Source organism: Kribbella sp. NPDC049174 (assembly GCF_043197365.1).
Taxonomy (GTDB): Bacteria; Actinomycetota; Actinomycetes; order Propionibacteriales; family Kribbellaceae; genus Kribbella.
The window spans coordinates 219076-444653 of sequence record NZ_JBICSZ010000002.1; the positions used below are offsets into that span (position 1 = coordinate 219076).

Sequence of the window (225578 nt, forward strand, 5' to 3'; positions counted from 1 at the left end):
CTGACGATCAGTTCGCTGGCGAAGACCGGGGTGTTCACCCTCGTCACGGTGCCGCTGTCGATCTTCGCCGGGCTGCTGCTCGCAGTGATCCTGAACCAGCCGATCAAGGCCCGCGGGCTGTTCCGGGCGCTGATCTACCTGCCGGCGGTGGTCCCGCCGGTCGGTGCGGCGCTGACGTTCCGGTTGATCTTCGACCGCGACGCGGGTGCGGCCAACGGGATCCTGAGCAGCCTCGGTGCGGATCCGATCACCTGGCTGGTCGATCCGAACGCCCGCTACGTGCTGTACGGCCTGGTGATGTGGGGCTGTGGCGGGGCGATGATCATTTCGCTGGCCGGGCTGCAGGACATCCCGCGTGAACTGCAGGAAGCGGCTCAGGTCGACGGGGCGTCGTACTGGCAGTCCTTCATCAGGATCACCATTCCGCTGCTCTCGCCGGTGATCCTGTTCCAGGTGATCACCGGGGTGATCGGCTCGCTGCAGTCGTTCGCGCCGCTGCTGCTGTCCTCGGGATCGCTCAGCGGTGCCGGGGCGGTGCCACAGGGCAACTACATGTACATGATCCACGTGTTCGCGCAGTACTTCTCCGCGTCCCGCTTCGGCTACGCCTCGGCGATGCTGTGGATGCTGTTCGCGGTCATCCTGCTCGTCACCCTGGTGATCATCAAGGTCAGCGCCAAGACGGTCTTCTACACCGTCGAGCCGGAGGGGAAGCGATGACCAGGTCCTACCGCTACGCGCTCTACATCGTGTTGCTAGCCGTCGTACTGGTGATGCTCAGCCCGATCTACTGGCTGGTGCAGACCTCGCTGAAGTCGCCGGCCGAAATGGCGTCGTTCCCACCCACCTGGTGGCCGTCCGCGCCGCGGCTCGCGAACTACTCCGAGGCCGTCACCAGCGTCAACTTCGTCGGCGCCCTGCAGAACTCGCTCACCATCGCCTTCATCACCACCACCCTGACCACGCTCAGCTCGGCCTGGGTCGGGTTCGGGTTCGCCCGGCTGACCGCACCGGGGAAGAAGCAGCTGTTCGTCATCCTGCTGTCCACGATGATGCTGCCCGGCATCGTCACGCTGGTGCCGACGTACCTGATCTTCGCCAAGCTGCACATGGTCAACACCTACTGGCCGTGGGTGGCCTGGGGTCTCGGCGGCAGTGCGTTCCTCATCTTCCTGTTCCGGCAGTTCTTCGCCGGCATCCCGAAGGAGCTGGAGGAGGCCGCCATCATCGACGGCTGCGGGTACGTCGGGATCTTCTGGCGGATCTTCCTGCCGCAGTCGTGGCCGGTGATCGCGGCCAGTGTGATCCTCTCCTTCACCGGTGCCTGGGGCGACTTCGTCGGGCCGGCCATGTTCCTCAGCCAGGACAGCACCACGCTGGCGGTGGCGATGGCGACCGGCTACGTCAACGACAAGGGCCTGCCGCTGAACAACCTGGTCGCGGCCGGCGCGGTCATGTACGTCCTGCCCGTGCTGGTCCTGTTCATGTTCATGCAACGCCGCTTCGTCAGCGGCTTCTCCACCTCGGGAATCAAATGATGCGCACACGATTACGGACCTGGTCGATCGGTGTGGCCGGCTTGTCGCTTGCGGCCTGCCTCGCCACCACTGTCACGTCCGCGTGTACCGCGCGAAATAGCCCTGTGGACAACGTCTGATCCGGGTCGGAACACCCCTACCTTCCCTGGCGACGACAACAGGAAGGATGGTGTCAGACAAATATGTACTATGATGTGGCGATGGCAGAGGTTCCGATCCGGATGTTGAACCAGGAAACGGCCCGGGTGCTGGCTCGGGTGAAGCACGGCGAGGAGATCGACATCACCGAGCGCGGTGTCGTCGTCGCCCGCCTGGTCCCTGCCCAACCTTCGCCGACGGCTCATTTGCTCGCTACCGGAAGGTTTCGGCCGGCCCGGCTGACGAGGCCCTTCTCGCACCCGAAGGGGGAGGTGCGGACCGACTCTGAGGCTGGTGCGCTCCTCGAGCAGATGCGCGACGAGGAACGCTACTGATGATCTATCTGGACACAGCGGCGTTGGTGAAGCTCGTCCGGCGGGAGACTGCGTCGGACGAGCTCGTCGACTGGCTCAATGAGCAGGTCGATCGGACCTTCGTCTCGTCTGCACTGGTGGAGGTGGAGCTACCTCGAGCTCTCCGGCGGACCGAGCCGGCGTTACTTACTGCCGCACCCTCAGTCCTGGCTCAGATCTCCGTCTACGACGTCGACGAGACGGTGCGGACCACCGCGGCCGCCTACCAGGATCCGTTGATCCGCTCGCTCGACGCGATTCACCTCGCCACCGCAGACGCCGTATTAGGCGACGACCTAACCGCCTTCGTCACCTACGATCGCCGCCTACTAGCCACCGCCAACGCAATAGGCCTCCCCACCGTCAGCCCCGGCCTGAACTGACCGCAAGCCAGGCACCCCCAGAACTGAATCACGGCCCGGTTCTTGGCGTGAGGCAACAAAGGTCAGCGTGGGGATGGGGTGAGCGGTCCGGCTGGGTCGAAGAGGTCGCTGGGTTGGTGTTGTTTGTGGGGGCCTTGGCGGATGAGGTCCAAGGTTTCGTAGCCGGTGCGGCGTTGGGTGTTGCCGTCGTCGGTGGGGAAGGTGTGGTCGGCGTAGCAGTAGGCCATGGTGATGCGGACCGGGTAGGACTCGGTGCGGCCGTGCAGGGTGACGACGAAGATGCGCTGGTCGGGTTGGCTGCAACCCTTGCTCCACTCGGCCGGTGCGCCTGCCGGTGAGGTGGCGAGGTGTTGGGCCAGCTTGGCGGCAGGGGCGCCGTTCAGTATTGATCCGGCGACCAGGGTGTTCTGCCAGTACTCGCAGATGCTTGCTGAGCTGATGGTGTCGTTGGAGTCGAGGCCGGATCCGCGGGGACCGGAGTCCGTTGGGGGGCAGCTGTAGTAGTCGGTGGTGATGATCGGGCGGGCCGAGTCGAGGATGCGGCGGCGGAGTGCGTCGTCCTGTGTCAGCACGCTGATCTTCACCCCGGCGACGAGCCGAGTCTCTTCGGTCCATCCGGCGTCGTACTGCTTGATGCCTGGAACCTGGACGTCGTTGAACCACAGGTACTGCAGCCGTTGGTCGGCCGGGATGACGGCGTCCTCGCAGACATAGCTCGAGGGGCCGAGCCAACCGTTGAACCGCCCGATGACTGGCTTGGCCGGCGACGAGCCCGACTGGATCGCCGTACACGGCGCCGGACCGGAGACGTACTGCGTCCAGTCCACCGGTACCTGGACCTGCACCGTCTTGTACGACTCCCAACGCCAGCCGGCATCTGGTGCACCCGGTCGAGCGACCTCGGGGTCGGTTCGGAGTTCGCTTGTGATCGAGTGCGTCGCGGTGATCGCCGTCGCGACCACAGCGCACGCCAGTACGGCGGCCCCGATCGTGCGACCGGTCCGGCGACGCTGGAGACGGTGGTGAACCGCGGCCAGCAGGTCGTCGTCCGACGGCGCCTCCGTCGCGTGCTTCGACAAGCTCGTCACGATCAGCTTCTCGTGGGCGTCCATCAGCGGTTGACCTCCTCGGCGGTGGTGAGAGTGGTACGCAGGCTGGCCAGCGCACGGTGGATCTGCGACCGGACGGTCGCTGGACTGCATTCGAGGATCAGGGCGATCTCAGCATCGGGCAGGTCTTCGTAGTACCGCAGTACGACGGCCGCCCGCTGCTTGGCCGGCAACGTCGCGCACAACGCCCAGACCGCGTCCTGCTCCGCTTGAGCGACCGCATGATCCGGGCTCGGCGAGTGTACGAACGGATCCGCGGTCGGGCTCTCGCGACGGAAGAACCGTCGCCACCGCGAGATGTCCGCGTTGACGATCGACCGCCGTACGTAGGACTCGGGATCTCCGTCCCGGCAGATCCGCGCCCAGCGTGAGTACGCCGCCACCAACGCGTCCTGCACAGCCTCCTCGGCACGGCTGTGGTCACGCGTGATCAGATACGCGAACCGCAGCAGCGCCGCACCGCGCTGCCCCACCCACGTATCGAATTCCGGCCGCTCCATCGCCACCTCCCACCCCTAACCACGCCCGGGGCAGGCCGAACGTTGCATGCACTCCGCCGCGCGCGGCAGGCAGGCGACGAGTGCTGACGCCCGGCCCGGTGGCTGTCGACCGCGTTGCGCTGGGGGCTACTCCGGTTCGGCGATGGTGGGGGTTGGCAGGGCCAGCTTTTCGTCGGGTTTGGCGGCGAGGACGTCGCCGACGTAGGAGCGGGCGGCCTCCATCGTGTCGACCTCGTGGCCGGCCTGCTCGGACAGGAACCAGCGGTGCTCGAGGACCTCGTGGAAGACCTCGGCCGGCTCCAGCTTGCGCTTCAGGTCGCGCGGGACCGCGCGGACGACCGGCTCGAACACCTCGGTCAGCCACTGGTGCGCGACGATCTCCTCGTCCTCGTTCTGCTGGTCGGTGGAGGCGGCGAACGAGTCGAGGTCGTTCAGCAGCCGGCGGGCCTGGTTCTCCTCGACGTCCAGTCCGGTCAGCCGGAGCAGGCGGCGCGAGTGGTGCCCGGCGTCCACGACCTTCGGCTGGATCCGGACCTGGCTGCCGTCCCAGTCGGTGATGATGTCGATCTCGGCGACGTCGAAGCCGAGTTCGTTCAGCCGCCGGATCCGCGAGTCCAGCCGGTGCATCTCGTCGGTGGCGAACTCCTCCGGCGCGGTCAGCTCGGCCCACAGCGCGTCGTACCGGTCGTTGATCGACTGGACCGTCTCCTGCGGGTCGATGTCCGGGTCGAGCAGCCCGCCCTCCTGCAGGTCGAGCAGTTCGCCGAACAGGTTGATCTCCGCGGTGTAGAGATCGTGCGCGCGCTGCCCGTCGGAGATCTCCTGGTGCAGCTCACCGGTCTCGGCATCCACCAGGTACGCCGCGAAGGCGCCGGCGTCCCGCCGGAACAACGTGTTGGACAGCGAGCAGTCGCCCCAGAAGAAGCCGAGCAGGTGCAGCCGAACGATCAGCGCGACCAGCGCGTCGATCAGCCGGTTGACCGTGTCCGGGCGCAGTGTGCTGGAGAACAGCGCGCGGTAGGGGAGCGAGAACTGCAGGTGCTTGGTGATCAGGATCGAGTCGATCGGCTCACCGTTGCGGTCGATGCGGTCGGTGATCACGCCGACGGGTTCGACCGAGGGCGATTCCAGCCGTTCCAGGTCGCGCAGGAGCCGGTACTCGTGCAGGGCCAGGTGCTCGAGCACCTCTTTGATCGCGTAGACGGTGCCGTTGACCCGGACGAACCGGACCACGTGCCGCGAAATACCGCGCGGCAGCGCGACCAGTTGGTCCTCGGGCCAGTCCTCCAGCGGGACATCCCACGGAAGCGACAGCAGACCGGTGTCCGGGCGGGTGGCGACGAATCGGGGCACGAGCACCAGTCTGTCAGGATTTCCGCCACAACCTGAGGTCTCAGGCAGCGGGTCCACCTCGCGAAACAATCAACGCAAGTGGTTGCAAGAACTTGCGCTATCAGGCGTAGGATTTGCGTCATGACGCGACGACTTGCGGAAGTAGCCAAGAAGGTCGGGGTCAGCGAGGCCACGGTCAGCCGGGTCCTGAACGGTAAGCCCGGAGTGTCCGAGGCGACCCGTGAGGCCGTGCTCACCGCGCTCGACGTCCTCGGGTACGAGCGTCCCACGCAACTGCGCGGTGATCGCGCGAGGCTCGTCGGGCTGGTGCTGCCCGAGCTGCAGAACCCGATCTTCCCGGCGTTCGCCGAGGTCGTCGGCGGTGCGCTCGCGCAGCAGGGATTCACCTCGTTGCTCTGCACCCGGACGGTCGGCGGCGTGTCCGAGGCGGACTACGTCGACCTGCTCCTGCAGCAGCAGGTGTCCGGGGTGGTGTTCGCCGGCGGGTTCTACGCGCAGGCGGACGCGCCGCACGGGCACTACGAGCTGATCCAGGAGCGCAAGCTGCCGACCGTGCTGGTCAACGCGGCGGTCGACCACCTCGGCTTCCCGCAGGTCTCGTCGGACGACTATGTCGCCGCGGAGATGGCGATCGGGCACCTGCGCGCCCTCGGGCACCGGCGGATCGGCATGGTCCTCGGCCCGCGTGACCACATCCCCTCGCGACGCAAGCTGGACGCCTTCATCGCCTCGGACGAGGCGGATCTCGAACTGGTCGAGCACACGATGTTCTCGCTCGAGGGCGGGCACGCGGCCGCGACCCGCCTGGTCAACAACGGTGTCACCGGCATCGTCTGCGCCAGCGACATCCTTGCCCTCGGTGCCATTCGCGCGGTCCGCCGGGCCGGCCTCAGCGTCCCCGACGACGTCTCGGTGATCGGGTACGACGACTCCGCGATGATGAACTGCACCGACCCGCCGCTGACCACCGTCCGCCAGCCCATCGACGCGATGGGCCGCGCCGCGGTGGACATGCTCGTCGCCCTGATCGAACGTGCCGCCGTCCCCGCCGACGAACTCCTCTTCGAGCCCGAACTGGTGGTCCGAGCCTCCACCGCCCGCGCCAGAGTCTGACCCCGGGTCACTCCTCGCCTCACCCGCCGCCGGCTCCTGCGGTCGGCGTTCGACACCTCTCACCGCTTCTGCAGCCGCCGTCCGCTTGTTGGTCGGCGGCTGTTGTCGTGTGCGCAGGCGCGGGAGCTGCTCTCCGCGCGCGAGCCACCTTCCCATCATGAGTCACGATTTTGCAATCTTCCATCGAACTATTGCGCAGATTCGATCGAGTTGCCTACGGTGTGCGCCAGAAGTCCGAGGGAGAGGGTGGATCGATGAGGACAACGCGCCGCGGGCTCGGCCTGCTGCTGGTGATGGGACTCGGGCTGGTGGCCGCGTCCTGTGGGTCGGGGGACGAGGAACCGAACGCTCAGGGATCAGCGGGCGCCGACGGCCCGGTCACGATCACGGTCGGCTGTCAGCCGCCGAAGAGCAATCCGAAGGAACGGTCGGCCTGGGACGCGGATGTCGCCGAGTTCCAGAAGCTGCACCCGAACATCACCATCCAGAGCAAGGATGCGTTCCCCTGCATCAACCCCGACACCTTCCAGGCGAAGCTGGCCGGCGGTACCCAGGAGGACGTCTTCTACGTCTACTACACCGACGTGCAGAAGATCATCAAGGCCCGGCAAGCCGCCGACATCAGCCAGTACGTCGGCAGCGTCAAGGCAGTCAGCGACGTGCGCGACGACGTGATGAGCGTGTTCAAGGACGGCGACAAGACGTACGGCCTGCCGCGCAACAACTACAACATGGGCCTGGTCTACAACCGCAAGCTGTTCACCCAGGCCGGTCTCGACCCGGACGCTCCGCCGAAGACCTGGGCCGACGTGCAGGCGGCGGCCAAGAAGATCGCCGGGCTCGGTGCCGGGTACGTCGGCTTCGGTGAGTACTCCGCCGGCAACACCGGCGGCTGGCATTTCGCCGCCAGCCTGTACGCCCGGGGCGGCTCGATGGTCGGCGACGACGGCAAGACCGCCGCGTTCAACAGCGCCGAGGGCAAGGCGGTGCTGGAGAACCTCAAGCAGATGCGCTGGAACGACAACTCGATGGGCAGCAAGCAGCTCCTCCAGTGGGAGGACCTGATGCGGATGATGGGTGGCGGCAAGCTCGGCATGATGATCGGCGCACCGGACGTGGTGCAGTCGGTGAACAACGACTTCCAGGGCAAGTTCGAGGACTACGGCGTCACCGCCGTACCGGAGTCCGAGGGCAAGGCATCGTTGAGCGGTGGCGACGGCTACATGTTCAACCCGAAGGCGACCCCGGAGAAGATCAAGGCCGGGCTGCTCTGGCTGGAGTTCCACGAGCTCACGCCGGGCAAGGGGCAGTTCAACTACGCCAGGTCGAAGGAGCAGGGCCGCCCGGTCGGGCTGCCGATCCCGGACCTGTACGGCGACTCCGCGCCGGGCCAGGAGATCATTGCCCTGCGCAAGCAGTACGCCACCGTCCCGGTCGACCACTTCGCGCCGTACGTCGCCGCGCAGTCGAACATCACCAACAAACTCGAACCACCGAAGGCACAGGAGCTGTACGCCGTCCTGGACGTGGCGATGTCCGCCGTCCTCACCCGCCAGGACGCCGACATCGACAAGCTGCTCTCGGACGCGGAGAGCAAGGCCAACAAGATCCTAGCCAAGAACACCTGATGGCAGTCACCAAAACCCTTGCCCGCCGTCCCCGCTTCGCGGAGACGGCGGGCGGTGGGGGAGCACAGGACGGGAGCCGCCGGTCGGGTTCATCAGGCGGGCCGAACCGCGCCGGCCGTGACCAGGCAGGTGCTGTGCGGCGGGCGGTAGGGCGGAACCTTACCGCGTATGGGTTCTTGTGTGGGGCGCTGATCTGTTTTGCGATGTCTTCTTGGTATCCGATGGTGCGGGAGGTGGTTCTCAGCTTTCAGGAGAACAACTTTGTCGACCCGCCGCGGTGGGTGGGGTTCGACAACTTCCGCAGCGTCATCGAGGACCCGGCCTTTCGTTCGGCCTGGATCAACACCGCGGCGTTCAGCGGGCTGGCTGTCGTCATCGGGTACGCCGTTCCGTTCGTGCTGGCGGTCGTGCTCAACGAGCTGAAGCACGCCAAGGCCTACCTGCGGTTCGTCGTCTACCTCCCCGTCATGCTCCCACCGGCCGTCGCCGTCCTGCTGTTCAAATGGTTCTACGACCCCGGTGCCGGCCTGTTCAACCAGGTGCTCGACGTGTTCCACCTGCCGCCGCTGAGCTGGCTCGACTCGACCAGTACGGCGCTCGTCAGCCTCGTGCTCGTGTCGACCTGGATGAACCTCGGCACCGGCACGCTGATCTATCTCGCCGCGCTGCAGAGCATCCCCGGCGACCTCTACGAGTCGGCCGAGCTCGACGGTGCGGGTCTGCTGAAAAGGGTCTGGCACGTGACGATCCCGCAGACCAAGTTGATCCTGCTGGTGATGTTGCTGCTGCAGATCGTCGCGACCATGCAGGTGTTCATCGAGCCGTACCTGCTGACCGGCGGCGGCCCGGAGAACGCGACCGTCACGGTCGCCTACCTGATGTACCAGTACGCCTTCAACTTCGGCGACTTCGGCGGCGGTGGCGCACTCGGCCTGATGTTGATGGTCGTCCTGATGGTGTTCTCCGCGATCTATCTGCGCGTGTCCCGGGAGGAGGCCCGATGAGGACCCTGGTGTCACCACTCGCACTCCGGACCACCCGTGGCCGCCTGATGTACTGGGCGATCCTCAGCATCGTCGTCGTCGGTTTCACCGGCGCCTTCGTGTTCCCGCTGTACTGGATGGTGACCGGCGCGCTCAAGTCACCGGACGAGCTGGCCCAGATCCCGCCGAGCTTCTTCCCGACGAGTTTCGACTTCGGCGTCTACGCCGACGCGTGGGAGCAGTTGCAGCTCGGCGTCTTCCTGAAGAACACGGTCCTGTACGCCGGTGGCGCCTGGCTGTTCACCCTCGCCGTCGACGTGACCGCGGCGTACGCGTTGTCGAAGCTCCGGCCGTTCTTCGGCAAGGTCGTGCTCGCCGCGATGCTGGCGACGCTGATGATCCCGCCAATGGTGCTGCTGCTGCCGACGTATCTCACCGTCAAGGATCTGCCGATCCTGCATCTCGACCTGCTGAACACGCCCTGGGCGATTTGGTTGCCGGCGGCAGCGAACGGGTTCTTCGTGTTCCTGCTGAAGCGGTTCTTCGACTCGATCCCGCGTGAGTTGCTGGAGGCGGCCGAGATCGACGGTGCGTCACCGCTGCGGATCCTGTGGTCGATCGTGCTGCCGGTGTCGCGGCCGATCCTCGGGGTGGTGTCGATCCTGTCCGTGGTGACGGTGTGGAAGGACTTCGTCTGGCCGCTGCTGGTGCTGCCGGAGACGGACAAGATGTCGATCAGTGTCGGCATCGCGTCGCTGTCCGCGCAGATGCCGCAGAACGTGCTGATCGCCTCGCTGGTGATCGCCAGCCTGCCGACGATCCTGGTGTTCTTCGTGTTCCAAAGAAGCATCATGGCGGGCCTCACCGCAGGAAGCTTGAAGGGCTGAAGCCCCAATCACAGAAGGAGATTCAATGGCGGACGAGTGGTGGCGTGGGGCCGCGATCTATCAGGTGTATCTGCGGAGTTTCGCCGACGGGAACGGTGACGGGATCGGGGATCTGGCCGGGCTGCGGCAGAAGCTGCCGTACCTGGCCGAGCTCGGCATCGACGCGATCTGGCTGAACCCGTGGTACCCGTCACCGATGGCCGACGGTGGGTACGACGTCGCCGACTACCGAGCGATCGACCCGGCGTTCGGGACGTTGGCGGAGGCCGAGGCGTACATCGCGGAGGCGCACGCGCTGAACATCCGCACCATCATCGACATCGTCCCCAACCACGGCTCCGACCAGCAGGACTGGTTCGTCCTCGCACTGCAGTCCGGCCCCGGCTCACCCGAGCGCGACCGGTTCATCTTCCGCCCAGGCCGCCAACCCGACCGCCCGCCCAACGACTGGCAGTCCATCTTCAACGGCCCGGCCTGGACCCAGGTCGAGGACGGTGAGTGGTACCTGCACCTGTTCGCCCCCGAGCAGCCCGACTTCAACTGGCGCAACGCCGAGGTGGTCGAGGAGTTCCACGACATCCTCCGGTTCTGGCTGGACCGTGGCGTCGACGGGATCCGGATCGACAGCGCCGCCGTATTGTTCAAGGATCTGGACAGTGTCGAGGAGTCGTACACCGATCACGATGAGGTGCACGAGATCTACCGCGGCTGGCGCCGGATCACCGACGGGTACGACGACCGGTTCCTGGTCGGTGAGATGTGGATGCCGGATCAGGAGCGGTTCGCGCTGTACCTGCGGCCGGACGAGATGCAGACCGCGTTCAACTTCGACTTCCTGTCCCGCCCGTGGCAGGCGGACGAGCTCAAGGCCTCGATCGACCTGACCCTGACCACGCACGTTCCGATCGGCGCACCGCCGACGTGGGTGCTGTCCAACCACGACGTCACCCGGCCGGTCACGAAGTACGGCCGACCGGACACCTCGTTCTCGCACCAGGACCGCAAGCACGGCATGCAGACCGACCTCGTCCTCGGCGAACGCCGGGCCCGCGCGGCCGCCCTGCTCGCGATGGCGTTACCGGGCGGACTGTACGTCTACCAAGGCGAGGAGCTCGGTCTGCCGGAGGTCGAGGACCTCCCGGACGAGCTGCTCCAGGACCCGATCTTCACCCGCTCGAAAGGGACCGACCGTGGCCGCGATGGTTGCCGAGTGCCCCTTCCCTGGTCCGGCAAGGAACCGCCCTTCGGGTTCGGCACCGATACGCCGTGGCTCCCGCAGCCGCGTGACTGGAAGAACCTGACCGTCGAGTCCCAGCACGACGACCAGAACTCGATGCTCACCCTCTACCGCACGGGCCTGAAACTCCGACGCACGCACCTCGGTGACGGCACGCTGCGATGGCTCGACACGCCACCCGACGTCCTCGCCTTCAGCCGCGAGAGCCTGATCTGCGTCACCAATCTGACCCCGGAGCCGATCGAGCTCCCGCCGTACGACGAACTGCTGCTGGCCAGCAGCCCGTTGGACGACGGGTTGCTGGCCAGCGACAGTACGGCCTGGATCAGGTGAGCGGGCGGAAGCGGCGCAACCTGAGGCTGTTGGAGACCACGAAGACCGAACTGAAGGCCATCGCGGCGCCGGCCAGCATCGGGTTGAGCAGGCCGGCCGCGGCCAGTGGGATGGCGGCCACGTTGTAGGCGAAGGCCCAGAACAGGTTGCCCTTGATGGTGCGCAGTGTGCTGCGGGACAGGCGGATGGCGTCCGCCGCCGCGCGCAGGTCGCCGCGGACCAGGGTCAGGTCGCTGGCCTCGATCGCCACGTCGGTCCCGGTGCCCATGCTCAGGCCGAGGTCGGCCTGGGCCAGGGCGGCCGCGTCGTTGACGCCGTCGCCGACCATCGCGACCACGCGGCCCTCGCCCTGCAGCTTCTTGACCGCGTCGACCTTGCCGGCCGGCAGGACCTCGGCGATCACCTCGTCGATGCCGACCTCGGCCGCCACCTTCGAAGCCACTGCCTCGTTGTCGCCGGTCAGCAACACTGGCCGCAGTCCCAGCGCCTTCAACTGACCGATCGCCTCTGCAGACGTCGCCTTGACCGTGTCCGCGACGACGAGCACCGCCCGGGCCTGACCGTCCCAGCCGACTGCGACCGCCGTACTGCCCTCGGCCTCGGCGTGGTCCTTCGCGTGTGCCAGGTCGTCCGGCAGGTACTGGCTCCACTCCTCCAGCAGCCGGGTCCGTCCGACCAGTACGGCGTGCCCGTCGACGATGCCCTGGACGCCGAGCCCCTCGACGTTGCCGAAGTCCTCGACCTCAGGGAGCTGACCGAGTTCCGCCTGGGCGCCGCGGGCGATGGCAGCGGCGATCGGGTGCTCGCTGGAGTGCTCCAGCGCCCCGGCCAGCCGCAGTACCTCGGACCGGTCCTCCGAAGGAGCCAGCAGTACGTCGACCAACTCCATCCGGCCGGTCGTCACGGTGCCCGTCTTGTCCAGGACGACGGTGTCGATCCGACGAGTCGACTCGAGCACCTCCGGGCCCTTGATCAGGATGCCCAGCTGGGCGCCGCGACCGGTGCCGACCATCAACGCGGTCGGCGTGGCCAGGCCGAGGGCACAGGGGCAGGCGATGATCAGTACGGCGACCGCCGCGGTGAACGCGATCTCCACCGGCGAACCGTTGCCGAGCCAGAACCCCAGCGTCGCCAGCGCCAGCCCGATCACGATCGGCACGAAGATCCCGGACACCTTGTCGGCCAGCCGCTGGACCGCGGCCTTCCCGTTCTGCGCGTCCTCGACCAGCCGGGCCATCTGGGCCAGCTGGGTGTCCGACCCGACCCTGGTCGCCCGGACCACGAGCCGGCCGCCGGCGTTCACGGTCGCCCCGACGACCGAGTCGCCCTCGCCGACCTCGACCGGTACTGACTCTCCAGTGAGCATCGACGCGTCGACCGCGCTGCTGCCGGTGACGATCACACCGTCGGTGGCGACCTTCTCGCCCGGTCGTACGACGAACTGGTCGCCCACGACCAACTGGTCGGCGGGGATGCGGACCTCAGCGCCATCGCGCAGTACGGCGACATCCTTCGCACCCAGCTCCAGCAGGGCTCGCAGGGCCGCACCCGACCGGCGCTTGGCGCGGGCCTCGAAGTACCGGCCGGCCAGGATGAACGTGGTGACGCCGGCCGCGACCTCGAGGTAGATCTCCTCGGCTCCGCTGCCCCGGGACGGGATCAGCGTGAACGGCATCTTCATCCCCGGCTCACCCGCACCGCCGATGAACAGCGCGTACAGCGACCACAGGAAGGCGCTCACCACGCCGAGCGAGATCAGCGTGTCCATCGTGGCCGCGCCGTGCCGCAGGTTCGTCCAGGCGGCCTTGTGGAACGGCCAGGCCGCCCACGTCACCACCGGGAAGGCCAGCGTCAGCGACGCCCACTGCCAGAAGTCGAACTGCAGGGCCGGGATCATCCCGAGCGCGATCACCGGCACCGCCAGCGCGATGCTGGCGAACAGGCGGTCCCGCAGTGGCTTCAGCTCGTCCGGCTCCTCGCTGTCCGGAGAGTCGACGGCCGGGGCCGGCAGGGCGGCGGTGTAGCCGGTCTTCTCGACGGTGGCGACCAGGTCGTCGGTGGTGATGCCGTCCGCGAACGTCACCTTCGCCTTCTCGGTGGCGTAGTTGACGGTCGCGGTGACACCGTCCATCCGGTTCAGCTTCTTCTCCACCCGGGCGGCGCACGAGGCGCACGTCATGCCACCGATGATGAGTTCGACGGACTGACCGGGTTCTGTGGTGGTCATTGCTGTGTGCCTCCTCTCTCAGTGGCCGTGCGGGGTGGTCTCGTGGCCCGGCGTAGCTGGGGCCTTGGTCGTCGGGAGCTGCTTGGGCGGGACGATCGCGGTCCCGTCGGTGCCCACTTTCACGGTGAACTCGGCGGTGTGGACCTTGCCCGCGTGCTGGAAGTCCAGGAACAGGCTGTACGTCCCCGCGGTCGGGAAAGTGGTGGCGAACTTGATCTCCGGCCCGCCCTTCATCCCCGCGGTCGCCTCCTGGGCGGGATGCGTGTGCAGGTAGGCGAGGTCGCCGCCGCGCAGTGACACCAGGTGCCCGAAGGCGCCCAGGTACGGCTGCAGGTCGGTGGCCGGCTTGCCGCCCCGGCTGATCGTGAAGGTCAGGTCGGACTCCTTGCCCGCGACCGGGGTGCCCGCCAGCGTCACGTCGTACCCGTCGAAGCCGTAGATGCTGGCCGGCTCGCTCAGCGGGACCGGAATGTAGAGGCCGGAGACGTTGACATCCGTGCCGAGGGTCAGCGTCCGGTCGAGACCGGCCGGCTGGAAGTCGGCGAACAGTCGCCACGTGCCACCGGCGGTGAACGTGAACGGAATGCTCCAGGTCCCACTGGCGTCCCGGGTCGGGTGCACGTGGTGGAAGCCGGACAGGTCACGCCGTACGACGATCAGGTGCAGGTCCTTCTCGTGCGTCTCGGTGTACTCCTTGACGGGCTTGCCGTCCGGGCCCTGGATGGTGAAGCGCAGCTCGGTCTTGGTGCCGGGCTGGTAGAACGTCGTGGTGGGGGTCAGGGTGTACCCGGCTTCGGAGACCGCGAGCCCGGGCAGTTGCCCGCCCGACTCGCTGTGCCCTTCCCCGTGCCCTGCTGACTGCTCCATGTTGCCCATCTCCTCTTCGTGGGCCGGGGCAGTGGCGGTGTCGGCCGCCGCGATCGGGTCGACCGCGGTGCCGATCGCGAACGCCGCCCCGAAGGCGAGCGCGAGCGCACCGGCGAACGCGCCGAGCCGGAGCGCGACGGCCCGGCTCACGACGCCGCCAGTTCGTAGCCCGCCTCGTCGACGGCCTCGCGAACGGCGGCCTCGTCGAGAGTGGACTCACTCGTCACGTGCACCGCGGAGGTGCCGCCCGCGACGAGGTCGATGGTGATCTCCTTGACGCCGGTGAGCTTGCTGATCTCCTCGGTGACCGCGGCGGTGCAATGCCCGCAGGTCATCCCGGTGACGGAGTAGGTCGTGGTGGTCATAAGAGTTCTCCTTGCTCGGTGTGTCATCGGGTACTTCAGCTGCGGACCAGGCGGGCGATCGCGTCGGAGGCCTCGCGAACCTTCTCCTCGGCCTCCGGGCCGCCCTTCTGCGCGGCCTCGACCACGCAGTGCGCCAGGTGCTCGTCGAGCAGCTCCAGCGAGAACGACTGCAGTGCCTTCGTCGCCGCCGAAACCTGGGTGAGGATGTCGATGCAGTACTTGTCCTCCTCGACCATCCGCTGCAGGCCACGGACCTGGCCCTCGATCCGCCGCAGCCGCTTCAGGTGGCTGCTCTTCTCGGCGGTGTAACCATGTACGTGCTCGGCGTCGGTGGTCATCTCAGGCTCCTTCAGTTTCCCGCAGCTACCCCTCAGGGGTATGTCGACAGGCATGAAGTTACCCCCTTGGGGTATCGAATGCAAGTCCTTGAGCAATACCTGTGGGGGGTATTTCTGACAGCGTCTGCACCGGCAACCTGCCAAGCTGTGCGTCTACTGGCTCGACAAGGGGGTCACATGCCGGAGCTGGCGATCAGTACGCGCGGTCTGCGCAAGACCTACCGGACCCGGCGGGGCCGGAAGGTAGTGGCCGTCCAGGGCCTCGACCTGGACGTGCCGGTCGGGGGCGTGCACGGGTTCCTCGGGCCGAACGGGTCCGGGAAGACCACCTCGATCCGGATGCTGCTCGGGCTGATCCGGGCCGACGCCGGGTCGATGACGGTGTTCGGCCGGCCGGTGCCGGCCCGGTTGCCCGAGGTGGTCGGCCGGGTCGGCGCGATCGTCGAGTCGCCGAAGTTCTTCCCCGCGTTCAGCGGCCGGAAGAACCTGGAACTGCTCGCCGAGGCGATCGGCGCGCCCCGGCAGCGGGTCGGCGAGGTCCTCGAGCAGACCTCACTCGGCGAGCGCGGCAAGGACCGGTACAAGGCGTACTCGCTCGGGATGAAGCAGCGGCTGGCGATCGCCGCGACGCTGCTGAAGGAGCCCGAGCTGCTGATCTTCGACGAGCCGACCAACGGCCTCGACCCGGCCGGGATCCGGGAGATCCGCGAGACCATGCGCGGACTCGGGGACCAGGGCCGGACGGTCCTGGTCAGCTCCCACATCCTGGCCGAGGTCGAGCAGGTCGCCGACACCGTCTCGATCATCGGCCACGGCCGGCTGCTCGCCGCCGGGACGGTCGCCGAGGTGATCGGCGGCAGTACGGCGGGAACGGTCAAGATCGCGGTGGACGACCATGACGCCGCGACCCGGATCCTGACCGCGGCCGGGATGACGGTACGGGCCGACGGCAACTATCTCCTCGTCGACGGCGCCGAGCACCCGGCGGACGTGACCCGCCGGCTCGCCCAGCAGGAGCTGTACGTGTCCGAGCTGGTGCCGGTCCGCGCCGACCTCGAGTCGGTCTTCCTCGAGCTGACCGCCGGGGAGGGGTTGTGATGATCCGTCTCACCAAGGTCGAGCTGCGCCGGCTCACCGCCCGGCGGCTGACCGTCATCGGCGTACTCGGGGTGCTGGTGATCACCGCGCTGCTGCTGCTCGCCACCTGGTTCGAGGCCAGGCCGCAGTCCGAGGCGGAGCAGCGTTCGTCGCAGGCGCAGTACGAGGCGGCGCACCGGTACTGGGAGGAACACGCCGACGAGGATCGTGTGCGGTGCACGGAGGACTGGCAGAAGCAGCCGGATCCGAAACCCTCGCTGGAGGAGCTGTGCAGCTACCCGGAGCCGACCGTCGACCAGTTCGGCAAGCCGCGGATGGTGTTCGCCGAGGCGATGCCGGAGCTGCTGCTCGGAACGTCGTACCTGCTGGTCTTCGCCGCGTTCCTGATCGGGGCCAGCTTCGTCGGGGCCGAGTTCAGTACCGGTGCCATCGGCAACTGGCTGACCTTCGAACCACGGCGGCTGCGCGTCTACGGCAGCAAACTGCTGGCCGCCGCGATCGGCCTCGCTCCGGTGGCTGCCGTCGTCCTGGCGATCGTCCTGTTCGGGACCTATCTGATCGTCGATCAGCTCGGCGACACCTCCGGTACGACGGGGAAGGTCTGGGGTGATCTGGTCGCGACGGGCGGTCGTGCCGTCCTGTTGATCGCGATGGGAGCCGCGCTCGGCGGGGTGGTCGGGTTGTTGCTCCGGCACACGGCGGCCGCGATCGGTGTGGCGATGGGGTACCTGGTCCTGATCGAAGGTGTCTTTGCCGGGTTCCTGAACAAGGCGCAGCCGTGGCTGGTGAAGCTGAACTTCGACGCCTTCGTCCGGCACGACACGACGTACTACCTGAACGAGTGCTCGACCGGCGGCGACGGCAGCTACATGTGCAACAGCATCGAGAAGACGCTGTCGTTCGAGCACGGCGCCTGGTACCTCGGCATCCTCACCGTCGTCCTGGTCCTGCTCGGTGGAGCGGTCTTCTACCGCCGGGACGTCAGCTCCTAGCCCGGCGGAGTCGACCGAACAGCACGAGTCCGAGCGTGATGACCACGGCGACGGCGGCCAGCGCGAGACCGCGCCGGAGGCCGGGCGGCGTGTAGGTGCAGTCGACCCGGTCGGCGGAGTCCGGCAGCTGGACGGCGACCAGACCGCCGTAGTTGCGGGGAGTCTGAGCCTTCCCGCCGTCGACCGAGCACTGCCAGCCGGGCAGCTTCGGTACCGCGACGACGGCGTACCCCTTGGCGCCTGGAGGCAGCGTGGCGCTGATCGAATGGCCGCCGACCTCGACATCCGTTGCCCCGCTCAACCGCAGGTCGCGCACCGCCTTCGCCAGGCGCTGCTCGTCGAGACAGCCGATCGCACCCGTGGGGGTGATTCCCCGCGGCGCATCGGTGAACTTGATCTCGGCCGACACCACACCGGACGCCGGCACGGTGCCCAGGCGAACCATCGCGCTGTTGGTGTTGATCCCCGGCCGGCGGCTCGCGGTGAGCGCGACCCACCGGGTGCCGTCGGTCAGCCGTGCCTCCCCGGAGACCCGCGGCTGGTGCAGGTACGCCGTCGTACCAGGTGTGCACCGCCCGACCAGCTTCACGTCGCCGCCGGTGATCGACTTGCTGCCCTTGTACTCGGGGACCTCGTACACCTGGGTCCCGAGCAACCGCTCCTGTGCGACGAAGGCGTTCGACCCGGCCGTCATCCCGAGCCGTCGCCGGACCGTCACCAGCGGCGGGACCGCGGACCGGGTGATGACCTCCCGGCCGCCCGCCTCCAGGTGCAGGCGCGCGCCGATCGAGAAGATCGCGTCGATCACCGGATGCTCGAGATCGTGGGACGCGCGCCCGTACCCGGCCCAGCCGAAGCCGAGGCCGGTCAGCGTCTTGTTCAGCGAGAACGGCAACAGGCTGCTGTAGAACCCGGGGCCCTGACCGCCCAGCAACATCGGATCGTTCGGCGTCACCGCCGTCCCCGGATCGGCCCGGTACTTCGGCCAGTCGTTGGCTCCCGCGATCGCGTCGGCCCGCTCGGTCTGGTGCTGGTCCCACGGCGGCACCGACGCGCTGAGGATCTTCGACCGCTGCTCGTCCGTCACCACCGCGGTCCACGTGGTCTCCACGGCGACGACCGCCATCACCAGGGCGAACGCCACCGCGACCGGCCACTTGGTCCGTCGCAACGAGGCAGAGCGGCGTACCGCCCAAATGGTGCCCAGCGCAACGAAGGTGACGGCCCCGGAGGCGATCAGGACCGTCATGGCGTGCTTGGTCAGCAGCGGGCTGCCGTCGGACAGCACGGCGATGACCGCGAGCAGGGCCGCACCGCCCAGCAGTGCCAGCGGGCCGGGCAGGCGCTGCGCCACCGATACCCAGGCCACTACGACGATCACCCCACACAGCACGAAGGCCTCGCGGTACTGGCTCCCGTTCGGGGTGTCGAAGCCGTGCCACATCTCCTGCGTCGGCGTCCACAGGAAGGACAGGGCGATCGCCGCGGTCGTCACGATCCAGACCGCCTTGGTCCGGATCGTCACGTACCGGTTGAACGGCAGGGTCAGGGCGAGCAGCAGCGCGACCGTCCCGACGTACAGGCTGGCGGTGCGGCCGACGCCCTCGGACAGCGGGAGCAGTCGGGACAGGAAGAGGTCGACCGGGGCCGGCGTGAAGATGCCCGACGGGGACGGCGTCGCGAGGTCGTTGGCGGACAGGATCGGCAGCAGGAACGGGGCGGACAGGGCCAGCCCGAGCACGAACGAGATGCCGTGCCGTACGACGGCGCGCAGCCGGAGCATCCAGGTGAGGTCGCTGGTCAGCAGCCGCGCGATCAGGTAGAGGCCGGCTGCGATCGTTGCCATGTAGGCGGTGTAGAAGTTCGAGATCCAGAAGACCCCGACCACCAGCACGCTGAGCAGTCGGTTGGTCCGGCGCAGTGACCATTCGGCCACCAGGAAGAACATCGGCAGCGCGATCAGACCGTCCAGCCACATCGGTACATAGGCGCCGTCGTCGATCGCCCAGCCGCAGACTCCGTAAGAAGCTCCGAGAATCGCTGCAACCCAACGGGGTCCTGGAGACATCTTGAGTAGTAGGACCGCCATCGCGGCGGCCGCCAGGCTCAGCTTGAGGACGGTGATGACGAAGACGGCCAGGTCGATCTGGTCGCGGGGGAAGAGCCCCACCAACAGGGACAATGGGCTGCCGAGGTCGACGCCGTAGTCGGCCAGGAACCCGACGCCGAACGCGCTCTGCCAGTTGAAGAACAGGTCACCCTGGGCGCGGCCGTGCAGGACATCCCACAGGTGGGCGAAGAAAGGGATGTACTGGGTACCGAGATCGTTGGTACTGCGGGACAGTGAACCGAAGGGAAAGGTACCTCGGATGAATCCGGAGGCGGCGAACACCGCCGCCACCAGCACACCGGCGACGAGCGCGGGCAGTAATGCCGAGCGCTTCGCGGCCGGTCGCCGTACGTCCGGCTCGGCCGTCGTCACCGTCTCCACGGGGACGGTCGCAGGTGGGTCCTGTACCGCTCCGTCGTCCACTGGCCGCCCCTTTGCTCAGTTCTCGAGCACGTGCGCTCGATCGAGCGCCAACGTAGCGCGGAGTTCCGGTCTGGACAAGAATCGGTCCGATGAGGGGAGGTGGGACGGATGATGCGCCTGAGCCTGGTGGTGCCGTGCTACAACGAGGTCGAGGTGATCGAACGGTTCCATGATGCCGTCGGCCACGAACTGGCCGATATCGGCCGGCCGTACGAGATCGTGTACGTCGACGACGGCAGCACCGACGGCACCCTCGACGCGCTGGTGCGGCTCGCGGACGCCGATCCGACCGTCCGCTACCTGTCCTTCAGCCGGAACTTCGGCAAGGAGTCCGCGATGCTGGCCGGGCTGCGATACGCCTCCGGCGACGCGGTGGTGATCATGGACGCCGACCTGCAGCACCCGCCGGAGCTGATCGGCCGGATGCTGAAGCTGTACGAGCGCGGATTCGACCAGGTGATCGCGCGGCGGAACCGGGTCGGCGATCCGGCCACCCGGACGCTGTTCGCCCGGGCGTACTACTGGCTGATCAACAAGTGGGCCGACGTCGAGCTGATGGACGGGGTGGGCGACTTCCGGCTGCTGTCCCGCCGGGCCGTGGACGGGCTGCTCGAGCTGGGGGAGTACAACCGGTTCTCCAAGGGGCTGTTCGCCTGGATCGGGTTCGAGTCGATCCTGTTCGAGTACGACAACGTGAAACAGCCGGAGCGGAAGAGCCGGTGGACGTTCCGGCGGTTGGTGGAGTACGGGCTGGACGGGTTGCTCTCGTTCAACAACCGGCCGCTGCGGCTGGCGATCTACGTCGGCCTGCTGCTCACCGCGGTCGCCGCCGCGTATGCCGTCTGGGTGATCGCGGTGGCGGTCCTGCGCGGGGTCGAGATGCCCGGCTACGTCACGCTGATCGCCGCGATCACCGGGCTCGGCGGGCTGCAGATGGTGATGCTCGGGGTGATCGGCGAGTACATCGGCCGGATCTACTACGAGACGAAGAAGCGGCCGCACTACCTGCTCAAGCAGACCAACCTGAACCCGGCCGACCGGCCCGCGACCACCGACGACCGCGGCCGCACGGTCCCCTAAACGCACAGCGGCCCCGGGTGGACGAACCACCCAGGGCCGCTGCGTACGTCGTACCGCAAGGATCAGGCGGTCAGCCGCTCCTCGGTGGAGGTGGAGAACAGGTGCAGCTTGTCGGGCAGCGCCGCCAGGTGGATGGTCGAACCCTTCTCGACCGGCATCCGGGCGTCGATCCGGGCGACGATCTGCTGGTGCTCGTTGTTGTGCTCGGCGGTGCCGTACAGGTACGCGTCGGCGCCGAGCTCCTCGACCACGGCGACGTGGACCGGCAGCCCCTGATCGGCGACCTTGAAGGCCTCCGGCCGGACGCCCAGGGTCAGCGTCTTGTCGCTGCCGGCCTTGGCCAGGAGGCTACGCTCGAGCGGGACGACGTAGTCGCCCAGCTTTGCGCCGCTCTCGGTGATGTCCGCCTCGAGCAGGTTCATCGCGGGCGAACCGATGAAGCCTGCGACGAACTTGTTCTTCGGGTGGTCGTACAGGTTCAGCGGGGTGTCGACCTGCTGGAGCAGGCCGTCCTTCAGGACGGCGACCCGGTCGCCCATCGTCATGGCCTCGACCTGGTCGTGGGTGACGTACACCGTGGTGACACCGAGGCGCTGCTGCAGCTCGGCGATCTGGGTGCGGGTCTGGACGCGCAGCTTGGCGTCGAGGTTCGACAGCGGCTCGTCCATCAGGAAGACCTGCGGGTTACGCACGATCGCGCGGCCCATGGCGACACGCTGACGCTGACCACCGGACAGAGCCTTCGGCTTGCGCTCGAGGTACTCCTCCAGGCCGAGCAGCTTGGCGGCCTCCATCACGCGCTTGGCGCGGTCCTCCTTGGAGACACCCTGCATCTTCAGCGCGAAGCCCATGTTGTCCGCGACCGACATGTGCGGGTAGAGCGCGTAGTTCTGGAACACCATCGCGATGTCCCGCTCCTTCGGCGGACGGTGCGTGACGTCGCGGTCGCCGATGTAGATGGAGCCCTCGTTGACCTCTTCGAGGCCGGCGAGCATCCGGAGCGAGGTGGACTTGCCGCAACCCGACGGGCCGACGAGAACCATGAACTCGCCGTCCTCGATCTCGAGGTTGAGCTTGTCGACGGCGGGGGTGTCACCACCGGGGTAGATCCGGGTGGCTGCCTTGAAAGACACAGTGGCCATGACGATGTACTTCCCTTCACCGGCAGGAACGTGCCGGACGATCCGAGTAAAGGCCCCCGGTCGGGGGTGGGGTAATCCTCACCCGCCCGGCTCGTCCTGACAAGGTGTACGGCGTGTGACGTGTCCGTTCTGTTCACGTAGTGGACAACTCCGCGCAGTCTGCAAGTTCTTGCAGGATCTTGCTGCAAGGTCAACGGGTGGTGGGTACAGTGCCCCGCGTGAGCAGCAGAGCACGGCTGGCGGACATCGCGGCCAAGGCGGGGGTGAGCGAGGCCACGGTCTCGCGCGTGCTGAACGGTAAGCCGGGGGTGGCCGAGGAGACCAAACAGTCGGTCCTGACCGCGCTGGACGTCCTCGGGTTCGAACGGCCGACCCGGTTACGCCGCCGGTCGGCGGGGCTGATCGGTCTGGTGATGCCGGAGTTGATCAACCCGATCTTCCCGGCGTTCGCCCAGGTGATCGAGTCCGCGTTGTCACAGCGCGGGTTCACCCCGGTGCTGTGCACCCAGTCGCCGTCCGGGGCGACCGAGGAGGAGTACGTCGAGATGCTGCTCGAGCGCGGCGTCTCCGGGATCATCTTCGTCTCCGGCCTGCACGCCGACACCGGCGCCGACCATGCGCGCTACCAGTCACTGGTCGACCGGCGGTTGCCGGTGGTGTTCGTGAACGGCTGGCTGCCCGGGGTGGAGGCGCCGTTCGTGTCGTCGGACGAGTACGCCGCGATGGAGCTCGCGGTGGCCCATCTGGTGTCCCTCGGCCACCGCCGGATCGGCTTCGCCTCCGGGCCGGAACGGTTCATCGTGGTGCAGCGGAAACTGGCCGGTTACCGCACCTCGATGAAGGCCCAGCTCGGCGTGCACGACGGGGAGCTGGACGAGGTGGTCGCCTTGAGCATGTTCGGTGTCGAGGGCGGCGCCGCGGCGGCCCAGCAGCTGCTGGACGCCGGGGTCAGCGCGGTCATCTGCGGCTCCGACATGATGGCCCTCGGCGTCATCCGCGCCGCCCGCCAGCGCGGTCTCTCGGTCCCCGGCGACATCTCGGTGGTCGGCTACGACGACGCCCCGATGATGGAGTTCACCGACCCGCCCCTGACCACCGTCCGCCAACCCGTCCACGCCATGGGCCTGGCCGCCGTCCAATCCCTCCTCGAGGAAGTCCGCGGCCACTCCACCCCGCACACCGAGTTCCTCTTCCGTCCCGAGCTGGTCGTCCGAGCCTCCACCGGCCCGGTCCGTTAGAACCAGTCCTCGCAGGTCTTGGACCGGAAATCCGGCAGCGAGCGAGTCACGTTGGAGGTCGAGTCCGGGTCGGCGGACGGCACCAGCACGGTGCCGGCCTGAAGGTCTTCCAGGTCACGCTCGCTGAACTCGAGGTGCGTCGCGGACCAGCTGCTGTCGTTCGACCAGCCGTAGATCACGTAGCGCGTCTCCGGCTCCCGCGGCTTCAGGGAGCCGACGAGCCGCCAGCCGTTGCCGCCGTCGGTGAGGCTGAACTGGGAGAAGTCGGTCACCGGCGGACTGACCTCCCACCTGCCGAACTCCTCGTCGTCGGGCAGATACATGGTCGCGCCGTCGATGTGGCCTTCACACATCTGTACGACCACCACTGGCCGGCCCGCGGCGTCGACGGTCACGCCGACCACACCGCCGGTTGGAACTCCGCACCCGACGACCGCCGCCAGGCAGCTGATCGCAGCCAGGCCAGTCCCCACCCACCTCCGCATCACCTCAGGTTAGGTGGCGAGGGCGTCGTACCAAGGACTCCGGCCCGGAGCCGTCCCCTGCCGGGCGGTCCGGGCCGGAGGGCCTGGGGTGACTACTTGCTGGTGTGGAAGGCAGCGGCCGCGGCGGAGGCGAGGCCGTTGGCCCAGAGTTGGTCGACGCGGGCGCGCTCGTTCGCGTCCGGGTAGGCGTTGGTGCAGGACGGGCCGGGACCGCCACCGGACATCAGCTCGGAGCAGGGGCCGGAGTAGTGGTCCGGCAGGCCGAGCACGTGACCGGTCTCGTGGGCGGTGATCCGGGTCGGGTCGTACTGCTGCGACTGGGCGTAGTCCAGGAAGATGTAGCCGCGACCATGTCCGTCGGTCGAGGCGTACGAACCGCGCGGGTCGTTGCCCTCGGTGTAGTAGAAGTCGTAGTTGCTGCCCTCGACCAGGGTGACGTTGCCGACCGAGGAGTTCCAGATCGACGTACTCGAGTTGATCTGCGACCGGAACGTGGGGGCGTCGACGGCGTACACGACGGTGACGGCGGCGGCCTTCTTGCCGGCCTTGGCGTTCTGGGCCGTCTTGGCGCGCGCGGACTTCATCACGGCGTCGTAGAAGGCCTTGGTGGCGGCCTGGTCCTGCGGCGAGCCGGTGTAGGCGGCGCGGGTCGTCGAGGTCGAGGCGGACGTGGTGGCCGGTGCCGGCGCGGGGGACGCTGCGGCGAAGCTGGGGACGGCCAGTGCGGCGGCGGCGAGCCCCGCGAGCGAAGTCAGGATACGGCGATGCGACATTGGAGGGCCTCACTCCGGATCTGTGGCGGAAAGCGACCAGCGGATTACTGTTCGCTACAGACCGGATGCTGCCAAGTCTCCGGGAGTTCCGCACCAGATCGGTAAAAACTCGGGGGTTAACCCGCGACGGACGCTCGCCGTCGTATGCCGCTCATAATGCGCGGCCTATGCGTCACTCGCTCGGGATGCCGACGTTGAGGATGCGGGCACCGGGGCCGCGTTCGGCCAGCCGGTCGGCCTTGTTGTAGAGGTTGCAGCGCTGCAGGCTCAGGCAGCCGCAGCCGATACAGCTGTCCAGGTCGTCCCGGAGTCGCTCGAGCTCGGCGATCCGCTCGTCGAGCCGGCCGCGCCACGATTTCGACAACCGGCTCCAGTCGGCGCGGGTCGGCGTCCGGTCGTCCGGCAGGGAATCCAGTGCGCCTTTGATCTCAGCCAGCGCCAGCCCGACCCGCTGGGCCGCCTGCACGAACGCGACCCGGCGCAACGTGCTCCGCTGGTACTGACGCTGGTTCCCGGCGGTCCGCCGGGACTGGATCAGGCCCTGGTCCTCGTAGAACCGCAACGCCGACGCGGCGACTCCGGACCGATGAGCGATCTCCCCGATGGACAGCCAGTGCTCTTTGCTCGGCACGTTCTCCTCCGCCATACCGCCACCCTAGAACCGTCGCCCAAGAACTCAAGCTCACTTGAACTGCGTGAGGTATGCCACCGTGGTGGGTGGTCTGGTCCGGGCCGGTGTGGTCAGAGCAGCGGCTACGGTCGGGTATACTTTTCTGCGTCGGTGCGCGCGTCGCGTCACCAGAAGATTTTCCCAGGCGCTCCGACCCGTCGGTTTCAGCATCCGGCTGAAGGTCCCCGGCGACATGGGTGCAACGCGATAGCACCCGCAGGTCGATGCCCGTCTCCTGCTCAGCACGTTCTGTCCGGTCACGTCTGTGACCGGCCTTTCTGTGCGGTTGCGATCCGGCCACTCGTCCGTGACGTTGAGAGAGAGTTTTTGCGTGACCCAGCACCACCAGGACAACCAGCCTGCCGACGGCAACCAGGCCGACGGCCGGAGCAAGAAGCCGCGGCACAAGAAGTTCCAGAACCAGTCGTTCGGCGAGCGGATGGCAGCCCAGGCTCAGGCCGAGGCGGCCGCGGCGCCGGCCGGCGAGGTTCGGAACGACGCTGCCCGCGGTGAGCGCCGGGGCGGACCCACCCAGTACTCCGACCGCGGCTCCCGCACCTCCACCGACGATCGTCGCGACAACCGCCCGGTGAAGGGCTACCGCGCCGAGCGTGCCAACGAGCCGCGCACCGACCGCCGGTCCGTCAACCGCGACGACCGCCCGCAGTACAACCGTGCCGACCGGCCGCAGTTCAACCGCGAGGACCGGCCGCAGTTCAACCGCGAGGACCGCCCGCAGTACCGGCGGGACGACCGGCCGCAGTTCAACCGGGACGACCGTCCGCAGTTCAGCCGGGATGACCGGGCGCGCGACGACCGCCCGTCGTACCGGCGCGAGGACCGGCCGCAGTACAACCGGGACGACCGGCCGCAGTACGACCGGAGTGACCGGTCGTCGTACCGGCGGGACGACAAGCCGGTCCGTGACCGGGCGCCGTACCAGGAGAACAAGCGTGTCGAGCAGCCGGAGGACCTGGGCACCGTTGCCCCGGACAACCAGTTCGCCGCCCTCGGGCTCGCGCCGCGGCTGGTCCAGCGGCTGGCCCGGGACGGCATCAGCGCGCCGTTCCCGATCCAGGCCGCGACCATCCCGGACGCGCTGGCCGGCAAGGACGTACTCGGCCGCGGTCAGACCGGTTCCGGCAAGACGCTCGGTTTCGGCCTGCCGACGCTGACCCGGCTGGCCGGTGGCCGGACCGAGTCGCGCCGTCCGCGCGGCATGATCCTGGTCCCGACGCGTGAGCTGGCGATGCAGGTGCACGACGCGCTCGAGCCGCTCGCCCACGTGATGAACGTGTCGCTGAAGCTGATCGCCGGCGGCCTGCCGTACCCGAAGCAGATCGAGGCGCTGCGTCGCGGTGTCGACCTGCTGATCGCGACCCCGGGCCGGCTGATCGACCTGTGCGAGCAGGGCGCGGCCGACCTCGGTGCGGTGGAGATCGCCGTCCTTGACGAGGCCGACCACATGTGCGACATGGGCTTCATGCCGGCGGTCACCACGCTGCTCGACATGACCCCGGCCGACGGACAGCGCCTGCTGTTCTCGGCGACGCTGGACAACGACGTCGACACCATCGTGAAGACCTACCTGAAGGACCCGGTCACGCACTCGACCGAGTCGGGACAGGCCACCGTCACCACGATGGAGCACCACCTGCTGGTGATCGAGCCGGCACACAAGCAGTCGCTGACGGCCGAGCTGGCCAGCCGCGACGGCCGGACGATCGTGTTCGTCCGCACCAAGCTGGGCGCCGACCGTGTCGCCACTCAGCTGCGGGACCGCGGCGTGATGGCCGCGGCGCTGCACGGCGGGCTGACCCAGGGCGCCCGGAACCGGACGCTGGACCAGTTCAAGGACGGTTCGGTACCGGTGCTGGTGGCAACGGATGTCGCGGCGCGCGGGATCCACGTCGACGACGTCGGCCTGGTCGTCCAGGCTGACCCGCCGGCCGAGCACAAGGACTACCTGCACCGCGCGGGCCGTACGGCGCGTGCCGGTGGCAAGGGTGCCGTGGTCACGCTCCTCCTGCCGCACCAGCGGCGGGGCATGATCCGGATGGCCGAGTCGGCCGGCGTCGAGGCCGAGCCGGTGCGCGTCCGTCCGGGCGACCAGCTGATGACCGAGCTGACCGGCGGCACCAAGCCGTCCGGGTACCCGGTGAAGCTGCCGGCCCCGAAGCCGGCGCGCTTCGGCAAGGGTGGCGGCGGCAAGCGGTACGGCAGCAGCCGTCCGGGTCGCGGTCACGACAGTCGCGGCAGCAGCGGTCCGCGTCGGAGCGGCGGCCCCCGCCGTACCGACAGCAACCGCTACGAGGGCGGCAAGTCCTACCAGCGCTGAGCTTGACCGAAGGCCCTGGTTTCTCCTTGTACCTAAGGGGAAACCAGGGCCTTTACTGTGTCAGGATCGCCCAGAGGCGGGCGAGGACGGCGGCGATCTCGCTGTCGTCGAGCGGGATGAGCTCGAGCATCAACTCGTCCTGGTCCGCCCGGTCCGTCATCACGTAGATCGACGGCGACCCAGCCTCCAGTTCGGTGGCGATGCGCTTGGCGTCCGGCACCTTCAGCAGCACCCGCGACACCTGTAACCCGGTCGGATCCGGCACTACTTCGGTCGAAACACCAGGGATCTCGTTGGCGGCCCGGGCGAACGAGGTCACCTTGCCCAGTTGGTCCGCCTCCCACTTGACCCGGTCGAAGGCCTGCCATTCCTCGAGTGCGGCCAGGACGCCGATGACGGCCTCCTTGGTCGGCTTCATCACCCGGCCGATGCCCTTGTCCTGCGCCCGAACGGACTGGACCAGCGGCCAGCTGCCCGCGACCAGCCCGGCGGTGGGGGAACCGAGGTACTTCTGCCCGCTGACCAGGACCAGGTCCGCTCCGGTCGAGAGCAGGTCCGCGATCCGGGGGAACTGGGCGGCGCCGTCGATGATCGCCGGGACGCCGCGACGGTGTGCGGCCCGCACGGCCGCGACCAGATCGATCGGCTCGCCGTGGGTCAGCCGGGACGAGACGAGGAACAGGCAGGCAACGTCCGGTCCGTCGAGCTCTTCCTCCAGATCGTCAATGCCACAACGGGTTTCGTCGCCCGCGAGGTCGACCTGCGCTCCGGCCAGCCGGACGCCCTGCAGGTTCGAGTGGCCGTAGTTGACGACATGGCCGGCCGGCATCACGACGCGGTTGTGCATATCCGTTGTGTCCGGCAACGCTGCCACCCGGCGCGGGTCCCCGCCGGTCATGGTGGCCGCGACCGAGAGCGTGATACCCGCTGCGGTGCAGTGGACGACCGCGCCGGCCTGCGCGCCGGTCACCTGGGCGATGGCCTCGCTCGCGCGGTCGCCGAGCTCGTCCATCACAAAGAATTCGGGCAACGCCTGTGCGACGGCCTCCGCCACCCCGTAGGAGCTCCGGGACACCCCGAGCGGGGTGTACGTCCCCTTGGCATTGATCACCACACTCAACCGATACCGATCGTGGATGCTCATGGTGCTGCACACAGTAGTGGTCACCGACAGTGGTTGGCGAGAGTCAGAACGCCAGATCTTGACCCGAACCTACTAGTGAGTCATTCTCAGTTTCCAGAACTCCCCTGCCGTCCTGATCGTGCGTCTCGAGGAGGATCCGTGCAGCACCGCCCCGCTCGCCGAACCATCCGTACGACGATCGCGGCGGCCGCGATCACCGCCGTCCTGGCTGCCCTGCCGGCACCCACCCAGGCCAAGCCCTCGGCCGTGGCCGCGGCACCACCGACGGACTACTGCGCCGGGCAGTGCGACGACATCGTCACGCCCGGGCAGAACGGCAACGCAACCTTCACGGATCTCCTTCTGTTCAAGGGTTTCGGGACCCGGCCACCGCATTTCAGCGACTCGCTGAAGCCTTACGAGAACCTGGTCTGGAACTCCCAGGGCATCACCGACGACGGTCTCGGCGGGTACTTCGACGACGCGTCGTTCGGGGTCAAGGCGGGTGATGTCGCGAGCACGATCCAGCCGCGCGCGGACGTCACGATCGTGCGGGACAAGTCGCGCGGCATCCCGCACATCACCGGCACCACGCGGCAGGGCGTCATGTTCGGCGCCGGGTACGCCGGGGCACAGGACCGGCTGTTCGTCATGGACGTGTTCCGCCATCTCGGCCGCGGTCAGTTGACCCCGTTCGCGGGTGGCGCGCCGGCCAATCGAGCGTTCGAGCAGGAGTTCTGGCGCACCGCGCCGTACAACGAGGCCGATCTGCAGAAGCAGTACGACGACGCCGACGAACGGTACGGCGCCGACGGCGTGAAGATGCAGCAGGACATCAAGGCCTGGGTCGACGGGGTCAACCACTACATCAACACGATCGGCATCGCGTACCCCGGTGAGTACGTCGCGCTCGGCCTGGACTGGCCGACCCCGCAGTGGAAGGTGACCGACGTGGTCGCCACCGCGGCCGTTGTCGCCGGCATCTTCGGCACCGGCGGCGGGCGCGAGATCGCGTCGGCGTTGGCTCTGCTCGAGGCACAAGCGAAGTACGGCGTTGCCCAGGGCACCAAGGTGTGGGAGTCGTTCCGGTCGCAGAACGATCCGGAAGCGAACACCACGGTCCACAACGGCGCGACCTTCCCGTACGGCGAGACCGGTCCGAACCCGGCCGGTCGCGCGCTCCCGGATCGCGGTTCGGTCACCCCGGAGCCCGAGGTGATCAATCAGACGGTCAAGAGCGCGAGCACACCGGTGGTCCCGAAGGGTTCGGAGTCGCTGCGAGGCATCTTCGACCAGGGCCTGTTCCCGGAGGGCTTCGGCGAGAAGGGCATGTCGAACGCCCTGCTCGTCTCGGGTCAGCACACCGTCAGTGGCAATCCAGTCGCCGTCTACGGCCCGCAGACCGGGTACTTCGCGCCGCAACTGCTGCTCCGTCAGGAACTCCAAGGTCCCGGTGTCAGTTCCGGCGGTATCGCCTTCGCCGGGCTGAACTTCTACACGCTGATCGGGCGCGGTCCGGACTACTCGTGGAGTGCCACGTCTGCCGGCCAGGACATCACCGATACGTTCGCCGTACCGCTGTGCGAACCCGGCGGCGGGACGCCGACGAAGAACTCCCAGCACTACGAGTACCGCGGCCAGTGTGTCCCGATCGAGCGGCTCGAGCGGCACAACGAGTGGTACGCCAGCCTCGGGTCCTCCGAACCGGCCGGCTCGTACACGCTGGTTGCCCTGCGCACCAAGTACGGCATCGTCACGAACCGGGGTACGGTCGGCGGCCGGCCGGTGCTGTTCACCAAGAACCGGTCGACCTACGGCAACGAGGCCGGCTCCGCGCTCGGGTTCATGCAACTCAACGACCCGGACCGGATCCACTCGGCGGCCGACTTCCAGAGCGCCGCGCACAACATCGGCTACACCTTCAACTGGTTCTACACGGACAAGACGTCGATCGCGTACTACAACTCCGGTGACAACCCGGTCCGCGCGGCCGGCGCCGACCCGAACCTGCCGACCTGGAGCTCGTACGAGTGGCAGGGCTGGAACCCGGACACCAACCGCGCGACCTACACCCCGGCCGCCCAGCACCCGCAGGTGGTCAACCAGGACTACCTGACCAGCTGGAACAACAAGCAGGCACCCGGGTTCTCCGCATCCGACGGTCAGTTCGGCTACAACGCGGTCTACCGCAGTCAGCCGCTCGACGACCGGATCAAGGCCGTCATCAACAGCGGACAGAAGTTCACCCGTGGCAAGCTGGTCGAGGCGATGGAGGACGCCGGCACGGTCGACCTGCGCGGCGACCAGGTGGTGCCTTACCTGCTTCGGGTCCTGAAGTCTGCGCCGATCGCCGATCCGGCCGTGGCCGACGCGGTCGCCAAGCTCACCGCATGGCAGGCGGCCGGCAGTCACCGGAGGAGTCCGAACGCCTCGTCGAAGGTCTACGACCACAGCGAGGCGATCCGGATCCTGGACGCCTGGTGGCCGCTGCTGGTGCCGGCGCAGTTCAAGGACCTCGGTCCCGACCTGTACGCCGCCCTGGTCGCGAACCTGAAGATCGACGAGCGGCCGAGTGCGCAGGGATCCGCGTTCCAGAGCGGATGGTGGGGTTTCGTCCAGCGCGACCTGCGCAAGGTGCTCGGCGACTCGGTGCAGGCGCCGCAGCCGGTCACGTTCTGCGGCGGCGGGTCGCTCGCGGCCTGTCGTGCGGTGCTCGCCGACTCTTTGCTGGCGGCAACCAAGGTGCCGGCGGCGACGACGTACCCGGCGACCGCGGACTGTGCCGCGGGTGATCAGTTCTGTGCGGATCAAATTGTCCACAATCCGATGGGTGGCATCACCCAGGACCGGATTGCCTGGGTCAACCGGCCGACGTACCAGCAGGTGATCGAGTTCCCGGCCCGCCGGGGTGACGACGTCAGCAACCTCGCCGCGGGTAAGACGGCGACCGCCAGCAGCCACGAGACCGGGTGGTACAACTCGCCGCCGGCCAACGCGGTCGACGGGAAGCTGAGCACTCGGTGGGCGAGCAACTGGTCCGATCCGCAGTGGCTGAAGGTCGACCTCGGCAGTGAGCAGACGATCCGGCGGGTGGTGCTGCACTGGGAGGCGGCGTACGGGAAGTCGTATCGAGTGGACGTGTCCCGGGACGGGTCGACGTGGCAGCAGGTGTACGCGACCACGACCGGTAACGGTGGGGAGGACGTCGTACGGTTCGACGCGGTGCCGGCCCGGTATGTCCGGGTCACCGGGACGCAGCGGGCGACGTCGTACGGGTACTCGCTCTACGAGCTACAGGTCTACCGGCAATGACGGCCGGGAGCCTGTCAGGATGAGGGCATGAACCAGAACTATCCCCCGAACCCGAACCAGCCGTACCCGCCGCAGCAGGGTTACCAGCAGGGCCCGCCGCCCGGGTACGCGCCGCCGCAGCAGCAGCCGGGGTACCGGCCGGGTCCGCCGCAGCAGGGGTACGGGCAGCAGCCCGGATACGGTCAGCCCGGGTACGGTCAGGCTCCCGGCAACTACCAGCCGACTCAGCAGAACGCACCACATGTCGCGCCGCAGGGTTCGCCGTACCCGGTGCTGGTCTCGACCATGAACGACCTGCCCGGGTACACCGCGGACAAGGTGTTCGGCGAGGTGTTCGGGCTGACCGTGCGCAGCCGCGACTTCGGATCGAACTTCACCGCCGGTTTCCGGTCGCTGGCCGGTGGCGAGGTGCCGGAGTACACCCAGATGCTGGCTGAGTCGCGGCACGTCGCGGTGATGCGGATGTGCCAGATGGCCCAGCAGATGGGGGCGAACGCGATCCTGGCGATGCGGTTCGACTGCACCGAGATCGCCAACACGATGAGCGAGGTGGCCGCCTACGGTACGGCGGTCGTCGTCCGCAAGAACGAGCCGCCGAGGCCCGTTCCCGCTGAGGATGATGCGAATGACAGCTGATCTTGCCTTCGGCCCCGATTTCCGGTGGGGGGTGTCGACGTCGGCGTACCAGATCGAAGGAGCCGTGGCCGAGGGTGGCCGCGGCCCGTCGACCTGGGACACGTTCTGCGCCGAGCCGGGCCGGATCCTGAACGGCGACACCGGTGCGGTCGCCTGTGACCACTTCCACCGGTACGCCGAGGACGTCGCGCTGATGCGGGAGCTCGGGGTCGACACGTACCGGTTCTCGTTCTCGTGGCCGCGGATCCAGCCGTCGGGCAGCGGGCCGGGGAACGCGGCCGGGCTGGATTTCTACGACCGGCTGATCGACACGTTGCTGGGCGCCGGGATCCAGCCGGCGCCGACGCTGTTCCACTGGGACACCCCGCAGCCGCTGGAGGACGCGGGCGGGTGGCTGTCTCGCTCGATCACCGACCGGTTCGCCGACTACGCATCGCTGCTTGCGGCGCGGTTCGCGGATCGGGTGCCGCTGTGGATCACCATCAACGAGCCGATGGTGCTCACGCTGATGGGCTACTCGCTGGGTGCCCACGCGCCGGGTCGTTCGTTGATGTTCGACGCGTTGCCGGTCGCGCATCACCAGCTGCTGGCGCACGGCCGCGCGGTGCAGGCGCTGCGCGCGAGCGGTGCGTCGAACATCGGGATCGCCAGCAACCACGCGCCGACCTGGCCGGCCAGCGACAGCGTCGAGGACAAGGAAGCGGCCGGTCTCTACGACAATCTGATCAACTGGCTGTTCGCCGACCCGGTCCTGCTCGGGACCTACCCGTCCGGCTTCGAGGCCGCGATGCCGGGGCCGGTCTCGGATGACCTGGCCGTCATCTCTACTCCGGTGGACTTCTTCGGGATCAATCACTACGCGCCGGTGTCGGTCGGCGCCGCTACCGGTCAGGCCGATACCGCAGCGACGGACGGGATCCTGCTGCCGCCGGGGCTGCCGTTCGAGCCGCGGTCGCTGGAGGGTTATCCGAAGACCGACTTCGGCTGGCCGGTCGTGCCGTCCGCGTTCGGCGAGATCCTGCGCATCTTCAAAGACCGGTACGGCGACCGGCTGCCACCGATCTACATCACCGAGAATGGGTGCTCGTACGGCGACCCGGTGGATGATCAGCGGCGGATCGACTACCTGGACGGGTACCTGCGGTCGCTGCGGCAGGCGATGGACGACGGTGTCGACGTCCGCGGGTACTTCCAGTGGTCGCTGCTGGACAACTTCGAGTGGGCGGCCGGGTACTCCCAACGCTTCGGCCTGGTGCACGTCGACTTCGACACCCAGGTCCGGACGCCGAAAGCGTCGTACCACTGGTTCCGTGACGTGATCGCGCAGAGCCGGGGATGATTCCCGAGCCGGGGGTCGTGCCGACGGCGTTCGCGGAACCGGTCGCCCGGGTCCGGTCGCGCTGGACGGCGGCCGTCGTACTGGCGAATGTCGGGGTTTTCGCGGCCTGGTTGGGACCGATCCAGGTGCTGCTCGCGAAACAGTCCGAGGCGGTTGCTCCGGGCAACAAGGAGTTCGTGTTCGGATTGGTGACGGGGATCGGCGCGGCGGTCTCGGTGGTCGCGAACCCGTTGGCCGGCGCGATCTCCGACCGTACGACGTCGCGCTTCGGCCGCCGGGTTCCGTGGGTGCTGGCCGGGGCTCTCGGCGGGGTTGTTGGACTCCTGGTGCTGTCGGGCGTCGCGTCTGTCGCGTGGATGTTGGTGGGCTGGTGCTTGGTGCAGTTGTTCGGCAACGCGTTGCTCGCGGCAATCACGGCCGCCGTTCCGGACCGGGTCCCGACGCTCCAGCGCGGGGCGGTCGGGGGATGGGTCGCGTTGTCCCAGGTCTTCGGTGCCCTGGTCGGCACCGGGCTTGCGACGTACTTCGGTGGGATCGGTGCCGGGTACGTCGCTTGTGCGGTCTTCCTGCTGTTGTCGGTGCTGCCGTATCTACTGGGCAGCGGGGACGAGCGGCTGGTTTCGCGGCCGCCGCTGGTGATGCGCGACTTCGTCCGCGGATTCTGGATCAGCCCGCGCCGCTACCCGGACTTCGGCTGGGGCTGGCTGACGCGCTTCCTGTTCAACGTGGGCAACGCGCTCGGGACGCTGTACCTCTTCTTCTATCTGCAGGACGAGGTCCGCGTCGACGAGCCCGATACCGCCGTACTGATCCTGACCGCGATCTACAGCGCCTGCGTCCTCGTCACCTCGGTTGCCTTCGGCACCTGGTCCGACCGGATCGCCCGCCGCAAGATCTTCGTCACCGCCTCCGGCGTGGTGATGGCGGTGGCCGGTGTCGTCCTCGCCTTCTGGCCCACCTGGCCCGGCGCCGTCCTCGGCGCGATCATCCTCGGCGCCGGCTTCGGCGTCTACCTCTCCGTCGACTTCGCCCTCCTCACCCAGATCCTCCCCAGCGCCCGCGACCGCGCCAAGGACCTCGGCGTCATCAACATCGCCAACTCCCTCCCCCAGGTCTTCGCCCCCGCCATCGCCGCCCCCATCGTCAAACACCTCGGCGGCTACCCCACCCTCTACCTCCTGGCCGCCACCGTCACTCTCGTAGCCGGCCTCCTGGTCCGCCAAATCCGCACCGTCAATTAACAAGCGCATTTGACGTGAGGGCTCGTCGGGATGGGGTGGGGGCGTCATTATGAGGGCACATCGTTTGGGGAGGGGGCCTTGTGTCGGCGGATCCTCGGGTCGTTGGTCAGGTCAGGAAGAAGCGGAACAAGTTCGGTGAGCCCGCGGTCAAGTGGTTGTCTGTTCGTCAGTTGGTCCGGACCGCGCTCGAGGTGATGAAGGCGACATGGTTCGCGCGGTTCGCGGACAAGCGGGATGTGATCGGCACGGTCCGGGCGGGCTATTACGCGTTGACGCCTCCGGATCACCAGAAGCCGGTCCGGGTCGACTTTGCGGCGGATACCGGGGACGGATTCGATGCGACGCTCGCTGTGGCCAGACTTCTGGCGGGCGGCGCGTCCACGCAGGAAGTGCGAGACCTGGGTCCGGCCGAGTTGCTTGTGCTGGGAGGCGACGAGGTCTATCCGGTGGCCAGTGCCGACGGATACCGCCAACGGCTCACAGCGGTGTTCCGGGCTGCTCGCCTCTGTTATCCGCAGTTCCTCACTCCCGATTCCCCGCACGGGCCTCCGGTGCTCGCACTCCCCGGGAACCACGACTGGTACGACGGGCTGTCCGCGTTTCGTCGTACCTTCTGCGAGTCGTGGACCCGGATGGACGACGAAGTCGATGCCGACGGCTTGACGAAGGTCGGGTCCTACGAATCCGATGAGGTGACCAGGCAACGAGAGGTCGCCGGAGGGTGGACGACGGTGCAGTCGCGCAGCTATTTCGCGATTCGGGTTCATCCCAAGTGGTGGATCTGGGGGATGGACTCGCAACTCGACGCCCCGGTCGACGCCGGCCAACTCGCCTATTTTCAGCAGGCCAAGCGCCTGCTGACAGAGGACGACGGCGTCGTACTCTGCACCTCCACGCCGAACTGGCTGGAAGCCGACGGGGAAAGTCCGCCGGATTTGGTTCGGGAAACACCGCTGTCCACCATGGTGAATTTCCTGCATCGATACCAGCTCAGGCCGCCTGGCCGGCAACTCCGCATGATCGTGACCGGCGACAAGCATCACTACTCACGCTATGTCCCGGCCGAGCAGCAGCCGGACGACGGCAAGGGTGTGAAGTGGGTTTCCGGTCCTGCGCTCATCACGTGCGGCGGCGGTGGTGCCTTCACCTCTCCCACGCATCATCTGACTGAGCACCTGTCCGTGCCCTGGGGTCGCAACAGTCCCCGACACGTCACGCGGTACGACCAGAGCAAGGTCTACCCGAGCGCGACCGAGTCGAGAAGGATGCGTCGCGACATCTGGACAATGGGGTGGCGAAACGGGCCGGTGCTCCCGGCCCTCATCGGGGCCCTCCTGACCTGTGTGTTCGCGACAGTGCGCACTCAGCTGGTGCACCCGGCGTCCGTCGTTGCAGCCATCCTCCTTGCGCTTGTCCTGTGCACCTACGCCGCAACCGGAATTCGCGGCCGGAGGGACAGCCCTTGGATGTCCCGTCTGATCAAGATCGTGGTCGCCGGCGTCGGGCACACCGCGCTTCAGCTCGCTGCGGTTGTGCTCGTGGCCTGGCTGGTCCGCGGGTACGTCGACAGCGAAAGTCTGGCGTGGTGGTTGTGGCCGGCCGTCTATCTGGCGCTCGTCTTCCTCGGGACTCTGGTCTTCACGATCTACCTGCTGATCAGCGACCTCTTCGGTTTCCACGAGCTCGAGGCCTTCGCGTCGATGCGGTCGGAGAAGTTCAAGTCCGTGCTCCGGCTGACGTTCGACGACGCGAAGGTATCCGTCGAGGTGGTCGGGCTCGACCAGGCGCCGCCCGCTCGTTCGCCGGAGGTCGTGGTCGGCGATACGACGCTGGGACCACGTCAGGTCGAGCTCTTCGAGGTGACACGCACAGGTCCGCAGGTCGTGACCACCAGGTGACGGTCAGGCGGGGACCAGTTCGGGTTCCGGCCTGGTCGTCACGGCGGTGTACTCGGAGGTGAGGCGGCGGTACGTCGTGGTCAGGAAGGCCAGCAGGACGACGATCAGCATGATGGCGCTGGCGATGACGAAGGTGAGGGCCAAGCCCCGGGCTTCGCCTTGGCCCAGCAGCCAGCCGAAGGTGGTGTGGCCCGAGGTCGAGTTCATGTAGGGGACCAGCAGGAACTGGGCGACCGGGCCGATGGCGAAGGCGGCGACCGGCGTGGAGGCCGACTCGATGCTGTGGGCGAAGCCGAAGATGCGGCCCTGGGTCTCGAACGGTACGACGCGCTGCAGGATCGTCTGCTCGGCCGCCTCGGCGATCGGGACGACCAGCATGAACCCGAACATGCCCAGCACCAGCAGCGACTGCCATTCGCGGACCGCCGTGGTCATGCCGATGACCGCGATCGCGACGTTCGCCAGCAGCAGGATCCGCAGCGGCGAGCGGCCCAGGCCGAAGCGCGCCACCATCGCACCGCCGGCGATGAAGCCGACGCTGGTGATGCCGAGGACGAGGCCCCACGACTCGACCGAGAACAAAGTCAGGCCGTACGGGTCCATCAGCGTCATGAACACGCCCATGACGAGGTTGTTGAAGGTGCTGAACAGGACCAGCGGCACCAGACCCGGTACGGCGCGCATCGTCTGCCACGAACCGCGCAGGTCCAGGTGGTTGCGCTGGTGGCGTGCCGGGCGCGGCTCGTCGATCCGGATCGCGACCAGCAGGTGGCCGAGTACGACGGTCGTGAGTACGACGGCGATGGCGACCGTACCGCCCATCCCGAGGAACCCGACCGACAGCCCGCTGAGGATGCTGGTCACCAGGTGAGCCAGGCCGTTGACCGTGCCCACCATGCCGTTGGCCTTGTCACGGCGGTCCGCGGGAACCAGGAGCGTCACCGTCGTGGACAGTGCGATGCTGCGCAGCCCGCCCGCGAGGCTGCCGACGAGGACCAGGGCCGCGAACACCCAGAACCAGGGCTTGTTCCAGTCGGTGACCGGGACCGCCAGGTACACCACGCCGGCCACGGCGAAGGCGGCTCCGGTGGTCGAGCTGGAGATCACCATCGCCGTCTTCTTGCGGTTCGCGTCGACGATCGCGCCGAAGACGACGCCCGCCAGCGCGCCGGCCAGCATCGAGCTCCCGGAGACGATGGACGCGACCAGTACCGACTTCGTCACCAGGTAGACCCAGAACGCCAGCGCGAAGGACAGGAACGTGGTCGTGACGTTGGCGATGAGGGTGTTGACCAGCAACCGCTTGAAGGTGCTGTTCTGCGCACTCATGGTGACTCCTGAGTCGTGATTCGGTCGGCTCTCACTTGTTCGTCGGACGAGCCGGGCGAGATTTGACACAGTCGGCGCCACGAATTTCTGACCGCGGTTAGGGTGCGTGCATGTCACCGGTGCTGCAGTCGTCCAAGCTCGCGAATGTCTGTTACGAGATCCGTGGGCCGGTCCTGGACGAGGCACAGCGGCTGGAGGCGGCCGGGCACCGGATCCTCAAGCTCAACACCGGCAACCCCGCGCCGTTCGGGTTCGAGTGCCCGCCGGAGATCCTCGAGGACATCGTGCGTAGTCTCGCGGACGCGCACGGTTACGGTGACGCCAAGGGGCTGCCGGCCGCCCGCCGGGCCGTCGTGCAGCACTACCAGCCGTGGGGGATCCACCTGGACATCGAGGACGTGTACATCGGCAACGGTGTGTCCGAGCTGATCCAGATGGCCGTCCAGGCGCTGCTCGAGGACGGTGACGAGGTCCTCATCCCCGCTCCGGACTACCCGCTGTGGACCGCGGCGGTCGCGCTGGCCGGAGGTACGCCGGTGCACTACCGCTGCGACGAGCAGGCGGACTGGATGCCGGACCCCGCCGATATCGAGCGGAAGATCACCGACCGCACCAAGGCGCTGGTGATCATCAACCCGAACAACCCGACCGGCGCCGTCTACGACCGCGAACTCCTGGTCCAGCTGACCGAGATCGCGCGCCGGCACGGGCTGCTGATCTACGCCGACGAGATCTACGACAAGATCCTGTACGACGGCGTGGAGCACACCCCGCTGGCGTCGCTGGCTCCCGACGTACTGACGCTGACCTTCAACGGACTGTCGAAGGCGTACCGCGTGGCCGGCTTTCGCTGCGGATGGCTGGCGGTGAGTGGGCCGAAGCACCAAGCCGCCAGCTATCTCGAGGGTCTGACGATCCTGTCGAACATGCGGCTGTGCGCGAACATGCCCTCACAGCACGCCGTCGCCACCGCGCTCGGCGGCAGGCAGTCGATCAAGGATCTGGTGTTGCCCGGCGGACGACTGCTGGCGCAACGCGATACGGCGTACGAGCTGCTGACCCAGATCCCTGGCGTGACCTGTGTGAAGCCGAAGGGTGCGCTGTATGTGTTCCCGCGGCTGGACCCGAAGGTCTTCGGGATCACCGACGACCGGCAGTTCGTCCTCGACCTGCTCCGGGCCGAGAAGATCATGATCGTCCACGGCACCGGCTTCAACTGGCCCGAACCCGACCACATCCGCATCGTCACCCTCCCGCACAAGGACCAACTCGAAGACGCCCTCACCCGAATCGCGACGTTCCTCGATTCCTATCGCCAACGGTCATAAGAGCCTGAAGCGTCTCGAAGTCCCCGGCCGGGAGGGACACCAGGCCGCGGCGGAGCTGGTAGCCCCAGTTGGGTTGCCGGGTGAGCTCCAGTTCGATCTCGCGCAGTGACACCGGTTGGACAGGCAGGAAGTCGACCCGGCGCCGCCACGGGCGGATGGTGCCGTGCGCACCCATCTCCATCGGCTCCCCCAGATAGGGCTCGTCGTCGGCGATGAGGCCGAGCGCGGTGAACGCGCGGAGCGGTGTCGTGTCGCCGAAGCGGTCGGTCGGGGAGTAGATGACGAAGCCGTCCTCCCGGCTCAGCCGCGCGACGTTGTTGCGCTTTCCGTGGTTGAGCTGGATGAAGCTCTGCTGTACCGCGATCCGCGCATGCTCGGCCGAGACGACTCCGAGCCAGGCTCGTTCAGGTTTCATCCGACCAGCATCCGGCCCGATAGTTGACATGTTCTGTCTTATATCCGGCACGGATAAGGTGCGCTATGCCCTTGTTCTCGTTTGAAGGTAAGAGTCCGGTGGTGCATCCGGAGGCCTGGATCGCGCCGACTGCCACGTTGGTGGGGGATGTGGTGGTCGAGGAGGGGGTGTCGATCTGGTACGGCGCGGTGGTGCGGGCCGATCTGGGCCGGATCACGATCCGGGCGGGGGCGAACATCCAGGACAACACCGTGATCCATGTCGGCAGCAACGGGTGTGAGATCGGGCCGAACGCGACCGTCGGGCATCAGTGCCTGGTGCACGACTGTGTGATCGGCGAGCAGGCGCTGGTGGGGAACGGCGCGATCGTGCTCGACGGTGCGGTGGTGGGTGAGCGCAGTCTGATCGCGGCCGGCTCGACGGTGACGCCGGGGGCGGTGATTCCGCCGGAATCGGTCGCGATGGGCAGTCCGGCGAAGAAGATCGTGCCGCTCGAAGGAGTCGCAAAACTCTTCGTCGACCACAACGCCGCCATCTACCACGACCTGGCCCGCCGCCACGCAGCGACAGTCGAAGAAGTCAGCTAGCACGAACGGGTCCCATGGTGGGAATCTCCCGACTCCCCACCACGGGTCCGCTGGTCAGGCTGTCTGCTCAACCCGACCACCTACCGGTACCCAGACGGCCGATCCGGACTCTTGTCGCCCTCGCCACAGCTGTTAACGTGACGGCGTAGTCTTGCAATGATTATAAGAAAGCGGCCGCGATGACGCCCGGCGAACTCGATCTGACCGCCAAACTGCGGTTCGCCCGCGCGGCGGTGTTCGCCCAGCTCACCGGCTTACCCGACCTGGTCCGCGCACACCTGACCTCCGGACCAGGTGCTCCGGCACTGACAACCGACCGTGAACCGCCGGACACCGCGGTGACGCGCGACGTGCTCGACCTGGCCAGGTCGTCGTACCAGGAACCGTTGCTCGGTCACTGCATCCGCACCTGGCTGTGGGCCGATCTGCTCGCCGGGCGCGCCGGGATCAAGCCCGACGAGGAGTTGCTGTACGTCGCCTGCCTCCTGCACGACATCGCCCTCACGGATCGCCACCGCCCACCACCGGAAGCCGCCTGCTTCGCCGTCCACGCTGGCGAAGTCGCCCGTACGACGTTGGCGGAGCTAGGCGCCAAGCCGTCGTGCGCTGATGAGGTCGCACAGGCGATCGCACTGCACATGAACATCCACGTGCCCACGGACGAAGGGCTCGAGGCGCACCTCCTGCACGCCGGCGCCCACCTGGACGTCGCCGGAACGCGCGCCGGCGAGCTGCCGCGCCAGACGATCCGCGACGTCGTCGCCAAGCATCCACGGGACGGCTTCCCAGACTGCTTCGCCACCCTCATGCGCCGCGAATCCGCCGAGCGCCCCAACTCCCGCGCCGCCCTCCTCTGGCGCCTCGGCATGCGCCTACCCCTGCATCACAACCCCCTCGACCGCTGACCGCCTAGGGTTGAGCGGGTGCTCAGGACAGTTGCGGGATTCGGTGCGTTCGGGCTGTTCTGGGGTGCGTGGGGCGCGATCCTGCCTGCCATCCGGACCGAGTCCAGCGTCAGTGATGGGCAATTAGGGCTCGCGCTGCTCATGGTGGGCCTGGGCGCTTTGGCGTCGATGCGGTTCACCGGGTATCTGATCGATCGGTACGGCGGTGTCGTGTTGCCGGTCGTGGTGGCGTCGTTCGGCGCGTGCGGCGTACTGCCCGCGCTGGCCGATTCGGCCGTGACGCTCAGCGCCGCGCTCTTCTTGCTCGGGGCAACCTCGGGTGCGACGGACGTCGCCATCAACGCGACCGGATCCGACGCCGAGGCCGTCACCGGACGGCCGTTGATGAACCTTGCCCACGGCATCTTTTCCGTCGCGGTCGTCGCCGCCAGCCTCGGTTCGGCGGCACTGCGCACGGCCGGCGCGGACGCGTTGCCGGTGCTCGGCGGAGTCGGCGTGATCATCACCGTCGTCGCGGTCGTCGTACTCGCGCCAGGCTCCCGCGACAACCTGCAAGCATCCACAGAACCAAAGCCCAAGCGGCGGATCGAGCCCGTTCTCCTTGTCTTCGGGGCACTCTGCGCACTCGCCTATGTCGTGGAGAACGCCTGGCAGAGCTGGAGCGCCATACACCTCGACACGTCGCTGAACGCAGCACCAGGGTTGGCGTCGAGCGCACCCGCGGTGTTCGCCGCAGCAGCCGCGACCGGGCGGATCGCCGGTAACGCCCTGCTCAGACGGTTGCGGCCGGTTCAGTTGCTGGTTGCCGGCGGCGCGCTCGCGGCAGTCGGTTCGATCGCTGCCGCCGCGGCGGGCTCCGCGTGGCTGGCGTTGATCGGGATCGGCGTCGCCGGCCTGGGTACGTCGGTGTGCGCGCCGACCATCATCGGTATGGCCGGTGCGTGGGCCGGTCCGGAGCGGCGAGCCGGCGCGATCTCGACCGTCACCACGATCGCGTACCTCGGCTTCCTGCTCGGCCCGGCCGCGGTCGGTGCCGCCTCGTCCGCCTGGTCGTTGCCGATCGCTCTTGGCGGCGTCGCCGTACTGGCGCTGCTCGTCGCGGCCCTCGGTCCGGTCGCTGCCCGGCAGCCCGAGCGGCAGCCCGCTCACTGACCTTTCAACCCTGATCAATGCGGTCGCGACCGAACCGATCGCCGTCTACGGTGGGCAGGAACCTGAGGGGAGACAGCTGATGACCGAGATCGCGAACACCGGCGCAGCGGTGGTCAACCGCGCCGACGGGCGGGACGACGGCGAGGAGTGGACCGAGAACTACGAGCAGCTACCCGGCGGGGCCGGGGTCTCGCTGATCCTCGAGTCCACCACGAAGGAGGGCGTCGGCCCGCGCCTGCACAAGCACCCGTACGCCGAGACGTTCATCATCCGGCGTGGTTCGGCCACGTTCACCGTCGGCACCGAGCAGGTCGTCGGCCGGGCCGGCCAGATCCTCGTCGTCCCGGCGGACACCCCACACAAGTTCGCCACCGGCCCCGGCGGCTACGAAGCCGTCCACATCCACGCCAACCCCACCTTCGAAACCACCTGGCTCGAGTAGCTACTCCAGGCTCGATCGCAGCCGGGAGACTATTTCTTCGAGGAGCTTCGGGCCGGTGCCGAAGTTGAGGCGGAGGAAGCCGGAGGCGTCCGGGTCGTAGTCGAGGCCTGGGGACAGGGCGATCTTCGCTCGGCGGAGGAAGAAGGAGCTCGGCTCCTCGTCGAGGCCGAGGGCGCGGCAGTCGAGCCAGGCCACGTACGTCGCGTCCGGCGGGGTCCAGGTGATCCCGTCGGGGAGGTTGTCGCGCAGGTACGCACGATTGTCGTCGAGCTGCCGCAGTACGGCGTCCAGCCAGTCGTCGCACTGTGAGAAGGCGACCTCGGCCGCGAGGACGCCGAGCAACCCGGCCTGCTCAGCCGTGTACGGCAGCCGCCGTACGACGTCCTGCGCGCGATCGGACGCGGTCACGATCTGTGCCGCCTTCAACCCGGCGATGTTGAACGCCTTCGACGCCGAGATCAGCGAGATCCCACCCGCGCGCGCCGCGTCGGACACCTCCAACCACGGCACATGCGTCGCCCCCGGCAGGACCAGCGGTGCGTGGATCTCGTCAGCCAGGACCCACGCGTCGTACGACGCGCACAGCTCGGCGATCTGCTCGAGCTCCTCGCGGGGAAGCACCCGCCCGGTCGGGTTGTGCGGGTTGGTGAGGACGAGCACCCGCAACCCGTTGCGCAGCTCCGCCCCGAGCCTCTCGAGGTCGAACCAGCCGTCCGGACGCAGCGGAATCAACACCGTCCGCAGCCCAGCCTGCGGAATCTGCTGGAGAAACGGCGGGTACGCCGACGTCGCGAAACCGACCGAACCACCCGGCGCAAGCGCGAGGCAGAGCTCGATCAGCCCGGCCAGCACCTCGGGCGCCAGCGTGACCCGCTCCGGATCCACGGTCCAGCCGAGACGCCGGTCGGCGAACCCGGTGAACGCCTCCTTCAACCGCTCCGGCACCTCGAAGGCGTAGCCCAGATCGCTGCGATCGATCGCGTCGTGCAGCACCCGGGCGATCGGCTCGGCGAGGTCGAAGTCCATCTCCGCCACCGTCGAGGCGATCACCCCCGGCGCATGCCCGGACCACTTCTCACTGCGCCGTTTCTGCAGTTCCGCCAGCTCGGCAACGTTCAGCATGGTCATCGCTGCACCCCGGGGACGCGTTCCCCAGGCGGCGTGAAGGCGGCCAGAACCGTCGCGGTGATGTACTCGGCGGCGTTGTCGGGGGTGAGACGGCCGGCGTTGATCTCCTCGGCCGCGCCGTGCATGACGCTGTGCATGGATCCGACCAGCCAGGACGTCGGCAAGTCGGTCCGGAACACGCCTTCCTTCTGGCCGCGCTCGATCAGCCGCTCCACCCGCGTCATCGGATCGGCGTGCAACTCACGGACCCGGCCCGGCGGGAGTGCGTCCTGGGCGGCGACCAGGAGTGAGCGGAACCGGTCGACCAGATGCCAGCTGGACTCGATCAGCCGGGCCAGCGCTTCGCGCGGATCGCCGGTCAGGTCGACCTGGCTGAGCGCGGCCTCGCCGCTCTCGATCGCCTGCACGAAGACCGCGTCGACCAGGTCGGTCCGAGACGGGAAGTGGCCGTAGAGGGTGACCCGGCCGACGCCTGCCGCTTTCGCGATCTCACTGGTGCTGGCGGCCGGATCCCGGCTGAGGCAGGCGGTGGCCGCGTCCACGATCGCCGCGATGTTGCGCTGTGCGTCGGCCCGCTTGGTCGTCGTACCTGCTGCTTTCGCCGGCATCGAGAACTCCTCTTGTCGAACACCACTGTACGAGTTACTGTAGCTCAGATAACTTGAACAATGGTGTTCGAGATAGTCGAAAATGTGAGGAGGGGCCGGAGATGTCCGGACCGACGAAGGAACCTGAGTCCACCGCAGTGGACCCGCGGCGGTGGCGGATGCTGGGGCTGCTCGCCATCGCGCAGTTCATGCTGATCCTCGATGTGACCGTGGTGGCAATCGCGCTGCCGCACATCGGGACCGACCTGGGGCTGGAGCGCGACACGCTGACCTGGGTGGTCAGCGCCTACACGCTGATGTTCGGCGGCCTGATGCTGCTCGGCGGGCGCGCGGCCGACCTGTTCGGCTCCCGCAAGGTGGTGCTGGCGGGTCTGCTGGTCTTCACCGCGGCCTCGCTGGCGACCGGTCTGGCGAACAGCGCCGAGCTGCTGATCGGTGGCCGGATCGCGCAGGGGATCGGCGCCGCGATGCTGTCGCCGGCCGCGCTCTCGGTGGTGACCAAGACGTTCGACGGCGATGAGCGGAACAAGGCGCTCGGGATCTGGTCCGCGATCGGTGGCGGCGGCTCCGCCATCGGCGTGCTGCTCGGTGGCGTGCTGACCGCCGGCCCGGGCTGGCAGTGGGTGTTCTACGTGAACGTGCCGATCGGCGTGGTCGTGTTCGCGATCCTGCTGAAGACGCTGCCGGTCGACCGTCCGGCGGAGAGCCAGGGCCGGCTCGACGTACCGGGCGCGATCCTGGTCACCGCCGGTACCGGTACGGCGATCTACGCGCTGATCAACGCCGGTGACCGCGGCTGGCTGTCCGCCGCGACGCTGGCCACGCTGGCCGGCGCGGTCGTCCTGTACGCCGTGTTCGCCTGGCTGCAGACGGTCGTTCGGTCGCCGCTGATGAACCTGCGGATCCTGACTCGCCGCCCGGTGGCCGCCGGTACCTTCCTGATCCTGGTCGCCACCGCACTGATGATCGCGGTCTTCTTCCTCGGCTCGTTCTACCTCCAGCACTACAAGGGGTACGGCGCGCTGCTGACCGGACTGCTCTTCCTGCCGGTCGCCGTCCTGACCATCATCGGAGCGCAGGTGGCCGGGCAGGTCATCGGCAAGGTCGGGGCCCGGCCGGTCGCGATGATCGGGCTGACGATCGCGGCGCTGGGGATCGCTGTCCCCGCCATCTGGGAGGGTGCTGCCATGGTCGTGATCGGGACGAGCTTCGGCGCCGGCGGGATCGGTGCGGCGTTCGTCGCGGCCTCGACCACCACGTTCGCGCAGATCGACTACACCGAGGCAGGGCTGGCGTCCGGCATCCTCAGCACCTTCCACGAGTTCGGTGCGGCGCTCGGTGTGGCGATCGTGTCGAGTATCGCGGCAGCCAGCCTGGCCGGAACGGTCACCACCGGCTTCAGCCGCGGATTCACCTTCGCCGCCGTCACCGCGGCCGTCGCCGCCGTCCTCGCGCTGGTCGTCGTACCGGTCGCCAAGCCTTCGACAGGAGCAGCTCATGCCGCCCACTGAGATCCGTCGTGCCGTCCCCGCGGATGCCGAGATCGTCCGGACCCTGCTGGTCGAGCTCGCCGACTACCAGGACCAGGGCAAGTACGTCACCGCTACGGTCGAGCACTGGCAAGGGTTCCTGGGCCGGGACGACGTGATCGTGCTGATCGCCGAGATCGACGGGACGACGGCGGGGTACGTGTCGTCACTGCGCCGCCCGTACCTGTGGGTCGGCGGGGACGTGCTTGCCCTCGACGACCTCTACGTGCGCGAACAGTTCCGCGACGCCGGCGTCGGCCGGGCTCTGATGCTCGAGCTGGCCCGGCACGCCCTGCCCGACCGCCTGACCATCAGCTGGGGCCTACGCCTCGAGAACGAGGCCGGCTACCGGTTCTATGACCGCTTGGGCGCCAACCTGGTCACCAAAACCGCCGCCAGCTGGCCGGCCACGGCCTACGAGAAGCTGCTGGCTGAGTAACGCGACCGCGCTGCCGGAGGACCCGGCAGCGCGGTCGAGTGGTCTGAAGGTTCACCACAGGTTGATTTGGAGGTTCTTCGGGAGGGGTGTCGAGAACGGCCGGGTTCGCTCGACGCAGGGGTGACGGAAGACCTCACACCACCTGGAAGGACCCCGGCCATGACCACCAACGACCTGACGATTCCTGGCACCCGTGTCTCCACCCGCGCTCTGCTGACCGGCGGGATCGTGGCCGGCCCGCTGTACGTCGCGGTCTGGCTGGGTCAGGCCTTCACCCGGGAGGCCTTCGACCCGACCCGGCACCCGGCCAGCCTGCTGGCCAACGGCGGCCCGGGCTGGATCCAGACCGCGAACTTCGTGATCGCCGGCCTGCTGTCGATCGGTGCCGCGGTCGGCGTCCGCCGTACGCTCACCGGCCGGGGCAGCAAGTGGGCGCCGCGGTTGCTCGGCGCGTACGGCGTCGGCCTGCTGCTCGCGGCGATCTTCCCGGCCGACCCGGGCGCGGGCTTCCCGGCCGGTACGCCGGCCGACTACGCCGAGATCAGCACCCGCGGGATGGGCCACTTCGTTGCCGGTAGCATCGGGTTCACCGGCCTGATCGCCGGCTGCCTGGTGGTGGCCGCGCACTACCGCAGCATCGGCCGGACGGCGTTCAGCCGCTACTCCACCGCCACCGGCATCCTGTTCTTCGGCGCCTTCGCCGGCCTCAGCGCCGGTGCCGGCTCCCGCCCCACCATCATCGCCTTCGGCGTCGCCGTCATCCTCGGCTGGACCTGGATCGCCGCCCTCTGCGCCGACCAGCGCCGCAACGCGTGACCTCACACCTCAAGCCCTGGCTGACTGCTGTCGACGCAGTGGATGTCAGCCTGCCAGTGGTAGGCCGGTGCGCGAGACCCCTTGCTGCACTACGTCGACGGTCACGTACCGGCCCACCACCAGTTGCCGCCGGACTCCAGCGGCGTTCGTGACGCTGGGAAGGATGCGGCCACCGACAGCGGAGTGCCACAGGTGTGCCTCGTCGTAGCCGCCCGTCACCTCGACCGATACGAGGCCCGCGATCACCGTCAACCGCCACGCGGTAGCAGCCAGCGCAGGGCTGTCCGCCAGCAACTGGCCGATCCAGTCGATGTTCTCCACCACAGACAACGCCGGGTTTCTCGGCACGGATTGGATGGTCATGGGTCCGCAACTTTCTTGGTGACATCTGCTCTCACCCTCTACGACGAGACAGCCCCCTGAAGTGTGACATCGCCGGGAGGCGGCCGTCAGCTCAAGCAGGTGCGGAGGGCGGTGATGAGGTTGGTGGCTCGGGGGTCGCCGTGGCCTAGCATGCGGTTGGCTGCGTAGGCGAAGCCGACGGCGTACTCGTCGTCGCCGAAGGCGAATTGGCCGCCGGCGCCGTCGTTGCCGAAGCTGCGGGGGCCCAGCATCGGGCGGAACGTGGAGTCGAGCAGGACGCCTGAGCCCCAGCGGGCGCCGGCGTCGAAGCCTAGGAAGCCCTGGCCTGCTGATACCTCGCGGACCATGTCGGTGACGGTGGCCGAGGTGAGCAGGCGGCCTGTCGCAGCCGCTGAGTACAGACCGGCGAGGCCTGTCGCGGACGCCGTCGCACCCGCGCCGGGGAGCTCCATCCCAAGCAGCGCCGGGTCGTTCCAGCCGTGCGGTACGTCGAGACCCGGGAAGACCAGTGCGCCGTTCATCGTCACGATCCGGGTGAGCAGGTGCTCCGGCCCGGGCATCGGCGGACGGCCTTCCGCCTCGACCAAGCGAGCGAGGTTGTCCAACTGCGAGGCCGGCAGCCCGATCCAGGCCTGGAGCCCGAGCGGGTCGCCGATGGCCTGGCGGAAGTACGCACCCGGCCGGAGCCCGGTGATACGTCGTACCACCTCGCCGAGGACGAAACCGAACACGTGACCGTGGTACTCGTAGGTCGTCCCCGGCTCCCAGAGCGGCTTCTGCTCCTCGATCGCCTCGATCACCGGCGTCCAGGCCGTGATCTCCTCGAACGACAGCGTCCGGTCCAGCACCGGGATCCCGGCCCGGTGCCCGAGCACCATCCGGGACGTGATCGCCTCCTTGCCGTTGGCAACGAACTCGGGCCAGTAGGTCCCGATCGGCGCGTCGAGATCGAACCGACCCTCCTGCGCCAGCAGGTGAACACTCAGGCTCACCAGCCCTTTGGCGACCGAGAACACCGGTACGACGGTCTCGCGCGACCACCGGCGTCCGGGCGAAGCCTCCCCGTCCCACAGCTCGACGACGTTGCGTCCGCCGACGTACACCGTGACCGCGGCTCCGAGCTCGGGGAACTCGGCGAAGTTCCGCGCGAACGCGTCGGCGACAGCGCCGAATCCCTCGTCCACCCAGCCGTTGTCCAACATCTCGTCCTCCGTCGTAGGCCGGAGTCACCCTACGTCCGCAGGCGAGGTGTCACGACTGGTTTATGGCAGGACCCACTTCTGGTTGAGGGCGGTGTGGCACGTGTAGAGGATCAGTCTGGTTCCGTTGGCGCTCAAGCCTCCGGTGGCGTCGAGGCACTGGCCGGAGCGCACGTTGAGGAGCGTGCCGTTCGCACGTGGCAACCACTTCTGGCCCGCACTGCCGTCACACGTCCACAGCACGGCCGGCGTACGGATCGCCGTACTGCGTGCATCCAGGCACTTGCCGAGCGATCGCAGCGTGCCGTCCTCGGACGGAGTCCACTGCTGGTTCGCCTTGCCGTGACAGGAGTACAGCGTGGCCGGCGTACCGTCGGCCGAGCTGGCCTGGTAGAGGTCGATGCACTTGCCGGCGATCCCGGTGATCGGACCGGTGTCCTGGTACACGCCGACTTCCCACAGCGAGTAGTAGCTGCCCGCGACACCCCGGGCCGTCGCGTTGATCCGCACGTACCTGGCGAAGTTGGGAGTGAACTCCAGACTGTCGGTTGCGCCGTCTCCGACCGTGGTCGAGTAGACGGTCTTCCACGTCCGTCCGCTCCCCGATACCTGGATCTGGTACGCCTTCCCGTACGCCGATCCCAGCCAGCTGAGCAGGACGCGGTTGACGAGCTGGACCGAGCCGAGGTCGACACGCAACCACTGTGGATCGGTGCGGGCACTCGACCAGGCCGTCGACATCGAGCCGTCCACCGCCTTCGGGCCCTCCCGGCCCGCGGTGTAGACGCTGGAAACGGCCACCGGCCGGTTCAACGCCAGATTGCGCTTCGGCACGTACGTCGCTGTGTACGTGGTCGGTGTGGCCGGCGCGGTGAAGTTGTGGCTCCGCGCACCGCCGTCGGACCAGGACGCGAACCGGTAGAGCTTGCCGGCCGACGACTGCAGCAGATCGGCGGACACTGATCCGTTCGACCCGATGATCGCCGTACTCGTGCTCGGAGTGGTCACCGACTTCGAGAAGTAGGTGACCTTCATACCCGCCGGCTGGGTCGCGAACGTGAGCCCGACAGTCTGCGGGTCGAGCCGCACACTCTTGACGCTGCTCAGCCCGCCGGAGTCCCGGGCGGTGAGCTTGAGTTCCAGGTACGACGGATACTCGTGATCCGGCGCGGTGAACGTCCCGCTCGAGCCGGTCATCGTGGTGATCTGGTGCGCGTGGCAGTCACTCGGACAGTGGTGCATGATCAACGCCCAGGTCAGCGCCGATCCGGGCAACGTGCCCTGGTCCGGGTCGGTCGCCGTACCGGAGAAGCTGATGGTGTCGCCGACCTTCCACTTCGTCGCCGGGGTGGGGGCGGTGATGGTGGCGGTGGGTGGGCCGTTGGCCACGTCGATCTCGATCGACGCGGTGCCGGTCCCGCCCTGGCCGTCGCTCACCCGAAGCCTGGCGGTCTTGGCTCCGCTGCCCGAATAGGTGTACTGGACGGTCGCCGCGGTCGAGTCGTCGTACTGGCCGTCTCCGTCTAGGTCCCACGCATAGGCCAGCGCGTCGCCGTCGGCGTCGTTGGAAGCGGTCCCGTCGAACGTCACCTTGAGTGGGCTCGGCCCACTGGTCGGATCGGCGTTGATGATCGCGGTCGGCGGGTTGTTGGTGCCGTTGTAGACGTAGCGCATGACCCGGCCGTTGTCGTAGTCGACGGCGAAGATGTCACCGCCCGGCCCGGTCTGCAGCCTGGTCGTTCCGTACCCCGAGGCGAAGGTGACGATCTCGTCCGGATCGGGCAGCCCGTTGGCGTCGGGGAGCATCGCCCAGACGCACTTACGGCTGTAGTCGGCGAAGAACAGGGCGCCGTCGTACTCCGGCGGGTAGTTCCCCTCCTCGTAGAAGGACATCCCGGTGATGGAGGAACTGCCGGTGCCACAGCTCTCACCGGCCACCACTTTCTCGGAGTGGTGATAGGCGTAGTACGGCGACGCGACCGCGCTCGGTCCGGCGGCGTACAGGTTCTCGCAGATGCTCAGGTCGATCGCGTCATACCCGCTCTGCCGGTTGGCGCCCTCGTAGCAGGGCCAGCCGAAGTTGGTCACGCCCGCGGTCGGACTGACGATCCGGTTGATCTCCTCCCACGCGCTCCAGCCGACGTCGCCGACCCAGAGCTCGTTGGTGCCGGGGCGGAAGTCGAAGCGCATCGGGTTGCGCAGGCCGTGCGCCACGATCCGGCGCGCGTTGAGGTCCGTGCTGCTCAGCAGCGGGTTGTTGGGCGCGGCCAGTCCGGTGTTGGGGTTGATGCGGATGATCGAACCGTCGAGGGTCGCCGGATCGCCGCTCGTGCGGAGATCCTGGGCCCGCAACGCGCCGCCCTCGGCCGATGGCGGTGCCAGCGCGGTGCCGGTCGGCGACGGCGGGTCACCACACGGGTTGTCGGGTGTGAGATCCGAGGACGGGAACGCATCCTGGCCGTAGTCGGCGTAGTTGAAGCTGCCGCCGTCGCCGCCGCCCGCGTAGAGCATGCCGTCCGGCCCGAACTCGATCGAGCCGATCGAGTGGCTGGGGAACACCTGGCACCAGTCCTCGACCAGCACCTGCTCCGCCACGGCCGTGCCGTTCGGGGTGAGGACCGACAGTCGCGCACTGGCCTGGCAGCCGTCACTCGTCGGCCCGGGCGGCGACGGGCACGGGTCGTTGGTTCCGCCAACGGTTCCCCATTTCGGTGCCGGTCCACCGATCAGGCCGTCGTATGTGTAGAGGACGTAGACGCGGGGATCGGCGGGGAAGTCGGGGTGCAACGCGAGGCCGAGCAGACCGCGGTCCCAGTAGTTGTAGACCTTCGTGCGCAGGTCCGCGAACACACTGGGCGTCGTGTCGTCGAGTGAGTCGAAGACCTTGATCAGGCCGCTCTTCTCCGCGACGAACACCCGGCCGTCGGCCGCGAACGCGACATTCGTCGGATCGGTCAGTCCACTGAACACGACCTGCTCACTGAAACCGCTCGGCACGACTGCAGCCCGTGCCGGCTCGGTCAGTGTCAACGGCGCCAACAGCACCACGCACAGCGCTGCCAGCAACCTCTTGGCGGAATGCAACATGCTCTGCCCCCACGCACAGCCTCGCCGCCGGGCCCCACTCCCGGCAAGACCACGAGGTGCCCGACAGCATGCGGCACGATCAGCGTGCAGGCAAGAGGCCGTTTGAAACGGTTACCGCGAAGAGTTCTGGCGGGATCGACTGTGTTCGAGTGTGTACGGACTGTTGAAGTCAACGGGCGTGCGCAGCACGCTGAGGCGCACGTTTTCGCCTGGTGAGGAGACAGTCACGATGAGCAGTCGGAGTGTACGAAGAGCCCTTGCGGCATTGGCGATTCTGGTGGCTTCGGTCGCCGGCGTCTTGCCCTCGTCGGCCGCCTCGGCCGCTGAGCAGTATGAGTCCTTCCGGCCCGGTGCGTCGTGGCTCGACACCAATGGCCAAGTGATCCAGGCACATGGCGGACAGGTCGTGCCGTCGACCGACACCCGTGGCCGGCGGATCTACTACTGGTACGGCGAGGACCGCAGCAGCGGATACTTCGACAGTCCCGGGGTGCACCTGTACTCGTCGTACGACCTCTACAACTGGAAGGACGAAGGGCTCGCGTTGCGGGCGATGAGCTCGCCGGACCAGTTCGAGAACGACAAGTACTTCGCGAAGCTGTACAAGGGCTACACCGCCGCGCAGAAGGAGGTCGTCTGGCGGGACCTGTCGACCAACAGTGTCCGCACCGACGGCTGGGCGCGCCCGTCGATCCTCGAGCGGCCGAAGGTGATCTACAACAAGGCGACCCGCAAGTGGATCATGTGGGTGCACTCCGACGGCCCGTCGTCCCCGACGAGCACGTCGACGTACGCGCGTGCCGAGGCCGGGGTCGCGATCGCCGATTCGCCGCAGGGTCCGTTCCGCTGGATCGACTCGTACCGGCTGAACCGCGTGCCGAGTGACTCGGTGCCGTGGTGCGGTACGTCGTCCGCCTTCGACCCGGCCGGTGGGATGGCGCGGGACATGAACCTGTTCGTGGACGACGACGGTACGGCGTACATCATCTACTCGTCCGAGGAGAACCGGACGATGTACGTCTCCAAGCTGAACCCGTCGTACACGTATCTGTCCGCCGCGCCGGAGAACGCCGTACAGGGCAAGGACTTCGTCCGGACACTGCCGTGCAACCAGCGGGAGGCGCCGGCGATGTTCAAGTCCGAGGGCACGTACTACCTGGTGACGTCGGGGGCGACGGGCTGGGACCCGAACCCGGCGCGGTACGCGACGTCGCAGAACATCCTCGGTCAGTTCACCGACCGCGGAAACCCGGTGCCGGGCGCCGGGGCGGCGAACACCTACCGGTCGCAGAGCACCAACGTGATCCCGGTCGACCGCAAGCACAACAAGTTCATCTTCATGGGGGACCGGTGGACGCCGAGTGATCTGGCGAACGCGCCGTACGTGTGGATGCCGATGAGCTTCGGCGAGGGCGGTTCGTTGTCGATAGGCCCGGATCAGGAGTGGACCCTCAAGGACCTGAAGTCGTACACCCGCTGGACCGTCACCTCGGCTGTCCCGGACCATGTCTGGCTCAACGACACCAGCACTCTGCCGGCCCAGGTCACCGTGACGACCGCAGGCGGATCACAGCAGGTCGGGGTGACGTGGGACGCGTCCACGATCGCGCAGCCCGGCCCGGCTCAGTTGCGAGGGACGTTGTCGGACGGCCGGACCTTCACCCGCTCTGTCGTCGTCGTGCCGCAGGGGCTGCGGTACGCCGTCAACGCGGGAGGTACTGCGACCGCGGACTGGACCCGGCTGACCCAGGTGGCCGGACCGCTGCTCAACTCCACCGCGGAACAGCCACTCGGCACGGATCCATCCACCGGAACGACCTGGGGCTACACCGGATCCAGTGCACCAGCCGGCACCGGTGACATGTACACCACGCTGCGCTACGCCAAGGACCACGAGCCGCTCGTCTATACCTTCGGTGGTTTGGAGGCCGGGACGTACACGGCCCACGCCGGCTACTACGACCCGTGGCCGTGGGCCAACCGCGCCGCCGCGGTGTCGATCAACGGATCGGTGGTGGACGCCGAGCGCCTCTTCACCGCGACGCCTACTGCGGCGGCGTACAGCGGCGTGACTGTCGGCGACGACGGCAAGCTCACCGTCACTATCGCGCCGACCCGTTCACCAGATATCCAGGTCAGCTGGCTGATGGTCGCCAAGAACTAGCTGGTGGGTTCCCCGGGACGCTCCCCGAGCGGGCGAACGCGCCTGGACGGTAACCCGACGACCCGGGGAACCCAACCACAGATCCCATCACACGAATGGGTCACCCGTGCAACATTCAGGGCTCCGATCGCATCCTTGAGGTATGAGGATGCGACTGCTGGGCTTGCTGGTGGCGGGAATCTCGCTGACCGCCTGTGGTGCCGAAGTGCAGGCCAGCGGCAGTGGTGGCTCGCCGGTGGGGAAGTCGTACCTGTCCGTGCAGGTCACCGAGGACGGCAAGCCGAAGCAGCTGGCGCCGAACACCCGGCTTCGCCTCGACTTCCGCGACAGCGGGAACCTCGGCTTCCACGCCGGCTGCAACCAGATGGGCGGAGAGGTCTCGCTGGACGGCGGCACAGTGACGATGGAGGGGTACGGCGGCACCGAGATGGCCTGCCCGGACCGACAAGCCCAGGAGGAGTGGCTCGCGAAGCTTCTGCTGGACCGGCCCGCGTGGAAGCTCGAGGGGGACACCCTCACCCTCACCAGGGGCAGTACGACGCTCGTCCTCAAGGACCGCGAGCTTGTCGAGCCGGACCTCCCTCTCGAGGGCACCAAGTGGACCGTCTCCGACGTGATGTGGGGAGACGCCTCCCAGCATTTCGCCGGACTGTCGGCGCACTTCACCATCGCGGGCGGCCGCGTGACGGGTTCGACCGGCTGCAACGAGTTCGAGGGAAGCGTCACCCATACCGCCGGGAGGCTGACCTTCGGTGCGCTGAAGATCACCACCGGCTTGTGCTCCGGTGACGCCGCTCGGCTCGAGAAAGCCATGCTTTCCACGCTGACGGGCCAGCGGACCTACTCGGTCGATCACAACCGCCTGGAACTCATGACCTCGACCGGCGCCGCTGTCATCAATTTCATCGCCAAGTAGTGACAATGGCTGGGTGAGCGCGGCGCGGACGGTGGCACGGGGACTCCCGATGGAGCCTGGCGTCTATCGGTTCCGGGACGAGGCCGGAAAGGTGCTGTACGTCGGCCGGGCGGTGAACCTGCGGCGGCGCGTGTTGTCGTACTGGACGCATCTCGGTGATCGACCGCGGTTGCGCCGGATGGTGGAGCGGATCGACCGGGTCGAAGCCGCCTGGTGCGACTCCGAACACGAGGCGGCCTGGCTGGAACGCAATCTGCTGGAGCACTCCAAGCCGCGGTGGAATCGCACCAAGGGCGGTCAGGAAGTCGTCGGCTACATCCGGTACGACGAAGGTCCGAGGCGGCCCGAGCTGCGGTTCGCGCACCTGGTCACTGGGCCCGCCCAGCACTTCGGCCCGTACCTCGGCGGTGTCCGGATCCGGCTGGCGCTCTCCGCGCTCCACCGGGTGCTGCCGCTGGCTTACAGCGGGACGACGAACGGGTCGGCGCGCGAGTTCGCCGAGCTGTTCGGGATCGGGCCGGCCGATCGCGAGACGCTGGCCCGTACGGCGATCGCCGTACTCGAACGTGATCCGGCGGCGGTCACCGCTCTGCGGGCCGAGCTGGAACGCCGCCGGGACCGGGCTGCGGCCGAGCTCCGGTTCGAGTTCGCGGCGAAGTTGCAGGAGGAGATCGCAGGGTTGGACTGGATCGTCGCCGAACAGAAGGTGTCCTGGCTGGAGCCGCGCGACGCCGATGTGTACGGCTGGGCGGACGACGTACTCGTCCACTTCCAAGTCCGCGCCGGCCGGATGTGCAAGTGGACCCAGCGTGCCGCCACCTCGTCGGTCGCGCGAGACCGAGTCGCCGCAACCCCGGCCCTCTGGCAGCCATTCGCCCAACGCAACGCCGAACTCGCCGCCCGTCTGCTCCGCGGCTAGCCCACCCACGAATGCCAACAGTGGCAAATCGTCGAAAACCTGCAGCCGTGACCGACAGTTTCGGGCAAGATGATCCGGCATCGTTCAGGGGCTGGGGGGTTGGGGACATGACTGGGGAGTTGCGCACCACGGAGGTGGACGGGGTTCCCGTCTACTGGGTGCCGGGTGAGGGCCGGCTGCGGGCCGGCCTGTGGTTCCGGGCCGGGCTGGCGGACGAGTCGCTGCCGACCCACGGCTGGTTGCACCTGCTGGAACACCTCGCCCTGCACGATCGGGGCTCGATCCGCGTACCCGTCAACGGATACGTCAGCATGCTGCACACCAGCTTCGACGTGGAGGGCGAGCCCGATGATGTGACGGCCTTCCTGCAGCAGGTCTGCCAGTGGGTGTCCGCGCCGGACTTCGGCGACCTGGAGCACGAACGACGGGTACTTCGTGCTGAAGGTGCGACGCGCGGTGCCGGCGCGGTCGCGACGCATCTGCTCTGGCGCTACGGGGCGCAGGGTCCGGGGCTTGCCGGGTACGACGAGTTCGGGCTGCACTCTGCGGACGCGGCCCACCTGCAGTCTCTGGCGCGGCAGGTCTTCACCCGCGGCAACGCGGTGCTTGCTCTCACCGGCCCACCACCCGCCGGTCTGCGGTTGCCGCTCAATGACGGGGACCGTTGGCCGATCCGCTCTGCCGTGCCGTGCGACCAGCCGTTGCCCGGCGGGTTCGCCGGCCGCCCGGGCGCGGTCGCGGTGTCGGGGGTGCTGCCACGGTCGACCGCCGCTGCCGCACTGACGCGAGCTCTGCAGCGCGGCCTGGAGGGCGGATTCCGGCACGGCGCCGGCGTGGGCTACAGCGGCTGGTCGTCGTACGAGCTGGTGGACGCGGATCATGCGATGGTGACCGCCGGTATCGACATCCTGCCCGAGGCGCTGCCGAACGTCGTCCGCGAGACCACGGTTGTGCTGCGGCGCCTTCGGGACCGAGGCATCGATCCGGCGGACCTGCGCGACGACCTGGAGCAGGAACTGCGGCGACTCAAGACGGAGCCCACGGAGAACTGGCTGCCGTTCCTGGCGGCGCGGGACGCGCTGTACGGCCGTCCACCGACGGATCGTGACCAGCTGGCGGCAGAGGTCGAAGCCGTGACGGTGGCGGACGTGCGGCAAGCTGCCCGAGCGATGTGGAACAGCCTGCTGCTGTCGGTCGAGCCCGCGGGCACCGGCGATCCTCAGCTGAGCTGGCACACCGGCCCGCCGCCATCGCGCTCGGTGCCGACCGGCCAGCAGCACAAACCGGTGGGCAGTCCGGTCGCGAAGGGGACCTTGGTCGTCGGGCGCAGCGGCGCCCATGTCGAGACCGCGGCCGGCGTGACGTCCGCGTCGTACGACGAACTGGCGGCGGTCATCGCCTATCCCGACGGCGGCCGGCTGCTGATCCGGCGGGACGGGTACCAGCTGCCGATCGAACCCACGCTGTGGAACCGCGGGCAGGAGGCGGTGGCGACGGTCGACGGCGCGGCCTCGGCGGCGCTGCGGGTGCCGATGCCGGCCCGCGAACCCGACGAGATCCCGCGACCCTCGGTGACGTGGCGCCAGCATGCGAAGTACTGGCTGAACAACCCGGTGCCGTGGGTCGCGTTCGTCCTGATTCTCCTCATCGTGGTGACACTGACGACGACCATTCCGCTCTCCGAGCTGGCCTCGCCCGGGGCGCTGGGCGTGCTCGTGGTCGGCGCGGTCATGTACCTGCGCGAAAGGCGGTCCAGATGAGGCTGCGACGGCGGACAGTTCCTCCCCGGCCCAGGCCCACGCTGGTCGCCGACCCGTGCATGGGCGATCCCGTGGCCCGTCGTCTGTACGACGCGCTGGAGCACCGCGACTGGCCCGAGGCGCGCGCCGTACTGGTCACCGCTGAGCACCCTGACGACCGTGCCTTCTATCTCGACGTCTGCGGCGCCGTGCCCGGCGTGCAGTACTGGATCGGCCACCACACGCCCGACGACGACCTGGCGCAACTGGTCAGAGGCGCCCACGCGGTGCACTGGGCTTGGGACGCGCGTGGCGGCCGGATGGCGCAGTACACCGGAACCGACAGGTTCCAGGTCTTCTTCGAGCGGCTCCGGCTCGCCGAGTCGTATCTGAACGACGTGGTCAGTCGCACACCGGACGAGGTGGCGGCCTGGGCGTTCATGGTCCGCACCGCACGGGGGCTGCAGTTGCCGCTGGAGGACGGCGCGTTCCGCTATGGCGAGGCGACGAGGCGGTATCCGTTCCACTGGAAGGCGAACTTCGAGTGGATGCAGACCCTCTGCGCGAAGTGGTACGGCGACCACGAGCGGATGCACCGCTTCGCGCGTGACGCCGCGACGCGCAGCCCGGACGGCAGCATGCTGCATTCCCTCGTGCCGCTCGCCCATCTGGAGATCACCCTCGAGCTCGACCCGAACCAGACCGCGGGTTACATGACCCGGCCCGACGTCCGCGCCGACCTCCGGACCGCGGCCGAACTGTCCATCTGGCACCCGGCCGCCGAGTTCCGTCCGGGCTGGCAGAACCCGGTCAACATCTTCGCCATGGGCTTCAGCCTCAGCGCCGATCCCGCGGCGGCGTCTGCTGTCTTCCAGCGACTCGGCGACCACCCGACGCCCGTGCCTTGGGGATATCTCCCCGGCGATCCCACCGAGAACTTCCTGGACGCCCGGTCCCGCGTCGCCCCGGTCGGGTGACTTCATCGGCACATCCCGCGAGCCCGGATGCGGTGGAGTTCCGCCGGGTGCTCAAGACCGAACCAGGTGGGTGCGCCAGCGCATCGCCGGCGGCATCGGACCCGACTGTGTGTGGTTTGGACGGCTACAACTACGTCCTCGGCAAGACCGAGCTCGACGGCAACCACGTGACCGAGGTGAAGGCCTCGCAGTCGCCTGACGCCGGCGGCTGGCAGGTCAATCTGACCCTGGACGACGAGGGCGCCAAGCTGTTCGGCACCCTCACCGCCGACCTCGCCACCAAGACCCCACCGCTCAACCAGATCGCGATCGTCGTCCGCGGTCAGGTCGCCGCCGCCCCCGCCGTCCAGTCGGCCATCCCCGGCGGCAAGATCCAGATCACCGGCGGCACCTACGACCAGAAGACCGCCGAGGACCTGGCCAAGAAGATCACCGGCTAGCTCATCCCGGGTACAAGCAGAACGGATGCCCGGCCGGATCCAGCATCACCCGCGTGTGCTCCCGCGGCTGGACGTCGGCGGGCCGCGCACCGGCCTCGATCGCCCGGGCAACCGCCTCGTCGACGTCCTGCACCGGAATGTCGAGATGCGTCATGATCTGCTGCTTCCCCGCCTCGGACGGCCACACCGGCGGCACATAGTCCCGCTCGAGCTCGACGTTGATCGTCCGCAATCCCGGCGTCCCCTCGGGCGCCCGCAACTGCGCCCACCCGATCTCCGGAGGCGACCCCCCCGGCGGCGGCCCGTCCGTGGCCGTGATGTCGCATCCCAGCAGCCGCGCATAGAAGTCCGCCAGCACCCCAGGATCCGGCGCGCCGATCGTGACACTGGACACCCACATTGCCCGCTCAGCCATGACTCCTCCTCAGCACTCAGCGGTTGGTTACTTCGAAGGCAACCACGGCGGCGGCGATAGCGACGTTGAGGGATTCGACGCCGGGGTGGAGGGGGATCTGCAGGTCGGAGTCGGTGTGGACGGTGAGGCCGTTGGTTTCGCCGCCGAGGACGTAGACGGCGCGAGGGGCCAGGTCGGTCTTGAAGAGGGAGTCCTGGGAGCGGGCCGACAGGCCGTAGATGTGGTAGCCGGCGGTGCGGAGGAGGTCGACGGCCGTCTTCGCGGTCGAGGTGTTCACGATCGGGGCCTGGAACGCGACACCGGCGGAGGCCTTGATCACCAGCGGGCCGACGTGCGGTGTGCCGGCGCGGGGGAGGATCACGCCGTCGAACCCGGCGCCGGTCGCGGTGCGCAGGATCATGCCGACGTTGCCCGGGTTCGTCACGCCGTCGAGGAGGAACACGTTCGTCGGCCGCTTGCCGCGGTCCCGGACGAACTCCTCCAGCGGCGTCATCCGCGGCGCGTCGACGTCCGCCACCACGCCCTGGTCGTGCTTCCCGTTGCCGGCCAGCCACTTCACCCGGCTGGCCGTCGCCCGCTCGACCGGTACGTCGTACGTCGAAGCGGCCCGCAGGATCTCCTGCATCGACTGCCCGGTCGCGTTGTCGGCCAGGACGACCTTCGCCACCGACAACGCCGGGTCGTGCAACGCCTCGAGCACCGGCTTCCGCCCGTAGATGGTGATCCACTTGTCCCGCGGCGACCTCTTCGATTCCACCCGCCCATCTTCACATCGTGGCAACAGGCGGGCAATCTGCGTCCGTCACGCTGAGTGGCATGGAACAGTTGCGTACGGCGCTCGTCGGCGGAACCGCCTGTGAGGTGTGTGGGCGACTCCCGCATCCACGCCGGCTGCGGTTGACGGTGGCCAAACTGCTGGCGATCTTCCCGGTGGAGTTCGGACTGCATGCGCTCGTCCTGGCGCTGCATCCGCCGTACGTGGTGGCGGTCACGACGCTGGTGATCGCCACGACGGCTCTGGTGATCTGGGTGATCGAGCCGTCGACGATGCGGCTGCTGCGGTCGTGGTTGCACGCGCCGCGGACCCGGCCCAGGTCCGGGATCGATGCGCTGTGGCGGATCCGCGTGACGCTCGCGGACCGGACCGGCGCGCTGGAACGGCTGACGCATCACCTGGCCGACCTGGACGCGAACATCCTCGGACTCCACGTCCACCCGGTCGACGACGGCGTACGCGACGAGCTCGTGGTGTCCACCCCCGACACGATCGACCCACAATCGTTGCTGGAGGCAATCGAAGCGGCCGGCGGGCGGGACGCGCACATCTGGCCGACGACCACGCTCGCACTGGTCGACGGCCAGACGAAGGCGCTGAGCCTCTCGGCGCAGGTGGTCAGCGACCCGAGCGAGCTCCCGCACGCGGTCGCCGAACTCCTCGGCGCCCAGCTCGTCACCGACCGGGTCGCCCTGGCCGGCCCGCTGCCCGCCGACGGTACCGTCCTCAAGATCCCGTCACCGTGGACCGGCCTGTTCGCCTTCACCCGCCCCGGCGAACCGTTCACCCCCGCCGAATCCGCTCGGGCCCACCGCCTCGCCCAACTGGCGGAGCTGACCCTGGTCAGCCGGCGGGGTTAGTCGCCTTGCCGTCGAGCCATAGGACGTTCGACGGGTCGCTGTGCGTGCCCTTGCTGCCGACGTGCTTGTCGCTGATCACGGGCCCGTTCTTGATCACGTGCACCAGCGCCATCGCGTGCCCGCGGCCCAGGTCGTAGTCGGCCTTCAGCCAGTCACAGATCACGCCGGCTTTCACGGTCGGAGCGTCGTACCCGAGTTCCTTCGCCTGCTCGACCAGCGCCCGCGGCGTCCGGCCGGTCTTCTCCTCGATCTTGTCCAAGTACGCCTGGAACGACATGTGGTGTCTCCTTCATGAGTGTCTTCACCACTGCGTCGATCAGCGGGGGCCGAAATCGACACCCCTTACTCGCCGGTTTGCAGGCCGAACTTGCGCAGCGCCGCGGACAGCTGACCCTGGTTCTGGGCCTCCACGAGGTCGGCGGACAGCTGGCGGAGCTTGATGTTGGTGTCCTGGGAGGCCCGCTTGAGGACGTCGAACGCCACGCTCGAGGTGATCTCGTAACGATGCATCAACACGCCCTGCGCCTGGCCGATCACGGTCCGCGTGACCAGCGCCGTACGCAACTGCTCGACCAGACTGCGGCTGTCGTTGAACAGCTGCACGTTGTCGAACGCGACACCGGCGTGCAGAGCGAACAGCAGGACGATGTCGTACGACGTACTGCCGAAGGCGTCGACCTTGTCCGAGTAGAGGCTGAATGCGGCCGCGGATCCGGTGACCGCCGGCAGCGGAAGCAGCAGGGCGCTGCGGTAGCCGGCGTTGATCGCGGTCGCCGCGAACTCGGGCCAGCGGTGATCCGCGGCGAGGTCGCTGATCCGGTGCGGCTCGCCGTACGTCAGCGTGTCGTAGAGCGGGCCGTCCGGCTTGACCATCTCCTGGTCCAGCGGGGCCCGGGCCGGTTCGGCCACCGCGGCGGTGGTCTTGTGGTACCGCGCGATGATCTCCGCCTGGTCGCCGACGAGCACGGTGATCGAGGCTTCCTCGCAGTCCGGCACGGTGTGGACCACGCGACTGACGAATCGGCCCAGCGTGGTGGCGACATCATCGTCCTCGACCAGCCGGCTGACCTCGGCCAATTCCTGCGCCAGCTCCAGAATCCCCTCACCCTCACCCATGGCACCATCATGCGCCATCCAGTTTGGGTTGCCGAACCCAGACAGCGCTACGCTCGATCCCATGGACGGACACCGCCTGACCACCAAGGGCCAGGCGACTCGCGAGCGGATCCTCGCCACCGCGGCCGAGCTGATCCTGCGGCAGGGCGTGGCCGGCACGCAGCTCGACGACGTACGACGGGTCGCGGGGGTGAGCGGCTCGCAGCTGACCCATTACTTCCACGACAAGCAGACGCTGATCGACGACGTCATCGCTTGGCAGGCGCACGCCACCCTCAAGCGCGAACCGGTGCTCGACTCGTTCGACGCCTGGCACCGCTGGGCCGACCACGTCGTCGCCCGGCAGACCGCGCGGAAGTTCCAGGGCGGTTGTGACTACGGCTCACTCGCCGGCCAGCTCGCCGAGACGAGCCCGGAGACGCGGGCTCATCTCGCCGACGGCTACGACCGCTGGCTTGCGCAGTTCCGGGACAGCCTGCAGGTCATGCGCGACCAGGGCCTGCTCCGGGCGGACGCGGATCCCGATGCGCTCGCCAATATGTTGCTGGCGGCGATGCAAGGCGGCGTACTCCTGTCCCAGACCTTGCGCCGGCCGGAGCCGCTCCGTGACTCACTGGATGCGGCGCTCGCCCGGCTGGAGTCGTTCGCCTAGTCAGCGCTTAGGCACCGTCGAGGCAGCGGAGTACTGCGGCTGCCGAGCGGTCGATGTCGTCTTCGTCCGTCGTCCAGTTGCTGACCGAGATGCGCATCGCAGCCTTGCCCTGCCAGGTCGTGCCGGACATCCAGCACGTGCCCTCCTGCTGCACGGCCCGCACCACCGCACGAGTGAGCTCGTCGTCGTCACCGAAGCGGACGAGGACCTGGTTGAGTACGACGTCGTTCAGTACGGTGACCCCGTTCGCCGCCAGCGTGTCCGCGAACCGGTGAGCCATCGCGCAACACCGCTCGACGATCTCGGCGATCCCTTCGCGCCCCAGCGCCCGGATGGCGGCGTACACCGCGAAACCGCGGGCCCGGCGGGAGAACTCGGGGTTGAACTCGAGCGCGTCGCGCTCCCCTTGCTCGTCATGGATCAGGTACGACGCTCGCACGGACATCGCGGCCCGGTGGGCGTCGGGGTGTGCGCAGAGGACGAGGCCCGAGTCGTACGGGACGTTCAGCCATTTGTGCGCGTCGGTCGCCCAGGAATCGGCTTGGTCGATGCCTTTCAGCTGGGGTTTGAGGCTGGGGCTCACGGCTGCCCAGAGGCCGAAGGCCGCGTCCACATGCACCCAGGCGCCAGCCGCATGCGCCATCTCGCAGATCTCCCGGATCGGATCGATCGCGCCGGTGTTCACGTTGCCGACCTGGGCACAGACGATCGTCGGGCCGTCTGATTCGGTGAGGGCCGCGGCGAGTGCGTCGGCCCGCATCCGCCCCTGGCCGTCGACCTCGATCGGCACGATGCAACTCGTGCCGAGGCCGAGGAAGCGCAGGGCCCGGTCGACCGTGTCGTGCCGCTCGGCGCCGGCCAGCACGCGGACCTTTGGTGCACCGATCAGGCCGTCGCGTTCAACGTCCCATCCAGCCCTTCGGAGTACGTCGTGCCGGGCCGCGGCGAGGCCGGTGAAGTTGGCCATCTGCGCGCCGGTCACGAAGCCCACCGTCGTACCGCTGGGAAGTCCGAACAGCTCGACCAGCCAGCTCGCCGCGATCTCCTCGACCACGGCCGCTGCCGGTGAGGCGGCGTACAGGCCCGCGTTCTGGTCCCAGACGGCGGTGAGCCAGTCGGCGGCGACCGCGGCCGGCGTCGCGCCGCCGAAGACGAAGCCGAAGAAGCGGCCGCTGCCGCTCGGCAACAGACCGTCCTCGACACCGTGCGCGAGCTGCACGATCACCTCTTGCGGGTCAGTTGGTTGCTGCGGCAGCGCACCTCCGAGTGCGTGATGCAGCTCGGCCGCCGTCGCCCGCGGGCCGACCGGACGCTCCGGCATTCCGTCCAGATACGTCGTCGCCCGCTCGAAGGCCTCCCCGAGCGGCCCTTTCCAATCCGGCATGATCATCCTCCCTTTGCTCTCTTTTGTACGCCGATCGCGTGTGATCCGGCGTGTGACGGCACTACAGTTCGCTCAGGCCACGGCATTTGGAGGATGTGGATGGCGCGAGTCGTCACCGGGAGTCGCTGGGTAGCGATCGTTGGTTATTCCCTGGTCGGCGCGGCCACCCAGTTGGTCTGGCTCAACTTCGCCGGCGTGACCACCGTCGCCGCCTCGCACTACGACGTCTCCGAGAGTGCGATCGGCTGGCTGGCGCAGGTGTTCCCGCTGCTGTACGTCGTACTCGCGATCCCTTGTGGTCTAATCCTCGACCGGTGGTTTCGGGCCGGGCTGATCGCGGGCGCTTTGCTGACTGCGTTGGGCGCCTGTGTGCGGTTGACCGGCGACGACTACGGCTGGCTGTTGGCGGGACAGATCGTTGCCTCGGTCGCCCAACCGCTGGTGCTGAACGCGGTCACCGGCATCACCGGGCGCTACCTCGTCGAGAAGGACCGGCCGACCGGGATCGCGGTCGGCACCGCCAGCATCTTCGCCGGGATGGTGATGGCCTTCCTGCTCAGCGCGGTCTTCACCTCGGCCGCCGAGCTGTCGACCATGCTCGCGGTGACCGCGGCGTTCTGTGTTCTGGCTGCGCTGGCGTTGATTGTTGCCCTGTGCAACCCTGGTGTTTATGAGGTGCCGCGGCAACGACCTGATCGCAGTGCGTTGCGGATCGCCTGGGGCGACTCGCTGATCCGCCGGCTGTGTGTGCTGGCGATCTTCCCGTTCGGTGTCTTCGTTGCCCTGAGCACCTTCGCACAGGCGCTGCTGGAACCGGCCGGGGTCAGCAGCGGGATGGCGAGCGCCATCCTGCTGGTCAACGTCGTCGCCGGTGTGCTGGGCAGTGCGGTGATCCCGATTCTCGTCGTACGGCGCGGAGCCGAGTCGGCCCTCCTGGTCGTCAGCCTCTCGTTGACCGCGGTTGCCTGCGTCGTACTGGCGGTGGTGCCGGGTGTGATCACTGGGTTCCTCTCGATCACGGTGATCGGCCTGCTCCTCCTTCCGGCGCTTCCGATCGTGCTCGAGCTCGTCGAGCGCCGTACCGGTGAGGCCGAAGGGACCGCGGCCGGGCTGATCTGGATGGCCGGCAACCTCGGCGGCCTGCTCGTCGCGGTCGTGGTCGGTCTGCTCGTCGACTACCCATCCGCGGCCTTCTGCGTGATGGCCGGCATCGCGTTGGTCGCCGTACCGGGTGCGCGGGCGCTCAAGCGTCCGATCGCCGAACTCCGATCCACGTCGCAGCTGTAGCCAGCAGTCCACCGATGCCCGCGACAACAAACGTGACGCGTGCGTCGGTGCGCTCGAGGAGGAGGCCGCCGAACACGTACGACACCCCGGCCGCCAGACCGATAGCGCCGTACAGGTTCCCGAAGACGCGGCTGAGCATTGGTGCCGGCACGATGCGCTGCAGGTAGGTGCTGATCGCGACGTCGAGGGCCGCGATGCCGAGGCCGCGGAACACCTGCAGCGCGAGCGCCGCCCAGACTGCCCAGGCGAGGCCGGTGAACAGGTTGCCTGCGCTGCTCACCGCGAACCTGATCAGCATGAGCGCGGGCATGCGGAATCGGCTCGCGTACTTGGTCAGTACGGCGTACCCGGCAACGAGCCCGATGCCGACCCCGGCGTAGAGCGCCGCGGCGGCCGAGTCGCTGCCGTGCAGCTCGTCCCGGCCCAGGAACACCAGCGCGACGTCGTCCACCCCACTGAACGCGACCCCGGCGAAGAACCCCAGCCCGATCACCCGGATCACCTTGGTCCGCCAGATGTACCCGAGCCCGTCCTTCGCATCTTTGATCAAACTGTGGCCCGACGGTTCTCCCGGTGGCAGCTTGGGCAGTCCGCTCAGCACCACCGCCGACACCAGGAACGTCGCCGCGTCGATCAGCAGGATCCCGCGAACATCTGTCACCAGGAACAGCCCCGCAGCCACCAGCGGCCCGATCGCCTCCAGCCCGTTCGTCCCCGCCCCGAGCGTCGAGTTCGCGTCTCCAGGTCCTCATCCTTGACGAGAGCCGGCACCGCACTCCGCGAGCTCGCCTGAAACACCTGCGCCACCAGACTCCGTACGGCGACTAGCGCGAGGAGGAGGGGGAGAGGCGGCAGCGCAACCGCCATCGCGAGCACGAGCCCACCCTGCAGCACATCACAAACCACCATCACCCGCCGCAGATCGAACCGATCCCCGACGGCCCCCGCGAACGCCCCGAACAGCCCCGGCGTGAAATCCCCCGCCAACAGCAACAACGCCACCGCCAACGCCGCCCCGGTCGACTCCTCGACGTACAACAGCAACGCCACCAGCCCCAGCGAGTCCCCCAGAAACGACACCGACCGAGCCACCCACAACCGCCGAAACCCCGCCGACCCCCGCAGCACCCCCACCGCTCCCATCCCCACCACCCACGATCCCCTAAGATGGTCCAACGATGCACCCGCCGGTGTGGCGCAACTGGCAGCGCACCGCTCTTGTAAAGCGGTGGTTAGGGGTTCGAGTCCCCTCACCGGCTCTCTAACCAGGGCATATGCCTTGGTCGTCATGAACCGTAGTCCTCCGATCCATGGTTTAGCCCATGGTTTTCGTCTTCCAGGAACTCAGGCATCGCCCTGTCCAGCGCCGACGCTGCCTCCGGGTTCCGTGCCCGCCGTCCGAAGTACACGTCCTGAGTCATGGACGGTCGCGACTGACCGAGTTGGTCGGCGACCTGCCGCGGGGTCTGCCCGGCCTCGTCCAGCATGGTCGCGGTGGTCTTCCGGAAGATGTGCGACGTGACCCAGGCGAACTGATCGGAGACCGAGGGCTCACCCGCTCGAGCTGCGAGGTCAAGCAGCGATACACGAACGGAGCGCTTGACCCGGTACAGCGCCAACAGAGCTTCCACTTCGGAGAGGTCCACCCGCACACGCGCAGTTTCGATGAGGCTGAGCTTATGTATCGACCATCCCAACCGACGAGCGACGTCAACCTGCAAAGGCCAGCCTCGCGGCGAACCTTCTTCAACTCGCTGCCAAGCTCCTGACGCAGCTCGCTACCGATCGGCTCTCGAGCCCGACGCAAAGATGTGCGAACGTTGTGCGGATCCCGAAACCCTCCGAGCCCATCGGCGAAGATCGGAGCGTCCAGTCGGACACCGGCACTGAACTTTCGCTTCAGCATTGCCATCGCCCAGGACGGCAGACTCAACACACGCAGACCTGCTCGCGACTTCGTGCGGCGCCGAACGAGACCCACGCCGATCACTCTGCTGATCTGCGAGGTGATCTCGACCTCCCTCGCTTCGAAGTCCACCTGCTCCCAGAGGACGGCAAGCGACTCACTGATCCTGAGTCCGGTGGCCAGCAGGAACAATGGCAGGTCTGGTGTATCTGCACGCTTGGCGCGTTCATCGCTCGCCAACATCCCGAACCAAGCCTGACGTTCTCATCGGTCAGCGCTCTCGGTGCCTTCTTCGGTGCTGCCTCGATGGACTCCAATTCGCGAACCGGGTTCGAAACGATCGCGCCGTGGCGTACGGCGAGTGCGAGAACGCCCGCAATGACGCTCTTGCAGATCTTTGCCGACACCGCGCCGACCTCGTCCTTGATTGCCGTGATGACCTTGTCCAGCAGCGGGCTCGTCAGCTCACCGAGTCGTATGTCGCCGATCCGTGGCAGCACGTTCGTCCTGAGCTGCGTCTGGTAGGTGTAGAGCGTTCCGGGTGCGCGCTTGTCGTCCTTGACCATCGCCTCGAGCTTTCCGAGGTAGACATCGACGGCCGCGGAGAACCGGGTCATCGATGTGAGCGTGCCGGATCTCGCCAACTGCGAGCGTTCCTTCAGCTTCGTCTGCAAGTTGTTCTCTGCTGCTGTCGCGCTCTTGCCGTAGGCCTCGATCTGTCGCGTCTTGCCGTCGAAGTCTCGGTAGTATGCGACCGCGCGGAAGCGATCCGCCTTACCCTTGTCGTTGAAGTGCACGGCGTAGCTTCGGATCTTGCCCCAAGAGCCAAGAAGTAGTGGCTTCCTGCCCATCTGTCCCCCGACCTACGATGCCGACTTCTGCGCATCGAACCAGGCAACAACCTCGTCCGGGTCGTAACGCAGGTGCTTGCCGATCCGAACACCTGCGGGACCGTAGCCCTGGCAACGCCACTTGTGGAGCGTCTTCACCGGCACGCCCGGTAACTGGAGACGTCCTCGACGGTCCAGCGCCGTTCGATACTTGCCACCATCGTCATTCCTCCTTGTTGACAGTTACGTGTCAGTCCTCGTTGGTCTCGGCTATCAGGTCCTTGATCAGGCGTCGGTGCTTGCGGGCTTTGGCGGCGGCGGTGTTGGCGAGTAGTGCGTCGCCGATGGTCCGCCAGCCGGTGTTGGCGTAGGTGAAGTTGCCCACGATGAGGGTGGTTTCGACGTCGTCGGTGTGGTCGACGGTGCGGTGGTGATCGCGGCGCCAGTTGGCCTCGCTTCGCGGAGTGCTTTGAGGGTGGTGGAGTACTGGCGTGACTTGGTGGAGAAGTGGCCGCCGAAGCCGAGCATGTGTGCCCAGCGCTGCAGCCCGCTGTTGCGCCCGCTGGTGTTGTTCAGGAAGGCTCTCCCCAAGTGCCCTTGCGAGCTCGCTGTGGCTGAAACTCTATGAGTCGAGATGTGGTGGTGTAGTGGAGGATCCGCGCTTGGTCGGGTTTGGCGTACAGGGATTCCGGGACGTGCGAACGAAGATATTCGTCGGTCCGCTGGAACGGCTCAACATCCTAGGCGGAGTGAACAACTCTGGCAAGTCGGCCATACTCGCAGCGCTCGAAAAGTATTTTCCAACGGGCGATAATCGGAATGGTGGCATGAGGGCTGTTCCATCCCTATCTGCGCTGGAGGCCCTGGATGTACCGCAGGTGGAGTCGGATCCCTTCAGTGTTGGTCTGGCAATCGACTTTGGACCGGGAAACATCGTTCAGTTGCTCCTGGAGGTCGCGACCGGAAGGAAGGTCAGGCCAGATAATCAGGGGTATCGGGAACTGGAGACAGTTCTGAACAATCAAGCGCTCCTGCAGCCCGACACGCCGCAGGACTCCAATGTCCGTTGGTTCTGGCTAAAGGTGGGTGCTGGCGGGGAGCTTGCGGATGACTTTCTGAAGTCAATTGAATCGGAGCCTGTCGCTCCCAGCGCCCTCAGGTATGCGACTTCCACGGGCTACTCGGGCACCATTAGTTGGTCGGGATTGTTTTGGAAGGCGATTGCTAGGTCGATCGGTGGTCCCCAAAAGGTAGTTCTAATACCTCCGGGCCGCAGAATTTCCTCTACGAACCATCGTGATATGACCCTGCCGTCTGCTGATGGGGGAGGGTTCCCTGGAATGCTCCTCAGTATGCTGGCTCCGACAGCTGAGCAGTTTAAGCAGGCTCGCGAACGCCTTGCGATACTTAATGGATTTCTGCGCGATGTCCTTGGTAGGCCAACTGCAGAATTGCTGGTTCCACACAACGCCCAGACCGTGCATGTTGCACTCGAAGACCGGGTGCTACCCCTTAGCCACCTCGGCGCCGGCATCGAGCAGGTTGTGGTATTGGCCGCGATATGCACCGAGTATCGTGAGACGCTGATCCTGCTGGAGGAACCGGATCTCTATCTGCATCCGACTTTGCAGAGGCAGCTGCTCCGTCACCTGCTAGATAAGACCAGCAACACGTACGTCATGGCGACCCACTCGGCTGCCTTGCTGGACACGGATTACGCGAATGTATTTCGCGTCGATTGGTCTGCGGACAACGGGACTTCCATCGACCTGGTCAGCGGACCTCAGGATCGCGCGAGCCTCGCTATCGCGCTCGGATTCCGGGCGAGTGACCTGGTGCAAGCAAACGCCGTGATTTGGGTCGAAGGCCCGTCTGATCGGATCTATATCAAGCACTGGCTAGCCTTGATCGACAAAAGGCTGGTCGAGGGGATCCACTTTACATTCGTGATGTACGGCGGGCGCCTCGCCGAACACCTCACCGCGGTTGACGAAGATCAAGGCAAGATAACCGAAGGACAAATGAGTCGGTTCTTAAACATCACTCGCATCAACAGGCATTCAGTCTTCGTGATGGATTCGGATCTTGGGGTAGATGCACATGTGCTGGACGGATATAAGACACGACTTCGGGGTGAATTCAGTGCAGAGAATGGGGGGTTCGTTTGGATTACTGACGGCGTGATGATCGAGAATTACCTAGAGCCTTCTGAATTCAAAGCCGCTTACAGCTCCATACATACACGAAAACCTACACCTTATGAAGGTGACCTCCGTCAGAGTCCGTTCGCAGGAGGTGTTAAACAACCGGATAAGGTCGGCATCGCCGAGAAGGTTGTGGCGGACGGCGTCGCAGTGCCGCAGCGTGGCGACCTTCAGAGGAAGTTGCAACATTTGGCCGGCTATCTGCGCCGCGTCAACGGAATATCGAATTGATCCTGGCTATCTGCAGGCCAGCAGCGAAGACGCGCCATTCGGCGGCATCAAACGTCAACACAGGCGAGTCGCTTCCGAGCTTGGAGTCGCGTACTGCGCACCAGCCATCGGGACCCTTTGCGACCTCGACACAAGGCGAGTCATTTCCGCAGCCTCCACCGCTCTTCGCGGCGGCGAACGGGCCGAACTCTTCGAGCGGGGGTGGTGTAGGGACAGTTGACACAGTGCTCCCCTCATTCCTGGATGGCTTCTGCCAGCCACTTCAACGATTCTTCTGGATCCAGCGCTAGTTCAATCAGTTCCATCCCAGAACGTGTCGTACTGACGAACATCACGGCCCGATCTGAAGCTGACCTGAGCCGCAAACGTGTCCGCCAAGACGACCGAGTCATCCTGCCCAATGTCATAGATGACGAAACTTCCGATAGGAACCAATCCGTATGGATGGTCCCGCGGCATAATTTGGACTGTGATGTGATCGAGCTTTGCGGCTTGATAGATCTGTTTCAACAATCCGTACCGTAAGTCGGAAGGCGGCGTTTTTGAACGTCACGTCGAGAGCTGATTCGGTAATCACAACGTGATATTTGGGTCGAGGACCCTTCAGGATCACTTTTACGCGGCGCATCCGTGCCGCTGCAGCCTCTTGGGCCCTTACTGGATCTTTCTCGTAGCCCAGGATCAACATCCGAGCGTAATCGAGAGTCTGAAGCTGCCCAGGTGCAAATAGCGGCTGAAAGTGTCGAATCGTTTCGGCTTGCATTTCAAGCCGGTGAATTTCCTCTTGGCGCTCGACCAAACCAGTCCGGGTGATGATAAATGGGCTCTTCAATCCTGTGATGAGCGTGGGCCCACTCATCTTCTGGATGGGACACGCTGAGGTAGAGCAAGCGGTCGGGCATCAAGGGGGTCTGGGACATCGGGACCACGGCCTTAGCAGTGGGAGGTTCGCGTCGGGCTTCACGACGTACTACCAGGACGGGCGTCCGCATGGGGTCGCTGTCGACGCTCGTGTGGGTCCTCGGGTGAGATTCGAAGGCTTCCAATTGGTCGGCAGACCACCGTCGGAGGTCGCCGACTGGTATGGCGACAACTTCGAGCGGCTGGAGGCCGACTACGTCATCAACCAGCACGGCGATCCGTCGTCTGACCGCCTTGGCTTCGTCATCCGCACTCAACGAGCGGGAGCCATCCTTCTTACCCGCCCTGTCCTCGTAGGCTGGCAATGGGCCGGCCGCTGAGGCGACATCCGGAGAGCTACATCCCAGATGAAGAATGGCGGGTTCGCTAACGCTAGCCTCCCGGACGCTTGAGAAAGATTCGCGCTATGATCTCGATGCAGCGGCCTCGGCTTGAGTGAAACCATTAAGACCCGAAGGATCACATTATGAAGCATTACCAATCTATTTGATACGCTGCTAGCTGGTTGGCCAGCGAGACAATATAAATTTGGCTTTCTCGGATTCATCGAGGGCACGAGTCGAGTTTCCGGTTCGCACGTAGAACTTGGTCTCTTTGCGTTGCTGGCCGCTCTTCTCGACGATGATGCGGGCATCCACCGGGAAGCCTGACGGGTGGACGTGTATCCGACAGATGGACTTGCCGTCGATGACGTGCACCTGCCGGCCGACGTTGGCAGCGAGCGCGGCGCCCATCGACTCGACGATGAGGTTGTTGAGGTGCAGCCCGAACAGATCGGCGTCGGCCTTGCCCGACCGACGAAGGTTCGCAAAATCCGGCTCCAGCCCGACCGGCACGCCGCTATCGTGGATGCCGATGAGCAGCGTGCCACCGTCGCGACTGTTGGCGAACGCCGCGATGGTCTTAAGGCTGGCGGTCTCGAGCGGCTTGTAGCGCACGCCCTCTTCGGTGGCCGACAGCGAGGCCTTGTACTCCAGGTGCTCGCTCTCCAGGTCGGAGCCGAGCAGATCACTGATCGGGCAGTGTTCCTGGTAAGCCACTTTCGCCCTGCCTTGCACCATTTTCAGGTAGGTGTCCAGCACCATCGACTGCGCGTCCGGCTTATCGATGAGCGTGAGGCTCAACTCCTGGGACACGTTGACGTGGTTGACGATCTCCTCGGTGAAGACCTTGGCGAGGAACAGCCGGAAGTTGTCTTCTGTGTTGGCCGCGGCGGCGCGCTGCACCTCAGGCCGCTCAATCATGTTCGCGACGATGGCGTCCAGATGCACCCGATCACCGTCGGAGAAGTCAGTGTTGAACCGCTCGTTCAACTTAGCGATGATCGTGGAAAGCAGCTGCGCCTCAGTGTTAGCCTGCCTTCCTGTTCCGGAGAACATCGTGCTGACCTCGCCGGCCTCGTTGGATAGTTCGATGGACCCGGCGAACGTCCTCTCGGTACGTAGATAGGTCAACTCGACCTCGGCACCGAGATCGAGTCCGGTTTCGCCGGCCGGCCGAATGAAGGCGGAGAACGCCTTGCCATAGAGAAAGTCAGCCTCCAGTTTGCTATCCGTGAACTCGACGATCTGCGAAAGGAACGAGTAGGTCCGCAAGAACCGGGCGAGCGCGTCTCTGAACGAGTCCTGCTCGTCCTCGTCGAGGGCGTTGAACCGTTCTATCGCCGGTGCGAGCCTTGCATGCACCAGGCCATGATTCTTGCCGTTGCCGATGAGCAGCGCGACGGTTGTCTTCACCTCTTCCGGCCAGAGCAGGCCGTATGGGTCTAGCTGGTGGCGAGTGTCGTAGAGCAGGTTTGGGTCGGTGGGCTGCGCGACAGTGCTCGTATACCACTCAGCAAACGACTTTTGGATGTCTTCGGTCTTGTTGCGGAAATCGAGGACGAATGTGCCGTCCTTCCCATCGGCGATGCGATTGAGGCGCGATAGGGTCTGCACGGCGGCCAGATCGGACAGGGTCTTGTCCACGTACATGGCATAGAGCAGCGGCTGGTCGAAGCCGGTCTGGTATTTCTCCGCGACCACCAACACATGCCACCCTTCGCTGGCGAACTCCTTAGCGGTCTGCGATTCGGGGAAGCCGTTCATCGAACTTTCCGTGTAGTCGACTTTGTCGACCTCGACGGTGCCGGAGAACGCGCCGAGCACACCGATCCTGTAGCCGTGGTCGTCGCAGTACTTCCGCAGCACCTCCGTATAGCGGACGGCGTGCTCGCGGGAGGAGGTGACCACCATTGCCCTGGCCCTGCCGCCGATCTTGTGCTTAACGTGCCGGCGGAAATGCTCGATGATGACCTCGGCCTTCTGCGCCAAGTTCGACTCGTGCAGGCTGATGAACCGCGCGATGGCGGCGCCGGCCTTCTTTGGGTCGTACGCCGGGTCGTCGCGGACCTTCTTCTCGATGTTCCAGTAGGTCTGATAGGTGACGTAGTTGGCTAGCACATCGAGGATGAACTTCTCCTCGATCGCCTGCCGCATCGAGTACAGGTGGAACGCCTCGTGCCGGTTAGTGGCCACGTTGCGCCTGCCGAACATTTCGAGCGTGCGGCCTTTCGGCGTCGCGGTGAACGCGAAAAAGGAAATGTTTGGTTGCTTTCCGCGCGCCTTCGCCATCGCAGCGAGTGCGTCTCCGACCGGGTCATCGGTGTGCTCCGGCTCGCCCGCTCCGAGCAGCGCCTTGAGCTTAGTAGCAGACTCACCAGTTTGCGACGAGTGCGCCTCGTCCACGATGACAGCATAGTTTCGATCGGGCAGCCGGAGACCCTGCTCGACCACGACGGGGAACTTCTGCAGCGTTGTGATAATTATCCGGGCTCGCTTTCCAGCGAGTGCGGCCCCGAGTTGCGCCGAGTCGGTGTCGATCTTCTCCACGAGCCCGAACTGGTGCTCGAACTGATAGATCGTGTCCTGCAGTTGCTTGTCGAGCACCCGCCTGTCGGTGATTACCACGACCTTGTCGAAGGCCGGACGGTCATTCGCGCCGTGCACCGCCGAAAGTCGATGCGCAAGCCAGCCGATCGTGTTGGACTTGCCCGATCCGGCCGAGTGCTGAATCAGGTAGTCGTGCCCCGGACCTTCCACCTTGACGGCCGCCTCGAGTTTGCGCACCGCGTCCCATTGGTGAAACCGAGGGAAGATCATGTTCCGCTCGCGCTTGTTGCCCTTCGGCAGCTTCTCCACGTGCACGAACCGCTGCAGCAGATCCAGCCATGCGTCGCGTTGCCAAACCTGTTCCCACAGGTAGGCGGTGCGATGCCCATGCGGATTCGGCGGGTTTCCGGCGGCCTTGTCGTGCCCCTGGTCAAACGGCAGGAACAGCGTCTTCGCGCCGGCTAGCCTGGTGGTCATCGCTACACGTTCGGTGTCGACCGCGAAGTGCACCACGCATCGACGGGCGAGGGTCACATTATTCGGATCGCGGTCGCTACGATACTGCGCCTTGGCATCGTCTATACCCTGCCCGGTCAACGCGTTCTTTAACTCCACCGTGGCCACCGGCAGCCCGTTTACCAGTAATGCTAGGTCGACTCGACTCTCGCTACTGGGGTCATACCGAAACTCCGGCGTAACAGCGAGCACATTCTTCTCGTACCGCGCAACAAGTTCCGGCGTTACGCCACTGGCTGGCTTAAAGTAGGCAAGCCGGATCGTCACGCTACGGTCAACCACACCGCGCCGGAGCACATCCACAGTCCCTCGCGCATCCAACTCTTTGACGAGACGGGCCTTGAAACCCCGCTGCGCTGCTCCGGCATCCCCATATTTCGCAATCAGCCCTTCCCACTGCTCATTCTGGGTGGCTCCGATGAATTGCAATGTCGCACCAAAATCGAGCCCGGCATATCGGTCGACGTTATGGTCGCCCACTCGTTGATACCCGCCTGAGTTGACCAGCCAGGCGACAATCTCGGCTTGAAATGCTATCTCATCCGGATTCATCGAGAAACCCCCGGAACGTTCATTTCACCCGAGACCACCGCAGCAATCAGAGCTTGCTTCCTCTCTCGCGCTAGGTCAGCCGAACGCGCTACTGCATCCTTCAGTGGCGAAAGATTCTTGATCATTTCGGCAATGATTCTCTGCTCCGGCAATGGCACTTGAGGAACTGGGATCCGCCCGAAAAGATCCCAGTTTCGAAAATCGACTGCCCTTTCCCTGGTGCTGGACGAAAATAGCCCAAGATAGCCATCCGTTGCCAAGACATGCAACATTCGACCAAGATAGACGGGGTCGCCACCTTTTTTAGGCGTACAGACATGGTAAACGGGACTACAAACCCCGTCCGCCTCTGAAGTTCCGATAGCGCCAGCAAAACCGTCGAGACCGTGAACGACGACGTCGCCTTCATGCACACCTTGCAGGCGGGAACTTTCCGTCCAAGATTCCGTATACCCATCCAATCGACGGCGCGATCGAGCTGTTACTTGCCCATCTCTGAAGGCTGTCACTGTCTCGCTAACGAGCGAAGCAGGGCGATCCAGTTTGGCCAAGACCTGCCGTATTGTCGTTACGGCTCCACCACCCTTGGTGCCAGCAAGCCCGCTATCTGCCATCCTTTGGCGAATGCGGCACTCAATTTTTTCCTCGACCAAATTCACCAGCTTGATCTTCTTGGCGACGAGGGTGTCGATACGAGCCGTCTCGGCATCGAGGAAGTCTGCGATTATTCGCTGTGCTGCGAGCGGAGGAGCGGAGACATCGAACGCCGCCAGATTTTCGGTCGATAGCTCCATGAACGTGGAGCCGAGTCCGCGCGCGGCTAGCAACTGAGATAGGGCGAAATATTGGTACCGGTAGAATCGGATATCAACCTCTGTCGTAGGAATCAGTCCACGACAGCCTTGATTGAACGCTGTTTCAGATACCGTCTCGGACACGTATCCGATTGGCGCTCGCGTCGATATAATTAGCGAACCACGTGGGACCGCGCCGCTCCCCTTGGCTAGTCCAATTCTTGAAATGCTTCGCTTTGTAGTATTAATATGCAACCCGTTCGACTTTGCAAGATCCACCGGAGTCGCCCACTGAACTTCCCCGTCCCAATTCTCCGCATCTGCCGTCGGTGTTCCCCCGTTGATGACCCGGAAGAGGCGACGCGTCGGCACCGTCGACCACATTATTCTGTCACCTTGGCAAGCAGTACCTGGATTTCTTTCTCCAGCTGCTTGATCTCGGTGTCGATCTGATCAAGCGGGCGAGGGGGTACGTATTTGTAGAAGTGCCTGGTTAACGGGACTTCGTAGCCGATTTTGGTCTTGTCGTGATCCACCCACGCATCGGGAACATGCGGCAGGACCTCGGCGGTTAAGTACTCGTTGACCGCTGCCTCGTACTCCAGCGTGGACAGGCGAGTCTGGACGTCGGTCTCGAAGGAGACCCGGACGGAGGGAAGTGAAACGTTCTCATAGTCACGGAGCTCCGGGTCGGGAACTGGTGATCCCTTGTCATCCAGAACGGGCGGCGCAGCTGGGTCGCGGACGGAGAGCACCTCCAGGAGGGCATCCTGGAGGGGTTTGCCTCGTTGGCCCGCGCTCGTCAATAGTTCGATGACTCGTTTGCGGGCCAAGGGTTTCTCGCTGATGATCTCGTCGCCCCAGCAAGCTAGGCCAGACACCAGCATCTCGCGGACCTCTGCGGAGAGTTTGACGATCCTCTTGTCCGCGGTGAACCTGGCGTAGGTCTTCTCAGTTACCTCCCAGCGGAGGCGCAGCGGTCGTTCTATCGTAATGCGGAGGAAGCCGAGGGCCTCGTTGGGGAGGATCTTGACCTTGTCCCCCTCGATGAAGTTGTTATGCAGGCGGACTATCTCGTCGATCTGGTCTGGCGATATTTCCTTGCGTTTGTCGCCAAGACTCTTACGCATTTTGATGAAGTAGTCGCGGGCGTCGATAAGCTGGACCTTGCCCTGACGCTCCTTGGATTTGCGGTTAGTAACAATCCAGAAATAGGTTGAGATTCCGGTGTTGTAGAAGAGCTGGTCCGGGAGCGCGACCACCGCCTCCAGCCAGTCGTTCTCGATGATCCAGCGGCGGATCTCCGACTCGCCGGAGCCGGCAGCCCCGGTGAAGAGCGGAGAACCGTTGAAGACGATCGCGAGGCGACCACCGCCCTGGTTGGGACGTCGCATCTTCGAGATCATGTGCTGCAGGAACAGGAAAGATCCGTCGTTGATGCGTGGTAGCCCGGCCCCGAAACGGCCATCGAAACCCTGGACGGCATGTTCCTGCTTGATCCGGTCGGCGACCATCTTCCACTCCACGCCAAACGGTGGGTTGGCTAGGAGATAGTCGAACTGCTCACCCTCGAACGCGTCCTCCGTGAAAGAGTTGCCGAACCGGATCTCGGCGTCCTCACCCTTCACCATGAAGTCCGAGCGGGAGATCGCGTAGGTCTCCTCGTTCAACTCCTGGCCGGAGACACGGAGGGTGGCGTGCGGGTTCAGCTCGCGCAGCCGATGCTCCGCCGTGAAGAGCATGCCGCCGGTGCCGCAGGCCGGGTCGAGCATGGTTTTAACGATGCCCGGCTTGGCCAAGTCCGGCTCATCGGTGAGCAGCAGGTCCACCATGAGGCGGATGACCTCGCGGGGCGTGAAGTGCTCGCCCGCCGTCTCATTGGATAGCTCGGAGAACCTGCGGATCAGCTCCTCGTACAGATATCCCATCTCGATGTTGGACACCGTGTCCGGGTGCAGGTCGATCTCGCAGAACAGCGAGACCACCAAGTACAGCAGATTCGACCGGTCCAGCTTGGTGATCTGCTTGTCGAACTCGAACTTCTCCAGCACGTCCCGCGCATCGTCCGAGAAGGCGGCCAGGTAGATCTTCAGCTTGTCGGCCAGCTCATCCGGCGTGTCAAGCAGACGGGCCATGGTCAGCTCTGAGGTGTTGTAGAACGGCACCTCAGCGGCCGAACGGAGAAATTCCGCTCGGTCACCGTATTGCTTGTGCACAGCTAGAACCTTCGCCTTGCTCGGCTCGAGCACACAGTCGAGCCGACGAAGTACGGTCAACGGGAGAATCACAGTGCCGTAGTCCGACTGCTTGTATAGCCCACGCAGCTTGTCCGCCACCGACCAGATGAATGCTGCATGGTTCTTGATTGCCTGACTTGGTTCCGTCATTCGCCCGACCTTCGTTACGTTCCGCACCTTGAGTGTTCATCCTGGCACGACCCCGGGCACCCCCTGGTCCCAGCATGCCGAAGCCACCTGGCGTCTGGTTCATCCTGGCAGATCCTCGAGCACGAGGATCAGATGCTTCGCCGCAGAGCAAGCAGTTGACGTACGCACCGGAACGAGACGGAGATCTCAACCTCGGAGACACGGCAGCCTCCGAGGCGACGCCACTCGGCGCGAGCCAGTAGCCGACTTCTCGAGCGAGCACATAGAGATGGGTTCATCCACGGGCGAGGGGTCGGGTACATCCGTCAGACAAGCCCTCGCTCCAATGCGTCGCGCCGGATGTCGATGAGGCGTACTAGCCCCCCGTCGACATCTGCCTGCCAGAAGTTCCATCCGGGACATGCCTTGGTCTGAAGAACGAATTCTCCCGCTCCGGATAGGGATCGGAAGATCTCCCCGGAGGCCACTTGGATGCGGCCGTCGGCAAGGGCCAGGGCATGGAAGCGTTCACCGCGACGTAGGCCTACCAGCTGGGCGTTGGACGGCAGCAGACCTTTGACGATGAGGTCGGCAACCGTTACGTCGTAGCGTGCTCGGGTCCGCGTGCGTGTCGGATCTGGTCGTCGCGTGGCGACTGTAGGGAGAGTACCGAACACCGCCGGGTCCCAGATGAGTTCGCACAGACGTTGGTATAGAATCTGACGCTCTTCGATCGCCTTCTTGTCGAACTTCGCAAAAGCGCGGAGCAGTCTGTCGAGCTTGTGCTGCTTGGCGAACTTGTTGAAGGTCGGATTCCGCTCCCTGTGGCTGGTGTGCAACGCGCCGGCGAGCTGGTTTTGCCGCTGGTAGTAGTCGACCTTCTTCTCGTAGGGAAGGTCCTGATAGCTGGCGTTGTCCGATTTCCGCAAGAGCAGCAGGGCACCGAGACGGTTGCGGTAGGAGTCGAACGCGGCGCGTGTGCCGGTCTCCGGTTGGAACCGCTCGAAGTGGTTGGCCCAGATGTGCTCGATCTCGTAGGGACGACTGACATCCAAGTAGGCGGCCATGTCGTCGCTCAGCCTGCAGCCGGTCTGGACGAATCCGGTGAGGCGGGCCAGGAGGTAGCGCACCTGTCCACTGTTGTTCGAGCGCAGTCCATAGGTCTTCATACTCTTGAAGTCGTAGTCGAGCACGGATACCTCTTCGGCGAGGATCGTGCGCAGCTTGTCCACGCTGACGCCTCCACGCACCCTCTCGATCAGGCGCGCGGCATAGCTGTTGATGCCCGACGACGGCAGATCGTTGACGGAGCGGCGGGCGAACAGGAGATCGAGGTAGTCGGCAATCAGTTTGGCCTTCGCCTTGAAGGTTCCGGAGTCGTCCTTCGGCTCGACAGCGGCGAGGATCGGCGCGGCTTGGGCCTTGATGCCGTTGTACGCGTTGAAGAAGATGCTCTGAAGTTCGCTGTCGTAGACAGTGGCCGCAGCCGCAACGGTGCGAAAGCGCTCGGAGTACTCGGCGAGGTCGGTGATGAGCCTCTGGAAGTCAGACGATCTGTGCAGGCCGAGACGTTCCGCGTTGTCCTTGGCCCAGGTGTGGAACGACCCGTTGATGCGCTCGATATCGGTCGGAGCGTCGCCCGGCTCTATGCTCACGTCCGCGTACCGGCCGATAAGGAAGGTCTTTATGAACTCGCTGGGCGCGTTCACGTCGATCCCTGCCAGATCGGAGACCATCTGCCGCCAAATCTTGTCGGCGCCGCCTTTCTCGCCTCCGATCCGCGACAACAGGAAGCTCTTCAGCAGGTCAATCGGGCCCAGGCGCACACCACGATCGTTCATCGACTCGTAGATCTCCCAGCCCTGCTCCGAGGTCGCGGCTCGGATGCCGACCATGCAGACACCGTCCAGCAGCCAGTCCACGAAGTACGGCAGCGCATCGCTGCGGAGTTCGTCCGGGAACTCCTCTTGCAGTACACGCGCCCCCTCCCAGAGTCGGTGGAGGTCGCCCGCTGCGTTGTCGGGCAAGGTGTAGTCCGGCTCGCTGAATACTTCCGCTAGAAACCGGCCGCGATCTGGGATGTCGAGCGTATACACCGCCTTGCCGAACTTGCGGGACTGGATCAAACCGCTGAGGTGTGTGGCCTCGTCATCGAGGTCCTGCGCCCGGAGGAGCTCACGCAGGTAGATCAGCATCAGGTGGAGAGTGGTGATCCGCTGCTGCCCATCCACCAGAAAGGTGGTGTGAGCCTCCTCGTGATAGACGTATGGCCCGAGGAAGTACGGCTGGTAGCTAGCAACCTCTTCACGGTCGTGCCCCAGGCTCCAGTTCGCCATGAACTTCTTGCGCAAGTCATCCATCAGCCGACGGATGTCATCGCGACCCCACGTGTAATCCCGCTGGTAGCTGTCCAGCTGGTACTGGCGCCCGGTGAAAACCTCTTCGATCGTCATCGCTCGGCCCTGGATCATGTCCTGCTGCACAACGCTGCCTCCCCTTGACCGGTGCATCCTCCTCACACGGCACCCATAACGTAACCGCCCGTGCACCTGGCCGCGCGCGGGCCGCGTGTTCCTCTCTTGCGATCCCTCTGGCAAATTGAGATCGCAGCGTCAGGGGCTAGGGTTCTGTGATTCTCACTCCGCCGGCGGCGAGCCGATCCGGCGAAGGCCACTGGCCGTTTTACTGACCGGATTGGATGCTGAACGTTGCGCAACGATGAACATTGATGACTACCTCGGCGGGGAGTCCTTGCGGGAGATGGGCATGTTCGGACAATTTTGACAGGCGTTGAGATGTCTGGGAGGGCAAAGCGGTGGTTAGGGTTCGAGTCCCCTCACCGGCTCTCCAGTGCTACGCGCTCCCGCCCACCCGTCCCTCCCTGCGGGCTACCGCTCGCGCCCTGCGTGAACTGTCGATGCTCGACGCACCGCCGGAGATGGTTCCGCTGGACGATCTCGGCAGCGACGACCACGCCGCGGGGGTGTTGATCCAGCGGATGCGACGCGGTGGGCGGTCGTACGAAGGGTTGCAGGTGGTCGTCGCCCAGGTCAGGGACGGACAGTTGTCGGAAATCTGGTTCCGGCCCGAGGACCAGGCGGCCTTCGACGAATTCTTCGGCTGACGCAGTCTGCGACCACGGCGGGACGGGCGGTTCATCCGTATGGGGTGAGGTCCGGTTCGTCTGTGGCGGAGACGATCGTTGCGCCGACGTACAGCCGACAGGCGAGGAGGCGCAGCATGTCTGACCCAGATCCCGTGGTGCCCGGTGGTCCAGAACGCAGCGTGCCCGACCCGTCGCCCGCGGCGAAGCGGCCGTCCAGGGGGCGTTCGGTCGCGGCGGTCATCTGCCTGGTGCTGGCGGCGGTGCTGACGACGCCGGCGGCGATCGCGTACTGGGGGCAACGCACGCTGAACGACACCGCGCGCTACGTGAACACCGTCGGCCCGCTGGTGAACTCGCCGGAGGTGCAGAACGCCATCGCGACGAAGGTCACCGACACGATCGAGCAACAGGTCGACATCGAGGCGATCCTGAACGACGTGTTCTCCGGTGTCATCACCGACCGCCCCCGGCTGCAGCGACTGGTCGGGCCGCTGTCCGCGGCGATCAACGGATTGATCGACCGGCAGGTTCGGGAGTTCCTCGCCTCGGACGAGTTCGCCGACCTCTGGATCGCCGTCAACACCAGGGTCCAGCAATCCCTCCAGCGCCTGCTGGAGGGTGATCAGACCGGTGCCGTCTCGTTGCAGGGTGATCAGGTCGTCCTCGACGTCTCCGAGGTGATCGAACGGGTCAAGCAACGCTTGGTCGACCGGGGACTCACGATCGTGCAGAACGTGCCGATCCCCGACATCGACAAGCAGATCGTGTTGATGGAAGCGCCGCAACTGAGGCAACTCCGGACGATCTACGCCTTCGCGAACCCGCTGGCCCAGTGGCTGATCGTGGTCGTGGCGGGGCTCTACCTGGCAGCTCTGATCCTCTCGCGCCGACGTCCGCGGATGACGGTGATCATCGGGGCAGTGCTGGCGGCGAACGCGCTGCTGGTGGCGCTTGCGCTGACGGTCGGACGGCAGTTGTTCATCGACGCACTCGCGGGTTCGACGTTCGGTCCGGCGAGCGCGGTCTTCTACGACACGCTGCTTGCCTACCTCGACCGCGGTCGACAAGTGTTCCTCTGGCTGGGCTTGATCCTCGTGGGCATCGGATGGTTCGCGGGACAGAACCGGTACGGCACCGCCGTACGCAATGCCGTCTCCGGCGGGTTGGAGAGCATCGGCGGCGCCCTGGCCGACACCCCGGTCGGCGACGCGGGCCGATGGGTCGCGGCCAACGCCCGGTGGTTGCGCGTTGCCGTGGGTCTGCTAGGAGTCGTCGTACTGCTCTGGGGCAACGACGTCTCGCTGTCGCGGCTGTTCTGGTCGCTCGCACTCGTGGTCGCGTTGCTGGCGGTCGTACAGGTCCTGGTCGGAGCAGGCAGGGCGACGGCTGTCTCCCGTGCCGCGCCGCCGGCCGGAGCGGTCCCCGGGACCGTGAAGTAGCCGGCTGTGACAGCGGCGGCAGGCAGACGCACGTGAACATCGTCTGGGCCGCCCTCGTCACGGTCCTCGCGACCGCGGTCACCGTCACCGCGATGCTCCTCGTGCGCAGGCGGGCGCCGGAGGGCAGCTATTTCAGTGACGGTGACCGCGCCTCAGGTGTCTTCGGTGTGCTCGCCACCGGGTTCTCCGTGCTTCTCGGGTTCATCATCTTCCTGTCGTTCACGTCGTACGACCAGTCGCGGTCCGGCGCCGAGTCCGAGGCGACGATCGTGGCGCAGCAGGTTCAGACGGCCCAGTTCCTGCCCGACAAGACCGCGACGGAGCTCACCGGCGAACTGATGTGCTACGCACGATCCGTGGCCGGGGTCGAGTGGGACGCGATGGATACCGGCACGCTCCGGAACTCCGTGAATCCGTGGGGAGCGGAGATGTTCCTGACGATCTCGGCCGTCGACCCGCGAACGCCGATCGAGCAGTCGGCGTACGACCGCTGGATGGACCAGACCGCCGAGCGGGAGCAGGCGCGCGTCGACAGGGTGCACGGGGCGGAGGGGATCATCCCGACCCCCTTGTGGCTGGTTCTGTCAGTGATCTCCTTGGTGATCTTCGTGTACCTGCTGTTCTTCGCCGACCGGGCCGAGGGCGCGGTGACACAGAGCGTTCTGATGGGCAGCGTGACAGTGGTCATCACTCTCCTGCTGTTCCTGCTCGTGTTCTTCGACCATCCACACGGCGACGGAGTGGGCCGGCTGCAGCCCGTCGCGATGGAGCGAACTGTCGGCTTGATCGATGCCCAGCTCGACGTGGTCGGGCTCGACGTGACACCTCCGTGTGACGAGCATGGCAACCGCCGCTGAGGAGCGGCCCGACCGTGGCCGCACCTGGCAGGAGGTGGTCGTCACCATCCTGCTGGTGGTCGCTGCTCTCGGGACCTCATGGAGCAGTTACCAGGCCACCCGGTGGAACGGTGAGCAGGCCAAGGCCGCCGGCCGCACGAACGCGATCAGGATCGAGGCCGGCCGGGCCCAAGGCCTGGCCGAGGCCCAGAGCCAGGTCGACGTCGCCACGTTCATCGCCTGGGCCGATGCGGATCGCCACGGCGACGCCGCCCTCGCCGACTTCTACGTCGATCGCTTCCGCCCGGAGTTCCGGACCGCGTTCAACGCCTGGACGGCGACCCGTCCGCTCACGAATCCGGAGGCGCCGGCGACGCCGTTCGCCATGAGCCAGTACCAGCTCGCCTCCCGGCAGGAGGCCGATCGGCTCGACGCGGCGGCCGAGGCCTCTGCCGCCGACGTGCGCCTGTACCTCCAGCGCTCCAGCAACTATGTCCTCACCGTCGTGCTGTACGCGGTGGTCCTGTTCTTCGCCGGCATGAGCACCAAGATCGCCAACCGCCGGTTGCGCTGGGTCCTCACGATCGCCGGCTGCCTCGTCCTGGTCGCCGCCCTCGCCTGGATCGCCACGTTCGCGGTCAGCGTCGAGATCTGAGCGGGGTACGACGGTGAGCGGCGAGCGGACCCACCGCAGCCGGCGGAGCCTCATCCGCCCGCAGCCGGCGGAGCCTCATCCGCGCGGGGTGAGGCGCGTGCCGGGCGGCGAGGGACACCATCCAGATGCGGGCCACTGCCGATTCCGGTAGCGGTCGACGCAAGGAGAGGAGAGGCCACAATGGCTGAGAAAGGAAGCACGGCGCTTGCCGGCGTCGTCGTGTTCGCCGGCTCGCTGCTCCTGGTGATCGGCCTGGTCAACATCTTCCAGGCATTCATCGCTCTGTTCGCCGACGAGCGTGTCGTGGTGACGCGGGAGAACCTGGTCGTCGTGGACATCACGGCCTGGGGATGGGTCCTGCTGATCTCCGGACTCCTCATGCTGGCCGTCGGCGCCGGCCTGCTCGTGACGCAGACGTGGGCCCGGATCGCGGGCATCGTGCTCGTCTGCCTGCACGCTGTGACGCAGATCGCGTGGCTGGGCGCATACCCCGTCTGGTCGGTGATGATGATCGCGCTGGACATCGTCATTCTCTTCGCGCTCACCGTGCGCTGGTCCGAGGTACGGGACAGGCTCGGAGGGGTGGGTGAATCGACGTGGGGCAGCCCAGAAGCAGGCGAGTACTCAGCCGCAACCTCCGAACGGACTCCGCCTCCCCTCGTCTGAGTGGCGGGACCACATGACGACGGTGCTCGCCCAGCTCGGCCGGTCGATCATCGCGCTGCGAACGCCCCTCGTGTGGCTGACGATCGCGATCGCCGCGACAGCCTGCACCACGACAACCTCCGTCCCGTCTGGTGGGTCGACTGCCGAGCCGTCTCGTACGGCGCAGCCGACGGCGACAGACGGGACGGAGGCCGTCGTCGATCGCGCGGCGATGACGGAGGACGAGCAGACCGCCGTCAACGCGGTGGATGAGTTCTGGCGCCGTCGGTTCACCCAGCAGTTCGGACAGCCGTACCAGAGCCCTCACGTTGCCGGGCCTTACATCGGCACGAACGGACCGCCCTGCGGGGGCGAACCGGCCTCCGTGCCGTTCAACGCCGTCTACTGCCGGCCGGGCGACTTCATCGCGTGGGACGACGATCTGATGGCGGCCGGCTACAGCCAGATCGGCGATGCGTGGGTCTATCTGATCATTGCGCACGAGTGGGGCCACGCGATCCAGGCGAGGCTGCGCAGCGACAGGGTCTCGGTGGCGGCGGAGCTCCAGGCAGACTGCCTGGCGGGGGCCGCGTTGCAGGGCGCAGCCGACGAAGGGCTGATCCAGCTCGAGCCTGGAGACAGCGAGGAGATCGCCAGAACGCTGGCCGCGGTCGCGGACGACTATCCCTGGACCAACGAGAGCGACCACGGAAACGCGGAGCAACGGACCTCGGCGTACAACACCGGCGTGGAAGGTGGCATCGGAGCCTGCGTCTGAGCGGCCCGACGTCTGCGCGGCTTGACGTTCGAGTTCGAGCCTCCCGACGTTCGAGCCGCCTGACGTTCGAGCGGCCTGACGTTCGAGCCGCCTGACTCAGCCGGCTCGGCGCCGCGCGTCGTCGACGTACGGGAGCGGGTTGCCGGACGCTCGTGCGCCGGAGGCGAGCCAGGCCGCGAGTCCCTCCGGGGATCGCCGGTCCAGCTCGTCGAGGTACCGCTGTCGCTGTTCGACGACGGACAGGCGTGCCATCGCCGACCGGGCATCCTCCAGCAGGACGAAGCTCCGCCGCCAGGCCAGGCACAAGGCCTCGTCGTCGAGAGAACTGAGTTCTCGCGCCGGCGCCTCCGCGGAGCCGTCGGCGAATGACGTCGTGGGGACACGACGTACCGGCGGCGGTGCGGCGGGAGCGTCGCCCTGGGTGGGCCGTCGCGACCGGACGAGCGAGGTGAGGGCGGGCGAGGTCGCTGCCAGGAGCAGCACGACCAGGACGCCGGCGAACTTGGTGACCGCGATCAGACCCGCCGCGGCCGGCGCCATCAGGCTGGTGGCGAGCGTGACCCGAGCGATCTTGGGTACTGCGCGCCGCCCGTCTGCTGCCCACACCGACGAGGCGATGAGGGCTGTCGTGGCACCGATGACGACCACCGCGGTGAGAGCCCCGCCAACACCCCAGATGGCGATCACACAGAGGAGTCCGGTCATCGTGGTCAGGTAGACACCCCACGAGCGGACACTTCGGCTCCAGCTGCGGGCTGCGCCGGGCTCCGGCCCATCGGCGCCGGACGGCCGTATCGTCTCGCTCACGTTCCCTGTCCTTTGCCCCAGTTCCCCATCTCGTCACCGCCATCCCGCTCGGTCAGAGCGCCAGCATGCACCGGCCCGGTACGTCGTCGCCTCCTCCGTCCGGGGTGAATCCGGACCGAGGACGTACGTCAGGCCGTCGGCGTTCCCGGGGATCCTGACCGTGGGTGCGGGCCAGGCTCCGGTGGGTGAACGGCGGAGCCTGGCCGCGCGGACTATCGAGCGATCGGAACGGCGAGGTCGACGACCTGCGCGTTGCTCGGGAACGATCCGAGCCGGGTTGCCTTGCCGGTGGTCAGGTTGATGTCGTACAGGCGCATGCGGGTGCCGGTGCTCAGTGCGGCGAGACCGCGGTTGCCGCCGCCCTGGCTGGAGATGTCGAAGCCGGCCGGCTGGTTGGCGTCGATGGTGAGTTTGCCGGTGGCGGCCAGGAGTCCGGCGTTGGCCGGGGACTGGATGACGACCTGGTCGAGGTTGGTGTCGATGTCGAAGAGGGTCGTCGCGGTGTTCGGGTCAAGGTCGTTGTTCGTGTACGCCGCGGCCGTGACCTGGGTCGCCGTGGTCGGCGGAGCAGGCGGTACGCCGGGATAGGCCAGGGTGCCGTCCGTCGCAGTGGTGCCTGCCGCGGGGGCGCCGGCCGGGTCGTCGAGGTTGTGACGGAGGTTCTGGCCGGTGTCGCTGATGACCCGCAGGCGGTTCGCGGCCGGGTTGAAGTCGACGCCGAAGTTCTGGCCGTCCAGCGCGACGGTGAGCTGCGAGACCTTCGTGGCCCGGCCGAAGTCGGACGCGGTGTTGATCGTGTAGATGCCGCCGCGGTCGCCGACGCCGTACAGCTTGCCGTTCTGGACCCGGTAGTCGATACCGATCAGCCGCTGGTCGTCCATCAGTCCCTGGACCCGCGCCGTACGCCGGATCCGGTCGGGCGAGGCGGTGCGGAACTTCACAAGCCGGCCTTTGTCGGTCAGGCCGACCACGTCGGAGCTCTGGGGCCGGGCCTTCGCGGCCGCGGCTGGAGCCGGCGCGGCCACGGCGGGCCGTGCGCCGGCCGTCGCCTGCGTCGCGCTGCTGAGGACCAGGGCCGTCGCGGGTAACGCGATCGCGGCTACCGTCGCGGCGACGACGCGGACGTGTCGTCGTGATTGGTACATGCTGATTCACCTCTCGGTCGCGGCGCCGATCCACCTCACGCGGCCCGGTCGCCGGGCGGAGCCGCCGGTGGGCCCAGCTCCGGCGGCGTCTCACCCTTCTCTTCGCTGCCATCAACCGATCGGATGTGCGCGGATTCGCCTAGCCTGGCTGGATGGAGGGGGAGCGGGCTGCCGAGATCGCCTTGAACCGCGAACTGTGGGCACTGGTCAACGAGCGCTACACCGGTCCGGCGGCGGAGGGCCTGTGGTCGAGGCCGGACCTGATGTGGGGTTTGTACGACGTGCCGGAACGGCGGCTCGGTGTGCTCGGAGAGGTCGACGGCCTCGACGTACTCGAGTTGGCCTGCGGTACGGCGTACTGCTCGGCCTGGCTCACCAGATCCGGCGCCCGCGTGGTCGCGTCGGATCTGTCGGCCGAGCAGCTCCGGACGGCCCGCGACCTGCAGCGGCGTACCGGACCCACCTTCCCGCTCGTGCAGGCAGACGCCGAGCAGTTGCCGCTCGCGACCGGCTCCTTCGACCTCGTCGTCAGCGAACACGGCGCGGCCGCCTGGTGCGATCCCGAACGCTGGCTCGCCGAAGCGGCACGAGTACTGCGGCCTGGTGGACGACTCGTGTTCCTCACCAACAGCGTGCTGTCCGCGCTGTGTGTACCGGACGATGAGGGGATCGCCACGAACAGCCTTCAACGCGGACAGCGCGCCGCCTATCACGTCCGCTGGCCAGGCGGCGGCGCCGAGTTCCACCCCTCCCACGGAGACTGGATCCGCCTCCTGCGCCGCTTCGGTTTCAGCATCGAGGCCCTGCACGAGCTCTACGCCCCGCCGGACGCACCAGACCACCCCTTCTACGAGATCGTCAGCACCGCCTGGGCTTCCCAATGGCCCGCCGAAGAACTCTGGGTGGCCTGGCGCGGCCCGGCTGTCACCCGCGGCGGATGAGGCGCCCACTGCCGATCCCCGCCGAGAATCGACAGCGACCGGGAGGGGATCAGCATGTGGTACACGCTCATGTTCGCGGGGTTGGCGATCCTTTGTGTGGTGGTGGTTCTGATCCGCAACGCTCGCGTCAAAGCCGGCGAAGACACAGCGTCACCGCGAAGCACCGCCCACAGCCACACCCACACCGAGGAGGACCGGGCTCGCCAGGAGCGCAAGCGGCGGCGTGCGCAGTCGAAGGCGGACCGCCGCAAGCGCCACTAGCCGGGCCCCTGGATCAAACGCGGATCCAGTCGGTGCAGGTGTCCGGGCCGGTGCCGTGGTTGGTGTTCTCGCAGAGCTTCATGTAGATCGCGCCCACCGGGAAATGGGCGGTGTCGCAGCCGCGGTCGCCGCCGTCCCACTCGACCACGGGGTCGCGGTCCGGGCCCTGGGTCCAGATCCCATAGACGGCGTTGCCGTCCACTTCACGGTCGCAGACACTGCCGCTGCCGTGCGTCTCGCTCACGCTGATGAAGTCCTTGCCCTGGTACGCGTAGTTGTAGTGCGCCGAGGCCGTCGGAGCCGTTGCCGTGAGCAACGCCGAGGTGGCGAGCAGCGCGGCGGCACCGACGGTCAGCCGGCGGATTTTGTCCCTGTTCATTATTCTCCCGAGACAGTTGTCGGAACTGATTGACCTAGGCAGTCTCGGCAGCCGTGCTCGCGGTGTCTTTGGCTTGGCGTGCACAGCGCTTGTCCGAGAGTGCACTCCGGAGCAGGGCTCGCTCCGGAGTGCGGCGCCTGGCCGGCTAGCGCCGGGGAGCCGGGGGTTTGCACGCGGTTTGCGGTGTGCATTGTTTGCGGTTCTTGTCGTCCCGGGACGGGGGTGGTGTTGCGGAGTCGTCGGGGCAGGGGGTGGAGGGCTGGGTTGGTTGCCGGGGTGCGCGCGGCTGCCCTGCTTCGTTGGGGGTTTGGGGGCAGGTCGGTCGGGATAGGGCTCGGCCGACTACTTGGCGCATCGCCGGGGCCCAGCCGATCGCGGCCGTGGTCGGTTTCTGCGCCGGGGTGCGTTCGGCGGACGGCGCCGGGGAGGGGGTGGCGGATGGTGCCGGCGTGGGTGAGTTGGACTCAGACGGCTCGGGTTCGGTCGCCTTCGGCTGCGACGGTTGCGGCACGGTCGGTCGTGGCTTGGACGGTTGGGACGTGTCCGGCTCGGTCGGGGCCGGGGTGGTTGTTGGCTTGGGGCCGGAGGGGCGAGTCGGCGTGGACGGTTGAGTCTGCGTCGGCTTCGGGGCGGTCGGGGTGGTTGTCGGTTGCGGTTGTGGGGGTTGTACGGCCGGTGGCTTGGAGGGCGTGGTTGGGGACGGTTTGCCGGTGGGAGTCGTGGCGGGCCGAGGGGTGGTCGGGGGCAGCGGTGTTGTGCGCGGGGGGCTCACGGCCTGTGGTGGGGCCGAGGGCTTGGTCCGTTGGGTCGGGGCGGGCTTGGCGAGCACGGTGTCGTCCGGCTGCGGGTCGGTGGGCCGCGCCGCGGGGGGATCGACGGTCCAGGGACGCGCTACTGGGGGATCGGCGGGCCAGGAGCGGGCTGCTGGGGGGCCAGCGGGGTCGTCTGGGAGGGCGTCGCCGGCTGTTGGTAGGGCGGTTATGCGGCCGGACTGGTACATGCGGGCCAGGTCGAGGACTACCCGGACGTAGGAGGCGGCGTTGTTGTAGCGGCGTACCGCCTGTGCGGCCCGGGCCGGATCGCGCAGGTTCGACGTACCGGTGCACAGGTACTGGGCGGCGCCCTGGGCGGCGTCGAACATGTTGTTCGGGTCGCCGAAGCCGTCGCCGTTGCCGTCGGCGTTCACCGCGCGCCAGGTCGACGGGATGAACTGCATCGGCCCAACCGCGCGGTCGTACACGGTGTCCCCGTCGAGTGCGCCGCCGTCGGTGTCGCGGATCAGCGCGACGTTCGGCCGGCCGTCGAGCGGGATGCCGCGGATCCGCCGGGTCGCCGAGCCGTCGTTGCGCAGCTGGGCGCCACCGAACCGGCCGTGGTTGGACTCCACCCGTCCGATCGCGGCGAGCAGCGTCCACGGAACCCCGCAGCCGGGGTCGCTGACCGCCAACCGCGCCTCGGCCTGCTTGTAGGCCCGTACGGCGACGTCGGGGATCCCGCTCTCGCCGAGCGTCCGGATCACCGGCGCACCCGCGAGCACCATCTGCACCGGTTTCGCGACCTGACCGGGCCCGACGGGGACCGCGTCCAACTGCTCGGGCTCGACGAACTCGGCCAGTATCTCGTCCTCGATGAAGGGATCGACCGCTGCAGGTACGGACGCGTTGTACCCGCCGGCCGCCGGACGGTCGGGGAGTGGCGCATTCCAGACCGCTGCGAGGGTGACCACGGCGGCGACCCCACCCACCAACTGCCACCGACTCTCGGACACCGGCCGGCCGCGGCGGTGCCGGCCTTGCTGTCGTCGCCCGTGGTGCTTCACGAGCTTGGGCAGTCCTGGCACTCGCATGATCCCGATCCCTCCGCCGATCCGCCGTTTGCAGTCCCCGATGTCTCAGGCGTTCGGGGCGGAGAGCACCCCGGATCGGTTCACGGTTGCCTCTGCGGTGTCATCCACGACGGATGAGGCTTCGGTTGGGTGTGCGCAGAATCATGTGACGCATCGATCGAGTCGGAGCCGGTGATGGAACAGTCCGAGGTCGGCAGTCGTGTGGGGTGCGCGTGAGGTGGTCACGGTCGCCGGGCGAGAGCGGATGGGTGGACGAGCACCTCTTCGTGCAGGGCCGTTCCATCCACTATCGGCGCAGCCTCGGCGGGAGTGGGCTGCCGATCGTCCACGTCCATGGCTTCGGCATCTCGGGCACCTACCTCATGCCGACTGCCCGTCTCCTGGCAGACGATCGAGTCAACGTAGTACCGGATCTCCCCGGGTATGGGCGCAGTGAGCGGCGCGACCACGTGCTCGGTATTCCGGCCTTGGCCGAGGCGCTCGTCGCCATGCTCGACCAGTTGCGTGTTGATCGGGCCGTGCTGGTGGGCAACTCCATGGGCTGTCCGATCGGCTTGGAGGTCGCCCACGCGATGCCGGACCGGGTGCACCGGCTGGTCCTCGTCTCCCCGGCGGGTGGTCTTCAGAACCAGCCGCTGCGACGCGGCCTCGGACAGCTCGCTCTTGACGTGGTCCGGGAGAGTCCGAGGATGATTCCCGTCGCGCTGCCCGACTATCTGAGGTTCGGGCCGCTCAACGGACTCCGCCTGTTTCACGAACTCACCCGCTTCCCGTCCCTGGAGCGGCTGCTGCACACACCGGTTCCCACGCTGGCGGTGTTGGGCGGACGAGATCCACTCATGCCCTCGCCGCGTCGAGTTCGTGAGGTCGGCCAGCTCATGCCTGATCATGTGACCGTGGTCCAGATCGAGCAGGCCGCTCATGCCATCAACTTCAGCCACCCCAGCGAACTCGCGGACGTGATCACCTGCTGGCTGGACGGCCGGGAGCACATCGCCCGGCCGTCGACCGGCGTTCGGTTGATTCGAGGGCAGTGACGGCAGGCACGCCCGAAGCGTGCGTGGCGCGCCCCGACGTGGGATCCGTCGGGGCGCGCGTCGGTGTTTCAGTTCTGCTTGAGCAGGCCGATGGCTGCGATCGTGAGCCAGAGCGGGCCGGTCATGCCGGCCATGTACTGCGCCGGGCTGATGCCGAGGAAGATGGTAAGGCCACCGAGGACCAGGCTGACCCAGGCGAGCCACGGGGCGACCGCCTTGAACTTCCGGCCGGCGATGCCGAGTGCGAGGGCGGCGACGCCGGCGCCGACCCACAGCCAGGGCACAGTGCCGATCCAGTGCCCGAAGAACGCTGCGGTCTCCGGTACCAGGAGTTCTGGCTCCCTGACGCCGAAGACGAACTCGGTGGTCAGCGCCGACCCCATCAGGAGGGCGACCGACACCAGGAGCAGGCCCGAGGCCGCGACGTGCGGGAGCAGACTTCCTTCCGGCGTGGAGTCCACGAGCCGGCGGCGGAGGCCGGCAGCGAACACCAGCAAGAGTAAGGCGGACAGCATCGCGGCGGTGTGCATCGCCAGGATCGGCACGGTCTGCTCGGCCAGCTTCTCGGTGATACCGACGGCGTCTCCGGCGAGTTTCTCGTCGTACACGGCGTTCGCGAGGCTCGAGCCGACGACGGTCGCGATTCCCGCCAGGCCGGCGCCGATGCCGGCCACGACCCATCCCTTCCCCTGTGAGTGACGGATCGAGTCGGCGTGCCGGCCGCCGGTCGTGACGAACGTGCTGGTCATGTTGATTCCCCCTGTTTCGAGTGATGCGTGTAGTGCGGGTTGGCGAGCGGCCAGTCGGCGGCGATCCAGCGCGGTACGAGCTCGTCGAGGGCGGCCTCGATCGGCCCGCCGGTGAGCCAGTCGACGACCCACCAGGAGATCTCGGCGTCCGTCCCGGGGTGGATCGGCGGGTCGATGTAGACACACCCGAGGAGCTCGGTCTCGCCGTTGTCGAACAGCGCGTAGTTGAACGACTCGTGGCTCTCCATCTCGGCCTCGTGCCGGGCCAGGTCCTCGCGGTCCTGGTCCGCGGTCATCGTCGCGGGAGGCCACCCCCAGGCCTCGCCGTACAGCGACCAGAGCCGCTCCTGCGACCCCATCACCGCCTGCATGTCCAGGTCGACGTCAGTCGCCCGGATCGGGCGGAGGTGGTGGCCTGTTGTCAGCGGCACCCGGTGCGGATGGTTCCAGCCCTCCGGGAGCCAAGCGGTTGTAGTCATAGCAACCAGGCTCGTGGTCGCGCACGCCACAGACCACCGGCAGCACTCGTACACTGCTCGCACAGTTGAAGACGCACAGCCGCGGGGGAGGCCTAATGTCTGGAGACGAGGCGAAGCCCGATGGGCACTTCGGCACGCTCCTGCGCTCACTCCGCGAACGAGCCGGACTGACCCAGCAGGAGCTCGCCGAACGGGCCGAGCTGACCACGCACGCCATCAGCTCGCTGGAGCGGGGCGCTCGGACCCGGCCGTACCCGCACACCGTCCGGTCACTCTCAGATGCTCTCGGAGCCTCGGACGGTGAGCGTGCGGCACTCATTGCCGCAGTTGCCCGCCGCAAGCCGACTGCCGAACCAGTGACCAGTCCGACGGGTCTGATGATCCCGCCGACCCCGTTGTTCGGCCGCGATGACGACATCGCAGCCATCGCCGACCTCATCCGCTCCGGAGCCCGCTTGGTCACGCTCACCGGACCCGGCGGAGTCGGAAAGACCCGGTTGACCGCCGCGGTGTCCGACGTACTGGCCGGCGATTTCCCGGACGGCGTCGTACAGCTGTCTCTTGCGCCGCTTGCCGACGCGTCCGCGCTGATGGCAACGATCGGGCGCGCGCTCGGTCTCGCGGGGATCGATGCCCCGGGTGCCTTCGACCTGGTGGCCGCGCACCTGCGGGACTCGCGGCTGCTGCTGGTGCTCGACAACTTCGAGCACCTGCTCAGCGCCGCGGCCCAGACCGGTCAGCTCACCGCGCTGTGTCCGGCGCTTACTGTGCTCGTCTCGAGTCGTTCACCGCTGCGGGTCAGGGGCGAGCGCGAGTACCTCGTCGAGCCCCTCGACCTGCCGGCGCGGGATGCCACGACCGTCGGGGACATCCGCGCCCATGCCGCCGGTGCCCTCGCGCTGGATCGAGCACTGGCTGTCGGAGTACGACCGTCTGCGGACGACGTACCGGCGTACTCCGAACTCTGCCACCGACTCGCGGGACTGCCACTCGCCATCGAGCTGGCCATTGCACAGCTGCGGCTGCTCTCACCCAAAGCGCTCCTCGACCGACTGGAGTCCGCCGGCAGAACGTCGGGAGCACGCGACCTGCCGGAACGGCAGCGGACCATGCGGGCCACGCTCGACTGGAGCTACAGCCTGCTCGATCCCGATCAGCAGCGCCTCTTCACGCTGCTCGGGGCTTTCCGCGGCGGCGCCACTCTGGAGGCCGTCGAGGCGGTGGCCGAGCACGGCGACGAGATCGCCACCGGCGACGTTCTCGGAATTCTCCATGAGCTCGCCGAGCATTCGCTCGTTCGCGTCCGCGGCGATCGTCTCGACCTGCTCGAACCCGTTGCGCAGTACGCCCGAAGCCTGCTCGTCGGCGAACGCGCCGCGCGGATCGGGCGCGCCCACGCCCGCGTCTACCTCGGCCTCGCCGAAGAGGCGGCCGCCGGATACGAGCGCTCGGACCAGGTCGAATGGCTCGAGCGGATCGAGGAAGAGGAGGCGAACATCCTCGTCGCCGTCGAACGCTCCCTCGACACCGACGACGCCCCCACCGCCGCCCGCATCACCTGGTTCATGTGGCTCTACTGGTGGATGCGCGGCCAGTTCACGATCGGCCGCCGCCTCGCCGAACAGTGCCTCAACGCCGACCTTCCGCCGTGGGAGCGCAGCCGCGTCAACCTGGCCGGGGCCACCATGGCGTACGCCGCCGGCGACCACGCGGCAGCCGGGGCGTACTGGGCCGAGGCGGACCTCGTCGCCGTGGATCAGGACGACCCCGAGATTCGCAGCAAGGCGATCGCCGGCACCGGGCTCGCCGCTCTCGCCGACGACGACCTCGACACTGCGGAGGGCCGCTTTCGCGTCGCTCTCGAGTTCGCCTTCGAGGATCGCGGCTCGCCCTGGATGGCTTCCCTTGTTCACGTGTGGCTCGGCACGGTACATCTACTCCGCGGCGAACCCGCTGCCGCCGTACCGGAGATCGAACGAGGGCTCGACCTGGCTCGCCGCCGAGGTGACCGGCTGGCGACGTACGTTGCCCTGTACAACCTTTCCCAGGCCGCGCTCGCCCTGGCCGACTACCGACTCGCCCGCCGGCGCGTCGATGAGGGCATCGTTCTGTCCCGAGAGACCCGTGATCTGGCCAACCTCGCGTACTTCGTCGAGACCCTGGCGGTCATCGAGTCGAAGGAAGACAACCACGTCCGCGTCGCGACGCTGCTCGGAGCCGCGACCGGCCTGCGTGAGACGGTCGGCGCCGACGTCTACGCGTACTACCTTCCGGACGACAGCCTCCGCGACGCGGCTGAGCGGGCAGCCCAGGTCGCACTCGGCGAGGACGTGTACGACGAAGCGGTCGCCGTTGGCCGATCCCTCGACCCGTCGGCAGTACCAGAGCTCGCCTAGCTCCGCCGTGCGCCAGTTGGGCGGAGATCCACGCTCGTACGGCGATCAAGACCCTGTGCTGACGCCGAGCTTCCAGAAGGCGGCGTAGCGGCCGTCGTGATGCAGCAACTCGTCGTGGCTGCCCGCCTCCGCGATCCGGCCGGCGTCCAGGAAGATGACGTGGTCGGCGCGCTGGATGGTGCCGAGGCGGTGGGCCACCATCACGACCGTCCGGCCTGTCATCAGGTGGTCGAGCGCCTCGTGGACCGCTGCTTCGTTCAGCGGGTCCAGCGCGGAGGTCACCTCGTCCAGTAGGACGACCGGGGCGTCCTTCAGCAGGGCTCGCGCGATCGAGACTCGCTGGCGCTCGCCACCCGAGAGGAGTGCGCCGCCCTCGCCGACGTTCGTCTCCCAGCCGCCGGGCAGACGCTCGATCACTTCGTCCAACCGGGCCGCTGTCGCCGCCGCCCGTACGTCGGCGTCGCTCGCGTCGGGACGGCCGAGGCGCACGTTCTCCTCGATCGTGCCGTCGAAGAGATAGACGTTCTGGAAGACGATGGCGATCTGCGCTATCAGCACCTCGGTGCTGATCGCACGCACGTCCACACCTCCGATGCGGACCGCACCCGCGTCCACGTCGTAGAACCGCGCGAGCAACTGCAGCAGGGTGCTCTTCCCAGCACCCGACGGTCCGACCACGGCGAGCCGTTGACCTGACGCAACAGACAACGACAGGTCGTCGAGCACTGTGCGGTCGCCATGCTTGAACGTCACCGACTCGAACGACAGATCATGCTGTTCCGGGCGCCGCGGTGAGCGCGGCTCCGGCAGCGGCTCGGTGCGCAACAACGCGTCGAGCCTGGCCAGCACTGCCCGCGCGCCACGGAGCTTGCCGCCGATATCCGTCAGCGACAGCAGCGGATCCGCGCAACGGGCGGCCAGCACGAGGATCGCCAAAAGCTCTGCCGCACCGAGGTCTCCGCCGAGCGCGAGATAGGTGCCCAGGACAAGCACCACAGTGAACACAGCCTGTACGACGAACGCCAGGCCGACCACACCGGGCAGCGCCGACAACGTCGTACGGCGGGATGCCTGCTGGACCTCCTGCAACGAGTCGTCGAGCAACTGGAAGCGTTCGACAGTCCGCCCGCCGGCTCGCAGGACCGGCTGCGCTTGGAGGTATTCGATGACGCGCCCAGCGGCGTCCTGCTCGCGTTCCGCACGCGCCGAGTCGTTGGCGGCCATCGAGCGTCCCGTCCAGACCTGGATCGCCGCGACGATCGGTACGGCGACCAACGCGGCCAGCCCCAGTTGCCACTGGAAGGCGAGCATCACGACGACGATCGTCAGCGGAGTCACGCAGGCAGAGATGAACGGTGACAGCAGATGCGCGATCACCCCCATCGCCTGCAATACACCGCCGCTGGCCAGGACGGACACCTTCCCGACGCGTCCCGCGCTGTACCAGCCGAGTGGCAACCGGGCCAGATGATCGCCGATCCGGTGATACATGCCGTGCAACAGCGTGGTGCCGGCGCGGAATCCGGACAGATCGCTGATGTAGCGCAGTACCGCATAGACAGCGACCGCCGTCCCGAAGGCGATCAGCCAGGGCCAGGCGTCGCCGGGTGAGCTTCCGAACAATGCCCGCAGTACCGGAACCAGCAAGGCGTAGGACAAGCCTTCGACCATCGCGGTCACGGTCATCAGCGCGACCGTGCGTCGCACCGGCCGGGCGTACGCGTCTCCCAGCACCCGCAGCAGCATCCGAATCATCGAAGCTCACGTCCTCTCCAGAACGCGGCGAACTTCCCGTTCTGGGCCAGTAGTTCGGCAGGCCGGCCGCGTTCGGCGATCGACCCGTTCTCCAGCAGTACGACGGTGTCCGCGTCGGCCACCGTCTCCAGTCGATGCGCGATCACCAGGATGGTCCGGCCGTCCAGCGTCGCCAGCGCACGGCGTACGGCGTGCTCGGTCTGCGGATCGGCGAACGCGGTCGCCTCGTCGAGCACCAGAATCGGTGCGTCGGCGAGCAATGCGCGGGCGATCGAGATCCGCTGTGCCTCGCCACCCGACAGGCCGGTGTCCACACCGAGCACCGACTCGTAACCACGCGGCAGCTCGAGAATCCGATCGTGGATGTTCGCCAGCTCGGCCGCGCGGACCACGTCGTCAAAAGAGGCCTGCGGTACCGCGAGCGCGATGTTATCCGCAACCGACGCCCGCAGCAGGCGGACATCCTGAAAGACGAAGGAAACAAGGCGGTACAGCTCCCGGCTGCCCAGCGAACGCAGATCGACACCGCCGACGAGCACCGAGCCGTGCGTCGGATCGAAGAACCGCGGCAACAGTTGCACCAGCGTGGACTTCCCGCTTCCCGACGGGCCGACGATCGCGGTGACCGTCCCCGACTCGAGCACGAGATCGATCCCGCGCAGTACTTCGTGATCGGCGTCGTACCCGAACCGCACGTCACGCAGCTCCACCCGATGTCCCTGTGGAGCGGTCGGATGCGCGGGCTCCGGTAGGGACTCCACCGCGAGTACGTCCCGGATCCGGCCGACCGCGCGTCGGGCGGCCTGCATGTCGTCGAAGCCGTGGCCGAGGGCGGCAACCGGAGCGGTCAGGCCCAACCCGAGCAGCAGGAAGGGCAGGAGATCCGCCGCGGGCATGCCGCCGTTCGTGATCAGCGCCGTACCGCCGATCAATACGACGAGCAGCACGAACGGCGGCGCCAGCGCCAACTGCATCCCGGCGGCGATCACGGACATGCCGCGCACCCACTGGTAGAAGACGCGGACGAAATCGTCCGCTGCCGTGAGGAACTTGTGGTGAGCGCGCCCGGCTCCGCCGAACGCCTTGACCACCGCGATGCCCTCGACGAACTCGACGACCGAACTCGCGATCCGCCCCATCGCCGCATCGAATTCGCCCTGCTCGTTCACCCGGGCCGGGGTCATCATCAGCGGGACCAGCGCGACGGCCAGCAGCACCGGGATCAGCGTGATCAGCGTGAGCTGCCAGTCGATGGTGAACAGGTAGACCAGCGACACCAACGGCACCACGAAGGCCGCGATGAGCTCGCCGGGAGCGTGCGCGATGAACGGATGTACGGCGCTCACGTCGTCCCCGACCACCTTGGCCAGTTCGCCCGTACGGCGTTTGGAGAACCAGCCGATCGGGACGCGTCCCAGCCGCGCGGCCAACTGCCGACGGAATGTCAATTGCACCTTGTCGTCCAGCAGGTGCCCGATTCCGGCCGAGGCGGCCGTGGCCAGCAGCCGGACCAACAGGCCGGCTGCGCCGACGATCACGACGGTCCAGACATGACCGCGGTCAACCGGGTCGGGCGACAGCAGCACGCGACCGATCTCGACGACCGCCAACAGCGGAGCCAATCCCGCGACAGCGCCGATGACCTGCAGGATCACAACGGTGGCGAAGCTCCCCAGATAAGGGCGCAGCAGGCTCGTCATGCGGCGAGCTGGTCGCGGAGGAACGCGGTGATCCGCTCCCGCGCGGCCTTGGCCTGTGGCACCAGGCCCGGCATGCTGATGAACGCGTGGCCGGCGCGGTGGTGTTCGGTCAACTGCACGGGCGTCCCGGCCGCGCGCAACCGGTGGACGTACGCGCGTCCGTGGTCGGCCACCGGGTCGAGGGTCGGCACTACCACCAGCGCCGGGGGCAGCCCGCTCAGGTCGTCGGCGTACAGCGGCGAGACTTCTCGAGGATCCGAACCTTGCGGAACGGCCAACCGGCGGAACAGTTCGAGCCGCGTCCGGGTGAGGGTCGGGCTGTCGGCGTACTCCTTCATCGAGGGGTAGTCCATCGCCGTCGACGTCAGATCGACGCAGGGATTGACCAGCACCTGTGCCCGCAACGACGGACCGGACTCCCTGGCCCGAATCGCGGCCAAGGCAGCGACCATGGAGCCGGCGCTCTCTCCGACGACGGCGACCCTGGCCGGGTCGACTCCCCATTTCGCCGCATGATCCAGCACGTGGCGCAGTACGTCCCAACCGTCATCGACAGCCGCTGACAACGGAGTCTCCGAGTCGACGAGGCGGTGCTCGACCGACACCACCACCGCAGGCAGCTGTGCGGCGAGGTGGCTGTTGATCCAGTCGCACTGCACCGCCGTACCCACGAATCCGCCGCCGTGCACGTGGAGGACGAGCGGCAGGCCGGCCGCGCGGACAGGTTTGCGAGACCGTCGGTAGACCCGGACCGGGAGTTCGCGGTCCGGCAGGGCCACCTGCTGCCAGCCGATCGTAGCCCCGCGGTCCGGAAACCCGGTGATCACTCGCGCCAGACCAGACGACACCTTGCGGTTCTGCGCGTCCCGGAAGGCGACCAGTTCCTCGACCGACATCGCCGGGTAGTCCGGCTCCTTGCGCAGGATGTGCAGCAGCCGGATGCCTAGCGGTGGCTGCTGCACAGCGGTGGTGTGGCTCATGTCTACTCCTCGGATGATTTCGCTACTGCAAGTATCGATACCGAAAGTAGCATAACTAGCTAAGCTGGCACCATGGCCAGAGCAACCACCCCCGCCAGACCCCCCGGCCGCCCCCGCTCCGGCATCGACGCCGAGGTCTACGCGGCCACGCTGAGCACGGTCCACGAGCTCGGCTACACGCGCGCCACCGTCGACCGGATCGCCGCCGCGGCAGGGGTGGCGAAGACGACGATCTACCGGCGCTGGCCGTCCAAGGGCGCGCTGATCACCGCCTGTCTGGTGGATGCGTTCGGCCCGCTGCCACTGAACGAGAACGACACCCCGGCGCAGATGCTGGAGTCGGCGCTGCGCCTCGGCGCGGCGAAGATCGGCGAACCAGGGGTCGGCGCGGCGTTCGCGGGTGTGTTCACCGACGCCATCGGCGATCCCGAGCTGCGCCACGTCCTGTCCACCCAGCTACAGGACCCCTACCGGCTCGTGCTCGAGGCCGCGCTGGGCGAACCGACGCAGCGCGTCCTCTTCTTCATCGACGTCGCGATCGGCACCCTCCTGCACCGGATGGGCATGACCGGCGAGCCGATGGTCGAGGAGGACGTCGACGCCCTGATCAGGATGATCCTGCGCGAACTCGGCTGACCAAACCTCGCGCCGCGGCCGCTCCCTTGCGCAGGCCGGCCCCGTTGACCGGCCGTTGCCAATGACAACAGTCGGGCGGACAGCTCGATGCCGCAGGCAACCCGGGCCCGCCTTCGGCATCAAGCCGGCTGTCCGCGGCCAGATCGCCTACCGCGTCTGGTTCCCGGCCGACGCCGACCATGCCCAGGCGTTCACGGCGAACAAGATCCTCACCGTCAGCTGAGGAAACGCGCCCCGGCCAAACGCCTGGCCGGGGCGCAGTCTTCAGCCCTCCTCGTCATCCCGGTGACCGTGCAGCGAGCCGGCGTGCGCCTTGGCAGTGGGGTCGTTGCGGGTCTTGATCAGGCTGGCGACGACGACGATCACCAGGATCGTGAGGATCACGCCGAGGCTCAGCGGCGTCGGCACCTCGGGGATGCGGTCGTCGATGTCGACGTGGGCCCAGTGCAGGATCAGCTTCACGCCGATGAAGGCGAGAATGACCGCCAGCCCGGCGGACAGGTAGACGAGGCGGTCCAGCAAACCCTTGACCAGGAAGAACAACGCGCGCAGGCCGAGCAGCGCGAACGCGTTGGCGACGAACACGATGTACGCCTCCTCGGTCACCCCGAAGACCGCGGGAATCGAGTCCAGCGCGAACAACAGATCGACCCCGCCGATCGCGACCAGGACGACGAACAGAGGCGTGACGACCCTGCGGCCGTCGATCCGGGCGAAGAGCCTGCCGCCGACGTAGTCGTCGCTGACCGGCAGCACCCGGCGTGCGGACCGCACGACGACGTTGTTCTCGACATCGGGATCCTCGTTGCGATGCCGGAACAGTTGCACCGCCGTGTACAGCAGCAGCAGGCCGAACACCACGAACATGAACGAGAACAGCGACAGCAGCGTCGCACCGAGCGCGATGAAGATCGCCCGCATCACCAGCGCCAGCACGATACCGAAGGTCAGCACCTTGTGCTGGTGCTCCTCGGGGACGGCGAAGGTGGTCATGATGATGACGAACACGAACAGGTTGTCGACCGACAGGCTCTTCTCGACGATGTAGCCGGCGAAGTACTGCGCCCCGAAGTCACCGCCGTACGCGCTCATGAACCACAACCCGAACCCGATCGCCACCAGGACGTAGAAGATCGACCAGGCGGCCGCCTCCCGGAACCCGACCCGGTGCGGCCGGACCGCGGCGATGACCAGGTCGGCGGCCAGCAGTACGACGATCAGGCCGATGGTGACGGCCCAGGTCAGGGCACTGATATCGAGCACTCGTCCTCCGGTTGTTGAGGGCAACCAATGGGTATCGAGACTACCGAGTGACCAAAGTCCGGCGGGGGTGTGAAACGTCGTCGCGCTCAGTGGTTGTGCCGGATGGCCGGCCGGTCCATACTCTTCTCACCCGCGGTCTGCGGGTGTGGGGGAAGTGTGACCTGGGGTGTGTGAATGGGGGGCTTTACCATGCGTGCCTTGAGATTGCTGCGTGCTGCGCTGGTGACGGCGCTGGTCGGTACCGGTCTGGTGGCGGTGCCACAACTTGCGACGGCGGCGCCGCCGTCGAGTGCGATCGAACTGAGTCCGGCGACGGTGCACGCGGGGGACACCTTCACCGTGACTCAGACGCTGCACAACGACCGGGACTTCACTGTCACCGGAGCGAAGGCCGGCCTGTACGGCAAGGAGGCGTCGCTCCCCGGACTGGTCGACCTGGTGTCGTGTCCGGGTGCGTTCGCCTGCGACATCCTGGGCAGCAGCATCCGCGGCGGCTTCGGTGACATGGCCAGCGGCGAGACCCGGACGGTGGTGTTCACCTTGAAGGTCAAGGACACCGCGCCGGCCGGGCCGATCACGTTGCAGCACCAGTTCATCGGTGAGAACTACGCCTTCGAGACGCTGGACGGGCCGGTGCTGACGATCCTGCCGCCCGCGCCGGACGACGCCGACATCGCGGTGTCCTTGGCCGCGTCGGCACGGGGTCTGCTCATCTCGCGGATCACCTACACGGTGACCGTGAAGAACAACGGGCCCGGCGACGCGACCGGTATCCGGGTGACCGGCACCTACCCGGCCGGTCTGGTGTACGCCGGTTCGACGGGCTGCACCCGGGTCGCGGGGACCAGGACTGTCAACTGTGACATTCCGGCGCTGGCCGGCGGTGCCACCACGGCGCGGACGTTCTCGGCTGACGCCGGCCTGCTCACGCTCGGATCCCTGGTCGCGACGGCGAAGCGCACCGAGAGTTCGCCGACCGACCCGAATGCGGCGAACGACCAGGCGAGCCGTACCTGTACCGCCCTGACCAGCCTGATCGTCAGGTGCTGATCGACTGAACCAGCTCCACCAGATCGTCACGATCTGGTGTCCGGCCGGCGGTCGCGGGAGTCGTACCCCGCGGCCGCCGGTTTCATTTTTGTCACCACGTCTTGCATCCGGAGGTGGGCGGGGTCTACGGTCCGGGTTAACGTTTAAGTGTGCATAGATGAGCACTTGGTCTTGACTTGGAGCAACTATGATCAGTCGGCGGCGATTCCTGCAGGTTGGCGGCGCCGTGGTCGGCGCAGCGGTGGCCGGTCCCACGCTCGCGGCCTGCGGTGACGGCGGTGCGGCGAACGGTGGCGCGAAGGCATCGAGTGAGCTGACGCTGCCGACGTACAAGCCGTTCGAGGGCCTGCGGCCCGACCTGGCGGGAGCCGAATCGGGTCTGGAGCCGGGCTTCCTGCAGTTCCCGCCGGACGCGATCTCGAGTGTGAAGGCACCGCCGCTGAAGAACGCGGTGAGCGCGCTGACCGAGACGTTCGCGACGCCTCCGCCGCCGATGGGCAGCAACCCGATGTGGCAGTCGCTGAACCAGGCCCTGGGCGCCGAGCTGCGGCTCACCATCGGCACCGACCCGGGGTACCCGGAGAAGTTCGCCACCCTGCTGGCCAGCGACTCGCTGCCGGACCTGATGTGGCTGCCGCCGAACCAGGGCATCCCGAACATCGGCCCGATGCTGGAGGCCAAGTTCCAGGACCTCACCAAGTACCTGTCCGGCGACGCCGTCCTCGAGTACCCGAACCTGGCCGCGCTGAAGCCGGCGTCCTGGCGGACCGCGGTGGTGAACGGAAAGATCTGGGGCGCCCCGATCCCGTCGACGCCGTTCGGCCAGGTGATGATGGGCAACCCGCGCACCTGGCAGAAGGTCGGCGGTCTGCAGAGCAGCAGCGCGGACGAGTTCTTTGCCAAGTGCAAGGAACTGACCAACGGTACGAACTACGCGCTCGAGCCGGCCATCATCAACATGCTGCACATGTTCGGCGAGTGGTTCGGCGCCCCGAACGGCTGGCGGGTGAACCAGGACCGCTCGCTCACCCACCTGTACGAGACCGACAACTATAAGGCCGCGGTCGAGTACGCCGCCAAGCTGTGGGCGGCGAAGGTCTTCTACCCCGACCTCAACCTGGCCGACGCCACCCCGAAGACCGTGAACGGTCAGATCGCCGCGCAGGTCGTGGTCGGTCCGCGGGCGACCGCCGACTTCCGGGCGCTCGACCCGACTCTCTTCGTCGACACGCTGATCCCCTTCGGCCACGACGGCAAGGCGAAGCCGATCTACGACATGGGCTACGGCACGGTCGGGTTCACGCCGTTCAAGAAGACCGACGAGGGCCGGATCCGCGAGCTGCTCGCGCTCGTCGACTATCTGTCCGCGCCGTTCGGCACCAAGGAGTACCTGCAGAAGAACTTCGGTGTCGCCGGTCAGCAGTACGAGCTGGACGCCAAGAAGAACCCGGTGCTGACCAAGGCCGGCACCCAGCAGGCGCCCGGCCTGGTCAGCGCGTTGCAGATCATGACGGCACCGGAGAGCGTGATCTTCAACCCGGCGTTCCCCGAGGACACCAAGAAGATCTACGCCACCGAGCAGAAGCTGCTCGAGTTCGCGATGCGCAACCCGACCGCCGGCACCTATTCGGACACCTCGAGCAAGGTGGGCCCGAAGCTCACCGCGGCGTTCCGCGACACCATCGTCGACATCGTCACCGGCCGGCAGAAGCTGTCGGCGTACGACGAGGCGCTGAAGCGCTGGAAGAGCGGCGGCGGCGACAAGATGCGCGGCGAGTTCGAGGCGGTGCTGCCGTCGAGCGTCCCGGTCACGGGGTCCTGATAGATGCTGAAGAAAGCGGTCACCCGGCGGCAGGTGAAGAACAGCCTGCCGCTCGGGGTGCGGTGGCGGCGGGACTGGCAGATGGTGCTGCTGATGATCCCCGGCGTGGTGTTCCTGCTGGTGTTCTTCTACCTGCCGGTGATCGGGAACGTGGTCGCGTTCCAGGACTTCCAGCCGTACCTCGGCATCATGCACAGCGAGTGGAACGGCCTGCAGAACTTCGTCAACCTGTACGACAATCCGGACTTCTGGGACGCGCTGCGGAACACGTTGATCCTGGCCGCGGTGCAGTTGCTGCTGTTCTTCCCGGTGCCGCTGGCGCTGGCGCTGATCGTCGACTCGCTGGTGAGCAACCGGCTCCGGCGCTGGTTCCAGACCATCGCCTACCTGCCGCACTTCCTGTCCTGGGTGCTGGTGATCACGCTGTTCCAGCAGTCGCTCGGCGGGGCCGGGTTCGTCAACAACCTGCTCCGGCAGGCCGGGCTGGACCCGATCCCGTTCATGACGAACCCGGACACCTTCCCACTGCTGGTGGTCGCGCAGCTGGTCTGGAAGGACGCCGGCTGGGCGATGATCATCTTCCTGGCCGCGCTGACCGCTGTGGACGTCTCGCTCTACGAGGCCGCGGCGGCCGACGGCGCGGGTCGTTGGCGGCGGCTCTGGCACATCACGCTGCCGTCGATGCGAACCGTGATCGTGCTGCTGCTGATCCTGCGGATCGGCGACATCCTGAGTGTCGGGTTCGAGCAGTTCATCCTGCAACGCGACTCGGTCGGCCCGGGTGCGGCCGAAGTACTGGACACCTTCACGTACTACGCGGGTGTCGTCGGCGGCGACTGGAGCAGCGGAGCCGCGGCCGGTCTGGCCAAGGGCGTGGTCGGAGCCCTGTTGTTGTGGGGTGCGAACTCGCTGGCCCATCGGCTGGGTGAACCCGGGATCTTCCAGAAGCGAGGTGCCTCGTGAGGCCGATTTGGAAAGAGAATCCGTCTCCGCTCTACCAGTCGATCAAGGCGGTCGTACTCGGCGGGTTCGCGCTGGTGATCGTGATTCCGATCATGGTGGTGATCTCGACGTCGCTGGCCAGCGATCGCGACATCATCGACGCGGGTGGGTACGTGCTGTGGCCGTCGCATCCGACGCTGAAGGCGTACGAGACGTTGTTCAGCGGCGGGCTGATGGGCCGGGCGATCATGGTGAGTGTCTTCGTGACAGTCGTCGGTACGGCGATTGCCCTCGCCGTCACGATCGCGTTGGCGTACGCGACGTCGCGGCCGGTGTTGTTCGGGCGGCCGGTGCTGTTGATGGTGTTGTTCACGTTGCTGTTCGCGCCGGGGATCATCCCGATGTTCCTGGTGGTCAAGCAACTCGGGCTGCTCGACAGCCTGTGGTCGCTGATCCTGCCGGGGGCGCTCGGCGCGTTCAATTTCGTCGTACTGCGGACGTTCTTCATGAACGTGCCCGGTGAACTGCTGGAGAGCGCGCGGATCGACGGGGCGAGCGACTTCACCATCCTGCGGCGGATCGTGATGCCGTTGTCGAAGGCGGTGATCGCGGTGGTCGGGCTGTTCTACGCGGTCGGCTTCTGGAACGCGTTCTTCAATGCGCTGCTGTATCTGAACGACACGTCGAAGTGGCCGGTCCAGGTGATCCTGCGGACGTACGTCCTGCAGGGCAAGTCGCTGTCCGCCGACCAGCTCGGGGTGGAGCCGTTGCCGCAACCGCAGTCATTGCAGATGGCGGTCGTGGTGGTCGCGCTGGTGCCGATCGCGCTCGTCTATCCGTTCCTGCAGCGGCACTTCACCAAGGGCGTGATCACCGGCGCCGTCAAGGGGTAGGCCGGACCATGGTCCCGGCCTGATGGCGCGGAGAAGAAATCGATTGGCGGATTCTGCAAGAATCAATCGCATGGCGACGGGGCAACCTTCTGCGGCCGACCGTCCGACGCTGCGGATGGTCGCGGCCGAGGCGGGCGTGTCGGTCGCGACCGTGTCGTACGTGCTGTCCGGCCGGCATCGCAGCCACACCATCAAGGACTCGACCGCGGACCGGGTCCGCGAGGCGGCGACCAAGCTCGGCTACCGGCGCAACGACGCGGCCCGCGCGATCCGCACCGGCAAGTCCGACCTGGTGCTGCTGTCGCTCAGTGTGCTCGCGGATCCGTGGTCGCAGGCGGTCGCGGCCACGGTCAGCGACGCGGTCAGCCCGCTCGGGAAGACCGCGCTGATCGTCGCGGACGGTGACTGGCGGACGGTGCTGTCGAACCGGACCCCGGACGTGATCTTCATCGACAGCGTCAGTCCGGACCCGCAGCAGATCGCCGAACTGGAGGCGTTCGCGGCACAGGGCGTGCAGATCGTGGCGTTCAGCGAGACGCTGGAGCCGCGCGGGTTCGACGTGATCCGGTCGGGTGCTGAGCCGCGCTGTCATCTGGCCGTGGAGCATCTGCTCGAGCACCACACCCGGGTCGGCGCGCTGACGTCTCGGACGTCGGGTTTCGCTCGGTTCGACGCGTACCTCAACACGATGCGGGCGGCCGGGCGGCCGATCCGGGACGAGGACATCGAGATCTTCGAGCGTCACCCGGAGGGCGCCTACCGGGCCGCGATGGCGTTGCTGACCAAGCCGGACCGGCCGACGGCGATCTACTGTACGACGGACTTCGCGGCCATCGCCGCGGTCCGGGCTGCGCATCGGCTGCGGATCGACGTACCTCGGGATCTGGCCGTGGTCGGTGTCGGGAACACGCCCGAGGGGGAGCACCTGGACCCGTCGCTGTCGACGGTCGGGCCGGTCGGCTTCAACGAGGCGCTGGCGCGGATCGTCGTGGGCCGGCTGACAGATCGGGAAGGGGCGCCTGGTGAGGTGTTCGACTTCCCCTGGCAACTGATCGTGCGAGACTCCTCCCGTGTTCCGACTGAGGGGTGACGGCTGGGAGCCGGTGACTGTCGGCGAGTCCGACACCTTGGTCTACCGGCGGGGTGATGTGTTCGCGAAGTGCTGCGCGGTGTCCGGCGTGGGGGAGCTGCGGGACGAACGGGATCGGGCGGAGTGGCTGGCCGGGACCAACTTGCCGGCGGCAACGGTCGCGGACTGGCTCGAGTCGGCCGACGGTGCTTGTCTGGTCACGACAGCTGTGCCTGGGATTGCGGGCACTGAGTTGCCGGAATCCCTTCAACTGAAGGCGATGGAGAGTCTTGGGCGGATCTTGCGAGAGCTGCACTCGGTGCGCGGCTGCCCGTTCGAGCGTCCGCTGGCGTCGGTGATCGCGACGGCGGAGGACGTCGTACGACGCGATGCGGTCAACCCGGCCTTCCTCACCGACGAGTGGCGCCTGCTGAAGCCGTCCGAACTGCTGGACCGAGTGATTGCCGAGCGCCCCTCTATCGAAGCGGGTGCCGAGCTCGCGGTCTGCCACGGTGACGCCTGCCTGCCGAACGTCTTCTTCGATCCCGGCACGGTGGAGGTCACCGGTCTCATCGATGTCGGCCGCCTCGGGATCGCCGACCGCTACTCCGACCTCGCCCTCACCGCGATCCAGCTGCACGACGAGTGGTCCGCCGATCCCGGGCCGTTCTTCGCGGCGTACGGCGTACCGAATCCGGACCAACGCCGTCTGGAGTTCTATCGCCTGCTGGACCCACTGACCTGGGGCTGACCCCCGTACTGTTGATCAGGTGAGTATCCCGGTGGAGATCGTCGCGCTGATGGTCTCGCCGATCCATGCCTTCGAGGGGCGCCCGCAGGACGGTCCGCGCCCGGACCCGGCACCGGTCGGCCGTTCCGAGGTCGAGATCCGGGCCGAACTGGGCATCGTCGGCGACCGGTATTTCGGTCAGACGGTGCACAAGAACGCCGCAGTCACCTTCCTCGACGCCGCCGGCCTGGACGACCTCGCCGAGACCCTGCAGCTCCCCGCAGCCCCGGACCCGCTGCTCCTCCGGCGCAACATCGCCCTCCGCGGTTTCCCGATCGACACCCTCGCCGCCCACCGAACCCCCGACGGCACCCGCATCCCCGGCCGCCGCTTCACTCTGGACTCCGGCGCCGGCCCCATCGAATTCCAGGCCTACCGCCCCGCCAACCCCTGCGCCTGGATGGACACGGTCCTGGCCCCCGGCGCCTTCAAGGCCCTCCGCGGCCACGCCGGCGTCCGTACCTCCCCGCTCACCTCCGGCTCCCTGCACCTGGGCCCAGCCGCCCTCACCTTGCTCGACTGAGCCGGTTTTCGGGCGGCTTTCGGTGGGTGGGGTTACCTTCGGAACGTGGGGCGGTGGATGGTTGGTGCGGTGGTGATGGCGGCTGGGCTGGTCGGGTGTGCTGATGTGGCAGGCCCGGCGGGCGAGGCGTCAAGCCGGGTGACGCCCAGTGCCGGTACGCCAAGCGCTGGTACGCCGAGCACGACAGCGGGCACGCCGACCGCCGGGCCGACGCGGTCCACGTCGCCGAGCGCAACACCTTCGGTGCCGCGGTCGCCCAGTCCGACGGCGACGCGGACGAACACGGCCGTAGCGAGTATGGCGATTCCGGCCATCGGGGTGCGGCGGCTTCGGGTCGTTCCGTACACCGGGACCGCCGACGACCGGCCTGGCACGGACATTCAGGATCGGGGTGTCGCGGCCAGCCCGCGGGGGAAGGCCGGCGGGGTGGGGCCGGGCGACGTCGGCAACTACATCATCACCGCGCACCGGACCACGCACGGGCGCCCGTTCGGCCAGGTGCCCGAGCTGCGGAACGGCGACCACGTCCTGGTGACCGCGAACGGGTTCGTCTACGACTACGTGATCAACCGGACGATGACGATCTCCTTCCGGAAGCCGGCCGAGAAGGCCCAGCAGAACGCCGCCGTCCCCGGCCGCCCGGGCGTCACCCCGACCCAGGCGACGATCACTCTCTCCACCTGCGCCACCCCCGAGGACCACGCGGCCGGCAACTTCTGGAGCGACGAGCTCGGCAACCCCGAACACCGCATCAACAAGATCGGCACCCTGGTTTCCCGCCGCCCTGCCTAACTCCCGCTGGGTTGAAGAGTTTGGATGAGGGTGATCGGTTTGCCGACTACCGCGGTGGGCGCCAGACGGTTGAGGAGCGGCAGGCGGAGGAGGCGGAGGGCGATCCGGCGGCCGACGAGTTGGACGTTGGACGCCGGCAGGAACCAGCGGGCGGCCGAGCGGCCTACCCGTTGTTTGGATTCAACCTCAGGACGCCACAGCTGTTCGTATTCGGTCAACGCGACCTCGATCGTCTCGGCCCGGCGGAGACAGTCGGCCAGGACGTAAGCGCCCGCGATGCCGAGGGATGCGCCTTGGCCGGCCAGCAGTGAGACCGCGTACGCCGCATCGCCGAGCAGCACGACGCGCCCCTTGCTCCACGTCGGCATCACGATCTGTGCCACCTGGTCGTAGTAGATCTCCTCCGGCGACGGACAGAGCTCGAGCGCCTCGGGCACCACCCACCCCAGTCCGTTGTACGACGCCCGGATCGCCGCCCGTGGATCGGCCGGCAGCGACGGGTCCGCCGTACGGTGCACCGCGAACGACGCGACTCGCCCGTCCCGCAGCCCATAGAAACCGAACTGGCTCCCGATCGTGTCGGTCAGCACGAACCGGCCGTTGACCGCCGCGTGGATGTCCGGAGCATCGAAGGTGTAGGCAGCGGTGTGGAAGCCGAGATGACGCAGGTACGACGACTCTGGGCCGAAGACCGATCGCCGTACTGTCGAATGGATGCCATCGGCCCCTATCAGCAGGTCCGCCTCGATCGACGCGCCGTCATCCAACTCGACCCGGACGCCGTCGTCCAACGGCGTCACGTTCTCCACGCCGGCGCCGTACCGGAGGTCGACGCCGGTCGGCAGGCTGGAACGCAGTACTCGCTCGAGGTCCGGCCGCATCACGCTCACCAGCGCGCCCTCGGCGAACTGCCGCAGGTTCATCCCGGCCCGGCGGCGCCCGTGGTCGTCGACCAGGACGGCCTCGACCACGCGGTACCCGACGTCCTGCAACGCAGGCAGCAGTCCCATCGCCTCGATCGCGTCGTACCCGGGGCCGAAGAAGTCGATCATGTAGCCCTGGGTGCGCGGGCTCGGTGTGCGTTCGACGACGACCACGTCGTGCCCGAGCGCCGCCAGCCGGTTCGCGGCGGCCAGCCCGGCGATGCCGGCGCCGCAGATGATCGCCCTCATGACACCAGCCTCCGCAGCACGTCCGCCGTGCCCTCGACGCTCGAGCCGAGGCCTCGGTGCAGCAGGATGCCGTCGATGGCGGCGGCGAGTACGGCGGCAGTCGCGGCCGGGTCCGGGACCTGCTGAACCGCGAGCCAATCGCCGACGCGTTGCCGGAAGTCCGTGACGAGGGTCGCGAGTTGCTCGCGCAGTCGCTTGTCGCGGGTGGCGGCCAGGTAGGCCTCGACGAACAGCAGCGACATCGGGTCGACGCCGGAGTGCTGCTCGATCGAGGCGAGCATCGCGTCGATCGCCTCGGCCGGCGTCCTGGCTGCGGTGAACTGCTCGTCGGTCGCGGTCAGCAGCTGCCGCATCGCGGTGACGACGGCCTCACTGAGCACCGCCTGCACCGAGGGGAAGTGGTAGTGCACGACGCTCGGCGTGACGCCGGCGCGGTCGGCCAGGACCCGCGTGCTCACCGCGGACCAGCCGCGCTCCGGGATCAGCTCGGCCGCCGCGGCCAGCAACCGCTGCCGCACCTCCTGCCCGCGGACAGCTGCGGGTGAAGTCATCCGGGCTCACCTCCAGGGCAATCGCCCTGAACATCCGTCCTGTACGATCGCCCTGATTCTAGGACGTGCGAAGGCGGCGAGCAACACGGGGTCGTCAACGCCCCGGCTGTCGGGCCTCCAGGGTGCGGACTACTTGCGGCCGAACTTCCACCACTTGGGTTTGTTGGCCTTGATTTCGTCCTCGGTCAGCGGCGGCGGGACCGGCGGCCGGGACTCCTCGGTGAGGAAGTTGCCCGACTCGGTGTCGTACGGCGTGACGCCGAGCAGGCGGCTGATCTCCATCACGATCGGGATCGAGCGCGGTCCGTCGTTCAGATAGAAGGTGATGTCGCGGACCTCGACACCCTTGCCGATCGTCATCTCGACGTCGAAGTCGTCGCTCCGCAGCGCCAGCCAGGACGGCTTGCTCGTGTCGACGTCCGGGACCACTTCACGGACCTTCGCCACCACGTCGGTCGACGTACCGAGCGAAGGCGGCTCGTATCCGTCCGGAATATCGTCGAGGCGCCGTACGCCTCCGGGTCCTCGCATTGCGTACACAGCCCAGCTCATGACCCCAGCATCCACTACCGGGGTGCACCGGCAACAGTCAGGCCGTCGGTTTGCGGGCGGCCAGCAGCGCGAAGGTCAGATACTCGCCCTGATCGGCCTCGAGCATGTCGAGCGAGCCGTCGCGGCTGCCGCTGTGTTCGGAGACGGCCTGGGCCCAGATCAGCCAGTCCTGCCAGCCGGACTCCTGCAGCCGGGCCGCGGTGACCTCGACGAGTTCGGTGATCTCCCAGTGGGACCGCCACCAGTCGGCGGTGTGCCAGGCGATCGCCTCCCAGCCGACCAGCTTCTTGATGTGGTCGGGGATGTAGCCGAGGTCGCGGACCTCGGTCCGCAGCGCCGGGGTCGCGACGCCGAGCTGACCGCCGGGCTTCAAGAACTGCGTGAGGTAAGCGAGATACCCGTCCGCGGTGCCGAAGTACTCGTACGCGTCGATGCACACGATGGCGTCGAAGAACCCGTGCGCGAAAGGCAGCGTGTGTGCCTCCGCCTTCACCGGTACGACGCCGTCGACCCCCTGCGACGCGATGTGCGCGGCCGCCTCGGTCGGCTCGATCCACAGATCGGCCGCCCAGACCTGTACGCCGTACTCCTTCGCCAGGAACACCGATGTCGCGCCCTTGCCGGACCCGAGATCGAGGACGCGCATCCCGGGCCGGAGCTCCAGGTCCTTGGCCAGGTCCTCGAGCAGCCACAACGGATGCGGGCCCATGTCCCCGTTCAGCAACCACTCGGCGTCGTACCCGTTGGACCGGGGATACTCGTCCCGCTTCAGCTCGACCACGCGCGCAGCGTAGCGCGCCGAAAGTGGGATGTGCTGGGAATTTCCGTCCCGCAGGGTAGGGAGATGGTTGAACTCGATCCGTTGATCCGTGCCTTCTACCGGGACCGTTATGTCGAGGACGATCGGCTGGTTCGGTCGGGTCACGGCCGGCTGGAGTTCCTCCGGACCCAGGAGCTACTGCGCAGGTGGTTGCCGCCGGCGTCCGTTGTACTCGATGTCGGTGGAGCCACCGGTGCACACGCCCGCTGGCTCGCGTCCGACGGTCATCGCGTCACCCTGGTCGATCCGGTCGTCGAGCACGTCCAGCAAGCTGCGACGATCGGTACCTTCGAGGCCGTCGTCGGCGATGCGCGTCACCTCGGCCAGCCCGACGCGAGCGTCGACGTCACACTCCTCCTCGGCCCGCTGTACCACCTGGTCGAGGCTGCCGACCGGGCTCAGGCTCTGTCGGAGGCCGCGCGCGTGACCAGACCCGGCGGCCTGGTAGTTGCCGCCGGCATCAACCGGTACGCCGGCCTGCTCGAGTACGGCAGCAGCGGCGCACTCACCGAAGCCAACGAGCGCGAGTTCATCGAAGCCTTCGAGACCGGCCGGAACCACGACGACCCGAACGGTTTCACCAACGCCTACTTCCACCACGCCGACGAGCTGACCGCCGAGTTCGCCGCCGCCGGCCTGACCGACCTCGAAACCCTCGGCGTCGAAGGCCCAGCCAGCACCGTCCTCCACCTGGCCACCCCGGACGAGGTCGACCGCCTCCTCCCGTCAGCCATTCGCCTCGCTCGTCTGCTCGAAGCCGACCCCCGCCTGATCTCCGCCGGCTTCCACTTCCTCACCCGCGGCACTGTCCGTCAGTAGACGGAGTAGCCGCCGTCCACCACGACGACCGAGCCGGTCATGAAGGACGACGCGGGGCTGGCGAGGTAGATGACGGTCGGAGCGATCTCTTCGGGGGTTGCGTAGCGTTCGAGCGGGGCGTCGAGGATCCAGTTCTGGCGGAACTCGGGGCGATCCACGGGTGACATGTCGGTCTTGACGTACCTGGGGGCGATCGCGTTCACGCGGATCCCGTGCGGCGCCCATTCGGCGGCGAGGCTCCTGGTCAGGTGGTGCACGGCGGCCTTGGACGCGTTGTACGACGCCTGCCATTGCGGCCGGTTGACGATCTGGCCGGACATGCTGCCGACGTTGACGATCACCCCGCCACCGGCCTCGATCATGCCGGGTGCGACCGCCGTACTGCAGTTCCACAGCGCGGTCAGGTTGAGATCGAGAACCTGTTGCCACTCCTCGGGCGGTACCTCGAGGGCCGGACGGTGGATCGCGACCCCGGCATTGTTCACCAGTACGTCGATCCCGCCCAGCGCGGCGGTGACGTCGGCGACAAGCCGTCGTACATCGTCCGCGGCGGTGATGTCGGCCTCGACGGCGAGCCCACGGCGGCCGCGAGCCTCGATCTCGGCAACGACCGCCGCGTTCCGGTCCGTGTCCCGGGCGGCGATCGCGACATCCGCGCCGGCCTCGGCCAGGGCGAGGGCGAAGGCGCGGCCGAGACCACGGTTGCCGCCGGTGATCAGGGCCCGGCGGCCGGTCAGGCGGAAGGTGTCCAGCGCGTTCATCCAGTGCTCCTCTTGGTTGTTACTCGGAGTAAGTCCGCGGACGGTGGTAGCGAAACGATGTCAAAAGCAGCAATCCGGTATCCCCGGAGCGTTCTCAGGACATACCATCTTGCGGCGGTTCAGGGAGGGGGTCCCGAGCCGCGGTGAGGTCACTGGGTGGGGACCGGCGGAGTCCGGTACTGGGGAGAAGCGGGGACAATCATGGCGGACAAGCCGGCGCCGAAGCCTGGCCATTTTCTGCCCGAGAACGTGGGCGCGAACGACTCGACGGACGGCGGATCCACGCCCGGATCGGCCCCGTTGGCCGCTCCGACACCGCGGCTGGGAGGAGCGTCTCCAGCCGCACCGCCGCAGCTGTCCGGGTCGCGGATCGAGTCCCGGCGAACGGTGCAGCTGTCCGGCACCCGGTTCGGCCCGCCGCCGCCCGACGATCCGGCCGCCGCGGCGTATCGGGCCGTCTACGCACCCGAGCCGATCCCGTTCGTCCCCAAGAAGCGGTCGAAGGCGTTGATCGCCGCCATCGTCGTGGCCGCGCTCGTGGTCGTCGGCGGTGGGGTCGCGCTGGCCGCCAAGGTGCTCACGTCGTACGACGACTTCGTCGCCAACCCACTCGGCACACCGTCCTTCCACCCGTCCGGCGTACCGACACCGACCGGTGAGCCGACGCCGGATCCGGTGGTTCAGAAGGAGAACCCCCTCTACGCCACCGGTCCGCTGGCCACGGTCACGTGCAAGGAGCCCGCGTTCCGGCCGACGTCGAAGGAGAACGTCCGCTCGTACTACCAGGCCCTGATCGCGTGTATGGACAAGGCGTGGCAGCCGATCGTCGCCGAGGCCGGGTTCGAGTTCCGCTCGCCCCGGCTGATCGTCTTCGACGAGGGCGAGGAGACGGCCTGCGGTGTGCAGAAGGACGTTTCGTCGTACTGCGCTGACGAGCAGGGCGGCAGCGTGACGATGCCGTGGCAGGAGCTGACCGAGGAGTATCCGCAGCACAAGGCGAACATCCGGGTCGACATGGCCCAGTCGCTCGGCTTCGTGTACGGCGTCCACCTGCAGAACCTGACCGGCATCTTCGACGCGACCGACAACCTCCGCGACACCGAACCGACCGAGGCGGCGCGACTGGAGATGGACCGGCGCCAGGCGCTGCAGGCGAACTGTCTGTCGGCCGCGTTCTTCGGTGCGGCCAAGGCCAGCTTCCCGCTGCGCGGCGAACTGCTGACGCAGTGGACCTGGCTGATCAGGCACAGCGGTGACGAGCATTCCGAGGACAAGGTCCGCGATCACGGCTCCGCCAAGAGTCTGGCGCTGTGGATGAACCAGGGTTTTGCGAGTACCGATCCGGGCACCTGCAACACTTTCGTGGCATCATCCGCCAAGGTCGGCTGAGAAGCGGGAACGAGCGAGGGGGACGAGCGATGCCTGAGGAGCACCCGGACGCGGAACCATCGTCCACGGCCGGCGCACCCGCGCCGGCCGATCCAGGCGTGGCGGCCGGCAGTGGCGACGCGACCGTCGGTGGTGGTGCGGCCGGTGCTGCCATGGCGGCGGCCGGTGCGGGTACGGCGCGGTCCGGTGGCAGCTCGCCGAAGCCCGGGCACTTCCTGCCGGGTGGCGCCGGGGACATCCTGACCGACGGCGACCGTGCCCGTGCCGCGGAGCGCCGCCAGTCGCTCGACCTGGGCAAGGCCCGCACACTCACCGGACCCGTCGACCCGACGCTGCGGAAGACAGCGCGTCCGCTCCCGACCGACCCAGGCACCGAGCCCGGATTCGGCGCGCCACCGCCCGCACCGCTGGCCGGCGCCCCACTCACCCCGCTGACCGGCACCCGCCGTACCGGACGCTCCCGTCCCGTCGGCTGGCACTCGCCGTCCTCGCGGACCGGCGCCCAGTTCTCCGCCGAACCGCCGCCGACCACCCCGCCCCGGCAGTACTCCAAGGCCGTGATCGCCGGACTGTCGGTGCTCACCCTGCTCCTGATCACCGGCGGCACCTTCGCTGGCTTCAAGCTCATCGACTCCTACGGCTCCGTCGACAGCCCCATGTCCCGCCCGACTGTCAGAAAGTCCGAGGCCCCACTCCCCGTCCCCGCCGACCCGACAGTGACGGTCACGGTCACCCCCGTCCCCGACCTGGTCCGCCTCCGCCAGAACAAGCTCTACACGGCCGGCAAGGTCCCGTCGGTCACCTGCAAGGAACCGTCGATCAAGCCGACCTCACAGTCCGCGATCCTGAGGTACTACAACGCCCTCCTGCCCTGCCTGAACAAGGCGTGGGCGCCGGTCGTGAGGAAGGCCGGGTACGACTTCCGGCCGCCGAAGATCGTGTTGCAGAGCAACCAGGCGCCGACATCCTCCTGCTCGGGTGAGGCGGAGACGGCGTACTACTGCAGCGGCGACGAAAGCATCAACATCAACTGGAAGAACGATCTCAGCAACTACAACGAGGACAAGCTCGCCGCCCGGGTGTGGATGATGGACACGCTGGCGCACGAGTACGGCCACCACGTGCAGGAGATGACGGAGATCATCACCGCATCGTTCTCCCGCCAGGGCTGGGCGAAGACGAAGGACGAGAAGCTCGAGTGGTCCCGCCGCCGGGAGTTGCAGGCGAGCTGCCTGGCCGCCGTCTTCCTCGGCGCGAACAAGCAATCGCTGGGCCTCACCGGCGCGAAGCAGGAGCTGTGGGAATGGCAGGTCCAGCACAGCGGTGACGAGTACAACCCGAAGAAGGTCCGCGACCACGGGTCGCGGAAGAACCACTGGGTCTGGGGCGGTCCGGCCTTCAAGTCCGCCAGCCCTGCTTCCTGCAACACCTTCGCCGCCCCCGCAAGCAAGGTCAGCTGATGCCGGGCACGGCGAAGTCCGCCGGGCTGGCGATCGTCGCCGTACTCGCTGCTGTTGTCGCCGGAGCCGCCACGCATCCGGCGGCCCCCGCGGTCGCGGAGCCCATCGTCACGCCGACCCCGGCACCATCGGCCAAGGCCCGGCCTGCGCCCTCGGCGGCGCCGTCGATCTCGAACGATCCGAGGTTCGTTCCGATCAAGAACCGCCTGTACACAGCGGGCCGGGTGCCGACAGTGACCTGCAAGCTGCCGAACAAGCCGGTGCGCACGCGGGCCGGGCTGCTTTCCTACGCCAACCTGATGGTGGCCTGCATGCAACGAGCCTGGACGCCGCTGGTCGCCCGCGCCGGTTTCTACCTGCCGACGCCCCGGATCGATGCCTACGTCGAGGGCAAGACGACGGGCACCCGGCTGTGTGACGATCCGCCCAAGCACACCGATGCGTTCTATCGCAGCTCGGGCAACGTCATCTGCTTCGAGTGGCAGGAGTACGCCGACCCGGACAGCGACCCGGTCTGGGACCAGATCGACTTCCAGGAGATGCTCGCGCACGAGTACGGTCACCATCTTCAGGACACGGTCGACATCCTGCGGACGTACGTGTTCGCCCACGCCGGCGGATCCGAGGCGGTGCTGCTGGAGGACGAGCGGCGCCTGGAACTGCAGGCGAGTTGTCTCGGCGCGGCGTTCCTCGGCGCGCACAAGCGGTCGCTCCGGCTGACCGGCGGACGGCTCGACCTGTGGGAAGACATGGTCAAGCACACCGGCGACGAGTACAACCCGGACAAGATCCGCGACCACGGCGCCCGCAAGAACCACGCCTACTGGAGCCTCCGCGCCTTCACGTCCGCCAACCCGTCGTCCTGCAACACCTTCTCGGCCCCGGCCAAGCGGGTCAGCTGAGCTTGAGTTTGAAACCCTCGTGGGAGTTGGTGAATCCGAGGCGCTCGTAGAAGCGGTGGGCGTCGGTGCGGGTCTTGTCCGAGGTGAGCTGGACCAGCGTGCAGCCGCGGTTGCGGGACTCCTGGACGGCCCATTCCATCAGCGTCGTACCAAGGCCTGAACCGCGGGCGGAGGCGGCGACCCGGACGGCTTCGACCAGACCGCGGGAGGAACCCCGGCGGGAGAGGCCGGGGATGATGGTGAGCTGGAGTGTGCCGATCAGCTCGTCGTTGCGTTCGGCAACCACGAGGACCTGGTTCGGATCGGAGTCGATGGCCTCGAAGGCCTTCAGGTACGGCGTCAGGTCGTCGACCGACTCACGGGTGGCGCCGAGCTGATCATCGGCGATCATGCTCACGATCCCGGCAACATCGCCCGCGGTGGCACGTCGAATCACCGTCTCCGCGGCGCTGGACTGGCTGGCGGTCTCCTCGATCATGCCCTCAGTTTCTCAACCGCCTTGACCGGTTCAGCGGCCGGGGGTAATGAGTGAACCCTCTCGACGGTGATTGCCTCCAGCAACGCTCGCCCGTACCGACTCCCGATCTTCGGTTGCCTTATGCAAAGACCTTTCCTTTGCAATCGTTGTTTTACATGCCTGAGACAACCGTTTGGGGTGCGCGGCGCGGGGCACGGGAAATACTAGACACCACTGCATCCGCCCGTGCCGGGGTCGTGTGCGGTGTGGCGCGACAGCGGATGCGGGCCAGTCCGGAAGGAAGTCTCGATGTCCGCATTAGCGATCGACTTCACCCAGCCGTTCGAAGATGCCTTCGGCAAACTTCTCGGGTTCGTCCCGAATCTGCTCGGCGGTCTCGTCATCCTGGTGATCGGCTACTTCGTCGCCAAGGTGCTCGGGAAGCTCGTCGGCAAGCTGCTCGGCAAGGTCGGCTTCGACCAGTGGATGGAACGCGCCGGTGTGTCCGGCGTCCTGCAGCGGTCCGGCACGGGGCTGACCGCTTCGGCGATGCTCGGCAAGGTCGTGTTCTGGTTCGTGTTCCTGATCAGCTTCACGATGTTCGCCTCGGCGCTCGGCGTACCGGAGATCTCGGCGTTCATGAGCGACATGCTCGGCTACATCCCGCGGATCTTCGCCGCGATCGTGATCATCTGCCTGGCCGCGCTGTTCGCGAACTTCCTGGCCGCGATCATCCGCGGTGCCACCGGCAACGAGACGCTGGCCAAGGTCGGCAAGTACGCGATCCTGGTGTACGCCGCCTTCGCCGCGCTGACCCAGCTCGGTATCGCGGTCCAGCTCACCGGCAACACCCTGCTGATCGTGCTCGCCGGCGCCGCCCTGGCCATGGGCCTCGCCTTCGGCCTCGGCGGTCGCGAGATGGCGGGCCGCGCACTCAGCAACCTCTTCGACCGCAGCATGATCAAGCCCACCCCGACCCCGTCCAACGGCACCATGCCCTCCAACGGCACGATGCCCTCCAACGGCACGATGCCGGCGAACGGCACCTACGACCAGGGCGGCTACCAGCAGTCCGGCCAGGACCAGGGCTCCTACCAGCAGGGCAGCTACGAGCAGGGCACCTACCCGCCGCCGGAGCAACACCCCGCCACCCACGGCGCCCGCCACCCGGGCGGCTGGTCCAACGGCACCACCCCCGACACGAACTGGCAACCCGAACAACGCTGACCCACCCCCACCCCCGCACGCCTCCGCGCACCCCGCGCGGAGGCGTGCGTGACGTAAGAGCGCGACCCCGGCGAGGTGGTGGGGTTCAGATGGTGGCGGTGGAGGTGGGGAAGCGGCCGCCTAAGAGGCGGGTGGCATGTTCGGCGGATTCGACCAGGAGGTCCAGCCATTCGAGGCAGCGGTCGAGGGGGATGCGGATGGTGGGGCCGCTGATGGTGACGCAGCCGGCGAGCTCGCCGTTCGCCTTGAAGACGGGGGCGGACAGGCCGGAGGCGCCCTGTTCGCGTTCGCCGATGGTGATCGCATAACCATCGGCCCGGGTCTGCTTGATCACCGCGGCCAGCTCGTCCGCGCTGGTGATCGTGCTGTCGGTGATCGACCCGAGCGGTTGCGACAGGACCGAACGGGCCAGCGAGTCGTCCCACGCGAGCAGGACCCGACTGGCCGAGCCCGCGTGCAGCGGCATGATCTTGCCGACGTGCATCTCCCGGCGGAGCGCGTGGTTGGTCTCGGCGAGCGCAACACAGACCCGGTGGCCCTGTTCGGCGCGGAAGAACGCGGCCGTCTCGCCGGTGGCGTCGCGCAGTTGCTTGAGCACCGGCACGATCAGGTCGAGTACGTCGACGCCCTTCACGGCCGGCGCGGCCCAGTACGCCATCTTCACGCCGACCCGCACCTGGTCGCCCTGCCGATCGAGGAAGCCGAGCGCGACCATGTTCGTGACGAGACGCTGCACGGTGGACGTCGGGAAGCCGGTGGCGTCGCGGATCTCGCCGAGGGTCAGCGACGGCCGGTCGAGTGAGAAGGCGTCGAGGATCTCGCCGATCTTCCCCAGCACCAGGAGAGGCTGCCCACTACCGCCGACCGGATCCGCTGTTGCCATGCGCTCAGCGTATTCGACCCGCCCCAGCCGTGACTCGTCAGTCATCATCCCTCAAACACCCCCGCTCACCACTCCACGCCTTCGGAAGCGTGAGGGGAGGAGACAGGACCCCGGCCCGAGCCAAACTCCCGGCCGGGAACCCACCCGGCTGAGGAGAGGCCAGGGCCGGGGAGTGCGGTGGGGCGAGGACGCCGGGGTTGGGGTCGAGGACGCCGACCGGGGTGATGCAGGGAGGGGTCCCCCGGCCCGGGAGAGGAGGCCGGGCCGGGGACCGGGTGGGGGAGATGATCATGAGGCCCAGGGGAAGGTTGTGGTGCTGGCTTGGGCGCCTTCGGCGGAGCGGGAGCGGTTCGGCTCGCCGAGGTCGGCCAGCAGACCGCCCGCCAGCTGGACGAGCTTGCTGAACTTGGCCGGCGTCAGCCAGTCCGGCCGGAGCGCGAACACCAGGTCCTCGGTCGCCGTGTTCCCGGCCGCACCCGGCGCGAACGGGCAACCACCAAGCCCGCCGAGCGACCCGTCCACAGTCGTTGCACCCGCGTCGATCGCAGCCAGACTGTTCGCCACACCGAGCCCCCACGTGTCGTGCCCGTGGTACACGACCGGCCGGTCGTCGATCTGCGCCGTACGGCCGACGAGGTCGTAGACCTGCCGCGGGATCGCCTGGCCGAGGGTGTCGCACAGTACGACGTCACTCGTCCCGTCGGTCCGCGGATCGAGGACGATGTCCAGCACCCGCTCGACCGGCACTTCCCCCTCGAACGGGCAGGTGAACGCGGTCGCGATGCACAACTGGACCTCGCCCGAAACGTCACTCGCCAGGTCCACCGCCGCAGGTAGCGCGGCCAGGCTGTCGGCGGTGGAGCGACCGATGTTCGCCTGGTTGTGTTTGTCCGAGGCCGACAGGCAGTACTGGAAGTTCCGCGCCCCGGCCTCCGCCGCCCGCGATACATGCCGTGGCGTCGCGACCCAGATCCAGCACTTCTTCAGTTCCTCCGGAGTCAACGCACGGATCACGTCGAGCGTGTCGGCCATCGCCGGCACCAGGTCGGGGCGCGCCATCGAGCCGATCTCGAGGGCCGGAACCCCCAACGACAGCAGGGATCTGACGATCTCCACCTTACGGGCCGTAGGCAACGGTTTGCCGGTGAGCTGCAGCCCATCCCGCAACGTCACATCCCGCAGCGCCACCGTCATGACGCCTCCTCCAGATCGTGTACGCCGCGCTGGATGTCGGCCGCGGTGAGGCCGAGCAGTCCGCCGAGCACCTGCTCGGTGTGCTCGCCCAGCTCCGGCCCGAGGCTGCGGATCGGCAGTGACTGCCCGCCGATCACCGGTACGACGCCCGGGAAGCCGACCTGCTTCAGCATCTCGGCGCCGTTCGAGACGTCGAAGCGCTGGATCATGGCGCGAGCGGCGTACTGCTCGTCCTGGCTGATCTCCCGCGCGGTGTAGATCGGTCCGCACGGGACACCGGCCCGCTCCAGCTCATCGATCGCCGCGGACGCCGTACGCCCGGCAGTCCAGGCACCGATCGCCTCGTCCAGCTCGTCCCGCCGCGCCCAGCGGCCCGCGTTCGAGCGCAGGTCGGGATCGTTCGCGAGATCCGTGCGGCCGATCAGCGTCATCAGCCGCTGGAAGATCCGGTCGCCGTTCCCGGCCACGATGATGCTGTCGCCGTCCTGGCACAGGTAGGCGTTCGAGGGTGCGATCCCTTCCATCCGCCCGCCGATCCGTTCGCGCAGTACGTCGTACGCCTCGTAGTCCGGAATCAGCGACTCCATCATCGACAGCATCGACTCGTTCAGGGCGACGTCGATCACCCGCTCGGCGAGCGGCGCCGGCGGCAGACCGGTGGTACGGCGTACGTCGCGCTGGAACAGCGCCATCACCGAGCCGAAGCCCGCGTACAGCCCGGCGATCGAGTCGCCGATGGAGATCCCGACCCGGGCCGGCGGCCGGTCCGGATGGCCGACCAGTTCGCGGAAGCCGCCGTGCGCCTCGGCGACCGCCGCGAAGCCTGGCCGGTCCGACATCGGCCCGGTCTGCCCGAACGCGGAGATCCGGGTCAGCACCAGTTCGGGGTTGGCCTCGCTCAGTACCTCGGGGCCGATCCCCCAGGCCTCGAGCGTGCCGGGCCGGAAGTTCTCCAGCACGACGTCGCACTGCCGGACCAGATCGATCACCGTACGGCGGCCGAACTCGCTGCGCAGGTCCAGCTCGATCGACTTCTTGTTCCGGTTGATCGTCCGGTAGAGCAGCGAGGTGGTCCCGGCGTACAACCGCCAGTTGCGCAGTTCGTCACCGGTGCCGGGCCGTTCGACCTTGATCACCTCGGCGCCGAAGTCCGCCAGCAGGCGGCCCGCGGTGGGCGCGGCGATGTAGTTGCCGAGCTCGAGGACCCGGACACCGGCCAGTGGCGCCGGCGACTCGCTCTTGGTCATATCAGTGCTCTCCAGAGGTTGGTGGATCAGAACAGCAGGCTGATCGGCATCAGCAGGATGATCGCGACCACCGAGGCTACGGAGACGCCGATCGTGCAGCTCTTCAGCGTGCCGCGGGTGGTCTGGCCCATCAGTGCCTGCAGCAGCCAGAAGGTGTTGCTGGTGACGTGTACGGCGAACAGCGAACCGGAGCCGGCCGCCAACGCGATCAGAACCGGATCGAGCCCGAGGGCCGGGGCGATCGGCGCCAGGATGCCGGCGGCGGTGATCGCGGAGATGGTGACCGAGCCGACGGCGACGTGCAGGGCGGCGGCCATCACCCAGACCAGCAGCAGCGGTGCGACCGTGTTCGCGCTGAAGTAGCCGCGCAGGATGTCGCCGAGTCCGCCGGCCGCGACCACCGCCGCGAGCGAACCGCCGACCGCGGTGAGGATGAGGATCTGGCCGCTCTCCTTGAACCCGCGGGCGATCGCCTTCTCCACTCGCGGCTGGCCCATCGCGGACCGGCCGATCAGGCAGGTGCCGACCAGGCCGACCAGCAGCGCGACCACCGGGTCGGAGATCAGTCCGACGACCTTGTTCTCCCAGTCGGCGGCCTCGGCGATCGCGCCGAAACCGATCAGCAGCAGCGCAGCCAGCAGCGGAACGAACAACACGATCAGCGGCGGCTGCCGCGTCGTACCGCGCTCGTCGTCGATGCTGCCAGTGGCGTCACCAGCGCCGCCGGCGGATCCAGCGCTACCGGCCGATCCACTGGTTCCGGTACGGCGGGGTGCCTGAGTGCTCGTGGCGGAGCCGGTGCTCGCGGCAACCGTGACGGCTTCCTTCTCGTCGGCCTCGACCACGACCGTCTCGCCGATGACAGCCTGCTCGTCGAACTCGGGCTTCCAGAAGCCGCGGCGGAACAGGAACGTCATGATCGCGATGGCGATGATCACGGTCGGGATGATCAGCACCAGACCCCACACCAGCATCTTGCCGAGCGGGACGTGCAGCAGCGCGGACAAGGCCAGCGCGCCGACGCCGGGGACCATCAAGACGATGCCGCATTCCAGGCCGATCGCCAGCGCGGTCGCCATCCGGGCGTTGCCGAGCGGGCCGATCCGCTTCGCCGCCGAGCGGGCCAGCGGGGCCGAGATCACCAGCAGTACGTCGAGGTAGATCGACTGCAGCAGGGTCGCGATGGTCAGGGCCATCGAGTACGGCAGCCGTTTCGGGCCGAACAGGCTGAGCAGGTGTTTGACCAGGCGTTCGATCGCGCCGAGCTCCTGCAGGATCGAGCCCATCAGCACACCGAAGGCGATCAGCAGGCCGACCTCGGCCATGATGTCGCCGAATCCTTGGGTGATGGTCTCGACGGTCTTGTCGAGGCCGAGTTTGCTGACCAGGCCGAGATACAGCGAGCCGACCACGAGAGAGATCACCGGGTTCACCCGGAACCGGACGATGAGAACCACGATCGCGAGGATCGCGATCGCGGTGTTGATCAGTACTCCGACGTCAGAAGTCATGAGCGGAAGTCCTTCGAACAGGCAGCTGGGGACAGGGCAGGGACTTGGCTACTCACAATGTGAACATAGACCCACGAAGTAGGCAAGATGTCGACGCGGCTACACACATTAAAAGTTCAGAAGCAACGACTACGGCCGCCGCTCCCAGAGGGTGCGACGGCCGTAACAAGGCGTGACCAAGATCTCAGCTGCAGGCGTTCTCAGGCGTGAGCTGTGAGGACTCCCGTGGCGCGCGAGCGCGCTGCCCGCGGGGGTGGGGCGCTGGCGCAGCGCGCGGCGCGGTGGGTGGTGAGGGGTTCCGCGGGGTGTGCGGCGCGGGTTAGTCGGTGGATTTGTCGGGGCCGGCTTGGCGGACGGTTTCTACCTTGGTCATGGCTTCGCGGAGGTCGGTGAGCCAGGTTTCGCTGTGCTGGGCGACGAGTTTCACGCACCAGCCGAGGGCGTCGCTGCGGGAGCGAGCCACGCCGGCGTCGACCAGGGTGTCGAGGACCTGGCGCTCCGGCTGGCGCAGGCGCGTCATCACCGGGGCGGACAACGACGTGAAGATCGTCCGGGTGTCGCCGCACTGCACGCCCCAAGCGACCTTGCGCCGGGTCGCATGCTCGAGCTCGCGCGCGATCCCGATCCGGCGCTCCCGGGTGTCCTCCCGGTACTGCTTGATCCGGCCTTCCTCGGCGGCGGACCGCTCGGCCGCGCTCACGTCACCCTTCTGCTCCGGCGCCGCGATCCGCCCGACGATCAGAATCTCGTCCCGGTCGATCGTCAGCTCCGGCTCACCCTCGAACCACTCCGCCGGCAGCCGCCCGGTCAACCAGCCCCGCACCCGCTCAACCTCAGTCTTCGTACTCATGTAATCATGATTACACCACTACAAACCCGCTTTCAAGCAGTGCGCCGTCAGGCAGCCGAGGGCGATGCAAAAGCGGCCCGCAACGCCGCCTGAGCCGACGGCGATGCAGCTGTGTGATCCAGCCCCAGCAGCGCGGCGCCGACGACCGGTGGTACGTCGATGACGCGTGGGATTGCCTTGGGGGCGGCCTCGGACAGCAGGTGTGCGACGGTCTCGACCAGCAGCGGATGCCCGGCGGTCAAGACCCCGCCGCCGAGCACCACTGGCACTGGGTCGTCGAGGAGGTCGAGTTGGCGGAGGGCGACTGTTGCCATTGCCACGATTTCCTCGGCCTGGTACCGGACGATGGCAGTCGCTACCGCGTCACCGCCGGCGGCGACGTGAAACAGGACCGGGGCCGCCTCCAGCTTCCGCGGCGAAGGGATGTCTCCGAAGTGGAAGCCTTCCAGCAGGGCGGCGAAAGAGGGGACGCCGTAGTGAGCCGTCAGCGCCGTGACCAACGCGGTCGCCGGACCTCGGCCGTCGTCCGCTCGGGCGGCTGCCCAGATCGCCTCCTCGGCGAGTTGTTGCCCACCGCCCCAATCCCCGGACAGCTTGCCCAGGGCCGGAAACCGAGCTGTCCGCCCGTCCGGCAACAACCCCGCACAGTTGATCCCGGCTCCACAGACGACAGCCACTCCACGCGGCTCGTCCACCCCTGCACGCAACAACGCGAACGTGTCGTTGGTGACGTACACCGACTCACCCCAGCCATAAGACTCGAAGGCAGCCGCCAGCCATTCCTCCTCGATCCGCAGGTCCGCGTTCGCCAGGCACGCGGACACCTGCTGCACCAGCGGTACGTCGCCAACCTGCAGCCCGGCCGACGCCGCGGCCGCGATCACGAGTGGTTCGAGTCCGGCGACTGCCGCGGCGGCTCCGATGTTCTGCGGCTCGAATCCGCCGCCGCGCGCAGTACCGAGGACTGATCCGTCGGCGGCGACCAGGGCGACGTCCGTCTTGCTGTTGCCGGCGTCGAAGGCGAGTACGCCGCCCGGGATCATCACTGCGCCCACGGCAGGTACGCCGCGTTGTGAGCCAGCAACTTGTCGGTCAGCTCACGCGCCAACGAGATCTGGCCGACCAGCGGATGGGCCAGCAAGGCGTTGAAGACACGCTCGGCGCCACCGTGTAAAGCGGCGTCCAACGCCAGCTGTTCGTACGCCGTGACATGGCTGATCAAACCGCTGTACAAAGGCTCGACCGCACGAACGTCAACCGGCCGGGCACCGTCAGCACCAACGGCCGCCGGCACCTCAATCACTGCGTCGTCCGGCAGGAACGGCAACGTCCCGTTGTTGAGCGTGTTCACCACCTGCACATCGCCGGTGTTGTTCAGCAGCGACGACGCCAGCGCGACCGCGGCCTCGGAGTAGTAGGCTCCCCCACGTTGCTCGAGCAATGCAGGCTTCTCGTCCAGCAACGGATCGGCGTACATGTCCAGCAACTGCTTCTCGAGCGCAGCCACCTCAGCCGCCCGCGACGGCTTCGACAGCAACTCCTTCACAACCTCGTCGTGCGCATAGAAATAGCGCAGGTAGTACGACGGTACGACGCCCAACCGCAGCAGCAACTCGGCCGGAAACCAGTCGGAAGCAAGCTCCCCAAGATGATCAGCGAGCAGCTTCGGCAGCATGTCCTCGCCATCAACGCGTACGGCGCGCTCCCACGTGAGGTGGTTGAGCCCGACGTGGTCCAACTCCACCTGCTCCGGCGCAACCCCCAGCAACTGTGCGAACCGCCGCTGGAACCCGATCGCCACATTGCACAACCCCACCGCCTTGTGCCCCTGCGACAGCAGTGCCCGCGTCACGATCCCGACTGGATTGGTGAAGTCGATGATCCACGCGTCCGGGTTGGTACGTCGTACCCGCTCGGCAATGTCCAACACGACAGGAACAGTTCGCAACGCCTTGGCGAGCCCGCCCGCACCCGTCGTCTCTTGTCCAACGCAACCGCACTCCAGCGGCCACGTCTCGTCCTCGTTGCGCGCGGCCTGCCCACCGACCCGCAGTTGCAGCAGTACGGCGTCGGCACCATCGATCCCCGCGTCGACATCCGACGTCGTGACGACCCGGCCGGGATGCCCTTGCCTGGCGAAGATCCGGCGAGCCAGCCCGCCAACCAGTTCGAGCCGATCAGTGGCCGGGTCGACCAGGACGAGTTCGGTCACCGGCAACGTGTCGTGCAACCGGGCGAAGCCGTCGACGAGTTCGGGAGTGTAGGTGGATCCGCCGCCTACGACTGTTAGTTTCACCCTTTGACCCCTGTCAGTGTGACGCCTTCGATGAAGGCCTTCTGAGCGAAGAAGAAGAGAATGATCACCGGCGCCAGCACCAGCAGCGTGGCCGCCATGGTGAGGTTCCAGTTGGTGTGGTGGGCGCCCTTGAACGACTCCAGGCCGTAGCTGAGCGTCCAGGCCGCCGGGTTCTCGCTGGCGTAGATCTGTGGTCCGAAGTAGTCGTTCCAGCAGTAGAAGAACTGGAACAGCGCGACCGCGGCGATGGCCGGTTTCGCCATCGGCAGGACGATCCGGACCAGCGCCTTGAAGTCGCCGCAGCCGTCCACTTTGGCCGCGTCAACATAGTCCTTCGGAATGGTCAGCAGGAACTGCCGCAACAGGAACACCGAGAACGCGTCGGTGAACGCCATCGGGATGATCAGTGGCCACAACGTTCCGGACAAATGCAGCTGCTTGGCCCAGAGCAGGTACATCGGCACGATCACCACCTGTGGCGGCAGCATCATCGTGGCGATGACCAGCATCAACGCGAGGTTCCGGCCGCGGAACTTGAACCGCGCCAGCGCGTACGCGACCGGGATGCTGGACAGCAGCGTCAGCGCCGTACCCAGACCGGCATAGATGAGCGTGTTCTTCCACCAGGTCAGGAAGCCCGGTGTCTCCCACACTGTCCGGAGGTTCTCCCAGTGCCAACTGTTCGGCCACAGGTCGCGGGTGAGGGCCTGCTGATCACTCATCACCGCGGTGAGAAAGACGAACACGAACGGCAGCACGAAGAACAACGCCGCCGCGATCGCCAGTGAGTGCACCCCGATCCATTCCAGCGCCTTGGTACGGCGTGCCGCCCGGCCGGCCGCGGTGAGTCGGATCGGGGCAGCTGTGATCGAAAGAGTCATTGCCGCCTCTCAGTCGTTGGTGGCCAGGAAGCCGCTGCCGCGGCGCATCAGCAATGCGGTGAACACCATCGCCAGCGCGAACAGCACCAGCGCGATCACGCACGCCCCGCCGGTGTCGAACCGCTGGAAGCCGAGGTGATACACGAGTTGCGGCAGTGTCAGCGTCGACTTGTCCGGATAGCCCGGCTCGAACTGTTGCCCGGAGCCCCCGATCACCCCACTCGCCACCTTCCCGGCGACGAGTGGCTGGGTGTAGTACTGCATCGTCTGGATCACGCCGGTGACGACCGCGAACAACACGATCGGCGAGATGTTCGGTAGCGTCACGTACCGGAACCGTTGCCAGGGGCCCGCTCCGTCGAGAGACGCGGCCTCGTACTGTTCCTGCGGTACGTCGAGCAGCGACGCCATGAAGATCACCATCAGGTCGCCGATACCCCACAACGCCAGCATGGTCAGCGCCGGCTTGGACCAGGCCGGATCGTTGAACCAGCCCGGCTGCGGCAACCCGATACTGCCGAGGATGCTGTTCACCGGCCCGGTGCCCGGGTTGAGCAGGAACGCGAACGCCATCGTCGCGGCCACCGGCGGAGCCAGGTAGGGCAGGTAGAACGCGGTCCGGAAGAACCCGGCGCCGGTCTTGACCTTGGTGATCAGCAGACCGATGCCGAGCCCGAAGATCACCCGGAGGGCGACCATCACGACGACGAGCCACAGTGTGTTCCGCAGGGCCGGCCAGAAGAACGGGTAGTCGGTGAAGACGTACTGCCAGTTCTTCACGCCGGTCCACGTCGGCGCGGTGAAACCGTCGTACCGCATGAAACTGAAGTAGACGGTGGAGATCAGCGGGTAGAGGAAGAAGACGCTGACGCCGATCAGCCAGGGGGACAGGAAGGCCAGGTTGCGCAGGGTTTCCCGGCGGCGTTTGCGGCGCAGACCAGGATCGATCGCACGCCGACGGCCGGTGGTGATGGTTGCCGTCGACGTCATTTGGCCTGTGCCAGGTCCTTGTCGATCTGCTGGTCGGTCGTGGCCAGTCCGGCGGCCAGGTCGGTCGCCTTCCCGGACTCGTGGGCGAAGCCGAAGTCCTGCAGCGTGAGCTGGTAGGCGCCGCCGTTCGGGCTGGCCGGGGTGGTGCTGCTTTTCGGGTGCTGGGCGATCTCGAGGAAGGTGCGGAAACTCGGGTCGGCGTCCAGCTTGGGCGACTTGAGCGCGTCGAGAGTGGACGGCACGTTGTGGATCGCGTTCGCGAAGCTGACCACGGCGTCGGTGTCGGTGGTCATGTACTTGACCAGCTCCCAGGCGGCGTTCTGCTTCTGGCTGGTGCTCGGGATGCCGATGATGGTGCCGGACAGGTAGCCCTTGCCGTAGCTGTCGGCCTGGTCGTCCGGGACGGGGAACGGCGCGACCCCGATGTCGAACTTCGCCCCCGCTTCGCGAGCCATCCCGAGCCGCCACTCGCCGTCGATCGCCATCGCGACCTGGCCGGTGTGGAACGGGTTCTTCGCGCCCCACTCGTCCCCGAAGGTGGCCCGATACTTCTCCAGCTTGGCGAACCCGCCGAGGGAGCCGACGAGGTTCTTCTGCCAGGTCAGCATCTTGGCGAATGCCGGGTCGGCGGCCAGGTTCGACTTGCCGTCGGCGGTGAAATACGTGGCGTTCCACTGCGCGGCGAAGTGGGTGGTGGTCGACTCGTAGCCGTGGAAGTTCGGCATGAACCCGAGCTGACTGTACGAGTCGCCCTTGACCTTGGTGAGCTTCTTCGCGGCCGCGTCGAACTCGGACAGTGTCTTCGGCGGCGCGGTGATCCCGGCGGCCTTGAACGCGTCCTTGTTGTAGTACAGGCCGTACGCGTCGTTCAGCAGCGGCAGCGTGCACCGCTTGCCCTCGAACTGGGTGTAGTCCTGCAACGCCTTCGGGAACGTCTTGTCCAGGTCGACGCCGGACTTGTCCAGGAACGGCTTCAGGTCCGTGAACACGTTCGACGCGCAGAACGTGCCGACGTTGTCGGTGGTGAACGACGACACCACGTCCGGCGCGTTCGGTCCGCCCGCGCGCAGTGCCTGTTTGACCTTGTCGTCGTTGATGTTGCCGACGGCCTTCACGTGGATGTTCGGATGCTGCGCCTCGAACGCCTTGATGTTCGCGTTGATCGCGGCCACCTCGCTCGGCGCGCTCCAGCCGTGCCAGAAGGTGATCGTGACGTCCTTGGTCGCGTCGTCACTGGCCTGCGGTGCGGTCGACGTACCGGTACAGGCGGTCGCAAGTAGTGCGACGGCTGCGGTGGCCAGTAAGGCGCGGCTGATGCTTGGCATCCATTACTCCTAGGGGATGGGTGGACCTGCGGTGTCGAAGACTTCGTCTCGGGTGGTGGTCAGGGCGGACTGCAGGGCGCCGGCGAGGACCGGGTCCTCGTGGATCGCAGTCAGCAACAGGCGTGGTCGCGGTACGGCGAGCTCGGCCAATTCGTCCTGGACGAGTCCGCGCAGGCGATCGCCACCGGCGGTGATGACGCCGCCTGCGAGCACGATCAGCTCGGGGTCGACGACCGCGACGATCGCGGCCAGCCCGACGGCCAGCCGGTGCGCGAACTCGGCCAGTACGGCGTCGCCGGCACCCTCGGTCTGCAACGCGGTCGCGATGGCGGCTTCCGCCGTACGGGCCTTGAGGCCGTGTTCGCGGGCCAGTCGGAGAACCGGTTCGCCGCCGGCCAGTTCCTGGAAACCGCCGGCGTTGTTCCGGCTGACGTTGCGGACGAGCGGCGTACCGGGAAGCGGCAGGAAGGCGACCTCGCCGGCGCCGCCGGTGGCGCCGCGGTGCAGGCGGCCGTTGATGACGACCGCGGCGCCGATGCCTTCCTCGCCCCAGAGCAGGACGAAGTTGTCGCTGTCCTTGGCGTGACCGACTCGCTGCTCAGCGATGGCGGCGAAGTTGACGTCGTTCTCGACCTCCAGCGGTACGGTGATCGCGGCGGCCAGCTCCTCGAGCAGGTGAGGGGAGTGCCAGCCGGGCAGGTGCGTGGCGTACCGCAGCCGGCCGGTGGTCGGGTCGAAACCGCCCGGGGTGCCGATCGAGACGCGGTACAACCGGCCGCGGGTCAGACCGGCCTCTCCGACGGCGCCGTCGATCGCCTTGATCACCCGCTCGACCGTGCCCTTGGCGCTGCGGCCCGGCGTGGGCAGCTCGTAGCTGCCGACCACCTTGCCGGTCAGGTCGGCCACGGCCGAGCGGATCCGGGCCGGCGTGACGTCGAGGCCGGCGACGTACGCGACGCCGCCGTTGATCTCGTACAACTGCGCGTTCGGGCCGGGACGGCCGGCGGAGGTGCCGCTGGCGCGGACCAGGCCGGCCGCCTCCAGCCGCGCGAGCAGCTGGGACGCGGTCGGCTTGGACAGGCCGGTGAGGTTGCCGAGGGTGGTGCGGGACAGCGGGCCCTGGGCGAGCAGCAGGTCCAGGGCGGCGCGGTCGTTCATCGCGCGGAGCAGGCGGGGTGTACCGGGTGTCCCAGATGTTATAGCCATGAGCTAACCCTGCCTCCCTTCACGCTGTCCGTCGCGGTGCCGCGCTCGTGTGATCAACTGTTAGGAAAGTTTCCTATTGATGCGAGACCGTACGGCGGGACTGGCGCGGGTGTCAACGGATCCGCGCGAGTTAGGGTTGCCTAACTATGTCGAGCGGGGAACTGTTGTGGCGGGCCGTCCGGCGGCACCGCGGCCGGATGATCGTCGGCGTCGTGGTGTTGTCGTTGCACCAGGCGACCGAGGCGGCGGTGCCGGTGGCGATCGGCATCTTCGTGGACCGGGCGGTGGCGAGCGGCGACGTACAGCCGTTGCTCTGGTGCGTGCTGATGATGGTCGTGCTGTTCGCGGTGCTGTCGAACGCGTGGAAGACCGGCGCACGTCAGGTGGTGCGCGCGATCGAGTATGAGACCCACGCGCTGCGGCTTGAGATCGCCCAGCGGGTCCTGGATCCTCGCAGGCATCGCACCGGGCTGCGGTCCGGTGAGTTGCTGTCGATCGCGACGTCCGACGCCGAGAAGGCCGCACTGGTGATGCGGTCCGTCTCGATCGGGGTGGCCGCGTCGACGGCGCTGGTGGTGTCGTCGGTGTCGCTGCTGCTGGTCGACGTACCACTCGTGCTTGGTGTGCTGATCGGCGTACCGGTGCTGGTGCTGGGGATTCAGGCGTTGTCGCCGCTGTTGACCCGTCGTACGTCGAGTCAGCAGGAGGCAGTGGCTACGACCACTGCACTCGCAACCGACCTGGTGGGTGGGCTGCGGACGTTGCGGGGGATTGGAGCGCAGCACAACGCGGCAGCGCGCTATCGACGGTCCAGTCAGGACACACTGCAGGCGACTCTGCGTGCGGCCAACACGAACGGGCTGCAGGACGGTGTGACCACTGCACTGAGCGGATTGCTGCTGGCAGCCGTTGCTGGTGTGTCCGGGTGGTTCGCGTTGACCGACCGGATCACCATCGGTGAGCTGATCACCGTGGTCGGCTTGGCGCAGTTCGTCGCGGAGCCGGTGGGCACGCTCGGGTACGCGAGCCAGGTAGCGGCGATGGCGCGTGCGTCGGCCAGCCGGTTGGCGTCTGTGCTGTCGTCGCCACCTCTGATCGCCACTGGTTCGGCCACGACGGTGGACCCGTCGAAGCCGCTGCTGGAACTGGTGGACGTGTCCTACAAGTCCTTGTCCGCAGTGGATCTCACACTCCGACCTGGAGAGCTCGTGGGCGTGCTCTGCTACGACCCACGCGATGCCGACGCGTTGCTGACTGTTGTGGCCGGCCGTGCCCCCGAACACACCGGTCAGCTGCTCGTGGGTGGTACGGCGATCGAGGAGCTCGACATCGACGCCGTACGACGGACTGTCCTGCTGGAGCAGCACGACACGGACCTGTTCGAGGGGACGCTGCGGAGCAACCTGCTGGTCGAGTCGCCGTCGATGGAGCGCGTGATGACGGCTGCAGGAGCTGCAGACCTGATCGACGAGCTCGACCGTCCGCTGGCCGACCGGTCACTGTCGGGCGGCCAACGCCAGCGACTCGGACTCGCTCGGGCGTTGCTGGCGGAGCCACCTCTGCTGGTGTTGCACGACCCGAGTACGGCGGTGGATGCGGTCACCGAGGAGCTGCTGGCCGAAGGCCTTGCCGAGGTGCGGGACGGGCTGACGACGTTGGTGCTCACCAGTAGTCCGGCCCTGCTCGGCAAGATGCACCGGGTGATCGTGGTGTCGGACGGCCAGGTGGTTGCTGAGGGCATCCATGCGGAGCTCGCTGCCGAGGACACGGCCTACCAGGAAGCGGTGCTGCGATGAGTCTGCTTCCGGTGGCTGGGCCGCGGGCGACCTGGGCCGTGTTGTGGCAAGAGATCCGGCGGCTGCCCGGGTTGTCGACGATCGCCGCGGTGGTGATCACCGGGGCGAGCGCGGCCGGACTGGTCGCGCCGTGGGCGCTCGGTGTGCTCGTGGACGACATCGCCGACGGTGGCGATCGGTCGGCGATCGTCCGCGTGGTGGTGTTGATCGGTGGCGCCGCGGTCGTGTCCGGAGTCCTGACCGCGGTCGGGGTCACGTTGGTCGCGCGGGTCGGTGAGACGGTGCTGGCGCGGATCCGGGAGCAGGTCCTCGACCGGGTGCTGCAGTTGCCCGCGCCGGTGCTGGAGAAGGTGCGGACCGGGGATCTCCTCTCCCGCGTGGGTGACGACGTGGCATCGGTCGCAGCGGCGCTGACCGAGGTCGGGCCATCCGTGCTGGGAGCGGCGTTGACGATCGTGCTCACGGTGGGCGGGATGTTCGCGCTCGATTGGCGGCTCGGTCTGGCCGGGCTGCTGGCGGTCCCGATGTACCTGCTGGCGCTGCGCTGGTACCTGCGGCGATCGGCGCCGTACTACCGCCAGGAGCGGGTCGCGATGGGCGAGCGGTCCGAGGCGATCATCGCGTCGCTGCGGGGCAGCGCGACAGTCCGGGCCTACGGGTTGGAGGACCGGCAGGTGGAGAAGATCGCGGCAACGTCCGGGGTCGCCCGGGACATCTCCATCCATGTCTTCAAGCTGTTCAGCTTCTTCTCGGCCCGGATCAACCACGCCGAGTTCACCGGGCTGACCGCGATCCTGGTGACCGGGTTCTTCCTGGTCCGTGACGACGCGGTGAGCATCGGTGCGGTGACTGCGGCCGCGCTGTACTTCCATCGGCTGTTCAACCCGGTCAACATCGTGCTGATGGAGTTCGACCAGATCCAGACCGCGTCCGCAGGGCTGGCCCGGTTGGCCGGCGTACTGGAGATTCCACCGGTTGAAGAGCCACCTGCGGGTCCTGCCCCGGCCGACGCGTCGCTGGAGCTGGTGAACATCGGTCACGCGTACGACGGACCACGGGTGCTGGACGAGGTGTCGCTGCGGCTCGAGCCCGGTGAGCGGGTCGCACTGGTAGGTGCTTCGGGTGCCGGGAAGACGACGTTGGCTGCGATTGCGGCCGGGGTGCTCATGCCGACAGATGGTGTAGTCAGGCTCGGCGGAGTGGATGTGCGTGCGCTGGGTGAGGACAGAACCCGTGCGCAGGTTGCTCTCCTAAGTCAGGAGGTGCATGTGTTCTCGGGTCCCCTGGTGGACGATGTGCGACTGGCTCGGCCCGACGCTGATGACTCCGAGGTGGCCAACGCGCTGTGCCGGGTCGGTGCACTGGCCTGGGTGCATGCGCTACCAGATGGTGTGGACACGGTTGTCGGAGAGAGTGGGCATCAGTTGACGGGTGCGCAGGCACAGCAGGTCGCTTTTGCCCGGCTGGTGCTTGCGGACCCGCCGATCGCCGTACTGGATGAGGCGACGGCCGAAGCGGGTAGTGCTGGTGCGCGCGAGCTAGAGCGAGCCAGTGTTGCCGCTACGGAGGGGCGTACGACGTTGGTGGTGGCACACCGGTTGACGCAGGCCCAGCAGGCGGACCGGATCGTCGTACTGGATCACGCGCGCGTGGTCGAGTCAGGCACGCACAAGTCGTTGCTGGCCGACGGTGGCCGGTATGCCCAGCTGTGGCACAGCTGGACGGGTACTAGTCAGCCAGTGTCGCCAGCAGAGCGAACGAGACCAGCCAGTGCGTCGACATGAAGTCGCCTTCGGTCACTGTAGGCAGGACAGCCTCGACCTGACGGTCGGCACCGGCTCGTAGTACGTCGGCAACGTCTGGGAGCGTCGGCGCGATCGTGCGGAGCTGCCAGGCACGTGAGAGCGCCAGACCGGACAGGTGCGCCAGTTGGCCGTCGCCGGAGTCGTCGGTCGTCGGCACCTCGAGCAGTTGCTGGTGTGCGTCGGTGCCGAGGCCGGGGAGGAAGGCGGTCAGCCAGGTCTTGTACTCGTCCTCCGGCAGGACGCGGCGCATCAGTTCCGCCTCGGTCAGCGCCGGCGAGAGGAAGTCGGTGCCGGACGGCTCGAACCGCGTGTCGTACGCCGTGTCCTGGCCGAACCACTCGATCGCCCGGCCGCGGATCGCGTCAACCACGTCGGTCCGGCCGAGATCGTCGTACGCCTCGAGGAGCAGTGCGAGGGCGAAGGCGCTGTTCGGGTGGGCGCCGTGCCGGACCGGGTAGGCCTGACGCGGCAACCAGCCGAGGACGAGCTCGGCGATCACGTCACCCAGCGGGGCCAGATTGCTTGCCTTGGGCAACTTGGCGTTCTGTGCCGCCGCGACCAGCATCGCCGCCCACGCCCAGCCGTACGGGCGTTCGTACGACGGCCGATCGCGCAGGTACGCCGCCTCGGTCGCGATCGCCTCGGCGGTCAGCCGTCGTTCGAGGACCTCGATCGGGCGCCCGCCGACCTGGTCCGGTGCCAGGGTGAGCAACCGGACCAGGGACCACTGCATGTGTGCGCTGGAGTGCCAGTCGTACGAGCCGTGGAAGGCAGGATGCAACCGTTCCGGGGTCACGTCCACGTCGTCCGGGTCGAGCGATGCGTGCGCGGCGCCGTACGGGTAAGGGGTTTCGAGCACCTCACAGGCGATCTCGGCCCAGCCGGCGGCGTACTTCATGAGGACTCCTAGAAGGCGAAGACGTACATCAGGGCGATGTTGCAGGCCAGCAGCGGGATCGCGGTCGGGATCTGTGCCTTGATCGGACCGTACTGGTCCTTCATCTCGAGCAAGGCGGCCGGGACCAGGTTGAAGTTGGCGGCCATCGGCGTACACAGGGTGCCGCAGAAGCCGGCCAGCATGCCGATCGCGAACACGACCGCCGGAGTACCGTCGAACTGCTGCACCAGCAGCGGCCAGCCGACCGCGGCCGTCATCACCGGGAACGCGGCGAACGCGTTGCCCATGATGATCGTGAAGACCGCCATGCCGATGCAGTACAGCGCGACCGCGGCGATCAGCGAGCCCTTCGGCACCAAGTGATCGGTGATGCGGCCGACCGCCTGGCCGACGCCGGACGCGTTGAACAGCAGGCCGAGGGTAGCCAGCATCTGCGGCAGGATCGCGGCCCAGCCGATGTGCTCGAGCAACCGCCGGCCCTCGTGCAGCGGGACTGTCGGGGACTTCGGTTTGAGGATCACCATGCCGACCGCGAGGGCGAGCAACGAAGCGACCCCCAGACCGATGATGGTCGCGGATCCGTTCTGCAGCAGGAGTTGGCCGTCTCCCAGCTTCACCTTGGCCAGCCAGGCGCCGAAGATCGCCGCGACCACCGGGATCACCAGTGCCGGAAGGAAGAGCTTGTTGCCGAAACGGTCGGCGAAGCGGACCCGTTCGGCCGGTGTGGTGGTCTGCTCGAGACCGCGGCCCGGGAAGCCGGACCCGGCCAGGACCGCGAGGCCGATCACCGCGATACCGAGCAGCCAGGCCGGTGCCTGCTTGTTGACCACGAATGTGCCGTAGCCGAACGAGACACCGAGAATGCCCCAGAACGCCGCGCTGCCGATGCGCTTCGGGTTGCTGCGGTCGTTGACGACCTGCAGAGCGATCAGGACGAAGAACAGTCCGCAGAGCCAGTAGAACCACTCGACCTTGATCATCGGGTCACCTGCTCGTTGTCGGCCTTGGCCGCGGCGTGCAGCTTGTCGAGCTGGCGATCGAGCAGCAGGAGCCGGGTGCCGTGGATGAGCAGCGCGCAGATGCCGGTCGGGATCGCCCAGAGCGCGATGTCGATCGCCTCCAGGTGCAGCCCGTACGTCGCGTCCACGAAGCCGGTGATCAGCAGGATCGAGCCGATCGCGACGAAGATGTCCTCACCGAAGAACAGCCCGACCGTGTCGGCACTGGCGGAGAAGCCCTTGATCTTTTCCTGCAGTTTCTCCGGCAGCGGGCCGTAGCGTCGCTCCGCGGCACCGGCGGCCATCGGGGCGATCAACGGCCGGACCGCCTGGGCCGGGCCGCCGATACTGGTCAGGCCGAGCGCCGCCGTACCCTGCCGGATCAGCAGGTAGATGGCCAGCAGCCGGCCGGTGGTCATGACTTTCAGCTTGCCGATCAGCTTGCGGGCCTGCTGCTGCAGGCCGTAGCGCTCGATCAGCCCGATCACGGGCAGCGTGACGATGAAGACGGTGACGGACCGGCTGCCGGCGAAACCGTCGCCGAAGGCGTTCAGGATCTTGACCGGTGACAGGCCGCCGATCAGGCCGGCCACGATCCCGGCCGCGGTGACGACCAGCATCGAGTTCAGCCGCAGGGCGAACCCGATGACGACAACCGCGATAGCGAGCAGAACCCACATGGTTCCTCCCGGGGACGGAGAGCGCGATGTCGGCTACTGTAAGAGATTGTTGAACGATCCTGCAATGGATCATGGGAACAAGTTTCGGAAACGCCTCCGGCGGCGGCTGTTTCTACCCGCCTCCGGCGGGTCAGGTGATCGGCGAGCCGACTGCGGACGCGCGATAGGACACCGCCTTCGGCGGCGGCTGTTCTTTTGCGCCTGCGGCGGGTCGCCGAGCCGTGAGCCGCGCCCGGGAGATCGGCGAGTGGACTGTGGACAGGCGGTTGGGCACCGCCTTTGGCGGCGGTTGTTCTTTTGCGCCTGCGGCGGGTCGCCGAGCCGTGAGCCGCGCCCGGGTGATCGGCGAGTGGACTGTGGACCCGATCGGACACCGCCTTCGGCGGCGGCTGTCTCTTGCCGCCTGCGGCGGGTCGCCGACCGGTCAACCACGCCCAGGTGATCGGCGAGTGGACTGTGAACGCGCGGTTGGACACCGCCTTCGGCGGCGGCTGCGCCTCCGGCGGGTCGCCCAGCCATTGACCAGGTCAGGTCATCGGCGAACGGGCTGTGGACGTCTACGCGAAGCTGCTGCGCACGCGCCGAATGCAGGCCACTCCACCGGGACACTCGCCCCAGCGCCGGCGCCGGGGCGAGTTGTCGTAGAGAGTGACCAGGATGCGATCGGAGAACGGATGCTGGTTGGAGGCTGGTTAGCGAACCCAACGATCCAGCGGGAGAACTGCCAGATCTGGTTGAACCTGGGCGTAGGCCGCGGGTCCCGGTCCGGCGGGTGTGCGATCTAGGGGAGGCGCCAGTCGACGGGCGCCGCGCCCTGTTCGGCCAGCAGGGTGTTGACGCGGCTGAACGGGCGGGAGCCGAAGAAGCCTCGGTCGGCGGACATCGGGCTTGGGTGGGCGCTTTCGACGTACGGCGTACTGCCGAGCATCGGCTTCAAGGTCTGGGCGTCGCGGCCCCACAGGATCGCGACCAGTGGGCCGCCGCGCTTCACCAGCGCGTGGATTGCCTGCTCGGTGACGGTCTCCCAGCCCTTGCCACGATGTGCGCCGGACTTGCCGGGCTGCACGGTCAGCACTCTATTGAGCATCAGCACGCCCTGGTCCGCCCACGGGGTCAGGTCGCCGTTCGACGGAGCGGGTACGCCGACGTCCGCCATCAACTCGCGGTAGATGTTGGCCAGGCTGCGCGGGATCGGCCGGACGTCCGGCGCGACCGAGAAACTCAGGCCGACCGGGTGCCCCGGTGTCGGATACGGGTCCTGGCCGACGATCAGCACCTTCACCTGCTGCAACGGCCGCTGGAACGCGCGCAGCACGTTCTCACCCGCCGGCAGGTACGGCCGCCCGGCCGCGATCTCCGCCCGCAGGAACTCGCCCATCTTCGCGACCGTGTCCTCAACCGGCGCCAGCGCCTCGGCCCAGTCGGTAGCCACCAGATCCGTCAACGTCTTAGGACTCACCCGCCACAGTTTTGCAGCATCGACCGACTGCCAGCAATCAGGGCCGGAACAGCTCGACAGGGTCGCCCACCGGTTCGGTCTGTCCGGTCGACGGATTCACCCGGAAGTCGGTGCGTGGCATCTGGTCGTAGTCGAACGCCGCGAGCTGCAGTGACCCCGGCTCGCGGCCGGTTCGGCCGTAGGCATGCGCCAGCACTCGCTCGCGGAACTCGTCTTCGTCGAGCTCGGGCCCGCCATCCATCCGCACGGACCGGTGCGTTCCGAGGACGGTGCCGTCCTCGGTGTGAACCGCCAGACTCAGCTGCTGCGCCGGCGACTTCAGGTCGAACGCCGCGTCCGGTGTGAGGTCGTAGATGATCCCCACCGCCGAGGCCATGGTCGGACGGTTGGCGCTGCCGCCATTGCTGACCTGCAGCCAGAACGTCAGGAAGTTCGTCCTGAGGAAAACGGTGTTGTCCCGTCGCGTCGGGAACGAGATCCCGGCGATCGTCGTCATCGGGGTCTGCGGTGTGACGATGTACGCCTCGGCCCAACTCGGCTGGAAGCCGGAGAAGAACTCCGACGTCTGCGTCCGGTAGGCGCTCAGCAGGACGTTCGCGAAGACCTGCACCTCCGGGAAACCCGCGTCGACGTGGTCCCAAGAGGCCCCCGACGAGGCGGTCTTCGACAACGGACTAGTGAAAAAGATGCCCGACATAACAATGCCCCCCACGGTTGCCTGAGGCCCCCACGGCCCATCTCTCAGTAAGACACCACCCACCAACCGACGCAAGACCACCGATTCGTCTGAAGTTCGCGTGTCGCTCAACCCCACGACTTGCCAGGCACGGCCCGAAGAACCCGGGACCCTGCACGGGGTGCGCTTGACCGCTACCGTCGGTGGCCGTACGACACCACGCCCAGAGATCCCTCGTTTCAAAGGGATTCGAACAGAAGACGACCGTGACGAACTCCGCCGCACTGCAACCGCGGATGCAACGATACGGCGGCACTGCTGGGGTGCAGCGCACAGCCCTGCGAGCGGTCCATCGCATCGCCCGACGGCTGCAGACCCAGGTCCGGAGCACTGGGGCAGACCGGACCGTGCACCTGTCAACGACAGCATCAACCGCGGGCGGCCGGGTAGCCGACAGTTTGCGAGCACTACACCGCCGGCGCCGATCGCGGATCGCGAGTTCTGCTGCCTCGACCCGGCACCGTGTTGGCAAGTGCGCGCCAAGCCAACGGCCGTGCCTGGAGCGCAGCGAAGTGGAGTTGGAGGGAAGGCCGCGACAAACGACTCGACATCGTCCGGGCTCAGCGGTACGTCCCCGATGCGATCTCGGGCGCTGCCGCGATGTCTGCGACATGCCATTCGTGAGCGTGTCACTACCGAGGCTGGGCATGCGCTGTGGCTCAACGGACGCGTGACTGCAATCACAACTGCAACCGTTGGGCGATAGGTCGTGGTCCGTGGTTCACGGGATGGCGGCCGATCGTCTTGTTCTGTTGGCGTGTTGGTCACCAAAGCCGTTTGAAGCGGCTGGTACAAAGGACCCGGCCCCGCAAAGGTATGAGCTTGCGGGGCCTTTGCTATGGCTTGCGGACGGCTAGGGGGTGGCTAGGCGGCGGAGGGCGTTGGTGTAGCGGCGGGCGGCTTGGTGTTGGGCTTTGCGGGTGAGGGGGCCGCCTAGGCGGGTGTACCAGGTGGCGGGGCGGCTGTAGGCGCGGACGGTGAAGTGGATGCCGTCGGGTTCGCGGGTGATGACGAAGGACTCCTCGCCGGAGGCGGGATGGCCTTGCAGGGTGCCGTAGCCGAAGCCGATGCGGTCGGGTTCGTCGATGGTCCAGACCACGCGGCACGGGACCGGCAGACCGACAAGGCCCAGCGGGATCGCGGTGCGGAGGCGGCCGATCAGCATGCCGGCGCCGAGGCGGCCGAGGGTGTTCGTGCCGATGGTCGCGGGACTGTCGGTGGCTGTCATCGGCAGGCCGGCGGTGCGGTGCATCCGCCAGTTCAGCAAGGCTTCGCCGGCACGGCGGAACACCTCGTCGCCCTCACCGATCCGGGCCTTGTACTCCATCCGGTGGTAGCCGGGCGGCGTCTCGTCGTACCGGGTGGAGCCGACCACGTCGTACGAGAACCGCAGTCGGTCCAGGTCCTCGAGCTTCATCCGGGTCCTTCCGTCGTGCCGAGTCGTCGCCAGGCCAGCAATCCGCACAAGGCGAAGCCGGCCGCGTTCGCCAGCCCGTGGGTGGCGACCATCCATTCCAACGGTAGATAGGGCGTCGCGACCACGTGCCCCAAGGCCCAGCTCAACGCCAGAACCATAGTCGCGACGAGCACCGCGGCGGAGATGGTGAGCAGTACGGCGGTAGTCCGGTCGGCCTGCCGTGATCGCTGCCAGAGGTTCCACCCGACCAGCCACATCCCGGCGGTCAGGACGGCGGCTCCGGCGAGCTCGACCGGGTCGCCGAGGAAGAACCCGAGCAGCACGATGCCGGTGCCGAGCGGAACACTGATCGCCGCCGCGTCGCCGGCGGTCGTGCGCGGTCCGGCGACCAGGAAGGCGATCAGCGCGGCCGCGAACCCGGCGAAGTGGAAGTGGGCGACCGTGAGCGACAGGACGGTCAGATTGAAGCCGAACAGTTCGTACGACGATCGCTCGGCAACCAATGCGAGTGCGGCGATCGACGGGGTCGCGAGGGCGGTGTAGAGCGCGATCTCGCGGGGGCGCAAACGCTTGTGGTGCAGGAAGTCGCGGCCGGCGAGTGCGATCAGGACGAGGGTCCCGGCGAGGTAGATCGATGCCAACGTGATCGACGCCGGACCACGGGGAAGCCAGAGGGCGAGCACACCCGGTAGTGCGAAGAAGAACCACCAGCGTGGGCTTGTGGCTCGCAACGACCGCGAGGTGGGGGCGGGTCGGCCGGGCAGCGGGGCGAGCCGCCCAGGCGGCGTGAGCCAGCCGGGCAGCGTGAGCCGGCCGGGAAGTGTGAGCCGGCCGGCCAGCGTGAACCGGCCTGGAAGTGTGAGCCGGCTGGGAAGCGTGAGCCGCTCGGGCAGTGTGAGTCGCCCGGGCAGTGTGAGCCGCTCCGGCAGCAGGGTGAGCCCGAGCGGCACGATGACGAGCATGCCCAGGCTCACCACTGCATGGACGAGAGCGATCAACTGCTCTTCAGACCGCTGGTCTTGTCCTCCTTGAGCGCCTGGAAGAGCGCCTTGGCCTTGGCCGTGTCCCACTTGACCGACGAGCCCTTGTAGCTGGTGTCGGACACCGGGACCGTCAGGGTGACGCCGTCACTGCCCCCGGCGACCGCCTTCATCGCCAGCGCGAACTTGATCATGTCCATCGGGCCGCTGTCGTTGTCGATGGTCAGCGCGTCCGCGCTCGCCGTACCAAGCCTGAAGTAGCGGACCGGGTTGAGGAACGTCCACGGCGACACGGCCTTGTCGGCCACCGCGCCGATCATCTCGCGCTGCCGCTGCACCCGGCCGAGGTCGCCGAGCGGGTCGGACTTGCGGGCGCGGACGTAGCCGAGCGCGTTGGTGCCGTTCAGCTTCTGGCAGCCGGCCGGCAGGTCGATGTGCGCGTCCTTGTCTTTCATTGCCTTAGGCAAGCACATCTCCACGCCGCCGACACCGTCGATGATCCCGGCGAACCCGCCGAAGCCGATCTCGACGTAGTTGTCCACCCGCAGACCGGTCACGCCTTCGACCGTCTCGACCAGCAGCCTCGGCCCGCCGAACGCGAACGCGGCGTTGATCTTGTTGTGGCCGTGTCCGGGGATCGGCACGTAACTGTCCCGGGGCAGGCTGATCAGCGCGGTCGGCCCGGACTCGGGGACGTGCAGCAGCATGATCGTGTCCGTGCGCCGCCCCTCCGCACTGCCGGTGCCCAGCTTGGCGCGCTCGGCCCGGCTGAGGCCCTCGCGGCTGTCGGAGCCGACCAGCAGGTACGTCGTACCGGGCGTCTCGGCCGGGCGCTCACCCGACGGCATCGCGTCGACCTTGTCGATCCGTCCCCACGCGTACAGCGGTACGCAGATCAGCATGAGGATGAACAGCAGGACGATCAGTCCGACGGTCCGGCCGAACCAGTTGCGCCGCTTCTTCGGCTTGGCCGGCGGCCGGTTCACGTATCGCGGGTCGATGGGCTGCGGTTGACTCATACCCACGACCGTATCGGGGTCCGGCGTCACGCACGTCACCCCAGTGAACGGTTCTACCGGTCGGAAAGTCGGTTCCGCCTCCTTCAGAAGGAGGAAATCCGGCCGGAAATCGAACCAGACCGCCGGAACGCGCGTGGTGACTGGCCGACACGCGCGGTGAACAACCGGGTGAAGTACGCCGGATCGTCGTACCCGACCCGCCGTGCGATCGCTCCCACGGACAGGTCCTCCTCCGCGAGCAGAGCCTTGGCTGTGTTGAGTCTTGTGGTCAAGACCAGTTCCTGCGGTGTGGAGCCGGTTGTATGACGCACTGCCTCGCGCAACTCACTGACACTGAGTCCAAGCTCCGCGGCATAGTCCTGAATGCTCAGCGCCCTGCACGCGAGCCCAGCCAGCTGAGCGGCCACATCGTCATCAGGTGGTGGTGCAGCCTGGGCGATGAGATCGAACAATGCAGCAACAGTCTGTACGGCGTTGCGCGTCGTGCTGACGCGTAGCAGCCGGGTGAATGCTCGGTCGATGGGTCGGGGATCGGAGTACCGCCGTACTGGCTGGCTGGGGTCGAGCTGGCCCAGTGTGGTGAGTGCTGCTGTAGCTGGACCGCTGAAGAGTGTCCAGGCCGAGCGCCAGCGGGTGGTGGGTCGATAGCCGTGCAGGATGCCCGGGTAGAGCCAGAGCATGGCCGGCCCTCGTACCTCGAACAGTTGGCGGTCAGGGCCGTGCAACAGGTGGCCGCGACCCTCCTTGAGCCAGACGAGGGCGTGGCAGCCGAGGGCACGCTCCGGAGCCGGTCCGCGAGGGTTCTCCTGCTCGCCTGCGCCGAGGCAGAAGAGTCCAAGTTCGCGCTCAGGATCACTGGGTGTCAGATAGATCGACCAGTTCGGCACGTGACAAGAGTCCAAGAAGTGGGGCGTCGGTGTCCATTCCGGTGTGCGGCCGGTCGCGGGTGGAATGGGTGATGTGCTGATATCGAATGGGTATGTGCTCGACGAATCCCCACGGCGGCTCGGTGAACTGAGCGTCGTACCGGAGCAGGAACGTGCGGACCTTCCCCGACTGCGGGAACGGCTTCGGCAGGACGGGTACTTGTACCTGACCGGGCTGCTGGATCCCGCGGTGGTGCTGGGGTTTCGGCAGTACTACTTCGGGTTGACCGGATCGGCGACCGATCGGGCGTCGTACCGGAAGGTGCTGTTCGACCAGATTGTGCCGGGACCGGAGTACGGCGCCTTCTGTGCGCAGCCGGCCATCAAGGGGTGGTTCGAGTGGTTCCTGGGCGGTGAGCCGTTCCTGCACAAGCGGAAGATCATCCGGCAGATCGCACCGGGTGAGGACGGGATCGGTACGGCGACGCAGGCCCACTACGACCTGGTGTACCTCAGGGAGGGCAGTGACCAGGTCCTGTCCGCGTGGATCCCGCTCGGCGACTGCCCGGTCGCCAGCGGCGGGCTCGCGTACCTCGAAGGCAGTCACCACCGGGTGCTCGAGGAGGAGGCCGCGGGACGGCTCAAGCGCCCGGCTGCGTCGATGACCGCGGACCTGCCCGGACTCGCCGACGAGTACGACGCCCGCTGGCTGGTCACCGACTACTCGGCCGGGGACGTGGTCATCCACACCGCGCACACGATCCACGCAGCCCTGGACAATGTCTCCGACGACATCCGGCTGTCCACCGACATCCGCTACCAGCGGTCCGACGAGGCCATCGACGGGCGGTGGCAGAACCACTGGCACGACCAGGACTCTCTGTGATCGCTCAACGACGACCGTGCGGCCGGCAAAGTTCCCGCGACGGCGGGGTTGACCGGAATGCGGGCGCTTCTCGCTAACGACAATCATTTCGGTTAAGGTGCTGGCGATCGACCGGGCGGCGGCTGAGGTGCGGCCCGGCGGGACGAGTCTGAGGAGAGCCGTGAATCGCAACGAGCTGGTGGCCGGCGTGGCGCAGAAGGCAGGCATTCCGCGGAACCAGGCCGAGAAGGTCCTCGACGCCCTGGGCGACGTCGTCACCGAGGCCGTACACAAGGGCGACAAGGTGTCGCTGACCGGGCTGCTGAGCATCGAGCGGGTGATGCGCGCGCCGCGCACCGGCCGCAATCCGCAGACCGGCGAGCCGCTCTCCATCCCGGCCGGCTACTCCGTCCGCCTGTCGTGCGGCAGCCGTCTGAAGGCTGCCGCACGTGGAGATCTCCGAACCGTCTCCTGACGCTGTCAGCGCCGCACAGCGGTCACCCAGTACGGCGTGGTGGGCGTCGGCGGCGTGTTGAACCGCGCATTGGGCAGGTAGAGACGCTTACCGAAGGCGGCAACGGTTGTCGGTACGTCGAAGGTCGGGCTGGTGATCTCACGGACCAGTGAGCCCTTGGTCCCGGTGCTGTTGAGTTTCACCACCGCGACCTTGTTGAGCTGGTTCTGCACGACGTACAGGGTCCGGCCGATCGTCAGCAGGCCGTCGCCGTTCGTCATCAGGGCGTCGAGCGCGACTCGCTTGGTCACACCGGTCCACGGGTTCACCTTGAAGAGCAGACCCGTCGACGACTGCACGATGATCAGCGCACGACGGTCCGGTGTCAGGGTGATGCCGTTGGCGTTGAAGCCTGGCTGGTGCACGTAGTCGCCGGTCAACGGGATCGTGCGGACGGCGGACTGCGCGGGCAGCTTGCCGTGACGACCGAGCGGCAGCTTGTAGATGACCGCCTTCTGCGAGTCGGTGAACCACGCGGCGCTCTTGCCCAGCACCACATCGTTGACGAACGTCGCCGCATCCGCTGCCAGTTGGTACGTCGCCAGGATCCTGCCGGTGCGGCTGTCGACCACCCGGGCGTTCCCGGCGGGTCCGCCCGCGACGAACAGTCGGCCGCGGTGATCGATCTTCAGCCCGACGGACGGCGTACCAGGCCCCTGGCTGATCACCTTGCCCTTGCCGGTGCGCAGGCTGGCGGCGTAGATGTCGCCATCGGCCAGCGAGCCGAAGTACGCCGTACTGCCCTTGATCGCGATGCCTTCGGGCCGGAACCCGTTCGGCAGGTCGATCCGGGTCGGGAAGACCGGCTTCGTGGTGGTGCCGGACGTGGTGGCCTCGGACGTGGTGGCCGCCGACGCCGGCGTACCGACCACGCCGAGGATCAGTGCAGACAGGCCGAGTGCGGCCGTGATGCTACGGATGGACATGAGTGTTTCCTCCCCTGGAGAATTTTCACCGTAGGACAGCCCAGCCGCACTCGGAATGGTTCAGCGTTTGACCGCAGTGACCCAGTACGGCGTGGTCGGAGTGGGCGGCGTGGTGAACCGGGCGTTCGGCAGGTACAGGCGCGACCCGAAGGCCGCCGCCGTGGTCGGTACGTCGAAGTCCGGGCTGGTGATGTTGTCGACCAGGTGACCTCTGGTGCCCGACGGGTCGAGCTTGAGCACTGCGATGTTGTTCAGCCGGTTCTGGACGACGTACAGGGTGGTGCCGATGACCAGCAGGCCGTCGCCGTTCGTCATCACGATGTCGCCGATGTCGATGCGCTTGGTGACGCCGGTGCGCGGGTCGACCCGGAACAGGAAGCCGGTGGACGACTGGACGATGATCAGGGCGCGGCCGTCCGGGGTGAGTGCGATGCCGTTGGCGTTGGTGACACCCGCGACGTGCTGGTAGTCGCCGCTGTACGCGATGGTCTTGACCGCGGACTGCGCCGGCAGCTTGCCGTGGCGGCCGAGCGGGACCTGGTAGAACACGGGCTTCTGCGAGTCGGTGAACCAGGCCGCGTCCTTGCTCAAGATCACGTCGTTCACGAACGTCGGAGCGGTCGCGAAGGTGTAGCTGGCGAGCACCTCGCCGGTGCGAGTGTCGATGACACGGCCGTTGCCACCGGCCGCACCGGCCACGAACAGCCGGCCCCGGTTGTCCACCTTCATCCCGAGCGATCCGGTGCCCGGTCCCTGGCTGATCACCTCGCCCTCACCGGTCTTCAGGTCGGCGGCATAGATGTCGCCGTCGAGTCTCGAGCCGAAGAACGCCGTACCGCGGTCGATCGCGATCCCTTCCGGCTGGAATCCGGCCGGCAACTCGATCCGGGTGGGGAACTTCGTCGGGTGTGCGGATGCCGAGGTGCTGACGAGGCCGAGCATCAGCGCGGGGACGCTGAGTACGGCGGTGAGCCGACGGACAAGGCGTGGCATGGGCGGGACCTCCTGATCCGATGTCTTTATCCGGAAGAACGGCATGGGCCTGTGGATAGTTCAAAGCCGCTGTGCCGGTCACCGGGTACTGTCGCTGGCAGCAAGATCACGCACTGAACGAGTAGGGGCAGGGATGACAGCAGGGATCGATATTTCGGGTCTGTCCGACGCCGTCCGGCCGCAGGACGACCTGTATCAGCACGCGAACGGGCCGTGGCTGGAACAGCACGAGATCCCGGCGGACAAGGCCATCTACGGCGCCTTCCACGCGCTGTCGGACACCGCCGAGCAGGACGTTCGCGCCATCGTCGAGAAGACGGTCGCCGCCGGTCATCCGGAGGGCAGCGAGGCGCGCAAGGTCGCCGACCTGTTCAGCAGCTTCATGGACGAGGAGACGATCGAGCGGCTCGGCGCCGAGCCGATCGCCGACCAGCTCGCCCTGGTCCGCGGGATCTCCGATGTCGGCGACCTGGTCGCGGCCCTCGGCACGCTCGAACTGCAAGGTGTGTCCAGCGTGTTCCACACCTGGATCGACGCCGACGCGAAGAAGTCCGACGAGTACATCGTCTACTTCATGCAGGGCGGGATCAGCCTGCCGGACGAGGCCTACTACCGCGAGGACACCTTCGCCGAGATCCGTACGGCGTACGTCGCGCACGTCAGCCGGATGCTCGAGCTGGCCGGACTGCCCGACGCGGCCGGAGCCGCCGAGCGGATCCTGGAGCTGGAGACGCGGATCGCGGCCGGGCACTGGGACCGGGTCAAGGATCGCGACGTCACGCTGACCTACAACAAGCTCGACCGGGCCGGGCTCGACGAGCTGACCCCCGGGTTCGACTGGTCGCGGTGGCTCGAGGGCGCCGGCGTACCGGCGAGTGCGATCGAGCAGGTCGTCGTCCGCGAGCCGGACTTCTTCACCGCGGCCGCGGGGGCGCTGCAGGAGGTCGAGCTCGACCGGTGGAAGGAATGGCTGAGCTGGCGGATCGTGCACGACGCGGCGCCGCTGCTGAGCAAGGTCTTCGTAGACGAGAACTTCGCCTTCTACGGCAAGACGCTGACCGGTGCGCCCGAGCTGCGCGAGCGGTGGAAGCGCGGTGTCGGTGTGGTCGAGTCGGCGCTCGGTGAGGCGCTCGGCAAGCTGTACGTCGCCGAGCACTTCCCGCCGGCCGCGAAGGCCCGGATGGTCGAGCTCGTCGCCAACCTGGTCGAGGCGTACCGGCAGCGGATCGACGCGCTCGACTGGATGGGGCCCGACACCCGGCAACGCGCGCTCGACAAGCTCGCCGCGTTCGTGCCGAAGATCGGCTACCCGGACAAGTGGAAGGACTACAGCGCGCTCGAGACCGATCCGGCCGACCTGTTCGGCAACGTGCGCCGGTCGGTCGCGGTGGAGACCGCGCGGGAGCTGGCCAAGCTCGGCCAGCCGGTGGACCGGGCCGAGTGGAAGATGACGCCGCAGACGGTCAACGCGTACTACAACCCGCGGATGAACGAGATCGTCTTCCCGGCGGGCATCCTGAAGCCGCCGTTCTTCGAGCTCGACGCCGACGACGCGGTCAACTACGGCGCGATCGGCGCGGTGATCGGGCACGAGATCGGGCACGGCTTCGACGACCAGGGCTCCCGTTACGACGGTGACGGCAACATCAACGACTGGTGGACCGACGACGACCGGGCCGCCTTCGAGCAGCGCACCGACAAGCTGGTCGCGCAGTACGAGGTGCTCGAACCGGCCGAGACGCCGGGGCAGCACGTGAACGGCAAACTCACCCTGGGCGAGAACATTGGCGACCTGGGCGGCCTGTCGATCGCGTACGTGGCCTATCAGCTCTCGCTGGACGGCGCCGAGCCGCCGGTGATCGACGGGCTGACCGGGAGCCAGCGGTTCTTCCTGTCCTGGGCGACCGCATGGTCCACCAAGACCCGCCCGGAAGAGGCGGCCCGGCGACTGGCGATCGACCCGCACTCACCCCCGGAGTTCCGCTGCAACGCGGTGGTGAAGAACATCGACGAGTTCCACCAATCCTTCGCCACCACCACCTCCGACGGCATGTGGCTCGCCCCCGAGGACCGCGTCCGCATCTGGTAAACCTGCGGAAGGGGCGCACGAGGTGTGCGCCCCTTCCGCAGTGATGTGTTAGGAAGCCATCCAGTTCTGTAGGCCCTCGATGTCGCGGGGCATGGCGGCGGAGAGGTTTTCGGCGCCGGATTCGGTGATCAGGATGTCGTCCTCGATGCGGATGCCGATGCCGCGGAGGTCCTCCGGGACGGTCAGGTCGTCGGACTGGAAGTAGAGGCCCGGCTCGACCGTGAGCACGTAGCCGGTCTGCAGGTCGCCCTTGCGGTACTTCTCCTCGCGCGCGGCCGAGCAGTCGTGCACGTCGAGGCCGAGCATGTGGCTGACGCCGTGCAGGGTGTAGCGCTGGTAGAGCATGCTCTCCGGGTCGAGTGCCTCCTCGGCCGACACCGGCAGCAGGTCCATCGCGTCGAGGCCGTGCACGATGACCTCCATCGCGGCCTCGTGCGCGGTCCGGAACGTGACACCCGGCTTGAGCGAGTCGATGCCGGCGTTCTGCGCGTCGAGCACCAGCTGGTACAGGTCGCGCTGACGCGGGGTGAACTCGCCGCTGACCGGCAGCGTGCGGGTGATGTCCGCGGTGTAGAGCTGGCGGTTCTCCACGCCCATGTCCAGCAGCATCAGGGTGCCGTCGACGACCGCGCCGTCGTTCTCGATCCAGTGCAGCGTGGTCGCGTGCGGTCCGGCCGCGGCGATCGACGTGTACCCGACATCGTTGCCTTCGGCCCGGGCCCGGCGCCAGAACGTGCCCTCGATCCAGCGTTCGCCGTACTCGCGGACCTTGTCCATCTCCGCGAGCACGTCGGAGAAGCCGCGGTGCGTGATCGCGACCGCGTTCCGCAGCTGCTCGATCTCGAACGGGTCCTTGACCAGCCGAAGCTCGGACAGTGTCGCGGCCAGCTCCCGGTCCCGGTCGGTGTCCGTCTTCGCGCCGCTCAGCAGGGTGGAGATCGACGTGTGCTCACCCCGCCGTACCCGGGTCGGTACGTCGCCCTTGAGCGCGTCCGCGAGCCGGTCGACGTGCCGGGTCTCGAGGCCGAACTCCTTGGCGGTCTCGGTCAGCGACGGACGCCGGCCGGCCCACAGTTCGCCGTACATCCGGTCGCGCCAGAACTCCTCGCCCTCGCTGCGGTCGGAGCGCGGGCGGAAGTACAGCACCGAGTCGTGGCCGCTGGTGCCGTTCGGCTCCAGCACCAGGACCGCGTCGGAGGTCTGGTCACCGGCCAGCCAGACGTAGTCGGTGTGCGGGCGGAAGACGAAGTCGGTGTCGTTCGACCGGACCTTGTACGTGCCGGCCGGGATCACCAGCCGCTCGCCGGGGAACGCCTGCGACAGCGCGTCCCGCCGCTTCGCCGCCCACTCCCCGACGTCGCTGAGCGTCACGTCCTGTCGCTCGGAGTCCGCCCAGCCCGAGTTCATGAACGCCCGGAGCTTCGGGTTCGGCTCGTTGTCGTGCGAGGCGGTCTTCGGCGCGGCGGCCGCCTCGGTGGCGGCAGCGGTGGCTCCGGCGGTGGCCCCGGCGGCGGTCTCGACGGTCTCGGCTGCGGTGCTCTCGGTCGTGTCGGTCATCGTCGACCAGTCCTCATCTCGGCGCGCGGGCTGTGCGGTAGCCATCAGGTGATGGCTAGGTGTGCAGTTGGTCGCCGCGGCGCGTGCCGCTGTCGGGCAGCGCCTCGGCGGGGTCCGAGCCGATGCGGGTGATCGCATTGTGCTCGTCCACGAAGACTACGCTCGGCTCGAACACCTTCGCCTCCGCGGTGTCGAACATCCCGTACGCGATCAGGATGACCAGGTCGCCCGGATGGATCAGATGCGCCGCCGCCCCGTTGATCCCGACCACCCCGGACCCGCGCGGCCCCTCGATCAGGTACGTCGACAGCCGGTTGCCGTTGGTGATGTCGACGATGTCCACCTTCTCACCGGGCAACAGATCCGCCGCGTCCATCAGCTCCGCATCCAGCGTGCAGGACCCCACGTAGTCCAGATCCGCCTGCGTCACTGTCGCCCGGTGCACCTTCGCCCGCATCATTTCTCTCAGCACAGGATCATCTCGCTCCACATGCGCGCCATGATCCAGCCCAACTGCCGTGCCGTCAGTAACCACCATCACCCAACCGGTTCAGCTGACCAGCTCCTTCTTGCGGCGGTCGGGGCTGGGTGGGAGGTGCCGGCGGAGGGAGTCGCCTTCCACGTCGACGTTCGGGAGGAGGCGGTCGAGCCAGCGGGGGAGATACCAGGCGGAGCGGCCCAACAACGCCATGACGGCTGGGACGAGGGTCATCCGGACGACGAAGGCGTCGATGGCGACCGCGAGGGCGAGGCCGAAGCCCATCTCGCGGATCAGGGTCTGGCTGGACAGGATGAAGCCGGAGAAGACGGCCGTCATGATGACCGCGGCGGCGGTGACGACGCGGGCGCCGTGGGCGAACCCGTCGACGACGGCCGCGCGCGGTTCGGCGCCGTGGACGTGTTCCTCCCGCATCCGGGTGACCAGGAAGATCTGGTAGTCCATCGCGAGGCCGAAGACCACGCCGATCAGGAAGATCGGCAGCATGCTGATCACCGGCCCGGTCTGGCCCTCGATCCCGAAGAGCCCGGCCAGCCAGCCCCACTGGAACACCGCGACCACCGCACCGAACGTCGCCGCGACCGTGAGCAGGAAGCCGAGGGTCGCCTTCAGCGGTACCAGCACCGACCGGAACACCAGCATCAGCAGCAGGAACGCGAGTCCGACCACCAGCGCGAGGTAGGGCACCAGTGCGTCGCGGAGCTTGTCCGAGAAGTCGATGCTGATCGCGGTCGCGCCGGTGACGGCCACCTCGGTGTTGTCGTTCTCCGGCAACGACCGGATCGCCTGGACCAGGTCGGCCGTCTGCGTCGTCCCCGGGCCACTGGCCGGGATGACCGTCAGCAACGCCGTGTCGCCGGCTGGGTTGAACGTCGGCGGCGCAACCATCGTCACGTCCGGCAGCCCGCGTACGGCGGTCGCCGTGGCAGCGGCCGCGGTCCGCGGATCGGCGGACCCGCCCGCGTTGACGACCACCATCAGCGGACCGTTGAACCCCGGACCGAAGCCCTCGGAGAGCAGGTCGTACGCCTTGCGCTGGGTGGAGTCGGGGGCCGCGGTGCTGTCGTCGGGCAGCCCGAGTTCGAGGTCGGTCGCCGGGATGGCCAGCGCACCGAGGCCGATCACCGTCACCAGCAGCACCGCTACCGGCCGGCGGGTGACGAACTGTCCCCAGCGGCGCCCGGCGGACCTGCGCCCACTCGCCTCGGGATCGCCGGCCCGCAGACCCGGGATCCGGCCGCCGAGGACCCGCCGACCGGCGAAGCCCAGCAGCGCGGGCAGCAGCGAGAGCGCGATCGCAACGGCGAGTACGACGGTGAACGCCGCGGCCAGCCCCATCTGGGTGAGGAACGGGATGTTGACGACGAACAACCCGGCCAGCGCGATCACCACGGTCAGCCCGGCGAACACCACCGCGGACCCGGCCGTGCCGACCGCGCGACCGGCCGCCTCCTCGGGTTCCTGGCCCGTACTCAGTTCATGCCGGTAACGCGACATGATGAACAACGCGTAGTCGATCGACACCGCCAGCCCGATCATCAACGCCAGGATCGGCGTCCCGGACCCGATGTCCATGAAACCGGTCGCGGCGGTGATCGCGGTGACCCCGATCCCGATCCCGATGATTGCCGACAGCAACGGTAGGCCGGCGGCGATCAGCGAGCCGAAGGTGATCAGCAGCACGACCGCGGCGACGCCGATACCGATCACCTCGGTCAGGCTCTGCTCGTCCTGCACCTGCATGGCGTCACCGCCGTACTCGACCGTGAGGCCGGCCGCGCGCGCCGGTTCGACCGCGGTGGCCACCGCCTCCTGCGCCTCGGGCGTCACCTCCTGGGCGCTGACGTCGTACGTGACCTGGGCGTAGCCGGTGCGGCCGTCGGCGGAGATCGCCTTGGCGGTAAAGGGATCCAGGACTCTGGCCACCTGCGGAGAGTCGGTGATCCGATCCAGGGTCTGGCGCACCTGCGCGGCGTTGGCCGTGTCCGTGAGCGTCTGGCCGTCGGGCGCCTGGAAGACGATCCGGGCCGTTCCCGCGTCGGCACCGGCCTGCGGGAACCGCTCACCGAGCAGGTCGGCCGCGCGCTGCGACTCGGTCCCCGGGATCGAGAAGGCGTCGGATGTCGGGCCGGAGAGTGTGGCCGCACCGGCGACACCCGTGGCCAGCAGACCAAGCCATACCAGCACCACCAGCCGGCGCCGGCGGAATGCGAACCGGCCGAGCCGGTAGAGGAAGGTAGCCATGCCGCCGATCGTTCCGGCCGGCCGTTGTAGCCCGCGTCGGTCAGTCGTGGGCTTCTCGACGTACTGCGGACGCCGTACGAGCTACTGCGTCTGCGGTACGTCGGCCGGCAGCGTCGTACCGGGACGCACTAGGCCGGTCTGGTAGGCGATCACGACCAGTTGCGCGCGGTCGCGGCAGTCGAGTTTCACCATCGCGCGGTTGACGTGCGTCTTCGCGGTCGAGGGCGACAGCACCAGCCGTACGGCGATCTCGTCGTTCGTCAGCCCGAGCGCGACCAGGCTGACGATCTCGCGCTCCCGGTCGGTGAGGACGTCCAGGGCGGACGGGCCGACGTCCTGGCCGATCCGGGGCTCGGCCAGGAAGCGGTTCATCAGGCCACGGACCGCCTTCGGCGAGAGCAGCGCGTCGCCGCGGGCGACCACCCGGATCGCGCTGATCAACTCGGCCGGCTCGACACTCTTGCCGAGGAACCCGCTGGCTCCGGACCGGATCGCCTCGAAGACGTACTCGTCCACCTCGAACGTGGTCAGGATCAGCACCTTCACCCCGGCCAGCGCCTCGTCCGCGGTGATCAACCGGGTCGCCGCGAGCCCGTCGACCTCCGGCATCCGGATGTCCATCAGGATCACGTCGGCCCGCTCGCTCCGGGCCAGCTCGACCGCCTCCCGGCCGTTCGACGCCTCAGCAACGACCTACAAATCGGGTGCTGAGTTCACCAGCACCCGGAACCCGCTGCGAATCAGCGTCTGGTCGTCGGCCAGCAGCACCCGGATCGTCACCTACGACTCCCGTCTCGAGAGGAAGAACAGCATGCACACCGAACCCGCCACCCGGCTCCGGCCCGGTCCTCAACTCCCCGCCTACTGCGGACACGCGCTCGCGCATTCCCAGCAGACCGTGGCCGGCACCGACCGGGAGTGGCGAGCCGGGCTGCGTGGGGGCGGGAGCAGCTCCCGCACCTCGGCCGGGCACCCGGCCGGTGTCGGTGATGTCGATGGTCAGGGCTCCCGGCCGGCGGGACAGGCGGATACGGGCGGCGGCGCCCGGGGCGTGTTTGAGGACGTTGGTGAGGGACTCCTGCACGATGCGGTACGCCGTCAGTTCGATCACGTCGGGGAGTGGGCCGAGTGAGTCCGGCAGTTGCCAGTCGACCTTGACCCCGGCGGCTGCGAACGAGTCGACCAGGGCACCCACTTCGTGCAATGACGGTGTAGGGGCGGTCGGCAACGACGTACCGGATCGTCGGAGTACGCCGAGCAGGACGGTGAGCTCCTGCAGGACCGTCCGGCCGCCTTCTCGGACCAGACCGAGCGCCCGCTCGGCCTCCTCCGGCTGGGTGCGCAGCACGTGCGCGGCGACCCCGGACTGGACGTTCATCAGCGCGATGTGGTGAGCGATCACGTCGTGCAGCTCGTGCGCGATCCGCAACCGCTCCTCGATCACCCGCCGCTGCGCCTCCTCCTCACGGGACTGCTCAGCGCGCATCGCCCGTTCCTCCAACTCCTGCAGGTAGGCACGCCGGTACCGCGTCGCCTCACCGATCGCAGCCCCGAACAGCACCACCAGGCCGTTGACCAGGTTCGCGAACAGCTCACCGTCGGTGTAGACCGCCGCCGCGACTACAGTGGCGGCGACCACGGACACGATCGCCGCCGCCCGGGTACGCCGGTCCGTCTGCAGCACCACCATGTACGCCGAGCACGCCATGAACAGCCCGATCGGACTCTTCGCCTGCTGGGTGATCGTGAAGGTGACTCCGCAGATCGTGGTCAGTCCGAGCGCCAGGACCGGAGCCCGGCGCCGGAACACCATGGCCACCGCGGCCGCGATGACCAGCGACGCGCCGGACACGGTCAGCTCGACCTGTCCATGGCGGCGCTGGCCCAGCACGATCATGTTGAGCAGCAGGATGACGAGCGCGAGGCCGCAGTCCAGCAGCACCGGGTGTACCCGCAGGTCCCGGCACCATCGCGAGAACGCGCCCATGAGCTCACAGTACGTGTCCGGTCGGCGAGCCGCGTCGTCCTTCGACCGTATCCCCGGCGTACTGCGAACGCGGTATCAGTGAGCCGAGGCTTGGACGGCGAGCTCTCGAACGGCTGCGTAGCGGGGCCGCAGGGCCGCGACCCGCTCCACCTCCGCGTCGACCGGCTTCAGGTGCTCGCCACCCGGGTCGGGTGACAGACCGAGCGCCACGGCCGCGGCGCCGCGCGCACCGACCTCGGCCTCCGCGCAGACCGTCGTCGGCCGGGCGAAGGTCGCGGTGAGACAGCGGCGCCACCAGGCGGACGCGTCGATCCCGCCACCGCCCAGCACCACCGAAAGCTCACGGCCGAACAGCGCATCCAGCATCCGGAGCCCACGATCGATCTCGAGCGATGCGCCTTGCAAAGAGGCAGCCAGCAGGTCGTCGCCGGTGTCGTCGAACGACAGCCCGAAGTACACCCCCGACCCGCTCGGTACGGTCGCCGGCGGCCGTGTCCCCGCCTGGAACGGGATCGCGATCACTCGCGACGACCCGATCTCGACGTCGGTCGGCTCGTCGGAGGTCAGTTGCAGTACGCCGGTCAGCCACGCATGCAGATTCCCCGCCGCCGAGAACGCCATCCCGGTCACCGCACGCTCGTCGTCGACCCGGTACCGCCACAACTCCCACGGCAACTCGGGCGCGTCAGCGATCGGATGCACCACTCGTACGGCGGCCGACGTCCCCACCGTCACTGCTGCCGTCGTCTCGTCGTACCCGCCGGTCCCGACGTTCGACGCGGCGCCGTCACCTGTCGGCGGATACACCGGTACGCCGACCAGCCCGGGCCACCGGCGAGCGAACTCCGCCGACAACGAGCCGGTCCACCCGGTCGGAACGATCTGCGGCAACCACTCCGCCTTGGCGCCGGCGATCTCCAGCGCCTCCTCGTCGTACACACCGCGAGCCAGGTCGAGCGTGCCGGTCCCGGACGCGATCGACACCGACGTGACCCGCTCGCCGGTGAGCCGCTCGAGCACGAGGTCCGGCAGACCCGCGAAGCCGGCCGGCGACCCTTCGGACAGCAGCCACGGGATCCGCCGGGTCCAGTAGAGCCGGTGCAGCCAGGACCCCGTCCGGGCGTGGAACGCGTGCTCGTCGAACGACGACCCGAGGTCCAGCTCGACCGACCGCGTGTCCGCCCAGGTGATCACCGGCGTCAGCGCCAGGCCCTTGTTGTCGAGGGCAACGATCGAGTGCCACTGCGAGGACAGCACGATCGCGCCGATGTCGTCGAGATGGCCGTTCTGCTGCAACTCGTCCAGGCAGCCGAGCAGCCCTTCGACGTACTCGTGCAGGTCCAGCGTCGCCGAGCCGCCGGTCGCGTAGGTCGGCGAGATCTTGTACCGCGCCAACGCTCCCGGGACCGGGGTGGCGTCGGCGGCGGACAGCACCAGCGCGCGGGCGGACGACGTCCCGAGATCGAGTGCGAGAACGCGGTGTCCTTGCGGCCCCGCCCCACCGCCCCGGTCGTCGTCAGTCTTCGTCATGCAGCGCCTTCAGGAAGCTGGCGGCCCAGACGTTCACGTCGTGCGCGGCCAGGTGCTTGCGCATCGCCTTCATCCGGCGGCCGAGCTGACGGTCGTCGGTGTTCATCGCGTCGACGATGGTGTCCTTCATCCCGTTGATGTCGTGCGGGTTCACCAGGAACGCCTGCCGGAACTCGTCGGCGGCGCCGGCGAACTCGCTCAGCACCAGCGCGCCGGTGTCGTCGTACCGGCAGGCGACGTACTCCTTGGCGACCAGGTTCATGCCGTCGCGCAACGGTGTCACCACGGCCACGTCGGCGGCCCGGAACAGGGCGGCCATCTCGGTCCGCGAGTACGACGTGTGCAGGTAGTTGATGGCCGGCGTACCGATGCGGCCGTGCTCACCGTTGATCCGGCCGACCAGCAGCTCGATCTCGTCCCGCAGGACGCGGTACTGCTCGACCCGCTCGCGTGACGGGGTCGCCACCTGCACGAACACCGCGTCGTCGACCGAGACCCGCTTCTCGTCCAGCAACTCGCCGAACGCGCGCATCCGCTGCCGGATGCCCTTGGTGTAGTCGAGCCGGTCCACGCCGAGCAGGATGTGGGCCGGGTTGCCGACCTCCCGTCGGATCTCCGCGGCGCGGACCTCGGTCTCCTGCTGGCGGGCCAGGGTCTCCAGCTCGCCGACGTCGATCGAGATCGGGAACGCCTTGGCCCGGACGATCCGGTCGTCGGGCAGATGGATCCGGTCGCCGCGGGTGCGCAAGCCCATCCGGTTGCGCGCCAGCCGGGCGAAGTTCGACGCGGCTCCGGGTCTCTGGAAGCCGACCAGGTCCGCACCCATCAGCCCGTCCAGGATCTGCCGCCGCCACGGCATCTGCGCGAACAGCTCGGTCGGCGGGAACGGGATGTGCAGGAAGAACCCGATCCGTACGTCGGGACGCAGCCGGCGCAGCATCGCCGGGACCAGCTGCAACTGGTAGTCGTGCACCCACACGTCGGCGTTGTCGTCGGCGGCCTCCGCGGCGGCCTCGGCGAACCGCCGGTTCACCGCGACGTACGACTCCCACCACTCCCGATGGAACTCCGGCGCCACGATCACGTCGTGGTACAGCGGCCACAGCGTCGCGTTCGAGAAACCCTCGTAGTACAGCTGGACGTCCTCGGCGGACAGCATCACCGGGACCAGGTGCATGCCGTCGTTGTCAAAGGGATCGACCTTCTCGTCGGCGCTGCCGGTCCAGCCGATCCAGGCACCGTGGTGACCCTGCATCACCGGTGCCAGTGCGGTCACGAGCCCGCCGGGGCTCCGCCGCCACGCAGTACTGCCGTCGGGCATCTCGATCCGGTCGACGGGAAGGCGATTGGCCACCACTACGAAGGAACTACGTCCGTTCGGCATCTGCTGTTATCCACCCAGGTCTTCGTCGTCACCGGGGTACCTGACCCCGATCTGTCTACGGGTCTCGTCGAGCAGCTCGAGGATCTCGATCGTCGCGGCATGCGGCAGTGACGGAACCTCGACGAGTCCCTCGCGCAGCGCACGCATCACGTCCCCCGCCTCATAGTGGTACCCAATGCCATGCACCGGTACGTCGATCCGCTCCTGACCGGACGCCGTACTACGGACGTAGTACTCAGGATGGTGGAAGCGGTGCGGGAGCAACAGGCTGCCGTCCGGACCGCTCACCGCGGCTGTCCACGGGTTCTGCGACCGCAGGCCGCAGGTCAGCGCGGCAACCGCGCCGGAGTCGTATCGCCAGGCCATCGCCACGTTCAGGTCGACGCCGTCCTCGTTGAGAGAGCCGACCGCCTTCACCTCGGCTGGGCGGCCCAGTGCCATGTAGGTGAACGTCATTGGGTAGATGCCGCCGTCCATCAGCGAACCGCCGCCCAGCGCGGGGTCGAGCAGGCGGGCGGGCAGCGACGGCTTGTGGAAGGCGAAGTCCGCGACGACCTGCTGCGGCTCCCCGATCACGCCGGTGGCCAGCTCGGCGAAGAAGGCCTGGATGACGGGGTTGGTCCGCATCCACATCGCCTCGGCGAACAGGGTCTTGTGCTCGGCTGCGACCGCGATCAGGTCCCGCGCCTGCTTGGCGGTCAGCGTGACCGGCTTCTCGCACAGAACCGCGATCCCGGCCTGCAGGGCGGCCCGGGCGACCGCGTAGTGCTGGGGGTGTGGTGTCCCGATGTAGATCACGTCGACCGTGCCGGATTCGATCAGCCGGCGATAGTCGTCGTACGCGTGCTCGATGCCGAACTCGGCGGCGAACCGGTCGGCGTTGGCCTGGGAACGGGACGCGACGGCGGTCACCACGGCGTCGTCGGGCAGGAGCTTCAGATCCCTCGTGAACGACGTGGAGATGTTGCCAGTAGCAACGATGCCCCACCTGACGCGATCTACACCCACTGTGTGAACTCCGGGGTCGGGAACGGTCCGTCTGCTGTGATTCTCGCGGTTTCGAAGGCGTGAGCCAAGCGAATGAGCGTGGCGTCACTCCGGCTGGTACCGCTGAAGGTGATCCCGACCGGCAGTCCGGCGACCAGTCCGGACGGCACGGACAGCAGCGGATAGCCCGCCAGGGCGGCATGGGAGGACGAGCTGCCGAGCACGTGGTCGCCGTTGACCAGGTCGATGGTCCAGGTCGGGGAGTACGACGGGGTGACCAGAGCATCCAGCTGGTTGTCCCGGAGCAGGTCGTCGATACCGTCCCGGCCGGCCCGGAGCGCGGTCAGCCGGGAAGCAACGTAGATCGGGGAATTGAGGCCCTCGGTGGCCGCAGCCCGCTCGAACAGCTCCTGGCCGAACCACTGGAGCTCGACGTCCGCATGCGCCTCGTTGAACGCGATCAGGTCGTCCAGCGTCCGCGGACCGCCTGGTGCGCGGGTGGCGAGGTACGCCGCCAGGTCGACCTTCAGCTCGTGTGCGAGCACCTGTAGCTGGTCCTCGTCGCCGCCAGGGGTCGGGAGCGACAGGTGGTCGACCAGCGTGGCTCCACACGCGCTGAGGATGCCCAGGGCGCGCTCGGTGGCCTGATCGAGCCCGGGGGAGTAACCCCACAGCGGTCCCCGCGGTACGCCGATACGCACGTTGCTGAGGTCCGTACCACGGCAGTGCTCGGTGTAGTCGATGCCTCCGCCGGTCATCACGGTCAGCAGGGCTGCGGCCTGGGTGACCGTCCGGGTCATCGGCCCGGCGGTGTCCTGCGAGTGGGAGATCGGCACGATGCCCCGCTGCGGGATCAGCCCCACTGTGGGCTTCAGACCGACGATGCCGTTGAGTGAGGCGGGACACACGATCGATCCGTTGGTCTCGGTACCGATGGCGTAGTCCGCGAGTCCTGCGGCGACCGCTGCACCCGATCCACTCGAGGAGCCGCCGGCAGAGCGGTTCAACGCGTACGGGTTGCGGGTCAGGCCGCCGTACGCGCTCCAGCCGGAGGAGGACGCCGAGCCGCGGAAGTTGGCCCACTCACTCAGGTTGGTCTTGCCGAGGACGACGCAGCCGGCCTCACGCAGGCGCCGTACCAAGGGAGCGTCCTCCAGCGGTGGTGGCTGGTCGGCCAACGCCAGCGAGCCGGCTGTGGTCGGCAGATCGGCGGTGTCGATGTTGTCCTTGACCAGAACCGGGACGCCGTGCAGCGGGCCACGGATCCGGCCTTCGTCACGCTCGGTGTCGAGTTGGGCGGCATGGGTGAGAGCGGCGGGATTGGGAGTGCAGATGGCGTTGACCAGCGGGTCCACCTCACGGCTCCTGGCCTGCAGCTCTTCCACCAGCGCCACCGCCTGGAATTGCTTCCCCACCCCACCACTCCGGTCGGAGAGAGTTGAGCTCACCCCCTCGATCCTGCCAGAGTGGGCGCGTCCGGGAGTCCGCCTGACGACACGTTCCGTGTCGTATCACCGGTGAATGACATGGCTGTTGTTCAGCACGTACAGTGGAGCGCGGACGGACGATCACCGACCGCACAGGAGTCACCAGCAGATGGACAGCGCCAACGCCAGCTCTCCCGGCCCCGCCGAAGCTGCGCCGCCGGCCGTCGCCGGACTCTCCGAGCGTGACGGCGCCATCCTCGCCTTCGAGCGGCACTGGTGGAAGTACGCCGGCGCCAAGGAGCAGGCGGTCCGGGACCAGTTCCAGATGTCCGCGACCCGGTACTACCAGGTGCTGAACGCGCTGATCGACCGGCCCGAGGCGCTTGCTCACGACCCGCTGCTGGTGAAACGGCTGCGCCGATTGCGCGCCGCCCGGCAGCGAGCCCGCTCCGCACGCCGCTTGGGTATCGAGGTCTGAAGATGCCTCGCCCGAAGGACGACAGGGGACAGGTCCTCTCGTCCCTCGTCGCAGTGCTCGCCGTCGTCGCGATCGTCGCCGGCCTGCTGGTGCTGTTCGGCACCCGGGGCGACGACAGCACCGCGGACGAGGCGGCCGGTACGAGTACGCCGTCGCCGAAACCGACCGGTGGTCCGTCGACGGTCGGCGCCAGTGTGCCCCGGCCGACACCCACACCGACTCCTCCCGCCCAGCCGACGACGGCGCCCACCAGCGATCCGACCACCGAGCCTTCGAGCGAGCCGACCACGGCGCCGCCCGCCACTCAGCCGCCGGCAACGCAACCGACCACCATCCCGGTGGCCCAGCGTCCGGCGGTCGAGGTCTACAACAACACCGCGCGCAAGGGCCTGGCCGACTCGGTCGCGGGCCGCGCGCGGCAGGCCGGCTGGACCGTGGCCGGTGCCGACAACTGGCATGGCAAGATCGCCGGCAGCACCGTGTACTACCCGCCGGGCATGCTCGCCGCCGCCAACCAGCTCGCCCGTGACATCGGTGTCGGCCGGACCAAGGGCGCGCTGGACAACATGAAGAAGGACCGCCTCACCGTGATCCTCACCTCGGACTACACCGGATGAGTACGCCGACCATCCAGACCGAAGCCGGTCGAGACGGCTGGGAGGCGATCGTCGCCGACCCGGCCACCGCGGTGATCTCGACGGACTTCGACGGCGTCCTGTCGCCACTGGTCGAGGACCCGGCCCGTTCCCGCCCGGTGGAGGGTGCGCTCGACGCGCTGGCCCGGCTGGCCGGCTCGGTGAGCCAGGTCGCGATCGTCACCGGACGCCCGGCCCTGGTCGCCACCGAGCTCACCGGTGTCACCGGCCACCCTGGTCTCGGGCGTCTCGTCGTACTGGGGCACTACGGGCTGGAGCGGTGGGAGGCCGCGACCGGGAAGGTGACGAGCGACCCGGTGCCGGCTGGGGTCGCCGAAGCGCGCTCCAGGCTTCCCGGATTGCTGCAGGAGCTCGGGGTCCCGGATGCCTTCGTGGAGGACAAGGAGAGCTCGCTCGCGGTTCACACCCGCCGGCTGGCCGATCCGGTCGGTGCGTTCGAGCGGCTGCGTACGCCGCTGACGGAGCTGGCCGAGTCGACAGAGCTACGGCTGGAGCCGGGCAACCTGGTGCTGGAGCTGCGGCCGCCGGGTATCGACAAGGGGGTCGCTCTGCGCCGCCTGATCGAGTCCACCGGCGCCCAGTCGATCCTGTACGCCGGTGATGACCTCGGCGACCTGGCGGCGTACCGGGCGATCGAGGAGCAGCGCAAGGCCGGTCTGCGCGCCGTCCTGCTGGCCACCCGCTCGTCGAACGCGACCGAGCTGATCGAGGCCGCGGACATCGTGGTGGACGACCCGACCGGCGTGGTGACCGTGCTCACTGCGCTTTCGGACGCGATCGCCGCCCGCTGAACGTCTGCGTCAGCGTCTGACCGAACGACTGGATCGGCCGTTCGACATACCCGCCGTCCTTGAGACCGGCGAGCCTCTCGAACGGGTTCCGCGACGCCGGGTCGCCGGTGAGCAACCACGAGATGACGACCCCCACGACGTAGAACGGCCACATCAGCAGCCCGATCAGGAAGAAGTACTGCCACGAGTGCCGCTCCTCGTGCCGCACCAGCGCCTCGTCGTCGAAGTACGCCCGCTCGTGCTTGCTGAGCACCACGTTCCCGACCGTGAACGCCCCCGCCACCGGGAACTTCACCTTGTACCCGTTCGCGAACACCAACCCCCGAGGCCCCCAACTGAACCGAGCCCGCCCGATCACCCCGACCAGCAGTCCGACGACCGTCGACAGGTTCAGAAAGTTCCCCACCACCTTCACCCACTGCCACCCGCTCATGCCTCAGTATGCGGTTCTGTCCGTGGGGTGAGTAAGACTTGGCGGGTGAGTTCGGGAGTGCGGGTTTGGCGGGCTGGGCGGGTGGTGGATCCGCATTCGGTGATCGGGGGGTTGCGGAAGGGGCCGGGGGATCCGGCGTATGTGTTCGATCCGGTGCGGCGGAGTGTGTGGCGGGCTACGCGGACGCCGGACGGGCCGGTGCTGTTGCGGCTGACGCCGTACCCCTCGAACGGGGAAGTCGAGGCGGAGGCGTGGGGGCCTGGCGCCGGGTGGGCGCTGGACGGGGTGCCGGAGTTGCTGGGGGAGGCGGACAGCTGGGACGGGTTCGAGCCGTTGCCGGAGCACCGGGCGCTGGTGGATGCGGCACGGCGGTTCCCGCATGTGCGGGTGCCGCGGACGCGGGCTGTGTTCGAGGCGATGGCGGCCGCGGGGATCGAGCAGGTTGTCACCGGCAAGGAAGCGTTCCGGGCGTGGCGGGTGATTCTGCGCGAGTACGGCGAACCGGCGCCAGGACCGCAGCCGCCGGACGGGCGCATCATGATGGTCCCGCCATCGCCGGAGGAGTGGCGACTGATCCCCTCCTGGCAGTGGTTGCGGGCCGGAGTGGAAGGCCGGCGATCGAAGGTCGTCATCACGGCGGCGACGCGGGCCAAGGCGTTGGAGCGGACGCTGGAGTTGACCGACTCGGCCGAGATCGAACGGCGGCTGCGATCGCTGCCCGGCGTCGGAGTGTGGACGGCCGCCGAGGTGCGGCAACGGGCGCACGGTGACGCGGATGCGTTCTCGTTCGCGGACTATCACGTGTCCCGCAACGTCTCGTACGCCCTGATCGGCGAGGAGCTCGACGACGACGGCTGCGCCGAACTCATCGAGCCGTACCGCGGCCACCGCTTCCGCGTCCAGCGCCTCCTCGAGCTGACCGGTGTCGGTCACCCGCGCTACGGCCCGCGCAAGGCACTGCCCACCCACACGCCCGGAGCAACCCACCGTCTCCGGTAGATCCGCCCGAATCTGGGAACCTGTGTCTCACCATGACGATTGACGGGGACGGCCTCTATCTTGTCGCGGGGCTGGCCCTCCTGCTGGGTGCCGTCCTGCCTCGCCTGCTTCGCCGGTACGCCGTCTCCGCGCCGATCGGGTTCGTCGGCGCCGGCCTGTTGCTCGGCCTGGCCGTGGACCGCTCCCGGCTCAGCCCGATCGTCGAACCCGAGCTCACCAAGCACTTCGCCGAGCTGACGATCCTGGTCGCCTTGATGGGTGTCGGCCTGGCCATCGACCGGCCGATCGGGTGGACCCGTTGGAAGGTGACCTGGCGCCTGCTGCTGGTCGCCATGCCTGCAGCCATCGCAGCCGTCGCCGGCGTCGGCTGGCTGCTCGGTCTGGCGCCTGCGACCGCTCTGCTGCTCGGCGCCGTCTTGGCCCCAACCGATCCGGTGCTGGCCTCGGACGTCCAAGTGCAGGGGCCGACGACCGGTGCGGGCGCCGAGCCGGAGGAAGACGACGAGGTCCGCTTTGCACTCACCTCAGAGGCGGGCCTGAACGACGGCCTGGCCTTTCCCTTCGTGTACGCCGCTGTGTTCGCCGCGACCAAAGGCGCGGTGGGCAACTGGGCGCTGGAGTGGTTCGCCTGGGACCTGATCGGCCGGACCGTGATCGGTGTCGCCGTCGGTGCGGGCGTCGGCTGGTTGCTCGGCAAGATGGCGTTCTCCGCGCCCTCGCGCACCTTCCGCCTGGCCGACTCGCGTGAACCCGTGCTGGCCCTCGCGATGACGCTGGGCGTCTACGGTCTTGCCCAGGTGCTGCACGGCTACGGCTTCGTCTCGGTGTTCGTCGCGGCGCTGGTCCTGCGTGCGGCCGAGCGAAACCACGACTTCCACGAGGATTTGCACGGGTTCATCGAGCAGCTCGAGCACATCCTCACCTGGGGGATCCTGCTGCTGCTCGGGGTGGCGATCACGGCCGGGCTGCTAGCGCCGCTGACCCTCGCCGGCGCCGCGATCGGGCTCCTGCTGGTGCTGGTGATCCGTCCGTTGACCGCCTATGTCGCCTTGGCCCGGACACCGCTGCGGCGCTCGGAGCGGTGGGTGACCGCGGCGTTCGGGATCAGGGGTGTCGGGTCGGTGTTCTATCTCGCGTACGCCGGTGCCGACTTCAGCACCGACCTGCCGTGGCTGTGGGCGACCGTCGGCTTCACCGTCGTGCTGAGCGTGGTTGTTCACGGCGTTGCGGCGACGCCTCTGATGCGGATGCTCGACGTCCGCCGCGACCAGCCTTCGTGAGCGCTTGGGCCGGCGGCTGGACACCGTGACGGACGGCCGCGGCGGCGTGGATCCCTGCTGCGAAGTCCTTCAATCCCTGGAACATGACTCCATCGTCCGAGGATCGGGCCGACCGTAGAAGTGGCGCGTACGACGACTATCGCTAAGATAATGACACATGGGTCAGCGCACAGTGTCAGTCCTCGCGTACGACGGGATGACGGCCTTCGAAGCGGGCATCGTGATCGAGGTGTTCGGGCTGGCCTGGCCGGATATCGACCAGCCCTGGTACGAGCTGAAGGTCTGTACCGAGACGCCGGAGCCGATCCGCGTCCTCGGCGGCGCCACGCTGAGCAGCCCGCACGGCCTGGAGGAATTCGCGGCCGCGGACACGGTCGTCGTCCCGAGCGTCGCGGACCCGTCCGGCGAGACCTCGCCCGAACTGATCGCCGCCCTGCAGAAGGCGCACCGCCGCGGCGCGCGGATCGTCTCGATCTGCTCAGGAGCGTTCGCACTCGCCGCAGCCGGCCTGCTCGACGGCCGCCGCGCCACCACCCATTGGCGGTACGCCGACCTCTTGAGCGAGCTCTACCCCAAGATCGTCGTGGATCCAGAGCCGCTGTACACCGACGAAGGCGACGTACTCACGAGTGCCGGTTGTGCGGCCGGTCTGGATCTGGCCATGCATCTGGTCCGCAAGGACTACGGCGCGGCCGTGGCGAACGCGGTCGCCCGCCGACTGGTGATCCAGCCGTATCGATCCGGCGGCCAGGCGCAGTACATCGAATCCCCGGTGCCGCCGGACCCCGACGACGCCTCCGTCGCCCGGAGCCTCGGCTGGGCGCTCGAACATCTCGCCGAGCCGATCGGCGTACCCGACCTGGCCAAGCAGGCCGGGCTGTCGCCGCGGACGTACCTGCGTCACTTCGTGAAGGCGACCGGGACGACGCCGGGCAAATGGCTGATCGCCCAGCGGATCCAGGCCGCCCTGACCATGCTGGAGACCGGTGACGCGCCGGTGGAGGAGATTGCGCTGGCCGCCGGGTTTGCCACCCCGGTCACGCTGCGTCACCACTTCGCCAAGCAGTTGCACACCTCGCCCTCGGCGTACCGGCGGACCTTCCGGGCCCGGCACGGCTGAGATCGGCTGTCTCGAATGGTGGGAACCGAAGACACAATATGGACCCGATTGGGTAACCTCGGGGGAGCTCATCCAGAGGGACTGAGGGAAACGGCCCGTTGAAGTCCCGGCAACCCTCCCCGTTGAGGTCCCAGTCCGGGGCCCTCGCGGCGGAACGGTGCCAAATCCGTCCCGCGCCGAGATCCGGTGTCCGGGGAAGATGAGGAGGGAACCTCCATGAGCCTGACCGCCGACTCGACCACCCACACCATCCGTGAAGGTGCCTTCGGCAACGGTACGCACCTGAGCTGTCGCGCCTGTGGGGCGAAGTCGCCACTCGGACCGTTCTACGCCTGTACCGAGTGCTTCGGTCCGCTCGAGGTCGGGTACGAGTACCCGGCCATCACCCGCGAGCAGATCGAGGCCGGCCCCAAGAACATCTGGCGCTACCAGCCGCTGCTGCCCGTCCCCGTCGACGTGGCCAGCTACCCGAACACCGAACCCGGCTACACCCGGCTGATCGACGCCGGCAACCTGGCCCGCGAGCTGGGCCTGCGGAAGCTCTGGGTGAAGGACGACTCCGGCAACCCGACGCACTCCTTCAAGGACCGTGTCGTAGCGAGTGCCTTGAGCGCCACCCGCGAGCTCGGCATGAAGGTCTTCGCCTGCCCCTCCACCGGCAACCTGGCCAACGCCGTGGCCGCTGCCGCCGCCCGGGCCGGCATCCGCTCGGTCGTGTTCATCCCGCACGACCTCGAGCGCCCCAAGGTGATCACCACCGCCGTGTACGGCGGCACACTGGTCGCCGTCGAGGGCAACTACGACGACGTGAACAAGCTGGCCTCCGAGATCGCCGGCGAGGAGGAGGGCTGGGCGTTCGTCAACGTCAACGTCCGGCCGTACTACTCCGAGGGCTCCAAGACGCTCGCCTTCGAGATCGCCGAGCAGCTCGGCTGGCGGCTGCCGCAGCAGATCGTCATCCCGGTCGCCTCCGGTTCGCAGCTGACCAAGATCGACAAGGGCTTCACCGAGCTGGGCAAGCTCGGCCTGGTCGACGCGACCGACTACAAGGTGTACGGCGCCCAGGCCACCGGCTGCTCGCCGGTCGCGCAGGCCTTCCGGGACGGGTACGACGTGGTGAAGCCGGTGAAGCCGGACACCATCGCGAAGTCGCTGGCGATCGGCAACCCGGCGGACGGACCGTACGTCCTGGACGTGGCCCGTCGTACCGGCGGCGCGATCGAGGACGTCACAGACGAGGAAGTGGTCGAGGGCATCCAGCTACTGGCCCGGACCGAGGGCATCTTCACCGAGACCGCGGGCGGGGTGACCGTCGCGACGCTGAAGAAGCTGATCGCGACCGGACAGCTCGACCCCGAGGCCGAGACGGTGATCATCAACTCCGGCGACGGGCTGAAGACGCTCGACGCCGTGGCCGACCGGGTCGGCCCCAAGGTGACCATTCCCGCGTCGTACGACGCCTTCGTGAAGGCAGGCCTGCAGTGAGCGTGAGTGTCCGGGTCCCGACCATCCTGCGCCCCTACACCCAGGGTGCCTCCTCGGTCAGCGCCGAGGGGGCGACGCTGAGCGAGGTGCTCGAGTCGCTGGACAGCTCGTACCCGGGCATCAAGGCCCGCGTGCTGGACGAGTCCGGCGAACTGCGCCGTTTCGTGAACGTGTACGTCGACAACGACGACGTCCGCTTCGCCGAGGGCCTGCAGACGTCGATCAAGGACGGCGGCGAGGTCTCGATCATCCCCGCGGTCGCAGGCGGCTGATTCGCTGATCCGGGCGTGGATCGTCCGGAACGGGCGCTAGCGCCGCTCACATGGCGACGAAGTGGACCATCGGCGGGGACGCCAGCGACCCACAGCGGCTGGCGGAGTTCTGGGCCGCGGCCCTCGGCTACATCCTGGAGCCCGGGTACGACGACCCGGACGGAGCGTCGATCGTCGACCCCGACGATGTCGCCCCGGCGATCAGCTTCCTCCGCGTCCCCGAGCCCAAGACGGCGAAGAACCGGCTGCACATCGACATCCGGGTGGCCGGTCCGGGGATGCGCGACGCCGCGTCCGCGGACCGGATGCGCCGGAAGGCGTCCGAGCTGATCACACTCGGCGCGACCCAGGTGCGCGAGGATTTCTACGGCGACCAGCTCGGCCACATCGTGATGCTCGACCCGGAGGGCAACGAGTTCTGCGTCGGCTGACTACGATGCCGGGATGCGTGCTGTCGTAGTCGAGCAGTTCGGCGTTCTGCCCGTCGTACAGGAGGTTCCGCAGCCTGAGCCGGCGGACGGTGGTGTCGTCCTGAAGGTCGAGGCCACCGGCCTGTGCCGCAGTGACTGGCACGGGTGGATGGGGCACGACTCGGACATCGTGCTGCCGCACGTGCCGGGTCATGAGCTGGCCGGGACGATCGCCGCGGTCGGTGCCGGCGTCGAGGGCTGGCAGGTCGGCGATCGCGTCACCACGCCGTTCATCTGCGCGTGTGGCGAGTGCGAGCAGTGCCTCGAGGGCAACCAGCAGGTCTGCCCTAACCAGTTGCAACCCGGGTTCAACTACTGGGGTTCTTTCGCCGAGTACGTCGCTGTGCCCTACGCATCCGTGAATCTGGTGCGGCTGCCCGACGACTTGTCCTTCGACACGGCAGCCGGCCTGGGTTGCCGGTTCGCGACGTCGTTCCGCGCCGTGCGCCAGGTCGGCCGCGTCACCGCGGACGAGAACGTGGTGATCTTCGGCTGCGGCGGAGTCGGCCTGTCTGCGGTGATGATCGCCGCGTCGCTTGGCGCTGAGGTCCTCGCCGTCGACACCAATCCGGAGGCTTTGAAGCTGGCCCGCGATTACGGCGCGTCCGTGGTGCTGCAAGCCTCCCCGACCACCGTTGACGACATCCGCGACCTGACCCGCGGGGGAGCCCACGTGACGATGGACGCCCTCGGCTCCAACGAAATCGTCCAGCAGTCCCTACTCGCCCTCCGCCCCCGCGGCCGCCACCTCCAGGTCGGCCTCCTCCCGTCCGGCGTCCAGCTCGACGTCGGCCGCCTGATCGGCCAGGAACTGGAATGGCTGGGCAGCCACGGCATGCCCGCCCACGCGTATTCGGAAATGCTCAACCTCGTTGCCAACGGCAACCTAAGACCGGCCGACCTGATCACCCGCACGATCACCCTCGACGAAACCCCAACCGCCCTCGCCGCCCTCTCCCAGGGCACCCCCGCCGGCGTCACTGTCATCCGCCCACCGGTTTAGCCCACGCGTGCCACGCGGCCGCTCCTTCGTCGCGTCCACTCCGCGCGCTCCCACCCGCCCGGCCCTCCTTGCGGGCTGTCGCCCGCGTCTGCGGCTCCTGCGTCGCCGCGGTTGACCGCCCAGTCGCGACCGGCGTACCGGAATGTGCTCGAAAGAAACCCGGGCAGTCGGTGTCGGATCGGGCCCGAGGTGTTCGTAGCAGGGGTAAGCGGCCGCCCACGGGGGGCGCCGCACCGTACTCGAGGAGAACACCATGACCGCTACATATACCTTCGACGTCTTCTCCAGCCTCGACGGCTTCGGCGCCCACAGCGGCCACTGGGGCGGCAAGTTGGGCGGCTATTGGGGCAAGCAAGGCCCCGAGTTTCTCGACCGCCGCCTCGCCTTGTACGAGGAGGAGCAGCGAATGGTCTTCGGAGCCAACACCTACCGGGCACACGCGCAGATGCTGGTCTCGAGCCCCGAGGAGTCCGAGATCCATGACCCGTGGGTCACCCGGATGAGGGAGCTGCCCGCAACCATCGTGTCGAGCACCCTGCAAGAACCCTTCGACTGGCCGGACGCGACCCTCGCGCGCGGCGACGCCGTCGAGGCCGTCGCCCGGCTCAAGGAAGAGTCCGAGGTGCCGTTGCGCTCGCACGGCAGCCTGTCGCTGAACCGGGCCCTGATGGCCGCCGGCCTGGTCGACCGCGTCCAGGTGACGGTCTTCCCGGTGATCACCGGCCAGACCGGAGTCGACCCGATCTTCCAGGGCGCGGCCGACTTCGACCTCGAGTTGCTCGAGAGCCGGACTCTCGACGGCCACATCCAGGAGCTCATCTACCGCCCCACCCTGCATGTCTGATTCCGTCCCTGCGCCCCGTCAAGCAGCCAACCTGATCCGGACCTACCTGTGACCGACACGCCGACCAGTCCCATGGCCGCCCTTGTTGCGGGGTTTGCGCATCACCTCCTGCGTCGCCTAGCCATTCAACGAGCCGGCCGTCCTCGAACCTCGCACCTTCTCGGACCGGGGTGACCAGATGGCTGTTCGATCGCAGATGCTTGACCCGGACGCACATGAACATTCCTGGACGCTCTTGACCGAGAAGACCCGTGTGGCCGGGGCACTCATGCAGGCCCGCCGACCAGGAGGTCGGTAGGAGCCGGCAACCACCCGGACTCCAGGCCTCCCTGCGGTCGGACTCCTGCGATAAGGGCCATTGCCAGCGACGAGGCGGAATAGCGCAGGTTCCGATAACGCCTACTCCCAACGTGTCGAATAGAGTTGTGTCCCGAGGACATTCCGCCTCGGGCGAGCTCGTTAAGCGCGGGAGAACTTGGCGGCCACGAATACCCGCTCGTCGCCTGTGCATGAGACAGCAATCGCCTCAGCTGCGTCCACGAACCCTCCCTCGACGGATACTTTGTCGCCCGGCCGGCCGACGGTTCGTGGAGTTGGTGCGGCTGCCCCGTAGCCCGCCACTCGGTTCAGCGCTGGTCTTGTGTACTGCCGGAGACCCCTGGAGCGCCTTGGTCAACCGGGCGTGTGTTGATCCGGCACGGGCAGTGGCAGCCCGAGGGTCGCTGCCAGCCACTTCAGGTTGATCGACGCGAGGTCGATGAACACGCGACGGAGCCAGTCTGGCTGCTCGCTCACGCAGGCGCGCTGCAGCGACGGCCCTGCAAGCCTCGCGATGAGGGGTGCGGGTTCGGTGCACACCTGCCACGGCGGCGGCCACCCTCCAGGTGAAGCGTGGGGAGCAGCTGCACGAGGTCGTGCAACTCGTGGCCGGCGCCGGCGTGCGACCAGTCGACGAGGCGAACTTCGCGCTCGCCGGCGTTGCTGAGGATGCACACGTTGTCGCTGCGGACGTCGCCGTGCACCAGGTATGCACCGAGCTCGAGGGCGGTGTCCGCCTCCGCGTCGACGGTGGTTAGGGTCTCGGCATTCGCCTCGAGCCAGCCGGGGATGACGACACCGACATCGACAAGCCGGTCGGCCAGCTCGATAACACGCGGCCACTGTGGTCCCGGCCAGCTGGGCGTCCGCGGCAGCTCGGCAGGGAGCGGCGCTCGGCGCAAACGGTCGAGCGTGCGGCGGAGAACGTCGATGTCGCCGGGTCGCCAGACCGTCGACGTGCCGCCGCCCGGATTCTCGGCGCCGGCCGCAGGCCAGTAGGCGGCGGACAGATCCTCCGTCACCAGCAACGGCTGTCCGGTGCCGTCGTCCTGCCAGCCGAGAACCTCGGGGGAGAGGCTGGTGCCTCGCAGGTGATCGAGGATCCGGTGCTCGTTGCGCAGCCAGCCCGCAGTCTCTTCGGTCGTCGCCCCTTTGACAAACGCGGCGCTGCCATCGCTGAACGTGACGACGAGCCGGTCCGCAGCCGACAGCCCGAACTCAGGTGCACGCCAGGCCGCCGCAGTCTTGCCGAGCAGCGATCCGACCGTCCCGGCGATCACAGGCGTTTCGGCAGCTGTCACGCCCTAGGTATAGCAGGCATCATCGATGCCCCGGCACCAGCACCGGTCGCCTCACTTCGGCGCGTCCCAAACCCAGCGAAGAAGCAGAAACACGGTCACAAGCAACACTTGACCGGCCCCGCTCCTTCAGGGATGACCTGCGCAGATGCCGGAATCGCTCAGGAGCGGGAGTCCTTGCATTAGATGCAATTCCCGTGGATTGATGTGTGATAACAGCTGTTATCACCGGCGAAAGCCGCTAGGGACGTATTGCACGGGTCACCTGCCTCTTCCGGCGGCGGGTTAGTTAGAAAACCCGTATCGCCGCAGGGCCCCTGACGAATAGGCTCGCGCTCATGACCGACGGCGACTGGAGGGATGGCGGGTTCAGGCAGCGTCGGCCCTCCGTGGAGACTCTCGCCTGGGCTACCGATCCGGCGCTGCGGAGGACGCTGGCGGCCGCTGGTCTGCCAGCAACCGGGCGCTTTCTTCCAAAGGCCGGCTGGGTCAGCCGCGTGTGGGTCGGCGCCGATTACGTCGTACGACTGAACAACAACGGACAGTTCCGCGACGCGTATCGCCACGAGGCTACAGTCGTCAACCTGCTCGCCGGCAGCGAGGTCCCACACGCCCGACACCTCGCCTACGGCGACGGCCCGGACGGGCCGTGGTACATCTCCGAACGCCTGCCCGGCCGAACCCTGTACGACGCATGGCCGGCGGCGGACTCGCACACGCGCCAAGCAATGATCGAAAGCCTCGGCGCTGCGTTGCGCGCACTTCACCGCGTTCCTGTCCCGGCCGACCTGCTGCCGCCCTGGCTGGCCGACGCGCTCGCCGGCAAGCCGTGGCCTGCGTTCCACCCACCCGTAGTGAGCGCGACGCTCCAGCAGGTCGAGGCTGCCCGGCGACTGCCCAGTCATGACTCGCGCCTGCTCGCGGACGTCGCCGATTGGATCCAGGAGCGGCTGGCGTTGTTCGCCGCCGACGAACCCGTCCTCGTCCATGGTGATTTACATGGATCCAACGTGATCGTCGACCAAGGACGCGTCACCGGTCTTATCGACTTCGCGGAGGCGTTGGCTCAGCCAGCGGATGTCGAGCTCGATACCATCCTGCGCTGGTGCGCGAAGGCGCGAGGGTTCCCACCCACACCCGACGAACAAGGGCTCGACGAGACCACACTCACAGAGGTCCCCGGATGGCTGCACGGCGCGTATCCGGAGCTGTTCGAGCGCGAGCATCTGCGCGAGCGGTTGAACTTCTATGACATGTACGGGGAGCTCGCGCTCTACGCACACCACCCCCAGCCTGACATACGCGAAGCGGCGCAGGACCGCATCGCTCGCCTGCTTTCCGGCCATAACCATCTAGATGGACTCGTCTGGTAGTAGCCGCCGGTGGCCGGTCAATGGGGCGGACCACCAACCAACCGCACCGGTCTTGGCACACAGCCTTGTCGACGATCACCGCGTCTCGGGTAACCGCCGGGCCCCGCACCACTTATCGAGGACCTCTCACGATCCAGCCGGGGAGGCAGTGACCCGACGGCACCACGGGTGCATCAGCAATCCCATAACCGCTGACCACAACAGGGCGCACCAGTGAGCCGGGGCGGGCAGGAGCGCGCGTAGCTGACGCGACGAAGGGGCGGCTGCGCAGCACGCGTGGGTTGGACCCAGTACTCCTACAAACGGATCAGGTACACAGTTGGTGGGCGCCCGGTGCGGCCGTGTTGTTGGCTGCCGATGGGGTCGGCCAGGCCGGCGCGTTCCAGGCGTTTGAGGACTCGGCGGGCGGTGCGGAGTTGGACGGCGAGGTGGTCGGCGACGTCTTGGGTGGTGAGGCCGTCGGGGAGGGTGGCGACGAGTTCGCGCATCCGGGCGAGGGTTTGGGTGTTGAGGCCGACCCGGCGGGCCAGCAGGGGAAGGCTTTCCGGGCCGCGGGCGGTGGCGGGTTGGTCGCCGGTCGGCTCGATCACGATCTCCACGTCGTCGGACATCGACACGACGCCGGCGACAGAGCCGATCGAGGCTGCGCGGCTCACGGCGCGACGGGCGAGTGCTTCGGCTTCGGCCGCCGTACGGCCGACGCCGAAGCCGACGTACGCCGTGCTGTGTCGCGATGCTAGGTGGTCGAGGAGGGGCATCCGGGTGAACTGTTCGGTGGCTTGCTCGAGGACGCCACGGGTGGTGACGACCAGGTGCCGGCCGTCGGGGAGGGCGGCCAGGCTGCCGCCGAGGGTGATCAGGTCGGCGGCCAGGTTGTCGTCGGGCTCGGGCAGGTCGATGACGCCGAGTGCGACCTGGGCGTCGCCGACGTGCTGGCCGGTCGTCGTCAGGACCAAAGCCTGCAACGTCGACCGGATCGAGTATCGCGACGGCGCGAGCCGGACCGACGGCATCTCGTTCTCGAGCAGGTGGAAGGCCGAGCCGAGGCAGCTGATCGCGACCTTGGTGTCGTGCTTCTCGCGCGCGGTGCGGTGGAACGCGACGATGTCGTCGGACGTCAGGCCGGGCCGGTACGGGAGGACGTGGATCTGCTCGGTCGGCATCTTCGCCTCGATCAGCGTCTCCAGCACCTCACTGCGCCGCAGCGTGTCGATCGAGAACTGGGTGACGTTGTGGCCGAGCCGGAGCAGTTCGACCAGGGCGCGCAGCAGGGTGGCGCCGTCGTACGAGACGTACATGGCCGGGCGGTCGATCACGCCGGCCTCGGTGGCGATGGTGTACGGCACGACGCCGGTGAACAGGATCGCGTCCACCTTCTCGTGGGACCGCTCGACCACCTCGACCGCTTCGGTCTCGTGGTGATAGGGCAGCGGAACGAGGGTCGTGCCGCTCGGCGGACCGACCGCGATCACCCGCTGGACCAGGTCCTCCGGGCCGATGACACCGACCGTGAGGGCCATCAGGCCACCGCTGGATTGATCTGCACGGCTGTCCTCCGAAGACTTCTGGTCGGGCCCTTAAGTCGCAGGATAGTGGCTGAGCTCCTCGAGGCAGCGGATCACGACGTCGCGCTCGGCCGCAGGCAGCTCCGGCCCATACGGATCCGCGGCCGCCTCCGACGGGATCAGGCCCTCCCAGACCGCGGCCCAGAGCATCCGCTGGACGTAGCCCTCGATCGGCGCGTAGAAGGTCGCCGCGGCGAACCGGTCCAGCCGGTCGGAGGCAGTCAGGAAGCCGCGGTGGTCGCCTGACGTCCAGGTCCGCAGTACGGCGGCCGAGAGCTCGACCTGAGCCGCGGCGATGCCCACCAGCGCGGTGTCGGCGCCCCACATGAACGACGGCCCGAACATCCGGTCCTCACCGGTGATCAGCAGCTTGCCCGTCCCGCGGCCGGCCCAGATGGCGTCCTGGCAGCCGATAGCGCGGTCCAGTGTGGCCGTCTTGACCCCGAGCATGGCGTCCAGGCTCAGCAGGTCGCGGATGAGCTCCGGTGGATACGGGTACCCGCCGGCCTCGCCGTGCAGGTAAAAGCCGACCAGAGGCAGCCCACTCTCGGCCGCGACCCGCTCATGCAGTGCCACGGCCTGTGCATGGCCGTCTGGCAGCCCTCCAAGCGCTGCCAGCGGGTAGACCATCACTGCATCAGCTCCACCCGCCGCGGCCTGCACAGCCATCGCCACAGTGGCGTCCGCGGCCTCCTGCAGGGTCTGTGCCGCTTCGGAGCGAGGTACGCCGACCCCGGCCACGATCGGGACGTCAGTCGACTGTCGCCAGGTCTCCAGCACCTTGGAGCGGTCCCCAGGGGACAGGTAGAGCCCGCGACCAGTGTGAGCCCATACGGCGACGCCACCGATGGGCTCCGCCGCGATCCGGCCCGCGTACGCGGTCAGAGCGTCGTACGCGATGACACCGTCGGTGTCCATCGGGGTGACGACGGCAGGGAGCAGTGTGCCGCGGAGTTGCTCGACGAGTGGATGCATCGGACCTCTCAGACGTCGTGGCCGAGGCCTGGGCTCGTGGGTACGTCGATCCAGCCGTCGCAGTCGGCGAACACGGTCGGGGCCAGCGGGTCCTCGTGCACCATCAGCGGCCCGACCAGGTCGGCTGCCACGGTCGCACCGGGTACGGCGGCGGCCAGGTGGACCGCAGCCAGTGTGGCCACGCCAAGCTCGGGCATCGAGCCTACCTTCACCGCCAGGCCCGCGGCCTCGGCTACGTTGGCGATCTGCAGGGCTCTGTGCAGTCCACCGACCTTGAGGATCTTGATGTTCAGTACGTCGGCCCCACCACGCCGGGCGATCTCCAGAGCGTCCTGCAGCGAGTGCATGCTCTCGTCGACCATCAGGCGGACGTCGAGCCGCTCACGCAGCCGGACCAGGCCGGCCAGGTCCCAGCGCGGCAGCGGCTGCTCCAACAGCGTCAGCCCGGCCTCACCCATCTTGGCCAGGTAGGGGAGCGCTGTGGCTGCGTCGTACCCCTCGTTGGCGTCCAGGCAGAGCTCTGCGTCGGCAGGGATGGCCGCACGGACCGCACGCACCAGCTCGAGGTCCTTGGCTGGGTCCTGGCCGCCCTTGACCTTCAGGTGCCCGAAGCCCTTGTCGGAGTACTCGGCGGCCTCGGCTGCCATCTCGTCCAGGGTGCCGAGCCCGACCACCCAAGTGGTCTGCACCCGCTTCCTGATGCTGCCGCCGAGCAGGACGTGCACGGGCCAGCCGCTCACCCGCCCGGCCAGGTCGTACAGGGCGATGTCCAGACCGGACTTGGCCACGTGCTGCCCGCGGAGGACGGCGTCCATCACCAGGTGGGCGCCGGCCCGGTCCAGCGGGTCACGGCCGATCAGCGCCGGGGCGAGATGCTCCTCGATCGCGGCGGTGACACCAGCCAGCGTCTCCCCGGTGTACGCGGTCATCGGCGAGGTCTCACCGATGCCGATCGCGCCGTCGGCGGTGTGCACCTCGACCACCAGGCTGATCAGCTCGGTGCTGATCCCACTACTGATCTGGAACGGGCGCCGGTACGGCGCACTGACCACGCGGGTCTTGATCGCGCTGATCGGCCCCGAGCCGGTTTCGGCCGGCAACTCGACCGGATGCGGTACGACACTCAAATCCGGCTCCTCAGGGTCGCAATCTGGCGAGAAAGGACTTACGGTCAAGACCGTAAATACCGCGAGCGCTCTCTGTCAACGGAAGGTGGCACCCTGATGCGGCTGGGTCTCTATCTGAACCTGTACGGCACGCCGGACGAGCGACCGCGACTGGAGGACGCCGTCGAGCAGGCGCGGCTGGCCGAGCAGGCCGGGTTCGAGTGGATCGTGCTCGGCGAACGGCATCTGCACCGGCCCGGATACCACGAGATCCTCACCTCGCTGACGTACCTGGCGGCCAAGACCGACCGGATCGGTCTGGCCACCTCCGGCATCGTGGCGCCGCTCTACGACCCCGTCGTACTGGCCGAGACACTCGCGCACATCGACGTACTGTCGGGCGGCCGGCTCACTGCCGGATTCGTCCTCGGCTACCGGCCGGAGGAGTTCGCGCTGTACGGCGTGACGCAGGCCGAGCGGGTCGCGCGGTTCGAGGAGTGTTTGACGATCCTCACCCGGTTGTGGACCGAGGACGAGGTGACGTACGACGGGAAGTTCACCAGCATCCGTGAGGCGTTTCTGTCGCCGCGCCCGGTGCAGAATCCGCGGCCGCGACTGTGGAACGGCGGGCGCGTGTCCGCCGTACTGGAACGGACGGCGCGGATGTGCGACGGGTGGACGACGTCGTTCAACGAGCTGGACTCCGACCTACCCGAGAAGATCGCGGAGTACCTCGCGTACCCGAGTGGCGAGGGCACGTTGGGTCGCGATGTGATCCTGTGCCGGGAGGGGTTCTGCGCCCCGACGTCGCAGGATGCTCGGCAGGTTTTGGAGGAGCCGTTGCGCGACCTGTACGACGCCTACGCGGGTTGGAAGCGCACGTCGGCGGATGCGAGCCGCTACACCCAGGGCTGGGACGACATCGCGGCCCGCAGCGTCATCGGCTCGCCGGGTGAGTGCGCCGAGCGCCTGGCCCACTACGAGGAGATGGGTGCCGACGGCATCATCCTCCGGATCCAACCGCCGGGTCTGTCCCAGGCTGACACCCTTCGCTCGATCGAAGCCTTCGGAAACCTCGGCTAACCCACACGTACTACGCAGCCGCTCCTTCGCCGCCCCGACTGTCCGCCCGGGCGGCTTTTGTCGAACTAGTCCAACCTGTGCCGTTCACCGTGCAGATCTGTTCAGTCAGGTGTCTTGATCCGACGGCGCCGGCTGGGGACCACCGGTAGACGTGTGCTGCTCGACTGCGGCGGTGGACGCGGACCAACTGGCCAGCAGATTCAGGGCATCCTGCGAAGGGGATCCGGGTTCGGCGGTGTAGGTGAGGAGGCTCTGGCTCGGATCGGAAGGCAGCGGGAAGGACTCGAAGGGGAGTTCGAGATCTCCGACGACGGGGTGATGGAGGAGTTTGACGCCGGTCGTGTGGATCCGGACGTTGTGAGCGGCCCAGCGGGTGCGGAACTCGTCGCTGCGGGTGGACAGCTCCCCGATCAGGTCCGATGTTTGCCGATCGTATGGATCGCGGCCGACTTCTGCCCGGAGTAACGCGACGGTGTCATTGGCGACCGTGTCCCAGGCAGGGAAGAAGTCGGTGGCCTGCGGGTCGAGGAAGACGAATCGGGCGTTGTTGGGCGGCTCGGCCGCTATGGCGTAGGCGGGTGAGTACAGCGCGGATCCGAGGGCGTTGGCGGCCAGGATGTCGAGGCGTCCGTTCAGCACGAGCGCCGGAGTGCCGCTCATCGAGTCCAGGATGCGCTGGATGGTGGGCCGGACTCGCTGCCCCGTCGGGCGCCGTCGCGGCGGGCGGGTCGTGGCGGCGGTGCGGAGCAGGTCGAGTAGGTGGGTTCGCTCGGCCTCGTCGAGCTGCAGTGCGTGCGCGATGCCGTCGATGACGCTGTCAGAGACGCCGATGGCGTTGCCGCGCTCTAGCCGGGTGTAGTACTCGGTCGAGATCCCGGCGAGGAGGGCGACCTCTTCGCGGCGCAGGCCCGGGACCCGGCGGCGGGCTCCGCCGTACACGGGTAGCCCGGCCTGTTCGGGGCTGATCCGGTCCCGCCGGGTACTGATGAACTCCCGGATCTCCGCGCGGACGTCGCCGCGGATGTCACGGTCGCTCTTGGCTGTCATGCCTTCCACTCTACGAGCGCTTCCGCGCGGTAGGGGGTCCCTCTGAGTACCCCTCAAACAGAGTCTGCCTGCCGCACGCCCCGGCTGGTTCTGTGGACAACACCACCGCGGGGATCGCGGTACATCAACGAGAGGGAAGTGCAATCGCATGACTGACAAGAAGGTTTGGTTCATCACCGGCGCCGGCCGAGGCATGGGCGTCGACATCGCCGAGGCGGCACTCGCGGCCGGTCACGTGGTCGTCGCCACCGGACGCGACCCGGAGAGGGTGAGCTCCGCGCTCGGCGCCCACAACGATCTCCTGGTCGTCAAGCTCGACGTCACCGATCCGGCCGGCGTCAAGGCCGCCGTACGCGCCGTGGTCGATCGGTTCGGCCGGATCGACGTACTGGTCAACAACGCCGCGAACTTCAACGCCGGGTTCTTCGAGGAGCTGAGCCCTGCGGAGTTCCGAGCACAGATCGAGACCACCTTGTTCGGTCCGGTCGATGTCACCCGCGCCGTGCTCCCGGTGATGCGCGGCCAGCGGTCCGGTCTCGTCGTCACCATCTCGTCGACGGCCGGGATCGTCGGCCAGGAATTCTGCACGGCGTACGCCGCGTCGAAGTTCGGCGTGGAGGGCTGGATGGAGTCGCTGACCCCGGAGGTCGCGCCATTCGGGATCCGCACCATGCTCGTCGAGCCCGGCTTCTTCCGCACCGAACTGCTCAGCCCGGAGTCGACGAAGTACGCCGAGGCAACGATCGAGGACTACGCCGATCGCACCCAGCAGACTGTCGCCGGCTGGAAGAGCATGAACGGCCAGCAGGGCGGCGACCCCGCCAAACTCGCGACCGCACTGATCCAGCTCGCAAACCAGGACCAGCCTCCGCTGCGCTTCGCGGCAGGCGCCGACGCTGTCGCCGCCATCGAGCAGAAGGCCAAGGACCTCCTCGCCCAGGCCGACGCCTACCGCGAGCTGTCCAGCAACCTCGCCCACAACGACGCCTGATACCCGTCGACCAGCATCGGCCAGCCGAACAAGCGCATCATGGAGCGCTTCACCAGCGAATTCCTCCCCACCGGCGACACCACGCTGGCTGAGGAGTTCATCAGCCCGGACATCGTCATGCACTTCGCCGGACAGCAGCAGCGACTACGCGACACCTACCTCGGCGTCGTCGCCGCCAACAAGGTCGCCTTCCCGGACCTCAAGTGGACGGTGGATCAGATGGTGGCCGAGGGCAACACCGTCGCCGTGCGCTACACCATGACCGGCACCCACCGGGGAACCTTCGCCGGGGTCGCAGCGACCGACAAACCCGTCCGCGCGCAGAGCATGGCGTTCTACCGACTGGCCGACGGCAAGATCGTCGAGCAACGCGCCCAGCTCGACATGCTCAGCCTTCGAGCAGATGGGCGCCGTACCGAGCTCCTAGAGCACGCCTGACCGTCCCGTGGTCTGCGGCGACCGGTGCCATACCTCGCCGCCTGCCCCCACGCCGTACCTCTAGAGAACAGGACAACCTCATGCGTTCGCCATTGACCGAAACCGTCGCACTCGTCACGGGTGCCAGCAGCGGCATCGGTGCCGCCACCGCCCGCCGACTCGCAGAACACGGTGCATCCGTCGCACTGGTTGCCCGCCGCAAAGATCGGCTGGACGAGCTGGCTGCCGAGATCGAGAAGTCGGGCGGGGTCACGCTGGTGGTCCAGGCCGACATCACCGACCGCGGCCAGGCCGAGTCAGCCGTCCAGCAGGTCGTCGAGCGATTCGGACGGCTGAACACCCTCATCAACAACGCCGGCCTGATGCTCCTCGGCCCCGTCGTCGGCGCGGACGCCGAGGAGTGGGAACGGATGATCGCCATCAACGTCCAAGGCCTGCTCTACACCACCCGCGCCGCCCTGCCGCACCTGCTGCGGGCCGCCGAGGACGGTCCGCGGCGTGTTGCCGACATCGTCAACATCAGCTCGATCGCCGGCCGCCTTGCCTGGAACGGCTACGGCGTCTACAACCTCACCAAGTTCGGCGTGAACGGATTCACCGAATCCCTGCGGCAGGAAGTCACCCAGCGGCACGTCCGCGTCGGCGTCCTCGAACCAGGGGGCGTGGACACCGAACTGGGCTCACACAACACGACCGAGGTCCGCGCCGCGATGATCGACCCCTTCTACGAACAGACCGAGGTCCTCGCCGCCGACGACATCGCCGACGGTGTCGCCTACATGGTCACCCGTCCCCGCCACACAGCCATCGGCGAGCTGTGGATCATGCCGACCGACCAGGTCTGACACCCTGGCCGGGCGACAGGATCGCACGTTCCTTGTCGCAGGCCTGAGCGGAACGGTGGCGCCGCACGGTGCGACACGATCCGACCTACTCCGGAGCCGGGCCCGTGAACTCCGACGGTAGGCGTGGCGGAGATCCGTTCAGCGGACAACGCCGGCCGAGTCGTCGATCGCGGGCGATAGCCCCGCAAACCCGCGGGCGATAGCACGCAGGGAGAGTCGGGTGGGTGAGAGCCCTCGCGTAGCACGCGTGGGTAAATTCCTACGCCTTCAGGCCTGACATGGCGATGCTGTCGGTGAGGTAGCGCTGGAGTAGGCCGAAGACCAGCAGGCTTGGTACGACGGTAATAGTCGCACCAGCCATGATCTGGTTGATCGGCACCGCCTGGGTCTGCAGCGTTGCCAGCCCGACGGTCAGGGTCTGCATCTCCGCCGACTGCCCAATCACCAACGGCCACAGGAAGTCGTTCCAATGCCACAGAAAGACGAAGATGCCGAGCGTAGCCAGCGCCGGCCGGATGAGTGGCAGCACGATCTGGGTGAAGATCCGCCATTCCGGTGCACCATCGATCTCGGCCGCTTCGAACAGCTCGTCCGGCAGTTGGCTGATGAACTGCCGGAGCAGGAACACCGCCTGTGAGTTCGCCAGCGTGGGCACGATGAGCCCCCAATAGCTGTCCACCCAGTCGAGCCGCGAGACCAGGATGTACGACGGAATCAGCGTCGCCTGGAACGGCACCATCAGCGTGGCCAGGAACGCCCAGAACATGAGCTCCCGGCCCGGGAACCGCTTCTTCGCGAAGGCGTAGCCGGCCATCGCCGCGAACAGCAGGACGAAGACCACTGACACCAGCGAGTAGAGCAGTGAGTTGACCGTCCAGCGGGGGATGTCGGAGCTGGACAGCACCCGGGTGAAGTTCTCGAAGGTGAAGCGGGTCGGGTCGAGCGCGTCCGGGAAGGTCCGGCCGCTCGGTGGCGCGAACGCGACCAGCACCATCGCCGCGAACGGCAGGATGGTGACGATCGCGGTCAGCGTCAGCAGCGTCGGCAGGGTGAGCCGCGCGGCCGGGCGCCGTTCCTTCTTGGGCGCCGGTGCCGCATCCTGCTGGCGCGGCCGTTCGAGCAGGTTCACCATCAGTCGTCCCTCCCGACCAGCCGTCGCTGCACGAGCGAGACGATGAGTACGATCGCGAACAACATCAGGCCGATCGCGCTGGCATAGCCGAAGTCGAAGTACTTGAAACCGCTGTCGTACAGGAAGTAGACGAGCGAGTAGCTCGACCGGACCGGGCCGCCGCCGGTCATCACGTACATCGCGTCGAAGACCTGGAACGCACCGATCGTCTCGATCACCAGCACGAAGAACAGCACCGGGCGCAGTTGCGGCAGGGTGATGTAGCGGAACCGCTGCCAGGTGCCGGCGCCGTCGATCATCGCGGCCTCAAGGTACGAGCGTGGCACCGCCTGCAACCCGGCGAGCAGGATCAGCATCGAGTAGCCGAATCCCTTCCAGGCCGACGTCACCGCGATCGACGGCAGCACCAGACTGGACTCGGCGAGGAAGTCGATCGGCCCGATCGACACCAGCCCGAGGATGGCGTTGATCAGACCGTCCTGCGCGTCGTAGATCCACTTCCAGATCACCGCGGCCAGCACGATGCTGGTCACGTACGGCAGGAAGAAGATGCCGCGGAAGAAGCCCCGCCGCCAGACCACCTGATGCAGCAGTACGGCGGTGCCGAGTGACAGCAGCACGGTCATCGGTACGAAGATCACCGTGTAGGTGAGGGTGACGATCAGTGCCTGGTGGAACAGGTTGTCCTGGACCAGCCGGGTGTAGTTGTCGAGAGCAACGAAGGACCAGCGCCCGCTGAGCCGGTAGTCGGTCAGCGAGAGGAGGACGGCGCCGACCACCGGAACGAACCGGAACAGCAGGAACAGCGCCAGCATGGGGGCGACGAACAACAGCCCGACCCAGGGCCGGCGAATGCGGTCCCGGGCCGGGCGGACGCTGACCTGGGTCAACGCTGTCTCGACAGGAGGTCGTTGCCCTGCTTCGCGGCGTCGTCGAGCGCCTGCTGCGGCGCCTTCTTGCCGGTCAGCACGGCCTGGATCTCGACGCTCAGCAAAGACATCACCTGACGGGCGGACGCGTTCCGCTCACCCGCGTAGGTGTACTGCAGCGAGTCGGCGAACTTCTGAGCGGTCGGGTCGGTGATCGGCGCCTTCGCGTCGGTGCGCGGGGTGAAGAAGCCCGACGCCTTGCTGAGCCCTTCCACCTGGGCCGGCTGGATCATGAAGGACAGGAACTTCTTCGCCGCGTCGATGTTCTCCGAGGCGGCATTCACGGCCAGGCCGCCGGGGATTCCGAAGGCGACCTGCTTCTCGCCCGTCAGCGGCGTACCGATCTCGACGTTGGCGGCCCCCCAGGTCGCCGCCACCGTCTTGGCATCGGCCGGCGTACTGGTGAAGGCCATCGCCACCTGGCCCTTGCCGAACGGCTGGTCGGCCACGAGGTTGCCGTTGGTCAGGGCACTCTTCGGGATCGCGCCCTGGTCGTACAGCTCCTTCAGGAAGGTGAGTGCCTTGAGCCCCGGCTCCTGGTTGAAGGCCACTGTCTTGTTGTCGTCGGCGAACACCTTGCCGCCGGCCTGCCAGAGCAGCGGGTAGAAGTTCAGGTTCAGCGACGCCTCGGGCGACGCGGAGTAGTCCAGGGTGGAGAAGCCGGCCGCCTTGATCTTCGGCGCCGCGGCCTTGATCTCGTCCCAGGTCTCCGGCGGCTTGCTGATCCCGGCCTTGGTCAGGATCGTCTTGTTGAACATCGTCGTGGTGACGGTGTGGTAGATCGGCGCGGCGTAGACCTTGCCGTCGACGGTCAGGCCGGGGATCGCGGCCGGCAGGAACTTGTCCTTGTCCGGCTCGACCACGTCGTCGACCGGCTCGAACGAACCGTTCTTCACGTACTGCGGCAGCTGGTCCGGGATCTGCAAGACGACGTCCGGGCCCTTCTTACCGGCGAACGCGGCCGCGATCTTCTCGTCGCGCTTGTCCCACGGCTGCATCTCGAGCTTCAGGTCGATGCCGGAGTTGGCGGACTCGAAGTCGGTCTCGACCTTCTTCCAGTACGCGTCACTGGCCGCCTGGTCCCCGATCACCGGATACATCCAGAGCGTGATGGCCTTCTTCTCCGACGAGCTGCCCGAGTCGTCGCCGCCCCCACAGGAACTGAGAGCAGCGGCCAGCACGAGCGCCGTGAGTGGTGCCGCGATGCGGCGGACGGTGGATTTCATCGCACCCCCTGGGTGTCCGGAAGTCAGGGTCCGGAATAACGGTCAGGACCGAAAGTAGCTGGGTCGAATTTCGGCTGTCAACGGCTGATATCAACTCGGAACAGCTCGGCGCCGTAAGTGAGCAGCAATTGGTGGTCGTTCCGGACGCCGAGCCGGCGGTGTGCCTTCTCGACGAACAGCGCCGGGGCCTTACCCGGCGCGATCCGGAAGATCTTGTTCAGATCGATGCTCACGTACACCGCCTCCCCGGTCGCGACGATGTCTCCGCTGGACGTCGTCGTCCCGAGGACGTAGGACTTGACCACCTTGCCCGAGTGGGGGTCCACCGCGAAGACGGTCTTGCCGGCGACACCCCAGAGCAGGCCGTCCGGGCCCATCGTCACCGCCGACACCGTGATCGCCCCGGGCACGGGCACGGTCTCCCACAGCTTGCGGGCGCGTTTGACGTCCCACGCGAAGACGGTGCCGTCGGTCCGGGTCGGTGGCGTGGTGGCGAGTCCGCCGACGATCGACGTACCGCCGTACACGATGCCGCCGCGGGCGGTCAGGCCGAAGACGCTCTCGTCCTGGACCACGTTGCGGAACTTCTGCGCGGTGCCGGTCGTCGGGTCGAAGATGACGAGCGCCCCGCCGAGCCGGTCGCCGTCGGGGACGGTGCCGATCGCGATCTTGCCGTTCACCTCGACGAGGGCCCGGGCGCGGGTCTGGAACAGGTCCGGTTTGAGGTTGAGCACTTGCGTGGGGTTGTCCGGCGTGCCGGGTGGTCCAGGCGAGTACTCCGGGCTGCTCCACGGCTGGCTCAGGTCGTAGGAGTACAGCCGGGCCTCTGGGTAGGCGCCGATCCAGAGCTTGCCGTCCTTGCCCTCCAGCAACGCCTCGACCTGGGAGAACCGGTTGAAGGTGGCGTTGCCGGTGGCCGGGTCGACGACCGAGACGCCGCCGTTCAGGAATCCGCCGGCGTAGATCTTGTCCTTGCCTCCGGCCACGGACAGGATCTCGATCGGCTCCCGCCGTACCTGGGTCTGGAAGATCTCCGACTTCCCGGTCTGCGGGTTGTAGCGGAACTCCTCACCGCGCCACAGGGTGCCGACGATGCTCTTGCCCGGATAGTCGGGCAGGTCGAGCTCGGCCCAGCCGATCGAGCGGGTGTTCTGGATCCGGCCGGTGAAGGTGAGGCCGGTCCCGGTCAGCGTTTTCGTTGCCGGGTCGTACTTCTTCAGCTCACTGGCCTGGATCAGGTAGATCTCGCCGTTGTCGCCGACCGGGGAGATGTCCAGACCGTGCGCGTTCGGGATCTCGTCGACCCAGGTGCGGCTGGCGATGTCCCAGACGTACATCGGGCCGGGGAAGGCGGTGCTGATCCGGGCGTAGATCCGGCCGGCCCGCGCGTTCAGGTCGTACACGACCTTGTCGGTCGGGTCGCCGAGCCCGGGTGGCGACGGCAGCTCGGTGATCGCGCCGGACACGACGTCGAGCTCCATGATGTGCGCGTCGGGCAGCGAACCGGTGTAGATCTTGCCGTTCGCGTAGTCGATGCTCTTGACGTACGGCTGGCCGGCCTTGACCTGGCCGTAGTCGCGGACCGCGCCGGTCGCGTGGTCGTACCGGAACACCTTGCCGTTCGGGAACGTGCCGCCGTACACGTTGCCTTGTTCATCGGTGGTGATCCGCCAGATGAAGCTCTCGGACGCGATCGGGCGGCCGAGGTCCTCGACCGTGTTCCCGGAGCCGGGCTTCCAGCGGTAGAGGTGGCCGTTGTTGTACGTGCCGGCGTAGATGGTGCCGTCGGGTGTCGCGGCCACGGCGTAGCTGCCGTCGGCGCCGGGCAGCGGCGCGGAGAGCAGGCTGGCGCCGGTGGCCGGGTCGACGGCGTTCAGGTACGCCGGTTTGCCGATCGAGACGTTCCAGATCGCGGTCTTGCCGTTCGGGCCGGGCGCGACGGTGCCGCCGATCAGGAGGACGTCGGACAGCGGCGTACCGAGCGAGGTGATGGTCGGCGTGGGCGGTCCTCCTGTCTGGGCTTCGGCTGGATGGCTGGCATCCGCCGGTGTGGACAAGGTGGTGACGAGCAGGGCGGCGAGTGCCACCGCGATGAGCGAGCGGGCTGATCGCATGCGATGCCTCCGGTGGACGACCTATTTACGGTCCTGTCCGAAAGTGAAGCGTCGGGTGCGTGGGGAAGTCAACCGCTCGGACACAATTGCTGGTTCTGGCAGTCGCACCCCGTTTTCGGCCTCGGCCGTTAAGCAGGCGGCAGCCGGGTGAGCAGGTTCTCCAGCATGTCACGGGTGGCGGCGAAGTAGCTGTTCTCGCGGTGCAGCGCCCGGTGGAACGCGGCCAGCTCGGCCGGCGAGATGGTGTTGGAGAACGTGCTGATCTCGGTCAGGTCGAGACGGCGGTTGAACAGGTGGACCGTGTCGCGCCACCGATGCAGGAGCCCGACGAGCTCGGCGTCGCGGTGCCGGCCGAGGGCGCCGGAGACGAGCGCGAGGTCGACCGCGGAGACGACCAGCCGCGGGTACACCTGACGGGTGGTCGGCGTCTTCGGTGAGAACCGCTCGTCGCTGAGCAGCCTGGTGTTCTCGCGGAGCTCGTCGGCGACCGCCCGCAGTACCTCGGTACGACGCTCGGCCTCGGCGGTCAGGCGTTCGACGAAGATGCCGGTCAGCCCGGCGACCAGGGTGAGTGAGTTGACCGCCGGCTCCCAGCGCGAGTTCTCCGGCCACAGGAACCAGATCACGCCCAGCACGAACGCCAGCCCGAGCAGGCCGTAGCTCACGACGGTGACGACCGTACGCCGGTACGCGGCCCAGCGGCCGTCGACCAGCGGCACCGCCTGCCGGAGTTGCCGCAATCGGGCCAGCACCCGCAGTCTGGCTCGCCGTACACCGGGATCCGGCGCCGGAGACCCGTCCGGTGGTGCCGGGGTCCCGTCCGGCGGTGCCGGGGTCGCGCCTGGCGGTGCCGGGTCGGCCGGGTCGGTCGGCGTACCGGCTGGGGTCATGTCGCCCAGATGTCGTCGGCGAGAGTGGTGGCGGTGGTGTTCTCGGCGGTGCCCGGTGCGAGCAGGAGCAGGTCGAGACCGAACGGGCTGGGCCGGCGGGTGTAGCGGAAGCCGGAGTGGGCGTGCTCGATCGGCGTCAGCTCACAGGCCGCGGTGAGCTTCTTGAGCCGCTCGGTGGAGAACTTGCGGGTGGTGTAGAGCAGGATCGTGTCCTCCGGCTCGAGCACCACCTCGGTGTGGTCCGGCAGGCCCATCACGATCGGCTCGCCGGTGTTGTTCTGCCAGACGATCTTCACCCGCAGGGCGTCGTCGCTCTCCACCTCGCCGCGGAAGTCGATCCGGTCGTTGTCGATCTTCAGGTCGGTGTTGTACCGCAGTGCGCTGGTGACGAACTCGGCGAACGCACGCGTCTGGTGATACTCGTCGGCGGCCGCCTTCGCCGCGTCGTCGTCGAGGCTGCTGGTGCTCGCCACCTCGAGTAGCAGCCGGTCCTGCGGCCGCAGTACTCGCGTGATGGTGCTGAGCAGTTCCTCGTCGCTCTCGAAGTTGGCCAGCGTGTTTCCGGTCAGCGTGAACAGGATCGGCTCGTCGCCGACCAGCCGGGACAGCATCTGGCCCAGCTCGTTCATGTTGTCCGTGAGGGAGAAGTCGAGCTGCACCGGCAGTACCTGCGACATCGGGAACCGGAGACCGCGGACCGGCTCCAGGGTGCCCATCCGGAGCATCTCCGAGCTCATGTCCACCGGGACGTAGTACATGTCCGGGTTGTGCCGGCGCATGTCGCCGATGATGGTGCGGTCCTTGACCCCGGTGCCGACACCGAGGCTGACCAGGTGGAAGCCGCCCTTGTCGACGTGCGGCCGGACCTTGCGCCAGTGCCGCAGGAAGGACTCCGCACCGGCCTTCATCACCAGGTAGAACGGGTCGTTGGTCGCGTTCGCCCAGGCGATCGTCGGGCCGATACCCCAGTAGGAGAAGCCGGAGGTGATCTGCTTGCCGTCACCGGTCTTCGAGTACGGGCCGCGCAGGTCACCGGTCAGCGTGGCCAGCTTGTCGGTCTGGTCCTCGCCGACGAGCAGCAGCGACCAGGCGAAGTCGTCGTCGGCCAGCGCCTTCTCGAGCTTCCGGATCACAGGTACCGGCTCTGTCACGTATCCACCCCTCACACGGTGAGACGACAGGTTACCGGTTGTCGCCGCCCGGTGCAGTCCGGAACCCGGGTGCGTCGCAGGCCCGCGGGCAACCGATTGCCACCCGGGCCGGGCGGCGGGTGGATCAGACCGGGGTGACGGCGTCGGCCTCGCGGCCCTTGGGTCCGTCGACGATCTGGAACTCGACCTGCTGGCCGTCCTCGAGGGTCTTGTAACCGTCGGAGACGATCTTGCTCCAGTGGACGAACACGTCGTCCTGGCCGTCGACGGCGAGGAAGCCGTAGCCCTTGTCGGCGTTGAACCACTTCACGGTGCCGCGCACCATCGAAACTCCTGTGACCACGGGACCCGCTTCACCCGGACCCCTCGGGTACTGACCCGCGGCCGAAGCCGCTTTAGCGGTCCAAAGCCTAGCGGAGGTCGTCCGCGGTACGCCGTACTGCCCTGGGGACCGTGAACGCCGCCACGACGCCGGCCAGCGCGACGACGATGCCGATGAGGAAGCCGGGCGGTAGCCCGTCATCGAGTCTTCGGCGGCTGTGACAGATGCGCACAGAGCCAGGCCGAGGGTGGTGCCGAGCTGCGCCGACGAGGTCAGTACGCCGGCCGCGACGCCGCGCTCGCCATCGACGACTTCCGCCGTACCGGCCGTGGTCGAGGACACCGATGCGAGGCCGAGGCTGAGGCCCATCACGGTGAAGGCTGTGAGGAGCAGTGCCAGCGGTATGCCGCCTTGCTGGATGAGCAGCAGGAGTGCGACGCCGAGGGCGATGCCGATGAAGCCGGTGATCAGCGTCCGGCGGGTGCCGTGGCGCAGGGCGGCGTGCGGACCGGCCAGCGAGCCGGCGACGACGGCCAGGTTGAACGCCGGGAAGATCAGGCCGGCTTGCGCGGGTGCCAACTGGTCCTGGACGTAGAGGGCGGCGCTGAGCATCGGTGGTGCCGTGGATGCGGTCACTGCGGCTGCGGTGAGGTTGCCGCCGAGTACGCCGGGCGCTCGCGCGAGGGTGGTCGGCAGGAGCGGCTGGGGTGAGCGCCGCTCGATCCTGGTGAACAGGGCGAGCAGTGGTGCGGCTCCTGCGAGTGCTACCCAGCCGCGAGGTCCGGTCGGGTCGTGTGCGACTTCCGACAGGCCGAGAGCGGTCAGGGCGATGCCTGCGGTGACAAGGCAGGCGCCTGGTAGGTCAAGGGCGCGGACGGGAGTGGTCCGGCCGCGGCCAGGCAGAGCGCGCAGGCTCACGAGGAGTGCGACTACCCCGATGGGGACGTTGACCGCGAAGACCCAGCGCCAGCCGCCGAGTTGGGTCAGCACGCCGCCGAGCACCCAACCACTCGCGCCCCCGGCTGCTCCGGCGGCGGTCCACCAGCCGAGTGCGCGTCTGGCGGCGTCTGGTGGCAGCGAGTCGGAGAGTGCGGCCAGGGCGGCTGGTGCGAGGACGGCTGCGCCAAAGCCTTGGATCAGGCGGGCGCCGATCAAGGTGGCCGGCGACCAGGCCAGCGCGCAGGCGAGCGATGCGACGGTGAACACGATGAGTCCGACCCGGAACATCCGCCGCGGACCGGCCAGGTCTGCCGCCCGGCCGCCGAGGATGAGCAGCCCAGCCAACGCGACCGTGTAGGCGGTGAAGACGCAGAGCAATCCGACTGGCCCGAACCCGAGATCGCCGTCGATCGCGGGCAGCGCCATCGTGACGATCGTGGCGGCGAGCACCACCACGAACTGGGCCGCGCACACGATCGCCCAGCCGCCGGTCCGCACCGGGGTGTTTCCAGTAAAACCGCCCATGCCCGAAACAGTGCCCGACGTCCTCGAGCGCAAACTGGTAAAGTGCGTTTTGATGGAAACAGCCCAGCTACCGGACGGCATCCGCGACCTGCCGGTGGTCGCGGGTGACCTCGCCCTGGATTTCGCCAACACGGTCGACGACCCACTCGGCCCGGCCCGCCACGACCACATCGCCGACTACCAGGCTTTGTTGGCGTGGTCGCTGCGCGTTGCCCTGCTCACCGAGCCCGAGGCAGACCGCCTACTCCACACCGCAGCCCCACGCCGAGCGGCCGCTGTGGTCCGCCGAGCCCATTCGTTGCGCGAGGCAATCAACCGCACAGCCGGCGCCGTCGCCGACACACCGGCTGTCTCCACACGCCCGGGGCCTGCAGGTTCGCTCGACGGGTGGCTGGAGCTGCGGCCGTTCGTGCGGGCGGCGGTCGACCAGGCGGATTTGGTGGGATTGACGCCGACCTGGCGGTTCGAGCTGATCGACTCGCCGTTGTGGCCGGTGGCGCATGGTGCTTATGAGTTGCTGACCGGGCCGCGGGCGGGGCGGGTCAAACGGTGCGCCGGCTGCCCGTGGTTGTTCCTCGATCAGTCGAAGAACGGCAGCCGGCGCTGGTGCTCGATGGAGATCTGCGGTACGGACGAGAAGGTCAGGCTCTACGTCTCGCGCCGAGCGGCCCGTCGGGCCCGGAGCTGAACCGCGCCGCCGAGGCAGAGCGCCGTACCGACCAAGAGAGCGCTGACCCAGAGTGGGGCCCGGTAGTCGGTCGCGGTGATGGCGAGTCCGCCCAGGACCGGGCCGAGGGCGGCGCCGACGTTGAGCGACGCGGTGGCGAGACCACCGGCCAGGACGGGTGATTCCGAGCCTGCGTAGAGCGCGTACGAGATCAGCGTCGAGCCGACGGCGAACGACAACGATCCTTGCGTGAAGACCAGTACGACGGCCGCGGCCGGGACGGACGCGGTTAGCGCGAACGCGCACCAGCCGAGCAACAAGGTGCCGCCGGCAATGAACACCGGCCGGCTCTCGCGGCGGTCGGCGTACCGGCCAGCGAGGGCGACGCCGGCGAACGAGCCGAGACCGAACAGCGCGAGCATTACCGGCACCCAGCCATCGGCGAGGTCGGTCACGTCGGTCAGCACCGGCGCGAGGTAGGTGAACGAGCAGAACGTTGCCCCGTTCACCAAGGCCCCGAGCAGCAGGAGTACGACGAGACGCTGCTGCAGCCGTAGTCCGCCGGTGGTGGTGGCCGGGCCGGTGGTGCGGGTGGTGGGGACGGCGCGCAGGATCGCGATCAGCGCCGGGAACGAGATGATCGCGACGGCCCAGAACGCTGACCGCCAGCCGAACTGCTGCCCGAGGAGAGCACCCGCTGGTACGCCGGCGATGCAGGCGAGCGTCGTACCTCCGAGCAGGACGGAGGTCGCGCGGCCCTTGGCGTCGGCGCGGACCAGGCTGGTGGCGGTGGCGAGGGCGATCGCCAGGAAGCCGGCGTTCGCCAGTGCCGCGAGCACGCGGGTGATCAGCAGGACGGTGAAGCTGGTGGTGATCGCGCCGATCACGTGGACGAGCAGGAACACGGTCAGTGTGACCAGGAGCGTCCGGCGGCGCGGCCAGTGGGCGCCGAGGACGGCGATCGCCGGTGCGCCGACGATCATGCCGACCGCGAAGGCCGAGGTGAGCCAGCCGGCGGTGGGGATCGAGACGCCCAGGTCACGGGCGATGTCCGGGCCGAGGCCGGAGAGCATGAATTCGGAGGTCGCCTGGGCGAACACGGCCAGGCCGAGCAGATACAGCACGAAAGGCATGGAGAAGCTCCGCAACCACGTCGATGGGTGCGGCAGAGGCTGCCGCAGGACAGGCCGCGGCTGTCGCCTGATGAGAGCTCAGGAGAGGTGCACGGCCGGCATCGCCGGCGGTTCGGAGCGGTGCGCCACCGAACGGCCGGAGGCTACGGTCTGCTGGCCTCCGGGCTGGACATGCGGCCGAGCCTAGAGAACCCCATGCCAACGGTCCACCGAGTTAGCCGCGGTGGACCGGGGCAGCTGCGGTGGACCGGGAGCGGTTGTGGTGGTTCGGGTTAGTTGCGGTGGACCGGGTTAGCTGCGGTGGGAGGCGGCTAGGCCTACTATGCCGGCGGCTACCAGGAGGAGGGCGCTGGTGACGCCCAGGTCGTCGGTCTGGAGTACGCCGTTGTCGGTGAGCATCCAGATGGTGGCGGCGCCGGACAGGACGGTGCCGGCGATGATGCCGGGGACGTCCGGTTTCGACTTCTGTTTCATCCGCGCTCCACCTTGATGCTGCCCAGTTTCACGTCCAGGTCCAGTGTGACCGTCTGCGGTCCTGGCTTGTTGTCCGGGCCCAGGTCTTTCACGGTCAGCTCGGCATTATGGCCGCCCTTGTTCTCACTCAGCCAGGCCACGTCGCCCATCTCGGCGGACAGTTGTCCCTCGACGTCCACGTTCTGCGGCACCTTGACCACGATCTCACCGACCCCGAGGTGCACGTCGACCTTGGCGCCCGGCGCGAAGGTCGCCTTGGTCAGGTCCAGGTGCACCGCCCCACCGTCGAGGTCGTACGACGTGCTCGTCGCGGTGATTGCCTGCCCGGCCGGCGCGGTGTAGCGGATGTCCGAGAAGTTGCGGGGCCCCTCCGGGAAGACCGTGCTGGCCACCGCGGCGCCCGCGAGCAGGATGCCGAGCGGCAGCAGCGCCAGCGTCCGGCCGACGAAGCCGCCGAGCAGCATGCCGGCACCGAGGGTGGCCAGGCCGATGATCAGCATCGTCGAGGTGGCCGCGCCGGCCGCCCAGGCGATCGCGATCGCGAGACCGGTCAGGACGACGACGATCGACTTCACGCCGCGCATGCCCTTGGCCGGCGGTTCGGCCGGCTTCGCGGTCGCGGGCGGTCGTGCGGTCGAGGGCTCGTCGACGTACAGGCCGAGGGGGTCGTCCTCGGTCCACACAGGCTGGACCGGTTCGACGGTGCGGTCCTGTGGACGCTGTGGGGCCGAGGACGACGGACCCGCCGGGGGAGCTGACGGGCCGGTCTGAGGAGGCAGGTACGCCGAAGTGGTCGGCTGGTCCATCGGCGCGGCCTGACCCGGCTGCCGCTGACCAGGCTGACCGGGTTGACCCGGCTGACCGGCCTGACCCGACTGACCGGGCTGCCACTGGCCAGGCTGACCGGGCTCACCCGGCCGACCGGGCTGCCACTGACCGGGCTGACCCGGCTGACCAGGCTGACCCACCTGACCGGGTTGACCCGGCTGGCCGGCAGGGCCGGTCCACTGCGGGCCGGACCAGCCGGGGTTGGCCGCCCAGTCCTGCTTCTGGCCGCGGCGAAGCTTCTTCCGGTGGCGGGCGACGATCCAGATCACCGCGAGCACGATCAGCGGTCCGGGCACGACCCGGCCGAAGTCGAACGACGACATCATCGCGATCCCGACGAACACACAGACGCCGATCACGATCGGCCACAGCCACGGGTGGTCCGGGCGGACCCGGTCGCCGAGCAGACCCTGCGCCGCCGAGCGGTCGGAGCCCTCGTCGGGCATCAGCACCCACGCCGCGATGTAGAAGATGATCCCGGGGCCGCTGATGATGAGGACCGACATCACCACACGAACCAGCACCGGATCGATGTTCAGCGCACGGCCGATACCGCCGCAGACGCCGGACACCATCCGGTCCGACCGGCTGCGCTGCCAGCTCTGCACGTTCTGCAGGCCGCTGCGGTCGAACCCACCGGGCCCGCTCGAGTTCTGCTCCATGACATCGATACTGGCCCCCTCCCCGGCGGAACGACATCGGGGATCCCCCTCTCGCGACCCCGGGGTGCCCTCCCGGGGAGCGGGCCGCTCGGGGTTCTCCCCGGTACGACCCTGACCCCACCGGGCGGGCGCTGAGGAGACGGCTAGGGACAAGCCTGCTGGTGTCGGCCCGGTCCACGTGTGACGATCGTGGGGATGAATCAGCCAGCCTCAGCCGCGCCTACGGGCGGGTCCGCCACGCCAGGGACCCCACCCGGGCCGCCGCATGGCCGGGGCAACCAAGGCACGGGCCAGTGGCAGTACGAAGGCTGGGGACCCCAGGGACCCAAGCAGTACCAGGGCCCGTACGCCGCGTACGCCGGTCAGCAGCCCCCGTACGGCGCTCAGACCGGGCAGCCCCAATTCGGCGCCCAGATCGGGCCGGGCCAGGAGCAGCCACCGGTTCGACGCGCATACCGCCGTACCGAGGGACGGGTGGTCGCCGGGGTCGCCGGGGGTGTGGCGGACCACCTTGGTGTGTCCGACACCGTCGTGCGGCTCGTGCTGATCGCTGCCACGGTGTTCGGCGGGTTCGGCGTACTGATCTATGCGGCGCTCTGGTTCCTGATGCCGCTGGGCACCCCGACTGTGCCGGCCGCGCCCGGCCTGGCCGCGCACACCCGGGGTGGACTCCGCACGGACCAGCCGCCGCCGCAGCCGGTGACCGAGGCCAAGGAGCGGAAGAACCAGAAGAGCCGCGGCCAGGTGACGGCCCTGGTGGTCGTCGGTATCGGCGTACTGCTCCTGTTGCAGGTCGCCGGACTCGGGATCGCCGGGAAGATGTTCTGGCCGCTGGTGTTCGCCGGCACCGGTCTGGCGCTGATCTGGCGGCAGGCGGACGAGAGTCAGAAGGCGCAGTGGGCCCGGGACGTTCGCGTCCCGATTCTCGGCATCGTGCTCGGCAAGGGCGGCTGGAAGTCGCTGGTCCGGATCGCCGTCGGCCTGATCCTGATCGGCACCGCGATCACGGTGTTCCTGGTCCAGAACGGCCGGCTCTCGATGGTCGGCGACGTACTCGTGGCGCTGCTGCTGGCCGTGGTCGGTATCGGCGTGATCGCCGGGCCGTGGGTGCACCGGCTGACCCGGGACCTGAACGCGGAGCGGGCCGAGCGCGTCCGGTCGCAGGAGCGCGCCGACATGGCCGCGCACCTGCACGACTCGGTGCTGCAGACGCTGGCCCTGATCCAGAAGCAGGCCAACGACCCGAAGGCCGTCGCCCGGCTGGCCCGCTCGCAGGAGCGGGAACTGCGGACCTGGCTGTACGACGAGGACGACAAGACCGACCAGACCCTCGCCGGTGCCGCCAAGCGGGCCGCGGCCGAGGTCGAGGACTCGCACGGCGTACCGGTCGAGGTGGTGACGGTCGGGGACTGCGAGCTGACCGAACCGCTCTCCTCGATGGTCCGGGCCGCGCGCGAGTCGATGGTGAACGCGGCCAAGCACTCCGGTGCGGACAAGATCGACGTGTTCGTCGAGGTGGACGGGGACCGGGCCGAGATCTTCGTCCGGGACCGCGGCAAGGGATTCGATGTGGACGGCGTGCCGGACGATCGGCTCGGCCTGCGGCACAGTGTGATGGGCAGAATGGAACGGCACGGCGGCCGCGCAACGGTGCGGTCCGATCCGGAGACAGGAACCGAAGTGCGACTGGAGATGGACAGATGAGCCAGAGGCGCGTTGTCGTCATCGACGACCACGACATGTTCCGGGCCGGAGTGCGCAGCGAGATCGGCACCGCGGTCGAGATCGTCGGGGAGGGCTCCGACGTCGACTCCGCGGTGAAGGCGATCGTCGGAACCGAACCGGACGTCGTACTGCTCGACGTCCACCTGCCCGGTGGCGGTGGCACCGAGGTGATGAAGCAGGTGCACCAGCGGCACCCGGACGTCAAGTTCCTCGCGCTGTCGGTGTCGGACGCGGCCGAGGACGTGATCGGTGTGATCCGGGCCGGTGCCCGCGGGTACGTCACCAAGAACATCAGCGGCGCCGAACTGGTCGACGCGATCGGCCGGGTCGCGGACGGGGACGCGGTGTTCTCGCCGCGGCTGGCCGGGTTCGTGCTGGACGCCTTCTCCGGTGCGATCGACATCGCCTCGGTGGACGAGGACCTGGACCGGCTGTCGCAGCGGGAGCGTGAGGTACTGCGCTTGATCGCCCGCGGCTACGCCTACAAGGAAGTCGCTCGCGAGCTCTTCATCTCGGTGAAGACGGTGGAGACCCACGTCTCCTCGGTGCTCCGCAAACTCCAGCTCTCCAACCGCCACGAACTGACCCGCTGGGCCACCGACCGCCGCTTGGTCTGACCGGCCGTCGTTCGCCTCGGAGGTGATTGCCCACGGCAATCACCTCCGCCGATCGGGAGGATCAGCGGTTGGCCGAGGTGTAGGGCAGGAGCGCCATCTCGCGGGCGTTCTTGATCGCGCGGGCGATCTGCTTCTGCTGCTGGACGGTCAGCCCGGTGACCCGGCGGGAGCGGATCTTGCCCCGGTCGGAGATGAACTTCCGCAGCAGCGCGGTGTCCTTGTAGTCGATGTAGGTGATGCCGTCGCGGTCGAGCGGGTTCTGCTTCGGCTTGCGCTTGCCGGTCGGCGCCGGGCGTCGGGGCATGGTCGGGAGCCCTTCACTGTTGAATGTCGTTTTCATTTAGGATAGCCGGTGTGGCGCGTTGTGGACAGGGCACGGATTCGCCACCCCGACGGGAGCGGTGCGGGCTTGGCCGCTGTTATACCGTCGACTCTTATGGAGCGGAATCTCACTGCCGAACAGCTCGCGCTCTTCGAGAAGGAGTTCGTGTCGAACCCGCAGTACCGGGTCATGCAGAACGCCGTCACGCAGACGCCGGTCAACGCCATCGCCCTCGACCGCCAGGTCGTCACCTCGATCGACCATTCGGTGTCGCATCTGCTGGACGACTGGAAGGTGACGAACCAGAAGAAGAGCGGCCGCTGCTGGCTGTTCGCCGGGCTGAACCTGCTTCGCGCCGGTGCGGCCGAGAAGCTCGGCGTGAAGGACTTCGAGTTCTCCCAGAACTACCTGCTGTTCTGGGACAAGTTCGAGCGGTCCAACTTCTTCCTCGAGGCGATCATCGAGACCGCCGGCCGGGACGTCGACGACCGGACCGTGGCGCACCTGCTGTCCGACCCGATCGGTGACGGCGGCCAGTGGAACATGTTCGTCGCGCTGGTCCGCAAGCACGGCCTGGTGCCGAAGTCGGCGATGCCGGAGACCGAGAGCTCGTCGGCGACCGCGCAGCTCAACGACACCCTGCGCAAGCTGCTCCGCCAGGGTGCCCGCGACCTGCGCGCGCTCGACGGTGTCGAGGCGCAGCGCGACCGCAAGCAGGAGATCCTGACCACCGTCCACCGGGTGCTGAGCATCCACCTCGGGACGCCGCCGCAGAAGTTCCTGTGGCAGTGGAAGGACAGCGACAAGGAGTTCCACCGCGACGGCTGGACCACGCCGGCCGAGTTCGCGGCGGCGTACGTCCAGCTGCCGGTCGAGGAGTACGTCTGCCTGGTGCACGACCCGCGGGAGACCAGCCCGGTCGGCAAGACGTTCACCGTCGACTACCTCGGCAACGTCATCGACGCACCGCCGGTGGTGTACCTGAACGTCGAGGTCGACCTGATGAAGCAGCTCGCCCAGGACGCGATCGTCGGCGGTGAGCCGGTCTGGTTCGGCTGTGACGTCGGCAAGCAGATGAACGCCGACCTCGGCTACTGGGACGCCAAGCTGTACGACTACGGCTCCGTCTACGACACCGAGTTCACCCTGGACAAGGCCGAGCGCCTGGTGCACCACGAGACGCTGATGACGCACGCGATGCTGTTCACCGGTGTCGATGTGGTGGACGGCAAGCCGCGGCGCTGGCGGGTCGAGAACAGCTGGGGTGACGAGAAGGCGGACGGCGGCTTCTGGACCATGAACGACTCGTGGTTCGGCGAGCACGTCTTCGAGATCGCCGTCCGGCGCTCCGCCCTGCCGGCCGAGCTCCAGGCGCGACTCGACGAAGCGCCGATCCTGCTGCCGGCCTGGGACCCGATGGGCGCCCTCGCCGACTAGGCCGTGATCAACCCCATCGCCTCGGTGGGACGCTCGAGGGTCGGCAGGTGGCCGGCCCACGGGAGGTCGATGCGATCGACGTTCGGGAGCCGCTCGGCCAGGTACGACGCACAGTTGCCGAACCATTCGAAGTCATGCGCGCCCGTGATCAACCGCACGGGCGCGCTGATCTTCTCCGGCTCGAGGTCGTACTCCTCGTTGTCGACATCACCCGCGGGCAGCTGAAGCTCGAACGCACGCTTCTGCATGGTGTGCAGGAGCTCCTTGGCGTCGGCGTCCGCCTCGGGTCCGAGCCAGCTCCGCACCGTCAGGTCGCTCGCGCCGTCGACGTCACCGGCCTCCAGCAACCGCTCCTCCTCGCCCCACACCGCCCGGATGTCCGCGGTCGGCACCACCCCGTCGGTCGGCGCGCAGATCAGCACCAAACGTTTGAACCGCTCCGGCTGCCGACTGGCCACCTGCTGGACGACGTACCCGCCGTACGACGCCCCGACGGCCTCGACCGCGTCGACCCCCAGCTCGTCGAGCACCGCGAGCACGTCGCCCGCATCGGAGTACTTCGCGGCCGGCTCCAACGGCGTCTCGCCGTACCCCCGGAGGTCCACCGTGATCACTCGGTGGTCCTGCGCGAGCTCGTCGACCTGCCGGCGCCACATCCGCGCGTCCGCCACTCCGGCGTGCACGAGCAGCACCGCCGGCCCGTCCCCAACCACCCAGTGAGCAATAGTCATGCCCGCACCCTCGCCGCTCGCGCTCCAACCTGCAAATCCATTAGCCGCTGACGCGCGCGTATTGGCCCGACCCGTCAAGCTGGAGGTGACGGGGAGGAGGATCGATGGAGTTGGGCGGGGAGTGCGAACCGCGGGACGTCCGGATGGACGCGGGCCGGCTGGGGGCGGCGCTGGAGCTGGTGCGATCGCGTAAGGCGGTCGCGCAGCTCTGTGTGATCCGGGACGGCCGGGTCGTGGTCGACCGGGCGCTCGGGTGCGCGCCGGACGCGTTGTTCTGGCTGTTCTCGGCGAGCAAGCCGTACGTCGCGATCGTGATCCACCAGCTGGTGGAGGCCGCGCGGCTGCACCTGGACGACGCGGTGGCGGCGTACTGGCCCGAGTTCGGCGAGAACGGCAAGCGGGACATCACCGTTCGCCAGGTCCTGCAGCACCGGTCCGGGCTGACCACGGTCGGGTCCTACGTCGGCGACGCGCGGGCGATGGCCGACTGGGACCGGTCGCTGCGGCGGATCGAGCAGGCCCGGCAGCGCTGGCCGATCGGCACGGTCGCGTACAGCCCGCTCGCCTTCGGTTTCGTCCTCGGCGAGGTCGCGCATCGATGCGGTGGGCAACCGATCGAGGAGCTGGTACAACGCTCGGTCCTCGAACCGCTCGGCGTCGCGAACACCTTCCTCGGACTGCCCGCCGAAGGATGGGACCGGAGCGTGCCGATCCGGGTGTCCGGCGCGGCCGGCCCGTTCGTCCAGTCGGTGGTGAACCGGCGCGGTACGCGGGAGGCCGTCATACCGGCGGCCGGCATCTCCACCACCGCACGGGATCTGGCCGCCCTGTACCAGGCCCTCTTACAGGGTGGCGGGGGAATCCTGCGGCCGGCGTCGGTCGCGGAGGCGACCGCACCGACCAGCGAGGGCGAGCTGGACCGGACCGTCGGCGCGCCGATCCGGTGGTCGCAGGGATTCCAGCTCGGCGGGCCGCGGTTCCTCCCGGAGGCGATCACACCGCTCGGGACCACGAGCAGTCCGCGGACGTTCGGGCACAACGGCAGCAACTGCTGTATCGGCTGGGCCGATCCCGACCGGCGGATCGCCTACGCCTACCTGACCAACCGGGTCGGCCGCCGGGACGCCGACGTCGCCCACCACGCCGCCGTCGCCGACAAGATCCTCGAGGCCGCCTTCGACTGAGGCGGCTCGTCGGGAGCGAGCGGGGGTGCGCCGGTCGGACGCCTGGGCGCTCAGGCGACCGCCGGCGCCGCTATGCGGTGCTGGATGACCTGGTCGACGATGCCGTACTCGCGGGCGCCCTCGGCGGTCAGCACGTGGTCCCGATCGGTGTCGTGCCGCAGCCGCTCGATGCTCTGACCGGTGTGCGTGGCGAGGATCGACTCGACCTGGCTGCGGACCCGGACCACCTCGTCGGCCTGCAGGATCAGGTCCGGGATGGTTCCCTGACCGCGGGCGGCCGGCTGGTGCAGGACGACGCGCGCGTGCGGCAGTACGGCGCGACGCCCGGGCGCGCCGGCGGCGAGCAGCACCGCGCCGGCCGCGATCGCCTGACCGACGCAGAAGGTCCCGACCGGCGACTGGATGACCTGCATGGTGTCGTAGATCGCGAGCATCGCGGTCATGTCGCCGCCCTCGCAGTTGATGTAGAAGTTGATCTCCTGCTCCGGTTTGTCGGCCTCCAGGTGCAGCAGTTGCGCGATCAGCGCGTTCGCCACACCGGCGTCGATCGCCGTACCGAGGTAGATGATGCGCTCGGTGAGCAGATGCGAGTAGACATCCATGATGCGTTCGCCCCGCGGGTGCTGGGCGATCACGTTGGGGATCGTGTAAGAGCTCATCACGCGGCCTTTCGCTGAGGCATGACTTGGTCGAAGGACTCCACGATGTGGTCGATGAAGCCGTATTGGCGGGCCTGTTCGGCCGTGTACCAGTGGTCGTGCAGGGAGTCCTCGTGCACGGTGTCGAACGGCTGCCCGGTGTCCTCGGCGATCAGGGACAGCACGGTGTCGCGGATGAGTCGCAGGTCGTTGGCCTGGATCTCGATCTCCACCGCGGACCCGCCGATCCCGGCCGAACCCTGGTGCATCAGCACCCGGGCGTGCCGCAGTGCGTACCGCTTACCCGGTGTACCAGCGGAGAGCAGGAACTGACCGGCACTGCAGGCCAGTCCGATCGCCAGCGTCGACACGTCACACGGCACCAGCCGCATCACGTCCCGGATCGCCAGCATCGACGGCACCGAACCGCCGAGTGAGTGGATCCACAGCGCGATGTCGCGCTCCGGGTCCTCGGCCGCGAGGGTGAGGATCTGCGTCGCCAGCAGGGTCCCGTTGTCGTCGTCGAGGGTTCCGTCCAGTACGACGATGCGCTGCCCGAGCAACCGCTGTCGCGCGGACTCGTTGAACAGCGGGGGTTTGTTGTCATCAGCCATGTCATCAACCCTGACCGGCCGACCGGGCGCACCATAGTTTTTCTGCTGACGGCAAGTCTGCCCACAGCGGACAAGGCTTTGTGGCAGGCTCCTGCTCCGTGAACCTGAGCGACCACGCGATCCTGGTGGCGGACGACCTGTCCGACCAGGAGCGCACCCTGCTGGAACTGACGGCCACCCCGGCCGCGACGCTGCTCGGGGCGGTGTCGATGATCCTGCGTACGACGCTCTTCGGCGAGGACCCGGCGGTCTGGGTCGACATGTGGCAGGCTCGCCCCGACCTGGCCCGGGTCGAGTGGATGGACGGCCCCGAACTCCCGGCCGTCGTCGCCCACCTGGCCGCCAAGGACTACGACGGCACCATCGAGGGCGTCCCCGGCCTCCGCCTCACCAGCTGCGACGACACCTCAGCCAAGATGCACTGGCTCGGCGCCGCCACTCCGGTAGAACTCCACCTCACCCGCCAGCTGTCCTGACGGCAGCTTCCGGTCAGGAGCCGCCGCTCGCCCCCGTGCGCTGAGATCATCGGTCGGGTTCCTGACGAGGGTGAGGCTGATGCGCTGTCTGTTCACAGGGATCGCGTACCTGGTGTCGTGCGCCCTGGTGTTCGCCGGGTGCATGATCGCGTTCTTCGGCTTCGCCGACTTGAACGTCGAGCGGAACGCGTACCGGCTGGACGTCGGGCGGTCCGGTGGTGACTGCGGTGGCGGGTTCGTGCATCTCGACGTCGGGACCGGCGAGGAGCTGCACTGCGGCCCGGCGGGTGTGATGCGGACGCAGAAGCCGAAGACGAACGCGATGTTCGGCTTCACCGACGAGCAGAAGGACGACGTCTACAGCTTGGCTCGTGAGCTGGGACGGGACGGTCTGTCCGAGACGGACGAGGACCAGGTCCAGGCCCTCGTCGACAAGTACAAGGCCACCGTGCCGCCCGCCGATCGGTTTCGGACCGCCGACCGCAGGTGGGGTGTTCCCGATGCGTGGAGCGGCGCCGCAATAATCGTCCTTGGCGGCCTGGGCATCCTCATCGTCCGTCGTACCGCCGACTGACGATGCTCAGGCCGGACGGATCGCGCGGCCGAGGATGTGGGGGGAGGCGGGGTTGGGGCCGAAGGTGAAGCTGTCCAGATCGGTGATGGTGAAACCGGCTGTGGTGATGGCTGCGGCGGTGTCGCGGTGGACGTGGCAGCCGCCGCTGAACCAGGACCAGATGGTGGCGTCCGCGAGCCGTTGGACGCGGTCCAGCCGGCTGTCCGGCTCGGCTGCGACGTGTTCGTAGAACCTGAGTTCGCCGCCTGGTCGCAGTACCCGGAAGGCCTCCGCCAACGCGACGGCCTGGTCCGGGACCGTGCACAACACCAACGACGCGACGACCGCGTCCACTGAGTCGTCCGTGAGCGGCAGGCGGTCCGCCGTACCGTTCACGACCTCGACCGGTACGGCGGCCGCGAAGGCCGCAGACTCAGCCCTGGCGCGAAGATAGGGCTCGGGCTCGACGGCCACTAGGCCGGTCACCTCGGCCGGGTAGTGCGGGAAATTGCCGCCGTCGCCCGCACCGACGTCGACTACCCGCCCGGCCAGACCGTCCAGCAGCCGCTTCCTGTGCTCAGCAACGCCCTGCTCGTCCAGCGTCGGCCGCACCCGCGCGTAGACCCGCGCGAACACAGGATGCGCGTGACCAGTCATGCCGCCCACCCAAGGCGCATTGCAACTCGCTGTCAACGACTGTTCTTGGTCGAGCCGGCGTCGAATCAGTCCGAATGGGCTCTCGATCGCGCCGAAATCAAAGTGTCGGTGCCGTGGTGCAGCATGGATCGCGATGACTCGGCACACCACGTTCCGTTACTGCCTCGACCCGACGGTCGAGCAGCAGGTGGCGCTTGCCCGGCATGCCGGCGCGGCGCGGTTCGCGTTCAACCAATGCCTCCGCCTCCACCTCCGGGCCCGCGCGGATCAGCGGCGGGACGGCGCGGTGGTGGTGCCCTGGACCGGCTTCGACTTCATCAACCTCTTCAACGCGTGGAAGAAGACCGAGCAGGCGGGACGAGTCATCATCGTCGACTGCCGCGGCGAAGCAACGGTCGAGGTGACTGGGCTGGCGTGGCGGGCGAGTGTGCGTCAGCAGGTCTTCGAGGAAGCCGCCGTAGACCTCTCTAGAGCGCTGAGGGCTTGGACGGACTCTCGCCGCGGCAAACGCGCCGGACAGAAGGTGGGGCATCCGCGGTTCAAGAGGAAGGGCCGCTGCAAGCCGTCGTTCCGGCTCAGGAACAAACACACGAAGGACGGCAGAGCCACGATCCGGGTCGGCGACGCCCACCCCCGCTCGGTCACCCTCCCTGGGATAGGGGTGGTTCGGGTGCACGACGACACCAGACACCTCCGACGTCTCCTCAACAAGGGCCGGGGAAAGGTCCTGTTCGCCACCGTCACTCACCGGGGCGGACGCTGGTGGGTCTCGCTGAACGTGGAGGCGGACGACTTCCACCCCGCATATCAGCACGCGCCGCGCACCGATCGTGATCAAAACGGCTGGGTGGGTGTGGACCGTGGCCTATCCACATTTGTCGTAGCCGCCTCCAGCAATGGCGCCGAGGTCGCCCGCGTCACCGACCAACCGAAGGCGCTCGCGGCGGGGATGCGGAGGCAGCGGCGGCTCGCGCGTGACGTGACTCGTAAAGCGAAGGGATCGAAGAACAGGAGAAGAGCCGCCGCCCGGCTCGGGCGGCATCACCACCGCGTCGCGAACATCCGCAAACACTTCCTGCACCAGGTGTCGAACGAGTTGGTCAAGACCCACGACCGGCTCGTCGTCGAGGACCTGAACGTGACAGGGATGCTCAGCAACCGTCGGCTCGCCCGCGCCATCACTGATGCCGGGTGGGCCGAGTTCGCCCGACTCCTGGCGTACAAGCAGGCGTGGCGGCAGGGCGAGTTCGCGGTCGCGGACCGCTGGTTCGCCTCGTCGAAGACCTGCTCAGCGTGCGGCACCGTGAAACCCGTGCTGTCTCTCACCGACCGGACCTTCGGCTGCGACCAATGCAGACTCATCATCGACCGCGACCTCAACGCCGCGATCAACCTCGCCACCTGGGCCGAGCAGCACCACGGTGCTGACGCCCAGGTCCGGGACCCCCAAGCAGGAGGCCCGGTCACCAACGCCCACCGACAGGAACGCTCTGGCCGTCACACATGTGGCGGCGAAACGGATCTGGAAGACGTGGGAACCGACGTTCGGACACAACCCGCTGCCCGAACTGAAGACGCCCGAGAAGGGCGGCGCCGACACAGCCTCACCGAGGGTTGTTCGACACGCTTTAAGGTGAGTGGTGATGACTACCCTTTTCTCGCCTGATGAGCTCCCGGTGCCGCTGGAGGAGCCCAAGAAGCATCGGACCGATCCGGACTCGCTGCTCGAAGGGCTGAACCCGCAGCAGCGGGCCGCCGTCGTGCACGCGGGCAAACCGCTGCTGGTGGTGGCCGGTGCGGGCTCGGGCAAGACCCGGGTGCTGACCCGGCGGATCGCCTATCTGCTGGCGGCCCGCGACGCGCACCCCGGGTCGATCCTGGCGATCACCTTCACCAACAAGGCCGCCGCGGAGATGCGCGAGCGGGTGGTGGACCTGGTCGGGCCGCGGGCGAAGCTGATGTGGGTCTCGACGTTCCACTCGGCCTGTGTGCGGATCCTGCGCCGCGACATCAAGCGGTTCGGGATCAACTCGACGTTCTCGATCTACGACGACACCGACTCGCGCCGGCTGATGACGCTGGTCTGCCGCGAGCTCGACCTGGACGTCAAGCGGTACAACCCGCGCGCCGTGCTGAACTGGATCAGCACCCAGAAGAACGAGTTGATCGACCACGAGACGGCCGCGGCGAAGACGTCGAACCACCTCGAGGAGACGTACGCCGAGTGCTACCGGATCTACCAGGAGCGGCTGGCCCAGGCGAACGCACTGGACTTCGACGATCTGCTGATGACCACGGTCAACCTGTTGCAGGCGTTCCCGGAGGTCCGTGAGTACTATCGGCGCCGCTTCCGCCACGTGCTCGTCGACGAGTACCAGGACACCAACCACGCGCAGTACACGCTGATCCGGGAGCTCTGCGGGGAGGACCCGGCCGCCAGCAACGATCCGAATGGCAACGGCCCGACCGCGCCACCGGCCGAGCTGATGGTGGTCGGTGACTCCGACCAGTCGATCTACGCGTTCCGTGGCGCGACGATCCGCAACATCCTCGCCTTCGAGGAGGACTTCGCCGGCGCCGAGACGATCCTGCTGGAGCAGAACTACCGCTCCACCCAGACGATCCTGACCGCGGCCAACGCGGTGATCAGCCGGAACGAGGGCCGCAAGGCGAAGAACCTGTGGTCCGATCAGGGCCAGGGCGAGCAGATCGCGGTGTACGTCGCCGACAACGAGCACGACGAGGCGCAGTTCGTCGCCGACGAGATCGACCGGCTCACCGACGCCGACGGGGTGAAGCCGTCCGACGTGGCGGTGTTCTACCGGACCAACGCGCAGTCGCGTGTCTTCGAAGAGGTCTTCATCCGGACCGGCCATCCGTACAAGGTGGTCGGCGGCGTCCGGTTCTACGAGCGCAAGGAGGTCCGCGACGCGCTCGCGTACCTGCGCGTGCTGGTGAACCCCGAGGACACCGTGTCGCTGCGCCGGATCATCAACGAGCCGAAGCGCGGGATCGGCGACCGGGCCGAGGCCGCGATCGAGGCGCTGGCCGCGCGGGACCGGACCTCGTTCGCGCAGGCGATGCGGCGGGCGCAGGACGCACCGGCGATGGCGTCGCGGTCGGTCAACGCCGTCCAGGCCTTCGTGGACATCCTGGACGAGTTGACCGCGATGGTGGACTCGGGTGCACCGCCGGACGACATCCTGGACGTCGCCCTACATCGCTCCGGGTACTACGAGACGCTGCAGAAGTCACCCGATCCGCAGGACGAGACCCGGCTGGAGAACCTGGACGAGTTCATCTCGGTCGCCCGCGAGTTCGTCGAGGAGCGGACGGCCGCCGGTGAAGCGGCCGATCTGCAGGCGTTCCTCGAGCGGGTCGCGCTGGTGGCCGACGCGGACCAGATCCCGGACGCGGCCGACGACGGCGGTGTGGTCACGTTGATGACGCTCCACACCGCGAAGGGCCTGGAGTTCCCGGTGGTGTTCCTGACCGGGATGGAGGACGGCGTCTTCCCGCACTCGCGGTCGCTCACCGACCTGAAGGAGCTGGAGGAGGAGCGGCGGCTCGCGTACGTCGGGATCACCCGGGCGCGGCAGCGGCTGGCGATCTCCCGGGCCGCGGTCCGGTCGGCGTACGGCGCTCCGCAGCACAACCCGCCGTCGAGGTTCCTGGAGGAGATCCCGGCCGAGCTGCTCGACTGGCGGCGCGACGAGTCCGCGATCACCCGCTGGTCCGGCACCGGTACGACGAGGGGCAGCGGCATCTCCAGTCGCTACGAGCCACCCCGCCGGACCGCCTCCGACAAGCCGGTGATCAGCCTCAACCCGGGTGACCGGGTCGTCCATGACACGTTCGGGATGGGCACGGTGGTGGTCATCCGCGGCGAGGGCCAGCAGGCGCAGGCCGACATCGATTTCGGCTCAGAAGGTGTGAAGCGGCTGCTGTTGCGGTATGCACCGGTGGAGAAGATCTGAGTCAATATTCTGGGACGTTGCGTTGCATCTGGCCCCGGGATTGAGACAATCGAGGATCTTCGGCCCTCCCCCGGAAGCGTTCGCCCCATGTCCAAGTCGATAGCAGGTAGTAACCGCCGGATCATCCTGGCGGGAGCCAACCCTGGGCTGCGGCTGTTCGACGAGTCCGGCAAGGTGACGGCGTACGCGTCGATCTGGATGGTCGACTGGTCGATCCGCGGCGCCGGTACGGCGGTCGTGCTCTGGTTCGACGGGATCGTCCGGGTGGTGTCCGAGGACGTTGATCTGGCCGCGTGGCTGGAGCGCTACTTCGTCCGCTCGTTCCTCGAGGTCCAGGGCCTGCCCTGGCACGAGCCCGCGGTCGAGCGTGACCTGGTCCAGGTGTCGATGAACCTGGCCGACGGCCTCAGCGCCAAGGCGGCCGACATCCAGATCGAGATGGGCGGTGTCCTCGACCGCCGCCTGTTCGCCACCGACAACTTCCAGCTCGGCGAGGGCAACCACAGCCTGAGCCTGGTGATCGCCCCGGTCCGGTCCGCGACCGTCTCGATCGGCGGCGCCTCGGTCCCCGGCTTCGTCCAGGTCGACGGCTCACCCGACAAGCCCGGTTCGTCCGCGTTCCTTACGACAGCGGAGGTTTGGCGCCGCTGAGCGCCCACCAGTTGTCCATCCGCTCGACCGCTTCCCGGCCACCGTCGAGCACGCGCTGCAGCCTGAACAGATACGCAGCGATCCCCGCCGCACCCTGCATCCAGCCCACGCCCGGCGGCAGCAGCGGCTCCTCGTTGCGATGCTCGACGAAACGCCAGTACGCCGTGCTGTCGTCCTGAAACGCCCGCTCTACAAGGGCATCCGCGAGCCGTACGGCGAACTCCAGGTCCTGCTCGTCACCGTCGCGGCGCCACGCGTCCAGGAACACGTCGCCGACTCCCGCCGTACCGCAGCAGCGTCCGTCGTTGTCCCAGAAGCCCGGGTGGAGCCGCTCGGGCACACCGGAGTAGCGCACGCTGTCCAGACACCGTCGATGCCAGACAGCCGGCGTCTCACCGGCCACCTTGTCGACTCCGGCGTACTCGAGTGCGCGGAACAGCAGCGACGTACCAGCGCCGCCGTGGCACCAGTTGTAGGTGTACTCGTCGCCGTGCCGCTCCTCCCACGGGATGACGCGGGCCACCCGGAAACCCTTGCTGTCATTGATCCCGAGCGTGACCAGATGCTCGGCGCCGGCGCGCGCCGCGTCGATCAGGTCCAGTCGCGCGAGTTCGACGCCCGCGATCGCCAGCACGGCGGCGATCCCGGCCAGGCCGTGCGAGAAGTTCGGCATCTCGGCCCGGGACTCCTCGGTCCAGAAGCGTCGCGGGATGAACTGCCAGTTCCCCGGCTCCTCCCGCTCGCCCATCAGCAGGTCGGCCGCTCGATCGGCCAGTGAACGGGCGTCCTCGCCCTGCCGAGTGGCCCAGAGCGCGCCCATGAGTACGGCGCCGGTGCCGAGCGTCACGTCGTTCGCCACGGCGTCCGGGCGGTACTTGGGCGGCGCGAGGAAGCTCTCCGGCCAGCCGTTGTCGGTCGTGAGCTCGGTGATCCGGTCCATGACCGGCTTCGAGCCGGATTCGCCGAGGGTGGTGAGGGCCCCGATCGAGCTGACCAGACCGTCGAAGTAGGTGATCGACGTCTCGGCCGGGACGGCGATGCGGATCCGGTCGGCGATCGCCCGGGCCAGCTTCTCCTCCTCGGCGGTCCAGCCGCGGGTCAGCCGGATTTCCGCGAGAGCGTGCGCGAGGCCGCCGATTCCACTGTGCATGCCGTCGCGGTACTTCTCCGGCTTGTCACCGCCGGCGGCCTCGGGGATCCACGGACCCGTGTCGTCCCACCGCACCTGCTGGAGTGACCATCGCCAGGCGTCTTCGGCCAGTCCGCCGTACGACGTCATGGCCGGGCGTTCCGGAGCCGGATGCCGCTCCACTCGAGCGTGCTGGTGATGACTTCGGCCCAGAAGTCGTGCAGCCGGGACAGGACGCGCAACTGGATGCCGGCTTCGTCGTGCAGTTCGAAGAGGTCACCGACTCGTTCGGGCGGAGCCAGTGGCCGGACCTCAGCGGTAGCCACGACTGCGGCGTCGTACTCGGTGAAGGCGTCGCCGGGCAGCCGGTAGGCGTAGAGCTTGACCGAGCGCATCGCGTCCAGCCAGCCGTACTCGACGGCGTGCACACGGGAGCCGGAGCCGGCGCCGATGATGCGGTCGCGGTCGGCAGGTGTGGTGGAGGGGCCCACCCACGCCATCGCGCGGGGGCACTGCCTCGGGAACCAGTAGTCGGGGGCTCGGTCGTGGCCGACGGCCCAGACGTAGGGCGTGGCCTGCTGCGCCGTCCTGGCGACGTGCGGCCGGAAGACCTCGATGGTCGGATCTTCGGAGAAGTGCAGAACCTCTCCGGCTGCTGGACGCATGCCCGGGATCCTAGTCCTACCGGGAGCCGGCCTCAGCAGCTTTTCAGTACGGTGCGAATGCTCAGGGGTTGAGGCCGCAGTGGTCGCGCAGCCACGGCATCGGGTCGGTCGCGTCGCCGCCGTCCGGGTGGACCTCGAAGTGCAGGTGCGGGCCGGTGGTGTTACCGGTCATCCCGACCGCGCCGACCTGGTCACCGGCGTATACGGTCTCGCCGACCGACACGCTGAACTTCGACATGTGGTTGTACCAGGTGACGGTGCCGTCCTCGTGCCGGACCTGGACCTGGCGGCCGTAGGGGCCGGCCCAGTCGGCGAAGATCACCACACCCTTCATCACGCTGCGGATGGTGGTGCCGATCGGGGCGGCGAAGTCGGTGCCGGTGTGGTTGCGGGCCCAGCGGCTGCCGCCCTGACCGAAGGTCGCGGTGATGTGGTAGCCGGAGATCATCATCTCGCAGCGGGTGGCCGACTCGCGGAGCTTCTTCTCCGCCGCGTCGGCCTTGGCCTTGGCCTGGGCGAGGGCGGAGGCGCGCTTGGCGGTGAGGGCCTGGGTGGCGGTGAGCTTGGCGGCCCGCGCCTTGGCCAGCTGGGTGGCGGCGGCCTGCTTCTTGTTCGTCTCGTTGCCGGCGAGCTGGACCCGGGAGGAGTCACGGGTGGCGAGCTGGCGGGCCTGGATGCGTGCGGTGGTGATGCCGGACAGTTGCCCGTTGTCCATGCTGAGCGCCGCGAGGTTCACCGCGGAGTTCGCCTGGGTCGGCGAGGCGAGCGTGCTGTGGCTGAATCCCACAGCTCCTGCCGCCGCAGCGAGCGCTGCGGTCAAACCGACGATCTGGGTACTGCTGGGGGTATTACGCCTGGCAACACGATGCTTGGCACTGTGACGTCCTGCGCCGGGCTTGCGCGCAGCGTTGCCTGGCGTGACGCGGTCGCCCGCGGCACGGTGCTGGGACACAACGTGGCCTTTCGGTCACAGGGGAGGGCTAGGGGAGGGACCAAAGCCTTGTTTCGACCCCGGGGAGGTTTTATTCCCCCTGGGGACTCACGCACGATAACGGATGAGTCACGAGGCGACAAACCCTGCCACCCACTTTTTCCCGTCTCCTTCACGAAACCTTTGCACGAGCCGCTGCACGTGCATCTGCCCAAAGGCGCCCAGAAGGCTTCCTCGTCAGGCAAAATCGAGCATGTCAGGACAACTGTCAGGCGACGGTGTTCTCGTCGTCCGGTTCGTCCTGTCCGTCCAGCTGGGCCAGCATCCCGGTGATCCGGTGCACGACCTCGCCGTGGAACGGCAGGGACAGGTGGCCCACGCCGCGAACCCGCACGTTACTCGCCAGCAGATCGGGGTGCCGAATCCGGGCCCGGCGCTGCGGCACGATCAACTGGTCGACGTCGCTGTAGAACGCGACGAACCTGGTCCGGCAGTCGGGCGCCGGCTCGGCCAGTTCGGCCATCAGGTTGCTGTCCGGCCGCACCTGCTTGACCAGGGGCCACGGCAGCAGTCGCGCGGCGACGGTGCCCTGGTGCGGGGTGCCGAGGGTGACGCAGGTGTGCACCCGCTCGTGACCGCCGAGCCGCTGGACGTAGTACCGCGCGATCAGCCCGCCCAGGCTGTGCCCGACCACATGGATCTGGTCCGACCCGGACTCCTCGCAGATCCGCTCGATCTCGTCCCCCATCCGTTCCGCGGTACGGCGTACGTCCAAGGTCAACGGTGAGTACGAGAAGGTGTGGATGCTGCTGAAGCCGCGACGCACCAGTTGCCGGCGCATCAGGGCGAAGACGGTGTGGTTGTCGATGATCCCGTGGGCCAGCAGGATCGGCGTACCGGCGGCCCGGACGTCGCGGACGAGCAGGCCGCGCTGGGCCGGCGTCAGACCGGCCAGGTTGAGCCGTTCGGTGCGCGAACCGGAACCGCTGACCAGACCGAGCGGGTACATCGCGAGATGGGTGGTCAGCCAGCCGAGCTCGACTGCCGCCCCTTGCAGGACCCTGGGTGAGAGTGCGGACCGGGCGCCGTACTTGAGGCCGTCCAGCGCGCCGCGGACGCCGTCCTGCCAGGAGCCGCCGGCCTCCGCCACCACCTGGCCCGGCTCTTCCACCGCCTCGCTGCTCATGGGCGACTCCTCACACAACCAGACCCCCCGATTGGTCCGATCCTTTCCACGGTAACCGGTTCCCTCCCGGCGTGTCGGGGAACACACACCTCCGTGTCTTATCCGTGAGGTTCGGCTCGGATAGCCTGCGAATCTGGACGCAACGCGGCGCTCCAGTACTGAAAGGCCACCGGACATGCCCACCACGAGCCCTCTGCGAGTCGTCGTCGCCAAGCCGGGCCTGGACGGCCACGACCGCGGCGCGAAGGTCGTCGCCCGGGCGCTGCGGGATGCCGGTATGGAGGTCATCTACACCGGTCTGCACCAGACGCCGGAGCAGATCGTCGAGACCGCGATCGCGGAGGACGCCGACGCGATCGGCCTGTCGGTGCTGTCCGGCGCGCACATGACCCTGTTCAAGCGGGTCCGCGAACTGCTCACCGAGCGCGACGCCGACGACATCGTGGTGTTCGGCGGCGGCATCATCCCGGACGCCGATCTGCAGCCGCTGGCCGAGCTCGGCGTGCACAAGATCTTCACTCCCGGCGCCACCACCACCGAGATCGTCGACTGGGTTCGGACCCATGTCGGCGATGCCTCCGCCGCCCCGGCCGAAGACGCCTCCTCCTCGCCGGCCTGAGCCGCCGGACCCGCGTTTTCCGGGCTCTGGAGAAGGCCAGTTCCGCTCCGGAGCGTGATGGCGACTGCGTGGAGTCGTTCTGAACGGATACCGTGCGTTCAGTTAGGTTACTAACCGGTAATACCGAATCGTTAAGAAAGACCCGGTTGTGCGGACTGTCGAATCGCGGTCGCATACAGCCATGCGGCTGTCTGTTGCAGAGGCTGTCGAACGGCAAGGTGTGTGGCTCAGGACACATCACCCCCGTCGTCGGTTACTGTCCGGACAGGCGGGATCGCAGCGTGGTGGGGGACTGTGAACCGCTGACGCAGGAAAAAGCGAGTTCCCATCGGGAGAGGGCAGGTAAACGATGAGGTTTGAACGATCACACACACGCAAGGCGGTCGCTCTGGCCGTCGCCGGCAGCTTGGTGCTGCTCGCGTCCGCGTGTGGCGGTGACGACGGGAGCAGTGCCGAAGGCGGCTCGACCGGGGGAGCAGCACTGGAGGGTCGCGGCCCGATCAACTTTGCCACCGGCAAAGACACCTCCGGGAACCTGACGAACCAGGTCGCGGCGTGGAACTCCCAGCACCCGGACGAGAAGGTCACGGTCACCGAGCTGCCCGAGTCTGCCGACCAGCAGCGGGCCCAGATGATCTCGAACGCCCAGATCAAGTCCGACGCGTTCAGCGTGCTGAACCTGGACGTGGTCTGGACCGCCGAGTTCGCGGCGAACCGGTGGGTCACCGAGCTGCCTCCGGACCAGTTCCCTGACCTGAACAAGCTGCTGCCGTCCACGGTCGACACAGCCAAGTACCGCGACAAGCTATACGCCGTCCCGGTGACGTCCGACGGCGGCCTGCTGTACTACCGCAAGGACCTGCTGGACAAGGCGGGTGTGCAGCCGCCGAAGACCTGGGCCGAGATGCAGGCCGCATGCGACAAGGTCAAGGCGCTGCCCGAGGCCAAGGCGGCCAGCTGCTACGCGGGTCAGTTCGAGAAGTACGAGGGCCTGACGGTGAACTTCTCCGAGGCCGTCAACGGTGCGGGCGGTGTCGTCGTCGGTGACGACGGCAAGCCGAACGTGGACACCCCGGAGGCGCTCGCCGGGCTGACCTTCCTGGTGGACGGCTTCAAGTCCGGGATGATCCCGAAGGCCGGCATCACCTACACCGAGGAGCCGGGCCGCCGGGCGTTCCAGGAAGGCAACCTGATCTTCCACCGGAACTGGCCGTATGTGTACGCGAAGGCCGCCGAGGCGGGTTCGAAGATCGTCGGCAAGTACGCCGTCGCGCCGCTGCCGGGCAAGGACGGTGCCGGCGTGTCCACCCTGGGTGGCCACAACTACGCGATCTCGGAGTTCGCCAAGAACAAGGCGTCCGCGGCGGACTTCATCAAGTTCATGTCCAGCGAGGAGCGGCAGAAGGCGAACATCGAGAAGACCTCGCAGGCGCCGACCTGGGCCTCGCTGTACGACGACCCGGAGCTGAACAAGCAGTTCCCGTACCTCGCACCGCTGAAGGCCTCGATCGAGACCGCGAAGTCGCGGCCGAAGGTGGTCAAGTACGGCGACGTCACCACCGCGATCCAGGAGGCGGCGTACGGCGCTCTGACCGGTACGACGCCACCGAAGGACGCTCTGGCCGAGCTGCAGACCAAGTTGAGCACGCTCATCACGCAATGACCGAAGCGGCGGGGCCGGCGCGTAGCTTCACCGCTGCGTGCCGGCCCCGGCCTGTCGCTGCCCGCTGGAGGCGGGCAGAGAGAAGGAGGCAGAGGTGAGTACATCCGCCCCGGTCGCCGAGCGACCGACACCGGAGACTACCAAAAAGCCCAAGCGGAGCTCGTTCAACGAGGGCACCGGCCGGCTGGCCGCGTTGCTGCTGTCGCCGACGATGATCGTGCTGATCCTCGTCGTCGGGTTGCCGATCCTCGCGGCGTTGCGCGAGTCGCTGTACACGAGCGGTCAACAGATCGACGAGTCGGGCTTCATCGTCGAGGGCTCCCAATTCGTGGGCCTCGACAACTACACGGCGATCTTCTCCGGCGAGACCGGCGACCGATTCTGGAACGCTTTCTACAACACCACGTTCTTCACCGTCACTTGTGTGCTCCTGGAGACCACCTTGGGTGTCGCGATGGCCCTGGTGATGCACAAGGCGTTCAAGGGCCGCGCCATCGTGCGGGCCAGCATCCTGGTCCCGTGGGCGATCCCGACCGTCGTCTCCGCGCTGCTGTGGAAGTGGATCTTCCAGGCCGACGGTATCGCCAATGAGATGCTCGGCACCCAGATCCTGTGGTCCACCGAGGGCTGGCAGTCGGTGCTGTCGGTCATCATCGCCGACACCTGGAAGACCGCGCCGTTCATCGGGCTGCTGGTGCTCGCGGGCCTGCAGACGATTCCGGACGAGGTCTACGAGGCCGCCAAGGTCGACGGCGCCAAGGTGTGGTCGACGTTCATCCACATCACGATGCCGTTGGTGAAGCCGGCGCTGCTGGTGGCAGTGCTGTTCCGCATCCTCGACACACTGCGGATCTTCGACCTGCCGTTCGTGCTGGTCGGCCCGAACAAGGAGTCGGTCGAGACGCTGTCGATCCTGGCGTACCTCGAAGCCAACCAGACGCGGTACGGGCCGGCGGCGGCGTACGCGACCTTGCTGTTCATCTACGTCGCTGTGGTCGCGTACGTGTTCGTCAAGCTGCTGGGTGCCGACGTGTTCGGCGACGCCATCCAGCGGACGGCGAAGAAGAAGAAGAACGGCAACGGCAACGGCCGGGGCCGGGGCAAGCAGGCGGACTCTGGCGCCCCGGTGGCCGGACTGACCGCCGGTGGCGGCTTAGGAGGTGAATGATGGCTATTGCTGAGAAGGCCCCGAGGGCTATCGACGTCAAGGCTGCCGAGGCGCCGTGGTACCGGCGTTGGCTGCCGCTGATCGGTGTCGGGCTGATCGTGCTCTACTGCCTGGTGCCGTTCCTCTGGATGGTGGTGTCGTCGCTGCGGCGGCCGGCCGACCAGTTCGAGAACACGATCATTCCGTCGCCCATTTCGCTGGCCAACTTCCAAGACGTGTTCAAGCCCGGCACCGGGTTCCAGCGTGGTCTGCTGAACAGCCTGATCGTGGCCGGCACGGTGACGATCCTGACGCTGCTCATCGGCATGGTGGCGGCCTACACCCTGGCCCGGCTGGAGTTCCGGGGCAAGAACTTCGTGCTGGCGATCATCATCGTCACCTCGATGTTCCCGGGGATCTCACTGGTCATCCCGCTGAAGAAGCTGTTCAGCGACATCGAGTGGATCAACACCTACCAGGCGATGATCGTGCCCAGCCTGTCGTTCGCACTGCCCCTGGCGGTGTGGCTCCTGACCGCGTTCTTCCGGCAGATGCCACGAGAGCTCGAACAGGCCGCGATGGTGGACGGCTGTACGCCGGCCCAGGCGTTCCGCAAGGTGATCCTCCCGCTGGCCGCACCGGGTGTGTTCACCACCGCGATCATCACCTTCATCGCGGCCTGGAACGAGTTCCTGATCGCGCTGAGCATGGTGAACAAGAAGGAGTACCAGACCGCCAACGTGGTGATCTCGCAGTTCACCGGCGCCTCGGGCCGCGACCAACCGTTCGGCAGCCAGATGGCCGCCGGCGTGGTCGTCACCATCCCGCTGGTGATCGCCGTACTGCTGTTCCAGCGTCGTATCGTCGCCGGCCTCACGGCAGGTGGCGTGAAGTGAGTTTGTTCCGCAACCGGGCGGATCGGGACCGCCGCGACCGGGACGACCGGGCGCGGCGGGACCGCGAAGAGCGTGATCGACGCGATCGCGAGGACCGGGACCGATGGGAACGAGAGGAACGGGACCGGCGGGACCGCGAGGATCGCGCCCGCTTCCGTTAGCAGACAGATAGGCCGGAGTCGCTCAGGCGGCTCCGGCCTTTGCTCTTTGCGCAGGGCTTGGTCAGACCTCGAGCCAGGCAGTGGCGTCGGTGGGGAGTTGGTTGTTGGTCAGGGGCTCGCTGGCGAGGAGGACCTGGGTGTGGGTGGGGAGCGGGATGGGGGTGTCGCTGAGGTTGGTGAGGCAGCGGAAGTTGGGAGAGCGGGTGAAGGACAGGACGCCGGCGGGGGTGTCCTCGTCCCAGACCAGGTGGCCTTCGCCGAGGGCCTCGGTGGAGCGGCGGACGCGGAGGGCGGCCTTGTAGAGGTTGAGGTGGCTGTCCGGGTCGGAGGCCTGGGCCTCTGCGGTCAGCGAGGCCCAGTCGGCCGGCTGAGGTAGCCACGGCTGGCCGGCGCCGGTGCCGAAGCCGAAGGGCGGCTCGGTGCCGGACCACGGGATGGGTACCCGGCAGCCGTCGCGGCCGCGGACGGTGTGACCGGAGCGCTCCCACGTCGGGTCGTCCAGGACTTCCTCCGGCAGGTCCTCGACCTCGGGCAGGCCGAGCTCGTCACCTTGGTAGATGTACGCCCCACCAGGCAGCGCCAGCTCGAGCAACGCCGCCGCGCGGGCCCGGCGCCGGCCGAGCTTCAGGTCGGTCGGCACTGTGCCGGCGGGCATCGACGCGTCCTTCTGGTTGCGACCGTAGCGGGAGCGGTGCCGGATCGTGTCGTGATTGCTCAGCACCCAGGTGGCTGGTGCGCCGACCGCCCAGAAGTGTTCGGTGGTGTGGTCGATCACCTCCCGCAACTCTGTGGCGTCCCACGGGCACTGGAGCGCGTCGAAGTTGAACGCCGAGTGCAGCTCGTTCGGCCGGACGTACTGCGCGAGCCGGTCGGCCGGGGACAGCCAGGCCTCGGCGACGAACACCCGCGGGCCGAGCGGTGTCGCGGCGTACTCGTCGGCGATCCGGCGCCAGCGCTGGTGGATGTCGTGCACCGCGGGCTGGTCGTACGTCGGGTGCCCGGCGTACTTGTCCCGGGTGACCTCGCCGTTCGGGGCCGGGATCACGTCGGGCAGCGTCGGGTCCTTCGCCATCGAGTCGGCCACGTCGATGCGGAACCCGTCGACGCCGCGGTCGAACCAGAAGCGCAGGATCGAGTCGAACTCCTCGACCACCTTCGGGTGGTCCCAGTTCCAGTCCGGCTGGCTGACGTCGAACAGGTGCAGGTACCACTGCCCGTCGTCGATCCGGGTCCACGCCTGTCCGCCGAAGGCGGCCGGCCAGTTCGTCGGCGGCTCCGAACCGTCTGAGCCCTTGCCGTCGCGGAACCAGAACAGGTCGCGTTCCGGAGAGCCCTTACCGGCCTCCAGCGCGGCCTTGAACCACGGGTGGTCCCAGGAGCAGTGGTTCGGGACCAGATCGATCAGGATCCGGATCCCGAGCGCGTGCGCCTCGGCGATCAGCGCGTCGGCGTCCGCCAGGGTGCCGAAGTCGGGGTTGATGTCCCGGTAGTCGGACACGTCGTACCCGCCGTCGAGAAGCGGGGACGGGTACCACGGGCTGATCCAGATCGCGTCGATGCCGAGATCGGCGAGGTAGGGCAGCCGGGCCCGGATGCCGTTCACGTCACCGGTGCCGTCCCCGTTGGCGTCGGCGAAGGATCGGGGGTACACCTGGTAGACGACGGCGCTACGCCACCAGTCGTCAGCTGGTCTGGTCGCTGCAGAGGTCATGGCGCTCAGCCTTTCACGGACGCGCAAGACGGCTGTGACGGTCGTCTCAGCGTGCACCCCGGCTGTTGCGGAGGACACCGGGGTGGCTAGTCTCAGGCCGACGGAACGCGCCGGCGACCGTGCCCTCCATCGGGAACAGCCCGCCTGCCGCGGCCTACTCGAACAGGTGCGAGAGAGGGACCACAGTCGTGGACTTGATGGAATACCAGGCGAAGTCTGTCTTCGCCAAGCATGGAGTGCGGACGACCGTGGGTGAGGTCGTCACTACTCCGGAAGAAGCCCGCGCGGCGGCCGAGAAGATCGGCGGCCGGGTGGTGGTGAAGGCCCAGGTGAAGACCGGCGGCCGCGGTAAGGCCGGTGGCGTGAAGCTGGCCTCCTCGCCCGACGAGGCGGAGGAGAAGGCCCGCGAGATCCTCGGTCTGGACATCAAGGGCCACATCGTCAAGACGCTGAACATCGTCCCGGCCGCGGCGATCGCGGAGGAGTACTACTTCTCCTTCCTGATCGACCGGGCGAACCGGAACTACCTGTGCATCGCGTCGGCGGCCGGCGGTATGGAGATCGAGGAGGTCGCGCACACCAACCCCGAGGCGGTGGCGAAGATCTCGATCGATCCGGCCGCCGGGGTGGACCTGGCCAAGGCCCGGGAGATCGCGCAGGCGGCGAAGTACCCGGACGACATCCTGGACGCGGTCGCGCCGGAGATCGTCAAGCTGTACGAGGTGTTCATCAGCGAGGACGCGTCGCTGGTCGAGGTGAACCCGCTGGTCAAGCTCGCGGACGGCAACGTCGAGGCGCTGGACGGCAAGGTCACGCTGGACGAGAACGCGGACTTCCGGCACCCGGAGCACGCCGAGTTCGAGGACGCGTCCGCGGACGACCCGCTGGAGGCGGCGGCCAAGGCCAAGGGCCTGAACTACGTGAAGCTGGACGGCTCGGTCGGCATCATCGGCAACGGCGCCGGGCTGGTCATGTCCACGCTCGACGTCGTCGCGTACGCCGGTGAGGAGTTCGGCGGCGTGAAGCCGGCGAACTTCCTCGACATCGGTGGCGGCGCGTCGGCCGAGGTGATGGCCAACGGGCTGGAGATCATCATCTCCGACGCCCAGGTGGAGAGCGTCTTCGTCAACGTCTTCGGCGGCATCACCGCCTGTGATGCGGTCGCCAACGGCATCGTGCAGGCGTTCGAACTGCTGGCGAGCCGGGACGAGCACGTCACCAAGCCGCTGGTCGTCCGGCTGGACGGCAACAACGCCGAGGAGGGCCGCCGCATCCTCGACGAGGCCGGTCTGGCCGGTCTGGAGCGGGTCGACACCATGGACGGCGCCGCCAAGCGGGCCGCCGAGCTGGCTGCGAAGTAAGGGATCGCTGAACAATGTCTATCTTCCTGACCAAGGACAGCAAGGTCATCGTCCAGGGCATGACCGGCTCGGAAGGCACCAAGCACACCACCCGGATGCTTGCCTCGGGCACCAACATCGTCGGCGGCGTGAACCCGCGCAAGGCCGGCCAGAGCCAGGATTTCGACGGCAAGGCAGTGCCGGTCTTCGGGACCGTCGCGGACGCCGTCAAGGAGACCGGGGCGAACGTCTCGGTCATCTTCGTGCCGCCGAAGTTCACCAAGGACGCCGTCATCGAGGCGATCGAGGCCGCGGTGCCGCTGGTCGTGGTGATCACCGAGGGCGTGCCGGTGCACGACACGGCCGCGTTCTTCGCCGCCGCGCAGGCGTCCGGCACCACCCGGATCATCGGCCCGAACTGCCCCGGCATCATCACGCCGGGTGAGTCGAACGCCGGCATCATCCCGGCCGACATCGCCGGCCAGGGCCGGATCGGGCTGGTGTCGAAGTCGGGCACGCTGACCTACCAGATGATGTACGAGCTGCGTGACTTCGGGTTCTCCACCGCGATCGGTATCGGCGGCGACCCGATCATCGGCACCACCCACATCGACGCGCTGCGGGCGTTCCAGGACGACCCGGACACCGACGCGATCGTGATGATCGGTGAGATCGGTGGTGACGCCGAGGAGCGGGCGGCCGCGTTCATCAAGGAGAACGTGACCAAGCCGGTCGTCGGGTACGTGGCCGGGTTCACCGCGCCGGAGGGCAAGACGATGGGTCACGCCGGTGCGATCGTGTCCGGTTCGTCCGGTACGGCGGCCGCCAAGCAGGAGGCCCTCGAGGCCGTCGGTGTCAAGGTCGGCAAGACCCCGTCCGAGACCGCGAACCTGATGCGCGAGATCATGCAGGCCCTGACCAAGTAGGCAGTGGTGCGAGAACGGCCCCGGGACATTCCCGGGGCCGTTTTCTACTTGTACGTGGCCGAGCGTTCCGCGGCGCGGGTGAGGGTCTCGTTGAACGCGGTGTCGGAGATGTCCAGGCCCTTCAGGACCGGAAACAGCACGTAGACCGCCTTGTCCCCGAGCGAGGCGATGCCGATCCGGTAGGTGAAGGTCTTCCCGCCGCCGGTGTCGTACGACGCCCGCCAGCTCTCACCCTTGATCACGCTGGTCGACACGTTCCCGGTCGACTCCACCTTCGCGTTCGAGACGCTCTTCTCACAGCCGTCGACGTTCTTGCGGACCTGGGTGACGAAGCTGGTCGCGGCGGCCGTGGACGCGAAATCCGCCACCATGTCGTCCAGGCCGAACTCGGTCGGTACCTTCGCCTCCGGCGTCACGTAGGTCAGCGTGCTGGACTTCGTCGCCTTGGCGGTCTTCAGGTTGATCTTCTCGCAGCCGGTGCCGCTGCCGGTCTTGGTGCCCCCGCTGCTCACCCACGGCTTGTCGATACCGCTCAGCACCGGCAGGTCGACCGGCGCCATGAACCCAGGCGCCTCGGTGGTCGGCAGCAGACCGGGTTTGGCCAGCGGTGCCCCGGTGCCGCAGCCGCCGGTCTGGGCACAGATCCGCTTCAGGCCGGCTGTCGCCGCGGCCAGCACCGGCTCAGGCTTGGGCGGCGTACCGGCGATGGTGTCGTGTTCGAGCACCATGGTGGCCTGGCCGGCGACCGCGACGGCGACGCTCTTGTACTTCGTCTTGCCGCCGGTGGGCTGGCCGAAGACCGCCAGCACGCCGCGCTCGCCGACGCCGGTGGTGACGTAGCTGGAGGCCAGCCGTACCTGAGGCGTGGAGCAGGCGCTCAGCCAGCCGACGATCGAGGTGTAGGCCTTGGCCGCGGCGGCCTTGTCGTTGGACACCTCGACGTACTGGACCGCGGTGTCCTTGGTGGCCGAGTTCTGGAAGGTGCGGACCCAGGTGCGCTGGCCGGCCGGGTCGGCGAACCGCTGGGACTGGCAGACGAACGAGCGCTCCGGGGCGCTGCTGCCGTCGGCGGTCTTGGTGATCGCCCAGGCGCCGGTCGCGCCGAGCGGCTTGGCCGTGGCGGCGTCGAGCAGGACCTTGGCGTCGCCCAGCATGTTCGTGTCGGCCGACTTGTCGTCGGTGGCACCGGAGTTCGCGCCGGGCGTCTCGTCGCCGCCGAAGGCGTTCAGGGCGGCGACACCGCCGCCACCGACCAGCACGACGACTGCGACTCCGGCGGCGATCGTCTGGTTCCGCTTGCGCGCCTTCTGCCGGCGTGCCTCCCGTGCAGCGGCGCGACCGCCGCCGCGGGGTGCGCGGTGGGAACCGGCCAAAGCTCGACCTCCTGACTGATTCCACCCGACAGTACCCGGTGGTCCCTGGTCGTCCCCACTCAGCCGGATCGCGGACACCGGCAGGTGTCCACCCGCCAACTGAGCGTGAACAAGCGGGGCGAAGTCTTCCATATCCGGCGTGTCAGAACGAGTGGTCCCCCAGCGCGGGGGACGATGGGAGCCAGATGACCGACATGCTGAGCCGTCCGGGCGCCCGTGACGGCGGACCACACCAGGCGCCCGGGCCCGCCCCGGCGGATGCTGCGGTCGCCGCCCCGACCAAGCCGGTGGTTCTGTCGGCTGTGATCTCCGCGGGCGCGTGCCTGCTCGCCGGTCTGCTCACCTGCGCCGCGGTCGCCGTCATCGGCTGGCTGGCCGCGACCTTCGGCGGAGCGTCCGGAGCCATCCGCGCAGGCGCATCGGCCTGGCTGGTCGCCCACAAGGCCGGTGTGACGCTCGGCAGTGGTGCGATCACGATCGCGCCCCTCGGACTGACCCTGTTCCTGGGCTGGTGCCTGTACCGCGGCGGGAAGTCCGCCGCCCGCTCCAGCGGGGCGGACCGGACCAAGGACCTCATCGTGCTGTCCGGCACGTTCGCCCTCGTCTACGGCCTGGGCGCGCTGATCATCGCCCTGCTCACGGCCGACGGCTCGCTCCGGGTGTCTCCGCTGTCCGCCTTCTTCGGCGCCGCCTCACTGGCCCTGGTCGCAGGGACCATCGGCGTACTGGTCGAGTCGGGGGCGGCCCAGGACATCGCCGATGCGACTCCCACCGGCCTGCGCGACGCCGTGCCGGCTGCGGCTGCCGCAGTACTCACGGTGATCGCGATCGCTTCGCTGCTGTACGGCGTACTGCTGGCGATCCACTTCTCCCGCGTCACCGGGATGCTGGAGCTCCTGGACGCCGGTGTGGTCGGGTCGGTGGTGCTCTTCGCGATCTGCCTGATGCTGATCCCGAACATGGTCCTGTACGTCGTCTCGTTCCTCGCCGGGCCCGGATTCCAGCTGGGAGTGGGTACGACGATCGCACCGACCGGTGTGGACGTGGGTAATCTGCCGGCGCTTCCGCTGCTGGCCGCCGTACCTGCTGATGGGGCTACACCGACGTACCTGC

Annotated in this window: 213 protein-coding genes, 1 tRNA gene, 3 pseudogenes and 1 riboswitch (2 of these 218 only partly in view); of the genes and pseudogenes, 102 read left to right on the plus strand and 115 right to left on the minus strand. The window is 67.8% G+C overall.

From position 1 onward, the window contains the following. From ACGFIF_RS11555 to ACGFIF_RS11570, 4 genes are all read left to right on the plus strand, one after another. Nucleotides 1–720, plus strand: partial view of a carbohydrate ABC transporter permease gene (locus ACGFIF_RS11555; protein ID WP_393154159.1) — the 3' portion only. 264 nt of this gene lie to the left of the window's left edge; 720 of the gene's 984 nt are visible here — the last part of the coding sequence; its start codon lies beyond the left edge, outside the window; the stop codon is at nucleotides 718–720. After that, nucleotides 717–1538 carry a carbohydrate ABC transporter permease gene (locus tag ACGFIF_RS11560; protein ID WP_393154161.1) on the plus strand — a complete coding sequence of 274 codons (822 nt, stop codon included), beginning with the start codon at nucleotides 717–719 and terminating at the stop codon, nucleotides 1536–1538. The genes ACGFIF_RS11555 and ACGFIF_RS11560 overlap by 4 nt, the downstream gene beginning before the upstream one ends. 200 nt (nucleotides 1539–1738) lie before the next feature. After that, on the plus strand, nucleotides 1739–2011 hold the full coding sequence (locus ACGFIF_RS11565) for a type II toxin-antitoxin system Phd/YefM family antitoxin (protein ID WP_393154163.1): 273 nt from the start codon (nucleotides 1739–1741) through the stop codon (nucleotides 2009–2011). Then, nucleotides 2011–2412: a type II toxin-antitoxin system VapC family toxin gene (locus tag ACGFIF_RS11570; protein ID WP_393154165.1), complete on the plus strand. Its 402-nt coding sequence runs from the start codon at nucleotides 2011–2013 to the stop codon at nucleotides 2410–2412. Before ACGFIF_RS11565 ends, ACGFIF_RS11570 begins: the two co-directional genes overlap by 1 nt. 62 nt (nucleotides 2413–2474) lie before the next feature. Here the strand turns inward: ACGFIF_RS11570 and ACGFIF_RS11575 are convergent, their stop codons facing one another. The 3 genes from ACGFIF_RS11575 to ACGFIF_RS11585 form a co-directional block, all read right to left on the minus strand. Beyond that, the gene (locus tag ACGFIF_RS11575; RefSeq protein WP_393154167.1) at nucleotides 2475–3524 is read right to left on the minus strand and encodes a hypothetical protein; all 1050 of its coding nucleotides are present in this window, start codon (nucleotides 3522–3524) and stop codon (nucleotides 2475–2477) included. Then, a complete protein-coding gene (locus ACGFIF_RS11580; protein WP_393154169.1) occupies nucleotides 3524–4021 on the minus strand; it encodes a SigE family RNA polymerase sigma factor in 498 nt (165 codons plus the stop codon). The genes ACGFIF_RS11575 and ACGFIF_RS11580 overlap by 1 nt, the downstream gene beginning before the upstream one ends. 126 nt (nucleotides 4022–4147) lie before the next feature. Continuing rightward, a complete protein-coding gene (locus ACGFIF_RS11585) occupies nucleotides 4148–5374 on the minus strand; it encodes a DUF4032 domain-containing protein (RefSeq protein WP_393154171.1) in 1227 nt (408 codons plus the stop codon). A 120-nt stretch (nucleotides 5375–5494) separates the two neighbouring features. On the opposite strand from ACGFIF_RS11585, the gene ACGFIF_RS11590 reads away from it, so the two are divergent. The 5 genes from ACGFIF_RS11590 (at nucleotide 5495) to ACGFIF_RS11610 (ending at nucleotide 11555) form a co-directional block, all read left to right on the plus strand. Beyond that, nucleotides 5495–6487, plus strand: coding sequence for a LacI family DNA-binding transcriptional regulator (locus ACGFIF_RS11590; RefSeq protein ID WP_393154172.1), 993 nt, complete (start codon nucleotides 5495–5497; stop codon nucleotides 6485–6487). A gap of 254 nt (nucleotides 6488–6741) precedes the next feature. After that, nucleotides 6742–8115 (plus strand): ABC transporter substrate-binding protein, encoded by a 1374-nt coding sequence (locus ACGFIF_RS11595; RefSeq protein WP_393154173.1) that lies wholly within the window; start codon nucleotides 6742–6744, stop codon nucleotides 8113–8115. Nucleotides 8116–8348: 233 nt separating this feature from the next. After that, nucleotides 8349–9119, plus strand: a complete 771-nt coding sequence (locus tag ACGFIF_RS11600) for a carbohydrate ABC transporter permease (protein ID WP_393154174.1) — start codon at nucleotides 8349–8351, stop codon at nucleotides 9117–9119. After that, nucleotides 9116–9985, plus strand: coding sequence for a carbohydrate ABC transporter permease (locus ACGFIF_RS11605; protein WP_393154175.1), 870 nt, complete (start codon nucleotides 9116–9118; stop codon nucleotides 9983–9985). The genes ACGFIF_RS11600 and ACGFIF_RS11605 overlap by 4 nt, the downstream gene beginning before the upstream one ends. Before the next feature lie 25 nt (nucleotides 9986–10010). Next, nucleotides 10011–11555 carry an alpha-amylase family glycosyl hydrolase gene (locus ACGFIF_RS11610; protein ID WP_393154176.1) on the plus strand — a complete coding sequence of 515 codons (1545 nt, stop codon included), beginning with the start codon at nucleotides 10011–10013 and terminating at the stop codon, nucleotides 11553–11555. Here ACGFIF_RS11610 and ACGFIF_RS11615 read toward each other — a convergent pair. From ACGFIF_RS11615 to ACGFIF_RS11630, 4 genes are read right to left on the minus strand one after another with little or no spacing between them, the layout of a single operon-like run. Next, the gene (locus ACGFIF_RS11615) at nucleotides 11548–13782 is read right to left on the minus strand and encodes a heavy metal translocating P-type ATPase (RefSeq protein ID WP_393154177.1); all 2235 of its coding nucleotides are present in this window, start codon (nucleotides 13780–13782) and stop codon (nucleotides 11548–11550) included. The two genes, ACGFIF_RS11610 and ACGFIF_RS11615, sit on opposite strands and share 8 nt — an antisense overlap. A gap of 18 nt (nucleotides 13783–13800) precedes the next feature. Continuing rightward, nucleotides 13801–14799: a hypothetical protein gene (locus ACGFIF_RS11620; RefSeq protein ID WP_393154178.1), complete on the minus strand. Its 999-nt coding sequence runs from the start codon at nucleotides 14797–14799 to the stop codon at nucleotides 13801–13803. Further along, nucleotides 14796–15014, minus strand: coding sequence for a heavy-metal-associated domain-containing protein (locus tag ACGFIF_RS11625; protein ID WP_393154179.1), 219 nt, complete (start codon nucleotides 15012–15014; stop codon nucleotides 14796–14798). Before ACGFIF_RS11625 ends, ACGFIF_RS11620 begins: the two co-directional genes overlap by 4 nt. Nucleotides 15015–15049: 35 nt before the next feature. Further along, on the minus strand, nucleotides 15050–15352 hold the full coding sequence (locus ACGFIF_RS11630) for a metal-sensitive transcriptional regulator (RefSeq protein WP_202866016.1): 303 nt from the start codon (nucleotides 15350–15352) through the stop codon (nucleotides 15050–15052). A gap of 177 nt (nucleotides 15353–15529) precedes the next feature. Between ACGFIF_RS11630 and ACGFIF_RS11635 the strand changes: the two genes are divergently transcribed. Beyond that, complete coding sequence (locus tag ACGFIF_RS11635; RefSeq protein WP_393154180.1) at nucleotides 15530–16450, plus strand: ABC transporter ATP-binding protein; 921 nt, start codon at nucleotides 15530–15532, stop codon at nucleotides 16448–16450. Beyond that, the gene (locus ACGFIF_RS11640) at nucleotides 16450–17442 is read left to right on the plus strand and encodes an ABC transporter permease subunit (RefSeq protein ID WP_393154181.1); all 993 of its coding nucleotides are present in this window, start codon (nucleotides 16450–16452) and stop codon (nucleotides 17440–17442) included. Before ACGFIF_RS11635 ends, ACGFIF_RS11640 begins: the two co-directional genes overlap by 1 nt. Here ACGFIF_RS11640 and ACGFIF_RS11645 read toward each other — a convergent pair. Beyond that, nucleotides 17432–19975, minus strand: a complete 2544-nt coding sequence (locus ACGFIF_RS11645) for a YfhO family protein (protein ID WP_393154182.1) — start codon at nucleotides 19973–19975, stop codon at nucleotides 17432–17434. The two genes, ACGFIF_RS11640 and ACGFIF_RS11645, sit on opposite strands and share 11 nt — an antisense overlap. A 108-nt stretch (nucleotides 19976–20083) precedes the next feature. Here ACGFIF_RS11645 and ACGFIF_RS11650 point away from each other — a divergent pair, with 108 nt between their 5' ends. Then, entirely contained in the window at nucleotides 20084–21055 is a 972-nt protein-coding gene (locus ACGFIF_RS11650; RefSeq protein ID WP_393154183.1) for a glycosyltransferase family 2 protein, read from the plus strand. A 62-nt stretch (nucleotides 21056–21117) separates the two neighbouring features. On the opposite strand, the gene ACGFIF_RS11655 is transcribed toward ACGFIF_RS11650, so the two are convergent. Next, nucleotides 21118–22197 (minus strand): ABC transporter ATP-binding protein, encoded by a 1080-nt coding sequence (locus tag ACGFIF_RS11655; protein ID WP_393154184.1) that lies wholly within the window; start codon nucleotides 22195–22197, stop codon nucleotides 21118–21120. Nucleotides 22198–22415: 218 nt separating this feature from the next. Between ACGFIF_RS11655 and ACGFIF_RS11660 the strand changes: the two genes are divergently transcribed. Further along, on the plus strand, nucleotides 22416–23435 hold the full coding sequence (locus tag ACGFIF_RS11660) for a LacI family DNA-binding transcriptional regulator (RefSeq protein WP_393154185.1): 1020 nt from the start codon (nucleotides 22416–22418) through the stop codon (nucleotides 23433–23435). Here the strand turns inward: ACGFIF_RS11660 and ACGFIF_RS11665 are convergent. The 3 genes from ACGFIF_RS11665 to soxR all read right to left on the minus strand — a co-directional run bounded on the left by ACGFIF_RS11665 (nucleotide 23432) and on the right by soxR (nucleotide 25339). After that, nucleotides 23432–23920: a hypothetical protein gene (locus ACGFIF_RS11665; protein WP_393154186.1), complete on the minus strand. Its 489-nt coding sequence runs from the start codon at nucleotides 23918–23920 to the stop codon at nucleotides 23432–23434. The two genes, ACGFIF_RS11660 and ACGFIF_RS11665, sit on opposite strands and share 4 nt — an antisense overlap. A gap of 92 nt (nucleotides 23921–24012) precedes the next feature. After that, nucleotides 24013–24693, minus strand: a complete 681-nt coding sequence (snpA, locus tag ACGFIF_RS11670) for a snapalysin (protein WP_393154187.1) — start codon at nucleotides 24691–24693, stop codon at nucleotides 24013–24015. A gap of 172 nt (nucleotides 24694–24865) precedes the next feature. After that, nucleotides 24866–25339, minus strand: a complete 474-nt coding sequence (gene soxR / locus ACGFIF_RS11675) for a redox-sensitive transcriptional activator SoxR (protein ID WP_393154188.1) — start codon at nucleotides 25337–25339, stop codon at nucleotides 24866–24868. A gap of 355 nt (nucleotides 25340–25694) precedes the next feature. Between soxR and ACGFIF_RS11680 the strand changes: the two genes are divergently transcribed. Next, nucleotides 25695–27701 carry a DEAD/DEAH box helicase gene (locus ACGFIF_RS11680; protein WP_393154189.1) on the plus strand — a complete coding sequence of 669 codons (2007 nt, stop codon included), beginning with the start codon at nucleotides 25695–25697 and terminating at the stop codon, nucleotides 27699–27701. Nucleotides 27702–27753: 52 nt separating this feature from the next. Here ACGFIF_RS11680 and ACGFIF_RS11685 read toward each other — a convergent pair whose 3' ends face one another. Next, nucleotides 27754–28845: an aminotransferase class V-fold PLP-dependent enzyme gene (locus tag ACGFIF_RS11685; RefSeq protein WP_393154190.1), complete on the minus strand. Its 1092-nt coding sequence runs from the start codon at nucleotides 28843–28845 to the stop codon at nucleotides 27754–27756. A gap of 138 nt (nucleotides 28846–28983) precedes the next feature. Between ACGFIF_RS11685 and ACGFIF_RS11690 the strand changes: the two genes are divergently transcribed. The 5 genes from ACGFIF_RS11690 to ACGFIF_RS11710 all read left to right on the plus strand — a co-directional run bounded on the left by ACGFIF_RS11690 (nucleotide 28984) and on the right by ACGFIF_RS11710 (nucleotide 37250). Continuing rightward, nucleotides 28984–32136 carry a penicillin acylase family protein gene (locus ACGFIF_RS11690; protein ID WP_393154191.1) on the plus strand — a complete coding sequence of 1051 codons (3153 nt, stop codon included), beginning with the start codon at nucleotides 28984–28986 and terminating at the stop codon, nucleotides 32134–32136. A 27-nt stretch (nucleotides 32137–32163) separates the two neighbouring features. Next, nucleotides 32164–32772, plus strand: coding sequence for a heavy metal-binding domain-containing protein (locus ACGFIF_RS11695; RefSeq protein ID WP_393154192.1), 609 nt, complete (start codon nucleotides 32164–32166; stop codon nucleotides 32770–32772). Beyond that, nucleotides 32762–34111, plus strand: coding sequence for a GH1 family beta-glucosidase (locus ACGFIF_RS11700; RefSeq protein WP_393154193.1), 1350 nt, complete (start codon nucleotides 32762–32764; stop codon nucleotides 34109–34111). The genes ACGFIF_RS11695 and ACGFIF_RS11700 overlap by 11 nt, the downstream gene beginning before the upstream one ends. After that, nucleotides 34108–35352: an MFS transporter gene (locus ACGFIF_RS11705; RefSeq protein WP_393154194.1), complete on the plus strand. Its 1245-nt coding sequence runs from the start codon at nucleotides 34108–34110 to the stop codon at nucleotides 35350–35352. Before ACGFIF_RS11700 ends, ACGFIF_RS11705 begins: the two co-directional genes overlap by 4 nt. Nucleotides 35353–35432: 80 nt before the next feature. Continuing rightward, a complete protein-coding gene (locus tag ACGFIF_RS11710) occupies nucleotides 35433–37250 on the plus strand; it encodes a hypothetical protein (protein ID WP_393154195.1) in 1818 nt (605 codons plus the stop codon). 3 nt (nucleotides 37251–37253) lie between these two features. On the opposite strand, the gene ACGFIF_RS11715 is transcribed toward ACGFIF_RS11710, so the two are convergent. Further along, the gene (locus tag ACGFIF_RS11715; protein ID WP_393154196.1) at nucleotides 37254–38579 is read right to left on the minus strand and encodes an MFS transporter; all 1326 of its coding nucleotides are present in this window, start codon (nucleotides 38577–38579) and stop codon (nucleotides 37254–37256) included. Between the two features lie 110 nt (nucleotides 38580–38689). Here ACGFIF_RS11715 and ACGFIF_RS11720 point away from each other — a divergent pair, with 110 nt between their 5' ends. After that, nucleotides 38690–39907, plus strand: a complete 1218-nt coding sequence (locus ACGFIF_RS11720) for a pyridoxal phosphate-dependent aminotransferase (RefSeq protein WP_393154197.1) — start codon at nucleotides 38690–38692, stop codon at nucleotides 39905–39907. Here the strand turns inward: ACGFIF_RS11720 and ACGFIF_RS11725 are convergent. Continuing rightward, nucleotides 39861–40322: an EVE domain-containing protein gene (locus ACGFIF_RS11725; RefSeq protein ID WP_393154198.1), complete on the minus strand. Its 462-nt coding sequence runs from the start codon at nucleotides 40320–40322 to the stop codon at nucleotides 39861–39863. The two genes, ACGFIF_RS11720 and ACGFIF_RS11725, sit on opposite strands and share 47 nt — an antisense overlap. 98 nt (nucleotides 40323–40420) lie before the next feature. Between ACGFIF_RS11725 and ACGFIF_RS11730 the strand changes: the two genes are divergently transcribed. The 4 genes from ACGFIF_RS11730 to ACGFIF_RS11745 all read left to right on the plus strand — a co-directional run bounded on the left by ACGFIF_RS11730 (nucleotide 40421) and on the right by ACGFIF_RS11745 (nucleotide 43408). Continuing rightward, nucleotides 40421–40909 (plus strand): gamma carbonic anhydrase family protein, encoded by a 489-nt coding sequence (locus tag ACGFIF_RS11730; RefSeq protein WP_393154199.1) that lies wholly within the window; start codon nucleotides 40421–40423, stop codon nucleotides 40907–40909. Between the two features lie 179 nt (nucleotides 40910–41088). Continuing rightward, complete coding sequence (locus tag ACGFIF_RS11735) at nucleotides 41089–41814, plus strand: HD domain-containing protein (RefSeq protein ID WP_393154200.1); 726 nt, start codon at nucleotides 41089–41091, stop codon at nucleotides 41812–41814. A gap of 18 nt (nucleotides 41815–41832) precedes the next feature. After that, nucleotides 41833–42966: an MFS transporter gene (locus ACGFIF_RS11740; RefSeq protein ID WP_393154201.1), complete on the plus strand. Its 1134-nt coding sequence runs from the start codon at nucleotides 41833–41835 to the stop codon at nucleotides 42964–42966. A 79-nt stretch (nucleotides 42967–43045) separates the two neighbouring features. After that, nucleotides 43046–43408, plus strand: coding sequence for a cupin domain-containing protein (locus ACGFIF_RS11745; RefSeq protein ID WP_393154202.1), 363 nt, complete (start codon nucleotides 43046–43048; stop codon nucleotides 43406–43408). On the opposite strand, the gene ACGFIF_RS11750 is transcribed toward ACGFIF_RS11745, so the two are convergent. After that, entirely contained in the window at nucleotides 43409–44536 is a 1128-nt protein-coding gene (locus tag ACGFIF_RS11750; RefSeq protein ID WP_393154203.1) for a MalY/PatB family protein, read from the minus strand. Continuing rightward, on the minus strand, nucleotides 44533–45144 hold the full coding sequence (locus ACGFIF_RS11755; RefSeq protein WP_393154204.1) for a TetR/AcrR family transcriptional regulator: 612 nt from the start codon (nucleotides 45142–45144) through the stop codon (nucleotides 44533–44535). Before ACGFIF_RS11755 ends, ACGFIF_RS11750 begins: the two co-directional genes overlap by 4 nt. Nucleotides 45145–45245: 101 nt before the next feature. Here ACGFIF_RS11755 and ACGFIF_RS11760 point away from each other — a divergent pair, with 101 nt between their 5' ends. The 3 genes from ACGFIF_RS11760 to ACGFIF_RS11770 all read left to right on the plus strand — a co-directional run bounded on the left by ACGFIF_RS11760 (nucleotide 45246) and on the right by ACGFIF_RS11770 (nucleotide 47928). Next, on the plus strand, nucleotides 45246–46655 hold the full coding sequence (locus ACGFIF_RS11760) for an MFS transporter (RefSeq protein WP_393154205.1): 1410 nt from the start codon (nucleotides 45246–45248) through the stop codon (nucleotides 46653–46655). Next, nucleotides 46642–47112: a GNAT family N-acetyltransferase gene (locus tag ACGFIF_RS11765; RefSeq protein WP_393154206.1), complete on the plus strand. Its 471-nt coding sequence runs from the start codon at nucleotides 46642–46644 to the stop codon at nucleotides 47110–47112. Before ACGFIF_RS11760 ends, ACGFIF_RS11765 begins: the two co-directional genes overlap by 14 nt. A gap of 159 nt (nucleotides 47113–47271) precedes the next feature. Beyond that, nucleotides 47272–47928 carry a DUF998 domain-containing protein gene (locus ACGFIF_RS11770; protein ID WP_393154207.1) on the plus strand — a complete coding sequence of 219 codons (657 nt, stop codon included), beginning with the start codon at nucleotides 47272–47274 and terminating at the stop codon, nucleotides 47926–47928. A 45-nt stretch (nucleotides 47929–47973) separates the two neighbouring features. Here the strand turns inward: ACGFIF_RS11770 and ACGFIF_RS11775 are convergent, their stop codons facing one another. The 3 genes from ACGFIF_RS11775 to ACGFIF_RS11785 all read right to left on the minus strand — a co-directional run bounded on the left by ACGFIF_RS11775 (nucleotide 47974) and on the right by ACGFIF_RS11785 (nucleotide 52577). Next, nucleotides 47974–48291 carry a hypothetical protein gene (locus tag ACGFIF_RS11775; RefSeq protein ID WP_393154208.1) on the minus strand — a complete coding sequence of 106 codons (318 nt, stop codon included), beginning with the start codon at nucleotides 48289–48291 and terminating at the stop codon, nucleotides 47974–47976. Nucleotides 48292–48377: 86 nt separating this feature from the next. Next, the gene (locus tag ACGFIF_RS11780) at nucleotides 48378–49493 is read right to left on the minus strand and encodes a serine hydrolase domain-containing protein (RefSeq protein ID WP_393154209.1); all 1116 of its coding nucleotides are present in this window, start codon (nucleotides 49491–49493) and stop codon (nucleotides 48378–48380) included. A gap of 60 nt (nucleotides 49494–49553) precedes the next feature. Next, nucleotides 49554–52577, minus strand: coding sequence for a PQQ-dependent sugar dehydrogenase (locus tag ACGFIF_RS11785; RefSeq protein ID WP_393154210.1), 3024 nt, complete (start codon nucleotides 52575–52577; stop codon nucleotides 49554–49556). Between the two features lie 229 nt (nucleotides 52578–52806). Here ACGFIF_RS11785 and ACGFIF_RS11790 point away from each other — a divergent pair, with 229 nt between their 5' ends. The 6 genes from ACGFIF_RS11790 to ACGFIF_RS11815 all read left to right on the plus strand — a co-directional run bounded on the left by ACGFIF_RS11790 (nucleotide 52807) and on the right by ACGFIF_RS11815 (nucleotide 59732). Beyond that, entirely contained in the window at nucleotides 52807–54741 is a 1935-nt protein-coding gene (locus tag ACGFIF_RS11790; RefSeq protein ID WP_393154211.1) for a glycoside hydrolase family 43 protein, read from the plus strand. A 142-nt stretch (nucleotides 54742–54883) separates the two neighbouring features. After that, nucleotides 54884–55657 (plus strand): META domain-containing protein, encoded by a 774-nt coding sequence (locus ACGFIF_RS11795; RefSeq protein ID WP_393154212.1) that lies wholly within the window; start codon nucleotides 54884–54886, stop codon nucleotides 55655–55657. A gap of 13 nt (nucleotides 55658–55670) precedes the next feature. Continuing rightward, a complete protein-coding gene (locus ACGFIF_RS11800) occupies nucleotides 55671–56576 on the plus strand; it encodes a GIY-YIG nuclease family protein (RefSeq protein ID WP_393154213.1) in 906 nt (301 codons plus the stop codon). 107 nt (nucleotides 56577–56683) lie between these two features. Continuing rightward, a complete protein-coding gene (locus ACGFIF_RS11805) occupies nucleotides 56684–58336 on the plus strand; it encodes a hypothetical protein (RefSeq protein WP_393154214.1) in 1653 nt (550 codons plus the stop codon). Further along, the gene (locus tag ACGFIF_RS11810; RefSeq protein WP_393154215.1) at nucleotides 58333–59292 is read left to right on the plus strand and encodes a hypothetical protein; all 960 of its coding nucleotides are present in this window, start codon (nucleotides 58333–58335) and stop codon (nucleotides 59290–59292) included. The genes ACGFIF_RS11805 and ACGFIF_RS11810 overlap by 4 nt, the downstream gene beginning before the upstream one ends. A 116-nt stretch (nucleotides 59293–59408) precedes the next feature. Next, nucleotides 59409–59732 carry a hypothetical protein gene (locus ACGFIF_RS11815; RefSeq protein ID WP_393154216.1) on the plus strand — a complete coding sequence of 108 codons (324 nt, stop codon included), beginning with the start codon at nucleotides 59409–59411 and terminating at the stop codon, nucleotides 59730–59732. 1 nt (nucleotide 59733) lies between these two features. On the opposite strand, the gene ACGFIF_RS11820 is transcribed toward ACGFIF_RS11815, so the two are convergent. Next, nucleotides 59734–60147 carry a VOC family protein gene (locus ACGFIF_RS11820; protein ID WP_393154217.1) on the minus strand — a complete coding sequence of 138 codons (414 nt, stop codon included), beginning with the start codon at nucleotides 60145–60147 and terminating at the stop codon, nucleotides 59734–59736. A gap of 16 nt (nucleotides 60148–60163) precedes the next feature. After that, nucleotides 60164–60904, minus strand: coding sequence for a TrmH family RNA methyltransferase (locus ACGFIF_RS11825; RefSeq protein ID WP_393154218.1), 741 nt, complete (start codon nucleotides 60902–60904; stop codon nucleotides 60164–60166). A 59-nt stretch (nucleotides 60905–60963) separates the two neighbouring features. Between ACGFIF_RS11825 and ACGFIF_RS11830 the strand changes: the two genes are divergently transcribed. Continuing rightward, the gene (locus ACGFIF_RS11830; protein ID WP_393154219.1) at nucleotides 60964–61782 is read left to right on the plus strand and encodes an ACT domain-containing protein; all 819 of its coding nucleotides are present in this window, start codon (nucleotides 60964–60966) and stop codon (nucleotides 61780–61782) included. On the opposite strand, the gene ACGFIF_RS11835 is transcribed toward ACGFIF_RS11830, so the two are convergent. Further along, nucleotides 61766–62059, minus strand: coding sequence for a DUF4287 domain-containing protein (locus ACGFIF_RS11835; protein ID WP_393154220.1), 294 nt, complete (start codon nucleotides 62057–62059; stop codon nucleotides 61766–61768). The two genes, ACGFIF_RS11830 and ACGFIF_RS11835, sit on opposite strands and share 17 nt — an antisense overlap. Before the next feature lie 65 nt (nucleotides 62060–62124). Next, nucleotides 62125–62898 (minus strand): ANTAR domain-containing protein, encoded by a 774-nt coding sequence (locus ACGFIF_RS11840; protein WP_393154221.1) that lies wholly within the window; start codon nucleotides 62896–62898, stop codon nucleotides 62125–62127. Between the two features lie 61 nt (nucleotides 62899–62959). On the opposite strand from ACGFIF_RS11840, the gene ACGFIF_RS11845 reads away from it, so the two are divergent. Continuing rightward, complete coding sequence (locus ACGFIF_RS11845; RefSeq protein ID WP_393154222.1) at nucleotides 62960–63550, plus strand: TetR/AcrR family transcriptional regulator; 591 nt, start codon at nucleotides 62960–62962, stop codon at nucleotides 63548–63550. Nucleotides 63551–63557: 7 nt separating this feature from the next. Here the strand turns inward: ACGFIF_RS11845 and ACGFIF_RS11850 are convergent, their stop codons facing one another. After that, a complete protein-coding gene (locus ACGFIF_RS11850; RefSeq protein ID WP_393154223.1) occupies nucleotides 63558–64934 on the minus strand; it encodes a pyridoxal phosphate-dependent decarboxylase family protein in 1377 nt (458 codons plus the stop codon). Nucleotides 64935–65033: 99 nt separating this feature from the next. On the opposite strand from ACGFIF_RS11850, the gene ACGFIF_RS11855 reads away from it, so the two are divergent. Further along, the gene (locus tag ACGFIF_RS11855) at nucleotides 65034–66221 is read left to right on the plus strand and encodes an MFS transporter (RefSeq protein WP_393154224.1); all 1188 of its coding nucleotides are present in this window, start codon (nucleotides 65034–65036) and stop codon (nucleotides 66219–66221) included. Here ACGFIF_RS11855 and ACGFIF_RS11860 read toward each other — a convergent pair. Beyond that, nucleotides 66178–66882, minus strand: coding sequence for an MFS transporter (locus ACGFIF_RS11860; RefSeq protein WP_393154225.1), 705 nt, complete (start codon nucleotides 66880–66882; stop codon nucleotides 66178–66180). The two genes, ACGFIF_RS11855 and ACGFIF_RS11860, sit on opposite strands and share 44 nt — an antisense overlap. Further along, nucleotides 66879–67301: an MFS transporter gene (locus ACGFIF_RS11865; RefSeq protein WP_393154226.1), complete on the minus strand. Its 423-nt coding sequence runs from the start codon at nucleotides 67299–67301 to the stop codon at nucleotides 66879–66881. Before ACGFIF_RS11865 ends, ACGFIF_RS11860 begins: the two co-directional genes overlap by 4 nt. 106 nt (nucleotides 67302–67407) lie before the next feature. Between ACGFIF_RS11865 and ACGFIF_RS11870 the strand changes: the two genes are divergently transcribed. Then, nucleotides 67408–67480, plus strand: a tRNA-Thr gene (locus tag ACGFIF_RS11870). A gap of 27 nt (nucleotides 67481–67507) precedes the next feature. Here ACGFIF_RS11870 and ACGFIF_RS11875 read toward each other — a convergent pair. The 5 genes and pseudogenes from ACGFIF_RS11875 to ACGFIF_RS11895 all read right to left on the minus strand — a co-directional run. Then, on the minus strand, nucleotides 67508–67942 hold the full coding sequence (locus tag ACGFIF_RS11875; protein ID WP_393154227.1) for a helix-turn-helix domain-containing protein: 435 nt from the start codon (nucleotides 67940–67942) through the stop codon (nucleotides 67508–67510). 265 nt (nucleotides 67943–68207) lie between these two features. Continuing rightward, nucleotides 68208–68978 (minus strand): hypothetical protein, encoded by a 771-nt coding sequence (locus ACGFIF_RS11880; protein WP_393154228.1) that lies wholly within the window; start codon nucleotides 68976–68978, stop codon nucleotides 68208–68210. 12 nt (nucleotides 68979–68990) lie between these two features. Next, the gene (locus ACGFIF_RS11885) at nucleotides 68991–69122 is read right to left on the minus strand and encodes a helix-turn-helix transcriptional regulator (protein ID WP_393154229.1); all 132 of its coding nucleotides are present in this window, start codon (nucleotides 69120–69122) and stop codon (nucleotides 68991–68993) included. 85 nt (nucleotides 69123–69207) lie between these two features. Further along, entirely contained in the window at nucleotides 69208–69342 is a 135-nt protein-coding gene (locus ACGFIF_RS11890) for a hypothetical protein (RefSeq protein ID WP_393155488.1), read from the minus strand. Between the two features lie 86 nt (nucleotides 69343–69428). Beyond that, nucleotides 69429–69548, minus strand: a pseudogene (locus tag ACGFIF_RS11895) (replication initiator); the annotation flags it as partial. A 56-nt stretch (nucleotides 69549–69604) separates the two neighbouring features. On the opposite strand from ACGFIF_RS11895, the gene ACGFIF_RS11900 reads away from it, so the two are divergent. Continuing rightward, nucleotides 69605–71392, plus strand: coding sequence for an AAA family ATPase (locus ACGFIF_RS11900; protein WP_393154230.1), 1788 nt, complete (start codon nucleotides 69605–69607; stop codon nucleotides 71390–71392). Here ACGFIF_RS11900 and ACGFIF_RS11905 read toward each other — a convergent pair. The 3 genes from ACGFIF_RS11905 to ACGFIF_RS11915 form a co-directional block, all read right to left on the minus strand. Continuing rightward, entirely contained in the window at nucleotides 71373–71615 is a 243-nt protein-coding gene (locus tag ACGFIF_RS11905; protein WP_393154231.1) for a DUF397 domain-containing protein, read from the minus strand. The two genes, ACGFIF_RS11900 and ACGFIF_RS11905, sit on opposite strands and share 20 nt — an antisense overlap. Nucleotides 71616–71683: 68 nt before the next feature. Beyond that, on the minus strand, nucleotides 71684–71902 hold the full coding sequence (locus ACGFIF_RS11910) for a Scr1 family TA system antitoxin-like transcriptional regulator (RefSeq protein WP_393154232.1): 219 nt from the start codon (nucleotides 71900–71902) through the stop codon (nucleotides 71684–71686). Next, nucleotides 71796–72251 (minus strand): Scr1 family TA system antitoxin-like transcriptional regulator, encoded by a 456-nt coding sequence (locus ACGFIF_RS11915; RefSeq protein ID WP_393154233.1) that lies wholly within the window; start codon nucleotides 72249–72251, stop codon nucleotides 71796–71798. The genes ACGFIF_RS11910 and ACGFIF_RS11915 overlap by 107 nt, the downstream gene beginning before the upstream one ends. A 166-nt stretch (nucleotides 72252–72417) precedes the next feature. Here ACGFIF_RS11915 and ACGFIF_RS11920 point away from each other — a divergent pair, with 166 nt between their 5' ends. Continuing rightward, nucleotides 72418–72633 (plus strand): hypothetical protein, encoded by a 216-nt coding sequence (locus tag ACGFIF_RS11920; RefSeq protein WP_393154234.1) that lies wholly within the window; start codon nucleotides 72418–72420, stop codon nucleotides 72631–72633. Between the two features lie 177 nt (nucleotides 72634–72810). Here ACGFIF_RS11920 and ACGFIF_RS11925 read toward each other — a convergent pair whose 3' ends face one another. From ACGFIF_RS11925 to ACGFIF_RS11940, 4 genes are all read right to left on the minus strand, one after another. Further along, nucleotides 72811–76251, minus strand: coding sequence for an RNA-binding domain-containing protein (locus tag ACGFIF_RS11925; protein WP_393154235.1), 3441 nt, complete (start codon nucleotides 76249–76251; stop codon nucleotides 72811–72813). Beyond that, on the minus strand, nucleotides 76248–77429 hold the full coding sequence (locus ACGFIF_RS11930; RefSeq protein ID WP_393154236.1) for a restriction endonuclease subunit S: 1182 nt from the start codon (nucleotides 77427–77429) through the stop codon (nucleotides 76248–76250). The genes ACGFIF_RS11925 and ACGFIF_RS11930 overlap by 4 nt, the downstream gene beginning before the upstream one ends. Next, nucleotides 77429–79432, minus strand: coding sequence for an N-6 DNA methylase (locus ACGFIF_RS11935; RefSeq protein ID WP_393154237.1), 2004 nt, complete (start codon nucleotides 79430–79432; stop codon nucleotides 77429–77431). The genes ACGFIF_RS11930 and ACGFIF_RS11935 overlap by 1 nt, the downstream gene beginning before the upstream one ends. A 305-nt stretch (nucleotides 79433–79737) precedes the next feature. Next, nucleotides 79738–81894: a DUF262 domain-containing protein gene (locus ACGFIF_RS11940; protein ID WP_393154238.1), complete on the minus strand. Its 2157-nt coding sequence runs from the start codon at nucleotides 81892–81894 to the stop codon at nucleotides 79738–79740. Between the two features lie 434 nt (nucleotides 81895–82328). Between ACGFIF_RS11940 and ACGFIF_RS11945 the strand changes: the two genes are divergently transcribed. The 6 genes from ACGFIF_RS11945 (at nucleotide 82329) to ACGFIF_RS11970 (ending at nucleotide 86870) form a co-directional block, all read left to right on the plus strand. Then, entirely contained in the window at nucleotides 82329–82535 is a 207-nt protein-coding gene (locus ACGFIF_RS11945) for a hypothetical protein (protein ID WP_393154239.1), read from the plus strand. Nucleotides 82536–82651: 116 nt separating this feature from the next. Continuing rightward, nucleotides 82652–83956 carry a hypothetical protein gene (locus ACGFIF_RS11950; RefSeq protein ID WP_393154240.1) on the plus strand — a complete coding sequence of 435 codons (1305 nt, stop codon included), beginning with the start codon at nucleotides 82652–82654 and terminating at the stop codon, nucleotides 83954–83956. A 32-nt stretch (nucleotides 83957–83988) separates the two neighbouring features. After that, on the plus strand, nucleotides 83989–84813 hold the full coding sequence (locus tag ACGFIF_RS11955; RefSeq protein WP_393154241.1) for a hypothetical protein: 825 nt from the start codon (nucleotides 83989–83991) through the stop codon (nucleotides 84811–84813). Further along, a complete protein-coding gene (locus tag ACGFIF_RS11960; protein ID WP_393154242.1) occupies nucleotides 84797–85447 on the plus strand; it encodes a hypothetical protein in 651 nt (216 codons plus the stop codon). The genes ACGFIF_RS11955 and ACGFIF_RS11960 overlap by 17 nt, the downstream gene beginning before the upstream one ends. 180 nt (nucleotides 85448–85627) lie before the next feature. Next, complete coding sequence (locus ACGFIF_RS11965) at nucleotides 85628–86113, plus strand: hypothetical protein (RefSeq protein WP_393154243.1); 486 nt, start codon at nucleotides 85628–85630, stop codon at nucleotides 86111–86113. A gap of 13 nt (nucleotides 86114–86126) precedes the next feature. Beyond that, nucleotides 86127–86870, plus strand: coding sequence for a neutral zinc metallopeptidase (locus ACGFIF_RS11970; protein WP_393154244.1), 744 nt, complete (start codon nucleotides 86127–86129; stop codon nucleotides 86868–86870). Nucleotides 86871–86966: 96 nt separating this feature from the next. Here ACGFIF_RS11970 and ACGFIF_RS11975 read toward each other — a convergent pair whose 3' ends face one another. Further along, the gene (locus ACGFIF_RS11975) at nucleotides 86967–87677 is read right to left on the minus strand and encodes a hypothetical protein (protein ID WP_393154245.1); all 711 of its coding nucleotides are present in this window, start codon (nucleotides 87675–87677) and stop codon (nucleotides 86967–86969) included. A 212-nt stretch (nucleotides 87678–87889) separates the two neighbouring features. Further along, nucleotides 87890–88822: a DUF4394 domain-containing protein gene (locus tag ACGFIF_RS11980; protein WP_393154246.1), complete on the minus strand. Its 933-nt coding sequence runs from the start codon at nucleotides 88820–88822 to the stop codon at nucleotides 87890–87892. Between the two features lie 152 nt (nucleotides 88823–88974). Between ACGFIF_RS11980 and ACGFIF_RS11985 the strand changes: the two genes are divergently transcribed. Both ACGFIF_RS11985 and ACGFIF_RS11990 read left to right on the plus strand, forming a co-directional pair. Continuing rightward, nucleotides 88975–89763: a class I SAM-dependent methyltransferase gene (locus ACGFIF_RS11985; RefSeq protein ID WP_393154247.1), complete on the plus strand. Its 789-nt coding sequence runs from the start codon at nucleotides 88975–88977 to the stop codon at nucleotides 89761–89763. 54 nt (nucleotides 89764–89817) lie between these two features. Further along, nucleotides 89818–90024, plus strand: coding sequence for a hypothetical protein (locus ACGFIF_RS11990; RefSeq protein WP_393154248.1), 207 nt, complete (start codon nucleotides 89818–89820; stop codon nucleotides 90022–90024). Nucleotides 90025–90037: 13 nt separating this feature from the next. Here the strand turns inward: ACGFIF_RS11990 and ACGFIF_RS11995 are convergent, their stop codons facing one another. Next, nucleotides 90038–90403, minus strand: a complete 366-nt coding sequence (locus ACGFIF_RS11995; protein WP_393154249.1) for a hypothetical protein — start codon at nucleotides 90401–90403, stop codon at nucleotides 90038–90040. A gap of 145 nt (nucleotides 90404–90548) precedes the next feature. Beyond that, entirely contained in the window at nucleotides 90549–92249 is a 1701-nt protein-coding gene (locus tag ACGFIF_RS12000) for a hypothetical protein (protein ID WP_393154250.1), read from the minus strand. Nucleotides 92250–92497: 248 nt separating this feature from the next. Here ACGFIF_RS12000 and ACGFIF_RS12005 point away from each other — a divergent pair, with 248 nt between their 5' ends. After that, nucleotides 92498–93286 (plus strand): alpha/beta fold hydrolase, encoded by a 789-nt coding sequence (locus ACGFIF_RS12005; protein ID WP_393154251.1) that lies wholly within the window; start codon nucleotides 92498–92500, stop codon nucleotides 93284–93286. Nucleotides 93287–93354: 68 nt separating this feature from the next. On the opposite strand, the gene ACGFIF_RS12010 is transcribed toward ACGFIF_RS12005, so the two are convergent. Together ACGFIF_RS12010 and ACGFIF_RS12015 are read right to left on the minus strand one after the other, a co-directional pair. Then, nucleotides 93355–94035, minus strand: a complete 681-nt coding sequence (locus ACGFIF_RS12010; RefSeq protein ID WP_393154252.1) for a hypothetical protein — start codon at nucleotides 94033–94035, stop codon at nucleotides 93355–93357. After that, on the minus strand, nucleotides 94032–94514 hold the full coding sequence (locus ACGFIF_RS12015; protein WP_393154253.1) for a GNAT family N-acetyltransferase: 483 nt from the start codon (nucleotides 94512–94514) through the stop codon (nucleotides 94032–94034). Before ACGFIF_RS12015 ends, ACGFIF_RS12010 begins: the two co-directional genes overlap by 4 nt. Nucleotides 94515–94609: 95 nt before the next feature. Here ACGFIF_RS12015 and ACGFIF_RS12020 point away from each other — a divergent pair, with 95 nt between their 5' ends. Then, on the plus strand, nucleotides 94610–96910 hold the full coding sequence (locus ACGFIF_RS12020) for an ATP-binding protein (RefSeq protein ID WP_393154254.1): 2301 nt from the start codon (nucleotides 94610–94612) through the stop codon (nucleotides 96908–96910). Between the two features lie 45 nt (nucleotides 96911–96955). Here the strand turns inward: ACGFIF_RS12020 and ACGFIF_RS12025 are convergent, their stop codons facing one another. From ACGFIF_RS12025 to ACGFIF_RS12035, 3 genes are read right to left on the minus strand one after another with little or no spacing between them, the layout of a single operon-like run. Then, the gene (locus tag ACGFIF_RS12025) at nucleotides 96956–98665 is read right to left on the minus strand and encodes an ABC transporter ATP-binding protein (protein ID WP_393154255.1); all 1710 of its coding nucleotides are present in this window, start codon (nucleotides 98663–98665) and stop codon (nucleotides 96956–96958) included. Further along, nucleotides 98662–100365 carry an ABC transporter ATP-binding protein gene (locus tag ACGFIF_RS12030; protein ID WP_393154256.1) on the minus strand — a complete coding sequence of 568 codons (1704 nt, stop codon included), beginning with the start codon at nucleotides 100363–100365 and terminating at the stop codon, nucleotides 98662–98664. Before ACGFIF_RS12030 ends, ACGFIF_RS12025 begins: the two co-directional genes overlap by 4 nt. Further along, on the minus strand, nucleotides 100362–101345 hold the full coding sequence (locus ACGFIF_RS12035; RefSeq protein WP_393154257.1) for an alpha/beta hydrolase: 984 nt from the start codon (nucleotides 101343–101345) through the stop codon (nucleotides 100362–100364). The genes ACGFIF_RS12030 and ACGFIF_RS12035 overlap by 4 nt, the downstream gene beginning before the upstream one ends. Before the next feature lie 72 nt (nucleotides 101346–101417). On the opposite strand from ACGFIF_RS12035, the gene ACGFIF_RS12040 reads away from it, so the two are divergent. Both ACGFIF_RS12040 and ACGFIF_RS12045 read left to right on the plus strand, forming a co-directional pair. Then, the gene (locus ACGFIF_RS12040; protein WP_393154258.1) at nucleotides 101418–101981 is read left to right on the plus strand and encodes a TetR/AcrR family transcriptional regulator; all 564 of its coding nucleotides are present in this window, start codon (nucleotides 101418–101420) and stop codon (nucleotides 101979–101981) included. A gap of 61 nt (nucleotides 101982–102042) precedes the next feature. After that, nucleotides 102043–102204: a hypothetical protein gene (locus ACGFIF_RS12045; protein WP_393154259.1), complete on the plus strand. Its 162-nt coding sequence runs from the start codon at nucleotides 102043–102045 to the stop codon at nucleotides 102202–102204. Nucleotides 102205–102245: 41 nt separating this feature from the next. Here the strand turns inward: ACGFIF_RS12045 and ACGFIF_RS12050 are convergent, their stop codons facing one another. Continuing rightward, complete coding sequence (locus tag ACGFIF_RS12050; protein ID WP_393154260.1) at nucleotides 102246–103244, minus strand: TerC family protein; 999 nt, start codon at nucleotides 103242–103244, stop codon at nucleotides 102246–102248. Between the two features lie 198 nt (nucleotides 103245–103442). Here ACGFIF_RS12050 and ACGFIF_RS12055 point away from each other — a divergent pair, with 198 nt between their 5' ends. The 7 genes from ACGFIF_RS12055 to ACGFIF_RS12085 all read left to right on the plus strand — a co-directional run bounded on the left by ACGFIF_RS12055 (nucleotide 103443) and on the right by ACGFIF_RS12085 (nucleotide 110333). Then, nucleotides 103443–104294, plus strand: a complete 852-nt coding sequence (locus ACGFIF_RS12055) for a hypothetical protein (RefSeq protein WP_393154261.1) — start codon at nucleotides 103443–103445, stop codon at nucleotides 104292–104294. A gap of 187 nt (nucleotides 104295–104481) precedes the next feature. Then, nucleotides 104482–106116 carry a sugar ABC transporter substrate-binding protein gene (locus ACGFIF_RS12060; RefSeq protein ID WP_393154262.1) on the plus strand — a complete coding sequence of 545 codons (1635 nt, stop codon included), beginning with the start codon at nucleotides 104482–104484 and terminating at the stop codon, nucleotides 106114–106116. A gap of 3 nt (nucleotides 106117–106119) precedes the next feature. Then, nucleotides 106120–107079: an ABC transporter permease gene (locus ACGFIF_RS12065; protein ID WP_393154263.1), complete on the plus strand. Its 960-nt coding sequence runs from the start codon at nucleotides 106120–106122 to the stop codon at nucleotides 107077–107079. Next, the gene (locus ACGFIF_RS12070; RefSeq protein WP_393154264.1) at nucleotides 107076–107951 is read left to right on the plus strand and encodes a carbohydrate ABC transporter permease; all 876 of its coding nucleotides are present in this window, start codon (nucleotides 107076–107078) and stop codon (nucleotides 107949–107951) included. Before ACGFIF_RS12065 ends, ACGFIF_RS12070 begins: the two co-directional genes overlap by 4 nt. Before the next feature lie 70 nt (nucleotides 107952–108021). Beyond that, entirely contained in the window at nucleotides 108022–109041 is a 1020-nt protein-coding gene (locus tag ACGFIF_RS12075) for a LacI family DNA-binding transcriptional regulator (RefSeq protein ID WP_393154265.1), read from the plus strand. Further along, a complete protein-coding gene (locus tag ACGFIF_RS12080) occupies nucleotides 109022–109771 on the plus strand; it encodes a phosphotransferase (RefSeq protein ID WP_393154266.1) in 750 nt (249 codons plus the stop codon). Before ACGFIF_RS12075 ends, ACGFIF_RS12080 begins: the two co-directional genes overlap by 20 nt. Nucleotides 109772–109790: 19 nt before the next feature. Next, nucleotides 109791–110333 carry a molybdenum cofactor biosysynthesis protein gene (locus ACGFIF_RS12085; RefSeq protein WP_393154267.1) on the plus strand — a complete coding sequence of 181 codons (543 nt, stop codon included), beginning with the start codon at nucleotides 109791–109793 and terminating at the stop codon, nucleotides 110331–110333. A 32-nt stretch (nucleotides 110334–110365) separates the two neighbouring features. Here the strand turns inward: ACGFIF_RS12085 and ACGFIF_RS12090 are convergent, their stop codons facing one another. Next, nucleotides 110366–110617, minus strand: coding sequence for a hypothetical protein (locus tag ACGFIF_RS12090; RefSeq protein WP_393154268.1), 252 nt, complete (start codon nucleotides 110615–110617; stop codon nucleotides 110366–110368). Nucleotides 110618–110630: 13 nt separating this feature from the next. On the opposite strand from ACGFIF_RS12090, the gene ACGFIF_RS12095 reads away from it, so the two are divergent. Next, the gene (locus ACGFIF_RS12095; RefSeq protein WP_393154269.1) at nucleotides 110631–111125 is read left to right on the plus strand and encodes a class E sortase; all 495 of its coding nucleotides are present in this window, start codon (nucleotides 110631–110633) and stop codon (nucleotides 111123–111125) included. Here the strand turns inward: ACGFIF_RS12095 and ACGFIF_RS12100 are convergent. From ACGFIF_RS12100 to ACGFIF_RS12115, 4 genes are all read right to left on the minus strand, one after another. After that, the gene (locus ACGFIF_RS12100) at nucleotides 111122–112297 is read right to left on the minus strand and encodes an FAD-dependent oxidoreductase (protein ID WP_393154270.1); all 1176 of its coding nucleotides are present in this window, start codon (nucleotides 112295–112297) and stop codon (nucleotides 111122–111124) included. The two genes, ACGFIF_RS12095 and ACGFIF_RS12100, sit on opposite strands and share 4 nt — an antisense overlap. Then, nucleotides 112294–112848, minus strand: coding sequence for a TetR/AcrR family transcriptional regulator (locus ACGFIF_RS12105; RefSeq protein ID WP_393154271.1), 555 nt, complete (start codon nucleotides 112846–112848; stop codon nucleotides 112294–112296). The genes ACGFIF_RS12100 and ACGFIF_RS12105 overlap by 4 nt, the downstream gene beginning before the upstream one ends. A gap of 129 nt (nucleotides 112849–112977) precedes the next feature. After that, nucleotides 112978–113400, minus strand: a complete 423-nt coding sequence (locus ACGFIF_RS12110) for a hypothetical protein (protein WP_393154272.1) — start codon at nucleotides 113398–113400, stop codon at nucleotides 112978–112980. Between the two features lie 37 nt (nucleotides 113401–113437). Next, complete coding sequence (locus tag ACGFIF_RS12115; RefSeq protein ID WP_393154273.1) at nucleotides 113438–114181, minus strand: SAM-dependent methyltransferase; 744 nt, start codon at nucleotides 114179–114181, stop codon at nucleotides 113438–113440. Nucleotides 114182–114244: 63 nt separating this feature from the next. Here ACGFIF_RS12115 and ACGFIF_RS12120 point away from each other — a divergent pair, with 63 nt between their 5' ends. After that, entirely contained in the window at nucleotides 114245–115039 is a 795-nt protein-coding gene (locus tag ACGFIF_RS12120) for a class I SAM-dependent methyltransferase (RefSeq protein WP_393154274.1), read from the plus strand. Here ACGFIF_RS12120 and ACGFIF_RS12125 read toward each other — a convergent pair. Beyond that, nucleotides 115033–115800 (minus strand): SDR family NAD(P)-dependent oxidoreductase, encoded by a 768-nt coding sequence (locus ACGFIF_RS12125; RefSeq protein WP_393154275.1) that lies wholly within the window; start codon nucleotides 115798–115800, stop codon nucleotides 115033–115035. The two genes, ACGFIF_RS12120 and ACGFIF_RS12125, sit on opposite strands and share 7 nt — an antisense overlap. Nucleotides 115801–116001: 201 nt before the next feature. On the opposite strand from ACGFIF_RS12125, the gene ACGFIF_RS12130 reads away from it, so the two are divergent. From ACGFIF_RS12130 to ACGFIF_RS12140, 3 genes are read left to right on the plus strand one after another with little or no spacing between them, the layout of a single operon-like run. Then, a complete protein-coding gene (locus ACGFIF_RS12130; RefSeq protein ID WP_393154276.1) occupies nucleotides 116002–117189 on the plus strand; it encodes a neutral zinc metallopeptidase in 1188 nt (395 codons plus the stop codon). A 29-nt stretch (nucleotides 117190–117218) separates the two neighbouring features. Beyond that, a complete protein-coding gene (locus tag ACGFIF_RS12135) occupies nucleotides 117219–118649 on the plus strand; it encodes a neutral zinc metallopeptidase (protein ID WP_393154277.1) in 1431 nt (476 codons plus the stop codon). Further along, a complete protein-coding gene (locus tag ACGFIF_RS12140) occupies nucleotides 118649–119551 on the plus strand; it encodes a neutral zinc metallopeptidase (RefSeq protein ID WP_393154278.1) in 903 nt (300 codons plus the stop codon). The genes ACGFIF_RS12135 and ACGFIF_RS12140 overlap by 1 nt, the downstream gene beginning before the upstream one ends. On the opposite strand, the gene ACGFIF_RS12145 is transcribed toward ACGFIF_RS12140, so the two are convergent. Beyond that, nucleotides 119544–120029: a GNAT family N-acetyltransferase gene (locus ACGFIF_RS12145; RefSeq protein ID WP_393154279.1), complete on the minus strand. Its 486-nt coding sequence runs from the start codon at nucleotides 120027–120029 to the stop codon at nucleotides 119544–119546. The genes ACGFIF_RS12140 and ACGFIF_RS12145 overlap by 8 nt on opposite strands. Nucleotides 120030–120317: 288 nt before the next feature. On the opposite strand from ACGFIF_RS12145, the gene ACGFIF_RS12150 reads away from it, so the two are divergent. Then, a complete protein-coding gene (locus ACGFIF_RS12150) occupies nucleotides 120318–121235 on the plus strand; it encodes a hypothetical protein (protein ID WP_393154280.1) in 918 nt (305 codons plus the stop codon). A gap of 85 nt (nucleotides 121236–121320) precedes the next feature. On the opposite strand, the gene ACGFIF_RS12155 is transcribed toward ACGFIF_RS12150, so the two are convergent. The 11 genes from ACGFIF_RS12155 to ACGFIF_RS12205 form a co-directional block, all read right to left on the minus strand. Further along, nucleotides 121321–122118: an IclR family transcriptional regulator gene (locus tag ACGFIF_RS12155; protein WP_393154281.1), complete on the minus strand. Its 798-nt coding sequence runs from the start codon at nucleotides 122116–122118 to the stop codon at nucleotides 121321–121323. Between the two features lie 288 nt (nucleotides 122119–122406). Continuing rightward, nucleotides 122407–123312: a hypothetical protein gene (locus ACGFIF_RS12160; RefSeq protein WP_393154282.1), complete on the minus strand. Its 906-nt coding sequence runs from the start codon at nucleotides 123310–123312 to the stop codon at nucleotides 122407–122409. Beyond that, on the minus strand, nucleotides 123309–124559 hold the full coding sequence (locus tag ACGFIF_RS12165; RefSeq protein ID WP_393154283.1) for a CaiB/BaiF CoA transferase family protein: 1251 nt from the start codon (nucleotides 124557–124559) through the stop codon (nucleotides 123309–123311). The genes ACGFIF_RS12160 and ACGFIF_RS12165 overlap by 4 nt, the downstream gene beginning before the upstream one ends. Nucleotides 124560–124585: 26 nt before the next feature. Next, complete coding sequence (locus ACGFIF_RS12170; RefSeq protein WP_393154284.1) at nucleotides 124586–126070, minus strand: GntP family permease; 1485 nt, start codon at nucleotides 126068–126070, stop codon at nucleotides 124586–124588. Between the two features lie 319 nt (nucleotides 126071–126389). Further along, a complete protein-coding gene (locus tag ACGFIF_RS12175; protein ID WP_393154285.1) occupies nucleotides 126390–126920 on the minus strand; it encodes a hypothetical protein in 531 nt (176 codons plus the stop codon). Between the two features lie 47 nt (nucleotides 126921–126967). Continuing rightward, on the minus strand, nucleotides 126968–127975 hold the full coding sequence (locus ACGFIF_RS12180) for an N-acetylglucosamine kinase (RefSeq protein WP_393154286.1): 1008 nt from the start codon (nucleotides 127973–127975) through the stop codon (nucleotides 126968–126970). Next, nucleotides 127963–129216 carry a 6-phospho-beta-glucosidase gene (locus ACGFIF_RS12185; protein WP_393154287.1) on the minus strand — a complete coding sequence of 418 codons (1254 nt, stop codon included), beginning with the start codon at nucleotides 129214–129216 and terminating at the stop codon, nucleotides 127963–127965. Before ACGFIF_RS12185 ends, ACGFIF_RS12180 begins: the two co-directional genes overlap by 13 nt. Next, the gene (locus tag ACGFIF_RS12190) at nucleotides 129213–130097 is read right to left on the minus strand and encodes a carbohydrate ABC transporter permease (protein WP_393154288.1); all 885 of its coding nucleotides are present in this window, start codon (nucleotides 130095–130097) and stop codon (nucleotides 129213–129215) included. Before ACGFIF_RS12190 ends, ACGFIF_RS12185 begins: the two co-directional genes overlap by 4 nt. Nucleotides 130098–130106: 9 nt before the next feature. Next, nucleotides 130107–131087, minus strand: coding sequence for a carbohydrate ABC transporter permease (locus ACGFIF_RS12195; RefSeq protein ID WP_393154289.1), 981 nt, complete (start codon nucleotides 131085–131087; stop codon nucleotides 130107–130109). Further along, nucleotides 131084–132412 carry an ABC transporter substrate-binding protein gene (locus ACGFIF_RS12200; RefSeq protein WP_393154290.1) on the minus strand — a complete coding sequence of 443 codons (1329 nt, stop codon included), beginning with the start codon at nucleotides 132410–132412 and terminating at the stop codon, nucleotides 131084–131086. The genes ACGFIF_RS12195 and ACGFIF_RS12200 overlap by 4 nt, the downstream gene beginning before the upstream one ends. Before the next feature lie 9 nt (nucleotides 132413–132421). Continuing rightward, nucleotides 132422–133618, minus strand: a complete 1197-nt coding sequence (locus ACGFIF_RS12205) for an ROK family transcriptional regulator (RefSeq protein ID WP_393154291.1) — start codon at nucleotides 133616–133618, stop codon at nucleotides 132422–132424. Nucleotides 133619–133764: 146 nt separating this feature from the next. Here ACGFIF_RS12205 and ACGFIF_RS12210 point away from each other — a divergent pair, with 146 nt between their 5' ends. After that, nucleotides 133765–135414: an ABC transporter transmembrane domain-containing protein gene (locus ACGFIF_RS12210; protein WP_393154292.1), complete on the plus strand. Its 1650-nt coding sequence runs from the start codon at nucleotides 133765–133767 to the stop codon at nucleotides 135412–135414. After that, the gene (locus tag ACGFIF_RS12215; RefSeq protein WP_393154293.1) at nucleotides 135411–137198 is read left to right on the plus strand and encodes an ABC transporter ATP-binding protein; all 1788 of its coding nucleotides are present in this window, start codon (nucleotides 135411–135413) and stop codon (nucleotides 137196–137198) included. The genes ACGFIF_RS12210 and ACGFIF_RS12215 overlap by 4 nt, the downstream gene beginning before the upstream one ends. On the opposite strand, the gene ACGFIF_RS12220 is transcribed toward ACGFIF_RS12215, so the two are convergent. The 9 genes from ACGFIF_RS12220 to ACGFIF_RS12260 form a co-directional block, all read right to left on the minus strand. Further along, nucleotides 137143–138117, minus strand: coding sequence for a DUF2891 family protein (locus ACGFIF_RS12220; RefSeq protein WP_393154294.1), 975 nt, complete (start codon nucleotides 138115–138117; stop codon nucleotides 137143–137145). The genes ACGFIF_RS12215 and ACGFIF_RS12220 overlap by 56 nt on opposite strands. 8 nt (nucleotides 138118–138125) lie before the next feature. After that, the gene (locus ACGFIF_RS12225; protein ID WP_393154295.1) at nucleotides 138126–139097 is read right to left on the minus strand and encodes a DUF979 domain-containing protein; all 972 of its coding nucleotides are present in this window, start codon (nucleotides 139095–139097) and stop codon (nucleotides 138126–138128) included. Continuing rightward, the gene (locus tag ACGFIF_RS12230; protein WP_393154296.1) at nucleotides 139094–139795 is read right to left on the minus strand and encodes a DUF969 domain-containing protein; all 702 of its coding nucleotides are present in this window, start codon (nucleotides 139793–139795) and stop codon (nucleotides 139094–139096) included. Before ACGFIF_RS12230 ends, ACGFIF_RS12225 begins: the two co-directional genes overlap by 4 nt. Before the next feature lie 781 nt (nucleotides 139796–140576). Further along, the gene (locus ACGFIF_RS12235; RefSeq protein ID WP_393154297.1) at nucleotides 140577–141254 is read right to left on the minus strand and encodes a uracil-DNA glycosylase; all 678 of its coding nucleotides are present in this window, start codon (nucleotides 141252–141254) and stop codon (nucleotides 140577–140579) included. A gap of 37 nt (nucleotides 141255–141291) precedes the next feature. Beyond that, nucleotides 141292–141924, minus strand: a complete 633-nt coding sequence (locus ACGFIF_RS12240; protein ID WP_393154298.1) for a hypothetical protein — start codon at nucleotides 141922–141924, stop codon at nucleotides 141292–141294. Nucleotides 141925–142843: 919 nt separating this feature from the next. After that, nucleotides 142844–143407: a DUF1990 family protein gene (locus tag ACGFIF_RS12245; RefSeq protein ID WP_393154299.1), complete on the minus strand. Its 564-nt coding sequence runs from the start codon at nucleotides 143405–143407 to the stop codon at nucleotides 142844–142846. Further along, nucleotides 143404–144369 (minus strand): YndJ family protein, encoded by a 966-nt coding sequence (locus ACGFIF_RS12250; RefSeq protein ID WP_393154300.1) that lies wholly within the window; start codon nucleotides 144367–144369, stop codon nucleotides 143404–143406. The genes ACGFIF_RS12245 and ACGFIF_RS12250 overlap by 4 nt, the downstream gene beginning before the upstream one ends. Nucleotides 144370–144401: 32 nt before the next feature. Then, nucleotides 144402–145406: an LCP family protein gene (locus tag ACGFIF_RS12255; protein WP_393154301.1), complete on the minus strand. Its 1005-nt coding sequence runs from the start codon at nucleotides 145404–145406 to the stop codon at nucleotides 144402–144404. 83 nt (nucleotides 145407–145489) lie between these two features. Then, complete coding sequence (locus ACGFIF_RS12260; RefSeq protein ID WP_393154302.1) at nucleotides 145490–146293, minus strand: helix-turn-helix domain-containing protein; 804 nt, start codon at nucleotides 146291–146293, stop codon at nucleotides 145490–145492. A 94-nt stretch (nucleotides 146294–146387) separates the two neighbouring features. Between ACGFIF_RS12260 and ACGFIF_RS12265 the strand changes: the two genes are divergently transcribed. Then, on the plus strand, nucleotides 146388–147158 hold the full coding sequence (locus ACGFIF_RS12265; protein ID WP_393154303.1) for a phytanoyl-CoA dioxygenase family protein: 771 nt from the start codon (nucleotides 146388–146390) through the stop codon (nucleotides 147156–147158). A gap of 160 nt (nucleotides 147159–147318) precedes the next feature. Beyond that, nucleotides 147319–147612, plus strand: coding sequence for an HU family DNA-binding protein (locus ACGFIF_RS12270; RefSeq protein WP_171678838.1), 294 nt, complete (start codon nucleotides 147319–147321; stop codon nucleotides 147610–147612). A gap of 5 nt (nucleotides 147613–147617) precedes the next feature. Here ACGFIF_RS12270 and ACGFIF_RS12275 read toward each other — a convergent pair whose 3' ends face one another. Next, on the minus strand, nucleotides 147618–148577 hold the full coding sequence (locus ACGFIF_RS12275; RefSeq protein WP_393154304.1) for an SMP-30/gluconolactonase/LRE family protein: 960 nt from the start codon (nucleotides 148575–148577) through the stop codon (nucleotides 147618–147620). A 60-nt stretch (nucleotides 148578–148637) separates the two neighbouring features. Then, nucleotides 148638–149570, minus strand: a complete 933-nt coding sequence (locus ACGFIF_RS12280; RefSeq protein ID WP_393154305.1) for an SMP-30/gluconolactonase/LRE family protein — start codon at nucleotides 149568–149570, stop codon at nucleotides 148638–148640. Between the two features lie 133 nt (nucleotides 149571–149703). Between ACGFIF_RS12280 and ACGFIF_RS12285 the strand changes: the two genes are divergently transcribed. After that, nucleotides 149704–151659 (plus strand): M13 family metallopeptidase, encoded by a 1956-nt coding sequence (locus tag ACGFIF_RS12285; RefSeq protein ID WP_393154306.1) that lies wholly within the window; start codon nucleotides 149704–149706, stop codon nucleotides 151657–151659. 48 nt (nucleotides 151660–151707) lie between these two features. Here ACGFIF_RS12285 and ACGFIF_RS12290 read toward each other — a convergent pair whose 3' ends face one another. The 9 genes and pseudogenes from ACGFIF_RS12290 to ACGFIF_RS12330 form a co-directional block, all read right to left on the minus strand. Continuing rightward, nucleotides 151708–153216 (minus strand): aminopeptidase P family protein, encoded by a 1509-nt coding sequence (locus tag ACGFIF_RS12290; RefSeq protein WP_393154307.1) that lies wholly within the window; start codon nucleotides 153214–153216, stop codon nucleotides 151708–151710. Nucleotides 153217–153271: 55 nt separating this feature from the next. Continuing rightward, the gene (gene panD / locus ACGFIF_RS12295; protein ID WP_393154308.1) at nucleotides 153272–153688 is read right to left on the minus strand and encodes an aspartate 1-decarboxylase; all 417 of its coding nucleotides are present in this window, start codon (nucleotides 153686–153688) and stop codon (nucleotides 153272–153274) included. 78 nt (nucleotides 153689–153766) lie between these two features. Further along, nucleotides 153767–155959, minus strand: a complete 2193-nt coding sequence (locus ACGFIF_RS12300) for an MMPL family transporter (RefSeq protein ID WP_393154309.1) — start codon at nucleotides 155957–155959, stop codon at nucleotides 153767–153769. Between the two features lie 81 nt (nucleotides 155960–156040). Further along, a pseudogene (locus tag ACGFIF_RS12305) lies at nucleotides 156041–156739 on the minus strand (response regulator). Between the two features lie 25 nt (nucleotides 156740–156764). Beyond that, nucleotides 156765–157946 (minus strand): annotated as a pseudogene (locus tag ACGFIF_RS12310) (sensor histidine kinase); the annotation flags it as partial. Between the two features lie 75 nt (nucleotides 157947–158021). Continuing rightward, a complete protein-coding gene (locus tag ACGFIF_RS12315; RefSeq protein WP_393154310.1) occupies nucleotides 158022–159476 on the minus strand; it encodes an FGGY family carbohydrate kinase in 1455 nt (484 codons plus the stop codon). Next, nucleotides 159463–160860, minus strand: coding sequence for a trehalose-6-phosphate synthase (locus ACGFIF_RS12320; protein WP_393154311.1), 1398 nt, complete (start codon nucleotides 160858–160860; stop codon nucleotides 159463–159465). The genes ACGFIF_RS12315 and ACGFIF_RS12320 overlap by 14 nt, the downstream gene beginning before the upstream one ends. Nucleotides 160861–160866: 6 nt before the next feature. Next, entirely contained in the window at nucleotides 160867–161868 is a 1002-nt protein-coding gene (locus ACGFIF_RS12325) for a Gfo/Idh/MocA family protein (RefSeq protein ID WP_393154312.1), read from the minus strand. Next, the gene (locus ACGFIF_RS12330) at nucleotides 161859–163262 is read right to left on the minus strand and encodes an amidase (RefSeq protein WP_393154313.1); all 1404 of its coding nucleotides are present in this window, start codon (nucleotides 163260–163262) and stop codon (nucleotides 161859–161861) included. Before ACGFIF_RS12330 ends, ACGFIF_RS12325 begins: the two co-directional genes overlap by 10 nt. A gap of 181 nt (nucleotides 163263–163443) precedes the next feature. On the opposite strand from ACGFIF_RS12330, the gene ACGFIF_RS12335 reads away from it, so the two are divergent. The 3 genes from ACGFIF_RS12335 to otsB are packed head-to-tail and all read left to right on the plus strand — an operon-like array spanning nucleotide 163444 to nucleotide 165199. Next, on the plus strand, nucleotides 163444–163752 hold the full coding sequence (locus ACGFIF_RS12335) for a DUF3263 domain-containing protein (protein ID WP_393154314.1): 309 nt from the start codon (nucleotides 163444–163446) through the stop codon (nucleotides 163750–163752). 2 nt (nucleotides 163753–163754) lie between these two features. Then, on the plus strand, nucleotides 163755–164369 hold the full coding sequence (locus tag ACGFIF_RS12340; protein ID WP_393154315.1) for a LytR C-terminal domain-containing protein: 615 nt from the start codon (nucleotides 163755–163757) through the stop codon (nucleotides 164367–164369). After that, the gene (gene otsB / locus ACGFIF_RS12345) at nucleotides 164366–165199 is read left to right on the plus strand and encodes a trehalose-phosphatase (protein ID WP_393154316.1); all 834 of its coding nucleotides are present in this window, start codon (nucleotides 164366–164368) and stop codon (nucleotides 165197–165199) included. The genes ACGFIF_RS12340 and otsB overlap by 4 nt, the downstream gene beginning before the upstream one ends. Here otsB and ACGFIF_RS12350 read toward each other — a convergent pair. Then, on the minus strand, nucleotides 165165–165632 hold the full coding sequence (locus tag ACGFIF_RS12350; protein WP_393154317.1) for a hypothetical protein: 468 nt from the start codon (nucleotides 165630–165632) through the stop codon (nucleotides 165165–165167). The genes otsB and ACGFIF_RS12350 overlap by 35 nt on opposite strands. Before the next feature lie 45 nt (nucleotides 165633–165677). On the opposite strand from ACGFIF_RS12350, the gene ACGFIF_RS12355 reads away from it, so the two are divergent. The 8 genes from ACGFIF_RS12355 to ACGFIF_RS12390 all read left to right on the plus strand — a co-directional run bounded on the left by ACGFIF_RS12355 (nucleotide 165678) and on the right by ACGFIF_RS12390 (nucleotide 173105). Next, on the plus strand, nucleotides 165678–166631 hold the full coding sequence (locus ACGFIF_RS12355) for a DNA-3-methyladenine glycosylase family protein (RefSeq protein WP_393154318.1): 954 nt from the start codon (nucleotides 165678–165680) through the stop codon (nucleotides 166629–166631). Nucleotides 166632–166663: 32 nt separating this feature from the next. Then, a complete protein-coding gene (locus ACGFIF_RS12360; RefSeq protein WP_393154319.1) occupies nucleotides 166664–167911 on the plus strand; it encodes a cation:proton antiporter in 1248 nt (415 codons plus the stop codon). 157 nt (nucleotides 167912–168068) lie between these two features. Further along, nucleotides 168069–169031, plus strand: a complete 963-nt coding sequence (locus tag ACGFIF_RS12365) for a GlxA family transcriptional regulator (protein WP_393154320.1) — start codon at nucleotides 168069–168071, stop codon at nucleotides 169029–169031. 65 nt (nucleotides 169032–169096) lie between these two features. Next, nucleotides 169097–169237: riboswitch (SAM riboswitch) on the plus strand. Between the two features lie 10 nt (nucleotides 169238–169247). Beyond that, nucleotides 169248–170516: a threonine synthase gene (gene thrC, locus ACGFIF_RS12370; RefSeq protein ID WP_393154321.1), complete on the plus strand. Its 1269-nt coding sequence runs from the start codon at nucleotides 169248–169250 to the stop codon at nucleotides 170514–170516. Beyond that, nucleotides 170513–170788, plus strand: coding sequence for a ubiquitin-like small modifier protein 1 (locus tag ACGFIF_RS12375; RefSeq protein WP_393154322.1), 276 nt, complete (start codon nucleotides 170513–170515; stop codon nucleotides 170786–170788). The genes thrC and ACGFIF_RS12375 overlap by 4 nt, the downstream gene beginning before the upstream one ends. 50 nt (nucleotides 170789–170838) lie before the next feature. Then, nucleotides 170839–171219, plus strand: a complete 381-nt coding sequence (locus ACGFIF_RS12380; RefSeq protein ID WP_393154323.1) for a VOC family protein — start codon at nucleotides 170839–170841, stop codon at nucleotides 171217–171219. A 13-nt stretch (nucleotides 171220–171232) separates the two neighbouring features. Next, complete coding sequence (locus ACGFIF_RS12385) at nucleotides 171233–172261, plus strand: zinc-dependent alcohol dehydrogenase family protein (protein WP_393154324.1); 1029 nt, start codon at nucleotides 171233–171235, stop codon at nucleotides 172259–172261. A 253-nt stretch (nucleotides 172262–172514) separates the two neighbouring features. Further along, nucleotides 172515–173105 (plus strand): dihydrofolate reductase family protein, encoded by a 591-nt coding sequence (locus ACGFIF_RS12390; protein WP_393154325.1) that lies wholly within the window; start codon nucleotides 172515–172517, stop codon nucleotides 173103–173105. Between the two features lie 672 nt (nucleotides 173106–173777). Here the strand turns inward: ACGFIF_RS12390 and ACGFIF_RS12395 are convergent. After that, the gene (locus ACGFIF_RS12395) at nucleotides 173778–173900 is read right to left on the minus strand and encodes a hypothetical protein (protein WP_393154326.1); all 123 of its coding nucleotides are present in this window, start codon (nucleotides 173898–173900) and stop codon (nucleotides 173778–173780) included. Next, nucleotides 173897–174724, minus strand: coding sequence for a phosphotransferase (locus ACGFIF_RS12400; RefSeq protein WP_393154327.1), 828 nt, complete (start codon nucleotides 174722–174724; stop codon nucleotides 173897–173899). The genes ACGFIF_RS12395 and ACGFIF_RS12400 overlap by 4 nt, the downstream gene beginning before the upstream one ends. 335 nt (nucleotides 174725–175059) lie before the next feature. Between ACGFIF_RS12400 and ACGFIF_RS12405 the strand changes: the two genes are divergently transcribed. Further along, entirely contained in the window at nucleotides 175060–176094 is a 1035-nt protein-coding gene (locus ACGFIF_RS12405; protein ID WP_393154328.1) for a phosphotransferase family protein, read from the plus strand. 296 nt (nucleotides 176095–176390) lie between these two features. On the opposite strand, the gene ACGFIF_RS12410 is transcribed toward ACGFIF_RS12405, so the two are convergent. From ACGFIF_RS12410 to ACGFIF_RS12420, 3 genes are read right to left on the minus strand one after another with little or no spacing between them, the layout of a single operon-like run. Continuing rightward, on the minus strand, nucleotides 176391–177614 hold the full coding sequence (locus ACGFIF_RS12410; protein WP_393154329.1) for a helix-turn-helix domain-containing protein: 1224 nt from the start codon (nucleotides 177612–177614) through the stop codon (nucleotides 176391–176393). Between the two features lie 57 nt (nucleotides 177615–177671). Then, nucleotides 177672–178634: a dihydrodipicolinate synthase family protein gene (locus ACGFIF_RS12415; protein ID WP_393154330.1), complete on the minus strand. Its 963-nt coding sequence runs from the start codon at nucleotides 178632–178634 to the stop codon at nucleotides 177672–177674. Nucleotides 178635–178642: 8 nt separating this feature from the next. After that, nucleotides 178643–179761: a mandelate racemase/muconate lactonizing enzyme family protein gene (locus ACGFIF_RS12420; RefSeq protein WP_393154331.1), complete on the minus strand. Its 1119-nt coding sequence runs from the start codon at nucleotides 179759–179761 to the stop codon at nucleotides 178643–178645. 96 nt (nucleotides 179762–179857) lie between these two features. Here ACGFIF_RS12420 and ACGFIF_RS12425 point away from each other — a divergent pair, with 96 nt between their 5' ends. Then, nucleotides 179858–180823 carry an LLM class flavin-dependent oxidoreductase gene (locus ACGFIF_RS12425; protein WP_393154332.1) on the plus strand — a complete coding sequence of 322 codons (966 nt, stop codon included), beginning with the start codon at nucleotides 179858–179860 and terminating at the stop codon, nucleotides 180821–180823. Nucleotides 180824–180928: 105 nt separating this feature from the next. Here the strand turns inward: ACGFIF_RS12425 and ACGFIF_RS12430 are convergent, their stop codons facing one another. Then, a complete protein-coding gene (locus ACGFIF_RS12430) occupies nucleotides 180929–181870 on the minus strand; it encodes a helix-turn-helix transcriptional regulator (protein ID WP_393154333.1) in 942 nt (313 codons plus the stop codon). Between the two features lie 148 nt (nucleotides 181871–182018). On the opposite strand from ACGFIF_RS12430, the gene ACGFIF_RS12435 reads away from it, so the two are divergent. The 3 genes from ACGFIF_RS12435 to ACGFIF_RS12445 all read left to right on the plus strand — a co-directional run bounded on the left by ACGFIF_RS12435 (nucleotide 182019) and on the right by ACGFIF_RS12445 (nucleotide 184144). Next, nucleotides 182019–182861, plus strand: coding sequence for an SDR family oxidoreductase (locus tag ACGFIF_RS12435; RefSeq protein WP_393154334.1), 843 nt, complete (start codon nucleotides 182019–182021; stop codon nucleotides 182859–182861). 39 nt (nucleotides 182862–182900) lie between these two features. Further along, nucleotides 182901–183299 carry an ester cyclase gene (locus ACGFIF_RS12440; protein WP_393154335.1) on the plus strand — a complete coding sequence of 133 codons (399 nt, stop codon included), beginning with the start codon at nucleotides 182901–182903 and terminating at the stop codon, nucleotides 183297–183299. Nucleotides 183300–183379: 80 nt separating this feature from the next. Continuing rightward, nucleotides 183380–184144, plus strand: a complete 765-nt coding sequence (locus ACGFIF_RS12445; RefSeq protein ID WP_393154336.1) for an SDR family NAD(P)-dependent oxidoreductase — start codon at nucleotides 183380–183382, stop codon at nucleotides 184142–184144. A gap of 259 nt (nucleotides 184145–184403) precedes the next feature. Here the strand turns inward: ACGFIF_RS12445 and ACGFIF_RS12450 are convergent, their stop codons facing one another. The 7 genes from ACGFIF_RS12450 to ACGFIF_RS12480 form a co-directional block, all read right to left on the minus strand. Beyond that, the gene (locus ACGFIF_RS12450) at nucleotides 184404–185276 is read right to left on the minus strand and encodes a carbohydrate ABC transporter permease (protein ID WP_393154337.1); all 873 of its coding nucleotides are present in this window, start codon (nucleotides 185274–185276) and stop codon (nucleotides 184404–184406) included. Then, complete coding sequence (locus ACGFIF_RS12455; RefSeq protein ID WP_393154338.1) at nucleotides 185276–186166, minus strand: carbohydrate ABC transporter permease; 891 nt, start codon at nucleotides 186164–186166, stop codon at nucleotides 185276–185278. Before ACGFIF_RS12455 ends, ACGFIF_RS12450 begins: the two co-directional genes overlap by 1 nt. Beyond that, nucleotides 186163–187431, minus strand: coding sequence for an ABC transporter substrate-binding protein (locus ACGFIF_RS12460; protein ID WP_393154339.1), 1269 nt, complete (start codon nucleotides 187429–187431; stop codon nucleotides 186163–186165). Before ACGFIF_RS12460 ends, ACGFIF_RS12455 begins: the two co-directional genes overlap by 4 nt. A gap of 77 nt (nucleotides 187432–187508) precedes the next feature. Then, the gene (locus tag ACGFIF_RS12465) at nucleotides 187509–189545 is read right to left on the minus strand and encodes a hypothetical protein (protein WP_393154340.1); all 2037 of its coding nucleotides are present in this window, start codon (nucleotides 189543–189545) and stop codon (nucleotides 187509–187511) included. Nucleotides 189546–189673: 128 nt separating this feature from the next. After that, nucleotides 189674–190435 carry a hypothetical protein gene (locus tag ACGFIF_RS12470; RefSeq protein ID WP_393154341.1) on the minus strand — a complete coding sequence of 254 codons (762 nt, stop codon included), beginning with the start codon at nucleotides 190433–190435 and terminating at the stop codon, nucleotides 189674–189676. After that, nucleotides 190432–191586, minus strand: a complete 1155-nt coding sequence (locus ACGFIF_RS12475) for an L-histidine N(alpha)-methyltransferase (RefSeq protein ID WP_393154342.1) — start codon at nucleotides 191584–191586, stop codon at nucleotides 190432–190434. Before ACGFIF_RS12475 ends, ACGFIF_RS12470 begins: the two co-directional genes overlap by 4 nt. Nucleotides 191587–191710: 124 nt before the next feature. Next, a complete protein-coding gene (locus tag ACGFIF_RS12480) occupies nucleotides 191711–193372 on the minus strand; it encodes an MFS transporter (RefSeq protein WP_393154343.1) in 1662 nt (553 codons plus the stop codon). A gap of 52 nt (nucleotides 193373–193424) precedes the next feature. Between ACGFIF_RS12480 and ACGFIF_RS12485 the strand changes: the two genes are divergently transcribed. Beyond that, nucleotides 193425–194060: a CGNR zinc finger domain-containing protein gene (locus ACGFIF_RS12485; RefSeq protein WP_393154344.1), complete on the plus strand. Its 636-nt coding sequence runs from the start codon at nucleotides 193425–193427 to the stop codon at nucleotides 194058–194060. Here the strand turns inward: ACGFIF_RS12485 and ACGFIF_RS12490 are convergent. The 3 genes from ACGFIF_RS12490 to ACGFIF_RS12500 form a co-directional block, all read right to left on the minus strand. Then, nucleotides 194021–195172: a Cmx/CmrA family chloramphenicol efflux MFS transporter gene (locus ACGFIF_RS12490; RefSeq protein ID WP_393154345.1), complete on the minus strand. Its 1152-nt coding sequence runs from the start codon at nucleotides 195170–195172 to the stop codon at nucleotides 194021–194023. The genes ACGFIF_RS12485 and ACGFIF_RS12490 overlap by 40 nt on opposite strands. A 291-nt stretch (nucleotides 195173–195463) precedes the next feature. After that, a complete protein-coding gene (locus ACGFIF_RS12495; RefSeq protein ID WP_393154346.1) occupies nucleotides 195464–195646 on the minus strand; it encodes a hypothetical protein in 183 nt (60 codons plus the stop codon). Beyond that, entirely contained in the window at nucleotides 195643–197136 is a 1494-nt protein-coding gene (locus ACGFIF_RS12500) for a PspC domain-containing protein (protein ID WP_393154347.1), read from the minus strand. Before ACGFIF_RS12500 ends, ACGFIF_RS12495 begins: the two co-directional genes overlap by 4 nt. Nucleotides 197137–197331: 195 nt before the next feature. Here ACGFIF_RS12500 and ACGFIF_RS12505 point away from each other — a divergent pair, with 195 nt between their 5' ends. Both ACGFIF_RS12505 and ACGFIF_RS12510 read left to right on the plus strand, forming a co-directional pair. Beyond that, the gene (locus ACGFIF_RS12505) at nucleotides 197332–198840 is read left to right on the plus strand and encodes a PspC domain-containing protein (RefSeq protein WP_393154348.1); all 1509 of its coding nucleotides are present in this window, start codon (nucleotides 197332–197334) and stop codon (nucleotides 198838–198840) included. Continuing rightward, nucleotides 198837–199478 (plus strand): response regulator, encoded by a 642-nt coding sequence (locus tag ACGFIF_RS12510; protein WP_393154349.1) that lies wholly within the window; start codon nucleotides 198837–198839, stop codon nucleotides 199476–199478. Before ACGFIF_RS12505 ends, ACGFIF_RS12510 begins: the two co-directional genes overlap by 4 nt. Nucleotides 199479–199539: 61 nt before the next feature. Here the strand turns inward: ACGFIF_RS12510 and rpsR are convergent, their stop codons facing one another. Further along, on the minus strand, nucleotides 199540–199782 hold the full coding sequence (gene rpsR / locus ACGFIF_RS12515) for a 30S ribosomal protein S18 (RefSeq protein ID WP_393154350.1): 243 nt from the start codon (nucleotides 199780–199782) through the stop codon (nucleotides 199540–199542). Between the two features lie 132 nt (nucleotides 199783–199914). On the opposite strand from rpsR, the gene ACGFIF_RS12520 reads away from it, so the two are divergent. Continuing rightward, complete coding sequence (locus tag ACGFIF_RS12520; RefSeq protein WP_393154351.1) at nucleotides 199915–201237, plus strand: aminopeptidase C; 1323 nt, start codon at nucleotides 199915–199917, stop codon at nucleotides 201235–201237. Here the strand turns inward: ACGFIF_RS12520 and ACGFIF_RS12525 are convergent. Continuing rightward, the gene (locus tag ACGFIF_RS12525) at nucleotides 201234–201968 is read right to left on the minus strand and encodes an alpha/beta fold hydrolase (RefSeq protein WP_393154352.1); all 735 of its coding nucleotides are present in this window, start codon (nucleotides 201966–201968) and stop codon (nucleotides 201234–201236) included. The genes ACGFIF_RS12520 and ACGFIF_RS12525 overlap by 4 nt on opposite strands. A gap of 104 nt (nucleotides 201969–202072) precedes the next feature. On the opposite strand from ACGFIF_RS12525, the gene ACGFIF_RS12530 reads away from it, so the two are divergent. Next, entirely contained in the window at nucleotides 202073–203152 is a 1080-nt protein-coding gene (locus ACGFIF_RS12530; RefSeq protein WP_393154353.1) for a serine hydrolase domain-containing protein, read from the plus strand. Nucleotides 203153–203202: 50 nt separating this feature from the next. Here ACGFIF_RS12530 and ACGFIF_RS12535 read toward each other — a convergent pair whose 3' ends face one another. Together ACGFIF_RS12535 and ACGFIF_RS12540 are read right to left on the minus strand one after the other, a co-directional pair. Continuing rightward, nucleotides 203203–203811: a ClpP family protease gene (locus ACGFIF_RS12535; RefSeq protein ID WP_393154354.1), complete on the minus strand. Its 609-nt coding sequence runs from the start codon at nucleotides 203809–203811 to the stop codon at nucleotides 203203–203205. Next, nucleotides 203811–204404, minus strand: a complete 594-nt coding sequence (locus ACGFIF_RS12540) for a ClpP family protease (protein ID WP_393154355.1) — start codon at nucleotides 204402–204404, stop codon at nucleotides 203811–203813. Before ACGFIF_RS12540 ends, ACGFIF_RS12535 begins: the two co-directional genes overlap by 1 nt. A 98-nt stretch (nucleotides 204405–204502) precedes the next feature. Between ACGFIF_RS12540 and ACGFIF_RS12545 the strand changes: the two genes are divergently transcribed. After that, a complete protein-coding gene (locus tag ACGFIF_RS12545) occupies nucleotides 204503–204880 on the plus strand; it encodes a hypothetical protein (protein WP_393154356.1) in 378 nt (125 codons plus the stop codon). 79 nt (nucleotides 204881–204959) lie between these two features. Further along, the gene (locus ACGFIF_RS12550) at nucleotides 204960–205454 is read left to right on the plus strand and encodes a hypothetical protein (RefSeq protein WP_393154357.1); all 495 of its coding nucleotides are present in this window, start codon (nucleotides 204960–204962) and stop codon (nucleotides 205452–205454) included. A gap of 6 nt (nucleotides 205455–205460) precedes the next feature. Here ACGFIF_RS12550 and ACGFIF_RS12555 read toward each other — a convergent pair whose 3' ends face one another. Further along, a complete protein-coding gene (locus tag ACGFIF_RS12555) occupies nucleotides 205461–206090 on the minus strand; it encodes a class I SAM-dependent methyltransferase (RefSeq protein WP_393154358.1) in 630 nt (209 codons plus the stop codon). A 133-nt stretch (nucleotides 206091–206223) separates the two neighbouring features. Here ACGFIF_RS12555 and ACGFIF_RS12560 point away from each other — a divergent pair, with 133 nt between their 5' ends. The 3 genes from ACGFIF_RS12560 to ACGFIF_RS12570 all read left to right on the plus strand — a co-directional run bounded on the left by ACGFIF_RS12560 (nucleotide 206224) and on the right by ACGFIF_RS12570 (nucleotide 210718). Beyond that, a complete protein-coding gene (locus tag ACGFIF_RS12560) occupies nucleotides 206224–207756 on the plus strand; it encodes an RNA-guided endonuclease TnpB family protein (RefSeq protein ID WP_393154359.1) in 1533 nt (510 codons plus the stop codon). Then, on the plus strand, nucleotides 207734–210067 hold the full coding sequence (pcrA, locus tag ACGFIF_RS12565) for a DNA helicase PcrA (RefSeq protein WP_393154360.1): 2334 nt from the start codon (nucleotides 207734–207736) through the stop codon (nucleotides 210065–210067). Before ACGFIF_RS12560 ends, pcrA begins: the two co-directional genes overlap by 23 nt. Before the next feature lie 87 nt (nucleotides 210068–210154). Then, on the plus strand, nucleotides 210155–210718 hold the full coding sequence (locus ACGFIF_RS12570) for a hypothetical protein (protein ID WP_393154361.1): 564 nt from the start codon (nucleotides 210155–210157) through the stop codon (nucleotides 210716–210718). Here the strand turns inward: ACGFIF_RS12570 and ACGFIF_RS12575 are convergent. The 4 genes from ACGFIF_RS12575 to ACGFIF_RS12590 form a co-directional block, all read right to left on the minus strand. Beyond that, on the minus strand, nucleotides 210690–212030 hold the full coding sequence (locus ACGFIF_RS12575) for a lanthionine synthetase LanC family protein (RefSeq protein WP_393154362.1): 1341 nt from the start codon (nucleotides 212028–212030) through the stop codon (nucleotides 210690–210692). The two genes, ACGFIF_RS12570 and ACGFIF_RS12575, sit on opposite strands and share 29 nt — an antisense overlap. Then, nucleotides 211994–212512 carry a DUF6886 family protein gene (locus ACGFIF_RS12580; protein WP_393154363.1) on the minus strand — a complete coding sequence of 173 codons (519 nt, stop codon included), beginning with the start codon at nucleotides 212510–212512 and terminating at the stop codon, nucleotides 211994–211996. Before ACGFIF_RS12580 ends, ACGFIF_RS12575 begins: the two co-directional genes overlap by 37 nt. A 61-nt stretch (nucleotides 212513–212573) precedes the next feature. After that, nucleotides 212574–213299 carry a M23 family metallopeptidase gene (locus tag ACGFIF_RS12585; protein WP_393154364.1) on the minus strand — a complete coding sequence of 242 codons (726 nt, stop codon included), beginning with the start codon at nucleotides 213297–213299 and terminating at the stop codon, nucleotides 212574–212576. 412 nt (nucleotides 213300–213711) lie between these two features. Further along, nucleotides 213712–214629, minus strand: coding sequence for an esterase/lipase family protein (locus ACGFIF_RS12590; RefSeq protein WP_393154365.1), 918 nt, complete (start codon nucleotides 214627–214629; stop codon nucleotides 213712–213714). Nucleotides 214630–214804: 175 nt separating this feature from the next. Here ACGFIF_RS12590 and ACGFIF_RS12595 point away from each other — a divergent pair, with 175 nt between their 5' ends. The 4 genes from ACGFIF_RS12595 (at nucleotide 214805) to ACGFIF_RS12610 (ending at nucleotide 218954) form a co-directional block, all read left to right on the plus strand. Continuing rightward, nucleotides 214805–215248 (plus strand): cobalamin B12-binding domain-containing protein, encoded by a 444-nt coding sequence (locus ACGFIF_RS12595; protein WP_393154366.1) that lies wholly within the window; start codon nucleotides 214805–214807, stop codon nucleotides 215246–215248. 349 nt (nucleotides 215249–215597) lie between these two features. Beyond that, complete coding sequence (locus ACGFIF_RS12600) at nucleotides 215598–216911, plus strand: ABC transporter substrate-binding protein (protein ID WP_393154367.1); 1314 nt, start codon at nucleotides 215598–215600, stop codon at nucleotides 216909–216911. Nucleotides 216912–217005: 94 nt separating this feature from the next. Next, the gene (locus ACGFIF_RS12605; RefSeq protein ID WP_393154368.1) at nucleotides 217006–218079 is read left to right on the plus strand and encodes a carbohydrate ABC transporter permease; all 1074 of its coding nucleotides are present in this window, start codon (nucleotides 217006–217008) and stop codon (nucleotides 218077–218079) included. Then, a complete protein-coding gene (locus tag ACGFIF_RS12610; protein WP_393154369.1) occupies nucleotides 218076–218954 on the plus strand; it encodes a carbohydrate ABC transporter permease in 879 nt (292 codons plus the stop codon). The genes ACGFIF_RS12605 and ACGFIF_RS12610 overlap by 4 nt, the downstream gene beginning before the upstream one ends. 222 nt (nucleotides 218955–219176) lie before the next feature. Here ACGFIF_RS12610 and ACGFIF_RS12615 read toward each other — a convergent pair whose 3' ends face one another. Continuing rightward, nucleotides 219177–220826: a glycoside hydrolase family 13 protein gene (locus ACGFIF_RS12615; protein ID WP_393154370.1), complete on the minus strand. Its 1650-nt coding sequence runs from the start codon at nucleotides 220824–220826 to the stop codon at nucleotides 219177–219179. 188 nt (nucleotides 220827–221014) lie between these two features. Between ACGFIF_RS12615 and sucC the strand changes: the two genes are divergently transcribed. After that, on the plus strand, nucleotides 221015–222187 hold the full coding sequence (sucC, locus tag ACGFIF_RS12620; protein WP_393154371.1) for an ADP-forming succinate--CoA ligase subunit beta: 1173 nt from the start codon (nucleotides 221015–221017) through the stop codon (nucleotides 222185–222187). 14 nt (nucleotides 222188–222201) lie between these two features. Then, nucleotides 222202–223092: a succinate--CoA ligase subunit alpha gene (sucD, locus tag ACGFIF_RS12625; RefSeq protein WP_393154372.1), complete on the plus strand. Its 891-nt coding sequence runs from the start codon at nucleotides 222202–222204 to the stop codon at nucleotides 223090–223092. Between the two features lie 44 nt (nucleotides 223093–223136). On the opposite strand, the gene ACGFIF_RS12630 is transcribed toward sucD, so the two are convergent. Beyond that, the gene (locus ACGFIF_RS12630) at nucleotides 223137–224465 is read right to left on the minus strand and encodes a hypothetical protein (protein WP_393154373.1); all 1329 of its coding nucleotides are present in this window, start codon (nucleotides 224463–224465) and stop codon (nucleotides 223137–223139) included. 185 nt (nucleotides 224466–224650) lie between these two features. On the opposite strand from ACGFIF_RS12630, the gene ACGFIF_RS12635 reads away from it, so the two are divergent. Beyond that, nucleotides 224651–225578 carry the 5' portion of a DUF6350 family protein gene (locus ACGFIF_RS12635; RefSeq protein WP_393154374.1) on the plus strand. The gene runs 338 nt beyond the window's last position, so the window shows 928 of its 1266 coding nt (coding positions 1–928); it begins with the start codon at nucleotides 224651–224653; its stop codon lies off the right edge, out of view.

Coding starts and splice junctions, on each gene's coding strand:
- ACGFIF_RS11560 (WP_393154161.1), top strand. CDS start 717: ATGACCAGGTCCTACCGCTACGCGCTCTACATCGTGTTGCTAGCCGTC.
- ACGFIF_RS11565 (WP_393154163.1), top strand. CDS start 1,739: ATGGCAGAGGTTCCGATCCGGATGTTGAACCAGGAAACGGCCCGGGTG.
- ACGFIF_RS11570 (WP_393154165.1), top strand. CDS start 2,011: ATGATCTATCTGGACACAGCGGCGTTGGTGAAGCTCGTCCGGCGGGAG.
- ACGFIF_RS11575 (WP_393154167.1), bottom strand. CDS start 3,524: ATGGACGCCCACGAGAAGCTGATCGTGACGAGCTTGTCGAAGCACGCG.
- ACGFIF_RS11580 (WP_393154169.1), bottom strand. CDS start 4,021: ATGGAGCGGCCGGAATTCGATACGTGGGTGGGGCAGCGCGGTGCGGCG.
- ACGFIF_RS11590 (WP_393154172.1), top strand. CDS start 5,495: ATGACGCGACGACTTGCGGAAGTAGCCAAGAAGGTCGGGGTCAGCGAG.
- ACGFIF_RS11595 (WP_393154173.1), top strand. CDS start 6,742: ATGAGGACAACGCGCCGCGGGCTCGGCCTGCTGCTGGTGATGGGACTC.
- ACGFIF_RS11605 (WP_393154175.1), top strand. CDS start 9,116: ATGAGGACCCTGGTGTCACCACTCGCACTCCGGACCACCCGTGGCCGC.
- ACGFIF_RS11610 (WP_393154176.1), top strand. CDS start 10,011: ATGGCGGACGAGTGGTGGCGTGGGGCCGCGATCTATCAGGTGTATCTG.
- ACGFIF_RS11615 (WP_393154177.1), bottom strand. CDS start 13,782: ATGACCACCACAGAACCCGGTCAGTCCGTCGAACTCATCATCGGTGGC.
- ACGFIF_RS11625 (WP_393154179.1), bottom strand. CDS start 15,014: ATGACCACCACGACCTACTCCGTCACCGGGATGACCTGCGGGCATTGC.
- ACGFIF_RS11630 (WP_202866016.1), bottom strand. CDS start 15,352: ATGACCACCGACGCCGAGCACGTACATGGTTACACCGCCGAGAAGAGC.
- ACGFIF_RS11635 (WP_393154180.1), top strand. CDS start 15,530: ATGCCGGAGCTGGCGATCAGTACGCGCGGTCTGCGCAAGACCTACCGG.
- ACGFIF_RS11640 (WP_393154181.1), top strand. CDS start 16,450: ATGATCCGTCTCACCAAGGTCGAGCTGCGCCGGCTCACCGCCCGGCGG.
- ACGFIF_RS11650 (WP_393154183.1), top strand. CDS start 20,084: ATGATGCGCCTGAGCCTGGTGGTGCCGTGCTACAACGAGGTCGAGGTG.
- ACGFIF_RS11655 (WP_393154184.1), bottom strand. CDS start 22,197: ATGGCCACTGTGTCTTTCAAGGCAGCCACCCGGATCTACCCCGGTGGT.
- ACGFIF_RS11665 (WP_393154186.1), bottom strand. CDS start 23,920: ATGCGGAGGTGGGTGGGGACTGGCCTGGCTGCGATCAGCTGCCTGGCG.
- snpA (WP_393154187.1), bottom strand. CDS start 24,693: ATGTCGCATCGCCGTATCCTGACTTCGCTCGCGGGGCTCGCCGCCGCC.
- soxR (WP_393154188.1), bottom strand. CDS start 25,339: ATGGCGGAGGAGAACGTGCCGAGCAAAGAGCACTGGCTGTCCATCGGG.
- ACGFIF_RS11685 (WP_393154190.1), bottom strand. CDS start 28,845: ATGAGCATCCACGATCGGTATCGGTTGAGTGTGGTGATCAATGCCAAG.
- ACGFIF_RS11695 (WP_393154192.1), top strand. CDS start 32,164: ATGAACCAGAACTATCCCCCGAACCCGAACCAGCCGTACCCGCCGCAG.
- ACGFIF_RS11700 (WP_393154193.1), top strand. CDS start 32,762: ATGACAGCTGATCTTGCCTTCGGCCCCGATTTCCGGTGGGGGGTGTCG.
- ACGFIF_RS11705 (WP_393154194.1), top strand. CDS start 34,108: ATGATTCCCGAGCCGGGGGTCGTGCCGACGGCGTTCGCGGAACCGGTC.
- ACGFIF_RS11715 (WP_393154196.1), bottom strand. CDS start 38,579: ATGAGTGCGCAGAACAGCACCTTCAAGCGGTTGCTGGTCAACACCCTC.
- ACGFIF_RS11720 (WP_393154197.1), top strand. CDS start 38,690: ATGTCACCGGTGCTGCAGTCGTCCAAGCTCGCGAATGTCTGTTACGAG.
- ACGFIF_RS11725 (WP_393154198.1), bottom strand. CDS start 40,322: ATGAAACCTGAACGAGCCTGGCTCGGAGTCGTCTCGGCCGAGCATGCG.
- ACGFIF_RS11735 (WP_393154200.1), top strand. CDS start 41,089: ATGACGCCCGGCGAACTCGATCTGACCGCCAAACTGCGGTTCGCCCGC.
- ACGFIF_RS11745 (WP_393154202.1), top strand. CDS start 43,046: ATGACCGAGATCGCGAACACCGGCGCAGCGGTGGTCAACCGCGCCGAC.
- ACGFIF_RS11750 (WP_393154203.1), bottom strand. CDS start 44,536: ATGACCATGCTGAACGTTGCCGAGCTGGCGGAACTGCAGAAACGGCGC.
- ACGFIF_RS11755 (WP_393154204.1), bottom strand. CDS start 45,144: ATGCCGGCGAAAGCAGCAGGTACGACGACCAAGCGGGCCGACGCACAG.
- ACGFIF_RS11760 (WP_393154205.1), top strand. CDS start 45,246: ATGTCCGGACCGACGAAGGAACCTGAGTCCACCGCAGTGGACCCGCGG.
- ACGFIF_RS11765 (WP_393154206.1), top strand. CDS start 46,642: ATGCCGCCCACTGAGATCCGTCGTGCCGTCCCCGCGGATGCCGAGATC.
- ACGFIF_RS11770 (WP_393154207.1), top strand. CDS start 47,272: ATGACCACCAACGACCTGACGATTCCTGGCACCCGTGTCTCCACCCGC.
- ACGFIF_RS11775 (WP_393154208.1), bottom strand. CDS start 48,291: ATGACCATCCAATCCGTGCCGAGAAACCCGGCGTTGTCTGTGGTGGAG.
- ACGFIF_RS11780 (WP_393154209.1), bottom strand. CDS start 49,493: ATGTTGGACAACGGCTGGGTGGACGAGGGATTCGGCGCTGTCGCCGAC.
- ACGFIF_RS11785 (WP_393154210.1), bottom strand. CDS start 52,577: ATGTTGCATTCCGCCAAGAGGTTGCTGGCAGCGCTGTGCGTGGTGCTG.
- ACGFIF_RS11790 (WP_393154211.1), top strand. CDS start 52,807: ATGAGCAGTCGGAGTGTACGAAGAGCCCTTGCGGCATTGGCGATTCTG.
- ACGFIF_RS11795 (WP_393154212.1), top strand. CDS start 54,884: ATGAGGATGCGACTGCTGGGCTTGCTGGTGGCGGGAATCTCGCTGACC.
- ACGFIF_RS11805 (WP_393154214.1), top strand. CDS start 56,684: ATGACTGGGGAGTTGCGCACCACGGAGGTGGACGGGGTTCCCGTCTAC.
- ACGFIF_RS11810 (WP_393154215.1), top strand. CDS start 58,333: ATGAGGCTGCGACGGCGGACAGTTCCTCCCCGGCCCAGGCCCACGCTG.
- ACGFIF_RS11820 (WP_393154217.1), bottom strand. CDS start 60,147: ATGGCTGAGCGGGCAATGTGGGTGTCCAGTGTCACGATCGGCGCGCCG.
- ACGFIF_RS11830 (WP_393154219.1), top strand. CDS start 60,964: ATGGAACAGTTGCGTACGGCGCTCGTCGGCGGAACCGCCTGTGAGGTG.
- ACGFIF_RS11835 (WP_393154220.1), bottom strand. CDS start 62,059: ATGTCGTTCCAGGCGTACTTGGACAAGATCGAGGAGAAGACCGGCCGG.
- ACGFIF_RS11840 (WP_393154221.1), bottom strand. CDS start 62,898: ATGGGTGAGGGTGAGGGGATTCTGGAGCTGGCGCAGGAATTGGCCGAG.
- ACGFIF_RS11845 (WP_393154222.1), top strand. CDS start 62,960: ATGGACGGACACCGCCTGACCACCAAGGGCCAGGCGACTCGCGAGCGG.
- ACGFIF_RS11850 (WP_393154223.1), bottom strand. CDS start 64,934: ATGCCGGATTGGAAAGGGCCGCTCGGGGAGGCCTTCGAGCGGGCGACG.
- ACGFIF_RS11855 (WP_393154224.1), top strand. CDS start 65,034: ATGGCGCGAGTCGTCACCGGGAGTCGCTGGGTAGCGATCGTTGGTTAT.
- ACGFIF_RS11880 (WP_393154228.1), bottom strand. CDS start 68,978: ATGGGCAGGAAGCCACTACTTCTTGGCTCTTGGGGCAAGATCCGAAGC.
- ACGFIF_RS11915 (WP_393154233.1), bottom strand. CDS start 72,251: ATGAGTGGGCCCACGCTCATCACAGGATTGAAGAGCCCATTTATCATC.
- ACGFIF_RS11925 (WP_393154235.1), bottom strand. CDS start 76,251: ATGAATCCGGATGAGATAGCATTTCAAGCCGAGATTGTCGCCTGGCTG.
- ACGFIF_RS11930 (WP_393154236.1), bottom strand. CDS start 77,429: ATGTGGTCGACGGTGCCGACGCGTCGCCTCTTCCGGGTCATCAACGGG.
- ACGFIF_RS11935 (WP_393154237.1), bottom strand. CDS start 79,432: ATGACGGAACCAAGTCAGGCAATCAAGAACCATGCAGCATTCATCTGG.
- ACGFIF_RS11945 (WP_393154239.1), top strand. CDS start 82,329: ATGCTCGACGCACCGCCGGAGATGGTTCCGCTGGACGATCTCGGCAGC.
- ACGFIF_RS11950 (WP_393154240.1), top strand. CDS start 82,652: ATGTCTGACCCAGATCCCGTGGTGCCCGGTGGTCCAGAACGCAGCGTG.
- ACGFIF_RS11960 (WP_393154242.1), top strand. CDS start 84,797: ATGGCAACCGCCGCTGAGGAGCGGCCCGACCGTGGCCGCACCTGGCAG.
- ACGFIF_RS11965 (WP_393154243.1), top strand. CDS start 85,628: ATGGCTGAGAAAGGAAGCACGGCGCTTGCCGGCGTCGTCGTGTTCGCC.
- ACGFIF_RS11970 (WP_393154244.1), top strand. CDS start 86,127: ATGACGACGGTGCTCGCCCAGCTCGGCCGGTCGATCATCGCGCTGCGA.
- ACGFIF_RS11980 (WP_393154246.1), bottom strand. CDS start 88,822: ATGTACCAATCACGACGACACGTCCGCGTCGTCGCCGCGACGGTAGCC.
- ACGFIF_RS11985 (WP_393154247.1), top strand. CDS start 88,975: ATGGAGGGGGAGCGGGCTGCCGAGATCGCCTTGAACCGCGAACTGTGG.
- ACGFIF_RS11990 (WP_393154248.1), top strand. CDS start 89,818: ATGTGGTACACGCTCATGTTCGCGGGGTTGGCGATCCTTTGTGTGGTG.
- ACGFIF_RS11995 (WP_393154249.1), bottom strand. CDS start 90,403: ATGAACAGGGACAAAATCCGCCGGCTGACCGTCGGTGCCGCCGCGCTG.
- ACGFIF_RS12000 (WP_393154250.1), bottom strand. CDS start 92,249: ATGCGAGTGCCAGGACTGCCCAAGCTCGTGAAGCACCACGGGCGACGA.
- ACGFIF_RS12010 (WP_393154252.1), bottom strand. CDS start 94,035: ATGACCAGCACGTTCGTCACGACCGGCGGCCGGCACGCCGACTCGATC.
- ACGFIF_RS12015 (WP_393154253.1), bottom strand. CDS start 94,514: ATGACTACAACCGCTTGGCTCCCGGAGGGCTGGAACCATCCGCACCGG.
- ACGFIF_RS12020 (WP_393154254.1), top strand. CDS start 94,610: ATGTCTGGAGACGAGGCGAAGCCCGATGGGCACTTCGGCACGCTCCTG.
- ACGFIF_RS12025 (WP_393154255.1), bottom strand. CDS start 98,665: ATGATTCGGATGCTGCTGCGGGTGCTGGGAGACGCGTACGCCCGGCCG.
- ACGFIF_RS12030 (WP_393154256.1), bottom strand. CDS start 100,365: ATGACGAGCCTGCTGCGCCCTTATCTGGGGAGCTTCGCCACCGTTGTG.
- ACGFIF_RS12035 (WP_393154257.1), bottom strand. CDS start 101,345: ATGAGCCACACCACCGCTGTGCAGCAGCCACCGCTAGGCATCCGGCTG.
- ACGFIF_RS12040 (WP_393154258.1), top strand. CDS start 101,418: ATGGCCAGAGCAACCACCCCCGCCAGACCCCCCGGCCGCCCCCGCTCC.
- ACGFIF_RS12045 (WP_393154259.1), top strand. CDS start 102,043: ATGACAACAGTCGGGCGGACAGCTCGATGCCGCAGGCAACCCGGGCCC.
- ACGFIF_RS12060 (WP_393154262.1), top strand. CDS start 104,482: ATGATCAGTCGGCGGCGATTCCTGCAGGTTGGCGGCGCCGTGGTCGGC.
- ACGFIF_RS12065 (WP_393154263.1), top strand. CDS start 106,120: ATGCTGAAGAAAGCGGTCACCCGGCGGCAGGTGAAGAACAGCCTGCCG.
- ACGFIF_RS12075 (WP_393154265.1), top strand. CDS start 108,022: ATGGCGACGGGGCAACCTTCTGCGGCCGACCGTCCGACGCTGCGGATG.
- ACGFIF_RS12095 (WP_393154269.1), top strand. CDS start 110,631: ATGGCGATTCCGGCCATCGGGGTGCGGCGGCTTCGGGTCGTTCCGTAC.
- ACGFIF_RS12100 (WP_393154270.1), bottom strand. CDS start 112,297: ATGAGGGCGATCATCTGCGGCGCCGGCATCGCCGGGCTGGCCGCCGCG.
- ACGFIF_RS12105 (WP_393154271.1), bottom strand. CDS start 112,848: ATGACTTCACCCGCAGCTGTCCGCGGGCAGGAGGTGCGGCAGCGGTTG.
- ACGFIF_RS12110 (WP_393154272.1), bottom strand. CDS start 113,400: ATGAGCTGGGCTGTGTACGCAATGCGAGGACCCGGAGGCGTACGGCGC.
- ACGFIF_RS12120 (WP_393154274.1), top strand. CDS start 114,245: ATGGTTGAACTCGATCCGTTGATCCGTGCCTTCTACCGGGACCGTTAT.
- ACGFIF_RS12125 (WP_393154275.1), bottom strand. CDS start 115,800: ATGAACGCGCTGGACACCTTCCGCCTGACCGGCCGCCGGGCCCTGATC.
- ACGFIF_RS12130 (WP_393154276.1), top strand. CDS start 116,002: ATGGCGGACAAGCCGGCGCCGAAGCCTGGCCATTTTCTGCCCGAGAAC.
- ACGFIF_RS12135 (WP_393154277.1), top strand. CDS start 117,219: ATGCCTGAGGAGCACCCGGACGCGGAACCATCGTCCACGGCCGGCGCA.
- ACGFIF_RS12140 (WP_393154278.1), top strand. CDS start 118,649: ATGCCGGGCACGGCGAAGTCCGCCGGGCTGGCGATCGTCGCCGTACTC.
- ACGFIF_RS12145 (WP_393154279.1), bottom strand. CDS start 120,029: ATGATCGAGGAGACCGCCAGCCAGTCCAGCGCCGCGGAGACGGTGATT.
- ACGFIF_RS12150 (WP_393154280.1), top strand. CDS start 120,318: ATGTCCGCATTAGCGATCGACTTCACCCAGCCGTTCGAAGATGCCTTC.
- ACGFIF_RS12155 (WP_393154281.1), bottom strand. CDS start 122,118: ATGGCAACAGCGGATCCGGTCGGCGGTAGTGGGCAGCCTCTCCTGGTG.
- ACGFIF_RS12160 (WP_393154282.1), bottom strand. CDS start 123,312: ATGACGGTGGCGCTGCGGGATGTGACGTTGCGGGATGGGCTGCAGCTC.
- ACGFIF_RS12165 (WP_393154283.1), bottom strand. CDS start 124,559: ATGACCAAGAGCGAGTCGCCGGCGCCACTGGCCGGTGTCCGGGTCCTC.
- ACGFIF_RS12170 (WP_393154284.1), bottom strand. CDS start 126,070: ATGACTTCTGACGTCGGAGTACTGATCAACACCGCGATCGCGATCCTC.
- ACGFIF_RS12175 (WP_393154285.1), bottom strand. CDS start 126,920: ATGAGTACGAAGACTGAGGTTGAGCGGGTGCGGGGCTGGTTGACCGGG.
- ACGFIF_RS12190 (WP_393154288.1), bottom strand. CDS start 130,097: ATGACTCTTTCGATCACAGCTGCCCCGATCCGACTCACCGCGGCCGGC.
- ACGFIF_RS12195 (WP_393154289.1), bottom strand. CDS start 131,087: ATGACGTCGACGGCAACCATCACCACCGGCCGTCGGCGTGCGATCGAT.
- ACGFIF_RS12200 (WP_393154290.1), bottom strand. CDS start 132,412: ATGCCAAGCATCAGCCGCGCCTTACTGGCCACCGCAGCCGTCGCACTA.
- ACGFIF_RS12205 (WP_393154291.1), bottom strand. CDS start 133,618: ATGGCTATAACATCTGGGACACCCGGTACACCCCGCCTGCTCCGCGCG.
- ACGFIF_RS12210 (WP_393154292.1), top strand. CDS start 133,765: ATGTCGAGCGGGGAACTGTTGTGGCGGGCCGTCCGGCGGCACCGCGGC.
- ACGFIF_RS12215 (WP_393154293.1), top strand. CDS start 135,411: ATGAGTCTGCTTCCGGTGGCTGGGCCGCGGGCGACCTGGGCCGTGTTG.
- ACGFIF_RS12220 (WP_393154294.1), bottom strand. CDS start 138,117: ATGAAGTACGCCGCCGGCTGGGCCGAGATCGCCTGTGAGGTGCTCGAA.
- ACGFIF_RS12225 (WP_393154295.1), bottom strand. CDS start 139,097: ATGATCAAGGTCGAGTGGTTCTACTGGCTCTGCGGACTGTTCTTCGTC.
- ACGFIF_RS12230 (WP_393154296.1), bottom strand. CDS start 139,795: ATGTGGGTTCTGCTCGCTATCGCGGTTGTCGTCATCGGGTTCGCCCTG.
- ACGFIF_RS12245 (WP_393154299.1), bottom strand. CDS start 143,407: ATGAAGCTCGAGGACCTGGACCGACTGCGGTTCTCGTACGACGTGGTC.
- ACGFIF_RS12250 (WP_393154300.1), bottom strand. CDS start 144,369: ATGCTCGTCATCGTGCCGCTCGGGCTCACCCTGCTGCCGGAGCGGCTC.
- ACGFIF_RS12255 (WP_393154301.1), bottom strand. CDS start 145,406: ATGAGTCAACCGCAGCCCATCGACCCGCGATACGTGAACCGGCCGCCG.
- ACGFIF_RS12275 (WP_393154304.1), bottom strand. CDS start 148,577: ATGTCCATCCGTAGCATCACGGCCGCACTCGGCCTGTCTGCACTGATC.
- ACGFIF_RS12280 (WP_393154305.1), bottom strand. CDS start 149,570: ATGCCACGCCTTGTCCGTCGGCTCACCGCCGTACTCAGCGTCCCCGCG.
- ACGFIF_RS12285 (WP_393154306.1), top strand. CDS start 149,704: ATGACAGCAGGGATCGATATTTCGGGTCTGTCCGACGCCGTCCGGCCG.
- ACGFIF_RS12290 (WP_393154307.1), bottom strand. CDS start 153,216: ATGACCGACACGACCGAGAGCACCGCAGCCGAGACCGTCGAGACCGCC.
- ACGFIF_RS12300 (WP_393154309.1), bottom strand. CDS start 155,959: ATGGCTACCTTCCTCTACCGGCTCGGCCGGTTCGCATTCCGCCGGCGC.
- ACGFIF_RS12315 (WP_393154310.1), bottom strand. CDS start 159,476: ATGACGAAGACTGACGACGACCGGGGCGGTGGGGCGGGGCCGCAAGGA.
- ACGFIF_RS12320 (WP_393154311.1), bottom strand. CDS start 160,860: ATGCCGAACGGACGTAGTTCCTTCGTAGTGGTGGCCAATCGCCTTCCC.
- ACGFIF_RS12335 (WP_393154314.1), top strand. CDS start 163,444: ATGGACAGCGCCAACGCCAGCTCTCCCGGCCCCGCCGAAGCTGCGCCG.
- ACGFIF_RS12340 (WP_393154315.1), top strand. CDS start 163,755: ATGCCTCGCCCGAAGGACGACAGGGGACAGGTCCTCTCGTCCCTCGTC.
- otsB (WP_393154316.1), top strand. CDS start 164,366: ATGAGTACGCCGACCATCCAGACCGAAGCCGGTCGAGACGGCTGGGAG.
- ACGFIF_RS12350 (WP_393154317.1), bottom strand. CDS start 165,632: ATGAGCGGGTGGCAGTGGGTGAAGGTGGTGGGGAACTTTCTGAACCTG.
- ACGFIF_RS12360 (WP_393154319.1), top strand. CDS start 166,664: ATGACGATTGACGGGGACGGCCTCTATCTTGTCGCGGGGCTGGCCCTC.
- ACGFIF_RS12365 (WP_393154320.1), top strand. CDS start 168,069: ATGGGTCAGCGCACAGTGTCAGTCCTCGCGTACGACGGGATGACGGCC.
- thrC (WP_393154321.1), top strand. CDS start 169,248: ATGAGCCTGACCGCCGACTCGACCACCCACACCATCCGTGAAGGTGCC.
- ACGFIF_RS12380 (WP_393154323.1), top strand. CDS start 170,839: ATGGCGACGAAGTGGACCATCGGCGGGGACGCCAGCGACCCACAGCGG.
- ACGFIF_RS12385 (WP_393154324.1), top strand. CDS start 171,233: ATGCGTGCTGTCGTAGTCGAGCAGTTCGGCGTTCTGCCCGTCGTACAG.
- ACGFIF_RS12390 (WP_393154325.1), top strand. CDS start 172,515: ATGACCGCTACATATACCTTCGACGTCTTCTCCAGCCTCGACGGCTTC.
- ACGFIF_RS12405 (WP_393154328.1), top strand. CDS start 175,060: ATGACCGACGGCGACTGGAGGGATGGCGGGTTCAGGCAGCGTCGGCCC.
- ACGFIF_RS12410 (WP_393154329.1), bottom strand. CDS start 177,614: ATGGCCCTCACGGTCGGTGTCATCGGCCCGGAGGACCTGGTCCAGCGG.
- ACGFIF_RS12415 (WP_393154330.1), bottom strand. CDS start 178,634: ATGCATCCACTCGTCGAGCAACTCCGCGGCACACTGCTCCCTGCCGTC.
- ACGFIF_RS12425 (WP_393154332.1), top strand. CDS start 179,858: ATGCGGCTGGGTCTCTATCTGAACCTGTACGGCACGCCGGACGAGCGA.
- ACGFIF_RS12430 (WP_393154333.1), bottom strand. CDS start 181,870: ATGACAGCCAAGAGCGACCGTGACATCCGCGGCGACGTCCGCGCGGAG.
- ACGFIF_RS12435 (WP_393154334.1), top strand. CDS start 182,019: ATGACTGACAAGAAGGTTTGGTTCATCACCGGCGCCGGCCGAGGCATG.
- ACGFIF_RS12440 (WP_393154335.1), top strand. CDS start 182,901: ATGGAGCGCTTCACCAGCGAATTCCTCCCCACCGGCGACACCACGCTG.
- ACGFIF_RS12445 (WP_393154336.1), top strand. CDS start 183,380: ATGCGTTCGCCATTGACCGAAACCGTCGCACTCGTCACGGGTGCCAGC.
- ACGFIF_RS12450 (WP_393154337.1), bottom strand. CDS start 185,276: ATGGTGAACCTGCTCGAACGGCCGCGCCAGCAGGATGCGGCACCGGCG.
- ACGFIF_RS12460 (WP_393154339.1), bottom strand. CDS start 187,431: ATGAAATCCACCGTCCGCCGCATCGCGGCACCACTCACGGCGCTCGTG.
- ACGFIF_RS12465 (WP_393154340.1), bottom strand. CDS start 189,545: ATGCGATCAGCCCGCTCGCTCATCGCGGTGGCACTCGCCGCCCTGCTC.
- ACGFIF_RS12470 (WP_393154341.1), bottom strand. CDS start 190,435: ATGACCCCAGCCGGTACGCCGACCGACCCGGCCGACCCGGCACCGCCA.
- ACGFIF_RS12480 (WP_393154343.1), bottom strand. CDS start 193,372: ATGGGCGGTTTTACTGGAAACACCCCGGTGCGGACCGGCGGCTGGGCG.
- ACGFIF_RS12485 (WP_393154344.1), top strand. CDS start 193,425: ATGGAAACAGCCCAGCTACCGGACGGCATCCGCGACCTGCCGGTGGTC.
- ACGFIF_RS12490 (WP_393154345.1), bottom strand. CDS start 195,172: ATGCCTTTCGTGCTGTATCTGCTCGGCCTGGCCGTGTTCGCCCAGGCG.
- ACGFIF_RS12495 (WP_393154346.1), bottom strand. CDS start 195,646: ATGAAACAGAAGTCGAAACCGGACGTCCCCGGCATCATCGCCGGCACC.
- ACGFIF_RS12500 (WP_393154347.1), bottom strand. CDS start 197,136: ATGGAGCAGAACTCGAGCGGGCCCGGTGGGTTCGACCGCAGCGGCCTG.
- ACGFIF_RS12505 (WP_393154348.1), top strand. CDS start 197,332: ATGAATCAGCCAGCCTCAGCCGCGCCTACGGGCGGGTCCGCCACGCCA.
- ACGFIF_RS12510 (WP_393154349.1), top strand. CDS start 198,837: ATGAGCCAGAGGCGCGTTGTCGTCATCGACGACCACGACATGTTCCGG.
- rpsR (WP_393154350.1), bottom strand. CDS start 199,782: ATGCCCCGACGCCCGGCGCCGACCGGCAAGCGCAAGCCGAAGCAGAAC.
- ACGFIF_RS12520 (WP_393154351.1), top strand. CDS start 199,915: ATGGAGCGGAATCTCACTGCCGAACAGCTCGCGCTCTTCGAGAAGGAG.
- ACGFIF_RS12525 (WP_393154352.1), bottom strand. CDS start 201,968: ATGACTATTGCTCACTGGGTGGTTGGGGACGGGCCGGCGGTGCTGCTC.
- ACGFIF_RS12530 (WP_393154353.1), top strand. CDS start 202,073: ATGGAGTTGGGCGGGGAGTGCGAACCGCGGGACGTCCGGATGGACGCG.
- ACGFIF_RS12535 (WP_393154354.1), bottom strand. CDS start 203,811: ATGAGCTCTTACACGATCCCCAACGTGATCGCCCAGCACCCGCGGGGC.
- ACGFIF_RS12540 (WP_393154355.1), bottom strand. CDS start 204,404: ATGGCTGATGACAACAAACCCCCGCTGTTCAACGAGTCCGCGCGACAG.
- ACGFIF_RS12550 (WP_393154357.1), top strand. CDS start 204,960: ATGCGCTGTCTGTTCACAGGGATCGCGTACCTGGTGTCGTGCGCCCTG.
- ACGFIF_RS12555 (WP_393154358.1), bottom strand. CDS start 206,090: ATGACTGGTCACGCGCATCCTGTGTTCGCGCGGGTCTACGCGCGGGTG.
- ACGFIF_RS12560 (WP_393154359.1), top strand. CDS start 206,224: ATGACTCGGCACACCACGTTCCGTTACTGCCTCGACCCGACGGTCGAG.
- pcrA (WP_393154360.1), top strand. CDS start 207,734: ATGACTACCCTTTTCTCGCCTGATGAGCTCCCGGTGCCGCTGGAGGAG.
- ACGFIF_RS12570 (WP_393154361.1), top strand. CDS start 210,155: ATGTCCAAGTCGATAGCAGGTAGTAACCGCCGGATCATCCTGGCGGGA.
- ACGFIF_RS12580 (WP_393154363.1), bottom strand. CDS start 212,512: ATGCGTCCAGCAGCCGGAGAGGTTCTGCACTTCTCCGAAGATCCGACC.
- ACGFIF_RS12590 (WP_393154365.1), bottom strand. CDS start 214,629: ATGAGCAGCGAGGCGGTGGAAGAGCCGGGCCAGGTGGTGGCGGAGGCC.
- ACGFIF_RS12595 (WP_393154366.1), top strand. CDS start 214,805: ATGCCCACCACGAGCCCTCTGCGAGTCGTCGTCGCCAAGCCGGGCCTG.
- ACGFIF_RS12600 (WP_393154367.1), top strand. CDS start 215,598: ATGAGGTTTGAACGATCACACACACGCAAGGCGGTCGCTCTGGCCGTC.
- ACGFIF_RS12610 (WP_393154369.1), top strand. CDS start 218,076: ATGATGGCTATTGCTGAGAAGGCCCCGAGGGCTATCGACGTCAAGGCT.
- ACGFIF_RS12615 (WP_393154370.1), bottom strand. CDS start 220,826: ATGACCTCTGCAGCGACCAGACCAGCTGACGACTGGTGGCGTAGCGCC.
- sucD (WP_393154372.1), top strand. CDS start 222,202: ATGTCTATCTTCCTGACCAAGGACAGCAAGGTCATCGTCCAGGGCATG.